Raw genomic sequence first — 226,180 nt, forward strand, 5'->3', positions numbered from 1 at the left:
CACCGCCTGAGCAGCGCGGCCGGGAAGTCCCGCTCGCCGTTGCTGGTCAGGACGATGAAGGGGAAGGCCCGGCAGCGCACGCGCCCGTCCCGGACGGTCACCTTCGTCCCGTCGTCGGTGAGGACGCGCACCTCCGGTTCGGAGTCCGCCACCCGTTCCAGCTCGGGCAGGGTGAACTCCCCTTCCTCCAGTACGTTCAGGAGGTCGTTGGGCAGGTCTATGTCGCTCTTGTCGAGTTCGTCGATGAGCAGCACCCGGGGGCGCGTGGTGGGCAGCAGCGCCGTCCCCAGCGGTCCGAGCCGGATGTACTTGCCGATCCCGGGCGCCCCGTCGGGGGCCGTCCCGCCACTGGCGGCGATCTGTACGTCCTGGAGGCGGGCGATGGCGTCGTAGCGGTAGAGGCCCTCCTGGAGCACGGTGCGCGACACGACGGGCCAGCGCAGGACGCGGCCGAGCTTCAGTTCGTGGGCGACGGCGTGCGCGAGGGTGGACTTGCCGGTCCCCGGATAGCCGGTCACCAGCAGGGGCCGCCGCAGGTACAGGGCGGCGTTGACGGCCTCCAGCTCCTCGGGCTCGGGGCGGTGCGACTCGGCGGCCTGCCGGTGCGCGCCGAGGCGGCGGGCCACGTTCCCGTCGGCGGGGCCCGCGGCCCCCGGGCCGTCCTCGACGGGGCCGCCGTCGAAGTCCCGCCAGGGCGGCGGGTCCGGCAGGGCGTCGATGCCGTCGTGGGGCTCCCCGACGCCCCGGTAGATGAGCCACTCCTCGGTCATGTGCGCGCCCCTCCCGTCGATCCGGCGGTGTTCGGCCGCCGGCCCCTCACAGGTCCCCCTGTAGCGGTTCGTCCTCCGGGAGCGGGCGCTGCGGGTCCTGCCACAGCAGCGCCGCCCCCACCGCCCAGTAGGCGTCCGGGTCGGACCCGTACGCCCGTCCCCGCAGCGCCTGGAGCCGGGCCGGCAGGGCCGCTCCGCCCCCGGCGTCGACCAGTTCCTCGCGCAGGCCGCGGTGGAAGGGCTCGCAGGACACCCGGGGATCGGCCGGGGGCCGCCGACAGGCCACCACCCCGTACCCGGCGTCCCGCGCCTCGTGCAGCACCCCGCGCGTCGGGTCCTCTCCCGCGGCCCGGCACAGCACCGGCACCGTCTGGTCCACCAGGCCGGCCAGCCATCCGGGTGCCGGGCGCCACTTGCGCCCGCGCGAGCAGTCGGCCCGCGGGCCCAGCAGCGGTCCTGTCTGCACCCGGGCCCACCGCTCGGCGGCCCGCGCGGGCGGGTCACCGCCCGGGTACCGCAGTACGACCGGCCGCTGTACACCGACGGGGACCCCGCCCGACACCGTCCACTCGTCCACCGGCAGCCCGAACAGTTCCTCCGCCACCACGACCTCCAGCAGGGCGACCGCCTCGTGGGTGTCGCACCGCCGGAACCCCTCGGCGAGCGGTGCCCGCACCGCCTCGGGCAGGGCCGCCAGCGTGACCCGGTTGCCGGAGGCCACGGGGGTGGCGTCCCCGGGACGGGCCGGGCCGGCCAGGACGGAGACCCGCCAGTCGTAGACGTCCTCCCAGACGTGGGCCCACGTCTCCAGCAGGACCGACGGCCCGGGGGGCGCCCCCGCGGCCGGCCGGAAGGGGCCGTGCGCCAGGCGCCCGGCGACGGCGCGCCGACGCCGTTCGCGCTCCGCGAGGCCGCGCTCGTAGCGCTCGCCCAGTTCGCGCCGCAGGGGCCGCCACAGCCGCGCCGCGGTCGCCCGCACCCAGTCCCAGAGTTCCTCGTCCGCGCCGGGCGACGGCGGCTCGCGGTGGTCGGCGACGCTGACGTCGGTGGCGTAGCGGAGCATCGCGGCGGCCTCGCCTCCCGCGCCCGGCGGGTCGTGCAGCAGGCCCAGCCCGTCGCGCCAGGTCAGCGGGGCCGGTAAGCCGGTGTCGGGTTCCTCGCCGCGGGCCGCCTCTACGAGGGCCCGGACCGCCTCGGAGGAGCCGGGCGGCGGCAGTTCGGCGAGCAGCCCGCACAGGGTGGTGCGTTCCCCGGGGGTGAGGCGGGTGAGGCGGCTCAGCCGGGTGGGGCGTTCCGGTCCGCCGGGCGCGTCGTCGTCCTCGGAGGGCAGCTCGTCGTGCACGTCCGTCCAGGTGCGGCGACTGTCGAGATCGCTGACGTGCTGGTCGTAGTGGTACAGGTCGTGGCCCTGCATCACCCGCCGGTAGAGGCCGACCTGCCCGGTCGTGCCCGTCGGCAGGGTCCGCAACTGCGCCACCGTCACCGCGATCCCCCCGCCGCCCGTCTGCCGGCGGGCCTTGACGATCCCGATGACCTCGCCGCGCGCCAGGTCCACCAGGGGGCCGCCCGACATGCCGGGTTCGATGTCGTCGTCGTCACCGAGGCGGATCGCGGCGCCGTTCGCGGCGGTTCCGCGCAGCCGGGTGGTGCGGCCGGTGATCTCCCGGACCCCGAGGTCCTCGGTGGCGCCGAAGTAGGCGGCCTCTTCGAGGCGGGGCCTGGCCCGGTCGGTCAGCCAGACGCAGGCGTGCGAGATGGGCGCGAGCACCCGTACCAGCGCGAGGTCGGGCAGGTCCCACAAGGCCCGCGGGGCGGGCCGGCGCTCCTCCAGCCGCTCGGGCAGTACGCACTCCACGCGCCCCGCCACCGTCCCGGTACCCGCCGCTTCCCGGGGGCCGCCGGCGACGGAGAAGGTGATGCCGACCTCCCGGCCCACCAGACGCACCGCAGCACCCCCTTCGCCGACCACGTGCGCGCACGTGAGGACCCAGCCGGGGGCGATGAAGAAGCCGCTCCCCCAGGTCGGGCCGGTCCCAGGGGTTCCATACCCGTCCACGGGCGCGTGGACGCGCACGGTTGCCGCCTTGACGAGGGGTTCCAGAAGCTCGAAGGCGCGCGCGGAGCCGCCCGTGCGCCCGTCCGGCATCCCCTGTCCCCCTCAGGTCGAGACGATCCAGGCTAGCGCCGGGGGCGGGGAGGACGGGAGGTGTCTGTGATACGCGGATTATCCTGGCGGGAAACACCCCCATCACGTCACCACGTCACACGGAGCCGGACTTGTACTTCACCGATCGCGGCATCGAGGAGCTGGAGAAGCGGCGCGGCGAGGAGGAGGTCACCTTCGAGTGGCTCGCCGAGCAGCTGCGCACCTTCGTCGACCTGAACCCGGACTTCGAGGTCCCGGTGGAACGCCTGGCGACCTGGCTGGCCCGCCTCGACGACGCCGAGGACGACGAGTAGGCACCGGTGGGCAGGCGGTACCACCCGTGCGCGCCGGCGCGCTCATGACGAAGGGGCCCGACCGTCACCGGTCGGGCCCCTTCGTCATCGGGCTTCCTTCAGCGGGCCGGGGCCCGGATCAGGCGGCCTTGGTCTCCCAGAAGATGCGGTCGATCTCGGCGATGAGTTCGAGGGCCTTCTGGCCGGTCGCCGGGTCGTTCGACGCCTTGGCGGCCGAGAGGGCCTTGAGGGTGTCGTTCACCAGGGTGTGCAGCTGCGGGTACTTCTCGAAGTGCGGCGGCTTGAAGTAGTCGCTCCACAGCACCGAGACGTGGTGCTTGGCCAGCTCGGCGCGCTGCTCCTTGATGGTGATGGCGCGCGCGCGGAAGTCGGCGTCGTCGTTGGCCTGGTACTTCTCCTGAACGGCCTTGACGGACTCGGCCTCGATGCGGGCCTGGGCAGGGTCGTACACGCCGCACGGCAGGTCACAGTGGGCGGAGACCTTCGCCTTGGGGGCGAAGAGGCGGGAAAGCATGGAGTTTGTCCTCCTCGTGATCGTCTTCTCAAGGGCGAGATTACTCGCTTGGAAAGCGGAATTCGCGGGCGCCCCCGTGGGCTTCGGACAAAAGTCCAGCGTCGCGCCGAGCGCGGTGAGCGAACGTACGGGGACGTGCGGCAGCATGCGGGAGGGACGAGGAGGTCGTACATGGTGGAGAAGAAGCGCCCGGACGCGCGGTTCGGGCTCGCCGAGGTGTCGGGACCCTCGATGGTCCCGACCCTGCTGCACGGGGACCGGTTGCTGGTCCGCTACGGGGCGGTCGTGCGCCCGGGGGCCGTGGTGGTGCTGCGCCATCCCTTCCAGCAGGACCTGCTGGTGGTGAAGCGGGCGGTGGAGCGGCGGCCGGGCGGCTGGTGGGTGCTCGGCGACAACCCGTACAACGCGACCGGTGACAGCACCGACTACGGGACGGTGCCCGAGGAGCTGGTGCTGGCGACGGCCGTGCTGCGGCTGCGACCGCTCCCGGGCGGTCGGCGTTCGCTGAGGGCGTGGCTGTCCTGGGGGGCTTCGGCGCTGCGGCCGCTGCGGGCCGACTGCTCGGCCTCCAGCCGCTTGCGGGCCCGGTAGGCGGCCACGTTCGCCCGGGTGGCGCAACGGTCGGAGCAGTAGCGCCGGGACCGGTTGGTGGAGGTGTCGAGGTAGGCGTTGCGGCAGGGCGGTGCCTGGCACAGGCCGAGGCGGTCGGGGCCGTGCTCGGTGAGGTGGAAGGCCAGCCCGAAGGAGGCGAGGGCGGCGTACCCGGCGGAGGCGTTCGAGGGGTGGTCGGCCAGGTGGATGTGCCAGTGGGGGCGGCCGTCCTCGCCGATCGAGTCGTGGCCGGTCACCTGGGGGCTGACCGGGAACTCCATGAGCAGGGAGTTCAGCAGGTCGACGGCGAGCACGTGGTCGCCGCCGTCGGCGGCCTCGAAGACGGCGCGCAGCCGGCCGCGGACGTTGCGGAAGCGCGTGACGTCGGCGTCGGTCACGCGGCGGGCGGCCTGCACCCCGGGGCCGAAGAGCGCGCGCACGGCGTCCACGGAGGTGAGGGAATCCTTGTTGCGGGCCGGCTCCTCGGTGTTGACCAGGCGCACGGCGTAGTCCGAGTAATGGGCCAGTTCCACTTGTAGTCCTTATGGCTGCGGAGGAAGTTCCCTGTAACAACTGAGACAGCTACAAGGGTATTACCGTATTGCGGCATGACGGCCGCGCCGGCTCGCGAGCGCGGCCAGGGGCACCGGCCGGCTCGGTCCCACGTGCGGTACCGGAAGTATTACGGACCGCGTCCGCCGGTGGTTCCCGAGCTGCCGCAAGGCAACGCGAAAGGGGCGGTACGGGTTTCCGTACCGCCCCTCTCGCCTGCCGAAGGCACCCACCGCGGCCGTGGCCGGCCGCGGTCGGCTACAGCACCTTGGACAGGAAGGCCTTCGTCCGGTCGTGCTGCGGGTTGCCCAGGACCTCGCGCGGATGGCCGGATTCGACCACCACACCGCCGTCCATGAAGACGAGGTTGTCGCCGACCTCGCGGGCGAAGCCCATCTCGTGGGTCACCACGATCATGGTCATGCCCGATTCGGCCAGGTCCCGCATGACGTCCAGGACGTCGCCGACGAGCTCCGGGTCGAGCGCCGAGGTGGGCTCGTCGAAGAGCATCAGCTTGGGCTCCATGGCCAACGCACGGGCGATCGCCACCCGCTGCTGCTGGCCGCCGGAGAGCTGCGAGGGGTAGTTCCCGCCCTTGTCGCCGAGGCCGACGCGGTCGAGCAGCTTGACGGCGCGCTCGCGCGCCACCGCCTTGCTCTCGCCCTTGACCTGGACGGGGGCCTCCATGACGTTCTCGATGGCCGTCATGTGCGGGAACAGGTTGAAGCGCTGGAAGACCATGCCGATCTCGCGGCGCTGCGCCGCGACCTCGCTGTCCTTGAGCTCGTAGAGCTTGTCGCCCTTCTGGCGGTAGCCCACCAGCTGCCCGTCCACCGACAGCCGCCCGGAGTTGATGCGCTCCAGGTGGTTGATGCAGCGCAGGAAGGTCGACTTGCCGGAGCCGGACGGGCCGACCAGACAGAAGACCTCGCGCGGGGCGACTTCGAGGTCGATGCCCCGGAGGATGTGGGCGGCGCCGTACGACTTGTGGACGCCTTCTGCCTTGACCATCGGCTGGGCGGTCATCGCGCGACCTCCGTACGGCGGAACATGTTGAGGTTGGCACGCAGGCGCTGGAACGGCGTCGGCGGCAGGCTCCGCGTGGAACCTCGGGCGAAGCGGCGCTCCAGGTAGTACTGGCCGACGCTGAACACGCTGGTCAGGGCCAGATACCAGATGGATGCCACGAACAGCATCTCCATGATGGCACCGGCCGTGTTCCCGATGTTCGACGAGGCCCGCAGGAGTTCCGTGTACTGCACGGCCGAAACCAGTGAGGAGGTTTTCAGCATGTTGATGAACTCGTTGCCGGTCGGCGGGATGATCACCCGCATCGCCTGCGGCAGCACGATCCGGCGCATGGTCTTCGTCTGGGGCATGCCGAGCGCGTGCGCGGCCTCGGTCTGGCCCTCGTCGACGGACTGGATGCCGGCCCGGACGATCTCCGCCATGTAGGCGCCCTCGTTCAGGCCCAGGCCCAGCAGGGCGACCATGAACGGGGTCATGACGGCGACGGTGTAGTTCTTGTAGATCGGTCCGAGGTTGATGTACTCGAAGATCAGCGACAGGTTGAACCACACCAGCAGCTGGACGTACACCGGGGTGCCGCGGAAGAACCAGATGTAGAGCCAGGAGACGGCGCTGGTCACCGGGTTGTTGGACAGGCGCATCACCGCGAAGACGATGCCGAGCACGAGGCCCAGCGCCATGGCCGCGACGCTGATGAGCACCGTGTTCCACAGGCCGCTCAGGACGGCCGGGTCGAAGAGCTTGTTGCCGACCGTCGCCCAGATGACGTTGCCCTGGGAGAAGGCGTAGACGAGCCAGGCCAGGAGCGCGACGACGATGACGCCGCTGATCCAGCGGCCGTAGTGCCGTACGGGAATTGCCTTGATCGCCTCGTACGGGGTTCCCGAGGCGCCGGGTCCGGCCGGCGGGGTTGCGGCCGGACCCTTGTCGATCTTGTCAGTCACAATGACTGCCCTTCAGTGGAGCGTGGAGCGCGGGACTTACTGACCGGCGTTGACCGTCGCGGACTTGACTGCACTGTCCTGCACGTTCCACTTCTCCAGCGCCTTGCCGTAGGAGCCGTCCTTGATGGCGGCGTCCAGAGCCTGCTTGAGGGCGTCGCGCAGCTGCGTGTTGTCCTTGCTGACGCCGATGCCGAAGAGGCCGACGCCGGTCTGCTGGCCGGCGATCTCGAAGTCGTTGCCGCCGCCGGAGGTCTTCACGGTGTACGCGGCGACCGGGTAGTCGTTCAGGTCGGCGACGGCGCCGCCGGCCTTGACGCGGGTCTGCGCCTCGGCGTCGGTGTCGAAGGCCTGGATGGTGAGCTTGTTGTCACCGCACTTGTCGGCCTGCTTCTTGAACTCGTCCTCGTAGGTGGTGCCGCGCTGGACGGCGACGGTCTTGCCGCACAGGTCGTCCAGGGTCTTGATGCCCTCGGGGTTGCCCTTCTTGACCAGGAGCGAGAGACCGGAGGAGAAGTAGTCGACGAAGTCGATGCCCTTTCCGATCTTCTGGCCCTTGTCGTCCAGGCCCTCCTGGCGCTGCTTGTTGTCCGTGATGGAGGACATGATCGCGTCTTCGCGGCCGGTGTAGATCGAGGTGATCAGACCGTCGAAGGTGCCCGCGGTGAACTGGACCTTCACACCGAGCTGCTTGCCGAGCGCGTCCGCGATGTCGGGGTCCACACCGACGATCTTGCCGTTCTCGACGAATTCCATCGGGGCGTACGCGGAGTCGGTGCCGACCTTGATGACACCGGCGTCCTGGATCTTCTTCGGCAGGGCCGAGAAGAGCGGGGCGCTGCTGGACTTGGTGCCGGTCGAGGCGCTGTCGCCCGAGCCGCCCTTGGTCTGGTCGCCACAGCCGGTGAGGACCAGGGCGCCGGCGACCGCGATCGCGCCGACCGCGGCGATCCGGGACCGTGCGGCGGTCGTACGACGGGTGGTGCTTGCGGTCATGAGCTGGTTCCTCCGGCAGTGGGGAAAAAAGCATCCGAGAACGGTCGGGCACGCACCATCGAGTGCAGCGACCTTGTGTGATTACGGCATCTTGCCATTCGGACCGCGACATTCAGGGTGGCCGTCAGGTCAAAATCGGATAACGGGCGACCTCGGGTTCCCAACAGGACTGCGGCGAGCGGGCTGCGTGGCCGCACTATGCACTGCCACCAGGGCTTTTGACCGCAGTTTTTACTGCCGGTCTCGTCTATCGGACACCAACGTCCGGACTTTCCTCCGAAACCGGGGCAGAAGGCCTGCGAACGTGAGGCAATCGACTCGTCCGAGGGGCCGTTTTTCAGGTAGAACAGATCCTTACACCCCTCATCCGGGGCTCAGGGCGCGCGTGCGGCGCGCCCGCGCGTACGAACCTCCCCTTCGCGGAGGCGGGCCGAACCCGTCGACGCGGAGACGGACGCGGTGCCCGCCCACCCCTTAACCAGGAGTGGTCACCCTCAACGATTAAAGACTTAAGGGGTCAAACAAGTGGCAGCGGAGATCGTCAATCCTCGCAGCGACAGCGTGACGGACAACAACCCCGACGCGGTGTTCGCACTGCACCGGGGCGGCAAGATGGCCGTGCAGGCCACCGTGCCGGTCCGCGACAAGGACGACCTGTCCCTCGCGTACACGCCCGGCGTGGCGAAGGTCTGCAGCGCCATCGCGGAGAATCCGGAACTCGTCAACGAGTACACGTGGAAGTCCAACGTGGTCGCCGTCGTCACCGACGGCACGGCCGTGCTCGGCCTCGGGGACATCGGTCCCGAGGCCTCCCTCCCGGTGATGGAGGGCAAGGCCATCCTGTTCAAGCAGTTCGGTGGAGTGGACGCGGTCCCGATCGCGCTCGCCACCAAAGACACGGACGAGATCATCGAGACGGTCATCCGCCTCGCGCCGTCCTTCGGCGGGGTGAACCTGGAGGACATCTCCGCCCCCCGTTGCTTCGAGATCGAACGCCGGCTCCAGGAAGCCCTGGACATCCCGATCTTCCACGACGACCAGCACGGCACGGCCATCGTGACGCTGGCCGCCCTGCGCAACGCGGCGAAGCTGACCGGCCGCACCCTCGGCGACCTGCGCGCCGTGATCTCGGGCGCCGGCGCGGCGGGCATCGCCATCGCCAAGATCCTGGTGGACGCGGGCATCGGTGACGTGTGCGTCACCGACCGCAAGGGCGTCGTCTCGGCGGACCGCTCGGACCTGACGGACGTCAAGGCCGAGATCGCGGGCCTGACGAACAAGACCGGTCAGTCCGGCCCGCTGGAAGCGGCCCTCGTCGGTGCGGACGTCTTCATCGGCGTCTCCGGCGGCACGGTCCCCGAGGAGGCGGTGGCGACCATGGCGAAGGACTGCTTCGTGTTCGCCATGGCCAACCCGAACCCGGAGGTCCACCCCGACGTCGCGCACAAGTACGCGGCGGTCGTGGCCACCGGCCGGTCGGACTTCCCGAACCAGATCAACAACGTGCTGGCCTTCCCGGGCATCTTCGCGGGCGCCCTCAAGGTCCGCGCGACCCGGATCACCGAAGGCATGAAGATCGCCGCCGCCGACGCCATCGCGGGCGTCGTGGGTGACGAGCTCGCCGCCGACTACGTGATCCCGTCGCCGTTCGACGAGCGCGTCGCCGAGGCCGTCGCGGCCGCGGTCGCCGCCGCCGCGAAGGCGGACGGCGTGGCCCGCCTGGCCTGATCGCCGTTTCGCACGTGTGACGTACGGGCAAGGGCCCGGCCTGATGATCCATCCGGCCGGGCCCTTCCCGTTTCCCCCTGTTTCCGGTTGTTCCCTGCTCCCCCATGACGGACACCGGGCCGCGGACGCACCCTCCTGGCCCCCGAACCGGGAGGGGTCGCCGCGCCTGTCGTGGGCACGGACGCGCGGGAAAGCGACGCACCGACCACACGAAGAGAACCGCGGCGCCAATGACAGGCTCATGGCGAGCGCGCCGCATGGCCAGAATGTTACCCCGATCGCGGGCTCTCCTGACATTCCGGTTCGCCGCTCGGAAACATCAAACCGGCTGGTAAGAGTGGCAGTTGAGGAGCGGGGCATTTCTTCCGAACGGACGCGCCGCGCCGCCCGTTCCAGACGCGGAAAGACCCCTGTCCGGTTCCCACCCCTCTCGCGTCGGCCGGCGTAGGACTGCGACGAAGGCCTCACCCCCGGCGCACCGACAGGGGTGGCCCCTCGCGCTACCGGGCGGTAGCGTCGCGGCATGTTCGCTGCCTATGCCGCCCGAATCGACCGCGACCAGCCGCTGAACGGCCTTGAACTGGGCGAGCGCCCGGCTCCCGGGGCCCGCCCCGGCTGGGTGACCGTCAACGTCAAGGCCGCCTCCCTCAACCACCACGACCTGTGGTCGCTGCGCGGGGTGGGCCTCGGCGAGGACAAACTCCCGATGATCCTCGGCTGTGACGCCGCCGGGACCGACCAGGACGGCAACGAGGTCGTCCTGCACTCCGTGATCGGCCAGAGCGGCCACGGAGTCGGCCCGGACGAGCCCCGGTCGATCCTGACCGAGCGCTACCAGGGAACCTTCGCGGAGCAGGTGACCGTCCCCGCCTGGAACGTGCTGCGCAAGCCCGCCGAGCTGTCCTTCGAGGAAGCCGCCTGTCTGCCGACGGCCTGGCTGACGGCCTACCGGATGCTGTTCACCAACGCCGGGGTGCGGCCGGGCGACTCCGTCCTCGTGCAGGGCGCGGGCGGCGGCGTCGCCACCGCCGCGATCGTCCTGGGCAAGGCGGCCGGCCTGCGGGTCTTCGCGACGAGCCGCGACGAGGCGAAGCGCAAGCGCGCGGTGGAGCTGGGCGCGGTGGAGGCGTACGAGCCGGGCGCGCGGCTGCCTCAGCGCGTGGACGCCGTCATCGAGACGGTGGGCGCGGCAACCTGGTCGCATTCGGTGAAGTCCCTGCGCCCGGGCGGCACGCTGGTCATCTCCGGCGCGACGAGCGGCGACAGGCCCGCGCACGCGGAGCTGACGCGGATCTTCTTCCTGGAGCTGAAGGTCGTCGGCTCCACGATGGGCTCGAAGGACGAGCTGGAGGACCTCCTGGCGTTCTGCGCGGCCACCGGCGTCCGTCCCGTCATCGACGAGGTCCTCCCCCTGGACCGCGCCCGCGAGGGCTTCGAAAAGCTCGCCTCGGGCGACCTCTTCGGCAAAATCGTCCTCACGCTCTGACCTCCCGCCCGGGCCCCGCCCGCCGGCGTTTGAGGCGCGGGGTCCGGGGCGGAGCCCCAACCCAGCCCCAGCGGCACTACCCAGCCTCGCCGGCGTTTGAGGCACGGGGCCTGGGGCGGAGCCCCGGGGAGCCCCGAGCGCAGCGAGGGGGCCGCCCCCGGCCCAGTCGCGCCGTGGGCCGGCCCTACGCCTGGTCCGGGCGGAGCGCCGCCGTCACCCGGCCCGCCGCCGCGCCCAGATGGGCCCGGGCCTCGGCCAGTTGCGCCGGGGACACCCCGTGGTCACGGGCCGCGTCCCGGATGTCGTCGCGGAAGCGGTCAAGCAGCCGGTCCAGGTCCCGGACGGGGTCGGCCGTCGGGGCCAGGTCCTCGGCCCAGTCGGCCCCCGCCCCGGCGGTCGGCGCACCCGCGTGCGTACCCGTACCGGCACCCGCTCCCGCACCCGCCCCGTGGCCACCCGAGCCACCCAGCCACGCCCCGGCCAGGCTACCGAGCACCCCGCCGGACTTGGCGAACTGCTCCTGCAACTGGCCGGCGATGCGCTGGACCTCCTCGCGCGCCCGCTCCTGGGCCTCCTTGGCCTGGCGGCGCGCCTGCTGCGCCTCCTCGCGCGCCCGGCGGCTCTCGTCCTTCGCTCGCCGCGCCTGCTCCTTCCACTCCGCCTTCGCCTTGCGGAGTTCCTCCTTGGCCGCCTTCCACCCCTCGTCCTCGACCTGGGTGGCCGTCGCCGAGGCGGCCGCCGCCCGCATCTCGCGCCGCAGGTCCCCCGCGGCGCCCCGGACGTCGTCGCGGATCTCGGCGGCCAGTTCGGAGACCGAGTCGCGGATCTCCAGTTCCAGGTCGGCGAGTTCACCGCCCCGGTCGGCGAGTTCGGCGCGTCCCGCCTCGGTGATGGAGTACACCTTGCGCCCGCCCTCGGTGGCGTGCGTGACGAGACCCTCCGCCTCCAGTTTGGCCAGGCGCGGGTACACCGTGCCCGCGGAGGGTGCGTACAGCCCCTGGAAGCGCTCCTCCAGCAGCCGGATCACCTCGTACCCGTGGCGCGGGGCCTCGTCCAGCAGCTTGAGCAGGTAGAGGCGCAGACGCCCGTGGGCGAAGACGGGCGGCATGTCAGAGCACCTTCTTGTCGAGCGCGAGCGGGGTGGCGGCCTCGGGGCTGTCGGCCGCCGGGCGGCGCAGCAGGGCGATGGCGCCGGAGACGGTGGTGGCGCGCAGCGTCCCGGTGCCGGCGCCGAGCGTGCCGGTGATCCGCTTGGCGGCCCACTGCCCCGTGACCCGCAGGTCCTCGAAGGCGTTGGAGACGCCGCCGGTGGCGGTGTTGGCCTCCACGCGGGCGTCGGCGGGGTGCGGGAGGCGGATCGCCACCTGTCCGGAGACGGAGTTCAGGGAGATGTCGACGGGGCGCGCGTCGGCCGGGTCGAGTACGAGGTCGATGAGCATGTCACCGCTGACCGAGTCGGCCCGTACGCTGCCGCCGGCCCCGTCGACGACGGTCAGGCCACCGGAGACGGAGTGGAAGGCGAACTCGCCGGTCACGGACTGCGCCTCGACGCTGCCGGACACGGTGTTGGCCTTCACCTTGCCGGAGAGCCCCACCAGGGTCGTGTCGCCGCTGACGCCGTTGACGTCGGTGGCACCGCTGATGCCGGAGACGAAGGTGGTCGCGCTGACGGTGGCCAGTTGGACGACGGTGGCGGCGGGGACGGTGAGGGTGACGGTGGCGCTGCGCTCCCAGGCCTTGCGCCCGTCGGCGGAACTGCCGGACCAGGCCTTCCACGGCTTGCCCTCGAACCACTTCTTGAAGCCCTGGGAACCGTTCCAGGGGAGGTCCTCGTAGGAGAGGGTGAGCGTTCCGCCCTCCTGTACGACGTGCAGGGGAGGCCCGCTGACCTCGGCCACTTCGAGCCGGGCGGGGCCCTCGTCGGCGGCGGCGACCACGTTCACGGTGCCGCCGACGACGCGGACGCGGAGTTCCCTCACCGGCTGCTCGTAGGTGAGCTTCTGCGGTTCGGCGACGGACCACGTCATCTGCTCTGCCATGGTTCTGATCCTCCTCGTGGGCGCACGGACGGGCTCGACGCTCGCAACATATCGCGTCTCCTTCAGAACACGATATATCGCGGGTCGGCGAAGTCAAGCGGCCGCCACGCGGCGGCGGTGGGACGCGCGGGCGGGCAGCACGAGGACCGGACGCGGTCCGGCGAGGTGGGCGGAGGGGAGAAGAAGGTGACGGAAAGGGTGGGGCGGGCGAGTCGACGCGAAGGGGCCGGGCGCGGGCTACGCGGCCAGCAGCGGGCTTCCGTGGTGGTGGAGCCACGCCCGGTAGGGCGGGGTGCGCAGGGCGGCCTCGCGATAGGCGGCGCGGAGGTCCTCGTACACCTCGTCGTGCACGCCCGGCCGGCTCGCCAGCAGCAGCCGTACGGCGAGGGGGTCTCCCGACAGCGGCCGGATCGCCATGTCGTCGCGGGGGACGGAGGTCGGCTGGCAGGGGGCGACCGCCTCGCCGGAGACGATCAGCGACGCCGCGGTGTGGTAGTCGGCGTGCAGCACCGGCGGGTCCACGCCGGCGCCCGCGAAGACCCGCCGCAAGCCGTCCCACTCGCCGTCCACCGACGGGTCGACCGTCCAGCGGTCCGCGGCGAGTTCCCGTAACTCCACCACCGGCCTGCGCGCGGCGGGATGGTCCCGGGACATGGACACGAACTGCGGCTCGCGCTCCATCAGGACGCGCACTTCCAGGCCCGGCGGCACCCGCAGCGGACACCCTTCGACCTCGTGCACGAACGCCACGTCCAGCCGGCCCGCCTCCACCATCCGCAGCAGGGCGTTGGCCGACACGTCGACCACCAGCGAGGTTTCCGTCTCGGGCGCACGCCGGTGCAATCTGCGCAACCAGCCTGGCAGGGCCCTGCTGGCCGTCGAGCCGATCCGCAGGCGCGGCCCGCGGGCCACCGCGCGGGCGTCGGCGACCAAGGCGGCCATCTCGGCCAGCAGGGGACGGGCCCGGCCCAGTACGGTGCGGCCGAACGGCGTGGGCCGGCAGCCGGTCCGCTCGCGGAGGAACAGCTCGCCCTCCAAGGCCCGTTCGATCCGGCGGAGCTGCGTGGTGAGGGAGGGCTGGCTCACGCCGAGCTGCCGCGCGGCCTTGTGCAGGCTGCCGGCGTCGGCGATGGCGCACAGTGCGCGCAGGTGCCTCACCTCAAGCTCCATGACCAGAGAGTAAGACGGCCCCTGGCAGCCGCACCAGCCACAGGTATCCCCCCGAATCCCGCCAATTTCGCGGAAGTTGGCCTGCCGAAAACCCACCGATAGCCCGGTGTTATCGGTGGCTGACATCATCCGCCCGGCACCCGCGCTCCCTCAGACTCCGGTTCGAACCACCCACCCCCCACCGGATGAGTAGGAGCTCCCCCACATGCGCCACTCCCGTACGGCCGTTCCGGCCGCCACCATCGGTCTCGTACTGGCAGCCGCCCTGGTCGGCCTCGCCCCCACCGCCGGCGCCGCCCCGGCCCCGTCCGGCAACCCCACGACCTACGCCGCCTACGAGCGCTCGCAGGAGAACCAGGCCGCCAACCGGGCCTTCTTCGACGCCGTCCAGCGCTCGGTCGCGGAGCAGCGCGCCGCGAGCCCGGGCCTCAAGTCCGTAACCGTCACCTACAACACCCGCAACGCGCCCAGCTTCCGTACCGTGATAGCCCGTTCCACGCAGATCTGGAACGGCTCGGTGTCCAACGTCAAACTCCAGGAGGTGTCCTCGGGCGGGAACTTCTCGTACTACGAGGGCAACGACTCGCGGGGTTCGTACGCGAGCACGGACGGCCACGGCCGCGGCTACATCTTCCTCGACTACGCGCAGAACCAGCAGTACGACTCGACCCGGGTGACCGCGCACGAGACGGGCCACGTGCTGGGCCTCCCGGACCACTACTCGGGCCCGTGCAGCGAGCTGATGTCGGGCGGCGGTCCGGGCACCTCCTGCACGAACCCGTACCCGAACAGCACCGAGCGCTCCCGGGTGAACCAGCTGTGGGCGAACGGCCTGGTCGCCTCCGGCCTGGGCACCAAGAGCTGACCCGGAACCCACCCACCGAGCCCGTTCGGGCCGTGGGTTCGGACCGGGGCTGACCCCCCGGTCCGAACCTACGGCGTGTACCGGGGGCAGTCGGGGGCGCGGCACGGCCCCGGACCCCACTGCGGTACGAAGATCCCGAGGGACTTGCGCCGCCCGACGATCACCCGCTCGACGGGTCGCCCGCAGGTCGGGCACGACTCCTGCTCGTGTCCGACCGGCGGAGCGTCCGCCGCCCCCGTGCCCTGTCGCTCGTCACCGGCCATACCTCCACGGTAGGCCGGTTCGGCGCGTCCGGCGGGGCGGGAGCGTCACGGCTGCGGCTTGCGCCACATCGGCCACATCAGCGGCCCGTCCGGCAGCCGCACCGCCGTGCCCGTGAACTGCCACCCGAGCCGCTCGTACAGCGCCTTGCTGCGCTCGCTGCTCGCCTCCAGGTACGCTGGTACGCCCTCGCGGTCGCACCGCTCCAGCACCGGCCGCATCAGCTCCGTGCCCAGCCCCTCGCCCTGCCGCCCCGGCGCCACCGCGATCATCAGCAGGTACTCGTGCTCCTCGGCGGTGGGGTGCGCTTCGCCCGTCAACCGGCCGACCAACTCGCAGCGCTCGTTGTCCGGGTCGGCCACCTCGCGCATCCTCGCCGGGACGTCGTCCTCGGCGGCCTCCCCCTCGTGCTCCCCGGCCGGGATCCGCAACCACAGCGCCGCCGCCGAGCCGTCGGCCGCGTAGTCGATCCGCCCCTGGGCCAGCGCCACGTCGACGAACACGCCGAGGAACTTCCCGTGGACCGCCGCCCGGTGCTCCGGGTCGGGGAAGACCCAGCTGCTCACCGGGTCGTCGCGGAACGCCTCGTCCAGCAGCCGGGCCACCGCGTCCCGGTCCGACTGATCCGCCTTACGTATCTCCAACACCACGGAACCCATCCCTCACTCACGTCGCAACAACCGTGAGTGATCCTAGAGTTGGGGCCCGTACACGGACAGGCCTGTTCCGGCACCGTGCGGTGCCGGAACAGGCCTGTCCCCCGCGGTCCTACGCGGTCACCTGGTGCGGCGCGTGACGAACTCCGCCAGCGCCAGCAGGCCGCCCGCCGCCCCCAGGTCCGGTACGGCCCGCGACAACTGTTGCACCGCCCGGCCCATCCGGTCCGCCGCGTGGGCCTGCGCCCAGTCGCGGCCCCCGGCCCGGTCCACCGCGTCGGCCGCCCTGCGTACGTCGTCCCCGGTCATGGGCCCGGCGTACAGCTCGGCGAGCTCCGCCCCGGCCGCGGTGCCCGAGGTGAGGGCGGCGACGACCGGGAGGGACTTCTTGCGGGCGATCAGGTCGGCCCCGGCGGGCTTTCCTGTGTGCCCGGGGTCCCCCCAGATGCCGATCAGGTCGTCGATCAGCTGGAAGGCCAGTCCCGCCTCCCGACCGAAGGCGTCCATCGCGTCGGCCCGGTCCGGCCCGGCCCCCGCGTACAGGGCGCCCAGCGCACAGGCGCAGCCCAACAGGGCCCCGGTCTTGGCGGTGGCCATCCTCAGGCACTCGTCGACGGAGACGTCCGGTCGCTGTTCGAAGGCGCAGTCCGCCTGCTGCCCGGCGCAGAGCTCGATGACGCAGGTCGCGAGCCGGGCGGCGGCCGCCGCCGAGGCCGGGTGCGGGTCCTCCGCGAGTTGCCTCAGCGCGAGCGCCATCATGGCGTCACCCGTGATGATCGCGTCCGGTATGCCGAAGACGGTCCAGGCCGTGGCGCGGCCGCGCCGCCTGACGTCCTTGTCGATGACGTCGTCGTGCAGGAGCGTGAAGTTGTGCGCCAGTTCCACGGCGACCGCCGCGCGTACGGCGTGCTCCTGCTCACCGCCGTCCGGTCCGCCCAGGGCCCGCGTCGCCGCGAGGACCAGGGCCGGGCGGATCGCCTTGCCCGCGCCGGCCGTGGCCGGGGTGCCGTCCGCGTTCTCCCAACCGAAGTGGTACATCGCCACGCGCCGCATGTAGCCGGGCAGGCCCTCGACCGCCCGGCGCAGGCTCGGATGGACCGCCTCTCTCGTGCGTTCCAGCAGTGCGGCCGCTTCTTGGCCCTCGCCCGTGGTGACCGCGTCGGTCGTCGCCATCGTGTGCCCCGTCGTGCCCCGAGCCGGCCGGCTCAGCGCCAGCGGCCGATCTCGACGTTCTCCAGGATGCCGAGTGCGTCCGGCACCAGGACCGCGGCGGAGAAGTAGGCCGTCACGAGGTAGGAGATGATCGCCTGCTCGCTGATGCCCATGAAGCGCACCGACATGCTGGGCTCGATCTCGTCCGGGATGCCGGGCTGGTGGAGGCCGATCACGCCGGACTCGTCCTCGCCGGTGCGCATGCACAGGATCGAGGTCGTCCGGGCGTCGCTGATCGGGATCTTGTTGCAGGGGAAGATCGGCACGCCCCGCCACGAGGGCACGCGGTTGCCGCCGACGTCGATGGACTCGGGGTAGAGGCCGCGCTTGTTGCACTCGCGCCCGAAGGCCGCGATGGCCTTGGGGTGGGCGAGGAAGAACTTCGAGCCGCGCCGCATGCTGAGCAGCTGGTCCATGTCGTCCGGGCTGGGCGCGCCGTCGTGCGGCTGGATGCGCTGGTCGTAGTCGGCGTTGTGGAGCAGTCCGAAGCCCGGGTTGTTGACCATCTCGTGCTCTTGGCGCTCGCGCAGCGCCTCGACCGTGAGCCGCAACTGCTGCTCGGTCTGGTTCATCGGGTGGTTGTACAGGTCGGCGACGCGCGTGTGCACCCGGAGAACCGTTTGTGCGATGGAGAGTTCGTATTCGCGCGGGCGCGCCTCGTAGTCCACGAAGGTGCCGGGCAGCACGGCTTCGCCCCGGTGGCCGGCCGAGAGCTCGATCTCGGCTTCGCCGTGCTTGTTGGTGCGCTGGGGCGGCAGCGCGCGTTGCCGGTCCACGTGCGCGCGCAGGGAGTCGACCCGGTCCGCGAGGAGCTGGAAGTCCTGGCGGGAGAGGACGAGGGCGGTTCCGGAGGTGACCGCTCGGGCGGTGTACTCCCAGATCGACTCCTCGTCGACGAGGGCGTCCTCGCCGAAGAAGGCGCCGTCCGCGACGGTGCGCAGCACCGCGTCCTCGCCGTAGGGGCCGGGGCCGACCTGCTCGATGCGACCGTGGGCGAGGAGGAACACCTCCTCGGAGGCGCTGCCGAAGGAGGTCAGCTCCTGGCCGGGCTCGAAGTCGATCTGCCGGCACCGGGCGGCGAGTTCGGTGAGGACGTCGATGTCCTCGTAGTCGCGCAGCAGCGGGAGTTCACCGAGCTCCGCCGGGATCACCTGCACCTGGGTCCCGGTCTTGATGAATTCCACGATGCCGTTGCCGACGGAGTAGCTCAGTCGCCGGTTGACCCGGTACGTGCCGCCCTGCACCGACACCCACGGAAGCATCTTCAGCAGCCACCGCGAGGTGATCTCCTGCATCTGCGGCGCGGACTTGGTCGTGGTTGCCAAGTTCCGCGCGGCCGAAGTGCCAAGACTCCGTTGGGGGGTCTGGGCCTGTGCTTCGGACTCGGAACCTGCCTGGACCGACATGTGTTTCCCTTTCGATCACTCCATGGATCTGCGGCTCCAGCTTTCAGTACGGAACGTAATGGGACCATTACACAAAAGGGTGGGACTACTCCATACGCGACGTGGGCACCCTCATGGGCCGCCCATGGAGGACGACGGGGATCGGTCCGGTTGGCCGGTTCCGCTCGCTCGCCGTACGAACGCACTAGCCCGGACGGGGCGCCTCCACTACACCGGTACGTGACGAGACGGCCACGCGAGGTGACCGTCCCGTATGGCAAAGGAGGCGGCCATGTCCGCACCCATGTCCGCGGACCGATTCATCGAAGCGCTGCGGGACGAAGGCCTGACCGTCGTGGAGGTCGGCGCCTGGCGCACCCACAACCGCAACCACAAGGGGCCCTGGGGCCCGGTGCACGGCGTGATGATCCACCACACCGTCACGCACGGCACCGCCTACACCGTCTCGCTCTGCCGCGACGGCGACGAGGAGCTTCCCGGCCCCCTGTGCCACGGCGTGATCACCAAGGACGGCCGTGTCCACCTGGTCGGCTACGGCCGCGCCAACCACGCGGGCGCGGGCGACTCCGACGTCCTGGCGGCGGTGATCGCGGAGAAGCGGCTCCCGCCCGACAACGAGGCCGACACCGACGGCAACCGCTACTTCTACGGCTTCGAGTGCGAGAACCTCGGCAGCGGCGACGACCCGTGGCCGCAGGTGCAGTTGGACGCGATGGCCAAGGCGGCGGCCGCGGTGTGCCGGGTCCACGGCTGGTGCGAGCGCTCGGTGATCGGCCACCTCGAATGGCAGCCCGGCAAGATCGACCCGAAGGGATTCACGATGGACTGGTTCCGCGCCCGCGTGGCCGACCGCCTGAAATAGCCGCCCGGGCGTCGGCGACGGCCGCCCGGACATCCGCCTCCACCTCCGCCTGACGTGACAATGGACGGGTGAACCGCACCGCGCGCCTTGACGTCCTCCTGGAGCCGCGACCGCCGTCCCCCCTGCGGGAGGTCCGCGACGACGGGTTCGAGCGGCACGGGGTGCGGTTGCTGCTCAAGCGGGACGACCTCGTGCACCCGGAGCTGCCCGGGAACAAATGGCGCAAGCTCGCGCCGAATCTGCGGGCCGCCGTGCGGGGCGGGTATCCCGGGCTGGTGACCTTCGGTGGGGCCTACTCCAACCACCTGCGGGCCACCGCGGCGGCCGGGCGGTTGCTCGGGATGGCGACCGTCGGGGTGGTGCGCGGGGACGAGCTGGCCGGGCGGCCGCTGAACGCGTCACTGGCCCGCTGCGCCGCCGACGGGATGCGGCTGAGCTTCGCCTCGCGCTCGGACTACCGGCGCAAGACCGAGCCCGAGGTGCTGGCCGGGCTCCTCGCCGCGGCCGGGGCCGACGACGCGTACGTGATCCCGGAGGGCGGCAGCAACGCCCTCGCCCTGTCCGGCTGCGCGGACCTGGGCCGCGAGCTGCGCGGCCGGGCCGATGTCGTCGCCGTCGCCTGCGGGACCGGCGGGACCCTGGCCGGCCTGGCGGCGGGGCTCGGGGCCGGCCGGCGGGCCGTGGGCGTCCCGGTGCTGGCGGGCGGCTTTCTGGAGGCGCAGATACGTTCCCTCCAGCGGGAGGCCTTCGGCGGCCCGGCAGGCGACTGGACGCTGGCCGAGGGCTTCCACCACGGCGGCTACGCCCGCGTCCCCGCCGAGCTAGAGGCCTTCGCCGCCGGATTCGAGGCGCGCCACGGCGTCCCGGTCGAGCGGGTCTACGTCGCGAAGCTGCTGTGGGCCCTGACGGAGCTGACGGCGGCGGGCGCCTTCCCCCGCGGCACCACCCTCGCCGCGGTCGTCACCGGCGCTCCCGACCCGTCCGGCCCGGCTCAGGCCGACTCCTCCCGGTAGGCCGCGGCCTCTTCCAGGTCCAGCCGGCGCAGCAGCACCCGCAGCATCTCGTCGTCGATCCGCCGGCGGTCGCGCAGCGTCACGAACACCTCCCGCTCGGCTTCGATCATTTCCCCCGCCAGCCGCCGGTAGATGTCGTCCGCCGACTCCCCGGTCACGGGGTTGGTCTCGCCGAGCCGTTCCCACACCGCGTTGCGCCGCCGCTCCAGTACCGTCCGCAGCCGGTCGGCCAGCGGCGGCGGCAGGGCGTTGCGCGGCTCCGCCAGCAGTTCGTCCAGCCTGTCCTCCGCCGCGCGCGAGGCCTCGCTCTGCGCCTGGGCCTCCGCCAGCGTCTCCGCCTGGAGGTCGCGCGGCGGCAACCGCAGCAGCCGGATCAGCGGCGGCAGGGTCAGCCCCTGCACCACCAGCGTCGCGATGACCGTGGTGAAGGTCAGGAACAGGATCAGGTTCCGGTGCGGCACGCTTATCGGCACGGAGAAGGCGATGGCCAGCGAGACCACCCCACGCATGCCGGCCCATCCCACTATGACCGGCGCCTTCCAGTTCACCTCGGGTTCCCGCCGGCGGATGCGCTCGGACAGCAGCCGCGGCACGAAGGTCGCCGGGAACACCCACACGAAGCGCGCCACCACCACGGCCAGGAACACCGCCAGCGCGTACCAGGCCGCGCGCGGCCCCTCGTACTCCGCGAGCCCCTTGAGCACCACCGGCAGCTGGAGGCCGATCAGCGCGAAGACCACCGACTCCAGCACGAAGGAGATCACCTTCCACACCGCGGCCTCCTGGAGCCGGGTCGCGAAGTCGACCTGCCAATTGCGGTGCCCCAGGTACAGCGCGACCACCACCACCGCCAGCACGCCCGAGGCGTGGACCCGCTCGGCCGCCGCGTACGCCACGAACGGGATGAGCAGCGACAGGGTGTTCTGCAGCAGCGGCTCCCGCAGCCGCTTGCGCAGCAGGTGGATCGGCACCATCAGCACCAGCCCGACCCCGACGCCGCCCACCGACGCGAGCAGGAACTCCGCGATTCCGCCGGCCCAGCCCGCGCCGACGCCGACGACGGCGGCCAGCGCCACCTTGTAGGCGGTGATCGCGGTGGCGTCGTTGACCAGGGACTCACCCTGCAAGATGGTCGTGATCCGGTTCGGCAGTCCCAGCTTCCGGGCGATCGCCGTCGCCGCCACCGCGTCCGGCGGTGCGACCACGGCGCCCAGCACCAGCGCGACCGGCGGTGTCAGGCCGGGCACCAGCAGGTAGGCCGCGTACCCCACGGCGAGCGTCGCGAAGATCACGTACCCCACGGACAGCAGCGCGATCGGCCGTACGTTGGCCCGCAGGTCCAGGTACGAGCTCTCCATGGAAGCCGTGTACAGCAGCGGCGGCAGCAGCAGGGGCAGCACGATGTGCGGGTCGAGGGCGTACGACGGCACGCCCGGGACGTACGAGGCGATCAGGCCGGCGGCAACGAGCAGCAGCGGCGCCGGCACCGGTGTGCGGCGGGCCACCCCGGCGACGACCGCGCTGCCCGCCACCAGGGCCACCAGCTGCAATACCTCCATCGAAGATCGATCCTCCTCAATATCAACCGTCCCGTGCGCCCGCACGTCAGTACGCTGGCCATCATGAGCGAGTGCACCCACGTTGCCGAACTGCCGCGCCCCGAGCCGATCCCGCTTGCCCTGACCTGCCCGGAATGTCTGGCGATCGGCAGCCATCCCGTGCAACTCCGGATGTGCCTGGGGTGCGGACACGTGGCGTGCTGCGATTCCTCCCCCTACCGGCACGCCACCGCGCACCACCACGAGACGGGCCATCCGGTGATGCGCAGCTTCGAACCGGGCGAGACGTGGCGGTGGTGTTTTGTCGACGGTTCGATCGTCTGAGGCGGGGTAGGTCAACCCTCCGCCGGTTCCCCCGAATTGGACCCGCAGACCCCTAGCCACTGTGCGTACCGATGGGCTTACCATCGGTCACCGACCGCAGGAGCGGCGGGCGACCCGGGCGCCCACGGCGGGCGCCACGAGGGGTGCCGCGACACGATCGCCCGGATCGCGGTAGCGTCACCGGCGAACAGAGCTCGTACCACCTTGGAGGTGAGGGTGTCCCAGATCGCAGGCGAGCCCGCGACCCAGGACTTCGTAGAAGTCCGGCTGCCGGCTGCGGGTGCCTACCTGTCGGTGCTGCGGACGGCGACAGCCGGTCTCGCGGCACGGTTGGACTTCACCCTCGACGAGATCGAGGACCTCCGCATCGCGGTGGACGAGGCGTGCGCGATCCTGCTCCAGCAGGCCGTGCCCGGCTCCGTCCTCAGCTGCGTGTTCCGGCTGATCGACGATTCGCTGGAGGTCACCGTCTCCGCACCGACCACGGACGGCCGCGCGCCCGAGCGCGACACGTTCGCATGGACGGTCCTGTCGGCGCTGGCCGGCAAGGTCGAGGCGACGGTCGAGGAGAACCGCACCGTGTGCATCAGCCTGTACAAACAACGCGGCGCGGGGCCAGGCCCGGCGTGAGCGGCGGGGAGATCCCGGTGCGGGGCGGGGATCGGCCCCGGGTACGGCATGAGGTCGACGGCGGCATCCCGGAGCAGCAGCACGCCCGGCCGCACCCGGCTGACGCGGAAGCGGAAGACGGCTTTTTGGACTCGGCGGAGCGACGGGCGGGCCCTATGAGCGAGAACCAGCACGACGAACCACAACTCTCACAGCCACCCGCGGCCGTGGCCCAGGCGGCTCCGGCGGTGCCGGACCCGCGCGACCGCAGTGGCGCGCGGGCGCTGTTCTTCGAGCTGCGGGAGCTGCCCGACGGTTCACCGGAGCGGGCGGAGCTGCGCAATCGCCTGGTCCGGATGCACCTGCCGCTGGTCGAGCACCTGGCCCGGCGGTTCCGCAACCGTGGCGAGCCGCTCGACGACCTGACGCAGGTGGCGACGATCGGCCTGATCAAGTCGGTGGACCGGTTCGACCCGGACCGGGGGGTCGAGTTCTCCACGTACGCCACGCCCACGGTCGTCGGCGAGATCAAGCGGCACTTCCGCGACAAGGGCTGGGCGGTACGGGTTCCCCGGCGCCTCCAAGAGCTGCGGCTCTCGCTGACCACGGCCACCGCGGAACTCTCCCAGCAACACGGCCGCTCGCCCACGGTCCACGAGCTGGCGGAGCGCCTCGGGATCTCCGAGGAGGAGGTGTTGGAGGGGCTGGAATCGGCCAATGCCTACAGCACGCTCTCCCTGGACGTCCCGGACACGGACGACGAGTCGCCGGCGGTCGCGGACACGCTGGGCTCGGAGGACGAGGCGCTGGAGGGGGTCGAGTACCGCGAGTCCCTCAAGCCGCTGCTGGAAGGGCTGCCGCCGCGAGAGAAGCGGATTCTTCTGCTCCGGTTCTTCGGCAACATGACCCAGTCGCAGATCGCGCAGGAGGTCGGCATCTCCCAGATGCACGTCTCCCGCCTACTGGCCCGCACCCTGGCACAGCTGCGCGAGAAGCTCCTCGTGGAGGAGTGACGACGGGGGCGTGACGGTCACCCGGCCGCGGGCGGCCGAAGTCGCCTAGGCCGCGGGCCCGATGCCGAGGGCCTCGGTCGCCGTCGGGTTCACCACCAGGGCCACGACCGCCAGCGCGGAGGCCGCCAAGGCCACCGCGGCGGCGGTCAGCGCACCGCCGGCGGTCCACAGCGTCCACGCCACGGGCAGCGCCGTCAGCTGGGTGATCAGCGCCGGGCCCCGGCTCCACCGGCGGCCCAGGCGCAGCCCGCGCGCCGCGATCAGCGGGAGCGCGGCGATGGCGAGCAGGGTCAGGCCCCCGGTCTCGGCCTGCCGCGCGGAGTCGACGTGTCCGGCGATCCCGTCGAACAGCAGGTAGCCGCCGAGGCCGGCCAGGGCCAGGCCCTGGAGTGCGCACAGCACGGCGGCGGCGGTCAGCCGGCCGGGCAGCGCGGCGGGCGCACCGCCGGGGGCCGCGGCGTCGGTGGGGGCATTCGGGGTCGGCTTCTCACTCACTCCAGCAGGGTAGCCGCGCCCCGCCCGCGCCGGAGCGGACGGTGGCGGGGGCGGGCAGTACGGGGCGCCTCCGAGCGGGTGGGTAGGCTGGCGCTCATGCGTGCACTTCTCGTGGCCAACCCAGCAGCGACGACCACCAGTGCACGTACGCGTGACGTCCTGACGCACGCGCTGGCCAGCGAGATGAAGCTGGAGGCGGTCACCACCGAGTACCGGGGGCACGCTCGCGACCTGGGACGCAGGGCCGCGCGGGAGGGCTTGGACCTCGTGGTGGCCCTGGGCGGCGACGGCACGGTCAACGAGGTGGTCAACGGCCTGCTGCACGACGGCCCCGATCCGGACCGGCTGCCGAGGCTGGCGGTGGTCCCCGGCGGGTCGACGAACGTGTTCGCCCGCGCGCTCGGACTGCCCAATGACGCCGTCGAGGCGACCGGCGCCCTGCTCGACGCACTGCGGGAGCGGCGCGAGCGCACGGTGGGCCTGGGCCTGGCGGCCGGCGCCCCCGGCACCGTGGACGAGTCGGTTCCGGCGCGCTGGTTCACCTTCTGCGCCGGCTTCGGTTTCGACGCGGGGGTGGTGGGCCGGGTCGAGCAGCAGCGCGAGCGCGGCAAGCGTTCGACGCACGCCCTCTATGTGCGACAGCTGGTGCGCCAATTCCTCGACGAACCCAATCGGCGGCACGGAACCGTCACGCTGGAGCGGCCCGGCGCGGAGCCCGTGACGGACCTCGTCCTCTCGATAGTCTGCAACACCTCGCCCTGGACGTATCTGGGCAATCGCCCGCTCTACGCGTCCCCGGACGCGTCGTTCGATACCGCACTTGACGTATTGGCCCTGGACCGTTTGTCAACTCCGGCGGTCGCGAGATACGCGACGCAGCTCCTGACCTCGACTCCTGAGCGCGGTCCGCAGGGCAAGCACGCGGTGAGTCTGCACGATCTGACCGACTTCACCTTGCATTCGAAGGTTCCACTCCCCTTCCAGATGGACGGCGATCACCTGGGACTGCGGACCAGCGTTCAGTTCACAGGCGTTCGCCGGGCACTGCGTGTGATTGTGTGAGTAGAAGAGGCCAAAGTCCTTTCACTCGAACGTTTACACGCCGGTACACCCCCAGGAACTAGGGCTGTGACCTAGTCGACACCGACGAATCCAAAAAAACTTTCCGGAAGGGGTTGTATCCCCGTCCGAGGTTTGCGAATCTCTACATGGCGATCGGGACAGCCCGCACTACCCGGCACCCACACAGACCGCCAGAACCCCACACGAATCTTCGGACCCCCCAGTCGTCTTCTGAGGGCCAACCCTTTCCCTCACGGGGGGATTCGTGAAAGCGTTCACATTCACAAGCCACATGTTCGCAATACAAGGAGATGGAGCAGCCATGGACTGGCGTCACAACGCCGTTTGCCGCGAGGAAGACCCGGAGCTCTTCTTCCCCATCGGCAACACCGGTCCTGCGCTGCTGCAGATCGAGGAAGCCAAGGCCGTCTGCCGCCGCTGCCCCGTGATGGAGCAGTGCCTGCAGTGGGCGCTCGAGTCCGGTCAGGACTCCGGCGTCTGGGGCGGCCTCAGCGAGGACGAGCGCCGCGCCATGAAGCGCCGCGCCGCTCGCAACCGGGCGCGCAACGCCAGCGCCTGACATTGACTTTCGAGCCTCGAGCCGCAGCGCGTAGAACCTGAGAAGCGCTCAGCAACGTGCTCTTGAGCCCCGGACCGGAACATCGGTCCGGGGCTCAGTGCTGTGCGGAGCCCCGGGACCCGATGGCCGGCAACCCCAGCAGCCGGTCACACAGCGTGACGCACCGGTCGCCGCGCCGCGTCACCGTCCGTCGCCCTACTTCTGCGGGCTGGCCGGGACGTCGAGGACGACCCGGGTGCCGTGCGGCTCGACCCGGACCATGTCGAACGTCCCGCCGAGCTCTCCCTCGACCAGGGTGCGGACGATCTGGAGCCCGAGGTTGCCGGCCCGCTGCGGGTCGAAGCCCTCGGGCAGGCCGCATCCGTCGTCCAGCACCTTGATCAACAGCCGAGCGTCGGCGCGGCCCGTGCCCGAGCGGGTGGCGGACACCTCCACGGTTCCGCCCTCCCCTTGGGTGAAGGCGTGTTCCAGGGCGTTCTGGAGGATCTCGGTCAGCACCATCGAGAGCGGGGTGGCGACTTCCGCGTCCAGGATTCCGAACCGGCCGGTACGCCGGCAGGCGACCTTGCCGGGCGAGATCTCGGCGACCATCGCGATGACGCGGTCGGCGATCTCGTCGAACTCCACGCGCTCGTCGAGGTTCTGAGAGAGCGTCTCGTGCACGATCGCGATCGAACCGACGCGCCGCACCGCCTCGTTCAGCGCCTCGCGCCCCTGCGGGGAATCCATCCGTCGGGCCTGGAGGCGCAGGAGGGCGGCCACCGTCTGGAGGTTGTTCTTCACCCGGTGGTGGATCTCCCGGATGGTCGCGTCCTTGGTGATCAGTTCACGTTCGCGACGGCGCAGCTCGGTGACGTCGCGGCACAGCACCAGCGAACCGATGCGGGGGCCCTTGGGCTTGAGCGGGATGGCACGCAGCTGGATGACCCCGCCGTTGCCCTCGATCTCCGTCTCGCGCGGGGCCCAGCCGCTGGCCAGCTTCACCAGCGCCTCGTCCACCGGGCCGCGCGAGGGGGCCAGTTCGGCGGTGGTGGTGCCCAGGTGCTGGCCGACCAGGTCGGAGGCGAGCCCGAGGCGGTGGTAGGCGGAGAGCGCGTTCGGGGACGCGTACGTCACCACGCCCTCGGCGTCGAGCCGGATCAGTCCGTCCCCTGCGCGCGGAGAGGCGTCCATGTCGACCTGCTGGCCGGGGAACGGGAAGGAGCCCGCCGCGATCATCTGGGCCAGGTCGGAGGCGGACTGGAGGTAGGTGAGCTCCAACCGGCTCGGTGTACGCACGGTGAGCAGGTTGGTGTTGCGCGCGATCACTCCGAGTACCCGACCCTCGCGCCGGACGGGGATGGACTCGACGCGGACGGGGACCTCCTCGCGCCACTCGGGGTCGCCCTCGCGGACGATCCGGCCCTCGTCGAGGGCCGCGTCCAGGAGCGGGCGGCGGCCCCGGGGGACCAGATGGCCGACCATGTCGTCCTGGTACGAGGTCGGTCCGGTGTTCGGGCGCATCTGCGCGACCGACACGTACCGGGTGCCGTCGAGGGTGGGAACCCAGAGCACGAGGTCCGCGAAGGACAGGTCGGAGAGCAGCTGCCACTCCGAGACCAGCAGGTGCAGCCACTCCAGGTCGGTTTCACTGAGAGCGGTGTGCTGGCGTACGAGGTCGTTCATGGAGGGCACGGCCCGAGCGTACCCCGGGTACGGCCATGACTTTCCCCACGGCGAATACCCAGGAGTATCCAGGAGGGCCTCCCGCCGCGTAGGGTTGGAGGAAGTGACGGGAATGCGACCCCTGTCCTTGGATGGACAGGACAGATTGGTCTAGTCCACAATGGTTTAAGCTTCCGCCCTCCCCGCACAGGAGGACGGATCGAGGAAGCCGCGCGCTCTGCCCTGACCGCGTAGGCGCCTCCCACCGGCCGCCGGGAACCGCACACCCGCCGGCCGTAAGTACTCCGGGCTACGGTGCCGGACGGGTTGAGGGTCCCGTCCTGCACCGTGGCCCAGAGGAAAGACCGGCCCCGCGAACGGCCGTGGCGCGCAGGAAGCAAGAACTCCCCACGGTCCCCTACCGCGGCCAGGCCCGCATCGCCGTCCGCGCGACCGCTTCCAGCTCTTCGCGGCCGGCCCCGTCGCGCGCCTGCTGGGACATTCCCTGGAGCACCGCCCCGACGTAGCGGGCGAGCGCCCGCGCGTCCGTGTCGACGGGCAGCGCGCCGGCGGCGACGTCCGCCGCGATCCGGCTCTCGAAGGTCGCCAGGTTGGCGTTGCGCCGTTCCCGGAGGGCCTCGGCCACCTCGTCCGAGGTGGTGTTGATCGCCGCGCTGATGACCATGCAGCCCTTGGGGTGGGCCGGATCGGTGTAGACGTCGGCGGCCTCGCGCAGGACGCGCCGTACGGCCGCGGCGGCGGTTGGCTCCTCGGCGAGGGCGACGGCCGCGAAGCCGCCGTACCGGCCGCCGTACACCGTCACGGCCTCGTCGAAGAGCGTGCGCTTGTCACCGAAGGCCGCGTAGAGGCTGGGGGCGCCGATGCCCAGCTCGCGGGTGAGGTCGGCGATGGAGGTCGCCTCGTAACCGCGCTCCCAGAAGACGCGCAGGGCCGCGTCGAGGGCGGCGTCGCGGTCGAAGGAACGGGGCCTGCCGCGCTGTCCGGTCACCATGCGGCACATTCTATAGCGGCCATTAAGGAATCTGCTATGTTGCCTTCTGTAGCGACCACTAGAGATTTCGAAGGGGGGCGCGTCATGGGCGTGCTCAAGGGGAAGACGGCTCTGGTCACGGGCGGCAGCCGGGGCATCGGCCGGGCCGTGTCCCGGCGCTTGGCGCGGGACGGGGCGCTGGTCGCCGTGCACTACGGCCACGACGCGGCGGCCGCGCGCGAGACGGTCGCCTCGATCGAGGCGGAGGGCGGCCGGGCCTTCGCGATCGGGGCGGAACTGGGGGTCCCGGGCGACGCGCGGGCGCTGTGGGCCGCGTACGACTCCCACCCCGCGGCGGAGGAGGGGCTGGACATCCTGGTCAACAACGCCGGGGCGGCGGCCTTCGCGGGGATCGAGGACACGGACGAGGAGACCTATGACCGCGCGCACGCGCTCAACGCGAAGGCACCGTTCTTCGTGATCAAACACGGGCTGCCGCGCCTGCGGGACGGCGGCCGGATCGTCAACGTGACGGGCACCCCGGACCTCGCGCTGCCGGCGATCCTGGCGACGATCACGGCCAAGGGGGCGGTGAACGCGCTGACCGTGTCGCTGGCCGCCGCGCTCGCGCCGCGCGGCATCACCGTCAACTCGGTGGGCCCGGGCGTCATCGAAACCGAGCTCAACGCGGGCTGGCTGGCCGACCCGGCGGCCCGGGCGCACGTATCGGCCCGCTCGGTCTTCGGTCGGACCGGGACGGCGGAGGAGGTCGCGGACATCGTCGCCTTCCTGGCCTCGCCGGACTCCCGCTGGATGACGGGCAAGCACCTGGACGCGACGGGCGGCCTCCAGCTCGCGCTGCTGTAGGCGGCGGGGACGCGGGGCCGTCGAGACTCCGCCGAGAGGCCGCCGAGAGGCCGCCGGACGGGGATCGGAACACCATGGAAGTGGGGCGGAAGGCCCGCCACGAGCGGGTCGATTCTGCTAGATTGGTCTATACCACACCACCTCTCCAGATCGGCAGGCCCCGCGTGGAAGTTGTCATCGTCCCGAACGCCAAGGCAGGCGGCGAGCTCATCGCGGAGGCCATGGCCGCCTTGGTACGCCGCAAGCCCGACGCCCTGCTCGGGGTGGCGACCGGCTCCACCCCGCTGCCCGTCTACGAGGCCCTCGCCGCCAAGGTCAAGGCCGGCGAGGCCGACGTCTCGAAGGCCCGCGTCTGCCAGCTCGACGAGTACGTGGGCCTGCCCGCCGGGCACCCGGAGTCCTACCGCGCCGTCGTCCTGCGCGAGGTAGTCGAACCCCTCGGGCTGTCCGAGGCGTCCTTCATGGGTCCCGACGGCTCCGCCGAGGACATCGTGGCCGCCTGCGACGCGTACGACCGCGCCCTCGCCGAGGCCGGCGGCGTCGACCTCCAGCTGCTGGGCATCGGTACGGACGGGCACATCGGCTTCAACGAGCCCTGCTCCTCGCTCGCCTCCCGTACCCGGATCAAGACGCTGACCCACCAAACCCGCGTCGACAACGCCCGCTTCTTCGACGAGGACATAGACCAGGTCCCGCACCACGTCGTCACCCAGGGCATCGGCACCATCCTCGACGCCCGCCACCTGGTGCTGCTCGCCACCGGCGAAGGCAAGGCGGAGGCCGTCGCGCAGACCGTCGAGGGCCCCCTGTCCGCCCTCGTCCCCGCCTCCGCGCTCCAGCTGCACCGCCACGCGACGGTGGTCGTGGACGAGGCCGCCGCCTCGAAGCTGAAGCTGGCCGACTACTTCCGCCAAACCTACGCCGACAAGCCCGCCTGGCAGAGCCTGTAACAGCGCGGGGCGCCGGCGGAGGCCGCCACGGCGCAGCGCACCGAGGCCGGGCCCCGGTTCAGGGGCCCGGCCTCGCTGCTGTGAGCATTCGCGCTACGCGCTCGCGATGACCTCCGCGGCGGCCCTCCCGCACACCCGCGAGGCGCCGTGGGTGGCGATGTGCAGCGCGCCGCGCGGCTCGGCCCGGGGCAGGCCCATCTCGACCACCACGGTGTCCGGCCGGGCCGCCACGAGGGCGTCCAGGACCTCGGTCATCCAGGGGTGCCGGTGCGCGTCCCGGACCACCGCGACGACCGTTCGCTCCCCCGCGGCGGCCAGGACCTCCCCCACGCCGACCCCCTCGTGGTAAACCCCCGCCGCGGTGCCGGGAAGCAGCGCCGCGAGTTCGGCGGCCACGCCCCACGGGGTCTCGTCGCCCACGGCGATGTTCGGCAGTGGGGCGAGCGTGGCCACGTACGGGGTGCCCACGGGGCTCACCCGGCCGGTCAGGAGCAGGGCCCGGCGGGCCGCCGTCAGGCCGATGCCGGGCGCGCCCCCCTCCGGCGCGCCCGGCATCGCGGCGGCCCGCCGCACTCGGGTCCATTCGGCCAGGTCGCGGACCCTGGCGGCGGCGTCGGCGAGCCGCTCCTCGGGCAGCGCGCCCTCCCGTACGGCGGCGACCAGCGCGTCGCGCAGCCGCAGGACGGTGGCCTCGTCGGCGAGTCCGCCGCCCACGCAGATCGCGTCGGCGCCGGCGGCGAGGGCGAGGACGGAACCGCGCTCTATGCCGTACGTCCCGGCGATGGCGTTCATCTCCATGCCGTCGGTGACGATGAGGCCCTCGTAGCCGAGTTCCTTGCGCAGCAGGTCGGTCAGGACGCGCGGGCTGAGGGTGGCCGGGCGGGTGGGGTCGAGGGCGGGGACCAGGATGTGCGCGCTCATGACGGCCTTGGTGCCGGCTTCCGCGGCTGCCTTGAACGGCACGAGTTCACGTGCCGTCAGGGTGTCCGGATCGGCGTCGATGCGCGGCAGCGCGAGGTGCGAGTCGACGTTGGTGTCGCCGTGCCCGGGGAAGTGCTTCGTGCAGGCCGCGACCCCGGCGGCCTGGAGGCCCTCGACGTAGGCGGCGGTGTGCCGGGCGGCGAGATGGGTGTCGGCGCCGAAGGACCGTACGCCGATGACCGGGTTGTCGGGGTTGGAGTTGACGTCGGCGGAGGGCGCCCAGTTCAGGTTGACCCCGCAGGCGGCGAGGCGGCGCCCCAGCTCGCGGGCGACGTCCCGGGTCAGACCGGTGTCGTCGACGGCGCCCAGGGCCAGATTGCCCGGGAAGGAGGAGCCGTCACGGACCTCCAGGCGGGTGACGTCGCCGCCCTCCTCGTCGATGGCGACCAGGACGTCGTCGCGCTCGGCGCGCAGTTGCGCGGTGAGGCGCCCGAGCTGCTCGGGGGCGACGATGTTGCGCCCGAAGAGGCCGACGGCGTGCAGGCCCTCACCGAGCCGGCGCAGCAGCCAGGCGGGGGCGGTGGTGCCCTCGAAGCCGGGCTGGAGCACCGCCAGGGCGTCGCGGGTGAGCGTGTCCGTCTGGTGCGCGAGGACAGTCATGGGCCGTTATCCCTTCACGGCGCCGGCCGTGAGGCCCGCGGCCATCTTGCGCTGGACGATGAGGAAGAGGATCACGATGGGGAGCGCCATCATGGTGGAGCCGGCCATCATCGGGGCGAACTCGGTGCCGTTCTTGGTGGTGAAGTTGCCGAGCCAGACGGTTGCCGTCTGGTTCTGCTGGCTCATCAGCATCAGGGCGTAGAGGTACTCGTTCCACGCCTGGATGAACCCGTAGACGGACGTGGCGACCATGCCCGGCGCGAGCAGGGGGAAGACGACGCGCAGGAAGGCGCCGGTGGGCGTGCAGCCGTCGACCATGGCCGCTTCTTCGAGCTCCTTGGGGATGTTGACGATGAATCCGCGCAACGTCCAGACGGTGAAGGGCAGGATGAAGGTCAGGTAGGTGATGATCAGGCCGCTGAGCTTGTCGTACTGGCCGAGGTCGTTGAGGAGCAGGAAGACCGGGATGATCATCGCGACGAGCGGGATCATCTGGACGGCCAGGATGCCGACGATCACGACCTTGCGGCCGCGGAAGGCGAACCGGGAGATGGCGAGGGCGGCCAGCATGCCGACGGCGATGCCGATCACGACCACGGTGAACGAGACGATCATGCTGCGCCCGACCGGTCCCCAGAAGTCGGAGATCTCCAGCGCGCGCCGGAAGTTGTCCAGCGTGAAGGTGGTCGGGAAGAAGTGCGGGTGCGGGTCGATCGCGTCCTTGGCCGGCTTGAGGGCCGTGTTCAGCATCCAGTAGACCGGGAACCCGGCGGTGACGAAGACCAGCAGGCCGAGGAGGTTCCAGCCGAGCCTGGGCTTCTTGCGCTGCTTGAGGCGGGGGGCGCCGGCGGTCACGGGGGGCGTGGTGGTCGCGGGGGGCGTGGTGGTCGAGGTCACTCCACCTCTCCGATCTTGAGCATCTGGCGCATGTATACGGCGACCACCGCGAGCAGGAGCAGGACGGTCACGAGGGCGATCGCGGAGCCGCCCGAGTAGTCGTTGACCACGAAGGCCTGCTTGTACGAGTAGGTGGTCAGCAGTTGGAACTCGGCCTCGGGGTTGCCGTTACGCATCACGAAGACCTGTGGGAAGACGCCCATGTCCCAGATGACCGACAGGGTCGTCAGCATGACGAGGATCGGCTTGAGGATGGGGAGGGTGACGTGGCGGAACACGCCCCAGGCGCCCGCGCCGTCGAGGCGCGCCGCCTCTTCCAGTTCCTTGGGCACCTGCGTCAGGCCCGCGCCGATGGTGATGACGACGAAGGGCACCGCGCCCCAGACCACGAGCAGCATGATCACCGCGAGGCCCTGGGGGCCGGTGGCGAACCAGTTGTGGCCGATCATGTCGACGCCGGGGAGCCGGCTCATCAGGTAGTTGAGGACGCCGTAGTCGGCGTCGAAGATCCACTTGAAGATGGCGGTGGCGACGATGACGGGCATGCCCCAACTCGCGACCAGCGCGATGTTGACGAGTGCCTTGACCCAGCCGGAGACCTTCTGGAGGAGCAGGGCGACGAGCATGCCGATGACCATGGTCAGGATGACCGCGCCGGCCGCGAAGGCGATGGTGCGCAGCACGACGGACCAGAACACGCCGTCGCCGAGCACCTTCGAGAAGTTGTCGAAGCCGACGAACTCCGCGTCCTTGAAGCCCCAGAGCTCGGACTTGCCGAAGCTCTGGAAGGAGAGGGACACCAGTCTGAACAGCGGGTAGCCCATGACGAGGACGATGATCAGCAGGCACGGGGCCAGCAGCAGCCAGGGGGTCGCGCCGGGGCCCTTGCGGTCCCGGCGCCGCGGTGCGGAGGTCTTGCCTGTCCCGGGTCCGGTGGAAGTCTGGCGCCGTGCCGGCGGCAGATCGGCGGTGGTTGTCTGTGCGGCACTCATCGCGTGCTCCTCGGGGGTCCCTCTCTTGACGGGCGGCGGGGCCCCGCCGATCCGGCGGGGCCCCTCACTTCAGGTCACTTGGTGTTGATGACCTTGTCGATCTCGGCGTCGGCGGCCTTGGCCGCGTCCTCGACCGACTTCTTGCCGGTGCCGATGTCCTGGAGCATGGTCTGGAGGACCTTGCCCTTCTCGACCTGGCCCCAGCCGGGGGCGGTCGGGACGAACCAGGAGGACTCAGCCGCGGTCGCCGGGACCTCGGTCTTGGGGTCGGTCTTGAGCGGGCCGAGGTCCGTCTTGTTGTTGGGGAGGTTGCCCTTGGCGATCAGGCCCTTCTGGCCCTGGGAGCCGGTGAAGGCGTTGATCCACTCGGAGGCGATGTCCTTGGCCTTGGACTTCGACGGGACCGCGAGGTCCGAACCGCCGAGGAAGACCGGGAGGGCCTTCCCGTTCGGGCCGGGCATCACGAAGTTCTCGAGCTTGTCCTTGAGGCCGCCCACCTTGTCGCTCTTAGGGTCGGCCGCGGTGGACCCTTCCCACGCGGAGGCGAAGATGGCGGCGGAGTTGCCCTGGCCGAAGACGACCGGGCGGTCGGCCTCGTCCTTGGTCTTGTCCGCGTGCATGTACTTGTCGAGGAGCTCCTTGTACTGCTTGAGCCCCTTGATCGCCTCGGGGGAGGACAGGGAGCCCTTCCACGAGCCGCCGTCCTTCTTGGCGATGGCCCCGCCGTTGTCGTAGACGAAGGACATCGCGCCGTACCAGTCCGGCGAGGGCTGGTAGAGGGCGCTGAACTTGTCGCCCTTCGCCGCCTGGATCTTGTCCAGGGCGGAGGTCAACTCGGCCCAGCTCTTGGGGGCGGCGGTGACGCCGACCTCGGCGGCCAGGTCCTTGCGCCAAGTGCCGACGCGGCCACCGGCGTAGTAGGGGACGCCGTAGGTCTTGCCGTCGTAGGTGACGGACTGCTTCAGGGCGTCCAGCCAGGCGGCGGAGTTGTCGAACTTCGAGGGGTCGATCTCGGAGAAGGCCCCGGTCGACATGTAGCCGATCATCTCGGAGTTGCCCATCTCGACCACGTCGGGGGCCTTGTCCGTGGCGAGGACGGCGTCGAGCTTGGCGTTCTTGTCGGGCCAGCCGTAGTACTCGTGCTTGACGGTGAGACCGGGGTGCTTGGCGACTATCGCGTCGTCGGCCGCCTTGACCAGCTCCGGCCAGTTGTTCTGGGCGTCGACCGTCAGCCAGACGGTCAGCTCCTTGGCGCCTGACGCCTTGTCGGCCGTGTCCCCGCCCTTGCTGTCCGAGCCACCGCAGGCCGCCAGGCCGATCACCATGCCCGCGACTCCAACCGCCGCGATGAGCTTGCGCTTCACGCCACCCTCCTCAGGGATGCCTTCATGCACGTCCCTTGCCCGCCGCGGTGACATACGCGAAGTACTGAGCGTGGGGCCGGGATCCGATCCATATTGGTGTAGACCAGTAACCGGAGCTTGGCCTAGACCTTTAGGGGTGTCAAGGGTCTAATGAGCGGGTGATCGGTCCGTTATCGGACCGACACCTGGGGGAGGGGAGGGGCCTGTCCTCCCACCCGTGTCACGATGTGACCGCACATATCGGAGGAGCCGGTGACGGCAGCGAAACTGGAGTCGGGAAGGCGGGCGGCGATGGCCACCGAAGGGGCGACCACGGAGCCGGAAGGCGGGGCGGCCACTCGCACGGCCCGGGTTCCCAAGTACTACCGACTCAAGCGGCACTTGCTCGACATGACCGAGACCATGCCCCCCGGCACACCCGTGCCGCCGGAGCGCACGCTCGCGGCCGAATTCGACACCTCGCGGACCACCGTCCGCCAGGCCCTGCAAGAACTCGTGGTCGAGGGCAGGCTCGAACGCATCCAGGGCAAGGGCACCTTCGTCGCCAAGCCCAAGGTCTCCCAGCCGCTCCAACTCTCCTCCTACACGGAGGACATGCGCGCCCAGGGCCTGGAACCGACCTCCCAGCTCCTCGACATCGGCTACGTGACGGCCGACGACACCCTCGCCGGGCTCCTCAAGATCTCCACCGGCGGGCGGGTCCTGCGCATCGAACGGCTGCGCCTGGCCAGCGGCGAGCCGATGGCCATCGAGACCACCCACCTCTCGGCCAAGCGCTTCCCCGCGCTGCGCCGTTCGCTCGCCAAGTACACCTCCCTCTACACCGCCCTCGCCGAGGTGTACGACGTGCGCCTGGCCGAGGCCGAGGAGACGATCGAGACCTCGCTCGCCACCCCGCGCGAGGCCGGACTGCTCGGCACCGATGTCGGCCTGCCGATGCTGATGCTCTCCCGGCATTCGCTGGACGCCGACGGCGAACCGGTCGAATGGGTACGTTCGGTGTATCGCGGCGACCGTTACAAGTTCGTTGCCCGGCTTCGGCGACCCGCTCTCTGATACCTCATTGACTCTTGATCCGCCCACGGTGGACGCTCGTACCGCTATACGGACGGGGGCTTTCGTCCACCGGTCGGGCCCCCGTAGATTCCCTGCGCTCAGCAGTGATCAACGAGGGGACGAGGATCATGCCGGAACCGGAAGCAACAGGCACGACACGGGACACGGCGGGAGCCTCGTCAGGGGGGCTCTCGCCGAAGTCGATCGCCGTGTGGGTGCTCGTGGCCCTCGTCGGGGCCATCGGCTGGGGCGTGCTGGCCCTCTCGCGCGGTGAGGAGATCTCGGCCGCGTGGCTGCTCGCCGCCGCGCTCGGCTCGTACGCCATCGGCTACCGCTTCTACGCGCGCTTCATCGCGGACCGCGTCCTGGGCGTGGACAAGACCCGGGCCACCCCCGCCGAACGCCTGGACAACGGCGTCGACTTCCACCCCACCGACCGCCGGGTGCTCTTCGGCCACCACTTCGCCGCCGTCGCCGGCGCGGGCCCGCTGGTCGGTCCGGTGCTCGCCTCGCAGATGGGCTACCTGCCGGGAACCATCTGGATCGTCGCGGGCGTCATCTTCGCGGGCGCCGTCCAGGACATGGTGACGCTGTTCTTCTCCACCCGCCGCAACGGCCGTTCGCTCGGCCAGATGGCGCGTGACGAGATCGGCCCGATCGGCGGGGCCGCCGCGCTGGTCGCCGTGTTCGTCATCATGATCATCCTGCTGGCCGTGCTGGCCCTGGTCATCGTCAACGCGCTGGCCGACTCCCCCTGGGGCGTCTTCTCCATCGGCATGACCATCCCGATCGCCCTGTTCATGGGCTTCTACCTGCGCGTCCTGCGACCGGGACGGATCACCGAGGTCTCCCTGATCGGTGTCGCCCTGCTGCTGCTCGCCATCGTCGCGGGCGGCTGGGTCGCCGACTCCTCGTTCGCCGACGTCTTCACCCTCGACAAGCAGACGCTGGTCATCTGGATGGTCGCCTACGGCTTCGTGGCCTCCGTCCTGCCCGTGTGGATGTTGCTCGCCCCGCGCGACTACCTCTCCACCTTCATGAAGGTCGGCACCATCGCGCTGCTGGCGGTCGGCGTGGTCATCGCGATGCCCATGCTGAAGATGCCCTCCGTCACCGACTTCGCCTCGCGCGGGGACGGACCGGTCTTCGCCGGCTCGATGTTCCCGTTCGTCTTCATCACCATCGCGTGCGGCGCGCTGTCCGGCTTCCACGCGCTGGTCTCCTCGGGCACCACCCCGAAGATGATCCAGAAGGAGACCCAGGTCCGGGTCATCGGCTACGGCGCGATGCTCACCGAGTCCTTCGTCGCCGTCATGGCCGTGATCGCGGCCTGCATCATCGAACCGGGCCTGTTCTTCGCCGTGAACTCCCCCGCCGGGGTCATCGGCACCACCGTCGAGACCGCGTCCCAGGCCGTGACGCACTTCGGGTTCGCCATCTCCCCCGAGGCACTGGCCCGGGCCGCGAAGGACGTCGAGGAAACCACCCTGCTGTCCCGCACCGGCGGCGCCCCGACCTTCGCACTCGGAATGTCGGAGATCTTCTCCTCCGTCATCGGCGGGGCCGGGATGAAGGCCTTCTGGTACCACTTCGCCATCATGTTCGAGGCCCTTTTCATCCTGACCACCGTCGACGCGGGCACCCGCGTCGGCCGCTTCATGCTCCAGGACACCCTCGGAAACGTGCACAAGTCCTTCAAGGACGTCAGCTGGAAGCCGGGCGTCTGGATCGCGAGCGCCGTCGTCGTCGGCGGTTGGGGCTACTTCCTGTGGGTGGGCGTCGAGGACCCGCTGGGCGGCATCAACCAGCTGTTCCCGCTGTTCGGCATCGCGAACCAGCTGCTCGCGGCGGTCGCCCTGGCGGTATGCACCACGCTGCTGGTCAAGTCCGGCCGACTCAAGTGGGCCTGGGTGACCGGCGTCCCGCTGGCGTGGGACGTGGCGGTGACCCTCACCGCCAGTTACCAGAAGGTCTTCTCGGACAACCCGAAGATCGGCTTCTTCGCCCAGCGCGACCTGTACCAGGACGGCATCGACGCCGGAAAGGTCATCAAGCCGGCCAAGGACCTCGCCCAGATGCACACCGTGGTCACCAACGCCACGGTGGACGGCGTGCTGTCGGTGCTGTTCGCCCTGCTGATCGTCATCGTGCTGGTGGACGCCGCCCGCGTCTGCGTCAAGGCGGTCCGCGCGCCGCAGGGCGTCACCCTCACCGAAGTCCCCTGGACCGAGTCGAGGATCGTCGCCCCGGCGGGTCTGATCGCCACGCCCGAGGAGCGGGCGGAGCTGGCCGCGGCCGGCCTCGACTCGGGCGGCGGCAAGGCCAAGGAGCCGGTGGCGTGAGCGGCGTCCGGGAAGTGCTGGCCAAAGCCAGGTACTACGTACGGGAGTTCACCGGTGAGGCCGCCTACGACCGCTACGTGGCCCACGCCCGCTCCCACGACCCGGACACCGAGGTCCTCACCCGACGCGCCTTCGAGCGCGCCCGCACGGACTCCCGCGAGGCGGATCCGCGCGAGGGCTTCCGCTGCTGCTGAACCGGCCACGGGCCGCCGCGTATCCCCCCGGGAAACGCGGCGGCCCTTTCCGTGCCCGAGGGGCACACTCGATGCCATGGACATCACGATCAGACGGGCGCTGCCGGCGGAGTACGAGACGCTCGGGGACATCACCGCCCGCGCCTACCTGGAGGACGGGCTGCTCACGTACGGCGAGGACGACCCGTACCTCGCCAGGCTCCGGGACGTGCCCGGGCGCGCCGCGGCCGCCGAGGTGCTCGTCGCCGTGCTGGGCGACGGGCGCGTGGTGGGCGGTGTGACCTTCGCCGCGCCGGGCAGCCTCCTGTGCGACATCGCCCGCGCGGACGAGGCCGAGTTCCGGATGCTGGCGGTCGCCCGCGAGGGCCGCGGCCGGGGCGCAGGCGAGGCGTTGGTGCGGGCCTGCGTCGACCGCTCACGGGCCGTCGAGGGCGTACGGCGGCTGGTCCTGTCGACCACGCCGGACATGCTCGGCGCCCACCGGATCTATGAGCGCCTGGGCTTCGTCCGGTCGCCGGAACGGGACTGGGCACCCGTCCCCGACCTCACTTTGCTCACGTACGGTCTCGCGCTGTAGTCGGCGCGCGACACAACATCTAGGGGGTCCCCCAGGAGGGTGCCCCCACATGTATGCTCGTGCTCGCTGTCGCCGCAGGGGAATCCGGTGCGAATCCGGAACTGTCCCGCAACGGTATGAACTGCGCCCATTGGTGCACGAGCAAGTCCGAGGACCTGCCGACAGCGCGCCCGGCTCGACCGAACCGGGTACAGCCACGTCCGGGCCTCGCGGTTGGGCCGGTGGACGCCGCGCGGCGCAAGCGTGCCCAGAGTTGGGGACGCGCCCGCGCGCGCCCGCTCGCGCCCCGCACCGACGGTATCCCGGAGCCGAGTGAGGGAGAGCTCCCCCGTGACCATCGCGCCCGCCGCACCGCGCGCCGAGTCCGACCCGTCCGACAGTGCGACCAACGGCGGGGGCCATGGGGCCGCGCTGCTGCGTACCCTCACCGAGCTGACGGCCGACCTCCCCGACACCGACCCCGGCCGGGTCGCCGCCGCCGCCCTGCGCGGCCGCAGCGCCGCCGCGGACAAGGCCGAACTGCGCTCGCTGGCCACCGAGGCCGCGGCCGGGCTGATCTCCGAGGACCCCGCCTACTCCCGGCTGGCCGCCCGCCTGTTGACGCTGGCCGTGCGCGACGAGGCCGCGGGCCAGGGCGCGACCTCCTTCGCCGCGTCCGTCGCGGTGGGCCACCGCGAGGGCCTGATCGCCGACCGCACGGCCGACTTCGTGGCTGCCCACGCGAACCGGCTCGACGCGCTGGTCGAGCACGCCCTCGCCGAGGGCGCCGACGACCGCTTCGGCTTCTTCGGCCTGCGCACCCTGCACAGCCGCTACCTGCTGCGCCACCCCATCACCCGTCAGGTGATCGAGACGCCGCAGTACTTCATGCTTCGCGTGGCCTGCGGTCTCGCCGCCGACGACAGCGTGCCGGCCGTCGAGGAAGTGGCCTCGCTGTACCGGCTGATGAGCCGCCTGGACTACCTGCCGTCCTCCCCCACCCTGTTCAACTCGGGCACCCGCCACCCGCAGATGTCCTCCTGCTACCTGCTGGACTCCCCGCTGGACGAGCTCGACTCGATCTACGACCGCTACCACCAGGTCGCGCGCCTGTCCAAGCACGCCGGCGGCATCGGCCTGTCGTACTCCCGCATCCGCGCCCGCGGTTCGCTGATCCGGGGCACCAACGGCCACTCCAACGGCATCGTCCCGTTCCTCAAGACCCTCGACGCGTCCGTCGCCGCCGTCAACCAGGGCGGTCGCCGCAAGGGTGCCGCAGCCGTCTACCTGGAGACCTGGCACGCGGACATCGAGGAGTTCCTGGAGCTGCGCGACAACACCGGTGAGGACCAGCGCCGTACGCACAACCTGAACCTGGCCCACTGGGTTCCGGACGAGTTCATGCGCCGGGTGAACGCCGACGCCCACTGGTCGCTCTTCTCCCCCGCCGACGTCCCCGAGCTGGTCGACCTCTGGGGCGACGAGTTCGACGCCGCCTACCGCCGGGCCGAGGCGGCCGGCCTGGCCCGCAAGACCATGCCCGCCCGCGACCTCTACGGCCGGATGATGCGCACCCTCGCGCAGACCGGCCAGGGCTGGATGACCTTCAAGGACGCCTCCAACCGGACGGCGAACCAGACCGCCGAACCCGGCACGGTCGTCCACTCCTCGAACCTCTGCACCGAGATCATCGAGGTCACCAATGACGGCGAGACCGCGGTCTGCAACCTGGGCTCGGTCAACCTGGGCGCATTCGTCCTCCCCGAGACCGGTGACATCGACTGGGAGCGGCTGGACGCGACCGTCCGCACCGCCGTCACCTTCCTCGACCGCGTCGTGGACATCAACTTCTACCCGACCGAGCAGGCCGGCCGCTCCAACGCCCGCTGGCGCCCGGTGGGCTTGGGCGCGATGGGCCTTCAGGACGTCTTCTTCCAGCTGAAGCTGCCCTTCGACTCCCCCGAGGCGAAGGCCCTGTCCACGAAGCTCTCCGAGCGGATCATGCTGGCCGCGTACGAGGCCTCCTGCGACCTGGCCGAGCGCAGCGGCCCGCTCCCCGCCTGGGAGCAGACCCGGACCGCCCGCGGCGTCCTGCACCCGGACCACTACGACGTCGAACTGAACTGGCCCGAGCGCTGGGACGCGCTGCGCGCCCGCGTCGCCGAGACCGGCATGCGCAACTCACTGCTGCTCGCCATCGCCCCGACGGCGACGATCGCCTCGATCGCGGGCGTGTACGAGTGCATCGAGCCGCAGGTCTCGAACCTCTTCAAGCGCGAGACGCTGAGCGGTGAGTTCCTCCAGGTCAACGCGTACCTGGTGGACGAGCTGAAGAAGCTCGGCGTGTGGGACACGCAGACCCGCGAGGCGCTGCGCGAGGCCAGCGGCTCCGTGCAGGGCTTCGGCTGGATCCCGGCCGAGGTCCGCGAGTTGTACCGCACGGCGTGGGAGATCCCGCAGCGCGGCCTGATCGACATGGCGGCGGCCCGTACGCCGTTCCTGGACCAGTCGCAGTCGTTGAACCTGTTCCTGGAGACGCCGACCATCGGGAAGCTGTCCTCGATGTACGCGTACGCCTGGAAGCAGGGCCTCAAGACCACGTACTACCTGCGCTCCCGCCCGGCGACGAAGATCGCCCGCGCGGCGCAGGCGGCTGCCGCCCCCGCCGCCACGCTTCCGCAGGCCGTCGACGCCGACGCGCTGGCCTGCTCCCTTGAGAACCCCGAGTCCTGCGAGGCCTGCCAGTAATGAGCTCCACCGACACCGACGTTGCGACGAGCAAGAACCTGCTCGACCCGGGCTTCGAGCTGACGCTGCGCCCGATGCGCTACCCGGACTTCTACGAGCGCTACCGCGACGCGATCAAGAACACCTGGACGGTCGAGGAGGTCGACCTCCACTCGGACGTCGCCGACCTCGCGAAGCTGACGCCGGGCGAGCAGCACATGATCGGCCGGCTGGTCGCGTTCTTCGCGACGGGCGACTCGATCGTCTCCAACAACCTCGTGCTGACCCTGTACAAGCACATCAACTCCCCGGAGGCGCGCCTGTACCTGTCGCGCCAGCTGTTCGAGGAGGCCGTGCACGTCCAGTTCTACCTGACGCTGCTCGACACCTACCTGCCCGATCCGGACGACCGTGCGGCGGCCTTCGACGCGGTCGAGGAGATCCCGTCGATCCGCGAGAAGGCGCAGTTCTGCTTCAAGTGGATGGATTCGGTCGAGAAGATCGACCGGCTGGAGACCCAGGCCGACCGCCGCCGCTTCCTGCTGAACCTGATCTGCTTCGCCGCCTGCATCGAGGGCCTGTTCTTCTACGGCGCGTTCGCGTACGTCTACTGGTTCCGCTCGCGGGGCCTGCTGCACGGTCTGGCGACGGGCACCAACTGGGTGTTCCGCGACGAGACCATGCACATGAACTTCGCCTTCGAAGTCGTGGACACGGTCCGCAAGGAGGAGCCGGAGCTCTTCGACGACGCGCTCCGGCAGCAGGTCACCGACATGCTCAAGGAGGCCGTGGAGGCGGAGCTGCAGTTCGGCCGGGACCTGTGCGGCGACGGCCTGCCGGGCATGAACACCGAGTCGATGCGCGAGTACCTGGAGTGCGTCGCGGACCAGCGTCTGGTCCGCCTCGGCTTCCCTCCGCTGTACGGTTCGCAGAACCCGTTCTCGTTCATGGAGCTCCAGGGCGTGCAGGAGCTGACGAACTTCTTCGAGCGCCGCCCGTCCGCCTACCAGGTCGCCGTCGAGGGCACGGTCGACCTCGACGAGGACTTCTGAGTCCCCTGCTCCAACGGCTTGATAGCGTCCCCGCCCATGGGGAGAACGACGACTCGGGTGACCGGGCTCCGGGGCGGGGGCGCTTCGTCGTGTCCGGGCTCCACGGCATGACCGCCTCCGGGTGGGCCGGGCGGGCCCGGCTGCGGCCCGGGGGCCTGTTGTACGGGGGCGCCGTCGGGTCGGCGACCGCGCACGCGCACCACTCCGTGCAGGTCATCGCCGCTCTGGGCGGCGACGGGCTGCTGATGGCCGGGCCGGACGGGGAGCCCTTCCGGTGCCGGGCGTACGTGGTTCCGGCCGGGGTACGTCATTGCGTGCTGGGCGGCACCGCGCGCGGGGTGGTGCTGCACTACGACCCGCTCTCCTCCGCCGGCCGCGGGCTCGCGGCCCTGGCGCGGGACGTGGGAGACCTCGTACCGGCCGCCGCGGACCTGCCCGCCGATCCCTTCGAGGCGGCGTGCGCGCTGGACTCGCTGCTCCCCGGCGGCCCGGCGGCGGAGGCCGCCGCGCATCCGGGGCTGGCGCGGGTGCTGGCGTGGCTGCCCGGGCGGGACGGCGTACGGCTGTCCCAGGCGGCCGAGGTGGCCTGCCTGTCGCAGAGCCGCCTCGCCCACCTGTTCCGGGCGGAGCTGGGGCTGCCGTTCCGCCCGTACGTCCTGTGGCTGCGACTGATGCGGGCCGCCGAACTCGCCTCCCGGGGGCAGACCCTGACGGACGCGGCGCACGGCGCGGGCTTCGCCGACGGGGCTCACCTCAGCCGTGTGTGGCGGCGGATGTTCGGGATCCCGCCGTCGGACTTCACCCGCACCATCCAGTGGATGTAGCAGGTTCGTTCAAGCGCCGACGGGCCCTGTGGCCGCACCGTTGACGCATGACGAACTTGCTGAGGACCTGCATCACCGCGTGTACGCCGAAGGCCATGCCGGCCGCCGTGCGCACGGCCTTCGAGGCGGAGCTGCGCCGCGCCCGCGACGCCGCCCCCGACACCGGCACCATGTGGGACGCCCTGGAGCGGGCGCACATCATCTCCCAGGCCTGGGCCTGGCCCCACACCCGTGCCCACTGGCACATGTTCCGGCTCGCGGTGCGCTGCCGGGACCGGGCGGAGACGGTGGGGCAGGTGGTGCGGATCCTGGTGGCGGGAGCGGGGTCGGTGACCGGGCGCGTGCCCCACGGCAACACGGGGCGTACGGCGGCGGGGCTGCTCACGCCGATGCCCCTCCCGGAGGATCTGCGGGTGCTGCTGGGCCGCTCCCGGGAGCGGCCCGAGGCCGCTCAGTCGTTGGGGACGGTCTCGTAGCGCGGGGTGCCCTCTTCCATCTGGCGGAGGGCGTCCTTGCGGTCCCGCTTCGAGAGCCGGTCGATGTACAGGTACCCGTACAGGTGGTCCGTCTCGTGCTGGAGGCAGCGGGCGAAGTAGCCGGTGCCCCGCACCTTGATCGGGTTGCCCCGGGCGTCCTGGCCCGTGACCTCGGCGTAGTCCGGGCGGGCCAGCGCGGCGTACGCGGTCGGCACCGACAGGCAGCCCTCGTTGGAGTCGTCCAGCACGCGCGCCTCGGCCGGCAGCTCCACCAGCTTCGGGTTGACGACGACACCGGTGTGGCGCCGGCCCTCGTCGTCCGGGCAGTCGTAGACGAAGACCTTGGCGTCCACGCCGATCTGGTTCGCGGCCAAGCCGACGCCCTCGGCGGTCTTCTGGCTGGCGAACATGTCGTCGATCAGCTGCGCCAGCTCGTCGCCGAACTCCGTGACGTCCTTGCACTCCCGGTGCAGGACCGGGTTGCCGACCACCGTGATCGGGCGGGAGGTGCCGCGCTCACGGTGGGCGAGCTCGCGTGCCTCACAGTCCTCGGTGTCCACGACGTAGCCTTCGTCGTCGACCGGGACAACCTGGTTCTCCTGCTGGGCCATGTCCGCCGTACGCCTTCCGTAAGTCTGCGAGTCACCGATGTGACCGGTACAGCCTACGGCCCCGTCTCAGCAGACTTCTTCGAGATCGCGCCACTCACGGCTGTCCGGGCTGTCCGCGACCCACCCGTCCAGGAGTCCGCGCACCAGACCGGCCGGCGCCGCGATGCCGCATTCCCGCTCGGGCACCCACAGGGAACCCGAGCCGGCCGTGCGGTGACCGAGCGGGCCGGGGTGGCCGGGCTCGCTGTGGTCGTGCGGGTCCAGGTGCTCGCCGTCGCCCTCGTCGCTCGGCATCGCGCTCTCCGAGCAGGTCCGGCACAGCAGGCGCACCGACGACGACCAGTCCTCGGCGGCGAAGCCCGCGTCCGAGGCCAGTCGCTCCAGGGCGTCGCGGTCGTCCTCGGTGGCCGCTTCCAGCAGGACCACCCAGGTCGGCACGGGCGAGGGCGCCCACAGCTCGATCTCGTCGAAGACCGGGTACGAGGGTCCGGCCGCGGTGATCCGCTCGCCGTGCGGGACTCCGTCGTGCAGGACGACCTCGCCCCAGCGCCGCCCCGAGGACGGCAGCGGGATCGAGAGGACCTCCATCCGGGCCGGATCGAGCCTGCGGCCCCACACGACCTCGGCCTCGCCCTCGGGCGAGAGGCGCACGGCGGCGCTGCCCAGCTCCATGCCGACGGGCTCGGCCGCCGCCGCGGTCCCGTGCGGGTCACCGGGGACCTTGAGCCCGTAGGCCTGCCAGGCCCGGCGGGCCAGTGGCCAATCCTGGAGCGCGGTCGCGGCGATCCCCACGTTCCACCAGTCCGGGGCGCCGGTCTCGCGGTCCAGCAGGGCCACGGCGCGCAGGCCGGCGGCCCGCGCCTGCTCCCAGTCGTGGCGGAACTTGTGCAGCAGGGCCAGGTTGAACCAGGACTCGGACAGCCAGGGTTCCAGGTCCGCCGCTCTGGTCAGGAGCGCGCCCGCGTCCTCGTACCGCCCGTCGCCGATCAGCGTGAACGCGCGGTCGGTGGCCTGCCGCCACGAGGCGGAGGGCCGATGCCGTACCTTCCCGAAGATCCTCACGTTTCCCGCCTGCCTGGGGGCACCGCCCAGCGGTAGCTGGGGGACTACGGTGCAGCCTCGCGGACACCCACACGGACACTCTTACTCGCATCCAACCATGCCCACTCGGACGGCCGCTCATTACCCATGGGTTACCCAGGTGGGAGCGGGCCGACTCCGGTCGGCCCGTCCCCGGCCAGAACCCTCGCCAGGCACTCCACGACCTCCGGCTGGAAGTCGCGCCCGGTCCCCAGCCGCAGCCGTTCCAGGGCGGCCAGTGAGCCGCCCGGGTGACCTTCCCCGCCGCACAGGTCGTCGTACGCGTTCACGGCGCGCACGATCCGCGCGGCGACGGGCTGCTCCCGGTAGGGGTCCGCCTGCCGCTCCACCACGACCGCGACTTCCGGGGGCACCCCGGTCTGCCGGGCCACCTCCCCGCCGAGCACGGCGATCCGGCGGGCCTCGGCGGCGGGCAGCCGGGCCGTCGCCCCGGCCGGGACGGGGTCGACGAGCGAGAGCTGACCGATGTCGTGCATCAGCGCGGCGTACTCCAGCACCGTGAGCTCGCGTTCCGAGAGCCCCAGCTCCCGTCCGACGGCGCAGCTCAGGACGGCCACCCGACGGGAGTGTCCCGGTCGGGTGCAGCCGGCGATCTCGGTGGCCCGGGCGAGGGAGGTGATGGTCTGGCGGTAGGTGGTGCGGACGGCGGTGATCCGGTGGAAGGACATCTGCGTCAGCAACAGCGGCACGCTGAACACGGGCAGCGCCCACAGCCCGGCGACTGCCGTCCCCAGCGCCATCACCAGGCCGGTCGCGCTGATCGCCGACCCGATCCCGGCCGGCGCGCGCAGCTCGTCGCGGAGCAGGGAGCAGTAGGGCCGGCCGGTGCGGGAGCCCGCCAGCGCGGCGGCGAGCACGGCGTCGCACAGGGCGGTGAGACCGAGCAGCAGCACCAGGAACAGCACGAGGTACGGGCCCTGTCCCACCCGTCCCTCCAGCCGGCCGGAGTTGTACAGCGGCTGGAAGCAGACGGCGGCGAAGGCGACGGTCAGCACCCGCCGGGCCACGTGGTCGAACGCGGGCCCGTGGCCCCGGGCGATGTGCGGGACGATCCCGACGAGGGCCGCCGCGACGACGACCGCCACGACCTGGAGCACCCCGTGGTGGGTGGGCTGCCCGGCGGCCCGGCCGAGGAGCGCGTAGGCGAGGGCGCCGGCGGAGCCCAGTGGCGCGGGCCTGCGGTCCTCGGCCGGGACGGGGGCGGCGGCGCGGTGGTCGCTGCGGGCCAGCTCGCCGACGCCGATGAGGATGCCGAAGGCGAGGGCGGTGCCGCCCTCCACCACGCCGTTCCACAGGGTGTGGCCGAGCGCCGCGAGGGTGAGCAGCGCGGCTGCCGCCCGTACGGCGCGGGCGGCGCCGGCCCTCACGCCCCGCCTCCGGTGCCCGGGCCGGGCGGGGCGGGGGAGGTCGCCGAGGTGGGGGACGAGGTGGGGGCGCCGCCGCGCGGGACCACCACCCGAACGTCGTCGTCCGAGGTCACCACCGGGTGCCAGCCGTGCCGCCCGATGGCGTCGACCAGGGCCCGCACCATGGCCGGGTCGAACTGCGCCCCCGCGCAGCGTTCCAGCTCGGCCAGGGCGACGGGGACCGGCCGGGCCCGGCTGTAGGAGCGGGTCGAGGTCATCGCGTCGAAGGAGTCGGCCACCGCCACGACCCGCGCCAGCACCGGGATCTGCTCCCCGGCCAGCCCGTACGGGTACCCGGTGCCGTCGACCCGCTCGTGGTGGTGCAGGATCGCGGACCGGGCCTCGCCGAGGAAGCCGATGCCGCGCACCATCTCGTGCCCGTACTCGGGATGCAGTTCGATGACCCGCCGCTCCTCGGGGGTCAGCGGCCCGTCCTTGCGCAGCAGCCGGGTGGGAACGCCGAGCTTGCCCACGTCGTGCAGGATTCCGGCGATCCGGACGACCTCCATGCGGTCGTCGGCCATGCCCAGCTCGCGGGCGATCATCGCCGAGGCCTGCCCGACGCGTTCGCTGTGCCCGCGCGTGTAGCGGTCCTTGAGGTCGACGGCCTGCACCAGCGCCCGGATCGTGGCCTGGTGCGCGGCGCGCTCGCGCGTGTACTGGGCGAAGACCCAGCAGGAGATGTACATGGGCAGCAGGACCAGCAGCGCGGCCGGCACCCCGAAGGAGCTGCGCCACATCACGGCCATCATCAGCCCGGCCAGGCCGTGCAGGCAGTACGGGGCGAGGCCGGCGGTCCCCCCGGACGAGGTGGCCGGCAGTCCGCGCCGGGCGGTGATCGCGGGGCGGCGTTCGGCGGCGGCCAGGACGGCGCCGTCGAGGGCGGTGAGCACCAGGCAGAAGACGACGGCGGCGGCTCCGGCGGGCACCACGGCGTACGGGAAGTCCGCCACCCGGGCTTCGGTGGCGCCGGGCCCGGCGCCACCGAGCGTGGCCGGCCCGCCCAGCAGGCCGTAGGCCTGCCCGGCCGCCCAGGCGGCGGTCGCCTGCTGGGCCGCGTGCCAGGTGCGGCGCACCCACACGGGCCGCTGCACCACGGGGGCGGCGAACGCGGCGGGCGCCGCCACGAGCGCCGCGGCCGCGGGCGTCAGGAGGTACACGGCGGCCAGCACCACGGGGAAGAAGGCACCCATGCCCTCGGGCATCCGGCTCCCGAACGACCGGTGGCTCCTGAGGAGTTCGCACCCGAGGCACAGGACGCAGAGCAGGGCCGCGGCCGGCCACGGCGTACCGGAATCCGTGAGGGCCGGGGCGACGCACCCGCAGGCGGCGAGCACGGCGCAGAGGATCAAGGCGCGCGCTCCCGACGGAAGTACCCGCATCGCACCCTCCTCCCCGCACCGGGCCGGGTCGGTACCGAATCCGACCGGTACCGGAAGGGGAGAATAGGTGGGGCCCGCGGCGCGGCGGGCCGCATTCGCGCATCGGGGCATACGGACGCCCCCGGATTAGCACCTTCGAGTGAACGAAGGGGGTTCTCCGGGGGCGGTCGTCTCAGACGCGGCCGGGGCGACTCAGCCGGGGGTGGGGCCCGCGGTGACGTCGTGGTCGGGAACGGCCTGTCCCGAACGGATCAGTTCGATCCGCCCCATGACCTTCGAGCGCAGGTCGCTCGGCACGTCGTCCGACCCGCAGCAGCGCTTGACCAGCTTCTTCACGGCCTGCTCCAGGCCGTACTTCTCAAGACAGGGGTTGCACTCGCCGAAGTGGGTCTCGAACTTCGTGCAGTCGCTGTCGGGCATCTCGTGGTCAAGGAACTCGTACAGGTGGTCCAGGACCTCGGCGCACTCCGTCTCGTGCGGCTCTCCGCAGCTCATGAGCCCGAGCCTTTCAGGTCGTTCGACTCTCCCGCTCCGGCGGGGACCAGCCCGCGCTCGCGGGCGTAGTCCTCCAGCATTCCGCGGAGTTGACGGCGGCCACGGTGCAGTCGGGACATGACCGTACCGATGGGTGTACCCATGATGTCCGCGATCTCCTTGTACGCAAAGCCCTCTACGTCGGCAAGATAGACCGCGATGCGGAACTCCTCCGGAATGGCCTGGAGCGCCTCCTTCACGTCCGAATCGGGCAGGTGGTCGAGCGCCTGCGATTCGGCGGACCGCAGCCCGGTGGACATGTGCGACTCGGCGCGCGCCAACTGCCAGTCCTCGATCTCCTCCGCCGCGCTGCGCTGGGGCTCGCGCTGCTTCTTGCGGTAGGAGTTGATGAAGGTGTTGGTCAGGATGCGGTACAGCCACGCCTTGAGGTTGGTGCCCTCGCGGAACTGGTGGAAGGACGCGTACGCCTTCGCGTACGTCTCCTGGACCAGGTCCTCGGCGTCGGCCGGGTTGCGCGTCATGCGCAGCGCGGCGGAGTACATCTGGTCGAGGTAGCCGAGGGCGTCCCGCTCGAAGCGCGCGTTGCGCTCCGGGGTCGTCTCCTCCGCGTGGCCTTCGTCGGTCCCGGCGACAGGACCCACCTCCTCCGACAGCGTGGCGGCTCCGAAAGCGGATCCGCTCGAATCGGAGAATAGTCGACCTTCCCGGGCCTGCGCCGCCCGAAGCGTCCCGCGCTTGGGTGCGGGCAGCACCGTCCAGTCCAGGTCAGCGGCCTGCCGACGGTTCTGGCTGATGACCTGGGTCATGCGCTCCCTCTCCTCCGACGAACGTTCCCGTGCGTACCGACACCCGGTTAACGACGGGCCCGGGCGCCGCATTCCCGGGCGTGACAAGGGTTCACCCGCCCGGCGGGCCGCTCCCTGCGGCCGGTTCCCGAGGAGTGATCCGGATCACCCGGGAATCCGTCAGATCGGTCTCAGAGCGGGAGCCGGTCGAGCCACTCGGCCACAGCCTCCGTGATCGCGGCGAGGGTCTCGGCCTGGGTCGTGTCCGCCCGTTTCGGCACCGCGAAGCCGTGGTCGCCGTGCGGAACGGCCACGAGCTCGTACGGGGTGCGCGGGCCGGGCGGTGCGCCGGCGGCGGGAGGGAGGCCGGGGCCGGGGCCGGGGGGCGGGAATTCCTCCGGGTGTCCGAAGGGGTCGCGGCCGCCTTGGACCACCAGGGTGGGCCGCCCGGCGCCCAGCAGTTCCTCGGCCCGGGACTTCTCGGGCCGGCCCGGCGGGTGCAGCGGGAACGCCAGGGCCAGCACCCCCGCCGCGCCCAGCCCTGCGGCGGTCCGGCACGCCACCCGGGCCCCGGCGCTGCGGCCGCCGGCGACGACGGGCGGGCCCGCCGCGCTCAGGGTGGGCCACAGGGCGCGCCAACCCTCGTCCAGCACCTTGGGCGCGGCAGCGACCTTCTTCCCGGCGACCCGCCAGGGCTGTTCGACCAACGCGACGGTGATCCCGCGGCCGGGCAGGGCGGCGGCCAGTGCCTGGAGGTCGCGGGCCTCGATCCCGCCACCCGCTCCGTGGCCGACGGCGAGTACGAGCCGGGCCGCGCCGGCGGGGTGCCAGGTGATGCGGGCCTCGCCCGCCGGCGTGTCGACGCTTTCGGTGTGCGTGGTCATGGGCCGATCATGCCGCGCGGCAGGGGGCTCAGAAGAGCGTGGCCTCTTCCGGCGCGGCGAGCTCGTTCAGCAGTTCCGGCCCGTTGTTGCGCACGTTGCTCACGGCGGTGGAGACCGGGTAGGCCCGCATCAGGGCGCCGGGCGGCGGCGCCAACAGTGCCTGGAGCTCGTCCACGTCGGTGCGGGCGGGGTCGAGCCAGGGGTCCCACTTGTCGGGGGTCAGCATCAGCGGCATCCGGGGGTGGATGTCGGCCAGCGAGCGGGGGCCTTCCTCGGGCGCCACGGCCAGCGGTCCGCTCTCGGCCTCGGTGGTGATCACCGAGCAGGTCGCCCACCAGGCGTTCGGGTGCTCGTCGGGCAGGGTCCGGTCGCGCCAGAACTCGTATATGCCCGCCATGGCGAAGGCGGTTCCATCGGCGGGGAGCACGAAGTACGGCTGCTTGCGCGCCCGCTTCTTCTTCCCCTCGACCTCGAGCTGCCGCTCGTCGTGGGCGGTGACCCACTCGAAGTAGCCGTCGGCGGGGACGATGCAGCGGCGCTGCGCGAAAGGTCGGCGGAAGGACGGCTTCTCGGCGATCGTCTCGGCCCTGGCGTTGATCATCCGGGCGGCGCCCTCGGGGCCGTTCGCCCAGGAGGGGACGAGCCCCCACCTCAGCACGCGCAGCTGTCGAACCGGACGGCGGCTCGGCGCGTCCTTCACAGGACGGTCGAGGACGACGTGGACCTCCTTCGTCGGCGCCACGTTGAAATCGGGGGCCAGGGACTCCTCGGGCTCCCACCGCTCGACGCCGAAGATCCGCGCCAGTTCCTCGGGCGCCCGGCTCGCTGCATACCTTCCGCACATGGCTGACACACTGCCATGGCCCTCTCCCCCTACCGCAAGGAGTCCGCCACTCCATGGACAGCACGATGACGGCCGGTCTGTGGGACCGGCTGAGCGGCATACAGGCCGAGCCCACCTGGTGGCTGGTGGCCGCGGCGGGGCTCGCCGCGCTGGCGGCCGTGGCGCCCCGGCCGGTGTGGCGACTGTCCCGGAACGCGATCACCATCGCGCACGAGGGCGGCCACGGGCTGCTGGCGCTGCTGACCGGGCGCCGGCTCGACGGCATCCGGCTGCACTCCGACACCAGCGGCGTCACCGTCAGCCGCGGCAAGCCCAGTGGGCTCGGGATGGTGCTGACCGCCGCCGCCGGGTACACGGCGCCCTCGCTGCTCGGGCTCGGCGGGGCCGCCCTGCTCTCGGCGCACCGGATCACGCTGCTGCTGTGGGCGGCGACCGCCCTGCTGATCGCGATGCTGGTGATGATCCGCAACGCGTACGGGCTGCTCACGGTGGTGCTGACCGGCGGGGTCTTCGTGCTGGTGTCCTGGCTGACCCCGGCCGAGGTGCAGGCGGTGTTCGCGTACGCGGTGGTGTGGTTCCTGCTGTTGGGCGGGGTCCGGCCGGTGTTCGAGCTCCAGGTCAAGCGCCGCCACGGCGGGGCCCCCGACTCCGACGCCGACCAACTGGGGCGGCTCACCCACGTCCACCCGGTGGTCTGGCTGCTGTTCTTCCACGCCGTCGCGCTGTGCGCGCTCATCGGCGGGGCGCGCTGGCTTCTCGGCCTCTGAGACGCCCCCGGTGAAGTGCCCGGGGTGGGCCCCGAACGGGCCCCGGCCACGCTCTGGGCCTGGGCGAAGCCACTAAAGTGGAGGCCATGACCGAGACCCCCGCGCCCCACGCCCTCTGGCCCGCCCCGCTCGCGGACGGCGCCGTCCACGCCACCGTCACCGTGCCGGGCTCCAAGTCGGTCACCAACCGGGCCCTCGTGCTGGCCGCGCTGGCGTCCGAGCCGGGCTGGGTGCGCCGTCCGCTGCGTTCGCGCGACTCCCAGCTGATGTCGGACGCCCTGCGCGCGATGGGCGTCGGCATCGAGGAGACCGTGTCCTCCAGCTCCGCCGGCGGGGGCGCGGGCGGGGAGGCCTGGCGGGTCATCCCGGCGGCCCTGCACGGCCCGGCCACCGTCGACGTCGGCAACGCGGGCACGGTCATGCGCTTCCTGCCGCCCGTCGCCACCCTCGCCTCGGGCGACATCCGCTTCGATGGCGACCCGCGCTCCTACGAGCGCCCGCTGGGCGAGGTCATCAACGCCCTGCGCGTCCTCGGTGCCCGGATCGACGACGACGGACGGGGCGCGCTGCCCCTGACCGTGCAGGGCGGCGGAGCGCTGGAGGGCGGGACCGTCGAGATCGACGCCTCGAACTCCTCGCAGTTCGTCTCGGCGCTGCTGCTCTCCGCGCCGCGCTTCAACCAGGGCGTGGAGGTCCGCCACGTCGGTGACACCCTGCCCTCCATGCCGCACATCCGGATGACGGTGGAGATGCTGCGCGCGGCGGGCGCCCAGGTCGACACCCCCGAGGCGGGCGGCGAGAAGAACGTGTGGCGGGTCACCCCGGGCGCCCTGCTGGGCCGTGACCTGGTCGTCGAGCCGGACCTCTCCAACGCCCAGCCCTTCATGGCGGCGGCCCTGATCACCGGTGGCACGGTGACCGTCCCCGACTGGCCGCGCCGCACCACGCAGCCCGGCGACGCGTTGCGCCGGATCTTCACCGAGATGGGCGGCTCCTGCGAGCTGACCGACGCGGGCCTGGTCTTCACCGGCAGCGGCAAGATCCACGGCATCGACGTGGACCTGGGCGAGGTCGGTGAGCTGACGCCGGGCATCGCGGCGGTCGCGGCGCTGGCGGACTCCGAGTCCGTGCTGCGGGGCGTACGCCACCTGCGGCTGCACGAGACGGACCGACTGGCGGCGCTCACGGCGGAGATCAACGGCCTCGGCGGCGATGTCACCGAGACCGAGGACGGGCTGCGCATCCGCCCGCGCCCGCTGCACGGCGGTGTGTTCCACACCTACGACGACCACCGGATGGCGACCGCCGGCGCGGTGATCGGCCTGGCGGTGGACGGCGTACTGATCGAGAACGTGGCGACGACCGCGAAGACCCTGCCGGACTTCCCGGCGATGTGGGCCGACATGCTCGGCCAAGCGCCTCGGGGCGCGGGAGCGTAGGGCCCGTCATGCGCAGGTACGGCAAGAACACCGACGAAGACGACATCCGCTCGCGCCCCAACCCCAAGGGCAACCGGCCGCGTACGAACATCCGCCCCAAGCACGAGGACGCGGCCGAGGGCTTCGTCCTGACCGTCGACCGGGGCCGGCTCACCTGCCTGGTCGGGGACCGCGCGGTGCACGCGATGAAGGCCCGTGAACTGGGCCGCAAGGCGGCGGTGGTCGGCGACCGGGTCTGGATCGTCGGTGACCTGTCCGGGAAGAAGGACACCCTCGCCCGGATCGTGCGGATCGAGGAACGCAAGTCCGTCCTGCGGCGCACCGCGGACGACGACGACCCGTACGAGCGGGTGGTCGTCGCCAACGCCGACCAGCTGGCCATCGTGACGGCGCTGGCCGACCCGGAGCCGCGGCCGCGCATGATCGACCGCTGTCTGGTGGCCGCGTACGACGCCGGCCTGGAGCCGCTGCTGGTGCTCACCAAGTCGGACCTGACCTCCGCGGACAAGATCCTGGAGATCTACTCGACGCTCGGGGTGAACTACGTCGTCACCAACCGCGAGGAGCTGGCGACCGGTGACGCCGCCGACCGGGTGCGCGAGCGACTGAACGGCCGGATCACCGCCTTCGTCGGCCACTCCGGGGTCGGCAAGACCACCCTGGTCAACTCACTGGTCGCCGAGGGCCGCCGGCGGGCGACCGGGCACGTCAACGCGGTCACCGGCCGGGGCCGGCACACCACCACCTCCGCCCTCGCGCTGCCGCTGCCCGGCGGTGACGGGTGGGTCATCGACACCCCCGGCGTGCGCTCCTTCGGCCTGCACCACGTCGACCCGTCCCGGGTGATCCTGGCCTTCCCCGAACTGGTGGGGGGTACGGAGGAATGCCCTCGCGCGTGCAGCCACGACGAACCCGACTGCGCGCTCGACCGGTGGGTGGAGGAGGGTCACGCGGACCCGGCGCGGCTGTACTCGCTGCGGCGACTGCTGGAGACGCGGGAGCGCCGCGAGGGCGACTGACGGGAGCGGGCGGCCCGCGGTCCCGGCGGGACGCTCGTGTTTGCCGAAGATCGCGTCGGGATAAATGCATAATCGCACCAGGTGACGCGACGTCACGTGACGCGGGACGCGGGGAGGCACATGCCATGGCGTGGCTGCTGGTCGTGGTCGCCGGGATCCTGGAGACCGGTTTCGCGGTGTGCCTCAAGCTCTCGCACGGGTTCACCCGGATGTGGCCCACGATCGCCTTCGCGTCGTTCGCGCTCGGCAGTTTCGGCCTGCTGACCCTTTCGCTCAAGAAGCTCGACGTGGGCCCGGCGTACGCCGTGTGGACCGGGATCGGGGCGGCCGGCACGGCGATCTACGGCATGGTCTTCCTCGGTGACCTCGTCTCCACCCTGAAACTCGTCTCGATCTCGCTGGTCATCCTCGGCGTCATCGGACTCCAGCTGTCCGGTTCGGCGCACTGACCAGCCCGAGCAGCCCGGCCGCCGCCGGCTCCTCCCCCGGCGCGCCCGGGGCTATCACGTAGGACAGCGCGAGCCGCACGACCAGCTCGCACCGGTGCGCCGGCTCCGCCGGGAGCGCGGCGGACGCCCGGTCGCGAACGGCGCGCACCAAATCCCCGGGCTCGAGCGCCGGGACGCCGGGCCGGGCCCCCCGCCCGGGCGGGACGGGCAGGTTCCCGGTCCACGCCCCCGTCAGCAGGGCCCGTACGAGGGGGCGCGCGCGGGCCGCCCGTACGGTCCACTCGGCCACTCCCGCCAGCCGCTCGGCGGTCGCCGCGGGCGCCTCCAGAGCGCGCTCCACACCCGCGAGGTACCAGTCGGCCTCCCGCCGGACCAGGGCGCGCCCGAGGCCCGCCTTCCCGCCGAACTCGTTGTACAGGGTCTGCCGGGACACCCCGGCGGCCGCCGCCACCTCGACCATCCGCACGGCGGGCCAGGCGCGCGCCGCCAGCGCCGCTCCCGCCGCTTCCAGCAAGGACTCCCGCGCCGCCGCCATCGTCGCCTCCCCCGCTCCCCTCCCCCGCCCGCCTTCCCGCCAGAGTTGACGGGGCGCCAGGTCCTGTCAAGGGCGCCCGTCGGCCGTACCGTGGACGGCGTTCGCCGGTCGGCCGCCGTCTCGATACTGTTCGGGCATGCCCGAGTATGACGATGACCTCCGCCTCGCCCTCGAACTCGCCGACGCCGCGGACGCGGCCACCACCCAGCGCTTCCGCGCCCTCGACCTCCAGGTGGAGACGAAGCCGGACATGACCCCGGTGAGCGAGGCCGACAAGGCCGCCGAGGAGATCATCCGGGCCGGAATCCTGGCCGCGCGGCCCGATGACGCCATCCTGGGCGAGGAGTACGGGCTCAAGGGCGACGGCCCGCGCCGCTGGGTCGTCGATCCGATCGACGGCACGAAGAACTACGTCCGGGGCGTCCCCGTGTGGGCGACGCTGATCTCGCTGATGACCGAAGGCGCGGACGGGGTGTTCCGCCCGGTGGTCGGGGTCGTCTCCGCGCCGGCGCTGGGCCGCCGCTGGTGGGCCGCGAAGGGCAGCGGCGCCTGGGCGGGCGGCGCGCTCGGCGAGACCACGGCGATCGGCGTCTCGAAGGTGGCGACGCTGGGTGACGCGTCCTTCGCCTACTCCTCGCTCTCGGGCTGGGAGGAGCAGGGCCGACTGCCCGGCTTCCTGGACCTGACCCGCGCCTGCTGGCGCACCCGGGCCTACGGCGACTTCTGGCCCTACATGATGGTCGCGGAGGGCTCGTTGGACGTGTGCGCCGAGCCGGAGCTGAACCTGTGGGACATGGCCGCCATCGCGGTCGTCGTCGAGGAGGCGGGCGGCCGCTTCACCGGCCTGGACGGCGTCGACGGGGTGCACGGCGGCAACGCGGCCGCCTCGAACGGCCTGCTGCACGAGGAGATGCTGGCGCGCCTGCGCCCGCGCCCCTGAGGCGCCCTGACGCGCCGTCGGTGCGCTCGGCCGGGCGGGTGTTGCCGACCGCGTCCTCTTGATGACCCTGCGTACGCGTGGGAGTCTGGGACTCCCCCGCTTGTGCGCTTGTGAAGCCCTTCTCTTGAGGCGGCTCCGTCACCCGGCGCACCCACCCATGCGGGGACTCACCCAGGAGGTGGCTCTCTTCATGCTCGTCCGCGACGCCATGAGCACCGTGATCCTCACCCTCGGACCCGCACACACCCTCCGACAGGCGGCCTGCCTGATGTCCGGCCGGCGCGTCGGCGCGGCCGTCGTCCTCGATCCCGACCACAGCGGTGTCGGCATTCTGACCGAGCGCGACATCCTCAACTCCCTCGGCGCGGGCCACGACCCGGACCGGGAGTCGGTGGGCGCGCACACCACCAACAACGTCGTCTTCTGCACCCCCGAAGCGACGGTCCAGGAGGCCGCCGAGGCCATGGCGCACGGCGGTTTCCGCCATCTGATCGTGCTGGAGGACGGCGGCCCGGTGGGCATCGTCTCGGTGCGTGACGTCATCCGCTGCTGGGTGCCGGCGCGGCGCAGCGCCGTCCCCGCGTAGCGCCGTATCCCGGTAGCCGCGTACCGGCGCGTCGTAGCGCGCGCGTCCCTACGCACGCCGACGGGCCGGCACTCCGAGGAGTGCCGGCCCGTCGTGTCGCCACGGCAAGCGATCCGTCTCAGCCGCGGAGGGCCTGGACCGCGGCGTCCAGCCGCTTGCCGAAGTCACCGTCCGCCTGGCGGAAGTTGTTGATCGCGCGGTCGACGATGTCGTCACGGGAAACCTTGGCGATGAAGCCTGCGAGGTTCTCGATCAGACGGCCCCGCTCGTCCTCCGACATCAGGCGGTAGAGGTTGCCCGCCTGGACGAAGTCGTTGTCCTCGCGGTGCACCGGCGTGGCGTGGTTGCCGGTGCCACCCGTCAGCTGGACGGGCTGCCACAGCGGACGGTCCGTCTGGAACGGGCCGCCGAAGCTGTTCGGCTCGTAGTTCTTGGCACCCTTGTGGCGGCCGTCGTAGAGGGCGCCGTCACGGGAGTGGGTGCGCGCCTCGGTGGCGTGCGGACGGTTCACCGGCAGGTGGTCGGCGTTGATGCCGACGCGGTAGCGGTGGGCGTCGCCGTACGCGAAGAGGCGACCCTGGAGCATCTTGTCCGGGGACGGCCCGATGCCGGGGACGAAGTGGGCCGGGCTGAAGATGCTCTGCTCGACTTCGGCGAAGATGTTCTCCGGGTTGCGGTTGAGCTCCAGCTTGCCGATCTCGATCGGCGGGTAGTCCGCGTGCGGCCACACCTTGGTGAGGTCGAACGGGTTGAAGCGGTACTCGGCCGCCTCGGCCGCGGGCATGATCTGGACCTGCACGGTCCAGCTCGGGAAGTCGCCGCGCTCGATCGACTCGCGCAGGTCGCGCTGGTGCGAGTCGGGGTCCTCACCGGCGAGCCGGTTGGCCTCCGCCTGGGTGAGGTTCTTGATCCCCTGGTCGGTCTTGAAGTGGTACTTGACCCAGAAGACCTCGCCGGCCTCGTTGTTCCACTGGAAGGTGTGCGAGCCGAAGCCGTCCATGTGGCGGTAGGAGGCCGGGATGCCCCGGTCGCCGAAGAGCCAGGTCACCTGGTGGGTGGACTCGGGGCTCAGGCCCCAGAAGTCCCACACGTTGTCGGCTTCCTGCGAGCCGGTGTACGGGTCGCGCTTCTGCGTGTGGATGAAGTCCGGGAACTTGATCGCGTCACGGATGAAGAAGACCGGGGTGTTGTTGCCGACGAGGTCGTAGTTGCCCTCTTCGGTGTAGAACTTCAGCGCCCAGCCGCGCGGGTCACGACGGGCGTCGGCGCCGCCGAGGCTGTCGGCGACGGTGGAGAAGCGCAGGAACGTCTCGGTCTGCTTGCCGACCTCGGACAGGAACTTCGCGCGGGTCCACTGCGAGACGTCCCGCGTGAGCGTGAAGGTGCCGTACGCACCGGCGCCGCGGGCGTGCACGATGCGCTCCGGGATTCGCTCGCGGTTGAAGTGCGCGAGCTTCTCCAGAAGGAGCTGGTCCTGGACGAGCACGGGCCCACCGACGCCGGCGGTCTCACTGTTCTGGTTGTCGGCGACCGGTGCTCCGGCCTCCGTGGTGAGCGGTCCCTGCGTCACGTGCGCCTCCTGCGTCATCCTGCGTGTCCTGCCCTCGGCTTCTGCCAGAGCCGATCCTATAATAGACATTGTCTAAGTCAAGCAGTCATCTAAGTCCGAACCGGTTCGGGAGTTACACCGAATCCCCGCACTGTTACGCTGGGGAGTATGAGTGACCTGCTGGAACGACTTCGCGGACGCGGATGGCGCATGACCGCACAGCGGCGCGTCGTGGCCGAGGTGCTCGACGGTGACCACGTTCACCTGACGGCCGACGAGGTGCACGCACGCGCGGTGACCAAGCTGCCGGAGATCTCCCGGGCGACGGTGTACAACACCCTGGGCGAGCTGGTCAGCCTCGGCGAGGTGCTGGAAGTGTCCACGGACCGCCGCGCCAAGCGGTACGACCCCAACGCCCACCGTGCGCACCAGCATCTGGTGTGCGCCCAGTGCGGCGCGATCCGCGACGTCCACCCGGCGGGCGACCCCCTGGCCGACCTGCCGGACGCCGAACGCTTCGGCTTCGTGGTCTCGACGGTCGAGGTGACCTACCGCGGGGTGTGCCCGAACTGCGCGGGCGCCTAGACCCGGACCCGGACGCGGCGGGCCCCGGAGCTTTCACCGGCTCCGGGGCCCGCTTCTTTTCGCGCCGTTCTCAGGGGCAAACGCCGAAGGCCCGGATCTCCAGGAGATCCGGGCCTTCGGGCTTGAGTAGCGGGGACAGGATTTGAACCTGCGACCTCTGGGTTATGAGCCCAGCGAGCTACCGAGCTGCTCCACCCCGCGTCGGTAAACCTGACTGTACGCGAAGCCGTCCGGCAGATGCAAATCACTTAACGTTCGGCGCTCCCGACCGATCCAGCCTCGCCGCCGGCCCAATCAGTCCCCGCCGGCGTTTGAGGCGCGGGTCAGGGCAAACCAGCCCCGCCGGCGTTTCAGGCGCGAGGTCCGGGGCGGAGCCCCGGAAAGCCGGCGCAGCCGGGGCCGCTCCGCGCGACGGCGCCGCACCCGATCCGCACGCCCCGGGACGGCCCCCGGCACCCCGGTAACCCCGGCAACCCCGGCCAGGGCTACGCCGACAGCTCCTCCGCCAACGCGTCCCGCAGCCGCGCCGCCCGCTCCGACACCTCCGCCGGCCCCAGTTCCATGGCCCGCACGCACCACTTCTGCCCCTCGTTCAGGTCCCCCTGCCGCGCCGCCAGCAGCCCCAGCCGCAGCGCCGCCCGGCCGTGCCCGGCCACCGCCGCCCGCGTCCACCACAGCGCCGCCTCCGGTTCGTTCCCTTCCCGGGCCAGCAGCAGCCCCAGGTTGAACGCCCCGTTCCGCGAGCCCGCCTCCGCCGCCTCCCGGTACCAGCGCGCGGCCGCCGCGAGGTCACCCCGCGCCGCCGCCAGCATCCCGACGCGGACCTGGGCCCGCCGGTGGCCCAGCTCGGCGGCCCGCTCGTACCACTCCTCGCTCTCGGTGCGCTCGACCCCGCCGACCGGCTCGCCCAGCGCCACCGGCTCCGGCGGCGGGGCCAGCGACTCCAACAGCGCGGCCAGCCTGAACGCCGCCTCCGCGCTGCCGCCGCCCGCCGCGCAGCGCAGGTGCCGCTCCGCCGCCCGCTCCTCGCCGTCGCGTACCAGGGCGATGCCGACCTGGAGCGCCGCGTCGGTGTGCCCGGCCGAAGCGGCCCGCTCGTACCACTTCAGCGCCGTCCGGTCCTCGTCCCGGCTGGCGAACAGGATGCCGAGGTTGAAGGCGGCGTCCACGCTGCCCGCCTCGGCCGCCTTCGAGAACCACGGCTCGGCGCCCTCCGCGTCCCCGCCCTGGAGCAGCAGGATCGCCAGGGCGTTGGCCGCCTCGCGGTGACCCGCGTAGGCCGCCCGGCGGTACCACTGCTCGGCCTGCGCCGTTCGCTCCTGCGCGGCGCACAGCAGAGCCAGGTTGTACGCCCCGTTGTGGTCGCCCGCGTCCGTGGCGACCCGGTACCACTTCTCGGCCGTCTGGGGCTCGCCGCGGGCCGCGTGCAGCGCGCCCAGGGCGTTGGCCGCGTTGCCGTCACCGTCCTCGGCGGCCCGGCGCCACCAGGCGGCCGCGCTCTCCTCGTCCCCGGCGTCGCGCAGCAGGAAGCCGAGGGCGCACGCGGCCCGCGCCTCCCCCTGCTTCGCCGAGGTCAGGTACCAGCGCCCCGCCTCCTTCAGTTCCCCCCGCGCCTCCAGCATCGCGCCCAGGTGCAGCGCGGCCCGGCGGTGTCCGCGCGCGGCGGCCTGCCGGTACCACTGCTCCGCCTCGACGGGGTCGCCCTTCCTCAGGTGGCGGGCCAGCCGGTACGCGGCTTCGCGGTGCCCCTGCTCCGCCGCGGCGCGGAACCACCGCTCGACGCCCTTGTCCCCGCGGTGTTCCAGCAGGTCGGCCAGCCCGTAGGCGCCGAGGGCGTGGCCGGATTCCGCCGCCTGGCGCATCCAGTACTCGGCCGCCGGCTCGTCGCCCCGCTCGCGGTAGTGCCGACCCAGGGCGTGCGCCGCCGGCGCGGAACCCGCGACGGCGGCGACCCGCCACCAGCCGGCGGCGTCGTCGGGGTAGCCGCGCTGGTGCAGCAGCACCCCGAGGTTGTTGGCGGCGGCGCGGTCCCCCTCGGCGGTGGCGCCCCGCAGGTACGGTTCGGCCCCGGCCAGGTCGCCCCGGCGCAGCAGCAACGCCCCGAGCACGCTCATGGCGCCCGGGTCCCCCTTGTCGGCGGCCACGCGGTGCCGGGCCTCCAGCTCCGCGTCACTGGCCACGTCGGTTTCGACGAACGCTTCGTCCGCGAAATCCGCATCGGTCAATGCGGTCTGCGCGTTAACGGTCTGAGCCCCCTTCTCGGCTTCCCTGCCCGACTCGACCTCCGACCTCACAAACCGCCCTGTCTCCAGCAGAGTTGACCTGTCCCCCATAAATCCCATCGTCGCATCACCTGCTACCCGCGTACACCTGGTATGTCGCAGCCAGTGAGGTCACTACAGCGTTTTGTCGACATGCCCACAGAGAGACAAGTCAAACACGCTCCCACCCCAACTCACCCGCCCCAGTGACCTCGTGACCGCCGTGTTCCCCCGGACGGTCAACCCCGGACATGACGAAGGCCCGGATCCCATGGATCCGGGCCTTCGTTTTCAGTAGCGGGGACAGGATTTGAACCTGCGACCTCTGGGTTATGAGCCCAGCGAGCTACCGAGCTGCTCCACCCCGCGTCGGTGAAACCACAGTATCACGACGCGGGACCGGGCCATTACCCAGTGATCATCAGCCGGCCGGCTTCGGTGTCGTCAGCTTCGCCTCGGCGTCGACCGCCCGCTGGAGCGCCGCCTTGATGTCGTCCTGCGCCTTGCCGTAGGCCGCCCAGTCTCCCGACTGCCGTGCCTTCTCCGCCGCCTCGACGGCCTTCTGCGCATCGGACAGGGCCGCCTTGACCGTCGGGTCCTGCGTGCCGGGTGTGGTGGTGCCCTCGCCCGGCGGAGTGGTCGGGGTGGTCGGCGTCGTCGGGGCGGTGGGCGCCTCCGCTCCGAACACCACGTTCAGCGCCTTCTCCAGCGTGTCCTCGAAGGCCGTCTGGCCGCCGTAGGTCACCAACACCTTGCGCAGCGTCGGGTACTTGAGCCCGCCACCCTTCACGTACACCGGCTCGACGTTCAGCACGCCGTCGTCGAGCGGCACCGTCAGCAGGTTTCCGTACTCCACCTGGGAATCGCCCCGGCTCAGGATGTTGATCTCCTGGGCGATCTCCGGCTTGGAGTTGAATTTGCTCTGGACCTGCTTGGGGCCGTCGACCGGGGTGCTGGTCGGCAGTTTCAGGATGCGGATCTTGCCGTAGTCCGGGGTGCCCGGGTCGGCGTTGACCGCCATGAAGGCACTGAGGTTGTCCCGGCCGTTCGGGGTGAAGGTCGTCGTCAGCGAGAAGGCCTGCTCCTTTTGACCGGGCATCTTCATCGACAGGTAGTACGGCGGCACCGCGCTGCCCGTCTTGGTGGTCGGGTCGTCCGGGACGGCCCAGACCTCCGAGCCGCTGAGGAACGTCTGGGCGTCGGTGACGTGGTAGCGGGTCAGCAATTCGCGCTGCACCTTGTAGAGGTCCTGCGGGTAGCGCATGTGGTCGACGAGCGCCTTGGGGATCTCGCTCTTCGCCTTGACGGTGCCGGGGAACGCCTTCATCCAGGTCTTGAGGACCGGGTCCTGGGTGTCCCACTGGTACAGCTTGATCGTTCCGTCGTAGGCGTCAACGGTGGCCTTGACCGAGTTCCGGATGTAGTTGACCCGGTTCTCCTGGGCCACGACCGCGCGCTGGCTGTTGGTGAGCGAGTCGGCCGTGGAGTCGCCGAGCGTGGTGCGCGAGGCGTACGGGTAGCCGTTCGTCGTCGTGTAGGCGTCCACGATCCACTGGATGCGGCCGTCGACCACGGCCGGGTAGGCCGCGCCGTCGATGGTCAGCCACGGGGCGACGGCCTCGACGCGCTCCTTGGGCGTGCGGTTGTACAGGATGCGCGAGCCGTCGCCGATGGCGCCGGAGTACAGGATCTGCGGCTCGCTGAACGCGAGGGCGTAGGCGGCGCGGTTGATCGGGTTGTCGAGGCTGACACCGCTCTTGCCGGTGTAGCTCGTCTCCTTCTCGCCCTTGTCGTCGGAGTAGTCGAGTTCCTTCTGGGGGCCGCCGACGATCGAGTACTGCTTGGTCTGCTCGCCGTAGTAGACCTGCTGCTTGAAGGCGTTCCCGGTGCCGAACTCGCCCTTTGAGGGGAGGTCGGACTGGATGAAGACCGGGTCGCCGTTCTTCGTGACCTCGGTGCCCTTGGCGGCGACCACGCCATAGCCGTGCGTGTAACGGAAGTGGTCGTTGATCCAGTTGTTCTTGGGGATGCCCGCGAGGTTCAGCTCGCGCAGGCCGATGACGGTGTCCTGGCCCTTGTACCGGTCGACGGCGAGCGTCGCCGGGAAGCCGTAGTAGCCCTTGACCTGCTGGAGCTGCTGGAAGGCCGGCGAGACGATGTTCGGGTCCAGCAGGCGGATGCTCGCCGTGGTGTCCGCGTTGGCCCGGAGCTTGGCCTGATCCGTGTTGGAGCCGGTGCCCGGGTAGTCCTTCACCTCGGCGTTGGCGATGCCGTACGCGTTCCGCGTCGCGTCGATGTTCTTCTCGACGTACGGGGACTCCTTGGCCTGCTCGTTCGGCTGGACCTGGAACTTCTGCACGATCGCCGGGTACAGCCCGCCGATGAGGATCGCCGAGAGGACCATCAGGCCGAAGCCGATGACCGGCAGCTGCCAGGTCCGGCGCCACAGCGTGGCGAAGAACAGCAGCGCGCAGATCGCGGCGATGGCGACGAGGATCGTCTTCGCCGGAAGGTAGGCGTTGGCGTCGACGTACCGCAGGCCGGTCCAGTTGTCGGCGGCTTTGAAGTCACTGGACTTCACGGCGAGGCCGTACCGGTCGAGCCAGTACGCGATCGCCTTGAACGTCACGAACAGGCCGAGCAGCACCGACAGGTGCCCGGTGGCGGCGGCGGTGGCCCGGGCGCCGGGGCTGGTCACGCGCAGCCCGCCGTACAGGTAGTGCACGACGACGGCGGCGATCACCGACAGCACGACCGCCGCGAAGCCGAAGCCGAGCAGGAAGCGGTACCAGGGCAGATCGAAGGTGTAGAAGGACACGTCCAGACCGAACTGCGGGTCCTTCTTCCCGAAGGGCACCCCGTTCACGTACATCAGCCAGGTCTTCCACTGGCCGGCGGCCGAGGCCCCCGCGATCAGGCCGACGATCCCGGCGATGGCCAGGAGCAGCCACTTCTTGTACGGCGCGACGCTCATCCGGTAGCGGTCGAGGCTCTGCTGTTCCACCGACATCGCGCTGAGCGGGGGCCGCAGTCGGTGTGCCAGCCAGATGTTGAACCCGACGGCCCCCGCCATCAGCAGGCCGAAGACCGCGAAGAGGCCGATCTTGGTCCACAGGGTGGTGGTGAACACACTGGAGAAAGCGACGGAGCGGAACCAGAGCCAGTCCGTCCAGAAGCCCGCGAACATGATGAACGCCATGGCCAGCACGGCCAGAACGCCCAGAGTCGTCAGAAGAGTGCGGGCGCGCCGGGAGGGGCGGCCGACTCTCATCCGTGGCCCTGAGGGGCCTGCGCCGCGGTCCGGCATCTGGAAAGCCAAGGTGCGCACCTCTGAATGTCGCTGGAGCTGATCGTCAACGGGGCCCCCGATCGTAGGGCCCACTCATGCAACTTACTGAGGCTTTGGTCAGTTCCCGCTATCCGGTGGAAAGGAGGCAGGATGTTGTCCATGTCCAACCTTTCGCCTTCCGGCACGCCCATGGCGGCCAGTCCGCTGACCCGCGCCTGCCTCGAGATCGACGAGTACGCGGCCGGCCTCGGCTGGGACCAGCCGGCCCGCCTCTTCGCCCTCGTCGACACCGCCCGCCTGCGCCGGCAGGAGCCCCGGCTGGCCGGCCAGCTCGGTGTCGACCAGGACGACACCGGCAAGTCCTCCCTCACCCCGATCGAACAGGACGAGGTGCCGGCCAACACCGCGCTCGACAAGTTCCTGGGCACCATCGCGTGGCCCGACGCGGTCGTGGGCTGCGCGCTGACCGTGGAGCGGCTGATGCTGCCGCCGTCCGCGGAGGCGTCCGTACCAGAGGGGCTGAACGACAAGCAGTTGGCGAAGTGGGTCGCCTCGCACCCGGAGCGGCAGGAGGTCCGCCTCACGGTGGCCGTGCTGCGCGACGGATCGCGCGAATCCGCGGTCCGGCTGCGGGAGAAGGACTCGTCGAGCGAGGTCCTCACCGGCGGCGGGCTGGTGCCCGGGCTCGCGGAGGCGCTGGCGGCGACCTTCGCGTAGCCCTGGGCGGGGGGCGCGCCGGACGGTCAGGACGTGGTGCAGCTCGGGAGTCCGGCGGTGTCCCCCTTGCCGATCTTCTCCAGGGCCCGCTCGGCGTCGCCGATGGTGGAGACCTTGACCAGCGTCAGGCCGTCGGGGACGTGCGCGGCGGCGGAGGCGCAGTTCTCGGCGGGCGTGAGGAAGTACCGGGCGCCCGCGTTGCGGGCGCCGATGGTCTTCAGCTGGATGCCGCCGATCGGGCCGACCTTGCCCGCGTCGTCGATGGTGCCGGTGCCCGCGATGAACTTCCCGCCGGTCAGGTCCTGCGGGGTGAGCTTGTCGACGATACCGAGCGCGAACATCAGGCCGGCGCTCGGGCCGCCGACGTCGGCGAGCTTGATGTCGATGGGGAACGGGAAGGTGTGGTCGACCCCGGCCCGGATGCCGACGATGGCGTGACCGTCGTCCTGCGCCTTCCCGGACACGATCGTCACCTTGGTCGTGGTGCTCGGCTCGCGGCCCGTCTTCTCGGCCTCGGCCGCCTCGGCGGCGGGCACGATGAGGAACTCGACGGGCTCTCCGGCCTTGTGCTTGGTGACGAGCTTGGCCACGTCGCCCGGTTCGGCCACCGGAGCACCGTCCACGGACTTGATCACGTCGCCGGCGTGCAGTTTGCCCTCGGAGGGGCTGCCCTTGACGACGGTGGCGACGATGACGCGGACGGGAACCTCGATGCCCAGTTGCTTGAGGGCCGCCACCTTGGCGCTCTCCTGCGACTGGCTGAACTCCTCGGCGTTCTCCTGCGTGGATTCCTTGTCCGTCTTGCCGCCCGGATAGAGGTTCTCGTGCGGCACCACGATGTTGTCCCCGGCCAGCCAGCCGTACACCGCTTCCAGCAGGTTCATGTCGTAGTCCGCCCCGGTGACGCGGACCGTCGTCATGTTGAGGTGCCCGGTCGTGGGGTACGTCTTGTGCCCGGAGATGTTCAGGACGGGCTCGCCGCGCGATTCACCGAGCGTGTTCACGGTGGGGCCGGGGCTCATCTCGGAGTACGGGACCTTGAGGAAAACCCCCGCGCAGAGCAGTGCGAACAGCATGAGGGTGGAAGCGAGCATCGTCGCAGTGCGGCGTGGCATGGATCGACAGTACGGGACGGCTCTCACGGGCGGCCGATGGGGCCGGGCCGTACGGGGTTCGTCCGCGGAACTCTCAGACGATTCTCAGGCCGCGTGGTGCTCGGGCCGCGTGCTGCGTCGGCGGCCGGTTCTCGGGCGGCGGCCGGGTTTCTCGGGCGGACCTCACGGGACGCGTCAGACGGCGTCGGAACCGGAGTGCGCCTTTTCCTTCGTTTTGACCCAAGCAGGCTCGGCCTGGTCCATGGCCTCGCGGAAGCGTGCGTAGCCGGTGAGCTCGGATATGTCACCGGACGTGCGGTCGCGCGCCGCCCAGCTGCCCCATATCGCCGCTCCTATGGCGGCGAACAGCGGAATCAGCAACCACGCCAGTGACGCCATGGACGTGCCTCCCTGCCCCGAAAGTACGTGTCGTCGGTGGCTTCAACGCTCGTGCCCGGAAAGGGGTTACGCAAATCGAGGGCGTGTTGCGCGGCCGAACGGGTGTGAGGTTACCCCCTTACGGGGGCCGTACCCGGGCCGGGGGTTCAGCAGGCGCCGACCCACTCCTCCGTGCCGTCGGAGAACGTCTGGTGCTTCCAGATCGGGACCTCGTGCTTGAGGTCGTCGATCAGCATCCGGCAGGCCTCGAAGGCCTCGCCGCGGTGCGGGCAGGAGACGGCCACGACCACCGCGAGGTCGCCCACCGCCAGGTCGCCGACGCGGTGCACGGCGGCGAGGGCACGGACCGGGAACTTCGCCACGACGCGCTCCGCGATCCGTCGCATCTCGGCCTCTGCCGTGGGATGGCAGGAGTACCCGAGGGAGTCGACGTCGGCCCCGCTGTCGTGGTTGCGCACCGTGCCGACGAAGAGCGTCGTACCGCCCGTCGCGTCGTCGCCGACCGCCTGGAAGACCTCGTCGATCGAGAGCGGGGTCTCGCGGATTTCGAGCAGCCGGATCGCGTCCTGGGCGGCCTGCTCGCCGGGGTGGTCGAAGTGCGGATCCATGTTCCCATCGTGCCCTAAGGGCGGCCCCGGCGAAATAGCCGAATCGCCCGGCCCCGCACGGCCGCCTTGGGAGCCTCCTACAGGAAACCGCCGGTGGCGGCCGCACCGGGCCGGCCGGAGCCGCGACGCGGCCCGGCCCCCTCAGATCCCGCGGCGCTTGCGGGCCCGGCGCACCGCGGCGGCGGCGCCCAACAGGGCGACCGTCGCGCCCGCCGCACCGGCGGCCGTGGCGGCGTCCTTGCGGCCCAGGCGTCGGCCGGCGACCGTGTGGCGGCCCGCGACCTCCTGGAGCAGCTCGGCGAGCACCTCCTCGTTGGTCCAGCGCGGTCGCCAGCCCGCGGCGTGCAGCGCGCTCACGCTGACGACCCACGGATGCATCGTGTACGCGAGGTCGCCCGCCGGGGACGGCGTCAGGCCGATCCGGTGCAGTCGGGCCGCGGCGCCAAGTGCGACGGCGGAGGGCAGCTCCATGCGGCGGATGCCGCTCAGCTCCTCGACCTCCTCCTGCTCCAGCCAACCCTCGCAGCCCACCGCCAGCTCCCCGTCGACCTTCTCCAGGGCGGCGTACTCCAGGGCGCTGACCAGGTCCTCGACGTGGCAGAACTGCCAGGTGGGCCGGGACCCGGCGACCACCAGGAGCCGGGGCGACTCGAAGTAACGGGTCAGGGCGGTGTCGGTTCCGCCGACCAGCACGGCCGGGCGGACCACGGTGACGTTGAGCCCGGGGTGCGCGCGGGGGGCGCGGCGGCCGAGGCGTTCGATCTCCAGCAGGTCGCCGACGCCGGTGGCCTCGGCGGTGGCCCGCAGCTCGGAGTCCTCCGCCAGCGGGATGTCGTTGTCGGGCAGCGCGCCGTAGACCATCGCGGAGGTGCAGAGCACGACGCGGTGCACCCCGGCCGCCGCGGCGGCGGTCAGCACGGTCTGGGTTCCGCGCACGTTGTACGCGGTGCGGGCCGCCGGGTCCGTTTCCAGGTCCAGGTCCAGCGCGAGGTGGACGACCACGTCGGCGCCCCGCAGCTTCTCGGCGATCGCGGGGTCCCGTACGTCCAGGACGTGCCAGGTGGCGGAAGCGCAGTCGCCGCGCCGCTCGTCGATGGCCACGACCTGCTTGACCTCGTCGGACGCGGCGAGGCGGCTCACCAGCGCCGCCCCCACTCCCGACGCGGCGCCGGTCACCGCGATCACGGGACCGCGGACCGCCGGGTTTCGCGGCGGGCGAACGGCACTTTCAGCAGGCTCCACGTCGTCTTCGGCGGGCGCCGCGGGGTCGGGCTCGTGCGAGCTGTCTTTGTCCAAAGCGTACGGATCTCGGGAACTCACCGGGCGTCTCCAGCGGTTGTCTTCAGTGGGGACGCGCCGTGACGCGCACCCACCAGGTGACGTCCATCCTGCCGCAGCCCAGGACCCGACGGAGCACCGAGCCCGGAAGCGGGCCGGGTGTCTACGCTGGGTGGTGTTGTCGGACCATCGCCCGTCGGCTCCCGCCGGCGGCCCTACGAGCCGAGGAAACCCGTGAGCGACACCCCATTCGGATTCGGCCTTCCGCCGGAGGAGCCGGAGAACGGCGACGAGGGCAAGAAGAAGGGCAACGAGGGCGGTCGAGGCGGCCCGAATCCGTTCGGGTTCGGCACGGGCCTGCCGGGCGGCGCCGGGACGCCCGGCGCCGGCGCGGACAACCCGTTCGCCGCGATGTTCGGCGCCATGAACCCGAACGACCTGGGTGCGGCCTTCCAGCAGCTCGGCCAGATGCTGAGTTACGAGGGCGGTCCCGTGAACTGGGACATGGCCAAGGACATCGCCCGCCAGACCGTCGCCCAGGGCACGGCGGACGGTGTGAAGGACGCCAGCGTCGGCATCGCCGAGAAGTCGGCGGTCGAGGAGGCCCTGCGCCTCGCCGACCACTGGCTGGACGGGGTCACCTCGCTGCCCTCGGGCGCCCCGACCGCCGTGGCGTGGAGCCGGGCGGAGTGGGTCGAGGCCACCCTGCCCGTGTGGAAGGAGCTCGTCGACCCGGTCGCCGAGCGTGTCGGCGTCGCCATGGGCAGCGTGCTGCCCGAGGAGATGCAGGCGATGGCGGGGCCGCTGCTCGGCATGATGCGCTCCATGGGCGGGGCCATGTTCGGCCAGCAGATCGGCCAGGCCGTGGGCGTGCTCGCGGGTGAGGTCGTCGGCTCGACCGACATCGGACTGCCGCTGGGTCCGGCCGGCAAGGCCGCTCTCCTCCCGCTGAACATCCAGGGCTTCGGCAAGGACCTGGGCGTCCCGTCCGACGAGGTGCGGCTGTACCTGGCGCTGCGCGAGGCGGCGCACGCCCGTCTCTTCGCGCACGTGCCGTGGCTGCGCTCGCACCTGTTCGGCGCGGTCGAGGGCTACGCGCGCGGCATCAAGGTCGACACCTCGAAGCTGGAGGACGTGGTCGGTCAGATCGACCCGTCCAACCCGGAGCAGCTACAGGAAGCCCTCCAGGGCGGCATGTTCCAGCCTCAGGACACCCCCGAGCAGAAGGCCGCGCTGGCCCGTCTGGAGACCGCGCTCGCGCTGGTCGAGGGTTGGGTCGACGCGGTGGTGCACGAGGCCGCCAAGCCCCGCCTGACCTCGGCGGACGCGATGCGCGAGACGATGCGCCGGCGCCGCGCCTCGGGCGGTCCGGCGGAGCAGACCTTCGCGACGCTGATCGGGCTGGAGCTGCGCCCGCGTCGGCTGCGCGACGCTTCGCGGCTGTGGGCCTCGCTCACCGACGCCCGGGGGATGGACGGCCGCGACGGGCTCTGGGAGCACCCCGACATGCTGCCGACCGCCTCCGACCTGGACGACCCCGACGGGTTCGTGCACCGGGAGCAGCTGGACTTCTCCGAGATCGACAAGATGCTCGGCGAGGCCGCCGAGAAGCGCGAGCAGGGCGGCCGACCCGACCAGGGCGCCCAGCGAGACCAGGGCGAAGCCGACGGCGAGGGCGAAGAGAAGAAGTGAGCCTGTACGACGACGCGGTCCTCGTCCTCAAGGGGTACGAAGGCCAGCCCGAGCTGCGCGAGCTGTATCTGGAGCACCTCGCCGCCCACCCGGACGGGGTCTACAAGCCCTGCCGGGCCGGTCACATCACCGGCAGCGCGCTGGTGGTCGACCCGGCGCGGGGGCGGGTGCTGCTGACCCTGCACAAGAAGCTCGGCATGTGGCTCCAGATGGGCGGCCACTGCGAGCCCGGCGACGCGACCCTCGCGGAGGCGGCGCTGCGCGAGGCCCGCGAGGAGTCGGGCATCCCGACGGGGCTGACCCTGCTGCCGGGTGGCCCCGTACGACTGGACCGGCACCCGATCCCGGCGCCGTGCAACTGGCACCTGGACGTGCAGTACGCGGCGCTCGCCCCGGCCGACGCGGTGGCGGAGATCAGCGAGGAGTCGCTGGACCTGCGCTGGTTCCCGTACGACGAGGTGGCGGCGGTGGCCGACGCGTCGGTGGTGCGGCTGGTGGAGGCCACCCGGGCGCGCCTGTGAGCGCGTGACGCGTACGGGTCGGGGCGGGTCCCGCGGGACCCGCCCCGACCCGTACGTGGGTGGTCAGTTCCAGGCGTTGTTCTGGTTCTGGGCGTGGGCGCCGTGCTGGCCCATGCCGTACTGCGCCGCCAGGCCCTGCCCGAGCTGGGCGTTCTGCGGCGGCAGCAGCTCGCTGGGCTGCACCAGGGCGAAGCCGGTGCCGAGGAAGCTGAGCTCCCAGCCCTCACCGGTGTTGCCGCGCCGCCGCCACACGCCGGTGGAGTGCGTCTGGGCCTGCATCTGCACGCGCAGCGAGGTGGACCAGGCGACGATGGCGTCCGCGTCGGCGTTGACGTACTTGTCCGGTGTGACCTGCATCATCAGTGGCTGTCCCGAGGTCATCAGGGCGACCTTGCCGCGGCCGGTGATGTTGAGCTGGTACTTGCCCGAGCCGGAGATCCCGTACTGGCTGTCCACCGCGACGGCCTCGGAGTGCAGGGTGGAGTCCAGGGCCAGCACGTAGCCGCTGTCGACGGTGAGCCCGTCCTGGTCCACGTCCACGACGTGGACGTACTGCGCGAGGTTCGCCAGGTAGACCGTGCCCTGCCCGGAGCAGCGCATGAGGTCCAGGCCCTCGCCGGTGCGGGCGCGGGCGGTGCGCTGGGTAGTGCTCTGGTACTCGCCGTCGAAGTCGATGATCCCCTGGTAGGCGACCATCGCGCCCTTGCGGGCGAGCACGTCGTCGGAGCCGCTCAGGGAGACCCGCAGCAACTGCGGGTTCTGGACGGTGTACCGGTCCTGGGACTGCTGTTCGGCGTGGCCGAAAAGTGAGCTTTGCATGATGTGTGTCCGCTCCCCCTCAGCCCCGGGTCCGGAGCCGGTCGGTGCTGTCCTCGCTGGGCTGTACGACGACGATGCCCTGCCCGGAGAAGGCCATCTGGTAGGCCTCCCCGCTGCCCCGGCCGATCATCGACGAGGCCTTGAAACTGCGCTTGCCCTTGACCTTGAGGTTGGGGGACCAGGCGACCAGCGCGTCCGGGTCGACGTACGTCTCGTCCTCGCCGCGGCCGCAGTCGACCACGATCGGCGTGCCCCGGGAGGTGATGGCCACCCAGCCGGTGCCGGAGATCTGTACGTTGAACAGGCCCTGGCCCGCGAACTTGGCCATGCCCTTGACCCGCTCGACGCCCCACTGGAGCTGGGCGTCGAAGGCCAGCAGGTTGGTTCCGTTGACGGAGAGGGCGTCGTTGGCGAGGTTGATGACGACGACGTCCGCGCCGTAGTCGGCGAGGTAGAGCAGGCCGTCACCGGTGCACTTCATCAGCGGGGCGCCCTCGCCGGTGAGCCACTGCGAGGCCATCTGGCGCACGGCCGGCGGGTTGGGCTCGTACTGCACGAAGCCCTCGTAGGCGACCATCGAGCCGGTGCGGGCGAAGAGGTCGTGGCCGCTCTGCATGGCGACCTTGAGCATGGCCGGGCCGTGGTTCTCCATGCGGGCCGTGACGGGGGTCGGGGTGTAGCCCGCGAGCTGCTGGTTCATTGCGTTCATGGCATTCATGTGGGGCTCCCTCAGACCTCGTACGGCTGGACGACGATGAAGTTCCCGGGGGCGCCGCGGAACTGGAGGTTCACGGTCTCCCCGCTGTGGCCCGGGTAGGCGTTGCGGCGCAACCGGACCTGGCTGGAAATGATCACCTGGGAGGCGGCGGACCAGGCGACGATGGCGTTGCTGTCCGCGAAGGTGGTCGGGGTGACGGGCAGGACGACGGGGGTTCCGTGCGTCTTGACGATCACGGTGCCGGAGCCTTGGAAGAGCATGGTGAACAGGGCGCCGCCCGGGATGCCGTGGCCCTCGATCCGGCGGACATCGTGCTGGAGGGACTCGTCGAAGGCGAGGACGCTCTCGGCGGAGACGCAGATGCCGTCGCCCTGGAGCTCGATCGCGTGCAGGTGGGCGCCGTTCTCGGCGAGGAAGACCTGGCCGCGGCCGGTGCAGCGCATGAGCTGCATCTCCTGGCCGGTGGCGTTGCCGACGATACGGCCGGCGAAGCCGGCGCCCTTGTAGCTGAAGTCGACCTTGCCCTGGTAGAGGACCATGCTGCCCTGGCGGGCGAGGACGGGCCGGCCGTCGCCCATGGCGAGGTCGACCCGCATCAGTTGGTGGTTCTGCGGGGTCCAGCGGGCGCCGGTGGGGGCTTCCTTGTACCGGCTGAGGGCGGCGGTGAGACCCGGGGCGCCCGCGCCGGCGGCGGCCGGCTGGGCGTGGCCGGGCTGCTGACCGTAGGGCGACTGCTGGGGGTGGCCGGGCTGCTGACCGTACGGGGCCGGTTGGCCGTAGGGCGCCGGGTGGCCGTGCGGGGCGGGGACCGGGCCGGGCGGGGGAACCTGACCGCCGTACGAGGGCTGCTGGTTCGGGACTTGGCCGTACGAGGGCGGCCCGGGCGGCTGGGGCGCGTGCGGCGGCTGCCCGTAGGGGGCCGTCGGGGGCGCGGGCACCAGGGGGCCGACCATCGTGGGGGCCGAGTGCACCGGCTGGTGCGGGGCCGGGGCGGGCGGCGGGACGGGGGACCCGAAGGCGGGGTGCGGGGCGGGGGGCGCCGGCGGGGCCTGGGGGGCGGGCGTGGCCTGGGCGGGCGTGCCGAACGCGGGCGCCGGGGCCGGGGCCTGTGGGGGCGGGGCGAAACCGGGCGCGGCGATCGGGGCCTGGTGCTGCGGCTTCGCCTGCGGCTCGGGTTCCTCCTCGGCGACCTCGCCGCCGAAGTTCTCCAGCAGGGCGGCGAGGCCGCCGTCGAAGCCCTGGCCGACGGCGGCGAAGCGCCACACGTCCTTGAGGTAGAAGTCCCCGATCATCAGCGCGCGCTCGGTGCTGAACTCCGCTCCGGTGAACGAGTACCGGACCACTTCCTCGCCGCCCGCCACGACCCGGATGTAGCCGGGGCCGATCTGCGACATCTGTCCGGCGCCGTCGATGGAGGCGGCGAAGGAGAGTTTGTGGATGTGCGCGGGCACGCGGTCCAGGGTCACCCGGAAGGACTCGGTGTCGCCGGCCTGGGCTCCGAGCTGCTGAATGGACTCCTCGGGCGACTTCGGCTGGTTGTAGAAGACGAAGTAGCGGTCGTCCGAGAGCTGCTCGTTGGCGTCGAGGCCGAAGCAGCTGATGTCGATGGAGAGCCCGGCACCGGCGATCCGGACGCCCACGTACAGATCGGTGCCTGCCGTCAGATCACTGATCTTGGCCTTGTGGCCGCGTTGGAATTCCCTGGCCATGCGTACGACCGTCCCCCATCCCGACTGTGAATGCGCGCACCCGACTCCGAATGCGTGCCGCTCAGGCTAACGGCTGTGGCGGACATTCGGCCAAGTCGGTACCGAGCCGGTACACATGCCCCGCGGCCCGGTCATTCCTGGCGGGCGACGGGCACGGCGGAGGCGGCGGGGGCGGGGGCCGTCAGGTCGGAGGGCGCGCCTGGGGCGGCTGCCGCGCCGGGGAGGTCGGAGGGTGCGCCGGGGGCGGGGAGGCGTTCGGCCGCGACGACCCCCTCCAGATATCCGCGGGCGCGTTCGGTCTTCGGGTACGCCTCCAGCAACCGCCAAAAACGCGGCCCGTGTCCGGGGACCAGGAGGTGCGCCAACTCGTGCAGGAGGACGTAGTCGACGACGTACTCGGGCATGCCCTGGAGGCGGTGCGAAAGCCGGATGCTGCCCTCGGCCGGGGTGCAGGAGCCCCAGCGGGTGTTCTGGTTGGTGACCCAGCGCACCGATCGGGGGCGGGCACGGGAGCCGAAGTACTGCTCGGACAAACGCTCGGCGCGTTCGGTGAGTTCCGCGTCCCCGAGGGTGCGCTTGCTCTCTTGGGCGGCGAGTTTGTCGAGCATCACGCCCACCCAGCGCTCTTCCTCCGCCTCGGACATCCGGGCGGGGATGAGGACGACCGTCCGCTCCCCTTCGCGGTAGGCGGATACGGTCCTGCGGCGGCGCGCGCTCCGGCGTACTTCGACGGCGCGCTGCGAGGGGTCGGCGGACACGCCTCGACGGTACCCGGTCGTCGGCGCGGGCGCCCCGCCCGTCCGGGGTTCGAACATGATCGATTCACCGGAGATCCGAAACACCCCTTTTCTCCATCTCATATGCCTAATACCCCTTGCCTGTGGACAAATTCTCACGGGCATTTCGTGGGGCGGGCAATGTGGCTCCAGGCGCGAAGGAATCGCGGAAGAAGAAGAGGAAAGTACCGGACGGGAAGCGGGGGACTGTCATGTATCCGAGGGTGAAGCCGGCGCTGGCGCGGGCCTGGCGGGATCTGCACACGGTGCAGTGCGGGGTGACTCCCGCCCATGCGTTGGCGCTGGGTCCGGTGGACACGGCGACCGCGTCCCTGATCGACCGGATCGACGGGACGCGGGGCATGGAGTCGCTGCGCGAGGAGGCCGGGAGGATCGGCCTGCCCAGGGGGCAGGCGGACGAACTGGTCCGGCGGCTGGCGGGGGCGGGGCTGCTCGATGACGCCACCGCGGGAGGACCCCGGGCGCAGGCGGTGCGCAAGCGGCCGGAGACCCTGGAGCGGCTGGGGCCGGATCTGGCGTCGCTCTCCTTGGTCCACCCCGAGCCCGGCGGCGAGTTGCGGGCGGTCGCGGCCCGTCGGGCGATACGGGTGCAGGTGCGCGGCAGCGGCCGGGTGGGCGGGGTCCTCGCCGCCGTCCTGGCGGGGGCCGGGGTGGGCCGGGTCGAGGTGCTCGACGGGGGCCGGGTGCAGCCGGGTGATGTGGCGCCGGGCGGGCTGGGTCCGGGCAGCGTGGGGCGGCTGCGGGCCGAAGCCGCGGCGGCGGTGGTCCGGGAGGCGGCCCCGGGACGTGCCCCGCGCGCCGGGGAGTACGGCGGGCCCGCGCCGGGGCTGGCCCTGGTGGTGGTCGCGCCCCGGGACGGGCTCCAGGCGTGGGCGCCCGATCCCGACGCCGCCGCCGAGTGGGTGGCGGCCGGTATCCCGCACCTGTACGCGGGGGTGCTGGAGGGTACGGGGATGGTCGGGCCGCTGGTGCTGCCCGGGATCGCCGCCTGCGCGGGGTGCATGGAGCGGGAGCGGATCGAACGGGATGCCGCCTGGCCCCGGATGCTGGTCCAGTGGCGGTCGACGCACCGCCGCAGAGCCGTCGCCGCCTGCGATCTGGGCCTGGCCTCGGCGGTGGCCGGTCTCGCCGCCGCGCACGCCCTGTCGTTCCTCGACGGCCGACTGCCGGCGTCGACGGCCGCCCGCTGGGAGGCCGCCCTGCCCGGCTTGCACTGGGAGCGTTCCGAGGTCCGCCCCCATCCTGACTGCCCGTGCGGGGCCGCCGCGGTGGGGCGCGGCGGCGGAGGAGGCGGTCCAGCGGTACTGGAGGGACGGGAGGCAGGATCGGCCTGACTCTCGCGCCTGGGGCCATGACAGGATGCGTTGGACCGAAGGCCAGAGGGGACACCCCCCGAACCGCCGCTGGCGGCGCAGCTGTCTGGGAACTGGAGGGGCGCATGTCTGATCTTCCCCGGAAGGCGGTCACCCGCACCGTCAAGCTGGCCGCGCTGCCACTGGGCATGGCCGGCCGGGCCACATGGGGTCTGGGCAAGCTGATCGGCGGCAAGTCCGCGGAGATCGTCGCCCGCGAGCTCCAACAGCGCACCGCCGAGCAGTTGTTCCGTACGCTCGGGGAGCTGAAGGGCGGCGCCATGAAGTTCGGGCAGGCGCTGTCGGTCTTCGAATCGGCTCTGCCCGAGGAGGTCGCGGGGCCCTATCGGGCGGCGTTGACCAAGCTTCAGGAGGCGGCCCCGCCGCTGCCCTCGTCGACGGTGCACCAGGTGCTGGCCGAGCGGCTGGGCGAGAACTGGCGCGACATGTTCGAGGAGTTCGAGGACAAGCCGGCCGCGGCGGCTTCGATCGGGCAGGTGCACCGTGCGGTCTGGCACGACGGCCGGCAGGTGGCGGTCAAGGTGCAGTACCCGGGGGCCGGGGAGGCGCTGCTCTCCGACCTCAGGCAGCTCGGCCGGTTCGCCGGGCTGCTGGGGCCCCTGATCCCGGGCATGGACATCAAGCCGCTGATCACCGAGTTGCGTGACCGCGTGGAGGAGGAGCTGGACTACGAGTTGGAGGCCGAGGCGCAGCGGACGCACGCCGACGCGTTCGAAGGCGACGAGGACGTGGTGGTGCCGGCCGTCGTGCACCAGGGCGAACAGGTCCTGGTGAGCGAGTGGATGGAAGGGACCCCGTTGTCGGAGGTGATAGCCGACGGCACCCAGGAGGAGCGCGACCGCGCCGGACAGTTGCTGGCCCGGTTCCTCTTCTCCGGGCCCGCGCGCACCGGCCTCCTGCACGCGGACCCGCACCCCGGGAACTTCCGGCTGATCCGGGCCGCCGACGGCACCGCCAAATTGGGGGTGTTGGACTTCGGCACGGTCGACCGGCTGCCGGGCGGCTGGCCCGAGCCCATCGGCCGATCGCTGCGGATGACACTGGACGGCGACGCCGAGGGTGTGTACGGCCACCTGTGCGCGGAGGGCTTCGTGAAGAAGTCGATCGAGCTCGACCCGGACGCGGTGCTGGACTACCTCAAGCCGATCATCGAGCCGGCCGAGGCGGATGAGTTCACCTTCACCCGCCCTTGGCTCCGGGGCCAGGCGGCCCGGATCGCCGACCCGCGCTCTCCCGCCCACCAGTTGGGACGGCAGATCAACCTGCCCCCCTCGTACCTGCTGATCCACCGGGTGACGCTGAGCACCATCGGCGTCCTGTGCCAGCTGGGTGCGACGGTGCGCCTGCGCGAGGAACTGGAGTCCTGGCTCCCCGGGTTCCTCCCCGAGGGCTAGGGCGTGTTTCGAAAGTAGCGCCGGGCGCCCGAAGGGCGTGGCCCGCGGCTCCCCCCAGCTACCGCTGGGAGGTACCCCCAGGTGCCGTGCATCGCAAGGCGGAGGATCGCCCGCCTACTGGGCGTAAGCGGGCGTTCCGACAACGCGGCGAGGCGCGGTGCCGGGCGTCGCGGGCCTGGGGGCACCTCCCAGCGGTAGCTGGGGGAGGGACTTTCGAAACACGCCCCAGACCGCTCCCGGGCGGCGCCGGGCGGCGGCGTCACCACCAGGAGGAGTCGAGGCGGCCCTCGATCGCCCTGAGGTTGGCGCGCGCGCAGGCGACGCAGAAGTACTGACGTGTCCCGTTCTCCACCGAGCAGGTCCAGGTGGGCGGGGCGCCGTCGGGGGCCTGGGTGCCGCAGCGCGCGCAGGTGGTCGCGGGACGGGGTCGGGCCTTGGGACCCGGCGGGGTGGGGCGGGGAGTCGGCTGGTCCACCTGCCGACGATATCCCCGTGCGGCGCGCGGTGCGCGTCCGCAACGCCCCGGGGGACCGGTCCGTGTGGACCGGCCCCCCGGGGACGGGTGTTCGGCGGTCAGTGCATGACGGCCATGGCCAGCGCGCGCCGGGCGCGCATCGAGACGCGCTCGGCTCGACGCTGCATGCGCCGTGCGGAGACCAGGCGCAGGGCGTGACGCTCGGCGTCGGCCTCACGCATGCGGTCGTCCATATGGGCACGAGCCATGGCTTCTGGGATGAGTTGCATTTCGCGGGTCCTGTTCTGACGCGAGGTGATCGCGCCTGCGGTGATGAAGTCTGCGGTGGCGGAGCCGTGCGGCTGCTCGCTAGTGGTGCCGGCAAAGGGGGACATGGGGGCCTGCTTCAGGGGGTCGTGCGTCAAGGGGCGGTCGATGGTTCCGATGGCGGTCATGCCGCGACAACCGGGTTCTTGCGCGGACGGCCACGTGGCCGCTTGCGTGCGACGACCACGCCCTGGACGAAGAGCTCGCCGCCCCACACGCCCCAGGGCTCGCGGCGCTCCTTCGCACCGGCGAGGCAGGCCTCGACCAGCGGGCAGGTGCCGCAGAGGGACTTGGCGTACTCGACGTCGGCCGGGGACTCGGCGAAGAAGACCTCGGGGTCGAAGGTGCGACACGGGACGGGGACGCCGAGGTTCTCGATGGCGTCGTCGAGCGCGGTCAGCGCGGTGAGGGGAGTCAAGGTGGAGTCCTCCGGGACTGCGGGCGGGGAGATCGTTTGGGTCTGCGGTACGGACGGGGCGTGCGCTTCGAGTTGCACGGTGTTTTCTTCCTCGTCTTTGTTGACTAGTCGTTCCGGCCGGGTTCGGCCGGGGTCGGCTGGTACCTGTTCTTGCCAGTCCCGAGGCCCCTTCGCGCTGTAGCCCCCGTTCGGGGACAAACAGAAGGGCCGCGGATCCCGGGTGGGGTTCCGCGGCCCTGAAGGCGCCGGCCTGATCTTGGGATCAGACTGGATCACTCCAGGGTTCGAGCCCACGGAAGGCCCACATCAGGTGGTGCTGCTGCTTCGTCTGCTTCGTCTGGAATCCGGCACCGGCCGCGGCGGCGGAGGCATAGGCGCCATGCGCCTGGGCTTCTGCTGCCAGTACTGCCACCGGTGCCTTGGTCGGTCGCTCATTCCGGACACTGGCGAGCAGCGCGCAGGGCGCGGCCGTCAGGGCAGGGCTGTCCGCGGAAATCCGGGACACACCGGTACCCAGGACCGGGAGGAGCGAGGAGGAGCCGAGCGTGCAGGAGGCGGCGACCGAGCGATCGGTCATTTTGGTGAAGGTCATGAAGCTGGTCACTGGTCTCGCCTCCTCTCGGCGTCTCGGGGACCGGGCCCGGGGGCCCGTCCCATGCGTTTTCGGAAAAGTACAGCCAAGTACAACACGGATCAGGGGCTTCGGAGAAGCCACCGTTTCCGTTGCTAAGAACCTATGGGGATCGGCTGGGCATGTGCAAACTATTTTTCCGACGAGTTTCTACGCGTCGTCAGAATCCGCCTCCTCGGGCTCCTGGCCTGCGCAGATGGCCAGGACGTCGGCTCCGTACCGCTCGAGCTTGCGGCCGCCGACTCCGGAGATCATCGAGAGCTCGCCCTCCTCCGCCGGTCCGGCCTCCGCGATCGCCATCAACGTCTTGTCGGTGAAGACGCAGTAGGCCGGCAGGCCCTGCTCCTTCGCCTGGGCCGCGCGCCACTCCCGCAGCCGCTCGTAGAGGCCCTCGTCCATGTCGGACGGACACTCCTCGCAGCGCATCAGTTTGAGCTCGCCGGCCTCGGTGAGGGTCTTGCCGCAGACCCGGCACAGCACCGGGCCGCGGCGTCCGCGCTTGCGGGCCCCCCGCTCGCCCGCGGCGCCCGTCTTGGCGCCGGGGGCCACCGAGCCGGGTCGCAGGCCGTTCAGGAACCGGCTGGGGCGTCGGGAGGCCCGACCGCCGGGGGCGCGGGACAGGGCCCAGGAGAGCGTCAGGTGCAACCGCGCCCGGGTGACGCCGACGTAGAGCAGTCGGCGTTCCTCCTCGACCTGATCGTCGGTCTTGGCGTAGGTGATCGGCATCATGCCGTCGGTGAGGCCCACGAGGAACACCGCGTCCCACTCCAGGCCCTTGGCGGCGTGCAGCGAGGCGAGGGTGACGCCCTGCACGGTCGGCGCGTGCTGGGCGGCCTTGCGTTCGTCCAGCTCGACGGTGAGGTCGGCCAGGGTGGCGCCGGGGCGGCCGCGGGCGAAGTCCTCGGCGAGGCGGACCAGGGCGGCCACCGATTCCCACTGGTCGCGGACCGCGCCGGAGCCCGCGGGCGGCTCGCTGGTCCAGCCGGTGGAGCTGAGCACGGCGCGGACCTGGGAACCCAGCTCCACCACGTCTTCGAGCAGCGGGTCGTTGCCGCCGGAGCGGGCTGCTCCGCGCAGGGCGAGCATCGCCTTCTGCACCTCGTTCCGCTCGAAGAACCGCTCGGCGCCGCGCAGCTGGTAGGGGACCCCGGCGTCGGCGAGGGCCTGCTCGTAGACCTCGGACTGGGCGTTGATGCGGTAGAGGACGGCGATCTCGCCCGCGGGCACCCCGGCGGCGATCAGGTCGCGGATCTTGGCCGCGACGCCCTCGGCCTCGGCGGGCTCGTCGGGGTACTCGGCGTAGACCGGGTCGGGGCCGGGTTCGCGCTGCGAGACCAGTTCCAGCCGGTGCTCGGCGGCCCGCCCCTTGGCTTGGGCGAGCAGACCGTTGGCGAGGTGGACGACCTGGGGGGTGGAGCGGTAGTCGCGGATCAGCTTGACCAGGGTGGCCTGCGGGTACTTGGTGCGGAAGTTCAGCAGGTGGTCGGGGGTGGCGCCGGTGAAGGAGTAGATCGTCTGGCTGGCGTCACCGACGACGCAGAGGTTGTCGCGCTCGCCGAGCCACAGGTCCAGCAGACGCTGCTGGAGCGGGCTGACGTCCTGGTACTCGTCCACCACGAAGTGCTGGTACTGGGCGCGGATCTGCTCGGCGATGTCGTGGCGGTCTTGGAGGATGCCGACGGTGAGGAGCAGCACGTCCTCGAAGTCGATCATGTTCCGGTCGCGCTTGAGTTGCTCGTACGTCCCGTAGATCTGGGCGATCTCCGCCATGTCCCTCGGCGCCTCGCGGCCCGCCTTGAGGGCCGCGGCCGGGTAGTCGGCGGGCACGGTCTGGGTGACCTTGGCCCACTCGATCTCACCGGTGACGTCGCGCAGCTCGTTGCGGTCGAGGCGGATGCGGCAGCGCGATCCGGCCTCGGCCACGAACTGGATCTTGCGTTCCAGCAGTCGGGGCACCTCTCCGCCGATCGCGCGGGGCCAGAAGTACTGGAGCTGGCGCAGCGCGGCGGCGTGGAAGGTCCGGGCCTGGACCCCGCCCGCGCCCAGGCTGCGCAGCCGGCCGCGCATCTCACCGGCGGCGCGGTTGGTGAAGGTGACGGCCAGCACGCTGGCGGGCATGAGGCTGCCGGAGGCGACGCCGTAGGCGATGCGGTGGGTGATGGCTCTGGTCTTGCCCGTCCCGGCCCCGGCGAGCACGCACACCGGCCCGCGCAGGGTCGTCGCGACCTCGCGCTGCTCCGGGTCGAGGCCCTGGAGCACCGCGTCGGCCGAGTCGGCGCCGGACGGGAAGGATGAGGAGTGCGTTGCTGCTGTCACCCCGCCATGCTGCCAGGTCCGGTGTGCCTGGCGGGAACGTTGTCCACAGGCCGCCGGTATCCGTCGTACTTATGCGCGGTGAGCGCGGGGAGGGCCCCCGGTCCCGTTCCCGGCCCCGTTCCGTTCCCGTTCCCGGCCGGGAATGGGGAGGCCGTGGCGTACGTTCGAGTACTCGGACCACCGAGCCTCACGAAGGAGAGCGCAGCATGCAGGACACGGGTTCCGTCACGATGTACAGCACGACCTGGTGCGGCTACTGCCGCCGGCTGAAGACCCAGCTGGACCGGGAAGGCATCGCGTACGAGGAGATCAACATCGAGCTCGACCCGGCGTCCGCGGCGTTCGTGGAGCAGGCGAACGGCGGCAACCAGACCGTTCCGACGGTGCTCGTGAAGTCCCCCGCGGGCAACGAGTCCGTCATGACGAACCCGAGCCTGGCCCAGGTCAAGCAGGCCCTCGCCGTCTGACCGCGCTCCCCGCGTACACAGCAGGAGGCCCCCGCCGCGGCGGGGGCCTCCTGCTGTGACGAACGTTACGGCCGGGCCGCGGGCCTCGGCAGCGGCTTCCCGTACCAGAGCTCGACCAGCCGGGCCGCGATGGAGATCCCCGCCGGCGGGAGCACCTCGCCCGACTCGATCGCCTCGCGCAGGTCCTCCCTGGAGAACCAGCGGGCCTCCTGGATCTCCTCGCCGTCCACGGTGATCTCCGAGCTGACGGCCCGCGCCGTGAAGCCGAGCATCAGGCTGTACGGGAACGGCCACGGCTGGCTGGCGACGTAGTCGACCGCGCCGACCTTGACGCCCGCCTCCTCCCACACCTCGCGGATCACCGACTGCTCGATGGACTCGCCCGGCTCCACGAAGCCGGCCAGCGTCGAGAAGCGGCCCTCGGGCCAGTGCACCTGGCGGCCCAGCAGCGCCCGGTCGTGCTCGTCGGTGACGAGCATGATCACGGCCGGGTCGGTGCGCGGGTAGTGCTCGGCGCCGCAGCCCGGGCAGCGCCGGATGTGCCCGGCGGCCGCCACGACCGTGCGCTCGCCGCAGCGGGAGCAGAAACGGTGCATCCGCTGCCAGTTCTCCAGCGCCACCGCGTGCACCATCAAGGCGGCGTCCCGCGGTGACAGCAGCAGGCCCGCCTCCCGCAGCCCCGCGGCGCGCGCCGACTGGTCCATGCGACCCGGCAGGGAGTCCTTCTGAAGCGCGAAGTACCGTACGCCGTCCTCGTCCGTGCCCAGGAAGTAGCGGTGCGTCTGGGTGACCGGGGCCTCGAAGGCGGGGGTCATCACGATGGCCGTGCCGCCGTCGGGGGTGTCGTCGATCAGCACCTGGCCGCCGGAGACGACGAAGACGCGGGTCGTCGGGTGGCTCCAGGCGGCGGCGAGCCAGGCCTCGTCGAGGCGGTGGTGCGCGGCGCGGTCGATGCCGCTGGGCGCGGCGAGCGAGAGCGGGCGCTCGGTACGGGTACTCACAGGTACTTCCAACTCCCCCGGTGGTGGACAGGCGGGCTAGGCGGGCGGCGTGCGTGGGCTCTGGGCTCTCGTGCGGGTGTGCGGCTCCCGTCCTCAGGCGCCGGGCGTCCAGTGGGCGGCGAGGTCCCCCCACAGGTAGGCGGCCGTCTCGACGCCCTTGAGGAGCAGGTCCAGCTCGACCTTCTCGTTGGGCGCGTGCCAGCCGTCGGACGGGACGGAGATGCCGAGGAAGAGGACCGGGGCGTCGAGGACGTCCCGCAGGTCGGCGGCGGGGCCGGAGCCGCCCTCGCGCGTGAACCGGATCGGCTGCCCGAAGGCTCGGCCCATGGCCCGCACGACGGACCGCAGGGCCGGGTGGTCCAGCGGGGTCAGGCACGGCCGGGTCGGGGCGCCGAAGACGATGGAGTGCCGGATGCCGTCGGGGACGCGCGCGGCGACCCAGTCCCGTACGGCGGCCTCGATCTCGTACGGGTCCTGTCCGGACACGAGGCGGAACGACAGCTTCACGTGGGCGGAGGCGGGCACGATGGTCTTGCCGCCGGGACCCTGGTAGCCGCCGCCGATGCCGTTGACTTCGGCGGTCGGGCGGGCCCAGACGCGCTCCAGCGTCGAGTACCCCTTCTCGCCGGCGGTCGCGTGCGACTTGGCCGTACGGAGCCACTCGGCCTCGTCAAAGGGCAGCTCGGCGATCAGCCGGCGTTCGGCGTCGTCGAGCTCGCCGACGCCGTCGTAGAAGCCGGGGACCGTGACCCGGCCGTCCGCGTCGTGCAGCGCCGCGACGAGGCGGGCGGCGACGGTCGCCGGATTGGGCACGGCCCCGCCGAAGGCGCCGGAGTGGATGTCCTGGTCCGGCCCGTGGAAGTCGATCTCGCAGTCGGCGACGCCGCGCATGCCGGTGCAGACGGTGGGGGTGGTCTCGGACCACATGCCGGTGTCGGAGACGACCACGACATCGGCGGCGAGGCGGTCGGCCTCGCGCTCGACGAGGGCGCGGAAGTTCGGCGAGCCGGACTCCTCCTCGCCCTCGATGAGGAGCTTGAGGTGTACGGCGGGGGCGTCGGCGCCGGTGGCGGCGAGGTGCGCGCGCACGCCGAGGGTGTGGAAGAACACCTGGCCCTTGTCGTCGGCCGCGCCGCGCGCGTACATCCGGCCGTCCGCGATGACCGGCTCGAACGGGTCGGTGTGCCAGCCGTCCTCGCGGGCGGCGGGCTGCACGTCGTGGTGTCCGTAGACGAGGACGGTGGGGGCGGCCGGATCGGCGCTCGGCCACTCGGCGAAGACGGCGGGGGCACCGGGCGTTTCGAGGACCTCGGCGACCGGGAAGCCGGTCTCCTTGAGCTTGGCGGCGAGCCAGTCGGCGCTGCGCCGTACATCGACCGCGTGCTCGGGCTGGGCCGAGACGGACGGGATGCGCAGCCACTCGGCGAGGTCGTCGAGGAAGACGGCGCGGTGGGTGTCGATGTACGTGCGGACGACGTTGTCCGCCTGGGTGTCGCTCATGCCTACGAGACTAACCGTCCGCCTGAGGAGCACTGTCCGTGCCCGTTTTGCCTTGGAGGATCCGCTCAAGCCGAGCCCGGTCGGGCAGGTCGCGAGGGCGGATCACGCGCCCGCTGCGGACGTGGAGGAACGCGGCGGAGACCCGGTCGAGGGGGGTCTCGGTGGCCTCGGCCCAGGCCAGGCGGTAGACGGCGAGCTGGAGGGGGTCGGCCTCGGTCGTACGGCCGGTCTTCCAGTCGACGATCTCGTACGAACCGTCGGGGTTCTTGTAGACGGCGTCGATCCGGCCGCGGACGACGCGACCGGCGAGGGCGAGCTGGACCGGGGCCTCCATCCGGTGAGGAGTGCGGTCGGCGTACTCGCTGCGCTCGAAGGCGGCCTTGAGGGAGGCGAGGTCGGCCTCGTCGGCGATGTCCTGGTCGGAGGCGGCGCCGGGGAGTTCGGTGGCGGGGTCGAGGACGTCGAGGAGGGGGAGCGGGAGCTCGTCGAAGCGGGACTCGACCCATGCGTGGAAGCGGGTGCCCTGGCGGGCGGCGGGCTGGGGCGGTTTGGGCATGGGGCGGGCGAGCTCGCGGGCGAAGCCCTGCTCGTCGGCGGCGAGGCGCAGGAGCTGGCCGGCGGAGAGGGAGGCGGGCAGCTCGACGTCGCGGACCGCCGTACGGGTACGGCGGAGCTCGCCTTCGAGGGCGTCGAGGTCCCGGTCCCAGGAGGCGACGGCCCGAGCCTCTTCGGCACTCAGCTCGGCCGACCCGCGGCCCGCGTCCCACGCCCGACCGCCGGGCCCGGATGCCGCCGGCACCCACGTGTCCTCCTCCGGCCACAGCTGGTCACCCGGCACGGCGGCACGCGCCTGCTGCCCGGGCACCCGGGCGGCGGGGCCGTCGGCGGGCATACCGGAGCCGGAGCCCGGAGGCCGGGCCGACCATCCGGCCGCGTCGGCCTCCGGCCACAGGTCCTCGTCCGGGACGGCGGCGTGCGCCTGCTGCCCGAGGGCCCGGGCGGGCACAGCGGAGTCGGAGCGCGCGGCGTCGGCGGACACGGGGGGGTACGCCTCCGGCCCGGGCCCGTCAGCGGGCACGGCCGAGCGGGAGGGCGGGGCGTCACCGGCATGCGGAGGCCACGCCAACCCAGCGTGCGCGTCGGCCTCCGGCCACAAGTCGCCGTCCGACACGGCCGAACCGGAGCCCGGAGGCCGAGCCGACCATCCGGCCGCGTCGGCCTCCGGCCACAGGTCCTCCTCCGGCACGGTGGCGTGCGCCTGCGGACCGGCCGCGCCGGCCGGCAGGGCGGAGCGGGGCTGCGGCCCGGGAGCGTCGGCGGACGCGGTGAAGTGGGCCTCCGGCCCCGCACCGTCTGACACGGCCGAACCGGAGCCCGGAGGCCGGGCCGACCATCCGGCCGCGTCGGCCTCCGGCCACAGGTCCTCGTCCGGGACGGCGGAGCGAGGGGGTGGGACCGTGGGGTCGGGCCAGGAGGGGTCGTCGTAGGACGGCTCCTCGCAGTGCGGGGGCCAGAGGTAGGCCGCCGAGAGGTGGGACTCCACCAGCGCCGCCGCGCGGCGGCGCCGCGCCAGCGAGGCCGGGTCCAGCGGCAGCGGCCAGGCGTGGTCCGCGGTCGCGGCCTCGGCCAGGACCGGGTTCTCGTCCTCCGGCTCGGGCTCGGGCGCCCACGCCTCGATCTCCCCGTGTCCCGCCTCGCAGTGCGCGTACAGCGCCTCCAGGAACGCGGACGGCCCCCGCGGCTTCTTCTGCGTCGGCCCCCACCAGTGGCCCGAGGCCAGCAGGAGCGAGCGCGGTCGGGTGAACGTCACGTACCCCAGGCGGAGTTCCTCCACCGCCTTGTGTTCTTTCAGCCCCGCCTTGAAGGACTTGAGGCCCGCCGAGGTCCAGGCGGGGTCGCCGGGCAGCGTCGACGCGTCGCCGCGCAGGGCGTACGGCAGGACCTTCGCGTACGACGTCCAGGCCTCCGGCGGCTTCTCCTTCGGGAAGGCTCCCGCGCAGAGGCCGGGTACGACCACCACGTCCCACTCCAGCCCCTTGGACTTGTGGGCCGTCAGCACCTTGACCGTGTTCTCCCCGCCCGGCAGGGCGTGGTCCAGGCCCTTCTCGTACTGCGCCGCCGTCCGCAGGAAGGCGAGGAACGCGAGCAGCGAGGCCTCCCCGTCGAGCGAGGCGAATCCCGCCGCGACGTCCAGGAAGCCGGACAGCGTCTCGCGGCGCCGGGCGGCCAGGGCGTGCGGGGAGGCCGACAGTTCCACGTCCAGCCCGGTCGCCGCGAGCACCCGGTGCAGTACGTCCATCAGCGGATCGGCGAGCGAACGCCGCAGGTCACGCAGCTCCTGCGCGAGGTGCGCGAAGCGGACCCGGGCTTCCGCCGAGAAGGGCAGGTCCTCCCCGGCGACGGCCCCGGCGGAGTCGAGGAAGGTCTCCAGCGCGTCGGCCAGCGAGATGACCTCCACCGGGTCGACGCCCTCGACGGCCGCCGCGAGCCGCGCGTCCGGGTCGGCGTCGGCCCCGCCCGACGGCCGGCCGTTCACGAGCTGCCGCGCCCGCCGCCCCAGCAGTGCCAGGTCACGCGCGCCGATCCGCCAGCGGGGGCCGGTCAGCAGCCGCACCAGTGAGGCGTTGGCGCCCGGGTCCTGGAGCACCTCGCACACCGCGACCAGGTCCGCGACCTCGGGCAGGTGCAGGAGGCCGGAGAGCCCGACCACTTCGACGGGCACCTCGCGGGCCACCAGCACCGCCTGGATGCGCGCGAAGTCCCCGGCGGAGCGGCACAGCACCGCGATCTCCCCCGGCGCCGTCCCCGTACGGACCAGGTGCGCGACGGAGTCGCCGAGCCACTCCAGCTCCTCGGCGTGCGTGGGCAGCAGGGCGCAGCGGACCGAGCCGGACCGCTCCTCCCCCGGCGCGGGCCGCAGCGCCTCGACGCCCTCGTGCATGGCGCGCAGGGGCGCGGCGAGGCCGTTGGCCAGGTCCAACAGCCGGCCGCCGCTGCGCCGGTTCTCGCTGAGCGACTGACGGGCGGCGGGGCTGCCGTCGGCGTTCGGGAAGTGCTCGGGGAAGTCGTCTAGGTTGGCGACGGAGGCACCGCGCCAGCCGTAGATCGCCTGGCAGGGGTCGCCGACGGCGGTCACGGCGTGGCCCGTGCCGGCACCGAACAGGCCGGAGAGCAGCAGCCGCTGCGCGACGGAGGTGTCCTGGTACTCGTCGAGCAGGACGACCCGGAATTCCTCGCGCAGCAGCGCCCCGACCTCGGGCCGGGTGGTGGCGAGCCGCGCGGAGAGGGCTATCTGGTCGCTGAAGTCGAGCAGGTCGCGGGAGCGTTTGGCGTCGCGGTAGCGCTCGGTGAGCTCCAGCAGTTCGAGCCGGCCGCGTACCGCCTCGGGGATCTTGCGCAGGTCGTCGTTGGTGAGCTTGGTGCCGGCGAGTTCGTCCAGGAGCCCGGTGTCGTACGTCCGCAGTTCCTGCGGGGCGACCAGGTGCTCGGACAGTTCGGCGTCGAGCGCGAGCAGGTCGCTGACCAGGTCGGGGAGGGACTTCGTCAGCGAGGGGTACGGGCCGGGGGCCTCGCGCAGCACGCGGGCGGCGAGCTGGAAGCGGGTGGCGTCCGCGAGCAGTCGGGTGCTGGGTTCCAGCCCGATGCGCAGGCCGTGGTCCTTGAGGAGCTGCCCGGCGAAGGCGTGATAGGTGGAGATGCGGGGCTCTCCGGCGGCCGCGCCCGGCTCCCTCCCGGCCGAGGAAGGGTCCGGGAAGGCATCGGGGAAAGGGTCCGGGTCGCTGATGCCGGCGCGGGCGAGGGCCTTGCGGACGCGCTCGGCGAGTTCGCCGGCGGCCTTGTTGGTGAAGGTCAGGCCGAGGACCTGTTCGGGCGCGACCGCGCCCGTGCCGACCAGCCAGACCACGCGCGCGGCCATGACGGTGGTCTTGCCGGAGCCCGCTCCCGCGACGATGACCTGGGGGGCGGCCGGTGCGGTCGCACAGGCCAGCTGTTCCGGCGTGAAGGGGATCCCGAGGAGCTCCTTGAGCTGCTCGGGATCGGTGAGGGCCGGGGGGCCGGCCGGACGCGCGGACACCCGAAAAGGCTAGCCGCCCGCACTGACACTCCCCGCCGGCGTCCCGGGCGCCGTCCCGCCGACGCCCCCGCCCGCAGCGCGTGCAGCGCCCGCCCGGAGAGCGGTCACTCCACGGTGTGGCGGCCCTCCGGGCGGGCGCTGCACGCGCTGCGGAAGGAACAGTGGTCGCAGTGCTGTCCGGTGTTGGGGGTGAAGCGCTCGTCCAGGACCCGACCGGCGGCGGTGGCGAGCAGGTCGGCGGCCCAGTCTCCGTCCAGGGGCTGCTGCGCCTGGACCTTCGGCACCTCGTCGCCGCCGTCGCGCTTGGCGGCGCCTTGACGGAGCTGTACGAGTTCGGCGCCGCCGGGTTCGGGGCGGCGGCCGTCGAAGACCTCGTCGACGGCTCCTTCGCGGACCGCGAGCTGGTACACCGCGAGCTGGGGGTGGCGTGCGACCTCGTCCTTGGTGGGCACGGCCTTGCCGGTCTTGAAGTCGACGACGTACGCACGCCCCTGGGGGTCCGATTCGACCCGGTCCATGGAACCCCGGACGCGAACGGCGAAGTCGCCCGCTTCGAGCGTGACGTCGAATTCGTGCTCCGTGGCCACCGCCGCCCTGCCCCCCCGGTCGGTGGCGTGCCAGCGCAGGAAGCGTTCGAGGGCGGCGCGGGCGTTGTCCTTCTCCTGGCGGGACTTCCACGGGGCGTCGAAGGCGAGGGCGTCCCAGACGGAGTCGAGGCGTTCCATCAGGACGGCGAGGTCGGCGGGGGTCCGGCCGGAGGCGACTTCGTCGGCCAGGACGTGGACGACGTTGCCGAAGCCCTGGGCGGCGGTGGAGGGGGCGTCCGCCTTGACCTCGCGGCCGAGGAACCACTGGAGGGAGCAGGTGTTGGCGAGCTGGTCCAGGGCGCTGCCGGAGAGGGCGACGGGGCGGTCGCGGTCGCGCAGCGGGACGGTACTGCGGGTGGGTTCGTACAGCCCCCACCAGCGCTGCGGGTGCGCGGCGGGGACCAGGGGCCGGTCCTCGTCGTCGGTGAGCGCGGCGAGGCGGGCCAGCCGGCGGGCGGCGGCGTCGCGCATCGCCTCGGAGGCCTCGGGGTCGACGGTGGTGGCACGGAGTTCGGCGACGAGCGCCGGGACGGAGAGGGGGCGGCGGGGGCGGCCGGCGACGTCCTTGACCGGTACGCCGAGTTCGCTGAGGAAGCGGGAGGGCTGGTCGCCGTCCTCGGCGGGGGCCTTGACGGCGGTGACGACGAGGCGGTGGCGGGCGCGGGTGGCGGCGACGTAGAAGAGGCGGCGCTCCTCGGCGAGGAGGGCGCCGGGGGTGAGCGGGTCGGCGAGACCGTCACGGCCGATGCGGTCGGCCTCCAGGAGGGAGCCGCGGCGGCGGAGGTCGGGCCAGAGCCCTTCCTGGACGCCGGCGACGACGACGAGGCCCCATTCGAGCCCCTTGGAACGGTGGGCGGTCATCAGCCGGACGGCGTCGGAGCGGTGGGCCTTGCGGGTGAGGGTGTCGGCGGCGATGTCCTCGGCTTCGAGCTGTTCGAGGAAGTTGAGGGCGCCGCGGCCGCCGGTACGTTCCTCGGCGCGGGCGGCGGTGTCGAAGAGGGCGCAGACGGCGTCGAGGTCGCGGTCCGCGTTGCGGCCGGCGGGGCCGCCGCGGCGGGCGCCCCGCTCCAGGCGCTGGGGCCAGGGGGTGCCGTCCCACAGGAGCCAGAGGGCCTCTTCCGCCGTGCCGCCGCCTTCGAGGAGCTCGCGGGCCTTGCGCAGGAGCAGGCCGAGGCGTTGGGCGCCGCGGGCGTAGGCGGGGTCGTGGGCGACGAGCCGCTCGGGCTCGGCGAGGGCGCGGGCGAGCAGCACGTCGGAGGGAGCGGGCACGGTGACCCCGGCGGCCCGCTCCTCTTCCCGCAACGCCCGCCCCAGCCGACGCAGATCGGCGGCGTCCATGCCTCCGAGCGGCGACCCGAGCAACGCGACGGCCGCCTCGACCCCCACCCAGCCGACGTCGTCCAAGGCCTCCGCATCCGGCTGCCCGCCCGGCCCGCCGGAACCGGCCTGCCCGGCGGCAGCGACCACCGCCGCGTCGGCCGACGCGGCGGCCGCGGCGGGTCCGACGGCATCGGCCGCGGCGGGTCCGACGGCGTCGGCCGACAGTGTGGCCCCGTCGGCCGCGCCGTCGCCGCCGGCACCGGAGGCCTGCGCGGCGCCCCCGTCCGGCCGATCACCCGGCCCGCCGGAACCGGCCGCAGCCGCCGACCCCACGGAGCCGGCGCCGTCTCCGGAACCGGCCGGGGCGGCCTCCTCGGCGGAGCCGGGAGCCGGGGCCGGCCCGCCCGGGTCGGCGGAGCTCTCCGGAGCGGCGGGGTGAAGCGGCGCATCGCTGGGACCGGAACCGCCCGGGCCGGCCACAGGGCCGGGCCCGACCGACCCGTCCGCGTCTGCCGTGGCGTCGACACCCGCCACCGGCCGGCCCTCACCGGCCGAACCCGCCGGGGCCGCTGCGTCGGCGCCGTAACCGGCCTCCTCGGCGGCACCGGCCGCACCGGTCGGGCAGGGGGTTGCGGCAGCGGAAGTGGTGGCTTCGATCGAGGCCGCCGAAGTCGCGGTGGCGCCTCGGGGGGAGTCGCCCGGCCCCTCCGCCCCGGGGAACCCGGTGCCGAAACCGACCTGCCCAGCCGCACCGGCCGGGCCGGAGGCCTCGGCAGCGGAGGCCGGGGGCTCGGTCGTGGCTGCCGGGGCCGCTGCGTCGGCGCCGGCCGGATCGGAGACCCACGGCCCGTCCGCCCCGGCGGCGAAGGCCGCGGCGGGGAGCCCGGGGAGGTCCGAGCCGGCGGTGGCGGTCGCGGCGGCGGCCGTGGCGGCCAGGCGGAGGGCCGTCAGGAGGGGGGCCACGGCCGGTTCGTGGCGGAGGGGGATGTCCGTGCCGTCCGTCTCCGCCGGGACCCCGGCGGAGATCAGCGCGCGCCGCGTCGCGGGGAGCGTGCGGCCGCCGGCGCGGACCAGGACGGCCATGTCCCGCCACGGCACGCCGTCCTCCAGGTGCGCCCGCCGCAGGATGTCGGCGATGTTGTCGAGTTCCGCGCCGGCCGTCGGGTACGTGTACACCTCCACGCGCCCGCCCTCCCGCACGGGACGCAGTGCCCGGTGTGCCCGTACCGCCGCCGCGGGCAGCCTCGGCACCGGCATGCGGGACGTGAGCAGCCGGGTCGCGGCCAGCAGGACCGCCCCGGAGCGGCGACCCACCGTCAGGGCCCGTACCTCCGCCCCGGGGAAGGAACTCTCGAAGTCGAGGATGTTGTTGATGTCGGCGCCCCGGAACGCGTAGATCGACTGGTCCGGGTCGCCGAAGGCCACCAGCGTCCCGCCCGGCCCGTTCAGCGCGCGCAGCAGCCGCAGCTGCGAGGCGTCGGTGTCCTGGTACTCGTCCACGTAGATCACGTCGTACGCGGACGCGAGGGACGGCGTGCGTTCCGCGAGGAGCACCGCACGGTGCAGCAGCTCCGCGTAGTCCAGCGTGCCCTGCATGTCCAGGACGTCCAGGTACTCGGAGAGGAAGGCGGCGGCCGCCTGCCAGTCCGGTCGGCCGATCCGCCGGGCGAAGTCCGACAGGGCCTCGGGGCCGAGCCCCAACTCGCGCGCGCGGGCCAGCACCGCGCGGACCTCGTCGGCGAACCCCCGGGTGGTCAGCGCGGCCCGCAGGTCGTCCGGCCAGCGGATGGAGCGGATACGGCGCTGCCCCTCCAACAGGGTGCGGACCATCACGTCCTGCTCCGGGCCCGACAGCAGCCGCAGCGGGTCGGCGAAGAGGTCGGTGTCCTGGTGGGCGCGGACCAGGCCGTAGCAGAACGAGTGGAAGGTGGTGGCCTGCGGGGCGCGGGCGCCGCCCAGCCGCAGGGCCGCCCGGTCGCGCAGTTCGACGGCCGCCTTGCGGCTGAAGGTCAGGATCAGGACGCGGGCCGGGTCGGTGCCCGCCTCGACCCGGGCGGCGGCCGACTCGATCAGCGTGGTGGTCTTGCCGGTGCCCGGCCCGGCCAGCACCAACAGAGGTCCGCCGGTGTGCTCAACCACCGCGCGTTGCGCTGCGTCCAGGACAGGGGGAGCCACCCGTTCCGGCCCGGTGCGCACCAGGCGGTACGCGTCGGAGGTGCGCGTACGCCGCTCTGAGCGGTCGGAGGGGGAGGTGATCACGTGAGGTGCCGGTCCTGGTGGGTCTGCGGGTGGTACGGGTACGTCGGGCGCGCACGGCGGTGCGTCACGGGCGTCGGTCGGCTCGACCCCGGGCGGGACGGCCGAAGGGGCAACGCTACGCCACCCGCACCGGCCGCCGCAGTCGTCCGGGACGCCCCGGGTCGGTTCGGTCGTCACCCCGCGGGCCCCTCGCCCCGTCGCCCGTACGAACCTTCGGTCTCCCGCCCGGGCCACGAATGGCCGAAGCTGTCAGGTGTGAGCCTCGTCGCCTCCGTCACGTCCTTCCCGGCCGTCCCAGCGTGCCCGCCGCATCGCCAGCCGCGACTCGCCGCCGGTGGTCTCGCGCAGCGGCGTGCCCTCGGCGCGGTAGTGCGACAGGGCCCGGTGTTCGCTGCCCGGCAGGGGCCGGCCGTCGGCGCGCACCACGCGCCACCAGGGCACGGCGCCGCCGTACAGGGCCATGACGCGCCCGACTTGGCGTGGTCCGCCCTCGCCGAGCCACTCGGCGACGTCGCCGTACGTCATCACCCGGCCGGGCGGAATACGCTCGGTCACCTCCAGCACCCGTTCCGCGTACTCGGGCAGTTCTGCGCTCATCCGGACCATGGTGCCGCACGTGACCGACAGGCTCGTGGAGGGTTTGCTTCCGCACCGGCGCGCACCCTGCTGCCCCGCACGCACGCCGGTCCGTGCCACCATCTTCCGGGCGGTGACTGGTGATACGTGATCAAGAAGAGACGGAAGTGACGGCGAAGGAGCAGGGTGTGAGCCCTCCGGACGGCGCGACGTCGAACGACGGCGCACGCCCAGACACGCCCCGCGACGACCGCCGGGGCCCGGGCCCCGAGGACGGCCCGGAGCACGGCGCGCACCTCGGACCGGAGCACGGCGCGCACCTCGGCGCGCAACCCGGCCCGGACGCCGGCGCGCAACCCGGACCCAACGCCGGCCACCGAGACGACCGCGGCGGCGGTCACGACGATCGCGGCGCCGACGACGGCCTCGACAGCCCCGAGCGCCCGCACGGCCACACCCCGACCGACGCCGACCGCGTCGAGGTCGACGAGCCGCTCCTCGCCGCCCGCGTCCACCGGCCCTCCGACCTCGTCCGGCTCCTCGTCGGCGTCCTCGGCATCGCGGTCGTCCTCGGCATCTCAGCCTTCGCCCACGGCACCACCGCCGGTCTCGAACAGGACATCTCCAACGGCACCGGTCAGGCGCCCGACGTGCTGATCAAGGTCGCCGGGCTGGTGGCGAGCATCGCCGTACTGCTCGTCCCCGTCGCCTTCGCCATCGAACGGCTGATCAAGCGCGACGGCCTGCGCATCGCCGACGGCGTGCTCGCCGCGGTCCTCGCGCACGGTGTCACCCTCGCCACCGACCTGTGGGTCTCCCAGGCCGCCCCCGCGACGATCCAGGACGCCCTCACCCGCGCCACCGGCGCCGGCGGCGCCCTCACCGACCCGGTGCACGGCTACCTCGCGCCCGTCATCGCCTACATGACGGCGGTCGGGATGACCCGCCGTCCCCGCTGGCGGGTCGCGTTGTGGGTGGTCCTGCTGCTCGACGCCTTCGCGATGCTGGTCAGCGGCTACACCACACCCTTCTCGATCATCCTGACCGTACTGATCGGCTGGAGCGTGGCGTACGGGACGCTGTACGCCGTCGGCTCCCCGAACGTGCGCCCCACCGGGCAGCACCTGCTCGCCGGCCTCCGCCGGGTCGGCTTCCAGCCGGTCAGCGCGATGCGCGCGGAGGCGCCGGACAGCGCCGAGGCCTCCGAGATCAGCGACCGCGGCCGCCGGTACCACGTGACGCTGGAGGACGGGCCTCCGCTCGACGTCACCGTCGTCGACCGGGAGCAGCAGGCGCAGGGCTTCTTCTACCGGGTCTGGCGCCGGGTGACCCTGCGCGGCATCACCACCCGGCGCAGCCTGCAGTCGCTGCGCCAGGCGCTGGAGCAGGAGGCCCTCCTCGCGTACGCCGCCATCGCGGCCGGGGCCAACGCGCCGAAGCTGATCGCCACCTCCGAGCTCGGGCCGGACGCCGTGATGCTCGTCTACGAGCACCTCGGCGGCCGGACGCTGGACTCTCTCCCGGACGAGGAGATCACCGACGAGTTGACCCGCAACGCGTGGGTGCAGGTACGGGCGCTACAGTCGCGGCGGATCGCCCACCGGCGGCTCACCGGGGACGCGCTCGTGGTGGATCGTTCCGGCAATGTCATACTCACCGACCTGCGGGGCGGCGAGATCGCGGCCGGCGACCTGGTCTTGCGGATGGACATCGCGCAGTTGCTGACCACCCTCGGCCTGCGGGTCGGCGCGGAGCGGTCGGTGGCGTCGGCGGTGTCGGTGCTCGGCCCGGACGCGGTCGCGGACTGTCTGCCGTTGCTCCAGCCGATCGCGTTGAGCCGCTCCACCCGGGCGACTCTGCGCAAGCTGGCGCGCGAGCGGGCCGACCGGGAACGGGAGGCGGTACTGGAGTCCTCGCGGGCCGCGAAGGCCGCGCGCGAGGCGGACGCCGCGTCGAGCCCCGCCGCCGACCGGAAGGCGGAGAAGCGGGCGTTGGACGACGCGCTCGACGAGGCCCGCGAGGAGGACCTGCTGAGCCAGATCCGCCGGCAGGTGCTGCTGATCCGCCCGCAGGCGCCGGTGGAGCCGGCGCGGCTGGAGCGCATCCGGCCGCGCACGCTCGTCTCGTTCATCGCGGGGGCGTTCGGGGCGTACTTCCTGCTCACGCAGCTGGCCCACGTGGACTTCGCGACCATCGTCGCGCAGGCCCAGTGGGGCTGGGTCGGGGCCGCGCTCGCCTTCTCGGTGCTGAGCTACTTCGCGGCGGCGATGAGCCTGCTGGGGTTCGTGCCGGAGCGCGTGTCGTTCCTGCGGACGGTGGTGGCGCAGGTGGCCGGGTCGTTCGTGAAGCTCGTGGCCCCGGCGGCGGTCGGCGGTGTCGCGCTGAACACCCGCTTCCTCCAGCGGGCCGGGGTCCGGCCGGGGCTGGCGGTGGCGAGCGTCGGCGCCTCGCAGTTGTTCGGGCTGGCCAGCCACGTCCTGCTGCTGCTGTCCTTCGGCTACCTGACCGGGACGGAGAAGACCCCAGAGATGACCCCGTCCCGGACGGTCATCGCGGGTCTCCTGACGGTGGCGGTGCTGGTGCTGGTGGTGACGGCGGTCCCGTTCCTGCGGAAATTCATCGTGACCCGGGTGCGGGCGCTGTTCGCCGGGGTCGTGCCGCGCATGCTGGACGTGCTCCAGCGGCCGCAGAAGCTGATGACGGGCATCGGCGGGATGCTGCTTCTCACGGCCTGCTTCGTGATGTGCCTGGACGCGTCGATCCGCGCGTTCGGTGGCGGGCAGGCCATCAGCTACGCGAGCATCGCGGTGGTCTTCCTGGCGGGCAACGCGCTGGGTTCGGCGGCGCCGACGCCCGGCGGCATCGGCGCCGTGGAGACGACGCTGACGCTGGGCCTGATCGCGGCGGGGCTGGAAAAGGAGGTCGCGATCTCGGCGGTGCTGCTGTTCCGCCTGATGACGTTCTGGCTGCCGGTCCTGCCGGGCTGGCTGTCGTTCAACTTCCTGACCCGCAAGGGAGCCATCTAGGGCGGTCCGCCCGCCGGCCCCCCGTCCCCGCACCGCCGCGCGACGGCGGGCCGCCCGGCTCCTCGGGCACCTGGCCACCGGGCCGATACGCGGCTCGCAAAGGGCGGCGCGTCGAGCACGGCGGCGGCCGGTGGGCCACGACACCTGCCGGCACGTGCCCCGGCGGCTACCCGCCCCTGGCTCCCCACCCGGACCGGCAGCACGGGTGGGGCCGAAAGTCGCGGGGCTGGACCCCGGCACGGGCACCCGACCCTGGCCGGCTCGCCGGCAACGCCCACCCTCACCGGCCCCCGGCCGGCAGCTCCGCCCGCCGGGAGCGGAGGCCGAGCGCGGATTCCCCCGTGGGGGGCCGACCACCGCCCCACCCGGGGCTCCACCCGCCGGGACGGATTGCGCGGGGCGGGCCAGACATCGCCACGCCGCAGCCCCGGCCAGGTCAACCGATCGGGCGCATCGTGAGCGAAGCCACCCATCGGCACCGGGCCCAGCCGGACGGCCCACGGCCCGGACCCGGCCCGACCCGGCACGCGGTCGGGCGGGAGCCCTGCCGCCGGACGGAGCGCAGGGACAGGCCCGCGCCGCAACCGGCCCCTGGCGGGTCAGCCGGGTGGGGGCGCGGTGAGCACCCCCGTCGACGCTCCGGCGGGGTTCGGGCCGATCAGTTCGCGGGGCGGTGTGCCGAGAGGAGTTCCGCCACGCGGGCGAGGGCCGGGGAGAGCTTGCCCGGGAGGGTGAGGACGTGGGACGGGGCGCCCGGCGCGGGCGCGGCGGGTGGGGAGTCGAGGAAGTCCGGCTCCGGGAAGTCCGCCGCGCGTTCCGCCGCCTCCAGGGCCAGCAGGTGGACGGAGAAGTCGTGGGCCAGCGCGACGACCCGGGGGTCGTCCGGCGGGAAACGCGGGTCGGACAGCACCTCGATCTCCAACTCCAGCCGCCGCTGCTCCGCCCGCAGCCGGGGGTGCAGGGTGAACGTCCGCTGTCCGACCTCGGGCGTCGCCAGGCCCGCCGCGCGGGCCACTCCGGCGTCCGACCGCCGCAGGTCACCCCCGCACGCCCGCAGCCGCCGTACGGCCGACAGCAACTCCCCGGCGCGCTCCCGTCGCCGCTCCAGCGACACCTCCAGCTCCGCCAAGGGATCGTCCGGCCCGGCGCCGCCCTCCTCGGCCGCCCGTGGCCAGGCCTCGGGCAGCCCCAGTTCGATCACCGCCCGCACCCACAGGACGCGGACGACGTCCTCGTACCCGTACCGCCGCCGCTCCCCCGGACCCCGCTCGGGCTCCGGGAGCAGCCCGGTTCGGTGGAAGTGCCGGATGGCGTTCGGCGTCGTACCGGTCAGGGCGGCGGCTTCGCCGATCCCGACCCATTGGGCTTGGTCCATGGCTCCAGGTGACCACGTACGGCCGCGGCCCGCACACCCCCGAACGGCGCATCGCCCGCGCGCAGCGGCCCGCCCGCCCACAGGATGGGTGCATGCCGAGAAACGCACTGCGGGTCACCGCCGCCGCGGCCGCCGCCGCCGCGCTGTTCACCGCCGGCGCCTGTTCGTCCGGCGACGGCGGGGAGAAGGACAAGAAGACCGCGGGCGGCAACCCGCCCAAGGCCCTGAAGTGGGAGGCGTGCGAGGCGCCCACCAACGCGGAGGGCGGCGGACAGGCGCCCGGCAAGGACTGGCAGTGCGCCACCCTCGACGTGCCCCTCGACTACGCGAAGCCCGAAGGAGAAACGATTCCGCTGGCCCTGATCCGCGCCAAGGCGCGCGACAAGGACAAGCGCATCGGCTCCCTCCTCTTCAACTTCGGCGGCCCCGGCGGTTCCGGCATCACCACCCTCCCGGGTGCCGCCAAGGAGTACGAGGCCCTGCGCTCCCGCTACGACCTGGTCAGCTTCGACCCGCGCGGCGTCGGCCGCAGCGCGCCCGTGCGTTGCGAGGACGACAAGCAACTGGACGCCTACTACGCCTCGGACTCCACGCCCGCGACCCCGCAGCAGGAGAAGACGTTCGTCGACAACATCAAGCGGTACCAGCAGGCCTGCACGCGCAACTCCGGCAAGGTGCTCCCCCACGTCGGCACCGAGAACGCCGCCCGCGACATGGACCGCATCCGTCAGGCGCTCGGCGACGAGAAGCTGAACTACTTCGGCATCTCCTACGGGACCGAGCTCGGCGGGGTCTACGCGCACCTCTTCCCGAAGAACGTCGGCCGGGCCGTCTTCGACGCCGTCGTGGACCCGACCCAGACCTCGGAGCAGGGGTCCCTAGGCCAGGCCAAGGGGTTCCAGCTCGCGCTCGGCAACTTCGCCCAGGACTGCGTGAACCGCGGCGACGCGTGCCGCCTCCAGGGCAGCACCGCCCAGGAGGTCGAGGCGAACGTCACCCGGCTCCAGAAGAAGCTGGCGGTCAAACCGATCCCCGGTCTCCCCGGCCGGCAGCTCACCGATTCCGCCGCCACCAACGGCATCGCCCAGGCTCTCTACTCGAAGGAGCTGTGGCCCCTGCTGGAACAGGGCCTGGACGAGGCCGAGGGCGGGCAGGGACAGCTGCTGATGGCGCTGTCGGACGCCCTCAACGGCCGTGACCAACAGGGTCACTACAGCAACATCGGGGCAGCGAACACGGCGATCAACTGCGCCGACTCCAAGGACCGTTTCACCCTGGAGCAGACCAAGTCCAAGTTGCCGGAGTTCCGTTCGGCATCGCCCGTGTTCGGCGACTTCCTCGGTTGGGCGTTGATGAGCTGCACCGACTGGCCGGTCCCGGGCGCCTGGGACACCCCGGACGTCTCCGCCCGCGGGTCCGCCCCGATCCTGGTGATCGGCAACACCGGCGACCCGGCGACCCCGTACGAGGGCGCCCGCAGGATGGTGGAGCGGCTCGGCCCCGGCGTCGGCGTGGAGCTGACGTACAAGGGCCAGGGGCACGGCGCGTACAACAGCGGGGACGCCTGCGTGCAGCAGGTGACGAACGCCTACTTGCTGGACGGGAAGGTGCCGGCCGCGGGCAAGGTCTGCACCCCGAGCCAGAACCCGTCCGCCCAGCCGTCGTCGCCGCCCGAGCGGCCGGACGACGCCTGAGCCGCAGGCCCGTGCCCGGGCGCCGCGCCGACACCACGCCGGAGGAATGCCGCGCCCGGCCCGCACACGCGCCGAGGGGCCGCACCGCGCAGAGCGGTGCGGCCCCTCGGACGCGAGGATCAGTCGGCCGATCGGCGGGCGATCAGTAGACCGGCTTCTCGGGCTCGATCTGGTGGACCCAGCCGATGACCCCGCCGCCGACGTGTACCGCGTCGGAGAAGCCCGCGGACTTCAGGACGGCGAGCACTTCCGCACTGCGGACACCCGTCTTGCAGTGCAAGACGATCCGCTTGTCCTGCGGGAGGTCCTGGAGGGCGGTGCCCATCAGGAACTCGCCCTTGGGGATCAGCTTCGCGCCGGGGATCGAGACGATCTCGTACTCGTTCTTCTCCCGGACGTCGATGATCTCGATCGGCTCGTCGCCGTCGATCCACTCCTTGAGCTGCTTGGGAGTGATCGTCGAACCGGCCGCCGCCTCCTGGGCCTCCTCCGACACGACACCGCAGAAGGCCTCGTAGTCGATGAGCTCGGTGACGGTCGCGTTCGGGCCGCAGACGGCGCAGTCGGGGTCCTTGCGCACCTTGACCTGGCGGTACTGCATCTCCAGCGCGTCGTAGATCATCAGACGGCCGACCAGCGGCTCGCCGACGCCCGTGAGGACCTTGATGGCCTCGGTGACCTGGATGGAGCCGATGGACGCGCAGAGCACGCCCAGTACGCCGCCCTCGGCGCAGCTCGGGACCATGCCCGGCGGCGGGGGCTCCGGGTAGAGGCAGCGGTAGCAGGGGCCGTGCTCGGACCAGAACACCGAGGCCTGGCCGTCGAAGCGGTAGATGGAGCCCCACACGTACGGCTTGTTCAGCAGCACGCAGGCGTCGTTGACGAGGTAGCGCGTGGCGAAGTTGTCCGTGCCGTCGACGATGAGGTCGTACTGGCTGAAGATCTCCATCACGTTCTCGGCTTCGAGCCGCTCTTCGTGAAGGACCACGTTCACGTACGGGTTGATGCCCAGCACGCTGTCACGGGCCGACTCGGCCTTCGACCGGCCGATGTCCGCCTGGCTGTGGATGATCTGACGCTGGAGGTTCGACTCGTCGACCTCGTCGAACTCGACGATGCCCAGCGTGCCGACGCCGGCCGCGGCCAGGTACATGAGGGCGGGCGAACCGAGGCCGCCCGCGCCCACGGCCAGCACCTTGGCGTTCTTGAGGCGCTTTTGGCCGTCCATCCCGACATCCGGGATGATCAGGTGGCGGGAGTACCGACGGACCTCGTCAACGGTGAGCTCAGCAGCTGGCTCTACCAGGGGTGGCAGCGACACGGGGACTCCGTAGATGGGTATGTCTGAACGGTTGTTCTCTCCGTAACACTGCCACGCCCTTCTTCATTCCGAGACACCTGTTCCGATACGCGAGACGATTTCGTCCCAGTACCCGGGCATCGAGGCCCAGGGATCACGGTCGGCGGACCCGCGCCGGTCGGTGAACCAGATCGTCCCTGCGCCCTGCCAGCGGGCGATCCTCAGCGCCTCCTCCAGGTGGGTGCGCGGCACGCCGTGCACCAGGTGGCAGAAGAGCTCCGGCGGGTACTCGGCCGTCCACTCCGCCACCAGGGACCAGCGGTAGGCGGCCCAGGACCCGGAGAAGGTGACCAGCTGGTCGGCGGTCTCCACGTACCCCTCGTAGGGGTGGGTGCCGTGGTCCAGCACGATGCGCAGGCCGTCGCCGAGCCCGCGCAGGGTGTCCACGACGCGGCGCACCGCCGCCAGGTCCGCCCGGTCCGCCGGGGTGTCGGCCAGGTAGAAGCCGCCGACCCCGTACCAGTCCCGGAAGCGGTGGGCGTCGGAGACCAGCTCCCCGAACGACCGCGACCCGTTCCGCATGGCGAGACGACCGAGGAGGCGGCGGCCCGTGCCGCCGTCGCCGCCGCCCGCGTCGCGCAGCCGTGCGGCTGCCTCCGCGCAGTGCGGGTCGGGCCGTCCGCCCGGGCCGTCCGTGACGTTGAGCACGGCCCAGTGCAGCGGCGTCCCCGGCCGGGTCAGCTCGGCCCACTCCACCGGAGCGAGCAGTGGGTGCGCGTAGCCGGGGGTGCCCAGACCCAGCCGGCCCGCGCCGGTCGCGGCGGCCGGGGGCGTCGGCGTCGTCAAATGCGACACGCCGCCTCCATCCAGATGTCGGCCAGGGACTCCTCCAGGTTGATCCGGGGCCGCCAGCCGAGCCGGTCGCGGGCGGTGCGCACGTCGGCCTGCTGCCAGACGCCACAGCCGTCGGGGTACGGGGGCTGCGGGGCGGCGGCCAGTTGCTCGGCCGTGGCCTCGGAGCGCGGGGCGCCGATGCCGGGCAGGCCCTGCGGCCGTCCCGGATGCCCGTGGGCGAGCGGGTGCTGTCCGCCGCCGTGCGGTACGTCCAGTTCGTGCAGCGAGCCGCCGTATCCCGCGACCCGGGCCAGTACGGCCGCCGCGTCGCGCAGCCGGACCGCGCGGCCGGTGCCGATGTTGACGACGCCCTGGGCGGCGGACAGCGAGGCCGCGTGCACGGCCCGGGCCACGTCGCGCACGTCCACGAAGTCGCGCTGGACCCCGAGGCCGCTGAGCTTGAGTTCGCCGTCGCCGGACTGCATGGCCCGCCGCATGGCCTCGGCGAGCCGGCCGAGGGGCGAGCCGGCGGGAGTGCCGGGGCCGACGGGCGAGAAGATCCGCAGCACGACCGCGTCCAGCCCGGAGCCGAGCACCAGCTCGGTCGCGGCGAGCTTGCTGACGCCGTACGGTCCGCCCGGTCTCGGGACGGCGTCCTCGGCCGTGGAGGAACCGGGCTGGCTGGGCCCGTACTCGGCCGCACAGCCCAGCTGGACGAGCCGGGCGCCGCAGCCGCTGCGGCGCAGGGACTCGCAGATGGTGGCGACGGCGACGGTGTTGTGCCGGGTCAGTTCCCGGGCGCCGCCGCGGGTGGCGCCCGCGCAGTTGATGACGACACCCGGGTGGACGGCGTCGAGGAACCGGGTGAGGGCCCCGGGGCTGCCGGTCGCGAGGTCGAAGCGGACGTCGGCGTCGTCGCCCCGGCCGAGCGCGGTGAGCTGCACGGCGGGGTCGGCGAGCAACCGGTCGGCGACGTAGCGGCCGAGGTATCCGTTGGCTCCGATCAGCAGCACCCTCATCGCGCGGCCCCTTGGTTGGTTGGCTGGCCGGTCATCCTGTTTCTCCTTGGGTCTCGGGTGGGTTGGTAGGGGTACGGCGCTCCGGCGACGGTTTCCGAAGGCTCAGGGACGCGCGTGTGCCGAGGCACGGGACAGCGCGACGACGGCGTGTACGAGGAGTCCCGCGGCGGCGGCGAGCGGAGCCGACGGAACCGGTACGAGGGCCACGGCCAGCGCGGCCGAGGCGGGCACCCGGTGTGCGCCGTGGGCGAGCACCAGCCGGGTCAGGAAGAGCAGCGCGGCGAGCGCCGCGGCGGGCCCGAGCGGTGCTCCGGCGAGCGCGGCGGCCCCGGCGGCGACCGCGGTGAAGGCGGCGACGGTGACGACCAGCAGCGGTCGGACGCCGGCGGCGAAGTCATCCAGGGCCCGGCTCCCCGCGAGTCCGCGCCGGGCGCGGGCGGCGAAGGCGGTGGCGGCCAGGTGTGCGGGGGCCACGGACAGGGCGAGCGCGACACCGAGGGCGGGGCCGTCGCGGTGGACGGCCCAGCCGACGGCGGCCGCCGCGAGCAGGTGTGACAGTCCGGGGAACCGCCCCCCGGCGGTCCGCCCGGGCCACACCAGCGCGGCGACGGTGACGGCCACCGCGATGGCGCCGGCCCAGGGCACCCGGGCGGCGGACGCCCCGAGTGCGACGGCCCCGGGCAGCAGGGCGTAGCCGAGGCCGCGCAGGGCGGCGGGGCCGGTGACGGCGGCGGCCGGGGCGGCGACGGCCCGGGTGTCCCCGCGGGGGGTGCGGGCGTACAGCTCCTCCGCGAGGGAGAAGACGTCCCGGTGGCGGAAGCGCGTGGCGGTGCGGTCGGTGATGCCGTGCGCCTCGAGCCCGGCGGCGATCTCCAGCGGGTCCACGGCGCGCTCGCACAGCTCGCGGTGGCGGTGCAGCAAGGCCTTGACGGGGTCCCCGGCGGCCCGCCGGCGCGGGGCGGCGGTGGGATCGGGGCGCAGTCCGGTGTCTTCGAGGGTCATGCCGCCGCCTCCGTGGCCGCCGCCGAGGCCGCCGGTACGGAGCCGGCCGCCGCGGAGGCCGCCGGTACGGCGCCCGCCAGGACGGCGGTCTCCGGTGACACGGCAGCCGATGGCGGCGCGGGCTCCCCCGGGGTGGCTTCGGGCGCCGGGGCCGAGGTCGGCGCAATCGAGTTCGCCGCAACCGAGGCCGGCGCGGCTTCGGGCGCGGCCCAGGTCGGCGTGGTCCAGTGCCCCGGTACCCGCGCCTCCGGCGGTTGGGCGAACGGGACGCCCGCCTCGGGCCGGGCCGGACCTCGGGCCAGCAGGAGCAGGTAGATGTCGCGGAAGGCCGCCACGTTCTGCTCGACGGTGAACAGTTCGAGGGCCCGCGCCCGCGCGGCGGCACCGAGCCGCCGCGCCCGTTCGGGATCGCGGAGCAGGGACAGACAGGCGTCGGCCAGGGCCTTGGGGTTGCGCGGCGGTACGACCAGCCCGGTCCCGCCGATGACCTCGCACACCGCGCCGACATCGGTGGAGACGGTGGCCCGGCCGCAGAACATCGCTTCGGCGAGAGTGAGGGGGAACCCCTCGATCACCGAGGACAGCAGCACCACCCGACCCGCCGCGTACGCGTCGGCCGGTGAGGGCGCCTCCGGCCCGCCGATCGTCTCGAAGGTCACGGGGTTCTCCCCCACCGTGATCGCGTCGGCGGCCTCGTCGGGGAACAGTTGCGCGGCGAGGGAACGGCAGTCGGCGAGGTAGTCGGGCGCGGCGGCGGTCGCGAAGATCCGCAGCCGTGTCAGCGGCGCGGCCCTGCGCACTTCGGCGAAGGCGTGCAGCAGGGCGATGAGGTCTTTGGCCGGCTCTATCCGCCCGACCCACACCAGTGTGTCCGGGTCGCCGCAGTCGGCGTCCTCCCCGGCGGTGGCGAATCGGTCCGCCTCCATCCCCGGGTAGACCGTGCGCACCCGTTCCCGCGCGGCCCCGCACCGCTCCTGCCAACGGCGGGCGTGGGCGTTGCCGGGGGTCAACAGGTCGGCCCGGGCGTAGATCTCGGCGGCCAGACGGATGTGGAAGGCCGCCAGCAGGGCGCGTACGGCGGGCCGCTCGTCCGGGGAGTGCTCCAGGTAGTGGGCCCTCAGCCGCACCCCGTACTCGGTGACCAGCAACGGGACCCCGAAGAAGCGTTTGGCCAGCAGCCCGGGGATCGCCGCGGTCCCGCCGGCGGCGGCGTGACAGACGTCGGTCGCGCCGAGGTCCCCGTACCAGTCGAGCGACAACGGCCGAAGGGCGCGCTCCAGTTCGTCCACGAACTCGAGGATGTCCGCTACCCGGGCGGCCTGTAAGCCGCGCCCGGCGCCCGGCGCACGACAGCCGGCCTCCACCGCCCGGACGGCGGTCTCCGAGCGCAGGGCCGAGCACAAGCCACCCTGCTCGCGGGCGAGTTCCGCGAGTCCGTACAGTCCGGCGGCGAAGGGTTCGGCCTCCCCGGCGCAGACGCCGCGGACCAACTCCCCGAAATGCTCGGCGAACCTGCGGCGCTCACGCCGGGAGTGGCTCCGCCCGTCGTCGACGGGGGCCCACAGCGAGGCGGTCCGCACCCGGGTGACGTTGCCGGGCAGCGGCACGCTGCCGCGCTCTTCCTGTTCGGCGCTACGGCTCAGCGCGTAGAGCTCGAACGAGTGCTGCGGCAGCCCGCGCACGAGCCGGTCGCACCACAGTCCGGCCTCTCCTGTCGCATACGGATAACCACCTTCCGTGAGCAGTCCGATCCGCACGAGTGGCACCCCCGATCTCCCGTTTACAGGCGGTCTCCGTCGGTCCGTCGACCCGCCGCGGGAGAACTCAAGCCGATATGCCGAAGGCGCGACGGACGGTTGTCCATCGCGCCACCGGAAGGGGTGAAGAGTCGTAACTTTCCCGTACGGGTCGCGTTCGAGCGCGCTACGCGACGGGCGGCCCCGGCGGGAGCGGTCAATTGCCTGGGTAGACCCACGGGTTGGGCTTGCAGGGGATGTTGTCGATGTCGAGGGACTTCGTCTGCTGCTGCATGATCGGGGCGAGCGCGCCCGGCGTCCGGCAGTTGACGTGCCCGTGTCCGAGCCGGTGTCCGACCTCGTGGTTGATGAGCATCTGGCGGTAGGCGAACATCTGGTCCGCGCCGTACGTCGGGGAACCCTGGGCCCAGCGGAAGGCGTTGATCATCACGCGTTCGGTGGCCGCCGAGTCGCAGGAGACGTTGTCGACGGTGGTGTCCAGGCCGGACTTGGCGCACCAGGCGCCGGTGGTCCCGGGGCTCGCGAGGGTGATCACGAAGTCGGCCTCGCCGCCCGGGACCCGCTCGAAGGTCATCTCGCCGCCGTGCGCCCAGCTCCGCGGGTCGTTGAGGGTGCGGTGCACGGCCTCCGCGAACAACTGCCCGTCCATGCCCAGGCCCTGTTCCACGTCGACCCGGTAGCGCAGCAGCTTCCCCTTGCCCGGCGCCTTGGCGACGCCGGGGACGGTGTCGAAGAGGCCGGGGCCGGTGAGCTTCGCGTCGATCGGAAGCTGCTGGGCCATCTCCTGCTCGTACGTCGGCTCCGCCCGGGCCGCCTCGGGCGTCGCGCGACCCTCGGAGCGGGAGGCCGGCGACTGCCCGTTGCCGGGCCGGTCCTTCGCGCTGTCCGCGGCGGCCCGGGTGGGGGTGGCGTCGCTGTCGTTCTGACCGATCACCTGTCCGGCCACGACGACGGCGAGCACCGTGGTCACGGCCGCGGCGGCCATGCCGGCGTAGGTACGGATCTTCGTGCCGCGCCCGGACCCGGTCCCCGCCTCGGCCTCCCCCTCGGTCTCCGCCTCCGACTCGACCTCCGGGTCGGGGGCAGGGGCAGGGGCAGCCGAGTCGGTCCCGGACGCCGGTTGGGACCGGGGCGCGGACCGCGGCCCGGGATCGGGCTCGGACGTGCCGAGCGGACCACGCGGTCCCGGGAACCGGCGGTGCGTGCCGGTGCCGGGTTCTGCGGTCGGCTCGGCGGTCGATCCCGGGAAGCCGAGCACGGGGATGCCGAACGCCGGGGTGTCGCAGTCCCGCGCGGGAGGCGGCGGCGTCGTCACCCGGGTGCGCGGCACCCCGCGCCAGTCCCCGTACACGGTGTCGCCGGCGGTCCGCGGTCCGGCGCCCCAGGCGCCACCGGGTTCCCGCTGCTGCGGATGCCCGGCCGGCCGCTCCTCGGGGTACGGGTGGGAAGCGGAACCGAAGGCGTCGAAGGGCGCGCCGTGCGCCGGAACCCGGGCGGACTCACGACGCCGCTCGTCCGGCGCGGACTCCGCCGGCGGCGCGGGCCTGGCGGGGGCGGAGTCCTTGCGACTATGTCGTCCCACTCGTCTCAGCCTCTGCCGTCTTCGGTGTCCGCCGTCTGTCCGGTCTGTTCGGTCTGCCGGGGGCGCTCCGCCCGCTCGCGGTCGCCACCGGAAGCAGTGTGGCGCGAGCTTTCGGTGTCCCGCAGCAGTTCCCGGAAGGCGGTGGCCACCACCTCCGGGTACTCCATCATCGCCACGTGCCCCGCCTCGGGCAGACTCAGCAGCCGCGAACCCCGGAAGGCCTCGGCGGCCCTGCGGGCCTTCCGGTACGACACCAGCTGGTCCCGGCCGCCGTAGATCAGCAGGGTCGGCGCGAGGACGCGCTGCGCCTGTCGCCACAGTCCGTGCTGGCCACCGAGGGTGTAGGCGTCGACGATCCCGCGCGAGGAGCGGGTCATCGCGTCCCAGAAGTACGGCAGCGCCATCCGGCGCTCCATCTCCTCGACGGCCTCCTCGAAGCCTTCGACAGTCACCCGTGAGGGGTCTCCGTAACAGAGGTCCGTCACCCCCCTGGTGCGCTGTTCGGCGGTCATGCCCCGGGTGAGGCGCCCGAACAGGGCGGCGACACCGGGCAGTGCCAGCAGGGCGGTGGGCACCGCCGACCGCTGCACGCGAAGCTCCGGCAGCGCGGGCGAGACCAGCGTCAGGGTCCGTACGAGGTCGGGGCGGACGGCCGCGACCCGGGTGGAGACGGCGCCGCCCAGCGAGTTCCCGAACAGGTGCACCGGCCCGCGGCCGGCGGCGTCGAGGTACCGGATCACCACGCGGGCCAGGCCGGTGACGGAGTAGTCCCGGTCGGCGGGCGGCGGCGACCAGCCGAATCCGGGCAGGTCGACGGCTTCGCAGTCCACGTCGGCGGCCAACTGCTCCATGAGCGCGGACCAGTTCTGCGAGGACCCGCCGAGCCCGTGGACGAACAGCGCCGGCTGCAGTCCGTCCCGTACCGATGGCCGAAAACGTACGTTCAACTCCAGGCCGGACAGCGGGGCCGTGCGCAGCCGCTCGCCTTCGGCCACCCGGGCTCCCCCCACTTGGGAGGTCAGCTCGGCGGCGGCCTTTACACCCGGCAGCTCCGTCGAAGACATGGGCCCAATGTTACGAGACGATCACACCCGACCCCTTGTGTCGGCGGTCACAGGACCACCTGGCGGCGTAACCCCGATCCTCCTAGGCTCATAGGGAGACGACGAAGGCGAGGGGAGCGGTTATGACGGTCGATCCTGCCGAACCGGACACTTTCCAGGAGGAGCTCCGGGAGTTTCCGGACCCGGAGACACCCGAGGCTGACGCCGCGGAGCAGCACACCGATGTCCAGCCGCACGACGACGACCGGCCCACCGGCGTCGATCGGGGCGAGGCGACCGACGGAGACGCCTTCGAGCAGGCACGGGTGGTCCCGCTGGACGAGGACGACTACCGCTGACCAGCGTCTCCGGACGGTCGACAGCGGTCCGTAGAGCGAGAAAAGTCGGCTTGAACCCACCAGATTCGGTTACCGAAAAGTACGATGGCGGCCCGGCGCAGAGCGCAGTGTGTTCTTAGAGAAAGTGGGAGGCGGCGTGACAGCCATCGAGCAGACGGACGCAGCGCGTCCCCGGGGCACGCGACTGCCGCGCCGAGCCCGACGCAACCAGCTCTTGGGGGCGGCGCAGGAGGTCTTCGTCGCGCAGGGGTACCACGCGGCGGCGATGGACGACATCGCCGAGCGCGCGGGGGTCAGCAAGCCGGTGCTCTACCAGCACTTCCCCGGCAAGCTCGACCTCTACCTCGCGCTGCTGGACCAGCACTGCGAGGCGCTGCTCGTGGCCGTGCGCACCGCTCTGGAGTCGACGACCGACAACAAGCTGCGCGTCGAGGCGACCATGGACGCCTATTTCGCCTACGTCGAGGACGAGGGCGGCGCGTTCCGGCTGGTCTTCGAGTCGGACCTGACGAACGAGCCGGCCGTGCGCGAGCGCGTGGACCGCGTCTCGCTCCAATGCGCGGAGGCGATCTCGGACGTCATCGCGGAGGACACCGGCCTGTCGAAGGACGAGTCGATGCTGCTGGCGGTGGGTCTGGGCGGCGTGTCCCAGGTGGTGGCCCGGTACTGGCTGTCGAGCGAGAGCCCGGTCGCCCGGGACACCGCGGTGGGTCTGCTGACCTCGCTCGCCTGGCGCGGCATCGCCGGTTTCCCGCTGCACGGCACCGAGGTCTGAGGCCGGACGGCCCCGCCGCGCGAGGGGTCGCTGTTCGCTGCGAGCGTGTCCGCCACGAGCCGATCACGTCCCCTCTCCGGGCTAATGTGGACCGGGTACGGCGCGGCTGATCGCGCGAACCGGATCGTCGGAGGGACAAAGCCGTGGAGGTCAAGATCGGCGTGCAGCACGCACCCCGGGAGATCGTGCTGGAGAGCGACCTGAGCGCCGAGGAGCTGGAGCGCATCGTCACGCAGGCGCTGTCCGGCTCGGTGCCGCTGCTGAGCCTGACCGACGCCAAGGGCCGCAAGGTCCTGGTGCCGTCCGACCGCCTGTCGTACGTCGACCTGGGCGAGCCGAGCGGGCGCAAGGTGGGCTTCGGCGCGCTCTGAGGCGCGGACCGGGGCGCGACGAGTCCCGACACAGCGAGAGAAACGGTCCGGCGGTTGTTCCGCCGGGCCGTTTCCCTTTGTTCCGCTTCGGGTAGGACCGCACTGCTGCACCCCGAAAACGCCCGCTGACGTATCGGAAGGGACCTCATGCTGCTGATGGAAGCGCTTGGCTCCGGTCTGCTGGGGCTCGCCCTCGCCGGGGCGGCCGTGCGCGCGCTCGGGGACCGGCTGCCATCTTCCAGAATGGTGCTGGTCAGCGGGGTGGCGGGCGCGCTGTTCGGGGCGTACCTCACGCACATGTCCCTGGGTCCGGGCCACAACAGCCTGGCGGCGACGCTGCTGGGTTCCGTGATGGTGTCCGCGGTGGTGCTGTCACTGCTGCTGCGGCCCTCCGGCCACAACGGGCCGCCAGGCACGCGGCCTCCGTTTTCGCTCCCGACGCGAGGCTGACCCGAAGCGAGGCCGACCTGAGGTGGGCCTGACCTGAGGCGAGGCCGGCCCGACGCGGAGCCGGCCCGACCGGACGCAAGCCGGTGGACGGACGCATGCCGGCCCCGGGCGGCGATACCGCTCCGGGGCCGGTGTGTCCGCGTTGGGTCGAGCCTCAGGCTGCGAGGCCGAGGGCCGCCATCCGCTTGGTGTGCGCCTTGGTGATCCGGGTGAACATCTCGCCGACCGCCGCGAGGTCGAAGCCGGCCGCCATGCCGTCGACCCCACCGACCAGCATGGTCGACAGCGCGTCGCGCTCCGCGACGACGCGCTGGGCCTGCGAGAGGGCCTCGCCCATCAGCCGGCGGGCCCACAGCGCGAGCCGGCCGCCGAGGCGCGGGTCCGCCTCGATCGCCGCGCGCACCTTCTCGACGGCGAAACCGCCGTGGCCGGTGTCGTCGAGGACGCCGACGACCAGGGCGCGGGTGTCGGTGTCCAGGTGGGTGGCGACCTCGCGGTAGAAGTCGCTCGCGATGGAGTCGCCGACGTAGGCCTTGACCAGGCCTTCCAGCCAGTCCGAGGGGGCGGTCTGACGGTGGAAGTCGTCGACGCCCTTGGCGAAGGGCTCCATCGCTGCGGTGGGCTCGGCGTCGATCGCCGACAGCCGGTCGCGGAGTCGCTCGAAGTGGTGGAACTCGGCGGAGGCCATCTTCGCGAGTTCGGCCTTGTCGGAAAGCGTGGGCGCGAGCTTCGCGTCCTCGGCCAGGCGCTCGAACGCCGCGAGTTCTCCGTACGCGAGCGCGCCGAGCAGGTCCACGACGGCTGCCCGGTACTGCGGTGAGGCCGAGGCGGTCACCCAGTCCTGGGCGGCGATCCCGGCCGCCTCCCGGGAGGTGCCGTCGTCGGCGGGCGATGCGTTTTCTACGGTCGACATGCTCCGCACAATAGCCCGCCGAAACCTGCCGCGAACCACCTGCTCAGTCCACCCAAACGCGACTACCAGGTGAATTCACCCGACACGGCTGCGCGATTCCGGGGTACAGTGGTAATGCGCCTGCCGGAAACTCGGCGGGCCATCCGAATGAGGATGCCCGGTCGGTGGCCCGATCGGCTCCACCCGACCGCCCTCTGTCTGGTGCGTACGTCCATGCGTACCGCCTGCACGAGGGGCCCCCTCAGCGGCAGAAGCGCTTGAGCGAAGGCTAGTGGTCCCGCGCAGCTTTGTACGGCCCGCCCGAAACCTGGGCGGCCGAGTACTGCAAGCCCGGCACGGTACGACCCCCCTCGCCGCCTCGCGCCGCGTCTCACAGAAGAGGCAGCACCCTGACTACGTTCCGTGACCTCGGCATCTATCCCGAGACCGCCGAAGCCCTTGAAGCCGTCGGCATCGTGTCCCCCTTCCCCATCCAGGAGATGACCCTCCCCGTAGCCCTCTCCGGCTCGGACGTCATCGGCCAGGCCAAGACCGGAACCGGCAAGACGCTCGGTTTCGGCCTTCCGCTGCTGGAGCGGGTCGTCGTCCCCGCCGACGTCGAGGCGGGTCGGGCCCGACCCGACCAGCTGACCGAGGCTCCGCAGGCCCTCGTGGTCGTCCCCACCCGCGAGTTGTGTACGCAGGTCACCAACGACCTGCTGACCGCGGGCAAGGTCCGCAACGTCCGCGTCCTGGCCATATACGGCGGCCGCGCGTACGAGCCGCAGGTCGAGGCCCTCAAGAAGGGCGTCGACATCATCGTCGGCACCCCGGGCCGCCTCCTGGACCTGGCCGGTCAGCGCAAGCTGGACCTGTCCCACGTCAAGGCGCTAGTCCTGGACGAGGCCGACGAGATGCTCGACCTGGGCTTCCTGCCGGACGTCGAGAAGATCATCAACTACCTGCCGCCGAAGCGCCAGACCATGCTGTTCTCGGCGACCATGCCGGGCGCGGTCATCGGCCTGGCCCGCCGGTACATGTCGCAGCCGACGCACATCCGCGCCACCTCCCCCGAGGGCGAGGGCGTGACCGTCGCCAACATCAAGCAGCACGTCTTCCGTGCGCACAACATGGACAAGCCGGAGCTCGTCTCCCGCATCCTGCAAGCCGACGGCCGTGGTCTGGCCATGATCTTCTGCCGTACGAAGCGCACGGCGGCCGACATCGCCGAGCAGCTGGAGAAGCGCGGCTTCGCCTCGGGCGCCGTCCACGGCGACCTGGGCCAGGGCGCGCGCGAGCAGGCGCTGCGCGCGTTCCGCAACGGCAAGGTCGACGTGCTGGTGTGCACCGACGTCGCCGCGCGCGGCATCGACGTCGAGGGTGTGACCCACGTCATCAACTACCAGGCGCCGGAAGACGAGAAGACCTTCCTGCACCGCGTGGGCCGTACCGGTCGCGCGGGCAACAAGGGCATCGCCGTCACCCTGGTCGACTGGGACGACATCCCGCGCTGGCAGCTCATCAACAAGGCGCTGGAGCTGGACTTCCACGACCCGGTCGAGACGTACTCCACCTCGCCGCACCTGTACGAGGAGCTGAACATCCCGGCCGGGACCAAGGGCATCCTGCCGCGTGCCGAGCGCACGCGTGAGGGCCTGAAGGCCGAGCAGCTGGAGGACCTGGGCGAGACCGGCGGCCGTGGTGGCCGTGGCGGTCGCGGCCCGGTCGCCGCGGCGCCGGTCGAGGAGCGTCCGGCCCGTACCCGGACCCCGCGTCAGCGTCGCCGTACGCGTAGTGGCAGCGAGGTCGGCGCCGAGATGGTGGACGCCGCGGTGACTCCCGTCGCCGAGGTCCCCGCCGCCGCGGCCCCGGTCACCGCGCCCCCGGCCGTCGAGGACCCGGTCACCGCGGCCCCGGTCGCCGATGAACCGCGCAAGCCGCGTCGGCGCCGGACCCGTGCGGCCGCGCCGTCGGCGACCGCCGCCGCCGTGGCCCCGGCCGCCGAGGCCCAGGCCGCAGCGCCGGAGCCGGACTTCCAGATGGCCCCGGCCGTGGAGCCCGTCCGGGCGCCGCGCCGCCCGGTCCGTCGGGTACCGGCGCCGTCCGCCGCGGAGCCGGACTTCCAGATGGCCCCGCCGGTGGAGCCGGCCCCGGCCCGCCGCACCCGTACCCGTAAGGCCGCCGCGCCGGTGGCCGAGGCCGTAGCCGAAGCCGCCGTGGTACCCGCCCCGGCCGCGGTGGCGGAGGAGGCTCCGGCCAAGCCGAAGCGCACCCGCACCCGCAAGGTCGCGGAGGCCGCCCCCGTGGCGACCGAGCCCGTGGCGACCGAGGCCGCTCCGATGGCCGAGGAGGCCCCGGTGAAGCCGAAGCGCACGCGGACCCGCAAGGTCGCGGAGGCCGCTCCGCCGTCGGCCGAGGTCGCGCCCGTCTCCGAGGAGACCGCCAAGCCGAAGCGCACCCGTACCCGCAAGGCCGCCGCCGACGTGGAGGCGCCCGCAGCCGCCGCGGAGGAGGCTCCGGCCAAGCCGAAGCGCACGCGGGCCCGCAAGGCCGTGGCGCAGACGCCGGAGGCGTAACCCGCCCGGGCGCAAGCGCTCCGACGGCCCCGTTCCCCTCTTCGGAGGGGGCCGGGGCCGTTCGCGTACCGGAGACCGCGCCGCGGGCTACGGGCCGGTAACCTCGGGCCCATGAGCAAGCCGCCCCGCCTGACCCTGCCGTCCGTCGCCCGCGCCCACCGCCTCGGGACCGCGCGCGGGGAGTTCGCCGTACACGAGGCGGGCGAGCCGCTGCGCGGCACGGCCCTGCTGGTGCCGGGCTTCACCGGCAGCAAAGAGGACTTCGTCGGCCTGCTGGAGCCGCTGGCCGCCGCCGGCTACCGAGTGGTCGCGGTCGACCTGCGCGGTCAATACGAGAGCCCGGGCCCGCGGGACGAGTCCGCCTACACCTGTGAGGAGCTGGCCCGGGACCTGCTCGCCCAGGCGGAAGCTCTGAACAGCGGGCCGGTCCACCTCGTCGGCCACTCCCTGGGCGGCCTGATCTCCCGCGCGGCCGTGCTGCGCGACGCCGCGCCCTTCGCCTCCCTCACCTTGATGAGCAGCGGTCCCGCCGCGATCGCCGAGGACCAGCAGGCCCGTACGAAGCTGCTGATCGCGGCGCTGGAGGCGCTCCGGGACGACATGCCGGCGGTATGGGCCGCGGTGCGCGCCCAGGACCCGCCGGACGCCGTGCCCGACTCCCCGGAGTTGGCGGCCTTCCTGCGCGAGCGGTGGCTGTCCACGGTGCCGGAGCAGTTGATCGGCACGGGGCGGGTGCTGATCTCGGAGCCGGACCGGGTGGCGGCGCTGGCGGAGGTACCGCTGCGCAAACTGGTTCTGTCGGGGGTGGTCGACTACGCCTGGCCGGTCCCGTTGATGGACGAGATGGCACGGCGGTTGAGCGCGGCGCGAGTCGTCGTCGAAGGCGCCGAACACTCCCCGAACGCGGAGAACCCGCAGGTCACAGCGGATGCGCTGGCTGCCTTCTGGGGCGCGGACGCCGGCCAGGGCCCCTCGGTTCGTTAGCGAGGGAAAAAATTTCCTTAGCGTAGGGAATGTTTGCGGCTTACACTTCGTTATGCCAGTGCAAGTGAAACACTGACGAAGGGAGAAGCCGTGCGCTTCGAGATTCTGCGCCTGGACGATGTCAACGGGAGCGCCGTGGACAGCACCGTCGTGGACGCGGCCTCCGTCAACCGGATCGTGCAGCACGCCGCCTCAGTCGGTCAGCGCATTCTGATCCGACCGGCCGAGACCGCGTCCAACTGACCCGCTTCCCGCGGTAGACGACGAGACGAACGACGAAGAACGACGACGAACGAGACGCGCAATGCCCCGCACCGGACCGGTGCGGGGCATTCGCATGTGCGGGGTCGGTCGCCCGGACCTCAGGCGCGCACGACCTGGAGCACGCCGTTGATGATCTGCTGGACGGCGATCGCGGAGAGCATCATGCCGGCGAGGCGCGTCACCAGGACGACGCCGCCGTCCTTGATCACCCTGATGATCACCAGGGAGTAGCGCATCGTGATCCACAGCACGACGTGCATGGCGATGATCGCGGACCAGACGGAGAGCTGGCCGCCGAAACCGTCGGCCTTCTGCACGGCCAGGATGACGGACACGATCGCACCCGGACCCGCCAGCAGCGGCATGCCGAGCGGCACGAGGGCGACGTTCACGTCCTTGGTCTGCTTGGGCTCGTCCGTCTTGCCGGTGAGCAGGTCCAACGCGATCAGCAGGAGCAGCAGCCCGCCGGCGATCATCAGCGCCGGGACGGACACGTGCAGGTAGTCGAGGATCTGCTGACCGCAGACGCCGAAGACGGCGATGACACCGAAGGCCACGCAGACGGCCTGCCAGGCCATCCGGCGCTGCACCTTGGTGGCGCGGCCGGACGTCAGGGCCAGGAAGATCGGCGTGATTCCCGGGGGGTCCATAATCACGAAAAGCGTGAGAAAAAGGGATCCGAAGACGGCGAAATCAAACACAGTGATGCCTTGCAGGAGAGAGGGGTGCAGCAAAAAAGGGGTGGGGCGGTGGAGGGCTCAGCCCTCGTGGCGGCTTCCACCGGCGCCGGGGACGGGGAAGGCCCCGGTGGCGCGGCGCGTGATCTCGCCGTAGATCTCGGGGTCGGTCGTGTACTCCCCGAGCCGGCAGGTCTTGCGACTGCCGTGATAGTCGCTGGACCCGGTCGTGAGCAGGCCGAGTTCGTCCGCCAGGCCCCGCAGTCGGGCGCGCGTCGCCGTGTCGTGGTCCATGTGGTCGACCTCTATGCCGTCCAGTCCGGCTGCCGCCAGTTCGACCAGGGCGCCCTCGGGCACGCACCGGCCGCGCTTGACGGCGGCGGGGTGGGCGAGGACGGTGACCCCGCCGGCCGCCTTCACCAGACGGATCGCGTCGAAGGGGTCGAGCTCGTGCTTCTCGGCGTAGGCGCGGCCCCCGTCGGCGAGCCAGTCGGGCGTGAACGCGTCGGAGACGGTGGGCACGACGCCGAGCTCGACGAGGGCGGCGGCGATGTGCGGCCGCCCCACGGAGCCCGCACCGGCGATCCGGGCGACCTGCTCCCAGGTGATGTCCACGCCGAGCGTCCGCAGTTTGTCGATCATGGCCTGGGCGCGGGGGGTGCGGTCGTCGCGGACCAGCTCCCGCTCGGCGTGCAGCTCGGGCTCTCTCGGGTCGAAGAGGTAGGCGAGCATGTGCACCCCGATCCCGTCGAGCCGGCAGCTCAGCTCCGCGCCGGTCACCAGGGTGAGCCCGGGCGGCAGGGCCGCGACGGCCTCGGCGTACCCGCCGACGGTGTCGTGGTCGGTCAGCGCGACGACGTCCAGCCCGGCGGCGGCGGCGTTGCGGACCAGCTCGGCGGGGGTGTCGGTGCCGTCGGAAGCGGTGGAGTGGGCGTGCAGGTCGATGCGCACAGCCATGCTCCAAGCTTCGGGACGGGGACACTCAAGGGTACCCCTGCCCTGGCCGGGCCTTGACGGGCCCGAACCCAGCGCGGGACGGGTGCCCGGCTGCCCGGGGCTGCGGCCGTCAGGCTTCCGGGGAGCCGCGGGTGGGCCGCTGCGCGGGGCGGTTCCCCTACCCGCCCTTCCCCCGTTCCCCGGGGCTCCGCCCCGGACCCCGTGAGCCGTGCCGGCGGCGCGTCGAGAAAGGCGACCCCGAACCAGGGGGCCCCGGACGGCGCGCGTCAGCGGGAAGGACCGACCCCCGGCCGGGGACCGACGGACGGAGTCCGGCGCGGCGGCGCGAAGCCGGGGAGGCCCGCCGGGGCCGAGCCGTGCGAGCGGCGCGTCAGAAGGAGAGGATGCGCGGGCTCAGTGCGCCGCAGGGGACCAGTTCGACCTCGGCGCCCGCCTCGCGCAGGTCGGTCAGGACGAGCTCGTCGTACATGAGCAGTCCCGTCTGCTCGGGCCAGACCACCGCCCACAGCCACAGTCCGCGCGCCTCGCCCGCGAAGACGGCCCGGTCGTCCGGGGCTCCCTTGACGTGCCACAGCGGGGTGGGTCGGCCCGCCGCGACGACCTTGGCGTGCGGCGGCGCCGATACGTCCATGAACGGGCCCGGGTCGGGCGCGTCGATCCCCGCGTACCGCGCGCCGAGGCCGACACCGAGTTCCTCCGCCACGAGGACCAGCTCCCCCATGCCGCCCAGCGGCCCGGGACCCGAGCAGGCGACGGCGGTGGCGCGCCCCCCGCTGCGGTCGTCCCCGGCGGCGGCGACCCCGGTGAACAGCCACCCCACCGGTAGCGGCCAGGGCATCCACACCGGTACCTGCGCCCGGTGCACTATGACGCCCAGGCCTTCGACGCTGGGCGGGATCACAGGCTGTAGGGGATGGACGGCGCCGTGCACCGCGCACTGCCAGGAGTCGGCGAAAAGACCGGGCGCTCGCACCCGGCCACCGCACTTCGGGCAACTCGGTTCGCCCCTCATAAGAAGCACGCTCCTCCCCGCCCGGCGCGCCGTCAAGGCACGCTCACCCGTCCGGATGCCATCCGTACCCCGGGCGACGGGAGCTCAGTCCGGTCCATCGAACCGGCCCGTCCGTCCGGCCCGTCCGTCCGGCCCGTCGATCCGACCCGACGGTGCGGTCCGTCAGTCCAGCGCCACGGCCGTACGCAGAGGGTCCCGCAGATCCGTGCCGCGCGCGAGCCAGCGCTCTTGGAGGGCGGCCGCTCCGTGCACCCGCTTCCAGGCGGCCTCGTTCGCCGTCATCGGAAGCAGCGGGAGGAACCGCACCGGCTCCAGCGGCTCGTCCAGTTCGAGGTCCTCCACCAGCCCGCCCGGCTCGGCGACCAGCACGGAGCTGAACGGCGCGCCCTCCCACAGCGGTTCGCCCACGTCCAGCGAGGCCCCGGGGGCCACGACCAGCCCCTCGACCATCGGCGACGCGGCCAGCACGGCGAGCGGGCGGAGCACCTTGTCGGTGGGCGCGAGCCCCGCCCGTACGGTCAGCACCAGCTCGGCGCGCGGCCCGCGCAGCGGGTCGGCGACCACGGCGGTCGGGTCGGTCATCGGGTGCGCGGACATGCCGAGGGTCGCGTACCGCACGAGGTCGCCCTCGGCGAAACGGAGTACCTCGATGCGGTCGGTGCCGAGGAAGGTGACGGCGGCGCGGGCGTCGGGTTCACCGAACGCGGTGCGCAGCCGGGCCTCCACAAGGGCGAGAATTTCTGCCATGGAGCGAGCATAGAACTCGTATCCGGCGGGTAAAGGCGCGGTCCTGACCATGCGTCGGCTGATAGTGTTGACAGCTGGTCGGGGCCGCACGCAGACGCGTTGTTCCAAGGGTCCGGGCGACAGGACGTCCCCCACGGGGGACCGGCCGGAGGAGGTGGGGCTGCAATGGATCGAAGTCGATCGTGCAGTACCAATCGCTCTTCCACTTCTATGCCGGGCGTTTCGCGCCCCCTGTGACCTTCCCCCCCAAGTGGCCTTCGGGTCGCCGGAAGGTCGGTAGAAGAGCGACGGCAGAACGTTGTCCTCTCCGTCCTGTTTCCCTCCGTCCGCCCGGGGCCGATCGCCCGTGCGCGTCCCGGAGGGCCTCCCACCCGTACGGCCCGCAGCCGTGCGCGCGAAGGAGCCTGCCATGTCGATGCTGCCCTACCTCCGTGCCGCCGTCCGTCCGGCCCTGCGCCGGTCCACTCCCGCGCAGCCCGGCTACGACACCACCCGCGACCCGTCCGCCGTCAGCGCGGTCGTCGACTGCGCCGTCTACCGTGACGGCCGGCGCGACCAGCGGGCCGGGACGGGGTGCCTGACGCCCCGTGAGGCGATGCGCCGGGTCCGCGAGGACGGCGGTTTCGCCTGGATCGGTCTGCACGAGCCGACCGAGGACGAGTTCGCCGGGATCGCCGCCACGTTCGGGCTGCACCCGCTCGCCGTGGAGGACGCGGTGCACGCGCACCAGCGGCCCAAGCTGGAGCGCTACGACGACACCCTGTTCACCGTCTTCAAGACGATCCACTACGTCGAGCACACCGAACTCACCTCCACCAGCGAGGTCGTGGAGACGGGCGAGGTCATGTGCTTCACCGGCCCCGACTTCGTCATCACCGTCCGGCACGGCGGCCAGGGCTCCCTCAAGGGCCTGCGCCACCGCCTCCAGGACGACCCCGAACTGTTGGCGCGGGGGCCTTCGGCGGTACTGCACTCGCTCGCGGACCACGTCGTCGACGGCTACATCGCGGTCGCGGCGGCCGTACAGGACGACATCGACGAGGTGGAGAGCGCGGTTTTCGCCGCGCCCGCCAAGGGTGGCGGCCGGGGCGGCGACGCGGGCCGCATCTACCAGCTCAAGCGCGAGGTGCTGGAGTTCAAGCGGGCCGTGGCCCCGCTGCTGCGGCCGATGGAACTGCTCAGCGAGCGCCCCATGCGGCTGGTGGACCCCGACATCCAGAAGTACTTCCGCGACGTGGCCGACCACCTGGCGCGGGTGCACGAGCAGGTCGTCGGCTTCGACGAGCTGCTGAACTCGATCCTCCAGGCCAGCCTGGCCCAGGCGTCGGTCGCGCAGAACGAGGACATGCGCAAGATCACCTCTTGGGCGGCGATCATCGCGGTGCCGACGATGATCTGCGGCGTGTACGGGATGAACTTCGAGCACATGCCGGAACTGCACTGGCGCTACGGCTACCCGTTGGTGATGGCCACCATCGCCGGGGCCTGCCTCACCATCCACCGGGCCCTGCGCCGCAACGGCTGGCTGTAGCCGGCCCCCGGGGCCTGGCTACCCTGTGCGCATGACTCTCAGCGCACTCGACCTGGCCCTCGTCGAGGAGGCCACCAAGAAGTCCGGCCTCATCTGGGTCCGTGGCGGCGGTGCCGACCGGGCCCTGTGGCACGCCTGGGTGGACGGCGCCGCGCACGTGGTGGGCGACGGGCCCGGCGAGCAGCCGTTCCCGGGGCTCGTGGACGGCGCGGCCGCCGAGGTGACCGTGCGCAGCAAGGACAAGGGCGGCCGGCTGGTCGCCTGGACGGCCACCGTCCGGGAGCTCGCGCCGCGCGGCGGGGAGTGGGAGGCCGCGGTCGCGGAGCTCAAGGGCAAGCGGCTGAACGCGCCGGACGCCGAGCGGATGACGGAGCGGTGGGCGCGCGAGTGCCGGCTGCTGCGGCTGGAGCCGGCGGCGGTACGGGACTCCCTGCCCGGCGGCTCGCTGGCCGCGACCCCGCTGCCGAGCCCGGCGATCACGCGCCGGGAGATCCCGGCCGGGCTGCCGAAGCTGCTGCTCAAGCGGAAGAAGGCGGCCCGCTAGGTTGCGTCGTGGACCGCCGGGCGGAGGCTGCCGGGCGGCGGGCGGCCGGTCCGGCCGCGCCGGGGTCAGCCGCCCGTGAGATCGGAGCCCTGGCCGGAGCTCTTGCTCGGGCCGGGGCCGGCGCCGCTCGTGTCCTTGGTGGTGGGCAACTGGGCACCGTAATCCACCGTCTGGTCCTCCGCGGGCGCGTTCAGCGAGAAGTTCTGGCCCCAGTCGCCCAGTTCCACCCGCCCGGCGCCGCCCGCGCGTTCCATGAGGAGCGGGTACGGGGTCCCCTCCAGGGACACGGAGAGCCGCCCGCCCTTGCCGCCGCCCGCGAGGACCGGCACGACGCGCCCGTGCCCCACCTTGCCGTAGGCGGCCTTGGTGAGCTTGCCGTCGAGGCCGAGGAGCCCGTCGAGCAACACGTGCATGTCGGTGAAGCCGCGGAACTGCTTGTAGGTGGGGTCGCTCTGGGGCACCTTCACGAACTTGTCGCCGAGCTTCCCCGCCGAGTCGGACTTCCCCCAGAAGGCGGCGTTCGCCTTCAGGTACAGCTGCTCCCCGATGCGCAGCACCTGGAAGGTGTCCTGCTGGGACTTGACCTCGCCGGAACCGCCGTCGCCCTTCAGGCGCATGTCGAGGGTGAAGGTTTTGCCGCCGGTGACCACCGAACCGGACAGGTGCACCGAGGAGGCCGCGCCGGCCGCCGCCTTGGCCTTCGCCTCGATCTGGTCCGCGGGCAGCTTGCCGACGCCGTTGGTTCCCTTGTCGGGGTCCTCGCCGCCGCCGCAGCCCGTGACGGTGACGGTGAGGCCCGCGCACAGCGCGCCGATGAAGGCGGCCCGGCGCAGGCGCGCGGCGGGGAAGTAGGCGGTCACGTGCGGTGCCTCCCGGTCGGTCGTCTGGGGCAGCAGGCAGCGTACCCGCCCGTTCCGCGCGGCCCGCGCCCGGTGTGGAAGCCGCCCGTCCGGCCCCGTACGGACGCCGTCCGACGGCCCCACCAGGACGCCCTCCCGGGCCACGGGCTAGCCTGAGGCTCGGCAGGATTGTTGATCGACGGTCGGTTCACGTTCTAGGAGGCGCTCGGATGGTTGCTGGCGCCCCGCGGATCTTCGTCTCACATCTGTCGGGTGTGCCCGTCTTCGACCCCAACGGCGACCAGGTGGGCCGGGTGCGCGACCTCGTCGCCATGCTGCGCGTCGGCGGCCGGCCGCCGCGGCTGCTGGGCCTGGTGGTCGAGGTGGTCAGCCGGCGGCGGATCTTCCTGCCCATGACCCGGGTGACGGGTGTGGAGTCCGGGCAGGTCATCACCACCGGAGTCGTCAACATGCGGCGCTTCGAGCAGCGCCCCACCGAGCGGCTGATCCTCGGTGAGCTGCTGGACCGCCGCGTGAAGCTGGTGTCGACCGGCGAGGAGGTCACCGTCTTGGACGTGGCCATCCAACAGCTGCCGGCCCGCCGGGACTGGGAGATCGACCGCATCTTCGTCCGCAAGGGCAAGGGCGGCGCACTGCGCCGGCGGGGCGAGACCCTGACCGTGGAGTGGTCGGCGGTGACCGGGTTCTCGCTGGAGGAAGAGGGCCAGGGCGCCGAGAACCTGGTGGCCACCTTCGAGCAGATGCGCCCGGCGGACGTGGCGAACGTACTGCACCACCTGACGCCGAAGCGGCGCGCCGAGGTGGCCAGCGCCCTCGACGACGACCGGCTCGCCGACGTCATGGAGGAACTGCCCGAGGACGAGCAGGTGGAGATCCTCGGCAAGCTCAAGGAGGAGCGGGCGGCCGACGTCCTGGAGGCGATGGACCCGGACGACGCGGCCGATCTGCTGTCCGAGCTGCCGGAGGACGACAAGGAGCGGCTGCTGACGCTCATGAAGCCGGACGACGCGGCGGACGTGCGGCGTCTGCTGTCGTACGAGGAGCGCACGGCGGGCGGCCTGATGACCACCGAGCCGATCGTGCTGCGCCCGGACGCGACGGTCGCGGACGCGCTGGCCCGGGTCCGCCAGTCGGACCTGTCCCCGGCGCTCGCGGCGCAGGTGTACGTGTGCCGGCCGCCGGACGAGACGCCGACGGGCAAGTACCTGGGGACGGTGCACTTCCAGCGGCTGCTGCGCGATCCGCCGTTCACGCTGGTCAGCTCGATCGTGGACACGGACCTGCCGCCCTTGCGGCCGGACGCCTCGCTGCCCGTGGTGACGAGCTACCTGGCCGCGTACAACATGGTCGCGGTACCCGTCGTCGACGAGAGCGGCTCGCTGCTGGGCGCGGTGACCGTGGACGACGTGCTCGACCACCTGCTGCCGGACGACTGGCGGGAGACGGACTTCCATTCCGAGGAGGCCGTGCGTGGCCACTGAGCGGGGGCGCGGGCGCGCGGAGCGCGGCGACGGGCCGCGCGGCGAGGCGGCGCGCGAACGGCGCCGGGAGCGGCGCGAGCAGGCGCGGGACAGCCTCTCGGAGCGTCTGGAGGCGGCGGAGCGGCTGCGGCACGAGCGGACGGAACGTTCCGTCGAGCGGGCGAAGGCGGGCGTGCCCTCCGGGGCGAGCGCCCTGACGCGTTCGCGCGTCCGGCTGGACCAACCGCGCCCGGCGCGGCGGCGGCTGCTGCCCGAGTACGACCCGGAGGCGTTCGGGCGGCTCTCGGAGCGGGTCGCACGGTTCCTGGGCACGGGCCGGTTCATCGTCTGGATGACGATCGTCATCGTCGTCTGGGTGCTGTGGAACGTCTTCGCGCCGCCGCACCTGCGCTGGGACGAGTATCCGTTCATCTTCCTGACGCTGGTGCTCTCCCTCCAGGCGTCCTACGCGGCCCCGCTGATCCTGCTGGCGCAGAACCGGCAGGACGACCGGGACCGGGTCAACCTGGAGCAGGACCGCAAGCAGAACGAGCGCTCCATCGCCGACACGGAGTACCTGACCCGGGAGATCGCCTCGCTGCGGATGGGCCTGGGCGAGGTCGCGACGCGCGACTGGATCCGCTCGGAGTTCCAGGACCTCATCAAGGAGATGGACGAGCGGCGGCTGCTCGCGCCCGAACGTGACGAAGACGACCGCTGACGGGCTTACCGGCGGCGTGCTACCGAGCCGTACCATCGGGACATGGCTACCGACACAAGCTCCGCCGCCGTGCCCGGGCAGGACGCGATCCTGGACGCGCTGGCGACGGTGAACGACCCCGAGATCCACAAGCCGATCACCGACCTCGGCATGGTCAAATCGGTGGAGATCGGCGACGGCGGCGCGGTCGCGGTCACGGTCTACCTGACGGTGTCGGGCTGCCCCATGCGCGAGACCATCACCAAGAACGTCACCGAGGCCGTGGAGCGCGTCGAGGGCGTCACCTCCGTCTCCGTGACCCTCGACGTGATGAGCGACGAGCAGCGCAAGGACCTGGCGGCGACCCTGCGCGGCGGCACCGCCGAGCGCGAGGTGCCCTTCGCCAAGCCGGGTTCGCTGACCCGCGTGTACGCGGTCGCGTCCGGCAAGGGCGGCGTGGGCAAGTCCTCGGTCACGGTCAACCTGGCGGCGGCGATGGCGGCCGACGGCCTCAAGGTCGGTGTCGTGGACGCGGACATCTACGGCCACAGCGTGCCGCGCATGCTGGGCGTGGACGGCCGCCCCACCCAGGTCGAGAACATGATCATGCCGCCGTCGGCGCACGGCGTGAAGGTCATCTCCATCGGCATGTTCACGCCGGGCAACGCGCCGGTCGTCTGGCGCGGTCCGATGCTGCACCGGGCGCTCCAGCAGTTCCTCGCGGACGTCTTCTGGGGCGACCTGGACGTGCTGCTGCTCGACCTGCCGCCGGGCACCGGTGACATCGCGATCTCCGTGGCGCAGCTCGTGCCGAACGCCGAGATCCTGGTCGTGACCACCCCGCAGCAGGCCGCGGCCGAGGTCGCCGAGCGGGCGGGCTCGATCGCCGTCCAGACCCACCAGAAGATCGTCGGTGTCGTCGAGAACATGTCGGGCCTGCCCTGCCCGCACTGCGACGAGATGGTCGACGTGTTCGGCTCGGGCGGCGGCCAGAAGGTGGCCGACGGGCTGACCAAGACGGTAGGCGCGACCGTGCCGGTGCTGGGCAGCATCCCGATCGACGTACGGCTGCGGGAGGGCGGCGACGAGGGCAAGCCCGTCGTGCTGTCCGACCCGGACTCACCGGCGGGCGCGGCGCTGCGTTCGATCGCCGGGAAGCTGGGCGGTCGCGCCCGCGGCCTGTCGGGCATGTCGCTTGGCATCACGCCGCGCAACAAGTTCTGAGCGTTCCGGGCGCGAGGGTGTGACGAGGGCACCGCGGGGTTCCGCGGTGCCCTTCCCTGTTTCCAGGGTGTCTGTTTTCAGGGTGCCTTCGCCGCCGGCGTCGCGGCGGATTCCCGCCTGGTCGTCGGGGTCGTAGCCGTAGCCGTAGCCGTCGTGGCCGTCGGCGTTTCGGTCGTTACGCGTACGTGCCTAGGTCGGGGATGGCCGCGAAGCCGATGCCGTACGCGCTCATCCCGCGCCCGTACGCACCGAGGTGCACGCCCGCCCGGGTGGAGCCGGCGAGCACCCAACCGAATTCCGACTCGCGGTAGTGGAAGGTCGTCGGCTCCCCGTCGACCGGCAGCGACAGCGTCGACCAGTCGGCGCCTTCGAGGTCGTCGGCGAGTTCCCAGGCCGCCTCGGTCTGCTGGTCGAGCCAGTCGTTGCGCAGGGAGTGGTCCATCTGGCCGGGCCAGCTGTAGGCGAGCAGGCCCGAGCCGGCCAGCCAGGCGGCGGAGGCGACCGAGGTGGCTTCCAGGACACCGGTGCCGTCGCCGCTGCGGCGTACGGGGTTGCTGGCGACGGTGATCACCACCGCGAAGCGCTCCTTCTCGCCGGTGGCGATCTCACCGCGGGCGGAGGGCTCGTCGCCGTGGCCGGTAGAACCGTGCTCCACGGCGCCGTCGGCGGCGGCGCCCACCTGCATGAGCCAGCGGGGGCCGGTGAAGGCCCCGTCCAGCCCGTACCAGGGGAAGTCCGCCCGCAGGTAGCCGTCGAGCGCCCGGCGGGCCGTCGGCGTGGGCGAGGCGCTCTCCTGGGCTTCCGGCGGTGCGGGGGGCCGCTCGGGCTCCGGGGTCGGCTGTGGTGCGGTGGCGGGGGCCTCGGCGGTGGCTTCCGCGGGCTGTGCCCCTACCCGGCTGCTGGTCGTCTCCATCTGGGCGCCTCTCGTTCCGTGGGGTCCGGAACGGCCCTCCCCTCGCTGCGCGGGGGGTTCCCATCCTCGGGTGCCCTGCGTCCGGACAGATGGAGAGGATAGCCATCCGGCCCCCGATCGCCGGGCAGGCAGTCGCCTAGGTGGCGTCGGCGTCGAACGGCGTGCGCTGTTCGGGGGCGGGGGCGGCGGGCTTCTTCACGAGATCCGGACCGGCGGCGACGGCGGGCGTGGCGGCGGCGCCCGCGGCGACCGGCCCGGGCTGCGTGTCCCTGCTGTTGACGGCGTCGGTGACCTCGTTCAGCTCCTTGCGGAGGTCGAAGCTGCTGCGGATCTCCTTGAGGTCCTCGTTCTCCGCCAGGTGCTTGCGGATGAAGGTCTTGGGATTGAGGTCCTCGAACTCGAAGTCCTTGAACTCCGGACCCAGTTCCGAGCGGATGTCCTGCTTGGCGCTGTCCGAGAACGACCGGATCTTGCGGATGACCCCGCTGACGTCCTGGATCATCTTCGGCAGTTTCTCCGGGCCGAAGATGAGGATGGCGAGCACCACGATCGTGACCAGTTCGAGTGCGCCTATGTCGTTGAACACCTTGCCGCTCCTCGGCTCTCTCCACGTCCGGCCTGCACAACGGTACCCGGCCCCGCGTCCGTGCCCCTACGCCAGGAGGCACCGATCCCGCTTTCGGCCCCGCGCATGCTCCCCGGACATCTCAACGGGCCTCTCACCGGAGCCCCGGAGGCCCCGGACGCCCCCGGCGGTCATGATCCGCCGGCGGAGCCGAGGACCAGGTTCAAAGTGCGCTCCTTGCCCTCGCGCAGCACCGTGAGGGTCAGCGCGTCGCCGGGACGGTGGGCCCGGATCTTGATGATCAGCTCGTCCCCGCCGTGGACGCGCTGCCCGTCCACCTTGGTGATCACGTCGCCCGCCTTGATCCCGGCCCGGGCGCCCGGCCCGTCCGCGACGACCGACGGCTTGCCGTCCTCGCCCTTGGCGCCGACCCGCGCTCCGTCGCCCGTGTACTGCATGTCGAGCGTGACGCCGATGACGGGGTGCGTGGCGTGGCCGGTGCGGATCAGTTCTTCGGCGACCCGCTTGCCCTGGTTGACCGGGATGGCGAAGCCGAGGCCGATGCTGCCGCTCTGGCGGGCGCCATCGCCTTGGTCCTGGGCCTTGTCAGCGCCCCGGATCGCGCTGTTGATGCCGATCACATGGGCCTGGGAGTCCAGGAGCGGGCCGCCGGAGTTGCCGGGGTTGATGGGGGCGTCGGTCTGGAGGGCGTCGACGTAGCTGATGTCGCTGCCGTCCCCCTTGTCGCCGCCCGCGGTGATGGGGCGGCCGGTGGCGCTGATGATGCCGGCGGTGACGGTGTTGGAGAGGTCGAACGGCGCGCCGATGGCCACCACCGGGTCGCCGACCCGGACGTTCTCGGAGTTCCCGAGGGCCAGCGGGCGCAGCCCCCGTACTCCGCTGACCTTGACGACGGCCAGGTCGTAGCCGCCGTCGCGGCCCACCACCTCGGCGGTGACGCTCTCACCCGTGCTGAAGGTGACGGTTATGTCCTTGGCGTCGGCGACCACGTGGTTGTTGGTGAGGATGTGCCCGTCGGCGTCGAGGACGAAGCCGGTACCGGTACTGCCGCCGCTGTCGCTGCTGACGTGCAGGGTGACGACGCCGGGCAGGGCGGTGGCGGCGATCCCGGCCACGCTCCCGGGAGCGCGGTCCTTGTGGTCGACGGCGGCCTGCGGCAGTTCGAGGCGGGTGCTGCTGCGGCGCTCGCTGAGGACGCCCACGTATCCGCCGATGGCCCCGGCGAGCAGGGCGATGACGACCCCGGCGGCCACGAGCTGCCCCAACCGCGGCCCCCGGCGCGGCGCCCCGCCCGAGTCGACGACCTGCAACGGGGCGGCGGCCCAAGGGTCGTAACGGGGCGCGGCCGGCGGTACGGGGGCCGGCTCCGGCTCGGGCGCTCGCGGCCCCGGTAGGTCCACCGGGCCCTCGGGACGGCTCCACCAGCGGGGCGCCGGTGCCGGTTCGGTGTGCTGGTCGTCGGACATGGGCGCTCCCCCGCGGCTGGCGGACTTCCACAGCTGTCGCACCGCCGGGCGGCGCCTACGGCGCCGATTCAATCAGGTCCGCGCGCGTGTCGTCTCCCACGGGCGCCCGCGCACGAGGCGCGGGCGGACCGGGCACGGCCGGACGGGGCCCGGCCGGACGGGGTCAGCGCGCCAGGGACACGGCAGGGCGGGCCGAGACCGGCGCGGACGGGGCCAGCACCCCCCGGGGCGGCGCGAGGGTGGGCAGCACACCGGGGCTCGGAAGCCGGTCGCGGACCACCGCGTCGGTCAGGGGTACGTACGGCCCCGGCCGCGCCGCCGGCGCATCGCCCCGCGAGGCCCCCGGCTCGACGGAGTCCAACGGCAGGGCGCCGCCCAGGGCGAGCGCGGCGGCCGAGACCGCCCCGGCCGCGACGAACGCGAACCGGCGTCTGGGGCGGCCCGGCTCGTGGGCCCGGCCGACCTCATGGATACGGAGCGCTTCGCGCGGCGCGGCCGGAGCCACGTAGCCGAAGGTCGCCGTCGGGCCTCCGCCTCCCGGCGACCCGGGGGGAGGGTTCCCCGGATCACCACCCGGCAGGCCTTGCAGGCGGGCGAGCAGCCCGGCGGACAGGGGCGGCGGCGCGCTCTCCACGAACATGGTCTTGAGCCGGCGCTGGGCGTCGGCTTCGGCCTTGCACTTGGGGCAGGTCGCCAGGTGCGCGAGCACCCGCTCGCGGGCGTCGTGGCTCAGCTCCCCGTCGACGAGGGCGGCGAGCCGGTCGCCCAAGTGCTGTTCGGCGGGGGACGGTCGGGTTCCGCTCACTCGGCTCCGCCCTCTCCCCCGGCACCGGGAGCGCCCACCGCCGCCCCGGCCAGCGCGCGCTGCTCCGCGCGGGCCTCGGGCGACCGGTGCTTGAGCGCCCTGCGCAGGTGCGAGCGGCCCCGATGGATGCGGCTGCGCACGGTGCCGAGCTTCACGCCGAGCGTGGCGGCGATCTCCTCGTACGACAGACCCTCGATGTCACACAGCACGACGGCCGCGCGGAACTCGGGCGCGAGGGTGTCCAACGCCTGCTGCACGTCCGCGTCGAAGTGGGTGTCGTGGAGCACCTGCTGCGGGGACGGCTCACGGCTGGGCAGCCGCTCGGCGGCGTCGTCGCCGAGCGCGTCGAACCGAATGCGCTGCTTGCGGCGGACCATGTCCAGGAAGAGGTTGGTGGTGATGCGGTGCAGCCAGCCCTCGAACGTACCGGGCGTGTAGGTCGACAGCGAGCGGAAGACGCGGACGAAGACTTCCTGGGTGAGGTCCTCGGCGTCGTGCTGATTGCCCGTCAGTCGGTAGGCGAGGCGATAGACCCGCGCACTGTGCGTGCTGACGATCTCCTCCCAGGAGGGAGGCGTCCACGCCTGCGATCCCGCGTCGGCGGCAAAGGTCGCGGTGGTTGCGGTGTCGACGGAGTGGAAGCGGTCAGCAGTCTCGGTCACGGATTTCGGCTCACCTGCCGACCAGAAGAGGCGTCGGAAAACGCCCCTACGATCCGTAGGCGCAGCCGCACCTCCCCTATCGGCTCTGGTGGTGTCCAGTGGAGCCCCTACCATAGCCACCCCTCCCGTCAGCTCCGGATAAGTATTTTTGCAGTAACTTTGCAAGAGTCTTATGGGTCCTCGGGCACCCGGACTGCCGATCTGCCCTCTGCCGTCCCCTCTATCCCGCATCCGTACCGCGTCTGCTTCTTTCAACGCCCGGTCCCATCTGCGGGTTCCCGACGTCAACGGATACAGTCACCGTTGCGCCAACTATGGGGACAGGAGAGGGTCATTAGCGGCAACCGGCAGACGAGCTGGGCGTTCGCCGACGCGTTTGTCGCCGAGGACGACGCTCTGCGATGGGCCCGCGACCGGTCCAGGGAAGCGGGGCTGCGCTCCGTCTCCCCGGGCACGGGGGCCGCGCTGCGCCTGCTGGCCGCGACCGCCGACGCCAAGGCGGTGGCGGAGATCGGCACCGGGACCGGTGTCTCCGGCATCCACCTCCTGTACGGAATGCGCCCGGACGGGGTGCTGACCACCGTCGACCCGGAGCCCGACCGGCAGGCCTTCGCCCGCCAGGCCTTCCGCGCCGCCGGCTTCGCCGGCAACCGCGCCCGGTTCATCCCCGGGCGCGCCCTCGACGTATTGCCCCGGCTCGCCGACGGCGGCTACGACCTCGTCTTCTGCGACGGCGACCCCACCGAGTCCCTCGACTACCTCGCGGAATCGTTGCGGCTGCTGCGTCCGGGCGGTCTGGTGTGCTTCGAAGGGGTCTTCTCGGACGGCCGTACGGTCGACTCCGCCGCCCAGCCGGTGGAGGTGCTCCGGGTCCGCGAACTGCTGCGGAGCGTGCGCGAGAGTCCGGCCCTGGAGGCCGCGCTGCTCCCGGTGGGTGACGGCCTGCTGTGCGCCGTCCGCCGCTGACGCGCGGCCCCGCCGCGGCCCGACCGGCGACTACGACACCGCCCCGGCCGCGCGAGGCGGCCGGGGCGGTGCGGAGTTTCGTAGGCGAAGTGCCTGTCAGCGTCCTCGGGGGATCAGCCGACGACCTTCTTCAGGGCGTCACCCAGGGCGTCCGCCTCGTCCGGCGTCAGCTCGACGACAAGTCGACCGCCGCCCTCGAGCGGTACGCGCATGACGATGCCTCGCCCCTCCTTGGTGACCTCGAGCGGGCCGTCGCCCGTCCGCGGCTTCATGGCCGCCATGCTCGTTCCCCTTCCTGAAACCAGCTCATCGTCGCCGACGGCCCCATTCAGGCGCCTAGTACCCGGCATCGAACACATTGCTTCCCAGCCATTATCCCGCATGTCAGGACCCGATGACCAACATCGGCGGGGAACGCTTGTGCAACGCGCTTGACCAAAACCACTCATTTCGGGGATCGGCCTGCGATACTTCGCCGCTGCGCCCGGCGGCCGGGCTCTTCTTTCTTTGACGCACATCACATGCCCGGCCCGCGCCCGGTCCGCCATGCTGGCCCTTGCACCCGCCGGTACCGGCCGGTAGCCAAGCCCGCGACGAAGGGGGACCCCCGACATGGCCGACAGCGTGCTCTACGAAGTCACCGACGGACTCGCCACCATCACGATCAACCGGCCCGACGCGATGAACGCCATGAACACGGAGGCCAAGGTCGCCCTGCGCGACGCCGTCCAGGCCGCCGGCGGCGACCCGGAGGTACGCGCGGTCCTGCTCACCGCGGCCGGTATCCGGGCCTTCTGCGTGGGCCAGGACCTCAAGGAGCACATCGGGAACCTCGCGGCCGACCGCGAGAGCGGCTCGTCGCTGACGATGAGCACGGTCGCGGACCACTACAACCCGATCGTGCGGGCGCTGACGGAGATGCCGAAGCCGGTCGTCGCGGGCGTGAACGGGGTCGCGGCAGGGGCCGGCTTCGGCTTCGCCCTCGCGGCGGACTTCCGGGTCGTCGCCGACACGGCCTCCTTCAACACCTCGTTCGCCGGGGTGGCGCTGACCGCCGACTCGGGCGTCTCCTGGACCCTCCCCCGGCTGATCGGCGCCTCGCGCGCCTGCGACCTCCTGCTGTTCCCGCGCTCGGTCACGGCGCGGGAGGCGTACGAACTCGGCATCGCGAACCGCGTCGTCCCGGCGGACGAGCTGGCCGCGGAGGCGGCGTCGGTGGCCCGGACCCTCGCCTCGGGACCGACCGTCGCCTACGCGGCCCTCAAGGAGTCCCTCGCGTACGGGGCGTCCCACTCGCTGTCGGAGGCCCTTGACCACGAGGACGTCCTCCAGACCCGCGCGGGCGCCTCCGCGGACCACGGCATCGCGGTCGAGGCGTTCCTGGCGAAGCAGCCCCCGAAGTACCTGGGCCGCTAGGCCCAGTCGTCTCGCCCGGTCGGCCGGGGCTCGCGGCGGGCGGCCGGGCCGGGCGCTTCCGGGCGGGTCCGGGCGGTCGGCCGGGGCTCGCGGCGGGCGGCCGGCGGGTTCCGGCGGTGGTCAGTCCCGGTGCCGGAAGCCGCAGGCCGCGAGGTGGTCGTCGACCAGGCCGCAGGCCTGCATCAGGGCGTAGGCCGTCGTCGGCCCGACGAAGCGGATGCCGGCCTTCTTGAGCGCCTTGGCGAGCGCCGTGGACTGCGTCGTCACCGCCGGGACGTCGGCGAGGGTCTGCGGGGCCCTGCCCGGCTCGGGGGCGTGCGACCAGATCAGCGCCTCCAGTTCGCCCGGCTCCCACCGCGCGAGGACCTTCGCGTTCGCCAGCGTCGCCTCGATCTTCATCCGGTTGCGGATGATCCCCGAGTCCAGCATCAGCCGCTCCGCGTCGCTCTCGTCGAACCGCGCGACCGCCTCGATCGCGAAGTCCGCGAACGCCTTCCGGAAACCCTCGCGCCGCCGCAGGATCGTGATCCAGGACAGCCCCGACTGGAACGCCTCCAGGCACAACCGCTCGTACAGCGCGTCGTCCCCGTGGACCGGACGGCCCCACTCCGTGTCGTGGTAGGCGATGTACTCCGGCGCCGAAAGCGCCCAGGGGCAGCGCAGGATCCCGTCCGGCCCGGCCACCGCCGGGGCGCCGCTCACCGGTCCTCTTTCGTGAGGTCGACGCGGGCGTGTGCGGAGACGGCGGCCGTCAGTTCCGCGATGCGCGCGTCCCGCTCGGCCAGCTCGGCCGCCAGCCGGTCCAGTACGTCGTCCACCTCGGCCATCCGGTAGCCGCGCGGTGCGACCGGCAGCCGCAGCGCGTCGATGTCCGCCCGTACCAACGGCCGGGTCTCGGGCAGCGAGTCGGCCACCCGGTCCGGCTCCGCCTCGGGCAGCACGGCCTCCGTACCTCCGCCGACCACCGCGAGGGTGACCGCGGCCACGACCACGACCAGCGCGATCAGCAAGAACCAGAACACGATCAACTCCCCTGAGAGACTCCGGCCACCAGGTTAAGGTCGCAGGCGAGGCGCGAGGGCCGCCGAAGGAGGAAAGAGCAGGATGCTGCGACTGGGCAGGCGCGAGTTCGACACCCACGAGCCGGTGATCATGGCCATCGTGAACCGGACCCCTGACTCCTTCTACGACCAGGGCGCGACGTTCCACGACGAGCCCGCGCTGGACCGGGTCCAGCAGGCGGTGGCCGAGGGCGCCGCGATCATCGACATCGGCGGGGTCAAGGCGGGTCCCGGCGAACACGTCGACGCCGCCGAGGAGGCCCGCCGTACGGTCGGCTTCGTGGCCGAGGTCCGGCGCCGCCACCCGGACGTGGTGATCAGCGTGGACACCTGGCGGCACGAGGTCGGCGAAGCGGTGTGCGAGGCCGGCGCGGACGTCCTCAACGACGCGTGGGGCGGGGTCGACCCCAAATTGGCGGAGGTCGCGGCCCGGTACGGCGTCGGGCTGGTCTGCACCCACGCGGGCGGGGTCGAGCCGCGTACCCGACCGCACCGCACCGCGTACGACGACGTCATGGCGGACGTCCTGCGGGTCACGGTGGGCTTGGCCGAGCGGGCCGCCGCGCTAGGGGTGCGCCGCGACGCCATCATGATCGACCCGGGCCACGACTTCGGGAAGAACACCCGCCACTCCCTGGAGGCCACCCGGCGGCTCGGCGAGATGACCGAGACGGGCTGGCCGGTGCTGGTCTCGCTGTCCAACAAGGACTTCGTCGGCGAGACGCTCGACAAGCCGGTGAAGGAACGTCTGCTCGGCACCCTCGCCACCACGGCCGTCTCGGCCTGGCTCGGCGCGCGGGTCTACCGCGTGCACGAGGTCGCCGAGACCCGACAGGTGCTCGACATGGTGGCGTCCATCCAGGGCCACCGGCCCCCGGCGGTCGCCCGCCGGGGACTCGCCTGACCCGCCGGGTCCCGGCCGGAGGCCGGCAGCCGGCGCAGCCGCCCGACGCCGGGGAGGCGCCCCGGCGTCGAACCGCGCGAGAGGGGCGGCGGTAAATCAGTCGCCGGCCTCCCGGGCGGCCTCCTCGGTGGCGGCGCGGGCGACTCGTTCGTTCGTGCCCTCGCCGACCTCCTTGCTGACCAGCGTCACGGCCTCCTCCACGTCGTCAGTCACGTGGAAGAGGCACAGGTCGTACTCGGAGGCCTTGCCCTGCGCGACGACGGTGTTCCTGAGCCAGTCGATCAGGCCGCCCCAGTACTCCGTGCCGAAGAGCACGATCGGGAAGCGGGTGATCTTCCGGGTCTGGACCAGGGTCAGGGCCTCGAACATCTCGTCCAGCGTGCCGAGCCCGCCGGGCAGCACCACGAACCCCTGGCTGTACTTCACGAACATCGTCTTGCGGACGAAGAAGTACCGGAAGTTCAGCCCGAGGTCGACGTGCTGGTTCAGCCCCTGCTCGAAGGGGAGCTCGATGCCCAGCCCGACCGAGATCCCGTTGGCTTCCCGGGCGCCCTTGTTGGCGGCTTCCATCGCCCCCGGGCCGCCGCCCGTGATGACGGCGAAACCGGCGTCGACGAGCGCGTGTCCGATCCGTACGCCCGCCTCGTACTCCGGCGAGCCTTCCGGGGTACGGGCCGACCCGAACACGCTGATCGCCGGGGGAAGCTCGGCCAGCGTGCCGAATCCCTCGATGAACTCCGACTGGATGCGCAGGACCCGCCAGGGATCGGTGTGCACCCACTCGGAGGGCCCGGCGGAGTCCAGCAGCCGCTGGTCCGTCGTACTGCCCGCCTGCACCTGGCTCCGCCTGCGCAGTACCGGTCCGAGCTGCTGCTCCTCGGGCCGACGAGCGAAACCCTCGGAATTGCGGTGGTTGCCCATGATGTGCTCCCTCCTGCTGATCGTTCGATCAGGTTAGGCGCACGAAGGTGACGAGGAGCGGAATTCAGGAGGTCAGCCAGGCGCGGAGTCGCTCCTCGCAGTGCAGGATCGCCTTCGTCTCGACCCGCTCGTCGACCTTGTGCGCCAGCAGCGCGTCGCCCGGGCCGTAGTTGACCGCCGGGATTCCCAACGCGCTGAAGCGGGCCACGTCGGTCCAGCCGAACTTGGGCATGGCGCGCCCGCCGACCGCCTCCATGAAGGCCGCGGCGGCCGGGTGGGACAGGCCGGGCAGGGCCCCGCCGGAGAAGTCGTCGACGATGAACTCGGCGATGTCGCAGCCCTCGAAGACCTCCTTCACGTGCGCCAGCGCCTCTTCCTTGCTCCGGTCCGGGGCATAGCGGAAGTTGACCGTCACCGTGCAGGAGTCGGGGATGACGTTGTTGGCGACGCCGCCCTCGATGCGGACCGCGCTCAGGCCCTCGTGGTACTCCAGGCCGTCGATGACCGGCTTGCGGGCCTCGTACGCCGCCAGCCTCGCGAGGATCGGGGCGGCGCCGTGGATGGCGTTGGAGCCCATCCAACTGCGCGCGGAGTGGGCGCGCTCGCCGGCCGTGCGGAGCAGTACGCGCAGGGTGCCCTGGCAGCCGCCCTCCACCTCGGCGTTCGACGGCTCCAGCAGGACCGCGAAGTCGCCCTCCAACCAGTCGGGATGGGCCTCGGCGACCTTGCCCAGGCCGTTGAGGTCGGCGGCGACCTCCTCCTGGTCGTAGAAGACGAAGGTGAGGTCCCGGTTGGGCTCGGGCACGGTCGCGGCGATCCGCAGTTGCACGGCGACGCCGGACTTCATGTCCGTGGTGCCGCAGCCCCACAGGACGTCGTTCTCGTCCAGGCGGGAGGGCACGTTGTCGGCGATCGGGACCGTGTCGAGGTGGCCGGCGAGCACGACGCGCTCGGCGCGGCCGAGGTCGGTGCGGGCGACGACGTTGTTCCCGAAGCGGTCGACCGTCAGGTGCGGCAGGCCGCGCAGCGCGTGTTCCACGAGGTCGGCGAGGACCTTCTCGTCGCCGCTCACGGAAGGGATGTCGACGAGCCGGGCAGTCAGCTCGGCAGCGTCCAGGGTGAGGTCCAGCTCGGATTGGGACATGGACCGACCCTAACGCCCGGGCCCTGACGGGGGCCCGCCGGTCCGGCCGGTGGACGCGTCCGGCGAGCCGGTCACGCAGCTCAAGTACGGTGGGCCGCGTGTCCCCCACCGATCACTCCAGCCCGCGCCGTCGCCGACCGCTGCTCAAGATCGCCGGTCTGCTCGTTCTGCTCGCGCTCGGCGCTTACCTCGTCGTCCAGTACCAGTCCAACGGCGGGGGCGGCGCCCCGCACTGCACGGCCGAGGCGCCCGGGGGCCACAGCGGTGGTGCGGGCGAGCCGTACGAGATGTCGCCGGAGCAGGCCGGGAACGCGGCGACGATAGCGGCCGTCGGCGTCGCCAAGGGTGTCCCGGACCGGGCGCTCACCATCGCGTTGGCCACCGCCATGCAGGAGTCGGGGTTGCGCAACCTCGACCACGGCGACCGGGACTCGCTCGGGCTGTTCCAGCAGCGCCCCTCGCAGGGGTGGGGAACGCCGCAGGAGATCCGCGACCCGGTGTACGCGGCGGGCATCTTCTACGACCGGCTGCTGGACGTCCGGGGCTGGGAGCGGCTGCCGCTGACCGACGCCGCGCAGGAGGTGCAGCTCAGCGGCTTCCCGCAGGCGTACGCGAAGCACGAGTCGAACGCGACCGTACTGACGGCGGCCTTCGCGGGCGGCGGCTCCGTGACGTGCGGCGGGCCGGCGCCCACCGAGCCCGGCCGGCCGGAGCAAGTACGGGCGGAACTGGTGCGGATCTTCGGCAAGCAGGTGCGGGTGGACAACCCGGCCGCCCCCGCCCCCGCGAAGGCCGGCGCCGGCGCCCCGGAGGCGGAGGTCACCGTCGGGCAGCCGCAGGGCCCGGCCGACTCGGCGTTCCGGCGCGCGCGGGTGGTGGCCTACTGGGCGGTGGCGCACTCCCACGACCTGGGCATCGCCCGGGTCTCGTACGCCTCCCGGGGCTGGACGGCGGGCGAGGCGGGCGGCGCGTGGCAAAGCGAGCGCGCAGCGTCCGGGCGGTCCGGTGCGCCGCGGGACACCACCGCGCAGGCGGACGAGGTACGGATCTTCGTGCACCGCTGATCCCGGCCGTGAACCGCCCCCCGGCCCGGGTATCGCTCGGGCGTGCGGGACGTCCCCCGCCCGGGGGTGACCGGCCCGGCGGCGCCGGGGGCGCGTAAGGGGCGGAAGGCCTGGTGGGCGCGGGTCCGGTGCGGTTGTCGCGGAAGCCGATTAAACGATGCGTTACCGATCCTTTACCGATCGGGTCCGCAACTTACCCCGCCCCGGGAGGGGTTGTACCGGCGTACTCAGCCGCTACCGCTTAGGAGCATCATGTCCCTCCCCCTGACCCGTCGGATCGCCCGTGCCGCGCTGCTCCTCGCAGCCGGGGCAGCTCCCGTGGTCGGTGCGGCCGGCGCGGCCAGCGCCGCGGGCCTGGAGTCCGTGCCGCAGCTGGGCGCGCTCACGTCCCCGGACGCCGGCGTCGCCGCCGTCGGCGACACCGCCGCCACCGCCACGGACACCGCGGCGAAGGCCGCCCCCGCTCAGCTGACCGAGGCGGCCGGCCCGCTGCTGGCCGGCCTGCCGACCTCGGGGCTGCCCACGTCCGAGCTGCCCACCTCCGGTCTGCCCACGTCCGAGCTGCCGACCTCGGGGCTGCCGACCTCGGGGCTGCCGACCTCGGGGCTGCCGCTGAACGCCGGACCGCTGGGCGGTCTCGGCCACTGACCCGCCGCCGCGGGAACACCGAGGGGCCGGGAGTTCGACTCCCGGCCCCTCGGGCTGTTCCGGACCGGATGGGCCGCGCGGACCCGCCGACCTGCCCGTCCGCAGACCTTCCCGTCTGCCGACCTGCTCTGCCTGCCCTGCGCTACGCGCCGAGCCGCTTGACCGCGGCCTCGACCCGCTCGTCGGTGGCGGTGAAGGCGACGCGGACGAAGTTCGCGCCCGCCTCGCCGTAGAAGTCACCCGGCGCGACCAGGATGCCCAGCTCCGCGAGGTGGGCCACCGTCTGCCAACAGGGCTCGTCGCGGGTGGCCCACAGGTACAGGCTGGCCTCGCTGTGCTCGATGCGGAAGCCGTGCGCCTCCAGCGCCCCGCGCAGCGCCTCGCGGCGGGCGGCGTAGCGCTCGCGCTGCTCCTCCACGTGCGCGTCGTCGCCCAGGGCCGCGACCACGGCGGCCTGCACCGGCGCCGGGGTCATCATGCCGCCGTGCTTGCGGATCTCCAGCAGCTCGCCGAGCACGTCCGCGTCACCGGCGATGAACGCCGCCCGGTAGCCCGCCAGGTTGGACCGCTTGGACAGCGAGTGGACCGCGACGAGGCCCTCGTAGGAACCGCCGCAGACCTCGTCGTGCAGGACGGAGACGGGCTCCGCCTCCCAGCCCAGCTCCAGGTAGCACTCGTCGCTGAACACGAGGACGCCGTGCTCCCGCGCCCAGGCCACGATCCGGATCAGCTCCTCCTTGGGGAGGACCCGGCCGGTGGGGTTGGAGGGGGAGTTGAGCCACAGCAGCTTCAGGCCCGTCGGGTCGAGCTCGGTCGGGTCGTCGTAGACCACCGGCTCGGCCCCGCACAGCCGGGCGCCGACCTCGTAGGTGGGGTAGGCCAGCCGCGGGTAGGCGACCTTGTCGCCGGCGCCCAGCCCCAACTGGGTCGGCAGCCAGGCCACCAGCTCCTTGGAGCCGACCACCGGCAGGACGTTGCGGTGCCCGACGGCGCTCGCGCCGAGGCGTCCGCGCAGCCAGCCCGTGATCGCGTCGCGCAGCGCGACCGTCCCCCACACCGTCGGATAGCCCGGGGAGTCGGCGGCGGCGACGAGGGCGCCGCGGATCAGCTGCGGCACCGGGTCGACGGGCGTACCGACCGACAGGTCGACGATGCCGTCGGCGTGGGCGGCCGCCGTCGCCTTGTACGGCTCCAGCTTGTCCCAGGGAAAGGCGGGAAGACGTGTGGATACTGCGGCCACGGTGCTCTCTGCTCTCTGCTCGCTCACTGGTCCTGCTCGCTACCGGTCCTGCTCACTGCGGGTCCTGCCCGGTGGCGCTCCCGCCGGCCGGCGGGGCAGCCGCGGACGGTGCCTGGGAAACGGCTCGGTCCCGCGCGGCACGGGGGCCGGACGGGACCGAGGGGCGGTTCTGGCGGTACGACCGTCGTCAGTGACTCGGGTTGATGTCCGCCGGAAGCGCCGCGATGAAGGGGTGGTCCCGCTCGATCAGGCCGAGCTTGGAGGCGCCACCGGGCGAACCGAGCTCGTCGAAGAACTCCACATTCGCCTTGTAGTAGTCCTTCCACTCCTCCGGGGTGTCGTCCTCGTAGAAGATGGCCTCGACCGGGCAGACCGGCTCACACGCACCACAGTCGACGCACTCGTCCGGGTGGATGTACAAGGACCGCTGGCCCTCGTAGATGCAGTCGACGGGGCACTCTTCGATGCATGCCTTGTCCTTGACGTCGACACAAGGCTCCGCGATGACGTAGGTCACGCTCTCGTTCCTCCTCGGTAGGGCTGTCCATATCGCGCGGGAGCGCGGCGTCGTCGATGCCCACGCCTAGTATCTCCGTTCCCGGGCACGATCCGAACAGGAGGGGCGGACAGAGCTGTGGAAATCACTGCCGGTGGACTGCTGGAGATCCGTATTACCCCCACTGACGTGGGTAAACGGGTTTCTGTGCGACGGGTGGAGGCGGACCTGAGCGGGCGCCCCTCGTTCACGGACACGGTCGGGGTTCTCACATCCTGGACCGAGGGTGTGCTCACGATCACACGCAAGGACGGGCTTTCCGTCCACATCGCGGAATCGACGCTGGTAGCAGGCAAGATCGTCCCTCCGGCGCCGGCCCGACGCAAGGGGCCTAAAGCGTCTTTCGAGGAGCTGGCCCGGGTCACGGCACGGGCCTGGCAGCCGCTGGAGAGCGAGCCGCTGGGCGAGTGGACCTTGCGGGCGGCCGGGGGATTCACCCGGCGGGCCAACTCCGTACTGCCCCTGGGCGACCCGGGGACATCCCTGGACGAAGCACTCGCGCGAGTGACCTCCTGGTACACCGAACGTCGCCTTCCGGCGTACATACAGACGGCGACCGGCGCGCTCGGCACCCAGGAGCGGCTGTGCGCGGAGCTGGAGCGGCGGGGCTGGGCGAACGAAGTCTCGGCGGAGGTCCGTATCGCCGCGCTGGCCCCGATCGGGGACGTGGAGGCCGCCGCGGCGGCGCGGGTCCGGCTGACCCGGGCGCCCGACGAGGAGTGGCTCGGGCGGTACGGGCGGGTCAAGGAACCCGAGGTGGCCCGGCGGGTACTGGTCGCGGGTCCATCGGTGTGGTTCGCGACGCTGCCCGGACAGGCGATCGGACGGATGGTGGTGGACGGCCGGTGGGCCGGGTTCGCGGCGGTCGAGGTCGATCCCGGTCAGCGGCGCCGGGGCCACGCGACGGCGGTGATGGCGGCCCTGGCACGGCGGGCGCTGGAGGAGGGCGCCTCGGCGGCGTGGCTCCAGGTGGAGACGGACAACCCCGGCGCGCGCGCCCTGTACGACGGCATGGGCTTCGCGACGCACCACGCCTACCACCACTTCCGGGCGGGGGTATGAGCCCCGAGGGGCGCTCCCGGTTCGCGGCCGAGGCCCGCTCGCAGCGGCCGGACCTCGCGCTGCTGTGCCTGCTGCTGGCGGCGGAGGCCGATCCGAAGCTGGACGAGAGGGTCATGGACTGGGCGCAGATCGAGCTGGACCGGCTGGCGGGGATGTTGCCGTACGGGCTGCGCGGCGGGGCGGCGTGGGCCTCGGCGGTGACGGAGCTGCTGGGCGGGCGGCTCGGTTTCCACGGGACTCCGGCGGACTACGACCGGCTGTCGTCCTCGTTGCTGCACGAGGTGTTGCGGCGCCGGCGGGGCCTGCCGATCCTGCTTTCCGTCGTCTGGCTGGAGGTGGCCCGGCGCGCGGGTGCGCCGGTGTACGGGCTGGGACTCCCGGGGCACTTCGTGGTGGGCTTCGGGGACCCGGAGGAGGGTGTCGTGGTGGACCCCTTCGCGGGGGGCGCCTCGCTCGGCACGGGTACGGCGGAGCAGGCGACCGGGCCGCGTACGCCTGCCCGCACGCTGGACATCGTGCTGCGCATCCTCAACAACATCCGGGCGTGGGCCGCCACCCGGCCGGAACAGTCGGGGGTCGCGCTGTGGGCGCTGGACCTGTCGCTGCTGCTGCCCTCGCACCCGGCGTCGCTGCGGTACGAGCGGGCGCGGGTGCTGGTGGAGCGGGGGCAGTTCGTGACGGGCGCGGCGGAGCTGGAGGCGTACGCGGAGGTGGTCGACGCGGTGGACACGGCGGCGGCGGCCCGTGTCCGCGCGGAGGCCCTTTCGGCTCGCGCCCTGCTGAACTGACCCCCCGGCCGCCGTTCACGTGTGGGCCGGGGCCGGGGTCGGGGCCGGGTCGGGCTGAGCCGGGCGTCGGGCCGGGCCGGGGCCGGGGGAAGAAGGATTCGTCCGCCCCGCCGCCGCGCAAACGCCCCCGGCTGCGCCGGGCCCCGAGGGGCTCCGCCCCACACCCGCGCCTCAAACGCCGGCGAGGCTGGAGTTGCCCCGCACCACCCACCCCCGCGAGGCTGGGGTCGGCCCGCATCTCCCACCCCCCGCGAGGCTGGAGTCGGCCCGCACCGCCCACCCCCCGCGAGGCTGGAGTCGGCCCGCACCGCCCACCCCCCGCGAGGCTGGAGTCGGCCCGCACCGCCCACCCCCGCGAGGCTGGGGTTGGCCCGCGCCGCCGACTCCGCCAGGCTGGGAGCGGGAGCCTAGAGCCAGCCCTTTTCGCGGGCCACGCGGATGGCTTCGGCGCGGTTGCGGGCGGCCAGTTTTTGGATGGCCGTCGAGAGGTAGTTGCGGACCGTGCCCTGGGACAGGTGCAGTCGCGTGGCGAGTTCGGCGTTGGTCGCGCCGAACTCCGCCGCGCGCAGCACCTCGCGTTCCCGGTCGGTCAGCGGGTTCGCCCCCTCGGCCAGGGCGGCCGCCGCCAGCGTCGGGTCGATGACGCGCTCCCCCGTGAGGACCTTGCGCACCGCTTCCGCCAATTGCGCGGCCGGGGCGTCCTTCACGAGGAACGCCGACGCCCCCGCCTCCATCGCCCCGCGGAGGTAGCCGGGGCGGCCGAAGGTGGTCAGGATGACGATCCGCAGGTCCGGCAGGGCGTCCCGCAGGGCCGCGGCCGCCTCGATGCCCGTCATGCCGGGCATCTCGATGTCGAGCAGCGCCACGTTCACATCGTGGGCGCGGGCCGCCGTCAGGACCTCGTCCCCGCGCGCGACTTGGGCCAGCACCTCGATGTCCGGCTCCAAACCGAGCAGCGCGGCCAGGGCTTCCCGGACCATGGACTGGTCCTCGGCGAGGAGGATCCGGATGGGCCGTGGCGTCATGAGGTCGATCCTAGGGGGACGCGGGCCAGCAACCGGAAGCCGGTCCTGCCCACCGGGCCCGCCTCCAGGCTTCCGCCCACCGCCGCAAGACGCTCCGTCAGGCCGGTGAGGCCGTTGCCGTGGACCGCGGCGCCCCCCGCGCCGTCGTCGAAGACAACCAGTTCGACGACATGGCCGGCCAGGGTCTGACGGGAACCCAGGGTGATCGTGCAGCGTTTGGCGCCACTGTGCCGCACCGCGTTCGTCACGGCCTCGCGCAGCGACCAGGCCAGCGCCGACTCGATGTCCTGCGGGAGGTCTTCCGGGACCTCCGCGGGAAGGTCCGCCAGCACGCCCGCCGCCGTCAGGGCCGTGCGCGCGCCGGCGAGCTCGCCCGGCAGGGTCGGCCGCCGGTAGCCGCTGACCGCTTCCCGTACGTCGACCAGCGCCTGCCGGCTGACCTGCTCGATGTCCGCCACCTGCTGGGCGGCGAGTTCCGGTCGGTCCGGCAGCATCCGGCCCGCCAGCTCGCTCTTGAGCGTGATCAGGGACAGCGAGTGCCCGAGCAGGTCGTGCAGGTCCCGGGCCATCCGCAGTCGTTCCTCGTTGGCCGCGAGCTGCGCCACCGTCGCCCGGGCCTCGCGCAGTTCCACGGTGGTCCGGATCATCGCGCGGATGCCGACCATCGCGAAGCCGCCCATCACGGCCGGGATCAACAGGCCCGCCAGGTACGCGTCTCCGCCCGGCACCGCCATGGCCGTCACCGTCAGCAGCGCGGTCGCGCCCGGCACCGTCCAACGGGAGATCTCCCCCGGCAGCGAGGCTCCGGAGGAGATGGAGACGTAGACGAAGAGGACCAGCCATTCGCGGCCCAGGCTCAGGGAGAGGACGGTGGCCTGGGCTGAGAGCGCCGCGGCCGAGATCAGCAGCCAGCGCACCTCGCTGTCCCGGGCGGTGCGGAACACCAGGACCAGGTACCAGGCGACGAAGGCCACGAGGCCCAGGCCGCCGAGCACGCGGGCCTGCGTACTGTGTCCGCCGCCGACCAGGTCCGTCACGGGGGCGCTGAGGTAGAACAGCCACAGGCTGATCCACATCGACTTAACGATCTTGTGGCGTCGGGTCTCGGGCCGCATGCCCACCCTCGGGCCGCCGGGTACACCCGTCAGGCTGTCGTTCCCTGTCCTGGTCGCGGTGGTCACTTGCGTCGTCACGCCTTCAGAGAGTCCTTGCGGTACAGCCAGGCGGCGGCACCGGTGAACAGTACGAAGTAGACCGCGAGGATCGCCACGTCCTTCATGTGGGGCGCGCCACCCAGTTCTATCGCCTGGCCGAGACCCGCGTAGGCGTGGGTCGGCAGCCACTCGCAGATGTTCCGCAGCCACTGCGGGAAGTTCGCGGTGGGCATCCACAGACCGCCGAGGATGGAGAGGCCGAAGTAGAACAGCATGGTGATGGGGCGGACGGTGTCCCCGGTGGCCAGGTAGCCGAGGGCGACGCCGAGGGCGGCGAAGACGAGGCTGCCGGCCCAGATGGAGCCCGTCAGGGCGAACCACTGCCAGGCGTCGAACCGTACGCCCTTGGCGACGGCGGCCACCGCGAAGACGACGAGGATCGCGGGCAGGGACAGCACACCGGCGCTGGCGGTCTTGGCGAGGACGTAGCCGCGGCCCGGCAGGGCGGTCAGGCGCAGCTGGCGCACCCAGCCCGCTTCCCGCTCCTTGGCTATCCGCTCGCTGTTGCCCATGAGGACCGCGGTCAGGGCGCCGAAGGAGGCCATGGCGACCATGTAGAAGGCGGGCATGGTCAGTTCCGTGCCCATGACCTTGGTCGTGCCGTTCAGGGTTCCGCCGAGCATCAGGAAGAGCGCGGCCGGATAGAGGACGGTGAAGAACAGGTACTTCTTGTTGCGCAGGGCGCGGCTGATTTCGAGCTTGACGAGGTTGAGCGTTCCGGCGGTCATGATGCGTTGGCCTCCTCGGCCTCGGTGAGGGCGATGAAAGCCTGCTCCAGGCCAAGCCCGGCGACTTCCAGGTTTCGGGGGTAGAGCCCCAGGGCGTAGACGGCGTGCACGGTCGCGTCGGCGTCCCGCGACTGGAGCTTCACGGTGTCCCCGTGCCGCTCGTAGGCGGTGAGGTGCGGGAGGGCGCGCAACGCCTGCTCGTCGACCTGGTCGTCGGTGAGGTCGAAGGCGATCCGGCGGGCGCCGGCCTTCGCCTTGATCTCGGCAGCGGTGCCGTCGGCGAGGAGCCGGCCCTTGCTCAGGACCAGGACACGGTCGGCTATCGCGTCCGCTTCCTCCAGGTAGTGCGTGGCGAAGAGGACGGTCCGGCCGCGGGCGGCCTGCTCCCGCATCGTGGCCCAGAAGGCCTGGCGGGAGGTGACATCCATACCGGTGGTCGGTTCGTCCAGCACGATCAGCTCGTTGTCCCCGGCGGTGGCGAGCGCGAAGCGGACGCGCTGCTCCTGACCCCCGGAGAGCTTGTTGACCAGCCGGCCGGCGATGTCGGAGATCCCGGCGCGGCTGAGCACCTCTTCCACCGGGTACGGGCGGGGGTGAAGCGCGCAGGTGAGGGCGACTATCTCGCGCACTGTCACCTCCTCCATCAGTCCCCCGGTCTGGAGCATGGCCCCGACCCGGCCGGCGGCTATGGCCTCGCGCGGCGTGGTGCCGAAGAGTCGGACGGACCCGGAGTCGGCGGGGCGCAGTCCGAGCAGGAGGTCGAGGGTGGAGGACTTGCCTGCGCCGTTGGGTCCGAGGAGCGCGACGGTCTCACCCGGGTGGAGGTCGAGGGAGAGACCGTCGACCGCACGGACGGCGCCGTAGCTCTTGGTCACGTTCTGGAAGCTCACCACGGAGCCGGTGGTGGCTCCGGAGCCCGTGGCGGCGGCTGTTTGCGTCGCGGTCGTCGTCTTCATGGCTCAAGATTCGCCCGCCGCCGGGGGTCCGCGTCAGTGTCTCGCGTCGTGACTGCCGCATGACAGTTGTCATCCGGTGGACGTGACACCGCGTCGGGGCAACGCCGAAGCCCCCGCCGGTCCTCTCGCGGGAGAGGGCCGACAGGGGCCTGAACAACGGTTTCCTACGGCCGGTCGATCAGCCGACGTTGGTGTCGATGACCGCGGTCCGCTCGGCGGCCGTCTTGCCGCGCAGGGCCTTGCCGAGGGCCCCCGCGACGTCCTGCGGCGTGACGGCGGTCTTGGCGCCGGTGCCCCGGGTGACCAGGACGCCGTCGAAGGTGTCGCTGTAGGCGGCCTTCAAGGCCTCCAGGTCGTACTTCTCGACGAGGTGGCCGTTGACGGGCTGCATGCTGAGGATCTTGGGCAGCGTCTTGGCGCCGAACGCGATGGACTTGTTGCCCGCCTTGACGGTGGCGATGCCGGACATCGCGGGCTCCGCGAACTCCTTCATCGCACGGTTGAGTTCGGCCTCGTTGACGACCGGTTCCCGGTTGGCGGTGGGCAGTTCGACGGGGGTGGGCTTCCCGGTGGCGACCGCGTTCCGGAAGGCCTTGATCACGGGGTCGATCGAGCCGTCCACGTCCAGGCTGGTGCCGGCCTTTCCGGGAACGGCGACGGCCTTGCCCGTGTCGAACTTGATCGTGCCCTCGGTCGCCGTACCGGCGCTGCCCGCCATCTCCTGGAGCGCGACCCGCAACTTCTCCTCGTCGACGGGCATCACCGCTTCGGCGGCGCGCTCTCGGCCGAGGAGGGAGCCGATGACGCTTACGGGGTTGTAGTCACTGCCCGCGGCGTTGCGGACGGTGCTCTGGCTGTCGAGGGTCAACCCGGCCTTGTCGGGCTTCAGCTCGACCTGCTTGCCGCCGACGGTGAACCGGAGCGGGGCGGCGGCGCGGGTGCCGAAGATGTCCTGGAGCTTGGTGACGGCCTCGTCGCGGCTCCCGCTGATGTCCAGGCCCATGACGGTGGTGCCCTTGGGGACGTCGGAGTGGTTAAGGAGCAGTCCGGCGCCGTACGCCACGCCGAGCAGGGCGATGAGGCCACCGCCGAGGATGACGAGCTTCGAGCGCTTCTTGGCCGGGGCCTTGGGGGCCGGCCGGGTCTGTTTCGGCGGCTGCGGGGCCGCCGTCGGCACGACCGGCCCGGGCAGCGGGCCACCGGCGGACGGCCCACCGGGCAACGGGCCGGGCCCGCCGGGGAACTGCCCGCCGGGCAACGGACCGGGACCACCGGGGAACGGGTCACCGGGCAGCGGACCGGGACCGCCGGGTCGTTGGCCACCGGGCCGCGGGCCACCGGGCAACGGACCCGGGCCACCGACCGGCGGAGCCTCCGGCCCCGGCCAGCGCGGCGCGTCGTCGGCGCGTACGGGGGCGGTGCCCAGCGCGGGGCCACCGGTGGGCCCGCTCGGCGGGGCCGGCGGCCCGGCGGGGTCGGTGTACGCGGGGAACGCCTCCGTGGAGGGGCCGTTGCCGTACTCGGGACCGTCGAACTCCGGGTAGCCCCCGGACGGTCCGGCGCCGGCGCCCCCCTGCGCGGGCGGGCCGGCCGGGACTCCCCGGTCGGCGCCGTAACGGGCCGCGGGAGCCTGCGGCCCGGGCGAGCCGGCGGTACGGGGTCCCGCGGGCGCGCCGGGACCCGACGGCGCGGGCCCGGCGGGCCCCCGCGACGCGTCGGGGCCCACCGGCCCGGCGCCCGGCGCCGAGCCGTAGCTCGCGCCCCCCGGCTTGGGGCCGGGCTCGGTCCGCACACCCGCCGGTGGGGTCGGGGAGGCCTTGCGCGGCGCGAACCAGTTGCCGGCCGCCTCGTCCGAGCCGCCCTGGGACTGGCCGCGGCCCGCCTGGGAGGCGGCGGGGTTCCGCGTGGGCAACGGTGCGGGCGGCGCCTGTCGGGCACCCCCGGCCCGCGGTCCGGCGGACGGCGCGGACACCGGCGCGGGGCCCTGTCCGGCCGCCTGCTCGGGTGCGCCGGGCCCCGACTCGGCGGACTCCTCGGCGTCCTTCACCGGCTTGCGCACGACGACGGGCGGGATCGGCCGTGAACCGGGGATGTTGATCCGGATCCGGGTCGTCAGGGTGGTCTCGGTCTTCGGCCCGTCGGAGTCGGGCGTGGACGGCTTCGAAGTCACAGGGTTCTCCTCCGTGGCGGTCGCCGCGCCAGGTCCGGGTGGCACAGTCGTGGACGGATGCCGGCCGGTTCCATACGGCGGCGTGCCCGAGGGGTAGGCGGCTCCACCGTGCCCTTGGGGCCCGGGGGACGAACTGTCAGTTTCACGACTCAAGGCAGGTTCTCCCGGTTGGCTCCGCCGCCCGTCAACCTTGCGCGGGCAGCTCGGCGGCCCGTCCACCATACTGGCCGCCGTGCGCGCGCAACTGTCCGTCGGGAATCAGGGATTCCTCTTTGCTTCCCGCAGACCACCCTCGCACGGACCGTCAAACCCCCTCAACACGTCCCCGATCGGAGTGGGGCCGAGTTCGACAGCAGATCAGGGCCGGGGCCGCACGGCCGAATCCCGCCGGTCCGGCGCCCCCTTCATCGTGGCGCAGATCACAGCGATGACGACCCCGCCCAAAAGGTAGACGTACGGGCCGATTCCGGACGAACCGAGCAGGAAGTCCCCTTCGGGGCGCGGCAAGCTGAGCATCACGTACGCCAGGAACCAGCCGGCCGCCCCGGCGCCCACCCCGATGCCTCCCCCGGTCACGAGCCGGCCGGCGAGGAAGACCCCGACGAGGGCGAGCAGCGCCAGCAGCAGTCCGCCCGGGAACCAGAGGTCGACCACGAGCCAACCCGCCGCGCCCGTCACCGCCCCGGCGACGAGCAGCCCCAGGAGGGCGGCGATCCGCGCGGGGTTCAGGGTCCCGGTCATGCCGACACCCCCGCGAACAGGTCGCGCTCCCGCTCGCCCGCCGGGGCGCCCGGCTCCCCGGCGACCAGTTCGTAGTACTCGCGGGCGAAGAGCGGCTGGGCCAAGTCGTTCGACAGGGCGAAGAAGGGGCCGTCCACGGCGACCTGCGTGGCGTGCGCCCGCATCGCGGCGGCCTTGGCCCGCGCGAAGGCGTCCCGGCCGTCCTCGTCACCGATCTCGGCGGTGATCCGCTCGTCCGGTACGACGCCCGGCACGTCCCGCTCGCTCGCGACGCCCGGGAACGGCACCGCGGTACCCGCCGCACGCAGCCGCGCGAAGCCCTCCTCGACCACCGATCGCGGCACCCGGTTCCAGTAGACCTTGCCGATTTCGTGCGGTTCGCCCAGGTCGCGGCGGTACGAGGGCTCCGCCGCGAGCTCGACGGCCCGGGTGGCGACCCGGTGCGCCTGGATGTGGTCGGGGTGGCCGTATCCGCCGTCGGGGTCGTAGGTGACCAGCACCTGCGGCCGCAGCTCCCGGATGACCTCCACGAGGTGTGCGGCGGCCTCGTCGACATCGGCGGCCCAGAAGGCGCCGGGCCGGTGGTTCTGCTCCGCGCCCATCATCCCGGAGTCCCGGAAGCGACCGGGGCCGCCGAGGAAGCGGTGGTCGGTGACGCCCAGTTCCTTCATGGCGTCGGCGAGCTCGCCGACGCGGTACGGGCCGAGCGTGTCGTCCCGGTCGGGTGCCAGGTGGGCGAGGGCGGGCGGGATGACCTCGCCCTCCTCGCCGAGCGTGCAGGTCACCAACGCGACGTGGGCGCCCTCGGCCGCGTACTTGGCCATGGTGACGCCATTGTTGATCGACTCGTCGTCCGGGTGCGCGTGCACGAGGAGCAGACGACGGGCGGGAAGACCGTTCATGGGGTCAGCCTACGAGCTGGGCCCCGGGGAGCGTCGTCACAGGGGCGTCGACCGCCCGGGGTCGGTGCCGGAGCCGCGACCCTCACCGCGGCCCCGACCCCGACCCCGACCGCGCGCTCTACAGCTTGAGGCCACTGATCATGCTCGCCACGTTCGACGTCAGTTGGCTGAGGGTGGGCGCGATGGTCGAACTCGCCAGGTAGAAGCCGAGGAGTACACAGACGAAGGCGTGTCCCGCCTTCAGCCCCGACTTCCGCACCAGCAGGAAGACGACGATCGCCAGCAGCACCACGGCCGAGATCGAGAGTGCCACGGCGTTTCACCTCCACGTCGAGCGGACATCGGTACGCGTACTCGTGCTCGGCGAAGTCATACCCACCGTGCGCTACGGATCATAACTATCCGTACCAGCGCATCGATCGAATTCCGGCAGCACGAGGGGCGCACGCCGCGCACGTGGAGGGGCACGGAAAGGCCGGCCGGGCAGGACGTACGCCCACCCGACCGGCCGTCGGCACCCGCACGGCCGCACACGGAGCAGACTGCCCGGCCGATATCTCGGGGCAGATACGGTCAAGTTGCCGCGACGTAAACGGAGTTGCGAGGACCGGAGATGTATTCGGACGTACGTGCCGGGGTGGCCGGAAATCACCCATCGCCCGGAGGCCGCTCCTCCTTCGTCAGCCCCTTCGGCGGTACGGCCGGCGGCGGACTCGGCGGCGGGGCCGTGACCGGCACCACCTGCTTCTCGGCCGCGAAATGACAGGCCGACGGATGCGCCCTCGGCCCGGACGGGAACCACTGCGGTACGGCGAGCGGCGGCACCTCCACCGCGCACCGCTCCTGCGCCTTCCAGCAGCGGGTGCGGAAGCGGCAGCCGGACGGCGGGTTGGCCGGGGACGGGACGTCACCGGTGAGGATGATCCGCTCCCGCAGTGCCCGGGCGCGCGGGTCGGGCACGGGCACGGCCGAAAGCAACGCCTGGGTGTAGGGGTGGGTGGGGTGCTCGTAGATCTCGGTGTCGGTGCCGATCTCGACGATGCGGCCCAGGTACATCACGCCGACCCGGTCCGAGATGTGCCGCACGATCGACAGGTCGTGCGCGATGAACACGTAGGACAGGCTGAACTCGTCCTGGAGGCGCGCCAGCAGGTTGATCACCTGTGCCTGCACCGAGACGTCCAGCGCGGAGACCGGCTCGTCCGCGACGATGACCTCCGGCCTCAGGGCCAGGCCGCGGGCGATGCCGATGCGCTGGCGCTGGCCGCCGGAGAACTGGTGCGGGTAGCGGTTGATGTACTCCGGGTTCAGACCCACGACGTCAAGGAGTTCCCGGACCTTGCGCCGCCGGTCGCCCTTCGGCGCCACCTCGGGGTGGATCTCGAACGGCTCCCCGATGATGTCGCCGACCGTCATGCGCGGGTTCAGCGAGGTGTACGGGTCCTGGAACACCATCTGGATGTTGCGGCGGACCGCTTTGAGGGCGCGGGCCGAGAGCCGGGTGATGTCCTCGCCCTTGTACGAGATCGTCCCGGCGGTCGGGCGTTCCAGGTTGACCAGCATCTTGGCGACGGTCGACTTGCCGCAGCCCGACTCCCCGACGATGCCGAGGGTCTCGCCGGCCCCGAGGTCGAAGGAGACGCCGTCCACCGCCCTGACCGCGCCGATCTGCCGCTTGAACAGGATGCCCTGGGTCAGCGGGTAGTGCTTGACCAGCTCCTTCACCTCCAGGATCGGCTCAGGCATGCAGGCATTCCTTCCAGAAGTGGCAGGCGGTGGTGCGCGGCACGGGCGACTCGGTCACCTCGTACAGCGGGGGCACGTCGGTGCGGCAGACGGGCTGCGCCATCGGGCAGCGCGGGTTGAACGCGCAGCCGGGCGGGATGCGCAGCAGGTTGGGCGGCAACCCCTTGATCGCGTACAGCTCCTGGCCCTTCTGGTCCAGGCGCGGGATGGAGTCCAACAGGCCCCGCGTGTACGGGTGGGCGGGTGCGGCGTAGATCTCGTGCACGGGGGCCGCCTCGACGATGCGGCCCGCGTACATCACGGCGATCTTGTCCGCCACGTCGGCGACGACGCCGAGGTCGTGGGTGATCAGGATCAGACCCATGTTGTACTCGCGCTGGAGGTCCGCCAGCAGGTCCATGACCTGGGCCTGGACCGTCACGTCCAGGGCGGTGGTGGGCTCGTCCGCGATGATCAGGTCCGGCTCCAGCGCCAGCGCCATGGCGATCATGATGCGCTGGCGCATGCCGCCCGAGAACTGGTGCGGGTAGTCCCCCACCCGCTGTTTGGCCGCAGGGATCTTCACCCGGTCCATCAGCTCGACCGCCTTGGCCCTGGCCGCCTTGCGGGAGAGGCCGCGGTGGACCTCGTACATCTCGCCGAGCTGGGCGCCGACGCTCAGTACGGGGTTCAGGGAGGAGAGGGCGTCCTGGAAGATCATGGCCATGTCGGCCCCGCGGATCTTGCGTCGCTCCTCCTCCCGCATCTTCAGCAGGTCCTGGCCCTTGAACAGGATCTGGCCGCCCGCGATCCGGCCCGGCGGGACGTCGAGGATTCCCATCACGGCCTGCGCCGTCACCGATTTGCCGGAGCCGGACTCGCCGAGCACGGCCAGGGTCTCGCCCGCGTCCACGGAGTAGTCGACGCCGTTGACCGCCTTGGCCACCCCGTCGCGGGTCGTGAACTCCACGTGCAGGTCGCGCACTTCGAGCAGCATGGGCACGGGCTCCTCAGCGCAGCTTGGGATCGAGGGCGTCGCGCACCGCGTCGCCGAGCATGATGAAGGCCAGGACGGTCACGCTGAGCGCTCCTGCCGGGTACAGCAGCATGTGCGGGGCGTTGCGGATCTGCGAGGCGGCGTTGGAGATGTCGATGCCCCAGGAGACGGTCGGCGGGCGCAGGCCCACCCCGAGGAACGACAGGGTGGCCTCCAGGGCGATGTAGGTGCCCAGGGCGATGGTGGCGACGACGATGACGGGGGCCACGGCGTTGGGCGCGACGTGTCGCAGCAGCATCCGCGTGTTGCCGGCGCCGAGGGCCCGGGCCGCCTGGACGTAGTCGTTCTGCTTGGCGGTGATCACCGATCCGCGGGCGATGCGGGCGATCTGGGGCCAGCCGAGCAGCACGATGAATCCGACGACCGGCCACACCGTGGTGCTGGTGACGACGGACAGGAAGACCAGTCCGCCGAGGACGACCGGGATGCCGAAGAAGATGTCGGCGGTCCGGGAGAGCGTCGCGTCGCCCCAGCCGCCGAAGAACCCGGCCAGCCCGCCGAGCGCCGAGCCGAGCAGGGCGGCGCCGACGGTGGCGCAGACGCCGACGGTGATGGAGGCGCGGGCCCCGTAGACGGTGCGCGTGTACACGTCGCAGCCCTGGGTGTCGTAGCCGAAGGGGTGTCCCGGGGAGGAACCCTGCTGTGACTTGGACAGGTCGCAGTGGAGCGGGTCGCCGCTCGCGATGAGCTGCGGCCAGATGGCGATGAGGACGAGGAACAGGATGAGCAGCGAGGAGACGATGAAGACGGGGTTGCGGCGCAGCTGGTGCCAGGCGTCGGACCACAGGGAGCGGGCCCTTTCCGCCGGGCCCGTGGGCCCGTCGCCCGGCGCCCGTCCTGCGGAGGCTGACGCCCCTTGCTCCAGGCTCTCGGCCTCGTCCAGCGCGAGATCCATGGGGCCGCCCTGGCCGGTGGGTGCGATGATCTCCCCCTCTCCTGGCTGTAGCGGGTCGTAGGCGGGCTCGTCGCGCTCAGGCATAACGGATCCTCGGGTCCAGGACCGCGTAGAGCAGGTCGACGAGCAGGTTGGCCATCAGGAAGACGATGACGAGGATCGTCACGAAGCCGACCACCGTCGGGGAGTTGTTGCGCAGGATGCCCTGGTAGAGCTGGTAGCCGACCCCGTGGATGTTGAAGATCCGCTCCGTGACGATGGCGCCGCCCATCAGGGCGCCGATGTCCGTGCCGATGAAGGTGACGACGGGGATCAGCGAGTTGCGCAAGAGGTGCCGGGTGATGACGCGCCGGCGCGGGAGGCCCTTGGCGGTCGCGGTGCGGACGTAGTCGGCCTTGACGTTCTCGGCGATGGAGGTGCGCGAGAGGCGGGTGACGTAGGCGAGGGAGACGAGCGCGAGGACGACGCCGGGCAGGATCAGCTCGCTGAAGGGGGCGTCCGGGGAGACGGTGGGTCGGACCCAGCCCCATTGGACGCCGAAGAGGTACTGGAGGAGGTAGCCCGTCACGAAGGTGGGCACGGAGATCACGACCAGCGTGAGCACCAGCAGGCTCGTATCGACCGCCTTGCCCCGGCGCAGCCCGCTGACCACGCCCAGCGTGATCCCGACGACGATCTCGATGACGATGGCGACGATGGTCAGGCGCAGGGTGACGGGGAAGGCCGTGGCCATCAGCTCGGTGACGCTCTGGCCGTTGAAGGCGGTGCCGAAGTTGCCCTGGAAGATCTGCCCCATGTAGTGGAGGTATTGCCTCCACAGGGGTTGGTCGAGGTAGAGGTCCTTGCGGATGCGCGCGGCGGTGGCCGGGTCGGGCGCCTTGTCGCCGAAGAGGGCGGCGACGGGGTCGCCGAGCGCGTACACCATGAAGAAGATCAGGAACGTGCTGCCGATGAACACCGGGATCATCTGGAGCAGCCGCCGGATCACATAACGTCCCATGGACTGCTCCAGGATCGATCCGAAGGCGGGTCAGCTGACCTTGATCTCGTTGTAGACCGGGACGCTGAACTGGTTGAGCGTGACGTCGGAGATCCGCTCCGAGTGCCCGGCGCTGCCGTTCTGGTACCAGAGCGGGATGGACGGCATCTGCTCGGCGAGGATCTTCTCCGCGTCCTGGAACTTCCCGATCGCGGTGGCGGCGTCGCTCTGTTGGTTGGCCTCGTCGACGAGCTTGTCGAAGTCCGGGTTGCTGAACTTGCCGTAGTTCGAGGAGGCGCCGGTGTAGTAGAGCGGCTGGAGGAAGTTCTGGATCAGCGGGTAGTCGGCCTGCCAGCCGGAGCGGAAGGGGCCGGTCAGCTTGTAGGCGCTCTGCTGGTTGCGGAAGTCGGCGAAGGTGCCGACCGGGTTGACGGTGCAGACCGGTCCTTCGCCGAGGGCGTTGTTGACGCTGTTGCAGACGGCGTCCATCCACTCGCGGTGCGAGCCGGTGTCGACGTTGGAGGTCAACGTGAATTTGCCGCCGGGAATCCCGCCGGCGTCCTGGACGAGCTTCTTGGCGGCGGCCGGGTCGTAGGTGCACAGCTCCCCGCAGATGTCCTTGAAGCCGCCCTTGGCGCCGAGGGCCGGGGAGGTCCAGTCCTTGGCCGGGGTGCGGGTCTCGCGGAAGATCTGCTTGGTGATCTCGTCGCGGTTGATCGCGCGGGAGATGCCCTGACGGACCTTCTCCATCCCGGCCTTGCCCCAGTTCGCGTCGTACAGGGGGAAGGTGAGGGTCTGGATGATGAGGGCCGGCTGGTTGATGTAGCGGTCGCCGAGGTCGTTCTTGACGTTCTTGAGCTGCTGCGCGGGCACGTCATCGACGAGGTCGAGGTTGCCGGAGATCAGGTCCGTGTAGGCGGTGTTGTTGTCGGTGTAGACCTTGAGGTCCACGCCGCCGTTCTGGGCCTTGTCCGTACCCGGGTAGCCGTCCCATTTGCGCAGCTTCATGCCGGTGCCCTTGGTGTACGAGTCCACCGTGTACGGGCCGTTGCCGACGGGCTTGTTGAGCCAGCCCGCGTGGTCGGTGAAGAAGGCCTTGGGCAGCGGGGAGAAGGCCTGGTAGCCGAGGGTCTGGGGCCAGGTGGAGAACTTCGCCTTCAAGGCGACGGTGAAGGTCTTCGCGTCCTTGACGACCAGCCCCGACATCGTCTTCGCCTTCGGTTCGCCCGAGGCCGGGTGCAGGTCGGCGTATCCGATGATGTCGGCGAAGAAGGGCGCGTTGTTCTGCTTGTGGCTCACGTCCGCCGCGTAGTTCCACGCGTCCACGAAGGACTGGGCGGTGACGGGCTCGCCGTTGCTGAACTTCCAGCCGTCCTTCAGGGTGATCGTGAAGTGCTGACTGTCCGTCGTGTCGATCTTCTCCGCCAGCATGTTGACGGCCTCGCCCGTCTTCGGGTCGTACCGTTTCAGGCCCCGGAAGAGCATGTCGAGCACCTTGCCGCCCTGCACCTCGTTGGTGTTGGCCGGCTCCAGCGGGTTCTGTGGGTCACCCCAGGAGGAACTGACGATGCCCGCGTCCCCGCCGCCCCCGCCGCTGTCGCTTCCGCCGCCGCAAGCCGTCGCCGCGAGGACGACGACCGCCGCACATGCGGCCCACTTGGCGTGGGTGGCTCCGCGCATGGAGTGCCTCCTAGGTCCCAAAAGTCACGTAGGCCCCAATCTCACCCCGGTCGGAGCCTTCCGCACTCATGGTTGGACCGATTGCACCCGGGCGATACGCGCGCGTCACCCCTGTGGGTGCAAACGGAGCTCCCAGGTGTCCAGGGCGTAGTGCAGCCTCATTCCGTGCGCCTGGTAGAGCGCCAACGCGCCGGTCTCATTGGCGGTGTCGACGCCGAGTCCCACGGTGGCCCGGCCGAGCCCGGCGTAGACGGCGAAGCCGTGGCGCAGCAGGAAGCCGCCGATGCCCCGCCCGCGCACGTCCTCGCGTACGCCGATGTGGCTGATCCAGCCCATGTCGGTGCGGTCGTCGCGGGTGAGGAGTACGGCTACGTCGCCCAGCGCGGGCAGGGTCGCGATCCAGGCCAGGTCCCAGTCGAGGTCCCGGGCGTCGAGGTGGTCCAACCAGGGTTCGTACGCGCGCTCCACGTGCCCGAAGTGCGCGGCGAAGGTCTCCTCCACCAGGGCGTGCGCCCGCCGCCGGTCGGCCGCGTCCGCGCCGCAGTGGCGCAGGGTGAGCCCGGCCGGGGGCCGCGGGGCCGGGTCGACGTGGCCGGCTCCCGCACCGGGGCGCAGCGGGCGGGTCATGACCTGGTGGTGACGCACGGTCCGGTAGCCGCGCCGGGCGAGGACCCCGGGGTGGAGGGTGGGCCGCGCGTTGAGCTGGAGCCGCAGGACGGCGTCCCGGTCGGGGCCCGCCATCCGGCGGGCCCGGATCTCCGTCAGCTCCAGCAGCCGCAGGGCCGCCGTGGTGTGGCCGGGCAGGACGTAGTGGTCGCAGTCGACCGTGCCCGGCCCGGAGTCGGCCCAGGCCAGCGCGTAAGCGACGAGCCGGCCGCCCAGGAAGGCGAGCCAGGAGTCGGTGGCGAGGTTCGTCCCGGGGTGGTGGAGGTCGGCCTCGACACGGCCGAGGTCCGTCTCCGGTCTGCCGATCTCGATCACGTCGACGGCGTTGAGCAGCGCGCAGATGTCGGCGGCGTCCCCCGGCCCGGCGGGGCGGACGGTCAGCGTGTCGGTCATCCGGACACTCTCGGCGGCGGCCGGACCCGGCCGCAACCGCCTTGCCGGCGCCGGGCGAGGAGGAAGGCGGGCGCGGGGAGCCGGGCGCGGGGAGCCGGGCGCGGGGAGCCGGGCGCGGGGAGCCGGGCGCGGGCGCGGGCGCCCGGCGCGGAGGGGGCGTACACGCACGGCGCGCCCGGCGCCGGAGGAATCCGGTGCCGGGCGCGCCGTGTAGAACGTACGCCTCGCGGGATCAGACGGCCAAGACGGCCTTCTCCTCCGCGAAGTGACAGGCCGACTCGTGGGCGGCCGGGGTGTTCACGGTCTTGAAGCGCTCCGGGATCGCCAGCAGCGGCTCCTCGATGGCGCACTTGTCCTCGGCCTTCCAGCAGCGGGTGCGGAAGCGGCAGCCCGACGGCGGGTTGGCCGGGGACGGGACGTCACCGGTGAGGATGATCCGCTCGCGACCCTCGCGGGCCTCCGGGTCGGGGACCGGGACGGCCGACAGCAGCGCCTGCGTGTACGGGTGCGTCGGGTGGTCGTAGATCTGGGTGTCGGTGCCGATCTCGGCCATCTTGCCCAGGTACATGACGCCGACGCGGTCCGAGATGTGCCGGACGATCGACAGGTCGTGCGCGATGAAGATGTAGGAGAGGTTGAACTCGTCCTGCAGCTTCTCCATCAGGTTGATGACCTGCGCCTGTACCGACACGTCGAGCGCGGAGACCGGCTCGTCACAGATGATGATCTCCGGGTTGAGCGCGAGGCCGCGGGCGATGCCGATGCGCTGGCGCTGGCCGCCGGAGAACTGGTGCGGGTACCGGTTGATGTACTCCGGGTTCAGACCCACGACGTCCAGGAGCTCTTGGACCTTGCGCCGCCGGTCGCCCTTCGGCGCCACCTCGGGGTGGATCTCGAACGGCTCCCCGATGATGTCGCCGACCGTCATGCGCGGGTTCAGCGAGGTGTACGGGTCCTGGAACACCATCTGGATGTTGCGGCGGACGGCCTTGAGGGCCTTGCCCGACAGCTTGGTGATGTCCGTGCCCTTGTAGAAGACCTCGCCGGACGTCGCCGTCTCCAGCAGCATCAGCAGCTTGGCGACGGTCGACTTGCCGCAGCCCGACTCGCCGACGATGCCGAGGGTCTCGCCCTGGTGCAGGTCGAAGGAGACCCCGTCGACCGCGCGGACGGCGCCGATCTGCTTCTTGAACAGGATGCCCTGGGTCAGCGGGAAGTGCTTGACCAGGTTGCGCACCTGCAGGATCGGCTCGCCCCGGTCGACGGGCGCCTCGATGGCGGCCAGGGCCGCCGTCTCGCTCGCCGCGTCGACGACCTCGACCTCGCTGATGCCGGGGGTCGCGTCCACGGCGTCATCCTTCTTGTCCAACTCAGCCATGGAGCTGCTCCTCCCGGAAGTGGCAGGCGCTTCCGCGACCGACCAGTTCGGTGCCGTCCCTCTCGGTCACCGGCAGCAGGGCCGGGACCTCGGTGCGGCAGATGTCCTGCGCCTTCGGGCAGCGCGGGTTGAAGGCGCAGCCGGAGGGGGTCTTCAGCAGGTTGGGGGGCAGACCCTTGATCGCGTAGAGCTCCTGGCCCTTCTGGTCCAGGCGCGGGATCGAGTCCAGCAGGCCCCGGGTGTACGGGTGCGCGGGGCGCTTGTACAGCTCGTGGATCGGAGCCTGCTCGACGATGCGGCCCGCGTACATCACGGCGATCTTGTCCGCCACGTCGGCGACGACGCCGAGGTCGTGGGTGATCAGGATCAGACCCATGTTGTACTCGCGCTGGAGGTCCGCCAGCAGGTCCATGACCTGGGCCTGGACCGTCACGTCGAGCGCCGTGGTGGGCTCGTCCGCGATGATCAGGTCCGGCTCCAGCGCCAGCGCCATGGCGATCATGATGCGCTGGCGCATGCCGCCCGAGAACTGGTGCGGGTAGTCGTTGACGCGGCTGCGGGCAGCCGGGATCTTCACCCGTTCCATCAGCTCGATGGACTTGGCCTTGGCGTCCTTCTTCGACATGCCCTGGTGGACGCGGAACATCTCGCCCAGCTGGTTGCCGACGGAGAAGACCGGGTTCAGCGCCGACAGCGCGTCCTGGAAGATCATCGCCATCTTCGGACCGCGCAGCTTGCGCCGCTCGCTCTCCGGAAGCTGGAGGATGTCCTGCCCGTGGAAGAGGATCTCTCCCTTGGAGACCCGCCCGGGGGGCGAGTCCAGGATGCCCATGATCGCCTGGGCGGTCACGGACTTGCCGGAGCCGGACTCGCCGAGCACGGCCAGCGTCTCGCCTGAGGACACGCTGTAGTTGACGCCGTTGACGGCCTTGACGATGCCTTCGCGGGTCTTGAACTCGACGTGCAGGTCGCGCACTTCGAGTACGGGCCCCTCGGCGCCCTCGCCCCTCTGTCGGGGCACTTCTGCGGTGATGCCTGAAGTAGTCATGTGATGGCCGCCCTTCTAGCGCAGCTTCGGGTCAAGGGCGTCGCGCAGCCCGTCACCGACGAAAACGAAGCCGAGGACCGTCAGCACGATCGCGATGCTGGGGTACGTCCAGAGGTAGTCCTTGACGCCCATGAAGTCCTTGGCGGCGGCGAGCATGTTGCCCCACTCCGGGACCTCCGGGCTCACGCCGACGCCCAGGAAGGACAGCGAGGCCTCGGCCACGATGGCACCGCCGACGTTGAACGCGGCGTAGGCCATCACGGCGGCGATGGAGTTGGGAAGGATGTGACGCGTGATGATCCGGCTGGTGTTGGCGCCCAGGGCACGCGCCGCCAGCACGTAGTCGGCCTCGCGGACCGACAGGATCGAGCTGCGGAGCAGTCGGGAGACCGTCGGCCAGGAGAACACGGCCAGCGAGATGATCACCGGGGTCACGCCTCGGCCCATCACGATGATGATCACGATGGCGCCGATGAGCAGCGGGAAGGCGAAGAAGACGTCGGCGATGCGCATCAGCACCGAGTCGGTGCCGCGGCCGAAGTAACCGGCCAGGGCGCCGACGACGATGCCGATGACACAGGCCAGGAAGATCGACGCGAGACCGACGACGACGGCGATGCGGCTGCCGTAGAGGATGCGCGAGAGCTGGTCGCGGCCGAGCGCGTCCGTTCCGAGCAGGTGCGCTCCGCCCGGGCTCGCGAGCGTGTTGTTCAGGTCTTGGGCGTACGGGTCGTGCGGGGACAGCAGGGGCGCGAATATCGCGACCACGAACAGCAGGGTGACCAGCACGAGGCCGACGACCGCGAGCTTGTTGGCCAGGAAGCGGTGGCGGATCTCGCCCCACTGCGTGACGCGGGCGATCGCCGGCTCGGCGGGGGCTGCCGGCGCCGTTTGAGCGGGCCCCGCCCCAGCTGTGCTCTTGGTGAGCTCGGACATGGGTGTGACTCCTAGAACAGGCTGCCTGGAATCAGGCGAGACGGATGCGCGGGTCGAGGACCGCGTACAAGAGGTCGACGATCAGGTTGAGCAGAACGAACACGGCGACGCCGAAGCTCACCACGCCGATGATGATCGGGTTGTTCTGCTGCTGGACCGCTTGCACGAGCGCGAGTCCGATGCCGTCCCAGTTGAAGATCGCCTCGGTGATGAGCGCACCGCCGAGCAGCGTTCCGAACGAGATGCCCAGGTACGTGACGACCGGGATGATCGAGTTGCGCATCACATGCTTGAAGAGCACCGTCCGCCGGGGCAGACCCTTGGCGATGGCCGTCTTGACGTAGTCGGCGCGCAGCACTTCCAGCATGGTGCCGCGCATGAGGCGGGCGACCAGCGCCGCGTCGAGGATCGCCAGGGTGAAGGCGGGCAGGATCAGGGAGTTGGCGGTTCCGTCGGAGATGAGGGGGAACCACGGCAGCTCGATGACGAACGCCTTCTGCAGGACCATGCCGATGACGAAGGACGGGAAACCGACCGCCATCGTCGTGAGCAGCGTGATCAGCACGTCCCAGAACGAGTATCTGAACAGCGCCGCGACCAGGCCCGCCAGGAGGCCGATCACGATGTCGATGACGATGGCGGTGATGGCCAGCTCGGCGGTGTTGACGAGCTTGGGCTGCAGGATCTCCGTCACCGGTCGGCGCTGGGTGAAGTCCTCGCCGAGGTCTCCCTGGGCCAGGTTCTTCACGAAGTTCCCGTACTGGACGGGGAGCGGATCGTTGAGTCCGTAACGCTCCCTGAGCTGTTCGACGACAGCCGGGTCGCGGGCCTTGTCACCGCCGAGCGAACCCACCGGGTCGCCAGGGAGGATGAACAGACAGCAGAAGAGCACGACCGTCGCACCGAAGAGGACGACCACCATCTGCCCGAGCCGGCGGATCACATATCTGCCCACGATGCCTCCTTCACATACTGAGCGTGGGAATGGGCGGCATCATCCGATCGGGAGAGGGGCCGCCGCCGGGCGCCGGTAGAGGGGTGCGCCCGTGACTGAACGAAGGCCGTGGAGAGAGAGGAAGTAGCTCCGTCCCCACGGCCTTCGCTTACCTGCTTGTGTGTGGAGGGGCCGCTACTTGAGCGAGATCTCCGCGAGGGTCGGGTCCTCGTAGAAGTCCATCTTGATGTCCTTGAACTTCTTGCTGTTGACCAGGCGGTACTGGGTGCGCTGCCACAGCGGGATGACGCCCTGGTCGGTGTCGACGGCCAGCTTCTCGGCCTGCTTGTACAGGGCGGCGCGCTGGGCGTCGTCCTTCGTGGCCTTGGCCGTGACGAGCAGCTTGTCGAACTCCGGGTTGGAGTAACGGCCGCGGTTGTCGCCCTGCGCCTTGCCGGTCGCCGGGTCCTCGCCGATGCCGGTGGTGCTCAGCAGCGGGGTCATGAAGTTGTCCGCGGTCGGGTAGTCGGCGGTCCACGCCTGACGCCACAGACCGGAGGTGGCCTTGTCCTGCTGGGTGGCCAGCGCCTCCTTGAACGGCTTGCCGTCCAGCTTGACGTCGAGACCGAGGACGTCCTTCAGCTGCTGCGCGACGGCCTGGACCCACTCTTCGTGGCCAGCGCCGGTGTTGTAGCCGAAGTTGACGACGGTGCCCGGCTTGAGGCCGCCCTTCTCGGCGTACTCCTTGGCCTTGGCGACGTCCTGCTTGACGCAGCTGGTGCAGACACCGGCCTGGTAGACGTCGGCGAACGACGGCGGGAGGAACGCGGTGGCCGGCTTCTGCAGACCCTGGAAGACACCCTTGGCGATGGCCTCGCGGTCGATCGCGTAGGAGATCGCCTTGCGCGCGTCCGGATTGTTGAACGGCGCGTTCTGGTTGAAGATGTTCAGGTAGTTGATGCCGGAGAAGTCACCGGAGATCCACTCGCCCTGGGGGTCGTACTTGGCCTTGGCCGAGGTCAGCTGCGGCGTGGGCATACGGGCGTAGTCGAACTGGCCCGACTGGAAGCCCTGGTACTCCAGCGTGGAACCGTTGGCCGGGTTCAGGATCTTCGCCTCGACCTTGTCGAGGTGCGCCTTCTCCAGGCCGTAGTCGTCGTTGCGGACGAGCGTGATCGACGTGTTGTGCTGCCACGGACCCGTCATCTTGAACGCGCCGTTGCCGATGGGCTGGTCGTTGAACGCCTTGTTGTCACCGGCGCCCGCGACCTTCGGGACGGGGCTGAAGACGGAGTGCGCGGTCTTCTTGACGAACTCGAAGTCCGGGATGGACAGCTCCACCTTGAGGGTGGTGGCGTCCACGGCCGTCAGACCGGCGAACTTGTCGCTCTTGCCGGAGTGGAGGTCCTCGTATCCGGCGATGTCGGCCATGTGGTACGAGACGTCGGAGGCGGACGCCTTGGCGGTGACACGGGTCCAGCCGCGGACGAAGGCCTCGGCGTCGACCGGCTCACCGTTGGTGAACTTGGTGCCGGCCTTGATCTTGAACGTCCAGGTCTTGCCGTCGTCGCTCGGCGTGCCGGACTCGGCCAGCTTCGGGATCAGCTTGCCGTCGTTGGACGTGTCGTACAGACCGGTGAACAGCGCGCGGGCGATGACGATGCCCTCGGACTCCTGCGCGTTCACGGGGTCGATGGCGGTCGGCTCGGTGATGCCGAAGCGGAACGTACCGCCCGACGCACCGGCCTTGCTGTCTCCGTCGCCACCGCCACACGCCGTGGCAGACATTGCCACGATGACGGCACCCACGACCCACTTGGCGCTCGTTGCTCCGCGCATGGGTAATTGCCTCCTCAGGAGTCACTGTCGATAGTGAAGGGCCGTCCCCCGCTGACACCCCTGACAGCGAAATCCGGTCCCGTCGTGTGCTCGTGAGTCGACGCTCCCCACAGCGTGTGACCCATTGACCCGAGCTCAATGGAGCCATCCTCGGGGACTCCCAGACCGTAAACCACACTTACGGGGTCTCGTTTTCACAACATCACCGCATTGCGAAAACCCGAAATCCGGACAAACGGATAGGAGACAGACACGTGCGAAACGGACGGTTAGCTCACCTTCCGGAGTGTCACGGTCGGTATGCGGACACCAGAGGGCATAAATCCGCTTGACAAAAGCGAACGGCCCCTGCCCTCACGGACATCGTGAGGGCAGGGGCCGTTCGAACAGACCGCTTTCAGCCGCCGCCGGAGCGGGGCTCAGGCAATGCGCCCGTTACTTACCGGACTTGGCGCGCGACGCGGAACGCGAGCGCTCCTTCTGGTCCAGGACGACCTTACGGATGCGGACGGCCTCCGGGGTCACCTCGACGCATTCGTCGTCGCGGCAGAACTCCAGGGACTGCTCCAGGGAGAGCCTGCGGGGCGGCACCACGTTCTCGGTGTTGTCCGCCGAAGCCGCACGCATGTTGGTGAGCTTCTTCTCCTTGGTGATGTTCACGTCCATGTCGTCGGAGCGCGAGTTCTCACCGACGATCATGCCCTCGTACACCTCGGTGCCGGGCTCGGTGAACAGCACACCGCGCTCCTGGAGGTTGATCATCGCGAAGGGGGTGACCGAGCCGGCGCGGTCGGCGACCAGCGAACCGTTGTTACGGGTCACCAGCGGGCCGAACCACGGCTCGTGGCCCTCGTGGATCGAGTGGGCGATACCGGTACCGCGGGTGTTCGTCAGGAACTCCGTGCGGAAGCCGATGAGACCGCGGGACGGGACGACGAACTCCATGCGGACCCAGCCGGAACCGTGGTTCGACATGTTGTCCATGCGGCCCTTGCGGACGCCCATGAGCTGCGTGACGGCGCCCATGTGCTCCTCGGGCACGTCGATCGTCATGCGCTCGACCGGCTCGTGCACCTTGCCGTCGACGACCTGCGTGACGACCTGCGGCTTGCCGATGGTCAGCTCGAAGCCCTCGCGGCGCATCTGCTCGACCAGGATGGCGAGCGCGAGCTCACCACGGCCCTGGACCTCCCAGGCGTCCGGGCGCTCGGTGTCGAGCACGCGGAGCGAGACGTTACCGATGAGCTCGCGGTCCAGGCGGTCCTTGACCTGGCGGGCGGTGACCTTGCGGTCCTTGACCGCGGACTTGGCGTCCGCGCCCTTGCCCGTGCCGCCGCGGCCGACCAGCGGCGAGGTGTTGGTGCCGATGGTCATGGAGATCGCCGGCTCGTCCACCGAGATCAGCGGCAGCGCGATCGGGTTCTCCGGGTCGGCCAGGGTCTCGCCGATCATGATCTCGGGGAAACCGGCCACCGCGCAGATGTCGCCCGGGCCCGCCACCTCGGCCGGCTTGCGGGTGAGCGCCTCGGTCATCATCAGCTCGGTGATGCGGACGTTCGAGATCGTGCCGTCACGCTTGATCCACGCGACGGTCTGACCCTTGCGGAGCTCACCCTGCTCGACGCGGACCAGGGCGATACGGCCGAGGAAGTTGTCGGCGTCCAGGTTGGTGACGTGGGCCTGGAGGGGGGCCTCCTCGTCGTACACCGGGGCCGGGACGTGCTCCAGGATGGTGGAGAAGAAGGGCTCCAGGCTGTCGCTGTCCGCGGGGACGGTGCCGTCCTCCGGCTTGGTCAGCGAGGCGATGCCGTCACGGCCGCAGGCGTAGACGATCGGGAACTCGATCTGCTCCTCGGTCGCGTCCAGGTCCAGGAAGAGGTCGTACGTCTCGTTGACGACGTCGTCGATCCGGGAGTCCGGGCGGTCCGTCTTGTTGATGCAGAGGATGACCGGCATCTTCGCCTGGAGCGCCTTGCGGAGCACGAAGCGGGTCTGGGGCAGCGGGCCCTCGGAGGCGTCCACCAGGAGGACGACCGCGTCCACCATCGACAGACCGCGCTCGACCTCGCCACCGAAGTCGGCGTGGCCGGGGGTGTCGATGATGTTGATCGTGATGGGCGCCCCGCCGTCCTTGGGGTGGTACTTCACCGCCGTGTTCTTGGCGAGGATCGTGATGCCCTTCTCACGCTCCAGGTCGTTCGAGTCCATCATGCGGTCGTCGAGGTGCTGGTGGGCGGCGAAGGCACCGGCCTGCTTGAGCATGGCATCGACGATGGTCGTCTTGCCATGGTCGACGTGGGCGACGATGGCGACGTTACGGATGTCGTGGCGCGTGGGCACTTCGGCGCTTCTCCCGGGATCGTGGATGGCGGCGCGTACGGTCCGGCACGCGAGCCTTGAGCCGGGCGGAAACCTGCCACGGCCTTACCCCATCGTACGTCGAATGGCGGGAACCGCATGCCGTGGGGGCTGTCAAGAGGCCGGACGACTGAGCGGGGCCGGGTGTGGAGTGGGGTGCCGCGGCCGTGGCAGTCGCCCGCATTCACCTGGGATCAACGCGGGTCAACGGGTATTCACGACCTTGCCCGCCGGGTCTTCGGCGGGCAAGGCAATTGAGTCACATCTGAGCTTGCGACCCGTGGGTCAACCCGCCCGATACCTCTATGTCACCACTTCTTCCCCGTCTCCCCTTCTCCTCCCGTTCCCTACTTCTTGCCGTTCTTCTCCGGGGCCGCGCCCGGCTTCTTCCAGCCGATGTCCTGGAAGCGGGGGGTGCCGAGGCCGAAGGCGCCGGCGTTGACCAGGTTCGGCTTGACCGCCACCAACTCGGGGCGCTGGTACAGCGGGATCGACCCGGCGGCGGCCCAGATCCGGGCGTCCGCCTTGCGGATCAGCTCGCGCGACTGCTCCTCGTCGAGCTCACCGAGCGCCTGGTCGAAGAGCTGGTCGATGTGGTCGGTGCCCACCCGGGTGTAGTTCTGCTCCACGAGCAGCGATCCGTCGGCGGCCGGCGCCGGCTTGGCGAAGATGGGGCGGGCGTCGGTGGCGGGGTAAGCGGTCGCGGGCCAGGAGTAGAGGGCCAGGTCGTACTGGCCCGAGGCGATGTGGTCCTTGAAGAAGCTCTCGTCGGCGACCTTGGTGAGTTCGGTCTGGATGCCGACCTTCTGGAGCATCTGCGAGATCCGCTCGCCGACCGTCCGCAGCGCCTCCGAGCCGGGGCCCGCCGGAAGCACGAACCGCAGGGTCAGCGGCTTGCCGTCCTTGGCGAGCGGGGCACCTGCCCGGTTCTGCTTGGCCGGGGCCGCGGGAGCCGGGCTGGCCTTGGCGGGGGGCTGGGCCGGGTCCTTGGCGTCGGCCGGGTCCTTGGCGTCCGCGCCCTCCTCGCCGTCCCGGGCCGCCGCGCGCTTGGCGTCGTCGATGACCTTCGCCGCCTGGGCCAGCAGCGCCCGCTCCTGCTGGGCCGCGAGCGGGGCCGGGGCCAGCACCGGCGAGGGCCGGTCCGCGCCGGCGCCCGGTGCGAAGCGGTCCGCGTCGACGATCTCCCCGTCCGGGGCGTACAGCCCTTCGGGCAGGCTCGCCTCGGCGGGCAGCATGCCCGCGCCCCGCAGGCCGCCGTGGGCGCGGTGGTCGCCCGGCCTACCGGCCCGGACGCCGCGGTCGACGCCCGCCGGCTTGTCGTCGCCGCCCCGGTCGTCCTGGCCGACGATGTAGAGGCCGTCGTTGCCGGTGCCCGGGCCCGAGGGGGTCTTGCCGTCGTCCTTGGCGGCCCCGTCCTCGCCCTCCGGGCCCGCCTTCGCGCCCGAGGGCTCCTTGATCTTGCCGCCCCGGTGCCAGCCGGCGTCGGCGAGCAGCGCCTGGGCCGCCTGGGTGTCCTGGCCGCCGAGGGCGTCGCTGTTGTCGGCGTACGCGCGCTGCCCGGCCAGTGCCAGGTGGCTGCCGACCGGCTTCGCGGGCAGGCCGAGCGGCTTCAGTACGGTCTCGGCGAGGGCTTTGCGGTCGATGGCCCGGGCCACCGCGCGCCGGACCCGCTCGTCGGAGAGGGGCCCGGAGGCCCCGTTCATGGCCAGTTGCGTGTAGGCGGGCTCCAGGGACTTGCGGACCGTGAAGCCGCGCAGGGCCGCCTGCTCGTCGGCGTACTTCTTGGCCGCGTCGGCGTTCCTGGCCCGGGTTTCCTGCTCCTCCCGGGCCTTGTTCTCGTCGGCGCCGTACGCCAGCGCCCAGGACAAGGTGGCCTCCGCGGCCGTCATCGAGGCGCCGGGGCCGTGCGCGCCGCTCCCGTGGGACGCCTCCTGCCGGGCGAGGGCGATCCGGTCGGCGCCCGCGCGGTCGACCTCGGCCATGTCGAGCCGGCCCGCGGCGAGGGCGGCCGGGCGCTCGGAGCGGGGTACGGCGGTCAACACGAGGCTGTCCAGCTTGGCGGGTCTTCCCCACCAGCGGGCGTTGCGGGTCAGCGCCGCCGTGCCGGTCTTCTTGTCGATGGTGCCGAGGTTGAAGGGTCCGGCGGTGACCTTGAGGGCGCCGCGCGCGCCCTCGTTGAAGGACTCGGGGGTACCGGTTACCTGCTTGGGGTAGAGCGGGCTGAACAGCGAGCGCCAGTCCGTGTACGGCTTGGCGAAGGTGACCTTCACCTCCAGGTCGCTCTTGCCGCGTTCGATCTTCTCGATCCGGTCGTAGCCCGCGTTGCGCGCGGTCCAGTAGGCCGAGTCCTTGCCGTTCAGTGCCCGCCACTGGGCGACGAAGTCGGCGGCGCCGATCTCCCGGCCGTCGCTCCACACGGCCTGCTGGTTCAGCTTGTACAGGACGACCTGCTTGGGCTCCCGCTCGACGATCTCCGCCTTCTCCAGGTAGTCGGGATCGGCCACCGGCCGTCCCTTGTCGTCGAGCGTGAACAACTGCGGCAGCACCGCCCCGGCGATCCGGGCGGTGGTGCCGTCGGCGTCGGCCTGGAAGGTGTTCAGGGTGTCCGGCAGGGTGTCCACGCCCCAGCGCAGCACGCCGCCGTCGGCGACCCGGTCGCGGGCCGTCGCGGCGATGTCCTGGCCGGCGGCGACCGGACCGCCCTCGTCTTCACCCGCGCCGCAGCCCGCGAGCAGCGGCAGTGCGAGGACTCCCGAGGTCAGGAGCGCCAAGGACCTGCGCCTTCTCTGGGTCATGGGTGGTACCTCCGGGGCGGGGCGTGGGGTGAGCGTGAGCGTGAAGCTTGATCAATTCGGCCGTATATGGAGCTGATCACACTGCGTGCGAAACCCACTGAAATCCACGGCCCGCCGGGTGCCCCGGAGGGGGCCCGCGCCACGCCGCGAAGCCCACCCGTGCGGACCAATCCCTTTGCGCGCGGGGGCTCCCGGGAGCGTCGGCGGGCGCGGCGTTCCCCCGTTCGAGGGATGCGAACGGGGGCGGGGAGGGGCGCACACATCGAGCCTGCGCGCCCGCAATCGCTGCACGTCCCTTCACAACGGGGGAGGCGAGGGGCGACACTCGCAGGCGCCCAGGAGCATTGCCACCGCACGCGCGGAAGTGAGGGCACCTCATGTCCCTGCAAGACGATTTGACCGCCGTACGTAGGAACCTGAACGAGCTGGTCCGCTCCGTCGAGCGGCTGGAGCGGGACGTCGCCCGCCAGGCCCCGACCACCTCCGGGCCGGCCGGCCGGGAGGACATGGTCACCGTCCCGGACACGCCGTACGACAGCACGCTGTGGACGGACTCCGACGACGAAGGCCTCGGAGCCCGCGACCGCCGGGCCCCCTGACCCGGCGCGCGCCCCCGCACACCCACACCCATCCGACCCGACCGCCGCACTTCGCGGCCGGGTCCCCTGGGCCACCCCTTCACCACTCCACCCGGAGTCCCCCTTGGCCACAGGCACGGACCTGCCCCCATCCCACCGGCCCCCCGGGGCCGGCGGCGTCCACGAACCCTCCCGGGCCGCCATCGCGGCCCGCCACCTGCGGACCGACCGGTGGTGGCTCTCGCCCGCCGGCACCGCGGCCGGACTGCTCGCCTTCATCGCGTACTCGACCTGGCGGGCCTTCGCGAACGCCGACTACTACGCGGCCCCCTACGTCTCGCCGTTCTACTCGCCCTGTCTGGCGGAGAACTGCCGGACCATGCGCGGCGGCCCCAACCTGGACCTGTTCGGCAGCTGGTGGGGCCTGTCCCCCGCCCTGCTGATCCTGATCTTCCCCCTCGGCTTCCGGCTGACCTGCTACTACTACCGGAAGGCCTACTACCGGGGCTTCTGGGCCTCGCCGCCCGCCTGCGCCGTCGCCGAGCCGCACGCCGCGTACACGGGTGAGACCCGTTTCCCGCTGATCCTGCAGAACCTGCACCGGTACTTCTTCTACGCGGCGCTCCCGGTCGCGGGCATCCTCACCTACGACACCGTGCTGACCTTCCGCAACGACCGCTACGAGTGGGGCCACATGGGCCTCGGCACGCTGCTGTTCGTCGTCAACATCGTGCTGATCTGGGCCTACACGCTCTCCTGCCACTCCTGCCGGCACATCATCGGCGGCCGGCTCAAGCACTTCTCCAAGCACCCCGTCCGCTACCGCCTCTGGGGCTGGGTGAGCCGGCTCAACGCCCGCCACATGCAGCTGGCCTGGGCCTCGCTGATCAGCGTCGCCCTGTGCGATCTGTACGTCTACCTGGTCGCCGGCGGCGCCTTCACCGACCCGAGGATCTTCTGACATGGCTCAAGTCGACCGACAGCAGTGGGACGTCGTCGTGGTCGGCGCGGGCGGCGCCGGACTGCGGGCCGCGATCGAGGCCCGGGAGCGCGGCGCCCGTACGGCCGTGATCTGCAAGTCCCTCTTCGGCAAGGCCCACACCGTGATGGCGGAGGGCGGGATCGCCGCCTCCATGGGCAACGTCAACGAGGGCGACAACTGGCAGGTGCACTTCCGCGACACCATGCGCGGGGGCAAGTTCCTCAACCAGTGGCGCATGGCGGAGCTGCACGCGAAGGAGGCGCCCGACCGGGTCTGGGAGTTGGAGACCTGGGGCGCGCTCTTCGACCGGACACCGGACGGGAAGATCTCGCAGCGCAACTTCGGCGGCCACGAGTACCCGCGCCTCGCCCACGTCGGGGACCGGACCGGCCTGGAGCTGATCCGCACCCTGCAACAGAAGATCGTGGCGCTCCAACAGGAGGACTTCAAGGAGTGCGGGGACCACGAGGCCCGGCTCAAGGTCTTCCAGGAGTGCACGGTCACCAGGGTTTTGCGGGACCGCGGTCCGAACGAGGGGGAAAGGGTCTCGGGGGCCTTCTGCTACGAGCGCGAGACGGGCCGGTTCTTCGTTCTGGAGGCCCCGGCGGTCGTGCTGGCCACGGGCGGGATCGGCAAGTCCTTCAAGACGACCTCCAACTCCTGGGAGTACACCGGTGACGGCCACGCGCTGGCCCTGCTCGCCGGGGCCCCGCTGCTGAACATGGAGTTCGTGCAGTTCCACCCCACCGGCATGGTCTGGCCGCCCTCGGTGAAGGGCATCCTCGTCACCGAGTCGGTGCGCGGCGACGGCGGGGTGCTGCGCAACAGCGAGGGCAAGCGGTTCATGTTCGACTACGTCCCGGACGTGTTCAAGGAGAAGTACGCGCAGTCCGAGGAGGAGGGCGACCGCTGGTACGAGGACCCCGACCACAACCGGCGTCCACCGGAGCTGCTGCCGCGCGACGAGGTGGCGCGGGCCATCAACTCCGAGGTCAAGGCCGGGCGCGGGTCACCGCACGGCGGGGTGTTCCTGGACGTGTCCACGCGGATGCCCGCCGAGACGATCAAGCGGCGGCTGCCCTCGATGTACCACCAGTTCAAGGAGCTGGCGGACGTGGACATCACCGCCGAGGCGATGGAGGTCGGTCCGACCTGCCACTACGTGATGGGCGGGATCGCGGTCGATTCGGACACCGCCGCCACCCTCGGGGTACCGGGCCTGTTCGCCGCGGGCGAGGTCGCGGGCGGGATGCACGGCTCGAACCGGCTCGGCGGTAACTCCCTCTCCGACCTGCTGGTGTTCGGCCGACGGGCCGGGCTGCACGCGGCGCTGTACGCGGCGGGTTCGGCCGCGCCCCCGGCCGTGTCCCAGGCGGAGGTCGACTCGGCGGCGGCCGAGGCGCTGGCCCCCTTCCATGCCGACGAGGGCGCGGAGAACCCGTACACGCTCCACCAGGAGCTCCAGACGACGATGAACGATTTGGTCGGCATCATCCGTCGCGAGGGCGAGATGACGGAGGCGCTGGAGCGGCTCGGCGGGCTGCGGGCGCGGGCCGCGCGGGCCGGGGTGGAGGGCCACCGCCAGTTCAATCCGGGCTGGCACCTGGCGCTGGACCTGCGGAACATGCTGCTGGTCAGCGAGTGCGTGGCGCGCGCCGCGCTGGAGCGCACGGAGAGCCGGGGCGGCCACACCCGCGAGGACTGCCCGTCGATGGAGCGGGAGTGGCGGCCGGTGAACCTGCTGTGCCGGCTCGTGGAACCGGGGCCCGGGGACGGCCCCGGCGCGGACCGCATCCGCCTGGAGCGGACCCGTACCGAACCCGTCCGCCCCGATCTGCTCGCCCTCTTCGAGAAGGACGAGCTGGCCAAGTACCTCGCCGAAGAGGAGCTCTACGAGTGACTACCTACGACGCCCGCTTCCGGATCTGGCGGGGCGACGCGGAGGGCGGGGAACTGCGGGACTTCACCGTCGAGGTGAACGACGGCGAGGTGGTGCTGGACATCGTCCACCGCCTCCAGGCCACGCAGGCCTCGGACCTCGCCGTGCGCTGGAACTGCAAGGCGGGCAAGTGCGGTTCGTGCAGCGCGGAGGTCAACGGCCGGCCGCGGCTGATGTGCATGACCCGCATGTCCACCTTCTCCCGTCAGGAGACGATCACCGTGACCCCGCTGCGGGCCTTCCCGGTGATCCGCGACCTGGTGACGGACGTGTCCTTCAACTACGCGAAGGCGCGGGAGGTACCCGCCTTCGTGCCCCCGCCCGGGGTCGCCGCGGGCGACTACCGGATGCGGCAGGTGGACGTGGAACGCTCGCAGGAGTTCCGCAAGTGCATCGAGTGCTTCCTGTGCCAGGACACCTGCCACGTGGTGCGTGACCACGAGGAGAACAAGAGCGCCTTCGCCGGTCCCCGGTTCCTGATGCGGGTGGCGGAGTTGGACATGCATCCGCTGGACGCGGCCGCCGAGGAGGGCCTGGACCGCAAGCGCACGGCCCAGGAGGAACACGGGCTCGGCTACTGCAACATCACCAAGTGCTGTACGGAGGTCTGCCCTGAGGGCATCAAGATCACCGACAACGCGCTGATCCCGTTGAAGGAGCGCGCGGTGGACCGCAAGTACGACCCGCTGGTGTGGCTGGGCAGCAAGATCCGCAGGCGGTCGGAGGTCTAGGCCCCCGCGCGACGCCGTGCCCCCGGGGAAGCGTCATCGACGCGGAACCGGGGGCTCGTGCGGAGCGAGGGGGACCCCGCCGCGCGCTCAGCCGTACATGCCGAGCAGTTGCTCCGCCGACAGTTCCGTCACCGGTTCGGCGGCGGCGCCCGGGAGCGGGAGTTCGAACCACACGGTCTTGCCCCGGTGGGTCCGCCGCGTGCCCCACCCGGCGGACAGCAGTCCGACGAGCTGGAGTCCGCGACCGCCCTCATCGGTGTCGCGCGCCCGGCGCCGCCTGGGCTGGGCGAGGTTCGCGTCCCACACCTCGCACACCAGGGTGCGGTCCAGCAGCAGTCGGAGTCGGATCTCCCCCTCGCCGTACCGCAGGGCGTTGGTCACCAGCTCGCTCACCAGCAGCTCGGTGGTGTCCAACAGCCCCTCCAGGCCCCACGCCGGCAGCTTCGCCCGCGCCAGCTCCCGCGCGCGCCCCACCGACCGGGCCTCGCGCGGCAACTGCCAGTCCCCGACCGCGTCCACCGGAAGCCCCTGCACCCGTGCCATCAACAGGGCGATGTCGTCCTCGCCGTGCCGGGTCTCCAGGGTGTTCAGCACGTGGTCGCAGACCTCCTCCAGCGGCCGCGCCGGGTCGGCCAGCGCCTCGCGCAGACCGCTCAGGCCCTCCTCCAGCGGATGGTCGCGCGATTCGACGAGCCCGTCGGTGTACAGGGCGAGCAGCGCCCCCTCGGGGAGGTCGACCTCCACCTCCTCGAACGGCTCGCCGCCCACGCCCAGCGGCATCCCGGGCGGCACCTCCAGCAGCAGCCCGGGGCGCGGCGGGGCGCCCTCCTCCGCGGGCTCGACCAGAACGGGCGGCATGTGGCCGGCGTTGGCGATGGTGCAGCGCCGGGTCACCGGGTCGTAGACGGCGTAGACGCAGGTCGCGAGGTAGACCTCCGAGCGGTCGGCGTCGCGCGAGTGCAGCGCCGCCCGCGAGGCCTGCTGTGCGCCTCCCGGAGCGCCGAGGCCGCGCGCGACCTCGTCCAGCGCGGAGAGCACCTCGGCGGGTTCGAGGTCCAGCAGCGCCAGGGTCCTCACCGCCGTCCGCAGTTCGCCCATCGCCACGGCCGCGCGCAGCCCGCGACCCATCACGTCCCCGACGACCAGCGCCGTGCGGTGCCCGGGCAGTTCGATGACGTCGAACCAGTCGCCGCCGACCTCGGTCGCCGCGTTCCCGGGCAGGTAGCGACAGGCGATGTCCAGGCCCGCCGCCTCGGGGTCCCCGGGCGGCAGCAGGCTCCGCTGGAGGATCAGGGCCCGCTCGTGTTCGCGCCGGTAGAGGCGGGCGTTGTCGATGCAGACGGCGGCCCGTGCGGCCAGTTCCACCGCGACCGCCCGATCGCGTTCCCCGAAGGGTTCACTGCCCTTCGTACGGGAGAACTGCGCGAGTCCGACCACCGTGTCGTGGGCGACCATCGGCACGACCAGCGTCGACTGCACGAGCTCGTCGGAGCCGCCGCCCTCGACGAGGCCGGGCCGGGCGGTCCGCAGGGCCAGCGCGCCCGGCGACCCGGCCGGGTAGCGGTGGCTCTCGCCCACGGAGACCGGCGCCCCCGGCCCCGACAGCGGGGCGTCGGACACGGCGGAGGCGAAGGCGACCCGCCGCAGCGGCGCGGACGGCCCGCGCCCCGAGCCCTGCCCGGGCACGGACGGCAGCCCCCGGCGGCGGCCCTGTGGTCGGGCGGGCCGGTCGTCGTCGCCGAGCAGCAGCCCCTGGTAGAGGTCGACGGCGGCCAGGTCGCAGAAGCCGGGGACGGTGACGTCGAGGAGTTCCCGGGCGGTGGTCTCCAGGTCGAGGGAGTTGCCGATCCGGTGTCCGGCCTCGTTGAGGAGGGCGAGGTTGCGCCTCACCCCGGCGGCTTCGCGGGCCGCGAGGTGGCGGCGGGTGACGTCGATGCCGATCCCCGCGATGCCGATGGGGCTCCCGGTGCCGTCGTGCACCCGGTAGAGGTTGATCGACCAGTGGCGGTCCTCCCGGCTGCGCGGGGTGGCGCCGGTGATCCTCAGGTCGTTGACGGACTCGCCGGTCTCCAGTACCCGTCGCAGGGCCTCGGCCATCCGGTCCGCCTCGTGCGGCGGCAGGTAGTCGTGGACCGTGCGGCCTTGGTGCTCCTCGGCAGCGCCCCCGAAGACGGTCGCGAAACGGCGGTTGGCGCGCTGCACCGTGAAGTCCGTGCCGAACAGCAGGAAGCCGAAGGGAGATTGACCGAATATGGCCTGCGAGGCAGCGAGGTCGGATTCGATCCGGCGCAGCGCGCGTACGTCGACGACGACGCAGAGGGCGGCCCGCCGTCCCCTCTCCGTTCGGGTGGGCATCACGTAGATCTCCGCCACCCCGTGCGCACCGTTCCCGTCGGGGATGCGGAAGGGGATGAGGCCGGTCCACTCCTCCCCGTCGAGGATCTCGGCGACCTTTCGGTGACCGCCGGCGCGCAGCTCCGGCGGCATGAAGGCGTCGACCGGGTCGCGTCCCACCGCCCGGGAGGCGGTCAGGCCGAAGAGCTCCTCGGCACGCAGGCTCCACTGGTCGATGAGACCGTCCGGCCCGATCGAGAAGGAGGCGACCTTTATGTGGTCATATATCGAGCCAGGCAGGCTGCTGTGCCACAGGGAGTCGTGCCACGCCTCCCCGCTCACGCGGGCCTGATGTGCCTGTGCAGGTATCTCGCTCACGCGACCGTCCCCTCCAGCTCACCGCAACCGGACCGGCCATGACCGAAGTATTCAGCACCACGGCCCGGGACGGCACGGCGTTCACGATCACAAAAAGGTCCCGTTGTTTTGAGCCATTCTGGATGGTGGTCGGCCATCCTTCTCCTTGTTACTCACCAGGAAGTGCCAACTCGAACCACACAGTCTTGCCCGACTTCTCGTGCCGGGTCCCCCAGCGCCGCGCCGAGGCGGCCACGAGGTGCAGGCCCCGACCGCCCTCGTCGTCCGCGTCCGCGACCCGCTCGCGGGGCGGATCCGGAAGCGGATCGGAGACTTCCACGAGAAGCGCCGGCCCCGAGGCGGTGTCGCCGACGGCGGGGTCGCGCCGCTCCAGACGGACCCCGATGGGGCCGGAGGCGTAGCGCAGGGAGTTGGTCACCAGCTCGCTGACCAGCAGGACGGTCACATCGCCCACGGATTCCAGTCCCCAGGCGTGGAGTTTTCCGCGCACGGCGTGGCGAGCGGTGCGGACGGCACCGGGCTCGGCCGGGAAGACCCACTCGGCGCACTCACCGTCTGTGTCGATCACGCCGATCACTTCCCGGGCCACGGCGGCCCCAGTCGGGTTCAGCAGGGACGTTCCGGAGACAAGATGGGGATTAATAGCGACATACCCGATATCCGAGGCCTCGTACCACCCCTTCCCCCACCCACCGGCGCACTGTGGCGCAGACGGGCTACTGCGCGAGCCGTAATGCGCCCCCGGCCTGCGGGCTCGCTCCGGTGTCGGCTCACGGGCGGCCCGAGGGGCGCGGCCGCGAGGGCCGCGACGCTCACCCCCGGCGGGACAGGCGGCGGCCGGCTTCGGCTACCGCCGGGCGGTCCTGGTCGAGCCAGTCCACCGAGTCCAACTCGTCGGGGCCGAGCCAACGAAGCTCGTCGTGGTCCTCCAGCGGCGCCGGGACCCCGGACACCAACCGGGCCGTCCACACGTGCAGGACCAGACCGGCCCTGAGCGGCCACTCGCCCGGGATCCGCTCCAGCGCCTCGGTCTCCACGCCGAGTTCCTCGCGCAGTTCGCGCACCAGCGCCTCGGGGACGGTCTCGCCCGGTTCGGCCTTGCCGCCCGGGAGTTCCCACCGGCCGGCCAACTCGGGCGGCGCGCTGCGCCGGGCGGCCAGCAGGCGCCCGTCATGACAAAGGGCTCCGCCCACGACCACGCGTACAGTCATGGGCGGAGCCTATGTCAGCGCGCCGACAGCCCCGGCGCCCGGTTCGTCGCTCGGAACGCCGCTCAGTTCGTGGTCGCGGTCTGGGAGCCCTGACCGACCCGCTCGACCCAGTAGAGCTGCTCGTGTGCTCGGTCGTCGAGGCTGTCGACGACCTTCTGGGCCTCGGCCCGGGTGGCGTACCGGCCCACCCGGTAGCGGTTGCCGTTGTCGTCCTGACGTATGACCAGCCATGAGAGCAGGGCACCGCTGTCGTTCATCGCGTTTCACCCTCCGCCGATGTGCCTGCCCGGGAAACCGCATTGCGCATATGCCGGAGCTTACGCCCGACCTTTACTGAGCGGATACGGTTTTTCACGAAGAGGTACCTGGCAGGCGTACGCATCCGGCCACGCGTACGAACGCACCGCGCGTACACCGGCGCACATCCAGTACCGCGCGGTCACACGGCGCACGACCCGGCGGGATCACACGCCGGGGGTCACCGCACCGGCAAGTGGTACGCCAGTCGGTAGCGGTCCGCCGGCACGACCACATCGGCGGTCTCGACGGCCAGTCCGGAGGCGTAGTAGGTACGACCCACCACCAGGACCACGTGCCCCGGGACGCCGCCCAGCAGCGCGATCTCCTCCGCGAGCCCCGGCCGCGCGCCGACCTCCTCCACGACGTTGTCCACCACGATGTCGATCGCGGCCATCCGTTCCACCACGCCGGAGCCGCCCAGCGGGCCCTCCTCGGGCAGCATCACCGGGGTCCGACCGGTCACGGCCAGCGGCTCCCAGGACGTCGAGAGCATCATGGCCTCTCCCGCGTCGCGGAAGACGTACCGCGTCCGCATGACCCTGTCCCCCGGCGCGACGCCCAGCCGCTTGGCGATCTCCGGTGTCGCGTCGGCCTGTTCGCTGTTGGACTCCCAGGTGCCGCGCGCCCCCGCGTCCGCCTGTTCCTGGCGGAACGGCGTGGACGGGCCGCCCGTCCGGTAGCCGGAGCGGGCCACCCGCCGGGGCACGGGTTGTTCGCGCACGTACGTACCGGAGCCGGAGCGGCCCTCCACGAGGCCCTCCGCCATGAGGACCTTGCGCGCCTCCAGCGCCACGGTGTCGGACACCCCGTACTCCTCGCGGATACGGGCCTGCGAGGGGAGCCGGGCGTGCGGGGGCAGGGACCCATCGACGATCTTCTGTCGCAGATCCCCGGCGACGCGCAGATAGGCCGGCTGCTCACCGAAAGTCACTGGCCACTCCCATCAGGTTGACAGACAGCTACACCCTGGCAACCCATGGTTGTGCGCCGCAAGCAGAGGCCAGAGTTTCACCCGATGTGATGAAGCCAGGTCACTCAAACCCGTTACCGCGCGTTACCGACAGCTCCGCCGCGCCCCGTCTCCTCGCACCCCGCCTTCACACCCGCTCGGACGACGGACCCTTCCCGGGACCGCCGCCCGCATCCCCTGGGGCCGGCCGCAGCCAGTCGGGAACGTCCGTCGACAGCCCGTACGCCCCGCGCAGCGCCTTTTGCGTAGCGACCGAGACCGCCCGCAGCGCCCGGTCCCGCGCCTGCTCGAACTGGTCCGCCGTCGACGCCTGGCCCGCCCGCCGCCATTCCTCGCGCGCCGCCTCCACCTCCTTGAGCCGCGCCGCCGCCGGAGCGGCCGTCTGCGGGGACGCCGTGGAGGCGGCCTCCAGCATCCGCGCCTCGGCGCCGAGCGCCACCTCGACCTCCCGCGCCCACGTCCGGTGCTGCGCGAGCGCGCCGTCGATGTCCGCCTCGGGCTCCCGCCCCACCGCCTGGTCGACCCCGTTCATCGCCCGCAGGAACGTCACCTGGTCAGCCCTCAGGTTCCCCTCGTCGTTGCGCAGGGTGCCCCGTTGTCCCTCGGTGGGGGTGCCTATGACGCACACCAGCCGCCGGTCCCCGACGTGCCACGCTTCCACCGACGGCGCGAAGTAGTACATCTCCGCGTAGTCGGGAAGCGCCCAGCTGTCCATGGCGAACTCGTCCTGCCACTTCCAGCACGTGTCCGTAGCCTCCCTCTTGATGCGCTCCGCTCCCGGGAACACGCCGTCGTCCATGATCTCCACGTGCGTCACCTCCGCGTGGTGCGCGTCCGCGCACTTCGTCGCGTAGACGGGAGCGCGCTCGGCCAGGAGGTCACCGCCGGGGACGTTGAAGCAGTCACCGGACTGCAGTTGGTCCAGGTCGGTCAGCCGGCCCTCGACGTGCCGGCCGGCGGGCGCGGAGCCGAGGCGCTGGAGGAAGGGATCCGCGTACCGGCCCGTGGCGTAGACCAGGGCCGCGCTCATCGCCAGGGACACCACCAGGCCCACCACGGCCAACGCCCTGCCCCGGTCGCCCCTGCGCGAGATCTGCACCAGCGCGACGACGGCGAAGACCACGCCGAGGGGCGGCAGGCACAGCAGACCGACCGGCAGCGAGGCGGCGGCGAAGCCGTTGAGGGCGGGCGGCAGCGGGGTCACGGGCGAGCCCCACACGGACGGCACGGACGGCGGTGGAGGCCAGGAGTGGCCCGGGCCGGCGGGAGGCGGTGGAGGCCAGGAGTGGCCCGGGCCGGCGGGGGGAGGCGGTGGGGGCGAAGTGGTCACGAGGCGGAGGTGCTCCATCACAAGGGCGCGCGGGGCGCTGGGGCGCGGGGCGCGGACGATTGCGCGCATAGTACGAGGCGGGGGCCGCCGGTCCGCCGGTCGCCCCCGCCCCCACCGCCCGCCCTCACCGCCCGGCGGCGAGGCGGGTGACGCGGTGGTCGCGCGAGGCCGTTCGGCCGCCGGATGTGACCGCGATGTACCGCCGCTTCCCCGAGGTTGACCCTGCGGCGGCATCCCACTGGAGTCGGACGCACGCGTAACATCCCCGCCGTACGACCCTCATGGACGAGCGAAGGCGACCCTCATGACGTACGCACTCCCCGGTTACGTCTGCGCCCGTGACGGCACGCGGGCGGACGTGGTGACCGCGCGGTGGTGCTGCCCGACGTGCGGCGGCCCCTGGGACCTCGACTTCACGCCGGACCCGTCCGCGCCTCTGGAACCGGCGGCCGGCCCCTGGTCGTTGTGGCGGTACGCGCCCGTGCTGCCGATGCCCGGGGAGATCCCGGTCTCGCTCGGCGAGGGCCACACCCCTCTGGTGCCGCTGACGGAGCGGATCGACGCCAAACTCGACTTCCTGATGCCGACGTTGTCCTTCAAGGACCGGGGCGCGGTCATGCTGGCGGAGCTGGCCCGGCGGCTGGGCCCGGAGCGGGTCGTCGCGGACAGCAGCGGCAACGCGGGGACGGCTTTCGCGGCGTACTGCGCGCGGGCGGGGTTGGACTGCGAGGTCTTCGTGCCGGAGGGCACCTCGGAGAAGAAGACCGAGAGGACGCGCGCGCACGGGGCGGCGGTCCGGGTGGTCCCGGGCGGCCGCGAGGCGGCGGCGGAGGCGGCGCGGGCAGCCGCCGACGCGCCGGGCGTCTTCTACGCCAGCCATGTCTTCAACCCGTACTTCCTGCACGGCACGAAGACGTACGTGTACGAGATCTGGGAGCGCCTCGGCGGACGGCTGCCCGAGGCGCTGGTGGTCCCGGTGGGCAACGGCACGCTGCTGCTGGGCGCGGCCCTGGCGGTGGAGGAACTGTCCCGGCGCGGTGTACGACCCCCCGCGCTGATCGGGGTGCAGGCGCGGGCGGTGGCCCCGCTGGCGGAGGCGTTCGCGGCCGGCGCGGACGACGCGGAGCCGGTGGCGCAGCGCCCGACCCTGGCGGAGGGCATCGCGATCCCGGCCCCGCCCCGGGCCCGGCAGATCCTGGCGGCGGTCCGCAAGTCGGGCGGCGCCATCGTGACGGTGCCCGACGACCGCCTCCGCGCGGCCCGGGCGGACCTGGCCCGACGCGGCCTGTCGGTCGAACCGACGGCCGCCGCCTGCTGGGCGGCGGTTTCCCCCGACTCCCCCGACTCCCCCTTGGGGAGCCGGACGGCGGTCATCCCGCTCTGCGGCGCCGCGCCGTCCGGCCCGTCCACCCCCTGACGCCGGTCCCGGGGCGACGCGGCCCCTCCGACGTCCGGGGCCAGGACCCCGGGCGGGGCTCCCGAAGCCCGGTCGCGACCCGGGCGGCGCGGGGCGCGGCACCCACCCCCGCCCCCGTCCGAAAACGGCCGGCCCCCGCCCCCACCCTCTGGTGGACTGACCGCATGACAGCCACCAACGCCACCACCACCACCACCACCACCGCCGACCGCGCCCGCGCCTTCACCGCGCTCCACACCCCGGCCTCCCCACTCGCCCTCGCCAACGCCTGGGACGTCGCCGGCGCCCGCGTCGTCGAGGCCGCCGGCGCCGCGGCCGTCGCCACCACCAGCGCCGGTGTCGCCTGGTCGCTCGGCTCGCCCGACGGCGACTCCCTCGCCCGCGAGCGCGCGCTCGACCTCATCGCCCGCGTGGCCGCCGCCGTCTCGGTGCCCGTCACCGCCGACATCGAGGGTGGCTTCGCCGCCGACCCCGCCGGCGTCGCCGAGACCGTCACCGGTGTCCTTACCACCGGCGCGGTCGGCATCAACATCGAGGACGGCAACCGCGCCCCCGCCGACCACGCCGACCGCATCGCCGCCGCCCGCGCCGCCGCCGAGGCCGCCGGGGTACCCCTCTACATCAACGCCCGTGTGGACACGTACCTCTTCGGGCTCGGCGACCCGAACACCCGCCTCGACGCCACCCTCGCCCGCGCCGCCGCCTACCTGCGGGCCGGGGCCTCCGGCATCTTCGTCCCCGGAGTCACCGACCCCGCCACAGTCGCGGAACTCGCCAAGGGCATCGACGCCCCGCTCAACGTCCTCGTCGGCCCGGGCGCCCCGACCGTCGCGGAGTTCGGCGCCCTCGGCGCGTCCCGCGTCAGCCTCGGGTCGGCGGTCGCCGAGGCCGCGTACGCCGTCGTGCGCCGCGCCACCGAGGAGCTGCTCACCACCGGCACGTACGGCGCCCTCCGCGACGGCCTCCCGTACGGGGAGCTGAACAGCCTGCTCAAGGGTTGATCCCGCGAGGGCCGACCCCCGGGGCGGCTCGGCTGCGGCCGCTCCGGGCGGGCCCGCGCGCACGCCCACGGCCGGGGCTCCGTGCACGCCTGCGGCCAGGCTTCCCCTCGGGTCGATCCGGGCGTCCCTGCCCGTAGGCTCCCGAGGTGCGCACATCCAAGATCTCCGGCTCCGTCTGGGTGGCCCTCACCCTCGTGTACGTCCTGTGGGGCTCCACCTACCTCGGCATCCGCATCGTCGTGCGGACGATGCCGCCGTTCCTCTCCGCCGGGGCCCGGTTCATCACGGCCGGGCTCCTGCTTGCCGGGATCGTCGCCTGGCGCTTCGGGCCGTCCGCGCTCCGCGTCACCCGTGCCCAACTCGGCTCGGCGGTACTGGTGGGCCTCCTGCTGATCCTCGGCGGCAACGGCCTGGTGGTGCTCGGCGAGACCTCCGTCCCCTCCGGCCTCGCCGCCCTGCTGATCGCCGCCGTACCGATGTGGCTCGTGGTGCTGCGGGCGGCCACCGGCGACCGGCCGCCGCCGCGCACCGTCGCCGGGGTGCTCGTGGGCCTGATCGGTCTGGCGGTGCTGACCAGCCCCGGCATCGGGGGCGAGGTGCGCCTGTCGGGGGTGCTGCTGGTGCTGGCCGCCTCGGTGCTGTGGGCGCTCGGCTCGTTCTCCTCCTCGAAGCTGCCACTGCCCGCCAACCCGTTCGCGGGCAGCGCGTACCAGATGCTCGCGGGCGGGATCGGCGGCATCCTCACCGGCCTGGCCCGGGGCGAGCAGCACGGCATGCGCCCCTCGGAGTTCTCCACCGCCTCCTGGCTGGCGCTCGGCTACCTCGTGCTCTTCGGTTCGCTCGTCGCCTTCACCTCGTACGTGTGGCTGCTGCGCTCGGCGCCGCTGTCGCTGGTGTCCACCTACGCCTACGTCAACCCGGTCGTCGCCGTCGCGCTGGGTTCGCTGATCCTGGACGAGCCGCTGACCTGGCCGATCGTGGCCGGTGGCGCGATCGTCGTGGCGGGGGTGGGGCTGATCGTGAGCACCGAACGCGGCTGAGTTCCCGGATCAGCCGCGCGCGGCCCGTTCGTAGAGGGCCTTCGCCCGTTCGTCGTACAGCGCGGCGGTGGAGTCCACGTCCGTGTCGCCGCCGCTGAGTACCCCGATGAGCCGGCCCGGCCGGCCCGGGCCGCCCCGGTCGGCGATCCACGGGCTCCCGCTGGTGCCCGTCCAAAAGCCCGAACAGCTGATGTACAGCATGGCGGGGTCGTCCTCGTCGTGCCGTGTCTGCGTCGTGCAGGACACCGGCTTGTTCTGCGGGTTGCGGTCCGATTCCGGGTAGCCGACGACAGTGACCTCCCGCTCGTACCCGGAGGTCCAGTCGGGCTTCGGCGCCTCGTCGCGGCCGACGCGGTCCTGGAGGCTGCGGCCCTCCTCGTCGGGCTCGACGGTGAGGAAGGCGAAGTCGGCGGTCTCGTCGCCCCATTTCGTCCAGCGGTCGTCCACATGCACGGACCGGACCTTCCACAGCCCGAAGGGCCGGGTGCCCGAGCCCGCGCCCGAGAAGCCGGGGGCGAAGGCGAGCCGGCCGGGGGCGGGGCCGTCGTGCGGGGGCTCGCCCGGTTGCCCGTCCTCGCCCGCGGGGGCCACGCAGTGCGCGGCGGTGGCGACCACGTTGCCCTTGGGGCTGTCGACGACGCTGGCCGTGCACCAGTGCTCGCCGCCCGCCATCAGGACTCCGACGGTGGGGAACGGGTGCACCGTCCGGTCGGACGTCCCCTCGACGAACGCGACGCCGAAGACCGCCGCGATCCCGGCGGCGGCCAGCGCGGCGATGACGGCGCGTCCCCTCACCACCGGGCTCACGGCACGTCGGGGTCGGGGGTCGGCGCGCGCATCACCTTGCTGATCCACTCCAAGGAACCCTCCCTCATGCCCCGCACGTACGACTTGCCATTGTGCTCGCCATCCTGGATCACCTGGAGCCGGGTGTGCACGGGACCCTTCCCGTACTCCCTCATGAATTTCTCGGCCAGGTCGCGGCCGCTCTCCTTGGTGCCGATCTGGAAGTTGACGTAGACGTCCGGGCCCCCCGCCTTGATCAGTTCAGCGGCGAGCTTCTCGGGGTTGTTCTCGTCCATGGCCTGCCGGTTCCCCTTCCACAGCGGGGAGTCGGGGACGATGTCCACGCCGCTCGCGATGACGGCCTTGAAGCGGTCGGGGTACTTCAGGACGTGCTTGAAGGCCCCGAAGCCGCCGGAGGAGGAGCCCATGAAGGCCCACCCGTCGCGGGAGGTGAAGGTACGGAAATTGGCCTTGGCGAAGTCGGGGACGTCATCGGCCATCCAGGTGCCCATCTTGGGCTGGCCGGGGATGTCCGAGCCGTCGAAGTGGTGCTTGGTGTCGGCGTTGATCACCGGCATGACCAGGATGAACGGCAGGCTGGTGCCGGCCTTGGCCCCGTCGGCCACGGCCTTCTGGAGCCCGAGGCCGGGGCCGGTCCCCCAGTAGTTGGTGGGGTAGCCGCGGCCGCCCGGCAGCGAGATCAGCACCGGGAAGGCGCTCTTGGCGTACCTCGGCTCGTCGTACTCCTTCGGGACCCACACCCATACGTCGCCGGTGAAGCCGGACTTCGGCCCCCTCAGGGTGGTCTTGGCGATCTGGGTGCCGTCGGGCAGCCGGGCGGCGCGCACGAACGCGGCCCTCGGGCCGGTGGGCATGCGGACCCCCTGGGGCATGTCCACGGCGGCCGCGGCGGTCTCCTGGGTCTTGCCGAAGGCGACCGGTTCGCCCACGCCCGCGAAGAAGCCGGTCTCGTACGCCGCCACACCGCCGCCGGCGACGAGGGCGAGGGCGAGGCCGCCGCCGAGGAGGAGCAGACGCCGCCGGCGGCCGGGGGCTTTGGTCGTCGGCCCGCCCGCCCGGTCCGCCGTGTCCACCCCGTCCGCGCCGTCCGCCCCGTCCGCGCCGTCCGCGCCGTCCGCGCCGTTCGCTCCGTCCGCGCCGGCGCTCGTGGCCGTCGTGCCGGTCATCGTGCCGGTCGTGCCCGTCGTCGGACCGGTCGTCGGACCGCCGTCGCCTTGCTGGTCTTGCTGCACGGATTGTTCCCGTTCCCTCTCCGGCGCTCTTCGTGAGCACGGGTCGGACCGATTGGTCCCCCTTACACCCCTGACAGAGGTGTGAACGACGCTAGGGGTTGCCTGGGACGGGTGCGACGTGGCGGGAGCCACGCGGGGGACGGACTCCCCCGGCGGGCCGACGGCCCCGCCGGGGGAACGGGGTACGGGCTCAGGGCCGGCCCGGGGAGCGGCGCGGACGACGTTCGCGCAGGCCGCGGCCGGTGTGGCCGGCTTCCGGGGCGTTCGTCAGCCGGTTGCCGGCCGCGGGCCCTTCATCACCTTGCTGATCCACTCCAGCGAGCTTTCCTTCATCCCCCGGACGTAATGCCAGCCGTTGTGTTCGCCGTTCTGGATGTCGTGGATGGTCGTCTTGACCGGGCCCTTGCCGTAGTCGCGCTGGAACGCGAGCATCCGGTCCTTGCCGGTCTCCTTGGTACCGACCTGGAAGTTGATGTAGACGTCCGGGCCGTTGCCGTCGATCAGCTTCCGGGCGAGCTTCTCCGGGTTGTTCTCGTCCATCTCGCTCTGGTGGCCCTTCCAGAGCGGCGAGTCGGGAACGATCTCCCCGCCACTGGCGATCACCGCCTTGAACCGGTCCGGGTGCTGGAGGACCTGCTTCATGCCGACGAAGCCACCCGAGGAGGAGCCCATGAAAGCCCAGCCGTCGCGGGACTTGTACGTGCGGAAGTTGGCGCGGGTGAAGTCCGGGACGTCCTCCGCGAGCCAGGTGCCCATCTTGGGGCGGCCGGGGATGTCGGAGCCGTCGTAGTAGTACTTGTTGTCCGGGTTGAGCACCGGCATGATCAGGATGAACGGCAGGCTGGTACCGGCCTCGACGCCCTCCTCGACGGCCTTCTGGAGGCCGAGGCTGCGGTCGGACCAGTAGTTGGCCGGGAAGCCGTTGCCGCCGGGCAGCGAGATCAGGACCGGGAAGGCGCTCTTGGCGTACTTCGGGTCGCTGTACTCCTTGGGCGTCCAGACCCAGACGTCTCCCTCGAAGCCGGACTTGGCGCCCGCGAGCCGCGTCCTGGCGATGACCGTGCCGTCGTCCAGCTTGGCGGTCTGTGTGAAGTCGGACCGCGGGCCGGTCTCCATCAGTACGTCCGGGTCACCGCTCGGCGCGGGCGCGACCGTGGGGGCCGGGGACCGCGCGGCCTTGTCGTCACCGTGCGCGGCGGCCGAGGGCGTCTTGCCGGAGGTGACGGCCCGGCCGTCGCCTGAGAACCACTCGTACTTCCAGGCGGCGAAGCCGCCGCCCCCGACGAGCAGCGCGATCGCGAGGCCGGCGCTGATCCATATCGCGCGTCGGGGGCGGCGGCTTCGCCGCCTGGAGGCGGGGCCGGCGGTCGTGTCGTGGGGCCGCGGGCTCTGCGGGGACTGGGGCACGGACTTCGCTCCGAACGCTGAACCGGGTGGGGCATCTACGGGTGCTGATGTACGAATCCTGCCGGGAGTTCCGGGACGGGACAAAAATCTCGTCGGCGCCCGCGGAACGGGAGATCCGGCGCGTCTCATCTCAGGTCGTCGAGCACCCGCGCGCACCGCCCCAGCAGCTCGATGAGCTGCTCCCGCTCCTCGGCGCCGAACTCGGCCGCCAGCTGTCGCTCCACGCGCACCGCCGCCGTGTCCGCCAGCTCCATCACCGCCTGTCCGTGCTCCGTGAGTCGGGTCTCCAGCACGTTGCGGTGCCATTCGTGCGGAGTCCGCTCGATGAGCCCGCGCTCTTGGAGGTTCTTCAGCACGGTGTTCATGGTCGGCGGGGTCACCCCGCACAGGCGGGAGAGCGCCGCGGCGGAGATGCCCGGCTTCTCGGAGAGCCAGAGCAGGGCGGCGTACTGCGGAACCGTTACGGCGGCCGGTTTGAGGGCCGTGTTCTTCGCCGCGAGCAGCGCCTGCTCGGCGCGCTTGATGTGCGAGCCGATGCGCTCCTCGGCGGGCAGGGAAGTCATTCGGGCATCCTACGGCCCTTGCAGGCATTAGAGCTCTAACGTACATTCGAGCCCACCCAATACAAAGATCACACAGAACGGGACGCCCTCACATGCGCCTCTCCTCGAAGGCCCTGCCCCTGGCCGCCGCCCTGGCCACCGTCCTGACGTCGGCCGCCACGCCGGCCCTGGCCGCCGCACCCGCGGCGTCCGCCCCGCGGGTCTCCACCGCCTTCACCCTGCCCGGCCAGAAGGTCTATCCGGAGGGCATCGCCGAGGACGCCCGTACCGGCACGGTCTACGTCGGCTCGTACGCCGACGGCTCCGTCTACCGCGCCCGCCCCGGCCAAGGCGCGGCCGAGGTCTTCCTCCCGGCCGGGACCGACGGCCGCCACACCGCGAACGGCCTGTCCGTCGACGCCCACGGCAGGCTGTGGGTCACCGACTCCACCAAGGGCGTCGCGGTGTACGACACCCGCAGCGGCGCCCGCCTCGCCCACTTCGACACCCCGGGCGACGCCCCGTCCTTCGTCAACGACCTGGCACTCACCCCGGACGGCACCGCCTACCTCACCGACAGCCTCCGCGCGGTGGTCTACCGCGTCACCCCGGCGCGGCTGGCCGCCGGCTCCGGCCCCCTGGAGCCGGCCTACGACCTGAGCGGCCGGGTCGCCCCGGCCCCGACGGGCGGCGTCACGCTGAACGGCATCGTCGCCGACCCGGCCGGCCGCTTCCTGCTGACCGTCGACATGACGGCCGGCGACCTCCACCGGATCGACCTGCGCACGGGCGCCCTCTCCCGCGTCACCCTCCACGGCGGGGACCTCAAGCACGGCGACGGCCTCCAGCTCTCCCCCGGCGGCGTCCTGCGCGTGGCCCACAACACCACCGACACGCTGACCCGCTGGCAGCTCACCCCCGACGGCACGCACGCCCGTCTGACCCGCACCCTCACGGACCCGGACCTCCAGATCCCCACGACCCTGACCCACACCCCCGGCCGCACCCTGGTGGTCCGCTCCCAGTTCGACAAGGGCGGCCCCATGACCCCCTCCACCGGCACCCCGACCACCTTCACGGTCGCCTCGGTCCGCGGCCTCTGACCCGAAACCACGGAAAAAGGGCCGACCCCCACGGGGGTCGGCCCCTGCCGATACCTCGGTCCACGACCACCTCACCTCCGCCCGTACCGCGGGCGGCGCGGGTGGGGCTGGCCGGCGGGGTGTCAGGCGGTGGCCACGCGCAGGACCACCGACAGCGAGCTGACGACCAACAGGCCGAGGATCACCCGGCGGAAACGCTCGGCGTTCAGGCGGCTGAAGGCCTTCTCGCCGACGAAGATCCCGATGAGCAGCGCGGGTATCCCGACCAGGAGCATCCGTCCGACGGTCGCGGTGAGCTGGCCGCTGATCCCGAAGCCGACCAGCGCGGCCAGGCTGGTGCCGGAGAACACGACGCCCAGCGTGGCGCGCTGGACCCTGGGCTCCAGCTTCATGCTCTGGAACGCGGCGACCATGGGCGGCCCGTCGATGCCCGTGGCGGCGAACGAGGCCCCGGAGAACATCCCCACGGCCATCACCGCGCCCAGGCCACCGCCCAGTGTGATCTTCCGCCACACGATGAGCGTCCCGAGCAGGACCACCGCGGCGATGACGAACAACAGCACCTGTGAGGAGAGGGTGGCCAACAGCCACACCCCGATCGGCACCCCGGCCAGCCCCGACAGCAAGGTGGCCGTCATCAGCCGGCGGTCCACGTGGCGCCAGTCACGGACGGCGATCCACAGGCTGAGCGGGGCGGCCATGATGCCGGCCACGACCACCGCGCTCGCCGGGTCGATGAGCAGCGCCAGGGGTGGGACGGCCACCAGGGAGAAGCCGAATCCCGCCGTGGTGCGTACGACGGAGGCGACGGCCAGCACCAGGAAGGCGCCGAGGAGGATCATCATGGGGAACGGGTCTCCAGGTTGTACGGCGTGGTTCAGACGACGTGGTTCAGACGACGTGGTTGGTGAGTTCGCCGATCCCCTCGACGGAGATCGTGACCCGATCGCCGCGCCGCAGCGGGCCGACACCCGCGGGGGTACCGGTGAGTATCACGTCACCAGGGTGCAGTGTCATGGCCGAACTGATGTGACTGATCAGGCGGTCGACGGTGTGCACCATGTGGGAGCTGTTGCCGTCCTGTCGGGTTTCACCGTTCACGGTGGCCCGTACCCCGACCGCGCCGGCGTCGAGTTCGGTCTCCACCCAGGGGCCGATCGGGCAGAAGGTGTCCGAGCCCTTGGCGCGCCACCACTGTCGGTCCGGTCCCTGGAGGTCGCGGGCGGTGACGTCGTTGGCGCAGGTGTAGCCGAGGACGTACGCCGGCACCTGCTCCGGTGTCAGGTCGCGGCAGGTCCGACCGATCACGGCGGCGAGCTCGGCCTCGTGGTGGAGCTCGTCCGTGTAGGACGGTTTGACGATGGCCTCGCCCGGGCCGATGACCGCGCTGCCCGGCATGAGGAACACGAGCGGCTCCTCGGGCACCTCGTTGCCGAGTTCCGCGGCGTGCTCGGCGTAGTTCCGGCCGATCGCCAGGACCTTCCCGGGGGTGACCGGGGCGAGCAGCCGCACCTCCCGCAGGGGGAAGCGGGGGGCGTCCGAGGGTACGTCCAGGGGGCCGAAGGGGCCGCCGATGAGGGGGACCACCTCGTCGTCGGCCAGGATGCCGTGGCGGATCGTGCCCGCCTTCTCGAACCTCACGATGCGCATGTGCCGCTTCCGTTCTCGTTCTCGTACGCGTTCTCGGCGGGGGTGGTGGGTCCCGGCAGGGCGCGCAGCAGCAGTTCCGCCAAGTGCTGGGGACGGTGGGAGCCCTCCTGGGAGATCTGCGTCCGGCAGGAGAAGCCGTCGGCCACGACGGCGGTGTCCGGCCCGGCGGCCCGCAGTTTCGGGTAGAGCTCCCGTTCGGCCGCGCCCTGGGAGACGTCCCAGTGGCCCGGTTCGTAGCCGAAGTTGCCCGCCATGCCGCAGCAGCCGGCGGAGACCACGTCCGTGGTGACGCCGAGCCGGCGCAGCACCTCGGCCTCGGGGCCGTGACCGTGGCCGGCCTCCTGGTGGCAGTGCGGCTGCAAGACGGCGTCCTGGTCGAGCCTTCCGAACGGCCAGGGGCCCCGGTGGTCGGCGACCACTTCGGCGAGCGTGCGCACCTGCCGGGACAACCGGCGTACGACGGGCGAGTCGGGCAGCTGTTCCGCCGCCTCCTCGCGCAGGGTCTGGGTGCAGGAGGGCTCCAGGCCGACGATGACGCGGCCGGCTTCCAAGTGCCCCCGCAGGGCGCCCACCGAACGGCCCAGCACCGCCCGAGCCGTCCCCAGTTGGCCGGTCGAGTGCCAGGTCAGGCCGCAGCAGACCGGTCCGTCGGGCAGGACCACCTCGTATCCGAGCGCTTCCAGGACGCGGGTGGCGGCCTGGGCACCGCGGGGGTCCAGCAGGTTGCTGAAGGTGTCCGGCCACAGGACGACGGTGCCGGCGGAGCCCGCCGGGACGCGCGCCCCGCCACCGGTTGCCGCGCCCGCGGGGACCGGCTTGCGGTAGCGGAACCACTGCCGGAACGTCTGGGCGGGCAGTTCCACCAGCGGCCTGCGCGTCTCCAGCCCGGCCAGGGAACTCAGTCGGGCGGCGAGCGGCGCGCGGCGGGTCAGCCGGTTGAGCGTGAGGGGGGCCACCGACGCCAGCCGGGCCAGCGCCGGCAGCCATCCCAGGGTGTAGTGGGCCCGAGGTCTCAGCCGTCCCTCGTAGTGCCGGTGCAGGAACTCCGACTTGTACGCGGCCATGTCGACGTTGACCGAGCAGTCGCTCTTGCACGCCTTGCAGGAGAAGCACAGGTCGAGTGCGTCCCGGACCTCCGTGGAACGGTAGCCGTCGGTGATCGTCTCGCCGCGCAGCATCTCGCTCAGCACCCGGGCGCGGCCCCGGGTGGAGTGCACCTCGTCGCGGGTGACCTGGTACGAGGGACACATGTGTCCGGTGTCGTTGCGGCAGGTGCCGACGCCCGTGCAGCGATGCACGGCGTTGGTGAGCGAGCCCTGGTCGTCGCCGAAGCGCTGGATCGTCGGCAACTGCTTGCGGTCCCGGCCCGGGCCCGGGCGGACCTGCTCGTCGAAGGGGACCGGGTCCACGATGATGCCGGGGTTGAGCATGTTGCCCGGGTCCCAGATGTCCTTGAACGCGGCGAACGCGCCGATCAGTTCGGGCGAGTAGGTACGGGCCAGGAGCTCGGAGCGGGCGCGGCCGTCACCGTGCTCGCCGGAGGCGCAGCCGCCGTGCTCGACCACGAGGTCGCCGGCGGCCGTGATGAACTCCCGGTAGCCGGCGATGCCCTGGTCGGTGCCCAGTTCCCAGTCCACGCGGACGTGTAGGCAGCCCTCGCCGAAGTGGCCCGTGATGGTTCCGGTCCGCCGGTGTTCGGCCATGAGGGCGTGCAGGTCCCGCAGGTAGCCCGACAGGCGCTCCGGCGGGACGGCGGAGTCCTCCCAGCCGGGCCACGCCTGCCGTCCGTCGGCCATCCGGGTGGCGATGCCGGCGCCGTTGCGACGGATCGACCAGATCGCCGCCGTCTGCTCGGCGTCGGCGGTGATGAAGCTGGTGGCGTCGGTCTCCCGGGCCAGGCGCTCGGCGTTGGCGACCGCGTCGGCCTCGTCGACGCCCTCGATCTCGCAGTACAGCCAGGCCTCGCCGCGCGGCAGCAGATCGATGCCCGGGGCGCGACCGCCCCGCGAGCGCAGCGCCTCGACCAGCGGGGCGTCCAGACCCTCCACGGTCAGCGCGCCGGCCTTCGCCAGCGAGGGCGCGCAGTCGGCGGCGGCGTAGACGTCGGGGAGACCGAGTACGAGGAGCACCCTGGCGGCGGGGATGGGGGTGAGCTTGATCCTGGCACCGAGCAGGACGCCACAGGTGCCCTCGGTACCCACCAGTGAGCGGGCGACGTGGAAGCCCTTCTCGGGCAGCAGGGCGTCCAGTCCGTACCCCGACACCTGGCGGCCGAACCGGCCGAGTTCGGTGCGCAGCGGCGCGAGGTGCCCGTCCCTCAGCCGCCTCAGCCGTCGGTCGATGTCCGCGTCACCGCTGGAGCCCCGGTCGGCGCGGATCCGGCGACCGTCGGCGAGCAGCAGGTCCACTTGCTCGGTGATGTCGGCGGTCGTGCCCCAGGCCACCGAGTGGGCGCCGCAGGCGTGGTTGCCGATCATCCCGCCGATGGTGCAGCGGGAGTACGTCGAGGGGTCGGGTCCGACGGTGAGGCCGTGCGCGGCGGCCCGGTCCCGCAGGGTGCCGAGGACGACACCGGGCTGGACGGCGGCGGTGCCGGCCTCGGGGTCGAGGTCTTCGATGCGGTTCATGTACCGGGAGAAGTCGAGGATCAGCCCGGTACCGATGGAGTTGCCGGCGATGGAGGTGCCGCCGCCCCGGCAGGTGACGGGGACGCCGTGCTCGATGGCGGTGCCCACGGCGATGGCCGCCTCTTGCGCGTCCCGCGGCTCGAACACCGCGGTCGGCATGACGCGGTAGATCGAGGCGTCGGACGTGTAGGCGGTTCGGGTCCGCACGTCCGTGCGGGCGGCGGGCAGTCGTGCCTGCAGGTGCCTGGTGAAGTCGTCGTTCATGGCGTCTTTCCCGGGTGGGCGGGTGGGGCGGCGGCGGTCGGGGGCGGTCGGGTCAGCCGCGCGCGCCACCAGGGGCGAGCGGGAAGTAGTCGATCAGCAGCATGTCGCGCACGCCCTGCCGGACTCCGGCCGCCGGCTCGATGGCGGAGACGCCGTGGAAGACGCGGCGGTCGTCGATCAAGATCGACTCGAACGGCCGGAGCAGGGTGGTGCTGTAGATCGGGCGGTGGTCACGGTCGTACAGCTGCGACTCGCCTCCCTGGACGTCGGTCCGGCGCATCAGGACCTGCGCCACGTAGTGGTGTCCGTCCTCGTGGACGCCCTCGGGGGCCGGGAGGCCCTTCGCGTCGCGGGTCGCGGTGATGCGGATCTGGTGGACGCCGACACCGGTGCCGGCCGGGTCGAAGTCCCCGGGCACCCGCTCGGCGAAGAACCGGATGAGAGTGTGGAGCACCCCTTCGGCGGCCACCTCGTCGGCCAGCGGCGGGAAGTGCCGGTCGACGCCGCCGTGGAGGGCATTCACCTCGGCGCTCTGGTGGAAGGCCCGCGGGGCTTCCCGTACGAGGTCCCCGCCCAGATCCCCGCCGGAGAAGCGGAAGGATCCGTGACGACGGCGACGGTAGTCCGCGCCGTCCTTCATGTACGCATCGACCGGCAGATCCTCCCAGGATTCGAGGAACAGCTTGACCTGGCCCTCCGAGTGGGATTCCAGCGCTCGCTTCAGTTCCCCTTCCGAGAAGTACCGGTACGGAGCGCTCACATTACCGGCCGTGCCCTGTGACCGTATTGCCTCGGTCGTCACTACACACTCCATTCATGGATTGTTCACGACGTTGCCTCAGCGAATGAGGCATCACCGATCCTGGCCTGAAGGAGTTCCCCGGACAAGGCCGGAACCGCTGCGGGAACCTGCACCGCAGGAACACGCGAGGGAACTGGAGTCGTGGCGACCGGATCGCCGCCGCACCTCTGCCGAACAGTGCTGTTCCGAATATTCCCCGAGCGTGCGGCGGGCGCGAAAAGGGGCCGAAAACGGTTGGTTCAATGGCGAGAACGCATCAGACAACTCGACTGCGGGCCGGGGTGCGTTTCCTGCCAAGACGCTCTCGGAGAGCGGGTCGCAGGACGTGACCAAAGTCTCCAACTGCGAAGATGCTGGTAGAGGCGTCGTCAACTAGCCTGGCCCGAAGTACGGGTTGCAAGCATGGGGAATGCAGCGTGACGCCTGACTTTGGTACACGTATCGAATCTCTACAATCGCAAGACATCCAGCTCTACCGGGAGTTACTCGCTCAGGATTCGACACCGGTCCTGCCGAAGCAGCCGGCCTCGACCACCGGCGAGCAGGGGGACGAGGCCTGGGAGGGTTCGCTGGGACGATTGCTGTCATCCGGCCTCGCGGTACCGGACGAGCAGAGCGAAACAGGCTTCACTCCTGTGAATCCCGAAACGGTCGGCAGCTATGTGGTGGCGGAGATTCTCGAAAGCTCCGCGCGCTCTGCGATCAACCTGCTGCGAGTGCAGGAGGAATTGGGTCAGGTCGTCGCCGAGTACCGGAACAATCACGTTCGCGACGCCTACGGATATGTGACCCACACCGGCTTCCCGAACATCAACGCCGCCATCCGCCTGGCGGCCCGCGAATGCCGTGGCGAAGTGCTGACCTCACAGCCCGGCGGCGCCAGGTCCGCGGCCGTCCTGCGGGAGTCGCTGTCGCCCACGCTGGAGATGCTGGATCGCGGGGTGACGATGAAGACGATCTATCAGCACAGCGCGCGGTCCAGCTCGGCGACCCGCGACTTCGTCCGCGCGATCCGGGAGCGCGGCGCCCAGGTGGCGACGCTGGACGAGAGCTTCGACCGCCTGATCATCTTCGACCGGACAGTGGCGTTCATCCCTGCCGACGACGACCGCCGGGCGGCGGCGGAGATCCGCGCTCCGGCCGTGATCGCGTTCCTCGTCGCGCTCTTCGAACGCTCGTGGGTCAGGGCGGTCGCCTTCACTCCGTCCGGCGGCGGCTGGGCCACCACCCGCATCACCGACGACCTGGAGCTGGCGATCATGCGGCACATCGTCGCCGGCGACACGGACTCGGTGACGGCCGGGCAGCTCGGCATCAGTGTGCGGCGGTGCCAGGAGTACGTCGCGAAGTTGTCCTCACGACTCGGCAGCCGCAGTCGGGCCCAGTTGGGCTACCTCATCGCCAAGTCGGGTCTGCTCGACAACGTTTCCGAGGAGGTGGCTCCGGGCGCCTGCCTCTGATCAGACGGCCCCCGGGCGTCGCGCGCCTCAGGCGCCCGGGAGCGGCGCGGGGGCGGGCTTGCCGGAGTCCCACCCGATGTCGCCGGCCACGCCTGCCACCGCCGCCACCGACCCGTCGAGGGGAGCCGCCGCCCGGGCCGACATGACGGGCAGGACTATCAGGGCGGCGGCGGAGACGAGGAGGGCGGTGGCGAAGCGGTGCATGGTTTCTCTCTCATGGGGTGTCAGGTCGTACGGACTGCTGCGCCGAGGAGGCAGCGCCCATTTATGTTCAGGCCACACCTACCCCCTGATCAAGATCCTCAGGGGGTGGTAAACCCGCACTGCACAAACCCGCACCCCGCGCGCCCTACCCGCCGGACTGTCAGGGGCGACTGCTTCCATGTCGCGATGAGCGCCATCTGCACGCGCTGACCGAGAGGTGGGCCCTTCTGACCTGTCGGTTCGCCCGGCGTGCGACGTGGTGGCAGTTCCACCGCCCACACAGTGCAGCGGGAGACGTTGCAGCGGAATACGTGACACGGTGCCCCCACCTGCGGAAACGTGGTCCTGAGAGGCTCAGGTCAGCACGGAATCAGCACGGGAGAACAATCTCGCCCCGCCCTTCCGGGGGGCCGACCTCCAGGATCGACGCCATCCCGCCGGTCACAGCGCACTCGTACAGCGTGATCCGATCGTCCAGGGCGAGGTGGCTCCACCTCACCGGGTTCAACGGAACGAGGCGCACCGGAGCCCGCCCGCCGGGCGGTCGAGCGCCACTTCCCAGTCGTCATGCGCGAAGTAGTCCCAGACGTCGGACACGGCGATGTCGTGGTCCGTGGCGACATCCTCGGGCGCCAGCAAAGAGGCGGCTTCGAATATCCCGACGACGTCCATGCGCCGATTACGGATCAGCGGCACAACCGCCCCTCGTGACGCCCACGATCGCTAGGGTTGTCCCATGACCGCACTGCCCGACTGGATGCGCCCGCCGCGCGCGGAAGGCTGGTTCGCGGAGGACCTTGACCGCCTCCCCGAGGCACCCCGCCACACCGAGCTGATCGACGGAGCCCTCGTCTTCATGATGTCGCCCCAGCGGTCCTGGCATGGCCGCCTCGTCACCGCTCTGACCACCGCTCTCATGGCACAGGCGCCGGCCGGCTTCGAGGTCGAGCGGGAGATGACGATCCGCCTCGATGCCCGCAACCGCCCCGAGCCGGATCTCTTGCTGACCAACCTGCCCTATGACCCCGACCGCACCTGGTACGCCCCGGAGCACGTGAAGCTCGTCGTGGAGGCGGTCTCACCCGAGTCCGCACATCGCGATCGCACGGTGAAACTCCGCAAGTACGCGGAGGTCGGCATCCCGCACTACTGGTGCATCGAGGACGAGGACGGCGCACCGGTCGTCCACGTCTACGAGCTCGACGAACCCACCGGCGCATACGCGCCCGCCGGGATCTTCCGGGGCACGCTCCAGCGCCCGGTGCCCTTCGAGATCAGCCTGGACCTCGACAAGCTCACGCCGCCCCGAAGTAGCTGAAAAGTCAGCACCAAGTCAGCACGGGAATGCAGAAGGGGGCGGACTCGCCAGAGTCCGACCCCTTCTGACCTGCGCGTTTGACGAAACTATCTAATGTAGTAGCGAGATGACTACACGTTGAAGCGGAACGTTCAGCGCAGAGCTGTGACCTGCGGAAATACGGTTCTGGAAGTGGTCATCCAGCACCCATCCAGCACGGTGCAGGCTTATCCCGCACATCCAGCACGCGCGACCGCGGCCAGAGGGATACCGTCGCACGCTACGGCGAGGCGTTGTGTACACATGGAACACTCTGTACGCTTGAGCACATGACGCAGCCAATGCCCATAGAGTCCATCCGTGACGTACGCGCACACCTGGCCGAGGTCGTGGAGCGCGCCGATCGAGACGACCTACCCACAGTGATCACGCGCCGGGGCAAGGAAGTAGCCGCCGTCGTCTCCATCGAGGTACTGCGCAAGTACCAGGAGTGGGAAGAGCGCGAGATCAACCGGATCATCGACGAGCGCATGGCCAACCCGGCACCCGGCATCCCGATCGAGGACATCATGAGGGAGACGCTGGCGCGCGGTGAGTGAGTACCGAACCGTCTTCCGTCCCGAGGCGCAGGCCGAGCTTCGCAAGATCCCCCGCGACATGGCGCTGCGCATCCTGGCCAAGCTGACCGAGTTGGAGACCGACCCTCTCGGCTTCAACACCACGGCACTCGTCTCGCAGCCAGAACGCCGTCGCCTGCGCGTCGGCGACTACCGCGTCGTGTACACGATCGACAACGGAGAATTGGTGGTCTGGGTCGTTCACGTCGGACATCGTTCCACCGTTTACGACACCTGACCTGCGCCGGGAACACGCGCGGTCAGTCAGAGCCGCTGAAGGTGGTGGCACCACCGTCCGGACGGCCGCGCCGGATGTCAGTGGCGGCTGCTTCCATGGCGCTATGAGCACTGCGCACGAGACCGCCGCCCTCCTTCCCGACCCCGCCCAACTCCGTGCACATCTGAGCGCCCTGGCCGTCCTGGACACGGCGATCGGCGACGATCCGCGGTTCTGTCAGTACACCTTCGATTGCGCCTGGGGCCCCGGCGTGGAGGCGGCCCTTATGGAGAACGGCTCGGGGGACGACTTCTCCGTCCTGTTCACCCCGGCCGGCGTGCTCATACGCGGCTTCGACCACGAGTGTGAGATGAGTCCGTACGGGACGGACGACGAGCAGGTCTGGCCCGGCGTCATCGACGACGTGCCCGCCGTGCTCCGCCCGTTCCTGGACGAGCCCGCCTTCCGCGACGAGGGCATCGACGCCCCACGGGTCACCACCTGCCTGTGGCAGGAGACCGGCGACACCGCCTGGCGCACCGGCTCGGCCACCGCCTTCCCGGATGGCAGCGAGGACCCGGACGGCTCCGGTTTCCTCTTCCACCTCCTGACGGACCGCTCCCCCGAGGCCGCCCAGGCCCACTTCGAGGACTACTACGAGCGCCCCGCCCCCCTCGACGCCATCCGCCACGTCCTCACCGGACGCCCGCTCACCCCTGCGGTCGCCAGGGCCCTCAACCCGGCCGTCCTCTCGGACGGCGCACTACTCCAAAGGATCGCCGCGCACCCCGAGGTCGCCTCCTACCTTTCCTGTGACGGCGAGTTCGACCTTGCCCGCACCGACCCGATCGAATCGATCGCCCTGCCCAACGGGCTCCCGGTGGAGCCCGTCGCCGGCTGCAACGCGGGCGGCACCCACTACCTCTGCGGCCCGGCCGTCCCCGACGGCCCCCGCCCCGTGCTCTACACCGACTCCGAGGGCCGGGCCTCCCTCATCGCCGAGTCTCTCGCCGACGCCCTGACCCTCTCCATCGCCCTACCGTCCTGGCACGACGCCCTGGCCGGCTTCCGACCCCCGGCACTCAACTCCGACTATCTCGACGACCACCCGGACCACCCCGCCGTCCGCGACCGCCTCCTTGCCGCGCTTCGGCTTCCCCCGGCCACCGACCGGGAAGTCCTGGATCGCCTGCTCACCACCGCCGCCCGCACCGTCCCCGACGGATTTCTCCCTCACGTTCCCGATGAGGAGGAGTCCGCCTTCGAGCCGATGCTCGAACCGTCTGCCGGGTAGGGCCGGACCCGACCAACACTGACGCTGCGTCAAAATATCCAGCACTTATCCAGCAAGGTAATGACGAAGGGGTCGGGCTCTATTGAGTCCGACCCCTTCTGATCTGCACGTTTGACTTAACTCCTAACGTGCAGTAAGCGAACGACTACACGTTGAAGCGGAACTCCACCACGTCGCCGTCCTGCATGACGTAGTCCTTGCCCTCCATGCGGGCCTTGCCCTTCGCGCGGGCCTCCGCGACCGAGCCGCACTCGACCAGGTCGGCGAAGGAGATGACCTCCGCCTTGATGAAGCCGCGCTGGAAGTCGGTGTGGATGACGCCGGCCGCCTCCGGGGCGGTGGCGCCCTTCTTGATCGTCCAGGCGCGGGTTTCCTTGGGGCCGGCCGTCAGGTAGGTCTGGAGGCCCAGAGTGGCGAAGCCGACGCGGCCCAGGGTGGCCATGCCCGGCTCCTCCTGACCGACCGACTGGAGGAGTTCGAGGGCCTCGTCGTCGTCGAGCTCGATGAGCTCCTGCTCCAGCTTGGCGTTCAGGAAGATCGCCTCGGCGGGGGCGACCAGGGCGCGCTGCTCGTCCTTGAAGCCCTCGTCCGTCAGCTCGTCCTCGTCGACGTTGAAGACGTACAGGAACGGCTTCGTGGTCAGCAGGTGCAGCTCGTGGAGGAGGTCGCCCTTCTCCGTGCCCTTGGTGATGCCCTTCGAGAAGAGCGTGTCGCCGGCTTCGAGGATCTTCTGGGCCTCGGTGACGGCGCCCAGGACGGCGACCTTCTCCTTCTGGAGGCGGGACTCCTTCGTCAGGCGCGGCACCGCCTTCTCGATCGACTGGAGGTCGGCGAGGATCAGCTCGGTGTTGATCGTCTCGATGTCGTCCTTGGGCGAGACCTTGCCGTCGACGTGGACGACGTTCTCGTCCTTGAAGGCGCGGATGACCTGGCAGATCGCGTCGGACTCGCGGATGTTCGCGAGGAACTTGTTGCCGAGGCCCTCACCCTCCGACGCGCCGCGCACGATGCCCGCGATGTCGACGAAGTCGACCGTCGCCGGGAGGACCTTCTGCGAGCCGAAGATGCCCGCGAGGACGGCCAGACGCCGGTCCGGGACACCGACGACGCCGACATTCGGCTCGATGGTGGCGAACGGGTAGTTGGCCGCCAGCACGTCGTTCTTGGTCAGGGCGTTGAAAAGGGTCGACTTGCCGACATTCGGCAGGCCGACGATTCCGATCGTGAGCGACACGTTGGCGACTTCCCGTAGCTGGAGGGGGCGGCGGCCCGGGGATGGGCCGACTGTCAGTTTACTTTCCGCTGAGTGCCGCTCGATGTACGCGTGTCCGGGCCGCCCGACAGGGCCCCTCCCGCCTAGTTTGGTGCGGAGCCGTACAGGGGGAGCCATACAGGGTGGAGCACCGGGTGGAGGAATACAGCAGCGTGGAGCGATACGGGACTAAGCGCCCCGTACGTCGGCCCCCGACGGTCCCGGCGGCCCGAACGCCGCGGCCGGCGCGGTCGGCGTCCGTCCGGCGACTGCCCAGGCCCCGGCTGACCGGGCTCGGCGGAGGGCTGTTCGCGTGCGCCGCGATGGTGCTGGTCGCCGGGGTGGACTGGCTGCTGTTCGGCTCCTCGCTGTTCGCGTACGGGCTGCTCTTCCTGCCCGTCGCCGCCGCCACCGCCCTCTGGGTCCGCCCGGCGGACCTGATCACCGCACCGGTGTCCGTGCCGATCGCGTTCGCGGTCGGGGTCTGGCCCGTCTCGGGGGGCTCCGGCGGCTTCGGCGGCGAGCTGATGGGGATCGTGTCGGCCCTGTCCCTGCACGCCGGCTGGCTGTACGCGGGCACCGTGATCGCCGCGTTGATCGCGCTGGTGCGCAAGGCCGTGTTGATCGGGAAGCGGCGGCTGCCCAGGCGCATGGCCTAGCTGGCCCTGTCGTCGAAGCCTCCTTGGCCCGGGGCGTCCGCAAGGCGCCCCGGGGCCCCCGCTACGCCGTCTTCGCCGGTCGGGCCGCCATCGCCGCGCCGACGATGCCCGCGTTGTTCTGGAGCTGCGCCGGCACGATCTCGGCCCGGATGCCCTCGATCAGCGGGAGGAACTTCTCGGGCTTGCGGCTGACGCCACCGCCGATGATGAAGAGCTGGGGGGAGAACAGCATCTCCACGTGCGACAGGTACTTCTGCACGCGCCGCGCCCAGCGCTCCCACGTCATGTCCGCGTCCTCCTTGGCCTTCACCGAGGCCCGCTTCTCCGCGTCGTGGCCGTGTAGCTCCAGGTGCCCGAGCTCGGTGTTGGCCACCAACCGGCCGTCGGTGAACAGGGCGCTGCCGATGCCCGTGCCCAGCGTCAACAGGATGACCGTGCCGGTGCGGCCGCGCCCGGCCCCGTACGTCATCTCCGCGACCCCGGCCGCGTCCGCGTCGTTCAGGACGGTGACCGGGCGCCCGCCCAGCCGGCTCGTGAGCAGCGACTGCGTGTCCATGCCCACCCAGGCGGGGTCCATGTTGGCCGCGGTGCGGGTGACGCCGTCCGTGACGACGCCGGGGAAGGTGACGCCGACGGGGCCGTCCCAGTCGAAGTGGCGGACCACCTCGACGACGACGTCGGCCACCCCCTCGGGGGTGGCCGGATGCGGGGTCACCAGTTTCAGGCGTTCGTGCGTCGGCTCGCCGCGGTCCAGGTCTACGGGAGCGCCCTTGATGCCGGTTCCGCCGATGTCCACACCGAAGATCTCCATGGGACCACCGTAGAGAACGGTGCGGCCCGTGGCCTACTCGTCGGCGGTGTCCGTGTTCCCGGCGGCCCCGCCCCGCCCGGCGATCAGCTCGGCGGCCTCGGCGCGCAGGTCGCGGCGCAACTCCTTCGGCAGCGAGAAGACGATCGACTCCTCGGCCGTCTTGACGATCTCCACATCCCCGTAGCCGCGCCGCGCCAGCCACTCCAGCACCTCTTCGACCAGCACCTCCGGCACCGAGGCGCCCGAGGTCAGGCCGACCGTGGTGACCCCGTCCAGCCAGGTTTCGTCGATCTCGCTCGCGAAGTCCACGAGGTGGGCCGCGCCCGCGCCCGCGTCCAGGGCGACCTCGACCAGGCGGATGGAGTTCGAGGAGTTCTTCGAGCCGACGACGATGACCAGGTCGGAGTCCGCGCCCATCTGCTTGACGGCGGCCTGCCGGTTGGAGGTGGCGTAGCAGATGTCGTCGCTCGGCGGCGAGACCAGCAGCGGGAACTTGGTCTTGAGCGCGTCGACGGTCTCCATCGTCTCGTCCACGGAGAGCGTGGTCTGCGACAGCCAGACGACCTTCGACTCGTCGCGGACGGTCACCTTCTCCACGTCGTGCGGGCCGTCCACGATGGTGATGTGGTCGGGGGCCTCGCCGGAGGTGCCGATGACCTCCTCGTGGCCCTCGTGGCCGATGAGGAGGATGTCGAAGTCCTCGTTCGCGTAGCGGATGGCTTCCTTGTGCACCTTCGTGACCAGCGGGCAGGTCGCGTCGATCGTCGCCAGCTTGCCGCGCGCCGCCTCCTCGTGGACCACGGGGGCCACGCCGTGCGCGGAGAACATGACGATGGAGCCCTCGGGGACCTCCTCCGTCCGCTCGACGAAGATCGCGCCCTTCTTCTCCAGCGTCTGCACCACGTACTTGTTGTGCACGATCTCGTGGCGTACGTAGACCGGCGCGCCGTACTGCTCAAGGGCTTTCTCGACGGCGATCACGGCTCGGTCGACACCCGCGCAGTAGCCGCGCGGGGCGGCGAGCAGGACGCGGCGGGAAGCGGGAGCGGGGGCGGGAGCAGTCATGGTCTCCATCGTACGGGGGTCTCCGGCAGGCCGGTGGTCGCCCGTTCGACACAGACTGGGTCGCACGTACGTACCGGCTATCCCCCCGGAGGAACGATGGCGTCCGCGACGGACACCCCCACGGCGCCCACCACGCTGCGGCGCACGCTCGGCTTCCGGGACCTGGTCGTCTACGGGTTGCTCTTCATCGCCCCCATGGCCCCGGTCGGGGTCTTCGGCACGCTCGACGCCAAGTCGCACGGCGCGGTCGCCCTGGTCTACCTCACCGCGACCGTGGCGATGGCCTTCACCGCCTCCTCCTACGCCCAGATGGTGCGGGTGGCACCGCGTGCCGGGTCGGTGTTCACCTACGCCCGCCAAGGCCTGGGTGAGGGGCCGGGGCTGATCGCGGGGTGGATGGCGATGCTCGACTACCTGCTGATCCCGGCGGTCGCCTACCTCTTCTCCGGCATCGCGATGAACGCCCTGGTCCCCGAGGTCTCCCGCTGGGTGTGGACGGCGCTGGCGGTGGTGGTCACGACCCTGCTGAACCTGTGGGGCGTACGGCTGGCCGCTCGCGTGGGCTTCGCCGTGCTCGCCATGGAGATCCTGGTGCTGCTGGTGTTCGTGGTGACGGCGGTGACCGTGCTGGTCCAGGGCGGTGCGCGGCGCGGCTGGCTGTCCCCGCTGACCGGGGACGGCTCGCTGGGCTTCTCGGCGGCCGCCGTGCTGGGCGCGGTGTCGGTCGCGGTCCTGTCGTACCTGGGCTTCGACGCCATCGCGTCCTTCGCGGAGGAGGTGACCGGGGGTTCCGAGCGGGTGGCGCGGGCGGTGTTGTTCTGCCTGGCGCTGGCCGGGGTGCTGTTCGTCGCGCAGAGCTACCTGGCCGCGCTGCTGATGCCGGTGTCCTCGGCGGAGCTGACGGCCGACCCGGCGATCCAGGGGCCTGCCTTCTACACGGCGGTGGAGTCGGCGGCCGGGGCCTGGCTGCACGACCTGGTCGCGGCGAGCAAGGCGATCGGGGCGGCCTTCGCGGCGTTGGCCGGGCAGGCCGCGGCCGGGCGGCTGGTGTTCGCGATGGCCCGGGAGCGGCGGCTGCCGCGGGTCCTGGCGGGGACCTCGGGCGGCACGCCCCGACCCGCCCTGTTGGTGGCGGCGACGCTGACGCTGGTCGCGGCGGTGTGGGCGGCCCGGCGGGACGACGGCCTGGACCACCTGGTGTCGGTGGTGGACGTCGGGGCGCTGGTGGCGTTCACCCTGCTGCACGCCTCGGTGGTGGGGTGGTTCGTCGTACGGCGCGGGGCGGGGGCCCCGAACTGGTGGCTGCACCTGGTGGTTCCCGTACTGGGGGCGGCGGTGACGGTCGCGGTGATCGTCGAGGCGGCCTGGACGGCGCAGGTCGTGGGGGCGGTGTGGCTGGTGGTGGGGCTGGGGGTGTTGGTGGCGCAGCGGGGCCGACGCGAGCCGGATCGGGAGGCCGGGCCCCGCACCGGTGTCGGTCCGGGCGGCTAGCCTGCCTGCATGGGTCTGAATACATCGGCCGAGGCGCCGCTGCCGGTCGGTCAGGTGTCCCGGCTCATCGGGGGCTGGATCGACAAGCTCGGGCAGGTGTGGGTGGAGGGGCAGATCACCCAGTTGTCCCGGCGGCCGGGGGCGGGGGTGGTCTTCCTGACGCTGCGCGACCCGTCGCACGACATCTCGCTCAGCGTCACCTGCTTCCGCCAGGTCTACGACGATGTCGCGGACGCGGTGTCGGAGGGCGCGCGCGTCGTGGTCCGGGCCAAGCCGGAGTGGTACGCCCCGCGCGGGCAGCTGTCGCTGCGGGCCACGGAGATACGGCCCGTCGGCATCGGCGAGCTCTTGGCGCGCCTGGAGAGGCTCAAGCGCTCGCTCGCCTCCGAGGGCCTGTTCGCCCTGGACCGCAAGCAGCCGCTGCCCTTCCTGCCGCAGCTGATCGGGCTGGTGGTGGGGCGCGCGTCGGCGGCCGAGCGGGACGTGCTGGAGAACGCCCGCCGCCGGTGGCCGGCGGTCCGCTTCGAGGTGCGCAACGTCGCCGTGCAGGGGGTGAACGCGGTGCCGCAGGTGATCCGGGCCGTGCGGGAGCTCGACGCGCTGGACGAGGTCGACGTGATCATCGTGGCGCGCGGCGGCGGCAGCGTCGAGGACCTGCTGCCCTTCTCGGACGAGGAGGTCGTACGGGCGGTCGCGGCGGCCCGTACCCCCGTCGTGTCCGCGATCGGGCACGAGCCGGACTCCCCGTTGCTCGACCTGGTCGCGGACCTGCGGGCGTCCACGCCCACGGACGCGGCGAAGAAGGTGGTCCCAGACGTCGGCGAGGAGCTGGAGCGGGTACGCCAGCTCCAGGCCCGGGGGCTGCGCGCGGTGCGCGGGCTGCTCGACCGGGAGGAGCGCGGGCTGGCCCACGCCCTCGGGCGGCCGGTGTTCGTCCACCCGCGGCGGATGGTGGAGACCCGCGAGGCGGAGGTGGACGCCCTGCTGGCGCGCAGCCGGCGGACGCTCGGTCACCTGCTGGACCGGGCTGACTCGGAGTTGACGCACACCCGGGCGCGGGTTCTGGCGTTGTCCCCGGCGGCCACCATGGAGCGCGGGTACGCGGTGCTCCAGCGGGCCGACGGCCACGTGGTGCGCTCGCCGGCCGAGGTCGGCGCGGGGGACGTGCTGCGCGCGAGGGTGGCGGCCGGGGAGTTCGCGGTGCGCGTGGACGGAACCGGGCGGCCCCCGGAGAGGGGCGGGCCTGAGGAGGTGCACGGGCTCGAGGAGACGGGCGGGCCCGAGGAGACCCGGCGGGCCGAGGAGGGGGCAGGACCGGCCGGAGACACCAGGGGGGCCGACCAGGCAGGGCAGGAGGCGGCCCGCGCCGCCGACTGACGGCGCGTCGGGTCGCAGCACGATTCGTTCGACCGCGGATCCACCGCGAATCGAGTGCAGGGGAGTGAAATGGGAATGACCGAGGCCGATACGGCGCTGGGGTACGAACAGGCTCGGGACGAGCTCATCGAGGTCGTCCGCAGGCTGGAGGCGGGCGGGACCTCGCTGGAGGACTCCCTCGCGCTCTGGGAGCGCGGCGAGGAGCTGGCGAAGGTCTGCCGGCACTGGCTGGAGGGCGCTCGGGCGCGGCTCGACTCGGCGTTGGCCGAGCGGGACGGCGGCGACGGGGGCGGCGGCTCCGGCGACCGGGGGGAATGACCCCCGGCGGCGGGTGCGGGCGACCCGGACCGGAGCCCGATGGGCGTGATCAGCGTCACACGGAACAGAATTTAGTTGAAAATTCATCTATTTCTGCCGTAGAGTCTTGGCCGTAGCGCTCCACACCCGTCTTCACACCCCGTATAGAAGAAGGCTTTCCGATGTCTCTCGTTCTCGACGCCGCCGCTCAGGACCTGCTGTTCCGCGAGGCCCGTACCGCCAACACCTTCTCCGACGAGCCTGTGACCGACGAGCAGGTACAGGCGATCTACGAGCTGGTGAAGTTCGGTCCCACCGCCTTCAACCAGACGCCGCTGCGCATCACCCTCGTCCGCTCCCCCGAGGCCCGCGAGCGCCTCGTGAAGCACATGGCCGAGGGCAACCAGGCCAAGACCGCCGCCGCCCCGCTGGTCGCGATCCTCTCCGCGGACAACGAGTTCCACGAGGAGCTGCCGCAGCTGTTGCCGCACTTCCCGCAGGCCAAGGACGCCTTCTTCTCCGAGCGCCCGGTCCGCGAGCAGGCCGCCCTGCTGAACGCCGCGCTGCAGGCCGCGTACTTCATCATCGGCGTCCGCGCCGCCGGTCTGGCCGCCGGCCCGATGACCGGCCTGGACTTCGCCGGTGTCCAGAAGGAGTTCCTGGACGCCGACCACACCCCGCTGATGGTCGTCAACATCGGCAAGCCGGGCGAGGACGCCTGGTTCCCGCGCTCCCCGCGCCTGTCGTTCGACCAGGTCATCACGACCGTCTGAGTCGGCGCCCGAGCGTCCGGGCCGGCGTCCGCGCCGGCGCCCGGGTGCGGCTCCGCGGCAACGCCGGAGGCCGCCCTCCCCGATCCCGGGGAGGGCGGCCTCTTCGCATGTCCGGGACAGGGGCCCCGTCCTCGGTGGGGCGCTACCGGCCCTGCTTGAACTCCAGCGCCGCCGCCATCGCGCTCAACTGCTCGAGGGGGGCCGTACCCGTCACCACCGTGACGTGGCCCTCTTCCCGGCGCACCAGCGCGTCGTACTTGTCGCCGTCCCAGCGCTCCCACTCCCGGTCGCCGATCCGCTGCGACCGACCGGTGGGCTTGGCCTGCTGCGTCACCCTGTCGATGTTCTTGGCGGAGGCGTCACTGGACTGCTCCACCGCCACGTACTGCTTGTCCGGGTCGATGAAGCCCAGGTGCCACGCGTCGGCGTTCTTGCGCTCGTACGACACGGAGGTCGCCCGCCACTCGGCCGGCAGGCCCACTGGCGCGGCGACCGGGTACGGCGCCGCGCGCCGGGCCGTCGCCGTCTCCACCCGGTAGTCGACCACGTGCGTCGGGTCGGCGTTCTCGTCATGCGGGACGAACATGTAGATGCCCGCCACGACGACGCCGATCACCGCCAGCGACCGGACCATGTCCCAGACCGTCTGCTTGCCCTTCATACCTGCCACGGCTCCATAGTCCCGTACGCGCGGGAGCGATCACCGACGGGGTAGGGCGCGGCGAGCCGATGAAGCCGACGGCCGGGGCGCAAGATGTCCGCTCAGGCCAACACCCTGACCGATATTCCGCTCATAAGTGACCCGCTCTGCTCAATATGTCGACGTACCGATAGAGTTCCAGCACCCTCACATCCCGGCCGTCGTCGTACAGAAAGGTGCGCTCCGATGACCGAGCACAACCTGCCGCCCCAGCTCGAAGTCTCGCCCGACGCCCCCGACCGCAACCTCGCCCTGGAACTCGTCCGCGTCACCGAAGCCGCCGCCCTGGCCGCCGGCCGCTGGGTGGGCCGCGGTGACAAGCTCGGCGCGGACGGCGCGGCGGTCAACGCCATGCGCACCCTGATCTCCACCGTCTCGATGAACGGCGTCGTCGTCATCGGCGAGGGCGAGAAGGACGAAGCGCCCATGCTCTTCAACGGCGAGCGGGTCGGCGACGGCACCGGCGCCGAGGTCGACATCGCCGTGGACCCGATCGACGGCACCACCCTGAACGCCAAGGGCATGCCCAACGCCATCGCCGTCCTGGCGGCCGCCGACCGCGGCACCATGTTCGACCCGTCCGCGGTCTTCTACATGGACAAGCTGGTCACCGGCCCCGAGGCCGCCGACTTCGTCGACATCAACGCCCCCGTCTCGGTCAACATCCGCCGGGTCGCCAAGGCGAAGAACATCGCCGTCGAGGACGTCACCGTGGTCATCCTGGACCGCCCGCGCCACGAGGGCATCGTCAAGGAGATCCGCGAGACCGGCGCCCGCATCAAGTTCATCTCGGACGGTGACGTCGCGGGCTCGGTCATGGCGGTGCGCGAGGGCACCGGCGTGGACCTGCTCCTCGGCATCGGCGGCACGCCCGAAGGCATCATCTCCGCCTGCGCCATCAAGTGCCTGGGCGGAACCATCCAGGGCAAGCTGTGGCCGAAGGACGACGCCGAGCGCCAGAAGGCGATCGACGCCGGCCACGACCTCGACCGCGTCCTTCACACCAACGACCTGGTGTCGGGCGAGAACGTCTTCTTCGTCGCCACCGGCATCACGGACGGCGAGCTGCTGCGCGGCGTCCACTACCGCTCCGAGACCGCGACCACGTCCTCGCTGGTCATGCGCTCGAAGTCGGGCACGATCCGACAGATCGACTCCACCCACCGCCTGTCCAAGCTGCGCGCCTACAGCGCGATCGACTTCGACCGCGCACGGTAGGAGCCGGCCGGGCGGCAACGCGAGAGGGGTGGTCCTCCCGGTGGAGGACCACCCCTCTCGCGTGCTGTCCGCTCACGTTCCTTCGTACGGAGGGGCCCCACCGCCTCGGGGGGCCCGGCTCACCCCGCGGCCGCGACCGGTCCCGCCCCGCTGCCCTGACGCAGCTCCGCGGACCGGCGACGCCGCCGGGCCAGTACGACGCGTCGCTCGGCGGCGGTCAGTCCGCCCCACACCCCGTAGGGCTCGGGCTGGAGCAGCGCGTGCTCCCGGCAGGCGACCATCACGGGGCACCGCGCGCAGACCCGCTTGGCGGCCTCCTCGCGGGCGAGCCGCGCCGCGGTGGGCTCCTTGGAGGGGGCGAAGAACAGCCCCGCCTCGTCCCTGCGGCACACCGCCTCCGCATGCCATGGGCCGTCCTCTTCCCTCGCCGGCACCCGCGGCTTCGGCACGGCGGCCGGACGCGCCTGAAGAGTCTTGACGGCGGCTACCTGCAGGGACTGATGCGGCGGATGCGGCACGGTCTACTCCTGACGACGTATACGCGAGCGAGAGACGATGCGTCTGTCCTTACCCGCTGTGCGTGCCCCTAAGCACCGCGTGCCGCGCGTCGGCCGCTCCGGCGAACTTCGACCGAAACGCGTCCCTCCGCTCCCACCCGTGTCGCGGCCGGAGCGCCGTTCAGCCGCCCAGCCGGTCGTGCCGCCGACCCGCGAGGTCGGTCACCCGGGCGCCGCGCTTGGGCCGGCCTTCGACGTTGCCCAGCAGCGCGAAACCGCGCACGATCACCACCGGTGCCTGCGGGTCGGCCTGCGCGACGCCCTCGTCGGCCACTTCGAAGTTGCCGAGCACCCCGCCGCCGTAGCCGCGGAGCGTCACGTTCTCCGGGACGACGATCTCGACGTTGCCGAGGACGCAGTTCACGTTGATCTCCGTGACCCGCTGTTCGAACACGGCCTGGGTGAGGTCCAGGGAGACGTCCCCGAGGACGGAGACGACGCGGGTGACCGCACCCGGGCGCCAACGGCCCTTGCGCGAGGCGGAGCTGCAGACGGCCAGGACCGTCTCGGCCTCGCCGCCCACCGACCCGGCGACCGGCGGGACGGGCGGCGGCGCGCCGGCCTCGGCGGTCCAGGCGGCGGCATGGGCCGCGGGGAGGTCGCGTACGAGCACGCCCAGCTCCCCGACCGTCTTCACCGCGTAGAGGGTGTCCAGGCGCTCGGAGTGCTCCTCGGCCGTGAGCCGGCCTTCGGCCAAGGCGTCGGCGAGGAGCCGCGCGATCCGGTCCCGGTCGGCGTCTGAGGCGCGCAGCTCGGCGACCGGAGGGACGGCGGGTGCGGCGGGGGCGGCGGGGTGCTTTTCCAGGTCCACACCGCCAGCATAGCCAAACACGATAGATCGCGATACTCCTTGGAGGTGGGCCCCGGCGCGGCCCCGGTTCCGGGCAGTGAGCCTTACCTCACAGACACAGCCGTCCGGCGAGGTCCTACGCTTGAGGACTGCGCTGCCAATTGGTCGTCAGCGCTGTCTGCCGAGTGAGGAATGGCCACGATGCCGGAGTTCGCGTACACCGACCTGCTGCCCCTGGGCGAGGACACCACCCCCTACCGGCTGGTGACCTCCGAAGGCGTCTCCACCTTCGAGGCCGACGGCCGTACGTTCCTCAAGGTCGAGCCCGAGGCGCTGCGCAAGCTCGCCGAGGAGGCCATCCACGACATCCAGCACTTCCTGCGCCCCGCCCACCTCGCGCAGCTGCGCCGGATCATCGACGACCCCGAGGCCTCCTCGAACGACAAGTTCGTCGCCCTCGACCTGCTGAAGAACGCGAACATCGCGGCCGCCGGCGTGCTCCCCATGTGCCAGGACACGGGCACCGCGATCGTGATGGGCAAGCGCGGCCAGAACGTGCTGACGGAGGGCGCCGACGAGGCCGCCCTCTCGCGCGGCATCTTCGACGCGTACACGCGGCTGAACCTGCGCTACTCGCAGATGGCCCCGCTCACCATGTGGGAGGAGAAGAACACCGGCTCGAACCTGCCCGCGCAGATCGAGCTGTACGCCACCGACGGCGGCGCGTACAAGTTCCTCTTCATGGCCAAGGGCGGCGGCAGCGCCAACAAGTCCTTCCTGTACCAGGAGACCAAGGCGGTCCTCAACGAGGGCTCCATGATGAAGTTCCTGGAAGAGAAGATCCGCTCGCTCGGCACGGCGGCCTGCCCGCCCTACCACCTGGCGATCGTGGTCGGCGGCACCTCGGCGGAGCACGCGCTCAAGACCGCCAAGTACGCCTCCGCGCACTACCTGGACGAACTGCCGACCGAGGGCTCCGCGCTGGGCCACGGCTTCCGTGACCTCGACCTCGAGCAGCAGGTCTTCGAGCTGACGCAGAAGATCGGCATCGGCGCGCAGTTCGGCGGCAAGTACTTCTGCCACGACGTGCGCGTGGTCCGCCTGCCGCGCCACGGCGCGTCGCTGCCGGTGGCCATCGCCGTCTCCTGCTCGGCCGACCGCCAGGCCACTGCGAAGATCACCGCCGAGGGCGTCTTCCTGGAGCAGCTGGAGCGCGACCCGGCCCGCTTCCTGCCGGAGACCACGGACGAGCACCTGTCGGAGTCCTCGGACGTCGTCTCCATCGACCTGAACCAGCCGATGGAGACGATCCTCGCGACACTGACCGAGCACCCGGTCAAGACCCGGCTGTCGCTGACCGGCCCGCTGGTCGTGGCGCGCGACATCGCGCACGCCAAGATCAAGGAACGCCTGGACGCGGGCGAGGACATGCCCCAGTACCTCAAGGACCACCCGGTCTACTACGCCGGCCCCGCCAAGACCCCCCAGGGCTACGCCTCCGGCTCCTTCGGCCCCACCACGGCCGGACGCATGGACTCCTACGTCGAGCAGTTCCAGGCGGCGGGCGGCTCGAAGGTCATGTTGGCCAAGGGCAACCGCTCGCAGCAGGTGACCGATGCCTGCGGTACGCACGGCGGCTTCTACCTCGGCTCGATCGGCGGCCCGGCGGCCCGCCTGGCGCAGGACTGCATCAAGAAGGTCGAGGTCCTGGAGTACGAGGAGCTCGGCATGGAGGCGGTCTGGAAGATCGAGGTCGAGGACTTCCCCGCCTTCATCGTCGTCGACGACAAGGGCAACGACTTCTTCCAGAACCCCGCCCCGGAACCCACCTTCACCCACATCCCGGTCCGCGGCCCGGGCCTCGGCCTCGGCTGATTCCGGCAGCCCCACCTGTCGAGAGCCCCCGGCGGGTGCCGGGGGCTCTCGGGCTTGGTCAGCGGTCAGCGGGTCAGCGACGGGGCCTCACACCATCCGCTCCTCGGCGTCGTCCCGTCGGGTTCGGGGGCGCTACCGAACCAGGGCGTGCGCCAGTACCGCGGCTGCTGCGGCGCCGATGCCGTGGCGCAGCGTGGCCTCCGCCGAGGGAGCGAAGTCCGCCGCGTGGTTGGCCGGCAAGGACTGCATCTTCGCCTGCGGTGAATCGCCGGGGGCGGCGCGCCAGTCGGCGGCGCTCACACAGCCGAGGAACCAGTACGCGGTCGGGACGGCCGGGGAGGAGCCCCGCGCGAGGAACGGGAAGTCCTCCCCGGCCAGTACAGGAGGTGTGGCGAGGACCCGCCGCGGACCGAACAGTGCCGTGTGGGCGGCGTGCACCTTCGCGGCCGCGGCCGGGTCGTCGATGTTCACGGGCGCCTTGGGGCCGACCGTGATGTCCGGTTCCCGGGGACAGCCCGCTGCCGCGCATTCGGCCCGTACGATCCGCTCGACCGCCGCGACCGTCCGTTCGAGTTGGTCGTCGGAGTAGCAGCGGATGCTGATGCCCAGTTCGGCGCGGTCGGGGATGACGTTCGGCACGGTCCCGGCGCGCAGGGTGCCCACGGTGACGACGAGGGGTTCGAACGGGTTGTTCTCCCGGGAGACCACCGCTTGGAGCCGCTGCACGGTAGCAGCGGCGGTCAGCACCGGATCGATGCTCAGGTGCGGGGCGGCTCCATGGCCGCCGCGGCCGTGGATGACCACCTCCACCACGGTGGTCGCCGCCGTCAGCGCTCCGGGTCCGTGCGCGACGACTCCGCACGGCAGGGGTGCGACGTGCTGCGCCAAGATCACGTCCGGGACCCCGAAGCGCTCGAACAGCCCGTCCTCGATCATGGCCCGGGCGCCGGTCAGGGTCTCTTCGGCGGGCTGCCCGATGACCATGAGGGTCCCGGACCATGCGTCGCGCGCACCGGCCAGCAGGGATGCGGCGCCGGCCGCGCACGCGACGTGGGCGTCGTGGCCGCAGGCGTGCGCGACCGGTACGGACCGTCCTTCGTCCGTCGTCGCGATCCGGGTGCTGCGCGCAGTACGTCGTCGAGATTTGCCACTGCCGACCGGATCGCTTCCCGGAGCGGCACCGTGGTGGCGCTGTCCATGTGTTCCCCCGTCCCGGCCGTCACAGCCAGCCGGCTTCTCTGGCCGCCCGGTGGGCGGCGACCCGATTGTCGACGTCGAGTTTGGTCATGATCGAGGACATGTAGTTCCGCACGGTGCCTTCGGCCAGGTGCAAGCGTCCCGCGATCTCGCTGAACCTCAACCCCTCACCGGAGAGCGCGAGCACCTCCCGCTCACGGGCGCTGAGCGGGCTGCCGCCGAGGGCCAGCGCATCGGTGGCGATCTCGGGGTCGATGAACCTGCCGCCGGCGTGGACCTGGCGCACGACGTCGGCCAGTTTCGCGGCCGGGGTGTCCTTGGTGATGAAGCCGCGCACCCCCAGGCGCATGCTGCGTTGCAGATACCCGGGGCGCCCGTGGCTGGTGAGGATGACGACGGCGCAGTCCGGGGCTGCCGCCTGGATGGCCTCGGCCGCCTCCAGGCCGTTCATCACCTGCATGTCCAGGTCGAGCACGACCACGTCGGCGGCGTTTTCGCGGACTGCGGCCACGGCTTGGGAGCCGTCGGCCGCGACCGCCACCACGTTCAAGTCGTCGGGCGCGGACAGGATGATGGACAGCGAGTCGCGGATCAGCTGCTCGTTGTCCGCCACGACGATGCGGATCGTCACGTTCGGGTCACCTCGGTTCCGGCATCGGGTCGACAGCTCGCCTCCAGTGGGGCGTGCGCGCGCAGCGTGAACGTGCCGTGGTGGACTCCGGCGGTCAGGTCGCCGCCCATGACGGCGAGGCGTTCGCGCAGACCGCGCAGGCCGTTGCCGCCCGGGTGACCGCCGGCGACGGGGTTGTCGTTTGAGATCTCGATCATGAGTCGTCCGTCGCTCACCCTCAACGTGATCCGGCACTCGGTGGCCTTGCTGTGCCGCAGGATGTTCGTGACGCCTTCGCGGACTATCCAGCCCGTGACGTCCTGCACGTGCTGCGGGAGGTCCGCAGGTACCTCGTCCGTGTGGCAGCCGATGCCCGCCGAGGAGAGGACGGAGCGCACGCCGTCGAGTTCCGCCGCGATGGACTGCCGGCGGTATCCGCGGACCAGGGTCCGCAGATCGGAAGCCGATTCGCGTGAGATGCCGAGGGCGTCGCGGATCTCCCCCGCCGCCTTGTCCGGGTCTTTCCCGATGAGCAGGAGGGCCACCTCCATCTTCATGCCGATCACGGACAGACCGTGGCCCAGCACGTCGTGCAGGTCGCGTGAGAAGCGCAGTCGCTCCTCCAGGACCGCCAGCCGGGCGAGTTCGGCCCGGTTTTCGTGTATCTCCCGGGCGAAGGGCGGCAGTACGCCCAGGGTGCCCAGGACCACGACGGTTACGGCGCTCTTGACGAGCATGTCCACCAGTACGTCGGCGGGTACGGCGAGCAGCAGCCCGGCCAGCGCGGTGCCGGCGAGGATCAGCGGCACCACCCAGCCCCATCGCCGGGGGGTGAGGCTGACGACGGCCGCGCCGGCGGCCAGGCAGGGCAAGGCTCCCCACGCGGGTCCGAGCGACAGCAGCATGGCGAAGGAGACGGTCGTGCAGACGGCGAGGTCCGGCTGGTGCCGGTTGCGCCCCCTGCCGCGGGCGACGGCGTCCCACACCGTACGCGCGTAGCCGAACCCGAAGGCCGAGCAACCCAGGACGGCGGCGACGACCTGGCCGGGCGGCGGTCGGTGGCTCTGGTGGGCTTGAGGTAGCCCTCCAGTACGTCGAGGGTGGTCGTCTTCCCGGCGCCGTTGGTTCCGAGCAGGGCGACGACCTCGCCGGGGAACACCTGGAACGAGATGCCGTCGACGGCGGTCGTCCCGTCGTAGTCCAGCCGCAGGTCACTGACCTCGATGATGGGGTGTTCGTTCATGGGACGACCTGAGGAGTCACGGTGTGCGACCTGCCAGGGCGGAGCCGCACGGGTTGTGGATGGGGTTTGCGTGGACCCGGACATGACCTTTGTCATAGGGCCGGAGTCGCAGCGGCATGCCGCTCCCGCAGGCTCTCCAGCCACAGCAGCCGCGCGATCTGCATCTCCTCGCCGGGCACGACGCCCAGGTAGGAGAACGCCGCGGGCGCGCCGGAGGCGTCGGACCTGGAGGGTGTGCGTGGCGGGATCGTGGGCCAGGGTGAAGCCCCATCGTGGGCGCCGCCCGCGGCCTCGGCCAGTTCCAGGCCCCACCCGGCGCGCGGAAGTCCATGCAGGGTCGGCCGCTGGAACTCGATCCAGTCGGCGTGCGCGGAGGTCTGGTACACCCGGCAGCCGGGTGGAGATCGCTCACCCACCGCGTCAGTGCCTCCTCGATGCGGAGCACGGGGAGCCGGCCATCCGCGGCGCTGCTGCCCTACGACGGCGAGAGGGGGCCGCTGCGCTGCGCCCCAGGGGCACGCACCGGCCCGGGGGCCTGCGTCGGGGGCCGTCACCGGCCGCCCGTCATCCGTTGTTCGGCCATCCACGCAGCATGCGGTAACCGGCCGTCCCCCGTCGTCCCGATAACGTCTGCACCATGACTGAGCTGCCTCCCCCCGCCCGCGACGTGAGGGTCATCGCCCACCGCGGGGCGTCGTACGCGCACCCCGAGCACACGTTGGCCGCGTACCGGCAGGCCATCGAGGACGGGGCCGACGCATTGGAGTGCGACGTGCGGCTCAGTGCCGACGGGCGGCTGGTGTGCGTGCACGACCGGCGGGTGGAGCGGACCTCGGACGGGCGCGGGGTGGTCTCCGCCTTGACCTACGAGGAACTGGCCGCGCTCGACTTCGGCCGGTGGAAGGGCGAGGAGCACCGCGGGGCCCGGGTACTGCTCTTCGAGGACCTGCTCAAGGAGACGCTGGCCGCCGGCCGGCCCGTCGGGCTGGCCGTGGAGACCAAGCACCCCACCCGCGCGGGCGGCCGGCTGGAGGCCGAGCTGGTACGGGTGCTCAAGGAGCACGGACTCGCCGGCGGGGCCGACGGCCTCGTCGAGGTGATGAGCTTTTCGCGGAGCGCCCTGACCCGGTTGCACCGGCTCGCGCCCGGCCTGCCCGCCGTCTACCTGATCGAGCGCCGGCTGCGCCCGGTGCGCCCGCCGTTCGCGGGGCACGCCGGTCCCGGCATCGACCTCGTGCGCGAGGACCCGGGTCTGGTGGGCCGGCTGAAGGCCAGGGGGCTCGGGGTGCGGGTGTGGACGGTGGACGAGCCCGAGGACGTGGAGCTGTGCCTGCGCCTGGGCGTGGACACGCTGATCACCAACCGGCCCCGCGAGGTACGGGAACTCGTGGAGCGGCTGGAGCGGCCGGAGCGGCGTCAAGGGCGGTGAGGACACCCGGCCGGGGACCGGCCGGGTGTGGGGGTGTACGGAGGCGGTCAGACGAAGCGCTGGTTGGGCGAGCCGTCGCAGGTCTGGAGGCGCAGCGGTTCGTGCGGGGCGGCGACGGTCAGGCACATGCCGGAGGCGGCCGCGGGGCGCAGGGTGGCGCCGTCGCGGACGAACTGCTGGTTGGCGCCGCCGTGGCAGTTGTAGATGATCAGGGCGGTGCCGTTGCCGTAGGTGGCTCCCGGGGCGTCCAGGCAGCGGTCCTGGGTCAGTTCGGTGTGCAGGGCCTTGCGGGTGGCGTCGTACCACCAGCCCTGGTTGCGTCCGCCGTGGCAGTCCCAGGCCACCACCTTGGTGTCGTCGGCGCTGGAGCCGCCGAAGGTGTCGAGGCAGTTGCCGGTCGCCTCGTTCTTCAGGGGCCGGTAGAGGGTGTCCCAGGCGCCGGCGGTCAGGACGGGGGTGCCGGTGCTCGCCGGGTCGGCGCAGGAGGCCTCGCGCAGGCCGGAGTCGTAGAGCTGGGTCAGGCAGGAGGCGAAGGCGCCGTGGCCCCGGTAGTTGGGGTGGAAGGACTGTCGGGCGGTGTTCTCGTCCCACGGGAAGTGGTCCCCGAGGTCGAGGTAGAGGCCGCGGGCCCAGGCGTCCTCCATGCACACCTCGTGGCCGTGGAAGAGCCGCGAGTTGTCCAGGTAGGTGGCGCCGGAGGCGAGGGCCGCCTCGCGCATGCCCTTCTCGAAAGTGGGCACCGCGTAGTTGCGGCCCCACGCGGCGTCGGAGTCGTAGCCGGCGCAGCCTCCGGGGAGCTTGCCGTGGAAGTTGGGGTTGTCGTTGAAGTCGGGGCCGATGGGGCTCGGGTAGCCCATCACGACCAGTTTGTAGTCGGAGTCGGCGTAGCCGGCGTCGCGCATGACGGTCTTGAGGTCCGCGACGGTCGCCTCCACCTTGGGCTTGAGGCCGTCCACGCGGGCCTGCCAGCCGGGGCCGTACTTGGGTTCGCAGGTGCCCTGGCTGAGGACCCAGCGGGTGACGCAGTCCGTCATGACGGGGCCGAACTGGAGGTCGTCGTTGGCTCCGGCGACCAGCAGGACCATCTTGATCCGGGTGTTGCGGGCCTTGATGGCCAGGTTGTCGCTCTGCACCAGCTCGTCGGGGTACTGCTTGCTGCCGCCGATGCGGATGTTGCCGGTGTACCCGCCGGAGCAGGCCACGTTGAAGGTGAGGTCGGCCGGGATTCCGGTGCGGTGGATCGCCGAGTCGGGCGAGCGGTGGCACTGGTTGGCGGACGTGTTGGTGGCGGGGTCGTAGTTGCCGACGCCCTCCCCCGAGATCTCGCTGTCACCGAGCGAGATCAAGCCGGTCTTGCGGTCGGCGAGCGGGCGCACGGCCGGGTCCCCGTAGATCTTGGTTGCCTCCGCCGCCCGGATGGCTTCGAGTTCGGGCGACAGGGGGGTGACCGTCGGTCCGGCGACGGGTGCCGCCTGGGCCATGGGGGTGATGGCGGTGACGCCCCCGAGGGCCGCCGCGATCGCCGCGACGGCCGCGAAGGTAGATCTGAGCCTGGGTTTCGTACGCGCACGTGCCATGAACGCCTCCCCGGTATCGGTGTTACCCCCGGTATTTACTGGCCGGTAGGGGAGTTGGGAACACTTCGAACAAGACAATTGCTCAACTTTTTGAGGAGGCCATCGACATGACAGACGACCGGCAGGCCACGAACGGACCCGAAGAGTTCCGCGTCGAGCACGACTCCATGGGCGAGGTACGGGTCCCCGCGCACGCCAAGTGGCGCGCCCAGACCCAGCGCGCCGTGGAGAACTTCCCCGTCTCCGGCCATCGGTTGGAGCGGGCCCACATCGCCGCCCTGGGACGGGTGAAGGCCGCGGCCGCGGTGGTCAACGCCCGGCTCGGCGTGTTGGACGCGGACGTCGCCGAGGCGATCCGCTCCGCCGCCGAGGAGGTGGCCGACGGCCGCTGGGACGAGCACTTCCCCGTGGATGTGTTCCAGACCGGGTCCGGGACCTCGTCCAACATGAACACCAACGAGGTGATCGCCACGCTGGCGAGCGAGCGGCTCGGCCGCCCGGTGCACCCCAACGACCACGTCAACGCCTCGCAGAGCTCCAACGACGTCTTCCCCTCCTCCGTGCACATCGCGGCGACCGCCGCCGTCACCGGTGAGCTGATCCCGGCGCTGGAACACCTCGCCGCCGCGCTGGAGCACAAGTCCGCCGAATTCGCGAAGGTGGTCAAGGCCGGGCGCACGCACCTCATGGACGCCACCCCGGTCACCCTCGGCCAGGAGTTCGGCGGGTACGCGGCCCAGGTGCGCTACGGCGTCGAGCGGTTGCGCGCGGCCCTGCCCCGGCTCGCCGAACTGCCCCTGGGCGGCACGGCCGTGGGCACCGGGATCAACACCCCGCCCGGGTTCGCCGCCGCCGTGATCGCGGAGGTGGCCGGCGCGACCGGGCTGCCGCTGACCGAGGCGCGGGACCACTTCGAGGCCCAGGGCGCCCGGGACGCGCTGGTGGAGACCTCGGGGATGCTCCGTACGATCGCCGTCTCGCTGACCAAGGTCTGCAACGACCTGCGCTGGATGGCCTCGGGTCCGCGCACCGGATTGGCCGAAATCAATCTCCCGGATCTCCAACCGGGGTCCTCGATCATGCCCGGGAAGGTCAATCCGGTCATCCCGGAGGCCGTCCTGATGGTGGCCGCGCAGGTGACGGGCAACGACACGGCCGTCGCCGTGGCGGGCGCGTCCGGCAACTTCGAGCTCAACGTGATGATCCCGTTGATGGCCCGGAACCTGCTCGAATCGATCCGGCTGCTGGGCAACGCGAGCCGGTTGCTGGCCGACCGGACGGTGGACGGGATCACCGCCAACTCCGAGCGGGCCAGGGAGTACGCGGAGTCCTCGCCGTCCGTCGTGACCCCGCTGAACCGCTACATCGGCTACGAGGAGGCCGCCAAGGTGGCCAAGCGGGCCCTCGCGGAACGCAAGACGATCAGGGAAGTGGTGCTCGAATCAGGCTACGTCGACCAGGGCGCGCTCACCCTCGCGCAGTTGGACGAGGCGCTGGACGTGCTCGGCATGACCCGGCCCTGAAAGCGCCGGGGACGGGGTCCGGTTTCGGTCGTTTCCCGTCCCCGGCCAGGTCCGTGACCTGCACCGCGGCACAAGGAGGGGCCTCCGCCCTAAGATCTGCGCATGACAGGTACCGGAGGCCGCGGGGACGGCGTCGCACACGACGTGGCGCTCGGCGCCGCGGACGGGGAGCCGCTCACGCGTTGGGCGCCCGGGGAGCGGATCCTCTGGCGCTACCGCGACTGCGCACCGGACCGCGGCGGCCCGGTCCACATCTGCCGACCGGTGACGGTGGTGTGCGACACCGAGGAGCTCCTCGCGGTGTGGATGGCGCCCGGCACCGAGTGCGTCAAGCCGGTGCTCGCCGACGGCACCCCGGTGCACGCCGAACCCCTCGCCACCCGCTACACCGCGCCGCGGACCACCGTACGCTCGCGCTGGTTCGGGACGGGCGTGCTGAAGCTGGCCCGGCCCGGGGAGCCGTGGTCGGTGTGGCTGTTCTGGGAGCGGGGCTGGCGGTTCAAGAACTGGTACGTGAACCTGGAGGAGCCCCGGACCCGGTGGTCCGGCGGCGTGGACTCCGTGGACCACTTCCTCGACATCGCCGTCCACCCCGACCGCAGTTGGGTCTGGCTCGACGAGGACGAGTTCGCCCAGGCGCGCCGGGTCGGGTTGGTGGACCCCCCGCTGGCACGCCGGGTGCGGGAGGCGGGCCGCGCGGCCGTGGAGTCGGTCCAGGAGTGGGGTCCGCCGTTCCGCGACGGCTGGGAGAACTGGCGCCCCGATCCAGGATGGCCGATTCCGGTTCTGCCCGAGGACTGGGACCGCACCCCTGCGCATATGACCTCATGAGACCCTTGATGCGCCCCCGGGGTGCGACCGTAGGATCGTCCCCCGCCGGGCCGGCCATCCTTAATCGACGTGCCGCACAGGGGACTTGGGTGCAGACCGACGCGAGGTGAGGTAACGAGCGGGACGCGGAACCGCGGGGCGGTGGTGCCCCTGCCGCTGAGCGGGTATACCGCGACTGAACCGAGTTGAGTGCAGCGCACATCGAGCGCAAACGGACGGAAATCCACGCGTGACGGAGTACCCCACCTCCCAGGAGGGCCCGCAGCCCGTCGCCTCCCGCGGAGGTACGGATGACGCCGGCCACGGCAAGGCCCCGATCGTGGCCGCCGAGGCCGTGCGCACGCATGCGCAGAACGCGGCAGGTGATCCGGACGGCGCCCGCGCGCCCGGCCGGTCCGCCGAACTGCCCCGGCCCCGCGGCGGGGCCGGCCGGCCGGCCGCCGACGTGGCGGCCGCCGCCTCCGCCGTGAGCGCCGCGGGCGGCGCGGCCGACCGCGGCTCCGGCGGCGGTGTACCGGGCGGCGGCGTTCCGGGCGGCCCGATCGCGGGCGGCCCGGTGGTGGCGGACGGCGTACCGGGCGGCGGGACGGCGGACGTCACCACCGCGCGCCGCGAGGGCGACCGACTGCGCTTCGTCGGCGCGGCCACCCGCCGGATCGCGCGCGGCATCGACCTCGACGAGATCGTGCTCGGCCTGTGCCGGGCGACCGTGCCGACCTTCTCCGACGCCATCCTCGTCTACCTGCGCGATCCGCTGCCGGTCGGCGACGAACGCCCCGTCGGCCCGGTCGTTTTAAGGCTCCGTCGCACCGACCGGCTCCGGCCCCTCGACGATCTGACGAGCGGCGAGTTCGCCGGGTCGGCCGGATCCGGCGGCGAACTCGATTTCAGCCGGCTTCCGCTGGTCGGTCCCCAGGGTGACCTGCCCGCCGCCGAGCTGTGCGAGATCCGGCCGGGCGGCCCGCTCGCCGAGGTGCTGCGCGGCGTCCGCCCGGTGTTCGGGTCCTCCGTCGCGGCGAAGGACGCCCTGTCGGAGCTGTTGGGCGGCGACCATCCCGTACCGCGCGGGCAGCGGGCCATCCTCGCGCCGCTGCGCGGCCGGCGCCGGGTGATCGGCTCGGCGGTGTTCCTGCGGACCCCCGAGCGGCCCGCCTTCGAGACCAACGACCTGCTGGTCGCGGCCCAGTTGGCCACGCACACCGCGCTCGGCATCGACAAGGCGGTGCTGTACGGCCGCGAGGCGTACATCGCCGACGAACTCCAGCGCACCATGCTGCCCGACAGCCTCCCACAGCCCACCGGGGTGCGCCTCGCCTCCCGCTACCTGCCGGCCGCCGAGACGGCCCGGGTCGGGGGCGACTGGTACGACGCCATACCGCTGCCCGGCAGCCGCGTCGCGCTGGTCGTCGGTGACGTCATGGGCCATTCCATGACGTCCGCCGCGATCATGGGACAGCTCCGCACCACCGCGCAGACGCTCGCGCAGCTGGACCTGCCCCCCGCGGAGGTCCTGCACCACCTGGACGAGCAGGCCCAGCGCCTGGGCTCCGACCGGATGGCCACCTGCCTCTACGCGGTCTACGATCCCGTCTCGCACCGGATCACCATCGCCAACGCCGGCCACCCCCCGCCGGTGCTCCTGCACCTGGGCGGGCGCGCCGAGGTGCTGCGCGTGCCGCCGGGCGCCCCCATCGGCGTCGGCGGCGTGGACTTCGAGGCGGTGGAGCTGGACGCCCCGGCGGGCGCCACCCTGCTGTTGTACACCGACGGGCTGGTGGAGTCCCGGCTGCGCGACGTCTGGACCGGCATCGAGCAGTTGCGGGAGCGGCTGGCCACCACCGCGCAGTTGACGGGCGTCGACCACCCGCCGCCGTTGGAGGCGCTGTGCGACGACGTGCTGGACATGCTCGGTCCCGGAGACCGGGACGACGACATCGCGTTGCTCGCGGCCCGCTTCGACGGGATCGCCCCCAGTGACGTGGCGTACTGGTTCCTGGACCCGGAGGAGACCGCTCCCGGGCGGGCCCGCCGGTTCGCCCGTCGGGCGCTGGCCCGTTGGGGTCTGGAGGAGCTCCAGGACTCGTTGGAGCTGCTGGTCAGCGAGGTGGTGACGAACGCCGTACGGTACGCCGAGCGGCCGGTGACCCTGCGGCTGCTGCGGACGGACGTGCTGCGCTGCGAGGTCGGCGACGACTCCCCGCAGTTGCCCCGCCAGCGCCGGGCGAGGGAGACCGACGAGGGCGGCCGCGGTCTGTTCCTCGTCAACCGGATGGCCCGCCGGTGGGGTGCCACCCGGCTGAGCAGCGGCAAGGTCGTCTGGTTCGAGCTCACGCTGCCGCGCGGTGGCGACGCGGGCTGAGCCGCCTCGGCCACGACGCGGCCCCGCCGACACGGAACCGCCGTCACGACACCGCCTTCACGACACCGCCGATACGACACCGCCCCGCGACGATCACGTCGCGGGGCGGTTTTCCGTTCTCCGGCCCATCAGGGCTGTCGCTGCTGCTCCTGCGGCGGCGGCGGGAAGAGGAACGACTTCGTCGGATCCGGGGTCTTCGTCGGGTCCTTCGTCGGCTTCGTCGGGTCGGTCGTCTTCGTCGGGTCCTTGGTGTGGCCGGTCGGGTCGCCGGTCTTCGTGGGGCTCGTGGTGGTCGTCGGCGACTTGGTGTTCTCCGTGGCCGAGGCGGTCGGGCTCGCGTCCTTGGTGGGCGCGGCGCTGCGGGTGGGCGCCTGGACGGGGCCCATGTCCGCGTCGGACAGGTCGAACTCGCCCGTGTTCACACCGCCGAGGACGGCCAGGGTGTATTCCTGCCAGATCTGGGCCGGGAAGCTGGAGCCACCCGCGCGACCCTTGCCGGCCGTACCGGTCAGCGTGACCTGGCCGTGGGTGTTGGGGTCCTCGCCGAACATCGCGACGACGGTGACGAGCTCCGGGGTGTAGCCCGTGAACCAGGCCGCAACGTTCGACTCGGTGGTGCCGGTCTTACCGGCGGCCTGGTAGGCGTCGCTCTTCACGGCGCTGCCGGAACCGTTGGCGACCACGCCGGTGAGCACCTTGGTGACGGTGTCGGCGGTCTTGCGGCTGAGGACCTGGCTGCCGATGGCGCTGCCGGGGTTGTACTCGGCATCCTTGTGCTCGGCCTTCTTCACGATGGTCGGGGTGACCTTCTTGCCGTGGTTGTCGAAGGTGGCGTAGACGCCGGCCATCTCCACCGTGTTGGCGCTCATGGTGCCGAGCGACATGGCCGGCTTGTCGTCGGGCCAGCCGTCACGGTTGTGCATGCCGAGGGCGAGGGCCTGCTTCTTCACGCTGGCCGGCTTGGCGTCCACGATCATCTGGGCGTAGACGGAGTTCACGGAGGAGTTGGTGGCCTCCTGGACCGTGAGCATCGGGTCGCCGTAGTTGGCGTCGTCCTGGTTCTGCGGGGCGAAGGGGACCGAGCTGCCGACGACGGGGCGCTTGCTGGTGCCGTCGTAGAGGGTGTTCGGGGTGATCTTGCGGCCGTCCTGGGTGGTCGCGCCGGTCTCCAGGGCGGTGGCCAGTACGACCGGCTTGAAGGTCGAGCCGGGCTGGAAGTCGGTGCGCAGTGCGTTGCTGTTGTACTTCTCGCTCAGGCCCGTGCCGCCGTACATCGCCACGATCGCGCCGGTCTTCGGGTCCACCGAGGTGGCGCCGGCCTGCACGCTCTGGTCCTGCGGCCGTTCCTGGACGTTCTTGCGTTCGAGCTTGGACTCCAGCTTGTCCTGGACCGCCTTCTCCATGGCGGCCTGCTTCTTCTTGTCGATGTTGAGCGTGAAGGTCCAGCCGCCGGCCGCGATCTGGTCGTCCTTGATCCCGTGCGCGTTCAGCTCGGCGTTGGCGGCCTGGATCAGGTAGCCCTTCTGCCCGTCCATGCCCGGTGCGGGCTTGGGCTTGATGGGCTCCTGGAACTGGATCGTCTTGCGCTTGGCGGGGTCCAGCTTGCCCATTTCGACCATGTTGTCGAGGACGGCGTTGAAGCGGACCATGGCCAGGTGCTTGCCGTTCGGGCCGGCGGTCGCCCAGTCGTACTGGCTCGGGGCCTGGATGACCGCGGCGAGGTAGGCGCCCTGCGCGAGGGTGAGCTTGTCCGCGTCGACGCCGTAGAAGGCCTGGGCGGCGGCCTGGATGCCGTAGGCGTTGCGGCCGTAGAAGTTGGTGTTGAGGTAGCCGGCGAGGATCTCGGGCTTCGACATCCGCTGGTCGACCTTGATGGCGATCACCAGCTCACGGAGCTTGCGGGTCGCCGACTGGTCCTGGGTCAGGTAGTAGTTCTTGACGTACTGCTGGGTGATCGTCGAACCGCCGGCGGTGCCCTTCCCGCGCAGGGTGTTGAACAGGCCGCGGGCCACGCCCATGACGTCGACGCCGCTGTCCTTGTAGAAGGACTTGTTCTCGATGGCGATGAAGGCGGTCTGTACGTCCTCGGGGATCTTGTCGATCCCCACGATCTCGCGGTTCGTCTTGCCCGTGCGAGCCATGATCGAGCCGTCGGCGTACTCGTAGGTGTTGCTCTGGAGCACCGCGTCGGTACGCGGGTCCGGCGGGTCCACCATGAAGTAGGCGGCGACCGCTCCGAGTATCAGGAGCAGGATCATCCCGAAGAACGCGCCGAGGATCTTCTTCCAGGTGAAGAAACGGCGCATGCCGGTGCGTTTGCCGGCCGCCTTGCCCGCGCGCCCGTCCGGGCTCCCGCTCGGCGCTTTCCGCGCACCGCGTTGCTGCTGCGCCCGTCGCGCTTCTGCTCGGCCCATCGCTCCCGCTCCGCTCGATTACCCCCCCGACGTCAGCTCAGAAAACTAACACCGCAGGCTGTGACAAAGGTTGACTAATCCTGATCAAATAAGGTCATTTCGGACGTGAGAATCAGCACCCACACCACTGGAACCGACGCACATGAGGCCCGAAGGGTTGCGGTGGGCGTAAAAAGTGCTATCACTTTGCTAGGACTTCCGGTCGATCACGGCCGGGCATCAGCGACAAACGGGGGCAGACCATGACCACTGCATCGGCGATGGATTCCGGCGCGACCGACGTATCGCCCGGCGTATCCCCCAGCCACATAAGGGAGTTCGCCGCGCACAGCATCGGCGGCGGCCCGGCGCTGCTGCTCGGCCTCGCGGGCCTCGCGGCCGGTACCGGCCTGATCGTCGTCGGCTCGATGACGGGGGTCGACTCCCTCAAGGTGGCGTTGGTCGTCGCCGGCGTCCTGCTGGACCTCGCGGCCGTCTTCGCGATGAGCGGGCTCAACACGATCGCCCCCGGGCAGGCGCGGGTCGTCCAGCTCTTCGGCCGCTACCGGGGGACGGTCCGGACGGAGGGCCTGCGCTGGGTCAACCCGCTGACCTCCCGCGAGAGGGTCTCCACCCGCGTCCGCAACCACGAGACGAACGTCCTCAAGGTCAACGACGCCTACGGCAACCCGATCGAGCTGGCGGCGGTCGTGGTGTGGCGGGTGGAGGACACGGCCCGCGCGGTGTTCGAGGTCGAGGACTTCACCGAGTTCGTGGAGACGCAGACCGAGACGGCCGTCCGGCACATCGCCATCGAGTACCCGTACGACGCCCACGAAGAGGGCGGCCTGTCGCTGCGCGGCAACGCGGAGGAGATCACCCGGAAGCTGGCTGCGGAGCTCTCCACCCGCGTCGAGGCGGCGGGCGTCCACATCATCGAGTCCCGCTTCACGCATCTCGCGTACGCTCCTGAGATCGCCTCCGCGATGCTCCAGCGCCAGCAGGCGGGCGCGGTCGTGGCGGCCCGCAAGCAGATCGTCGAGGGCGCGGTGGGCATGGTGGAGCTGGCCCTGACCCGCCTGGCGGAGGAGGAGATCGTGGACCTGGACCCCGAGCGCAAGGCCTCCATGGTCTCGAACCTGATGGTGGTCCTGTGCGGTGACCGCGCGGCCCAGCCCGTCCTCAACACCGGCACCCTCTACCAGTGAGTTCCGCCGGCGACGCGCCCCGCTCCGGCCCGACCGGGGGGCCGGAGCGGGGCGCGCGTGCGGGGCGCCAGGCGCGCAAGCAGGTGCTGCTGCGGCTGGACCCGCAGGTCTACGAAGCGCTGGCGCGCTGGGCGGGCGACGAGCTGCGCAGCGCGAACGCCCAGATCGAGTTCCTGCTGCGGCGTGCCCTGTCCGAGTCCGGCCGCCTTCCGGGCGACGTCGCCCCGATCCCACCGCGCGGCCGCCCGCCGAAGCCGTCGGACTAGGGCGCGGTCGGGAGAGCGCCGGGGGCTCGGCGCCGGGGTCTCAGTCCGTCGGCCACACCGGGAGCGGGCGTACGGCTTCGCGCAGGGAGGCGGCGATGGCCGCGAACTCCTCCTGTCGGGCCGTCCCGGTCCGCATGGCCAGTGCGATGCGGCGCGAGGGGGCCGGTTCCGCGAAGTACCCGGTGGCCAGGTACTCGTTGCGCGCGGTCTCCAGCCGCAGGGCCGTACGCGGCAACAGCGTGACCCCGAGCCCCCCGGCGACCAGTTGCACGAGCGTGGAGAGCCCGGCGGCGGCGGTGGTGGTGACGTCCGCCCCGGCCGAGCGGCCCGCCTCCCGGCAGATGTCGAGCGCCTGGTCCCGCAGGCAGTGGCCTTCGTCGAGCAACAGGAGCTGCAGTTCACGCAGTTCCTCGCGCGGAATGTCCTTGCGGCCCGCCAGGGGGTGCCCCCGGGGCGCCAGCAGGACGAAGTCCTCGTCGAAGAGCGGGAGTTCGGTGACGCCGGGGACCGCCAGCGGTACCGCGAGGAGCAGCAGGTCGAGCCGTCCGGCGGCCAGTCCCTCCAGCAACGAGGTGGTCTGCTCCTCGTGCACCTGGAGGTCCATCCGGGGGTAGCGGCGGTGGAAC

Annotated in this window: 207 protein-coding genes, 2 tRNA genes, 4 pseudogenes and 1 riboswitch (2 of these 214 running past the window's edge); of the genes and pseudogenes, 82 read left to right on the top strand and 131 right to left on the bottom strand. The window is 71.9% G+C overall.

The annotated features are described in order from the left end of the window. Together ACV7NM_RS11235 and ACV7NM_RS11240 are read right to left on the bottom strand one after the other, a co-directional pair. Positions 1-770: the 5' portion of an AAA family ATPase gene (locus tag ACV7NM_RS11235; protein WP_463410168.1), read on the bottom strand. 244 nt of this gene lie to the left of the window's left edge; only the first 770 of its 1,014 coding nucleotides appear in the window; the start codon lies at positions 768-770; the stop codon falls past the left edge of the window. Positions 771-816: 46 nt separating this feature from the next. Further along, positions 817-2,916: a VMAP-C domain-containing protein gene (locus ACV7NM_RS11240; RefSeq protein WP_463410169.1), complete on the bottom strand. Its 2,100-nt coding sequence runs from the start codon at positions 2,914-2,916 to the stop codon at positions 817-819. A gap of 131 nt (positions 2,917-3,047) precedes the next feature. On the opposite strand from ACV7NM_RS11240, the gene ACV7NM_RS11245 reads away from it, so the two are divergent. Beyond that, positions 3,048-3,230: a DUF6104 family protein gene (locus ACV7NM_RS11245; protein ID WP_136215066.1), complete on the top strand. Its 183-nt coding sequence runs from the start codon at positions 3,048-3,050 to the stop codon at positions 3,228-3,230. Positions 3,231-3,348: 118 nt separating this feature from the next. Here ACV7NM_RS11245 and sodN read toward each other — a convergent pair whose 3' ends face one another. Beyond that, on the bottom strand, positions 3,349-3,744 hold the full coding sequence (sodN, locus tag ACV7NM_RS11250; protein WP_136215065.1) for a superoxide dismutase, Ni: 396 nt from the start codon (positions 3,742-3,744) through the stop codon (positions 3,349-3,351). Positions 3,745-3,975: 231 nt separating this feature from the next. Between sodN and ACV7NM_RS11255 the strand changes: the two are divergent. Next, positions 3,976-4,149 (top strand): annotated as a pseudogene (locus ACV7NM_RS11255) (S24/S26 family peptidase); the annotation flags it as partial. Between the two features lie 20 nt (positions 4,150-4,169). Here ACV7NM_RS11255 and ACV7NM_RS11260 read toward each other — a convergent pair. The 4 genes from ACV7NM_RS11260 to ACV7NM_RS11275 form a co-directional block, all read right to left on the bottom strand. After that, positions 4,170-4,868 carry a CGNR zinc finger domain-containing protein gene (locus ACV7NM_RS11260; RefSeq protein WP_463410170.1) on the bottom strand — a complete coding sequence of 233 codons (699 nt, stop codon included), beginning with the start codon at positions 4,866-4,868 and terminating at the stop codon, positions 4,170-4,172. Between the two features lie 277 nt (positions 4,869-5,145). Beyond that, positions 5,146-5,913, bottom strand: a complete 768-nt coding sequence (locus ACV7NM_RS11265; RefSeq protein ID WP_136215062.1) for an amino acid ABC transporter ATP-binding protein — start codon at positions 5,911-5,913, stop codon at positions 5,146-5,148. Next, a complete protein-coding gene (locus ACV7NM_RS11270; protein WP_463410171.1) occupies positions 5,910-6,860 on the bottom strand; it encodes an amino acid ABC transporter permease in 951 nt (316 codons plus the stop codon). The genes ACV7NM_RS11265 and ACV7NM_RS11270 overlap by 4 nt, the downstream gene beginning before the upstream one ends. 36 nt (positions 6,861-6,896) lie before the next feature. After that, positions 6,897-7,853 carry an ABC transporter substrate-binding protein gene (locus ACV7NM_RS11275; RefSeq protein WP_463410172.1) on the bottom strand — a complete coding sequence of 319 codons (957 nt, stop codon included), beginning with the start codon at positions 7,851-7,853 and terminating at the stop codon, positions 6,897-6,899. Between the two features lie 525 nt (positions 7,854-8,378). Between ACV7NM_RS11275 and ACV7NM_RS11280 the strand changes: the two genes are divergently transcribed. Both ACV7NM_RS11280 and ACV7NM_RS11285 read left to right on the top strand, forming a co-directional pair. Next, the gene (locus tag ACV7NM_RS11280; protein ID WP_136215058.1) at positions 8,379-9,581 is read left to right on the top strand and encodes an NAD(P)-dependent malic enzyme; all 1,203 of its coding nucleotides are present in this window, start codon (positions 8,379-8,381) and stop codon (positions 9,579-9,581) included. Positions 9,582-10,104: 523 nt separating this feature from the next. Then, positions 10,105-11,067 carry a zinc-binding dehydrogenase gene (locus ACV7NM_RS11285; protein ID WP_463410173.1) on the top strand — a complete coding sequence of 321 codons (963 nt, stop codon included), beginning with the start codon at positions 10,105-10,107 and terminating at the stop codon, positions 11,065-11,067. A gap of 184 nt (positions 11,068-11,251) precedes the next feature. Here the strand turns inward: ACV7NM_RS11285 and ACV7NM_RS11290 are convergent, their stop codons facing one another. The 3 genes from ACV7NM_RS11290 to ACV7NM_RS11300 all read right to left on the bottom strand — a co-directional run bounded on the left by ACV7NM_RS11290 (position 11,252) and on the right by ACV7NM_RS11300 (position 14,276). Continuing rightward, positions 11,252-12,175 (bottom strand): PadR family transcriptional regulator, encoded by a 924-nt coding sequence (locus ACV7NM_RS11290; protein ID WP_463410174.1) that lies wholly within the window; start codon positions 12,173-12,175, stop codon positions 11,252-11,254. Between the two features lies 1 nt (position 12,176). After that, positions 12,177-13,106 (bottom strand): DUF4097 family beta strand repeat-containing protein, encoded by a 930-nt coding sequence (locus ACV7NM_RS11295; protein ID WP_463410175.1) that lies wholly within the window; start codon positions 13,104-13,106, stop codon positions 12,177-12,179. Positions 13,107-13,343: 237 nt separating this feature from the next. After that, the gene (locus ACV7NM_RS11300) at positions 13,344-14,276 is read right to left on the bottom strand and encodes a LysR family transcriptional regulator (RefSeq protein ID WP_463410176.1); all 933 of its coding nucleotides are present in this window, start codon (positions 14,274-14,276) and stop codon (positions 13,344-13,346) included. 205 nt (positions 14,277-14,481) lie between these two features. On the opposite strand from ACV7NM_RS11300, the gene snpA reads away from it, so the two are divergent. Continuing rightward, positions 14,482-15,141 carry a snapalysin gene (snpA, locus tag ACV7NM_RS11305; RefSeq protein WP_463410177.1) on the top strand — a complete coding sequence of 220 codons (660 nt, stop codon included), beginning with the start codon at positions 14,482-14,484 and terminating at the stop codon, positions 15,139-15,141. 68 nt (positions 15,142-15,209) lie between these two features. Here the strand turns inward: snpA and ACV7NM_RS11310 are convergent, their stop codons facing one another. From ACV7NM_RS11310 to ACV7NM_RS11325, 4 genes are all read right to left on the bottom strand, one after another. Further along, entirely contained in the window at positions 15,210-15,404 is a 195-nt protein-coding gene (locus ACV7NM_RS11310) for a hypothetical protein (RefSeq protein WP_463410178.1), read from the bottom strand. A gap of 45 nt (positions 15,405-15,449) precedes the next feature. After that, the gene (locus ACV7NM_RS11315; RefSeq protein WP_463410179.1) at positions 15,450-16,052 is read right to left on the bottom strand and encodes a GNAT family N-acetyltransferase; all 603 of its coding nucleotides are present in this window, start codon (positions 16,050-16,052) and stop codon (positions 15,450-15,452) included. Between the two features lie 126 nt (positions 16,053-16,178). Beyond that, positions 16,179-17,231, bottom strand: a complete 1,053-nt coding sequence (locus ACV7NM_RS11320; RefSeq protein WP_463410180.1) for a family 2 encapsulin nanocompartment cargo protein polyprenyl transferase — start codon at positions 17,229-17,231, stop codon at positions 16,179-16,181. A 32-nt stretch (positions 17,232-17,263) separates the two neighbouring features. Next, positions 17,264-18,676 (bottom strand): family 2B encapsulin nanocompartment shell protein, encoded by a 1,413-nt coding sequence (locus ACV7NM_RS11325; RefSeq protein ID WP_463410181.1) that lies wholly within the window; start codon positions 18,674-18,676, stop codon positions 17,264-17,266. Between the two features lie 271 nt (positions 18,677-18,947). On the opposite strand from ACV7NM_RS11325, the gene ACV7NM_RS11330 reads away from it, so the two are divergent. Continuing rightward, a complete protein-coding gene (locus ACV7NM_RS11330) occupies positions 18,948-19,538 on the top strand; it encodes an N-acetylmuramoyl-L-alanine amidase (protein WP_463410182.1) in 591 nt (196 codons plus the stop codon). Between the two features lie 68 nt (positions 19,539-19,606). Then, complete coding sequence (locus ACV7NM_RS11335) at positions 19,607-20,551, top strand: 1-aminocyclopropane-1-carboxylate deaminase/D-cysteine desulfhydrase (protein WP_463410183.1); 945 nt, start codon at positions 19,607-19,609, stop codon at positions 20,549-20,551. Here the strand turns inward: ACV7NM_RS11335 and ACV7NM_RS11340 are convergent. Then, positions 20,530-22,110 (bottom strand): Na+/H+ antiporter, encoded by a 1,581-nt coding sequence (locus tag ACV7NM_RS11340; RefSeq protein ID WP_463410184.1) that lies wholly within the window; start codon positions 22,108-22,110, stop codon positions 20,530-20,532. The genes ACV7NM_RS11335 and ACV7NM_RS11340 overlap by 22 nt on opposite strands. Before the next feature lie 63 nt (positions 22,111-22,173). Here ACV7NM_RS11340 and ACV7NM_RS11345 point away from each other — a divergent pair, with 63 nt between their 5' ends. The 3 genes from ACV7NM_RS11345 (at position 22,174) to ACV7NM_RS11355 (ending at position 24,056) form a co-directional block, all read left to right on the top strand. After that, positions 22,174-22,434, top strand: a complete 261-nt coding sequence (locus ACV7NM_RS11345; RefSeq protein ID WP_463410185.1) for a UBP-type zinc finger domain-containing protein — start codon at positions 22,174-22,176, stop codon at positions 22,432-22,434. Positions 22,435-22,650: 216 nt separating this feature from the next. Next, positions 22,651-23,064: an ATP-binding protein gene (locus ACV7NM_RS11350; RefSeq protein ID WP_329198175.1), complete on the top strand. Its 414-nt coding sequence runs from the start codon at positions 22,651-22,653 to the stop codon at positions 23,062-23,064. Further along, a complete protein-coding gene (locus tag ACV7NM_RS11355; RefSeq protein WP_463410186.1) occupies positions 23,061-24,056 on the top strand; it encodes an RNA polymerase sigma factor SigF in 996 nt (331 codons plus the stop codon). The genes ACV7NM_RS11350 and ACV7NM_RS11355 overlap by 4 nt, the downstream gene beginning before the upstream one ends. A gap of 45 nt (positions 24,057-24,101) precedes the next feature. On the opposite strand, the gene ACV7NM_RS11360 is transcribed toward ACV7NM_RS11355, so the two are convergent. Continuing rightward, on the bottom strand, positions 24,102-24,551 hold the full coding sequence (locus tag ACV7NM_RS11360; protein WP_463410187.1) for a hypothetical protein: 450 nt from the start codon (positions 24,549-24,551) through the stop codon (positions 24,102-24,104). Between the two features lie 96 nt (positions 24,552-24,647). Here ACV7NM_RS11360 and ACV7NM_RS11365 point away from each other — a divergent pair, with 96 nt between their 5' ends. Together ACV7NM_RS11365 and ACV7NM_RS11370 are read left to right on the top strand one after the other, a co-directional pair. Beyond that, positions 24,648-25,613, top strand: a complete 966-nt coding sequence (locus ACV7NM_RS11365) for a diacylglycerol/lipid kinase family protein (RefSeq protein WP_463410188.1) — start codon at positions 24,648-24,650, stop codon at positions 25,611-25,613. 322 nt (positions 25,614-25,935) lie between these two features. Further along, positions 25,936-26,193 carry a WhiB family transcriptional regulator gene (locus tag ACV7NM_RS11370; RefSeq protein WP_003953983.1) on the top strand — a complete coding sequence of 86 codons (258 nt, stop codon included), beginning with the start codon at positions 25,936-25,938 and terminating at the stop codon, positions 26,191-26,193. Positions 26,194-26,388: 195 nt separating this feature from the next. Here ACV7NM_RS11370 and ACV7NM_RS11375 read toward each other — a convergent pair whose 3' ends face one another. Continuing rightward, a complete protein-coding gene (locus tag ACV7NM_RS11375; protein WP_463413898.1) occupies positions 26,389-27,858 on the bottom strand; it encodes a sensor histidine kinase in 1,470 nt (489 codons plus the stop codon). Positions 27,859-28,255: 397 nt separating this feature from the next. After that, complete coding sequence (locus ACV7NM_RS11380; RefSeq protein ID WP_463410189.1) at positions 28,256-28,849, bottom strand: TetR/AcrR family transcriptional regulator; 594 nt, start codon at positions 28,847-28,849, stop codon at positions 28,256-28,258. Positions 28,850-28,933: 84 nt separating this feature from the next. On the opposite strand from ACV7NM_RS11380, the gene ACV7NM_RS11385 reads away from it, so the two are divergent. Together ACV7NM_RS11385 and nagB are read left to right on the top strand one after the other, a co-directional pair. Further along, a complete protein-coding gene (locus ACV7NM_RS11385; RefSeq protein ID WP_463410190.1) occupies positions 28,934-29,695 on the top strand; it encodes an SDR family oxidoreductase in 762 nt (253 codons plus the stop codon). A gap of 164 nt (positions 29,696-29,859) precedes the next feature. Further along, complete coding sequence (gene nagB / locus ACV7NM_RS11390) at positions 29,860-30,645, top strand: glucosamine-6-phosphate deaminase (RefSeq protein ID WP_463410191.1); 786 nt, start codon at positions 29,860-29,862, stop codon at positions 30,643-30,645. Positions 30,646-30,738: 93 nt separating this feature from the next. On the opposite strand, the gene ACV7NM_RS11395 is transcribed toward nagB, so the two are convergent. The 4 genes from ACV7NM_RS11395 to ACV7NM_RS11410 all read right to left on the bottom strand — a co-directional run bounded on the left by ACV7NM_RS11395 (position 30,739) and on the right by ACV7NM_RS11410 (position 35,479). Further along, positions 30,739-32,226, bottom strand: coding sequence for a glycoside hydrolase family 3 protein (locus ACV7NM_RS11395; RefSeq protein ID WP_463410192.1), 1,488 nt, complete (start codon positions 32,224-32,226; stop codon positions 30,739-30,741). A gap of 6 nt (positions 32,227-32,232) precedes the next feature. Then, entirely contained in the window at positions 32,233-33,081 is an 849-nt protein-coding gene (locus ACV7NM_RS11400; protein ID WP_463413899.1) for a carbohydrate ABC transporter permease, read from the bottom strand. Positions 33,082-33,119: 38 nt separating this feature from the next. Beyond that, complete coding sequence (locus ACV7NM_RS11405) at positions 33,120-34,115, bottom strand: carbohydrate ABC transporter permease (protein WP_463410193.1); 996 nt, start codon at positions 34,113-34,115, stop codon at positions 33,120-33,122. A gap of 74 nt (positions 34,116-34,189) precedes the next feature. After that, positions 34,190-35,479: an extracellular solute-binding protein gene (locus ACV7NM_RS11410; protein ID WP_463410194.1), complete on the bottom strand. Its 1,290-nt coding sequence runs from the start codon at positions 35,477-35,479 to the stop codon at positions 34,190-34,192. Between the two features lie 291 nt (positions 35,480-35,770). On the opposite strand from ACV7NM_RS11410, the gene ACV7NM_RS11415 reads away from it, so the two are divergent. From ACV7NM_RS11415 to ACV7NM_RS11450, 8 genes are all read left to right on the top strand, one after another. After that, entirely contained in the window at positions 35,771-36,535 is a 765-nt protein-coding gene (locus tag ACV7NM_RS11415) for a GntR family transcriptional regulator (protein WP_463413900.1), read from the top strand. A 128-nt stretch (positions 36,536-36,663) separates the two neighbouring features. Then, on the top strand, positions 36,664-38,877 hold the full coding sequence (locus ACV7NM_RS11420; RefSeq protein WP_463410195.1) for a carbon starvation CstA family protein: 2,214 nt from the start codon (positions 36,664-36,666) through the stop codon (positions 38,875-38,877). Next, a complete protein-coding gene (locus tag ACV7NM_RS11425; protein ID WP_463410196.1) occupies positions 38,874-39,071 on the top strand; it encodes a CstA-like transporter-associated (seleno)protein in 198 nt (65 codons plus the stop codon). The genes ACV7NM_RS11420 and ACV7NM_RS11425 overlap by 4 nt, the downstream gene beginning before the upstream one ends. A 76-nt stretch (positions 39,072-39,147) precedes the next feature. Then, positions 39,148-39,648, top strand: coding sequence for a GNAT family N-acetyltransferase (locus tag ACV7NM_RS11430; protein ID WP_463410197.1), 501 nt, complete (start codon positions 39,148-39,150; stop codon positions 39,646-39,648). Positions 39,649-39,701: 53 nt separating this feature from the next. Next, a riboswitch (cobalamin riboswitch) is annotated at positions 39,702-39,825 on the top strand. Between the two features lie 153 nt (positions 39,826-39,978). Continuing rightward, positions 39,979-42,375, top strand: a complete 2,397-nt coding sequence (locus ACV7NM_RS11435) for a ribonucleoside-diphosphate reductase subunit alpha (protein WP_463410198.1) — start codon at positions 39,979-39,981, stop codon at positions 42,373-42,375. Beyond that, positions 42,375-43,406: a ribonucleotide-diphosphate reductase subunit beta gene (locus ACV7NM_RS11440; protein ID WP_463410199.1), complete on the top strand. Its 1,032-nt coding sequence runs from the start codon at positions 42,375-42,377 to the stop codon at positions 43,404-43,406. The genes ACV7NM_RS11435 and ACV7NM_RS11440 overlap by 1 nt, the downstream gene beginning before the upstream one ends. Positions 43,407-43,513: 107 nt before the next feature. Beyond that, positions 43,514-44,230 (top strand): helix-turn-helix domain-containing protein, encoded by a 717-nt coding sequence (locus tag ACV7NM_RS11445; RefSeq protein ID WP_463410200.1) that lies wholly within the window; start codon positions 43,514-43,516, stop codon positions 44,228-44,230. Positions 44,231-44,277: 47 nt separating this feature from the next. After that, positions 44,278-44,706, top strand: a complete 429-nt coding sequence (locus tag ACV7NM_RS11450) for a DUF3703 domain-containing protein (protein WP_463410201.1) — start codon at positions 44,278-44,280, stop codon at positions 44,704-44,706. On the opposite strand, the gene def is transcribed toward ACV7NM_RS11450, so the two are convergent. The 8 genes from def to ACV7NM_RS11490 form a co-directional block, all read right to left on the bottom strand. After that, on the bottom strand, positions 44,682-45,317 hold the full coding sequence (gene def / locus ACV7NM_RS11455; protein WP_463410202.1) for a peptide deformylase: 636 nt from the start codon (positions 45,315-45,317) through the stop codon (positions 44,682-44,684). The two genes, ACV7NM_RS11450 and def, sit on opposite strands and share 25 nt — an antisense overlap. A 66-nt stretch (positions 45,318-45,383) precedes the next feature. Then, positions 45,384-46,379: a tetratricopeptide repeat protein gene (locus ACV7NM_RS11460; RefSeq protein ID WP_136213978.1), complete on the bottom strand. Its 996-nt coding sequence runs from the start codon at positions 46,377-46,379 to the stop codon at positions 45,384-45,386. Between the two features lie 131 nt (positions 46,380-46,510). Continuing rightward, positions 46,511-47,785, bottom strand: coding sequence for an HD-GYP domain-containing protein (locus ACV7NM_RS11465; protein ID WP_463410203.1), 1,275 nt, complete (start codon positions 47,783-47,785; stop codon positions 46,511-46,513). Next, a complete protein-coding gene (locus ACV7NM_RS11470; RefSeq protein WP_463410204.1) occupies positions 47,782-49,206 on the bottom strand; it encodes an HD-GYP domain-containing protein in 1,425 nt (474 codons plus the stop codon). Before ACV7NM_RS11470 ends, ACV7NM_RS11465 begins: the two co-directional genes overlap by 4 nt. A 192-nt stretch (positions 49,207-49,398) precedes the next feature. Next, a complete protein-coding gene (gene rsrA / locus ACV7NM_RS11475; protein ID WP_463410205.1) occupies positions 49,399-49,701 on the bottom strand; it encodes a mycothiol system anti-sigma-R factor in 303 nt (100 codons plus the stop codon). Then, entirely contained in the window at positions 49,698-50,342 is a 645-nt protein-coding gene (locus ACV7NM_RS11480) for a sigma-70 family RNA polymerase sigma factor (protein ID WP_008741505.1), read from the bottom strand. Before ACV7NM_RS11480 ends, rsrA begins: the two co-directional genes overlap by 4 nt. Before the next feature lie 335 nt (positions 50,343-50,677). Further along, positions 50,678-51,370, bottom strand: coding sequence for an alpha/beta hydrolase family protein (locus ACV7NM_RS11485; RefSeq protein ID WP_463410206.1), 693 nt, complete (start codon positions 51,368-51,370; stop codon positions 50,678-50,680). Positions 51,371-51,398: 28 nt separating this feature from the next. Beyond that, positions 51,399-52,214: an SOS response-associated peptidase gene (locus tag ACV7NM_RS11490; protein ID WP_463410207.1), complete on the bottom strand. Its 816-nt coding sequence runs from the start codon at positions 52,212-52,214 to the stop codon at positions 51,399-51,401. A gap of 53 nt (positions 52,215-52,267) precedes the next feature. On the opposite strand from ACV7NM_RS11490, the gene ACV7NM_RS11495 reads away from it, so the two are divergent. The 4 genes from ACV7NM_RS11495 (at position 52,268) to ACV7NM_RS11510 (ending at position 55,888) form a co-directional block, all read left to right on the top strand. Next, positions 52,268-52,981 (top strand): M50 family metallopeptidase, encoded by a 714-nt coding sequence (locus ACV7NM_RS11495; RefSeq protein ID WP_463410208.1) that lies wholly within the window; start codon positions 52,268-52,270, stop codon positions 52,979-52,981. Between the two features lie 86 nt (positions 52,982-53,067). Beyond that, positions 53,068-54,420 carry a 3-phosphoshikimate 1-carboxyvinyltransferase gene (gene aroA, locus ACV7NM_RS11500; protein WP_463410209.1) on the top strand — a complete coding sequence of 451 codons (1,353 nt, stop codon included), beginning with the start codon at positions 53,068-53,070 and terminating at the stop codon, positions 54,418-54,420. Positions 54,421-54,428: 8 nt separating this feature from the next. After that, entirely contained in the window at positions 54,429-55,439 is a 1,011-nt protein-coding gene (rsgA, locus tag ACV7NM_RS11505) for a ribosome small subunit-dependent GTPase A (protein WP_463410210.1), read from the top strand. A 125-nt stretch (positions 55,440-55,564) separates the two neighbouring features. Next, positions 55,565-55,888, top strand: coding sequence for a DMT family transporter (locus tag ACV7NM_RS11510; RefSeq protein ID WP_463410211.1), 324 nt, complete (start codon positions 55,565-55,567; stop codon positions 55,886-55,888). On the opposite strand, the gene ACV7NM_RS11515 is transcribed toward ACV7NM_RS11510, so the two are convergent. Next, positions 55,854-56,423 (bottom strand): TetR/AcrR family transcriptional regulator, encoded by a 570-nt coding sequence (locus tag ACV7NM_RS11515; protein WP_463410212.1) that lies wholly within the window; start codon positions 56,421-56,423, stop codon positions 55,854-55,856. The genes ACV7NM_RS11510 and ACV7NM_RS11515 overlap by 35 nt on opposite strands. A gap of 136 nt (positions 56,424-56,559) precedes the next feature. Here ACV7NM_RS11515 and hisN point away from each other — a divergent pair, with 136 nt between their 5' ends. Together hisN and ACV7NM_RS11525 are read left to right on the top strand one after the other, a co-directional pair. Next, on the top strand, positions 56,560-57,363 hold the full coding sequence (hisN, locus tag ACV7NM_RS11520; RefSeq protein WP_463410213.1) for a histidinol-phosphatase: 804 nt from the start codon (positions 56,560-56,562) through the stop codon (positions 57,361-57,363). A 190-nt stretch (positions 57,364-57,553) separates the two neighbouring features. Next, positions 57,554-57,949 (top strand): CBS domain-containing protein, encoded by a 396-nt coding sequence (locus ACV7NM_RS11525; RefSeq protein ID WP_401528949.1) that lies wholly within the window; start codon positions 57,554-57,556, stop codon positions 57,947-57,949. A gap of 118 nt (positions 57,950-58,067) precedes the next feature. Here the strand turns inward: ACV7NM_RS11525 and ACV7NM_RS11530 are convergent, their stop codons facing one another. Further along, entirely contained in the window at positions 58,068-59,537 is a 1,470-nt protein-coding gene (locus tag ACV7NM_RS11530) for a catalase (protein WP_463410214.1), read from the bottom strand. A gap of 129 nt (positions 59,538-59,666) precedes the next feature. Here ACV7NM_RS11530 and ACV7NM_RS11535 point away from each other — a divergent pair, with 129 nt between their 5' ends. Next, positions 59,667-60,083 (top strand): Fur family transcriptional regulator, encoded by a 417-nt coding sequence (locus tag ACV7NM_RS11535; RefSeq protein WP_463410215.1) that lies wholly within the window; start codon positions 59,667-59,669, stop codon positions 60,081-60,083. A gap of 127 nt (positions 60,084-60,210) precedes the next feature. Here ACV7NM_RS11535 and ACV7NM_RS11540 read toward each other — a convergent pair. The 4 genes from ACV7NM_RS11540 to ACV7NM_RS11555 all read right to left on the bottom strand — a co-directional run bounded on the left by ACV7NM_RS11540 (position 60,211) and on the right by ACV7NM_RS11555 (position 65,651). Beyond that, positions 60,211-60,284: transfer RNA gene (locus tag ACV7NM_RS11540), tRNA-Met, on the bottom strand. Positions 60,285-60,568: 284 nt separating this feature from the next. Continuing rightward, positions 60,569-62,416, bottom strand: a complete 1,848-nt coding sequence (locus ACV7NM_RS11545; RefSeq protein ID WP_463410216.1) for a tetratricopeptide repeat protein — start codon at positions 62,414-62,416, stop codon at positions 60,569-60,571. Between the two features lie 223 nt (positions 62,417-62,639). Next, positions 62,640-62,713, bottom strand: a tRNA-Met gene (locus tag ACV7NM_RS11550). A gap of 52 nt (positions 62,714-62,765) precedes the next feature. Beyond that, positions 62,766-65,651 carry a UPF0182 family membrane protein gene (locus ACV7NM_RS11555; protein WP_463413902.1) on the bottom strand — a complete coding sequence of 962 codons (2,886 nt, stop codon included), beginning with the start codon at positions 65,649-65,651 and terminating at the stop codon, positions 62,766-62,768. A 132-nt stretch (positions 65,652-65,783) separates the two neighbouring features. Here ACV7NM_RS11555 and ACV7NM_RS11560 point away from each other — a divergent pair, with 132 nt between their 5' ends. Further along, a complete protein-coding gene (locus ACV7NM_RS11560; protein ID WP_463410217.1) occupies positions 65,784-66,350 on the top strand; it encodes a PPA1309 family protein in 567 nt (188 codons plus the stop codon). Between the two features lie 26 nt (positions 66,351-66,376). Here the strand turns inward: ACV7NM_RS11560 and ACV7NM_RS11565 are convergent, their stop codons facing one another. The 4 genes from ACV7NM_RS11565 to ACV7NM_RS11580 all read right to left on the bottom strand — a co-directional run bounded on the left by ACV7NM_RS11565 (position 66,377) and on the right by ACV7NM_RS11580 (position 69,693). Next, the gene (locus ACV7NM_RS11565; RefSeq protein WP_463410218.1) at positions 66,377-67,465 is read right to left on the bottom strand and encodes a YlbL family protein; all 1,089 of its coding nucleotides are present in this window, start codon (positions 67,463-67,465) and stop codon (positions 66,377-66,379) included. Between the two features lie 174 nt (positions 67,466-67,639). After that, on the bottom strand, positions 67,640-67,843 hold the full coding sequence (locus tag ACV7NM_RS11570) for a hypothetical protein (RefSeq protein ID WP_463410219.1): 204 nt from the start codon (positions 67,841-67,843) through the stop codon (positions 67,640-67,642). A 146-nt stretch (positions 67,844-67,989) separates the two neighbouring features. Then, a complete protein-coding gene (locus ACV7NM_RS11575; RefSeq protein ID WP_463410220.1) occupies positions 67,990-68,451 on the bottom strand; it encodes a molybdenum cofactor biosynthesis protein MoaE in 462 nt (153 codons plus the stop codon). Between the two features lie 141 nt (positions 68,452-68,592). After that, a complete protein-coding gene (locus ACV7NM_RS11580) occupies positions 68,593-69,693 on the bottom strand; it encodes an SDR family oxidoreductase (protein WP_463413903.1) in 1,101 nt (366 codons plus the stop codon). Between the two features lie 270 nt (positions 69,694-69,963). On the opposite strand from ACV7NM_RS11580, the gene ACV7NM_RS11585 reads away from it, so the two are divergent. Further along, on the top strand, positions 69,964-71,421 hold the full coding sequence (locus ACV7NM_RS11585; RefSeq protein ID WP_463410221.1) for a zinc-dependent metalloprotease: 1,458 nt from the start codon (positions 69,964-69,966) through the stop codon (positions 71,419-71,421). Further along, complete coding sequence (locus ACV7NM_RS11590; RefSeq protein WP_463410222.1) at positions 71,418-71,942, top strand: NUDIX hydrolase; 525 nt, start codon at positions 71,418-71,420, stop codon at positions 71,940-71,942. Before ACV7NM_RS11585 ends, ACV7NM_RS11590 begins: the two co-directional genes overlap by 4 nt. A 63-nt stretch (positions 71,943-72,005) precedes the next feature. Here ACV7NM_RS11590 and ACV7NM_RS11595 read toward each other — a convergent pair whose 3' ends face one another. The 4 genes from ACV7NM_RS11595 to ACV7NM_RS11610 form a co-directional block, all read right to left on the bottom strand. Continuing rightward, positions 72,006-72,761: an AIM24 family protein gene (locus ACV7NM_RS11595; protein ID WP_463410223.1), complete on the bottom strand. Its 756-nt coding sequence runs from the start codon at positions 72,759-72,761 to the stop codon at positions 72,006-72,008. A 19-nt stretch (positions 72,762-72,780) separates the two neighbouring features. Then, entirely contained in the window at positions 72,781-73,461 is a 681-nt protein-coding gene (locus ACV7NM_RS11600) for an AIM24 family protein (protein WP_463413904.1), read from the bottom strand. 29 nt (positions 73,462-73,490) lie between these two features. Then, positions 73,491-75,188 (bottom strand): TerD family protein, encoded by a 1,698-nt coding sequence (locus ACV7NM_RS11605; protein WP_463410224.1) that lies wholly within the window; start codon positions 75,186-75,188, stop codon positions 73,491-73,493. Positions 75,189-75,319: 131 nt separating this feature from the next. Next, the gene (locus ACV7NM_RS11610) at positions 75,320-76,003 is read right to left on the bottom strand and encodes a M48 metallopeptidase family protein (protein ID WP_463410225.1); all 684 of its coding nucleotides are present in this window, start codon (positions 76,001-76,003) and stop codon (positions 75,320-75,322) included. A 173-nt stretch (positions 76,004-76,176) separates the two neighbouring features. Between ACV7NM_RS11610 and ACV7NM_RS11615 the strand changes: the two genes are divergently transcribed. Continuing rightward, positions 76,177-77,319, top strand: a complete 1,143-nt coding sequence (locus ACV7NM_RS11615) for a ThiF family adenylyltransferase (protein ID WP_463410226.1) — start codon at positions 76,177-76,179, stop codon at positions 77,317-77,319. Positions 77,320-77,423: 104 nt separating this feature from the next. Then, positions 77,424-78,752 carry an ABC1 kinase family protein gene (locus ACV7NM_RS11620; protein ID WP_463410227.1) on the top strand — a complete coding sequence of 443 codons (1,329 nt, stop codon included), beginning with the start codon at positions 77,424-77,426 and terminating at the stop codon, positions 78,750-78,752. A gap of 259 nt (positions 78,753-79,011) precedes the next feature. Here ACV7NM_RS11620 and ACV7NM_RS11625 read toward each other — a convergent pair whose 3' ends face one another. The 5 genes from ACV7NM_RS11625 to ACV7NM_RS11645 form a co-directional block, all read right to left on the bottom strand. Beyond that, entirely contained in the window at positions 79,012-79,227 is a 216-nt protein-coding gene (locus tag ACV7NM_RS11625) for a hypothetical protein (RefSeq protein WP_136213951.1), read from the bottom strand. 98 nt (positions 79,228-79,325) lie between these two features. Beyond that, positions 79,326-79,661 (bottom strand): hypothetical protein, encoded by a 336-nt coding sequence (locus ACV7NM_RS11630; protein WP_463410228.1) that lies wholly within the window; start codon positions 79,659-79,661, stop codon positions 79,326-79,328. After that, the gene (locus tag ACV7NM_RS11635) at positions 79,658-80,029 is read right to left on the bottom strand and encodes a WhiB family transcriptional regulator (protein ID WP_053676354.1); all 372 of its coding nucleotides are present in this window, start codon (positions 80,027-80,029) and stop codon (positions 79,658-79,660) included. Before ACV7NM_RS11635 ends, ACV7NM_RS11630 begins: the two co-directional genes overlap by 4 nt. Positions 80,030-80,213: 184 nt before the next feature. Beyond that, entirely contained in the window at positions 80,214-80,555 is a 342-nt protein-coding gene (locus tag ACV7NM_RS11640; RefSeq protein WP_463410229.1) for a hypothetical protein, read from the bottom strand. A 177-nt stretch (positions 80,556-80,732) separates the two neighbouring features. Then, positions 80,733-82,898 (bottom strand): ATP-dependent DNA helicase UvrD2, encoded by a 2,166-nt coding sequence (locus tag ACV7NM_RS11645; RefSeq protein WP_463410230.1) that lies wholly within the window; start codon positions 82,896-82,898, stop codon positions 80,733-80,735. Between the two features lie 206 nt (positions 82,899-83,104). Between ACV7NM_RS11645 and ACV7NM_RS11650 the strand changes: the two genes are divergently transcribed. After that, on the top strand, positions 83,105-83,365 hold the full coding sequence (locus tag ACV7NM_RS11650; RefSeq protein WP_136213948.1) for a mycoredoxin: 261 nt from the start codon (positions 83,105-83,107) through the stop codon (positions 83,363-83,365). A 65-nt stretch (positions 83,366-83,430) separates the two neighbouring features. Here the strand turns inward: ACV7NM_RS11650 and nudC are convergent, their stop codons facing one another. The 5 genes from nudC to ACV7NM_RS11675 all read right to left on the bottom strand — a co-directional run bounded on the left by nudC (position 83,431) and on the right by ACV7NM_RS11675 (position 94,704). After that, entirely contained in the window at positions 83,431-84,378 is a 948-nt protein-coding gene (gene nudC / locus ACV7NM_RS11655; protein ID WP_463410231.1) for an NAD(+) diphosphatase, read from the bottom strand. 81 nt (positions 84,379-84,459) lie between these two features. Then, complete coding sequence (locus tag ACV7NM_RS11660) at positions 84,460-85,866, bottom strand: dipeptidase (protein ID WP_463410232.1); 1,407 nt, start codon at positions 85,864-85,866, stop codon at positions 84,460-84,462. A gap of 10 nt (positions 85,867-85,876) precedes the next feature. Continuing rightward, positions 85,877-89,941 carry an ATP-dependent DNA helicase gene (locus ACV7NM_RS11665; protein WP_463410233.1) on the bottom strand — a complete coding sequence of 1,355 codons (4,065 nt, stop codon included), beginning with the start codon at positions 89,939-89,941 and terminating at the stop codon, positions 85,877-85,879. A gap of 104 nt (positions 89,942-90,045) precedes the next feature. Beyond that, the gene (locus tag ACV7NM_RS11670; RefSeq protein WP_463413906.1) at positions 90,046-94,104 is read right to left on the bottom strand and encodes a UvrD-helicase domain-containing protein; all 4,059 of its coding nucleotides are present in this window, start codon (positions 94,102-94,104) and stop codon (positions 90,046-90,048) included. 252 nt (positions 94,105-94,356) lie between these two features. Next, a complete protein-coding gene (locus ACV7NM_RS11675) occupies positions 94,357-94,704 on the bottom strand; it encodes an MGMT family protein (RefSeq protein WP_463410234.1) in 348 nt (115 codons plus the stop codon). A 119-nt stretch (positions 94,705-94,823) separates the two neighbouring features. Between ACV7NM_RS11675 and ACV7NM_RS11680 the strand changes: the two genes are divergently transcribed. Then, positions 94,824-97,709, top strand: a complete 2,886-nt coding sequence (locus ACV7NM_RS11680; protein WP_463410235.1) for a lysylphosphatidylglycerol synthase transmembrane domain-containing protein — start codon at positions 94,824-94,826, stop codon at positions 97,707-97,709. Positions 97,710-98,367: 658 nt separating this feature from the next. Here the strand turns inward: ACV7NM_RS11680 and ACV7NM_RS11685 are convergent. Further along, positions 98,368-99,084, bottom strand: coding sequence for a helix-turn-helix domain-containing protein (locus ACV7NM_RS11685; RefSeq protein WP_463410236.1), 717 nt, complete (start codon positions 99,082-99,084; stop codon positions 98,368-98,370). Positions 99,085-99,176: 92 nt separating this feature from the next. Between ACV7NM_RS11685 and ACV7NM_RS11690 the strand changes: the two genes are divergently transcribed. Continuing rightward, positions 99,177-100,778 (top strand): alpha/beta hydrolase, encoded by a 1,602-nt coding sequence (locus tag ACV7NM_RS11690; RefSeq protein ID WP_463410237.1) that lies wholly within the window; start codon positions 99,177-99,179, stop codon positions 100,776-100,778. 142 nt (positions 100,779-100,920) lie between these two features. On the opposite strand, the gene moeZ is transcribed toward ACV7NM_RS11690, so the two are convergent. The 7 genes from moeZ to ACV7NM_RS11725 form a co-directional block, all read right to left on the bottom strand. Further along, positions 100,921-102,099: an adenylyltransferase/sulfurtransferase MoeZ gene (moeZ, locus tag ACV7NM_RS11695; RefSeq protein WP_463410238.1), complete on the bottom strand. Its 1,179-nt coding sequence runs from the start codon at positions 102,097-102,099 to the stop codon at positions 100,921-100,923. A 63-nt stretch (positions 102,100-102,162) separates the two neighbouring features. Next, positions 102,163-102,933 (bottom strand): spherulation-specific family 4 protein, encoded by a 771-nt coding sequence (locus tag ACV7NM_RS11700; RefSeq protein ID WP_463410239.1) that lies wholly within the window; start codon positions 102,931-102,933, stop codon positions 102,163-102,165. Beyond that, entirely contained in the window at positions 102,921-103,931 is a 1,011-nt protein-coding gene (locus ACV7NM_RS11705) for an NAD-dependent epimerase/dehydratase (RefSeq protein WP_463410240.1), read from the bottom strand. Before ACV7NM_RS11705 ends, ACV7NM_RS11700 begins: the two co-directional genes overlap by 13 nt. A 102-nt stretch (positions 103,932-104,033) precedes the next feature. Continuing rightward, positions 104,034-104,933 carry a hypothetical protein gene (locus tag ACV7NM_RS11710; RefSeq protein WP_463410241.1) on the bottom strand — a complete coding sequence of 300 codons (900 nt, stop codon included), beginning with the start codon at positions 104,931-104,933 and terminating at the stop codon, positions 104,034-104,036. Beyond that, positions 104,930-106,690, bottom strand: coding sequence for a DUF3492 domain-containing protein (locus ACV7NM_RS11715; RefSeq protein WP_463410242.1), 1,761 nt, complete (start codon positions 106,688-106,690; stop codon positions 104,930-104,932). Before ACV7NM_RS11715 ends, ACV7NM_RS11710 begins: the two co-directional genes overlap by 4 nt. 196 nt (positions 106,691-106,886) lie before the next feature. Then, entirely contained in the window at positions 106,887-108,272 is a 1,386-nt protein-coding gene (locus ACV7NM_RS11720) for a DUF3152 domain-containing protein (protein ID WP_463410243.1), read from the bottom strand. 5 nt (positions 108,273-108,277) lie between these two features. Next, positions 108,278-109,336: an alpha/beta fold hydrolase gene (locus ACV7NM_RS11725; RefSeq protein ID WP_463410244.1), complete on the bottom strand. Its 1,059-nt coding sequence runs from the start codon at positions 109,334-109,336 to the stop codon at positions 108,278-108,280. 122 nt (positions 109,337-109,458) lie between these two features. Between ACV7NM_RS11725 and ACV7NM_RS11730 the strand changes: the two genes are divergently transcribed. The 4 genes from ACV7NM_RS11730 (at position 109,459) to ACV7NM_RS11745 (ending at position 111,270) form a co-directional block, all read left to right on the top strand. Next, positions 109,459-109,674 (top strand): hypothetical protein, encoded by a 216-nt coding sequence (locus tag ACV7NM_RS11730; protein ID WP_463410245.1) that lies wholly within the window; start codon positions 109,459-109,461, stop codon positions 109,672-109,674. Positions 109,675-109,810: 136 nt separating this feature from the next. Continuing rightward, the gene (locus ACV7NM_RS11735) at positions 109,811-110,449 is read left to right on the top strand and encodes a TetR family transcriptional regulator (RefSeq protein WP_463410246.1); all 639 of its coding nucleotides are present in this window, start codon (positions 109,811-109,813) and stop codon (positions 110,447-110,449) included. A gap of 143 nt (positions 110,450-110,592) precedes the next feature. Further along, positions 110,593-110,820, top strand: coding sequence for a DUF3107 domain-containing protein (locus ACV7NM_RS11740; protein WP_463410247.1), 228 nt, complete (start codon positions 110,593-110,595; stop codon positions 110,818-110,820). Positions 110,821-110,967: 147 nt separating this feature from the next. Beyond that, positions 110,968-111,270, top strand: coding sequence for a hypothetical protein (locus tag ACV7NM_RS11745; RefSeq protein ID WP_463410248.1), 303 nt, complete (start codon positions 110,968-110,970; stop codon positions 111,268-111,270). A gap of 154 nt (positions 111,271-111,424) precedes the next feature. Here ACV7NM_RS11745 and ACV7NM_RS11750 read toward each other — a convergent pair whose 3' ends face one another. Further along, on the bottom strand, positions 111,425-112,183 hold the full coding sequence (locus ACV7NM_RS11750) for a ferritin-like fold-containing protein (protein WP_463410249.1): 759 nt from the start codon (positions 112,181-112,183) through the stop codon (positions 111,425-111,427). A gap of 455 nt (positions 112,184-112,638) precedes the next feature. Here ACV7NM_RS11750 and ACV7NM_RS11755 point away from each other — a divergent pair, with 455 nt between their 5' ends. The 3 genes from ACV7NM_RS11755 to ACV7NM_RS11765 all read left to right on the top strand — a co-directional run bounded on the left by ACV7NM_RS11755 (position 112,639) and on the right by ACV7NM_RS11765 (position 115,965). Further along, on the top strand, positions 112,639-114,738 hold the full coding sequence (locus tag ACV7NM_RS11755) for a DEAD/DEAH box helicase (protein ID WP_463410250.1): 2,100 nt from the start codon (positions 112,639-112,641) through the stop codon (positions 114,736-114,738). A 111-nt stretch (positions 114,739-114,849) separates the two neighbouring features. After that, a complete protein-coding gene (locus tag ACV7NM_RS11760; protein WP_463410251.1) occupies positions 114,850-115,722 on the top strand; it encodes an alpha/beta fold hydrolase in 873 nt (290 codons plus the stop codon). A gap of 90 nt (positions 115,723-115,812) precedes the next feature. Then, positions 115,813-115,965: a hypothetical protein gene (locus tag ACV7NM_RS11765; protein WP_168714059.1), complete on the top strand. Its 153-nt coding sequence runs from the start codon at positions 115,813-115,815 to the stop codon at positions 115,963-115,965. Positions 115,966-116,084: 119 nt separating this feature from the next. On the opposite strand, the gene ACV7NM_RS11770 is transcribed toward ACV7NM_RS11765, so the two are convergent. The 4 genes from ACV7NM_RS11770 to ACV7NM_RS11785 form a co-directional block, all read right to left on the bottom strand. Beyond that, positions 116,085-116,687, bottom strand: a complete 603-nt coding sequence (locus tag ACV7NM_RS11770) for a MarC family protein (RefSeq protein WP_136213929.1) — start codon at positions 116,685-116,687, stop codon at positions 116,085-116,087. 57 nt (positions 116,688-116,744) lie between these two features. Continuing rightward, entirely contained in the window at positions 116,745-117,614 is an 870-nt protein-coding gene (locus ACV7NM_RS11775) for a PHP domain-containing protein (RefSeq protein ID WP_463413907.1), read from the bottom strand. Positions 117,615-117,990: 376 nt separating this feature from the next. Then, on the bottom strand, positions 117,991-118,632 hold the full coding sequence (locus tag ACV7NM_RS11780) for a DUF6758 family protein (protein WP_463410252.1): 642 nt from the start codon (positions 118,630-118,632) through the stop codon (positions 117,991-117,993). Between the two features lie 162 nt (positions 118,633-118,794). Next, positions 118,795-119,379, bottom strand: coding sequence for a suppressor of fused domain protein (locus ACV7NM_RS11785; RefSeq protein WP_463410253.1), 585 nt, complete (start codon positions 119,377-119,379; stop codon positions 118,795-118,797). A 409-nt stretch (positions 119,380-119,788) separates the two neighbouring features. Between ACV7NM_RS11785 and ACV7NM_RS11790 the strand changes: the two genes are divergently transcribed. Beyond that, positions 119,789-120,910 carry a magnesium and cobalt transport protein CorA gene (locus tag ACV7NM_RS11790; RefSeq protein ID WP_463410254.1) on the top strand — a complete coding sequence of 374 codons (1,122 nt, stop codon included), beginning with the start codon at positions 119,789-119,791 and terminating at the stop codon, positions 120,908-120,910. A 31-nt stretch (positions 120,911-120,941) separates the two neighbouring features. Further along, on the top strand, positions 120,942-121,454 hold the full coding sequence (locus tag ACV7NM_RS11795; protein ID WP_463410255.1) for a hypothetical protein: 513 nt from the start codon (positions 120,942-120,944) through the stop codon (positions 121,452-121,454). Between the two features lie 65 nt (positions 121,455-121,519). Here the strand turns inward: ACV7NM_RS11795 and ACV7NM_RS11800 are convergent, their stop codons facing one another. Beyond that, positions 121,520-122,314, bottom strand: coding sequence for a hypothetical protein (locus tag ACV7NM_RS11800; RefSeq protein WP_463410256.1), 795 nt, complete (start codon positions 122,312-122,314; stop codon positions 121,520-121,522). Positions 122,315-122,523: 209 nt separating this feature from the next. On the opposite strand from ACV7NM_RS11800, the gene ACV7NM_RS11805 reads away from it, so the two are divergent. The 3 genes from ACV7NM_RS11805 (at position 122,524) to ACV7NM_RS11815 (ending at position 125,698) form a co-directional block, all read left to right on the top strand. Next, complete coding sequence (locus ACV7NM_RS11805; RefSeq protein WP_401530063.1) at positions 122,524-123,795, top strand: magnesium transporter MgtE N-terminal domain-containing protein; 1,272 nt, start codon at positions 122,524-122,526, stop codon at positions 123,793-123,795. A 124-nt stretch (positions 123,796-123,919) separates the two neighbouring features. Continuing rightward, a complete protein-coding gene (locus tag ACV7NM_RS11810; protein WP_463413908.1) occupies positions 123,920-124,495 on the top strand; it encodes a DUF1003 domain-containing protein in 576 nt (191 codons plus the stop codon). Positions 124,496-124,582: 87 nt separating this feature from the next. After that, positions 124,583-125,698: an Mrp/NBP35 family ATP-binding protein gene (locus ACV7NM_RS11815; RefSeq protein ID WP_463413909.1), complete on the top strand. Its 1,116-nt coding sequence runs from the start codon at positions 124,583-124,585 to the stop codon at positions 125,696-125,698. Between the two features lie 175 nt (positions 125,699-125,873). Here ACV7NM_RS11815 and ACV7NM_RS11820 read toward each other — a convergent pair whose 3' ends face one another. From ACV7NM_RS11820 to sigE, 5 genes and pseudogenes are all read right to left on the bottom strand, one after another. Beyond that, on the bottom strand, positions 125,874-126,611 hold the full coding sequence (locus ACV7NM_RS11820; protein WP_463410257.1) for a hypothetical protein: 738 nt from the start codon (positions 126,609-126,611) through the stop codon (positions 125,874-125,876). A gap of 136 nt (positions 126,612-126,747) precedes the next feature. Further along, positions 126,748-127,197: a sec-independent translocase gene (locus ACV7NM_RS11825; RefSeq protein WP_463410258.1), complete on the bottom strand. Its 450-nt coding sequence runs from the start codon at positions 127,195-127,197 to the stop codon at positions 126,748-126,750. A gap of 170 nt (positions 127,198-127,367) precedes the next feature. After that, positions 127,368-128,663: a S1C family serine protease gene (locus ACV7NM_RS11830; protein WP_463410259.1), complete on the bottom strand. Its 1,296-nt coding sequence runs from the start codon at positions 128,661-128,663 to the stop codon at positions 127,368-127,370. Between the two features lie 328 nt (positions 128,664-128,991). After that, positions 128,992-129,468 (bottom strand): annotated as a pseudogene (locus ACV7NM_RS11835) (anti-sigma factor family protein); the annotation flags it as partial. Continuing rightward, positions 129,465-130,244, bottom strand: coding sequence for an RNA polymerase sigma factor SigE (gene sigE / locus ACV7NM_RS11840; RefSeq protein ID WP_463410260.1), 780 nt, complete (start codon positions 130,242-130,244; stop codon positions 129,465-129,467). The pseudogene ACV7NM_RS11835 and the gene sigE, both read right to left, overlap by 4 nt. 189 nt (positions 130,245-130,433) lie before the next feature. Between sigE and ACV7NM_RS11845 the strand changes: the two genes are divergently transcribed. Then, positions 130,434-131,096, top strand: coding sequence for an O-methyltransferase (locus ACV7NM_RS11845; protein WP_329198019.1), 663 nt, complete (start codon positions 130,434-130,436; stop codon positions 131,094-131,096). A 113-nt stretch (positions 131,097-131,209) separates the two neighbouring features. Here ACV7NM_RS11845 and ACV7NM_RS11850 read toward each other — a convergent pair whose 3' ends face one another. Continuing rightward, complete coding sequence (locus ACV7NM_RS11850) at positions 131,210-131,377, bottom strand: DUF3117 domain-containing protein (protein ID WP_003966491.1); 168 nt, start codon at positions 131,375-131,377, stop codon at positions 131,210-131,212. A 331-nt stretch (positions 131,378-131,708) separates the two neighbouring features. Between ACV7NM_RS11850 and chcB the strand changes: the two genes are divergently transcribed. After that, complete coding sequence (chcB, locus tag ACV7NM_RS11855) at positions 131,709-132,512, top strand: 2-cyclohexenylcarbonyl CoA isomerase (protein WP_463410261.1); 804 nt, start codon at positions 131,709-131,711, stop codon at positions 132,510-132,512. 120 nt (positions 132,513-132,632) lie between these two features. On the opposite strand, the gene ACV7NM_RS11860 is transcribed toward chcB, so the two are convergent. Together ACV7NM_RS11860 and ACV7NM_RS11865 are read right to left on the bottom strand one after the other, a co-directional pair. After that, positions 132,633-133,214 (bottom strand): DNA-3-methyladenine glycosylase I, encoded by a 582-nt coding sequence (locus tag ACV7NM_RS11860; protein WP_463410262.1) that lies wholly within the window; start codon positions 133,212-133,214, stop codon positions 132,633-132,635. Between the two features lie 41 nt (positions 133,215-133,255). Further along, a pseudogene (locus ACV7NM_RS11865) lies at positions 133,256-133,540 on the bottom strand (DivIVA domain-containing protein); the annotation flags it as partial. A gap of 76 nt (positions 133,541-133,616) precedes the next feature. Between ACV7NM_RS11865 and folP the strand changes: the two are divergent. Next, positions 133,617-134,477 carry a dihydropteroate synthase gene (gene folP / locus ACV7NM_RS11870; protein ID WP_463410263.1) on the top strand — a complete coding sequence of 287 codons (861 nt, stop codon included), beginning with the start codon at positions 133,617-133,619 and terminating at the stop codon, positions 134,475-134,477. Positions 134,478-134,573: 96 nt separating this feature from the next. Here the strand turns inward: folP and ACV7NM_RS11875 are convergent, their stop codons facing one another. Further along, entirely contained in the window at positions 134,574-135,398 is an 825-nt protein-coding gene (locus ACV7NM_RS11875; protein ID WP_463410264.1) for an LOG family protein, read from the bottom strand. Between the two features lie 64 nt (positions 135,399-135,462). Further along, the gene (gene dapE, locus ACV7NM_RS11880; RefSeq protein ID WP_463410265.1) at positions 135,463-136,542 is read right to left on the bottom strand and encodes a succinyl-diaminopimelate desuccinylase; all 1,080 of its coding nucleotides are present in this window, start codon (positions 136,540-136,542) and stop codon (positions 135,463-135,465) included. Between the two features lie 98 nt (positions 136,543-136,640). Between dapE and ACV7NM_RS11885 the strand changes: the two genes are divergently transcribed. Both ACV7NM_RS11885 and ACV7NM_RS11890 read left to right on the top strand, forming a co-directional pair. Further along, positions 136,641-137,606, top strand: a complete 966-nt coding sequence (locus tag ACV7NM_RS11885) for a hypothetical protein (RefSeq protein WP_463410266.1) — start codon at positions 136,641-136,643, stop codon at positions 137,604-137,606. Between the two features lie 252 nt (positions 137,607-137,858). Then, positions 137,859-138,254: an ATP-binding protein gene (locus ACV7NM_RS11890; RefSeq protein ID WP_463410267.1), complete on the top strand. Its 396-nt coding sequence runs from the start codon at positions 137,859-137,861 to the stop codon at positions 138,252-138,254. A 142-nt stretch (positions 138,255-138,396) separates the two neighbouring features. On the opposite strand, the gene dapC is transcribed toward ACV7NM_RS11890, so the two are convergent. Then, entirely contained in the window at positions 138,397-139,494 is a 1,098-nt protein-coding gene (gene dapC, locus ACV7NM_RS11895) for a succinyldiaminopimelate transaminase (RefSeq protein WP_463410268.1), read from the bottom strand. Positions 139,495-139,681: 187 nt separating this feature from the next. Beyond that, positions 139,682-140,011: a ferredoxin gene (gene fdxA / locus ACV7NM_RS11900; protein WP_030868357.1), complete on the bottom strand. Its 330-nt coding sequence runs from the start codon at positions 140,009-140,011 to the stop codon at positions 139,682-139,684. Positions 140,012-140,128: 117 nt separating this feature from the next. Between fdxA and ACV7NM_RS11905 the strand changes: the two genes are divergently transcribed. Both ACV7NM_RS11905 and ACV7NM_RS11910 read left to right on the top strand, forming a co-directional pair. Further along, a complete protein-coding gene (locus tag ACV7NM_RS11905; protein WP_463410269.1) occupies positions 140,129-141,112 on the top strand; it encodes a GNAT family N-acetyltransferase in 984 nt (327 codons plus the stop codon). Then, entirely contained in the window at positions 141,109-141,900 is a 792-nt protein-coding gene (locus ACV7NM_RS11910) for a transglutaminase-like domain-containing protein (protein WP_463410270.1), read from the top strand. Before ACV7NM_RS11905 ends, ACV7NM_RS11910 begins: the two co-directional genes overlap by 4 nt. A 407-nt stretch (positions 141,901-142,307) precedes the next feature. Here the strand turns inward: ACV7NM_RS11910 and ACV7NM_RS11915 are convergent, their stop codons facing one another. The 21 genes from ACV7NM_RS11915 to ACV7NM_RS12015 all read right to left on the bottom strand — a co-directional run bounded on the left by ACV7NM_RS11915 (position 142,308) and on the right by ACV7NM_RS12015 (position 168,319). Next, positions 142,308-142,925 carry a response regulator gene (locus ACV7NM_RS11915; RefSeq protein WP_463410271.1) on the bottom strand — a complete coding sequence of 206 codons (618 nt, stop codon included), beginning with the start codon at positions 142,923-142,925 and terminating at the stop codon, positions 142,308-142,310. Further along, positions 142,922-144,040, bottom strand: a complete 1,119-nt coding sequence (locus ACV7NM_RS11920; RefSeq protein WP_463413910.1) for a sensor histidine kinase — start codon at positions 144,038-144,040, stop codon at positions 142,922-142,924. Before ACV7NM_RS11920 ends, ACV7NM_RS11915 begins: the two co-directional genes overlap by 4 nt. Before the next feature lie 74 nt (positions 144,041-144,114). After that, on the bottom strand, positions 144,115-144,867 hold the full coding sequence (locus ACV7NM_RS11925) for an ABC transporter permease (RefSeq protein ID WP_463410272.1): 753 nt from the start codon (positions 144,865-144,867) through the stop codon (positions 144,115-144,117). Beyond that, positions 144,864-145,823, bottom strand: a complete 960-nt coding sequence (locus tag ACV7NM_RS11930; RefSeq protein ID WP_463410273.1) for an ABC transporter ATP-binding protein — start codon at positions 145,821-145,823, stop codon at positions 144,864-144,866. The genes ACV7NM_RS11925 and ACV7NM_RS11930 overlap by 4 nt, the downstream gene beginning before the upstream one ends. A gap of 178 nt (positions 145,824-146,001) precedes the next feature. Further along, positions 146,002-148,146, bottom strand: a complete 2,145-nt coding sequence (locus ACV7NM_RS11935) for a peptidoglycan binding domain-containing protein (RefSeq protein ID WP_463410274.1) — start codon at positions 148,144-148,146, stop codon at positions 146,002-146,004. 204 nt (positions 148,147-148,350) lie between these two features. Continuing rightward, positions 148,351-148,734, bottom strand: a complete 384-nt coding sequence (locus ACV7NM_RS11940; protein WP_463410275.1) for a DUF6113 family protein — start codon at positions 148,732-148,734, stop codon at positions 148,351-148,353. Next, positions 148,731-149,636: an N-acetyl-1-D-myo-inositol-2-amino-2-deoxy-alpha-D-glucopyranoside deacetylase gene (mshB, locus tag ACV7NM_RS11945; protein ID WP_463410276.1), complete on the bottom strand. Its 906-nt coding sequence runs from the start codon at positions 149,634-149,636 to the stop codon at positions 148,731-148,733. Before mshB ends, ACV7NM_RS11940 begins: the two co-directional genes overlap by 4 nt. 118 nt (positions 149,637-149,754) lie before the next feature. Next, complete coding sequence (locus tag ACV7NM_RS11950) at positions 149,755-149,949, bottom strand: hypothetical protein (protein WP_136213899.1); 195 nt, start codon at positions 149,947-149,949, stop codon at positions 149,755-149,757. 335 nt (positions 149,950-150,284) lie between these two features. Further along, the gene (locus ACV7NM_RS11955; RefSeq protein WP_463410277.1) at positions 150,285-151,382 is read right to left on the bottom strand and encodes an ABC transporter ATP-binding protein; all 1,098 of its coding nucleotides are present in this window, start codon (positions 151,380-151,382) and stop codon (positions 150,285-150,287) included. Next, the gene (locus ACV7NM_RS11960) at positions 151,375-152,358 is read right to left on the bottom strand and encodes an ABC transporter ATP-binding protein (RefSeq protein WP_463410278.1); all 984 of its coding nucleotides are present in this window, start codon (positions 152,356-152,358) and stop codon (positions 151,375-151,377) included. The genes ACV7NM_RS11955 and ACV7NM_RS11960 overlap by 8 nt, the downstream gene beginning before the upstream one ends. A gap of 13 nt (positions 152,359-152,371) precedes the next feature. Then, a complete protein-coding gene (locus ACV7NM_RS11965) occupies positions 152,372-153,397 on the bottom strand; it encodes an ABC transporter permease (protein WP_463410279.1) in 1,026 nt (341 codons plus the stop codon). Next, positions 153,390-154,313, bottom strand: coding sequence for an ABC transporter permease (locus tag ACV7NM_RS11970; RefSeq protein WP_463410280.1), 924 nt, complete (start codon positions 154,311-154,313; stop codon positions 153,390-153,392). Before ACV7NM_RS11970 ends, ACV7NM_RS11965 begins: the two co-directional genes overlap by 8 nt. A gap of 30 nt (positions 154,314-154,343) precedes the next feature. After that, complete coding sequence (locus ACV7NM_RS11975; protein ID WP_463410281.1) at positions 154,344-155,972, bottom strand: peptide ABC transporter substrate-binding protein; 1,629 nt, start codon at positions 155,970-155,972, stop codon at positions 154,344-154,346. A gap of 105 nt (positions 155,973-156,077) precedes the next feature. Then, a complete protein-coding gene (locus ACV7NM_RS11980) occupies positions 156,078-157,031 on the bottom strand; it encodes a GNAT family N-acetyltransferase (protein ID WP_463410282.1) in 954 nt (317 codons plus the stop codon). 232 nt (positions 157,032-157,263) lie between these two features. Further along, the gene (locus ACV7NM_RS11985) at positions 157,264-158,409 is read right to left on the bottom strand and encodes an ABC transporter ATP-binding protein (RefSeq protein WP_463410283.1); all 1,146 of its coding nucleotides are present in this window, start codon (positions 158,407-158,409) and stop codon (positions 157,264-157,266) included. Beyond that, entirely contained in the window at positions 158,402-159,457 is a 1,056-nt protein-coding gene (locus tag ACV7NM_RS11990; RefSeq protein WP_136213891.1) for an ABC transporter ATP-binding protein, read from the bottom strand. Before ACV7NM_RS11990 ends, ACV7NM_RS11985 begins: the two co-directional genes overlap by 8 nt. Before the next feature lie 15 nt (positions 159,458-159,472). Beyond that, positions 159,473-160,393, bottom strand: a complete 921-nt coding sequence (locus tag ACV7NM_RS11995; protein ID WP_136213890.1) for an ABC transporter permease — start codon at positions 160,391-160,393, stop codon at positions 159,473-159,475. A 31-nt stretch (positions 160,394-160,424) separates the two neighbouring features. After that, positions 160,425-161,348 carry an ABC transporter permease gene (locus tag ACV7NM_RS12000; protein ID WP_240801679.1) on the bottom strand — a complete coding sequence of 308 codons (924 nt, stop codon included), beginning with the start codon at positions 161,346-161,348 and terminating at the stop codon, positions 160,425-160,427. Between the two features lie 174 nt (positions 161,349-161,522). Then, a complete protein-coding gene (locus tag ACV7NM_RS12005; protein ID WP_463410284.1) occupies positions 161,523-163,166 on the bottom strand; it encodes a peptide ABC transporter substrate-binding protein in 1,644 nt (547 codons plus the stop codon). Between the two features lie 435 nt (positions 163,167-163,601). Then, on the bottom strand, positions 163,602-165,506 hold the full coding sequence (gene typA, locus ACV7NM_RS12010) for a translational GTPase TypA (protein ID WP_463410285.1): 1,905 nt from the start codon (positions 165,504-165,506) through the stop codon (positions 163,602-163,604). Positions 165,507-165,871: 365 nt separating this feature from the next. After that, positions 165,872-168,319, bottom strand: coding sequence for an ABC transporter family substrate-binding protein (locus ACV7NM_RS12015; protein ID WP_463410286.1), 2,448 nt, complete (start codon positions 168,317-168,319; stop codon positions 165,872-165,874). A gap of 377 nt (positions 168,320-168,696) precedes the next feature. Here ACV7NM_RS12015 and ACV7NM_RS12020 point away from each other — a divergent pair, with 377 nt between their 5' ends. The 4 genes from ACV7NM_RS12020 (at position 168,697) to ACV7NM_RS12035 (ending at position 172,549) form a co-directional block, all read left to right on the top strand. Next, positions 168,697-168,918: a hypothetical protein gene (locus ACV7NM_RS12020; RefSeq protein WP_463410287.1), complete on the top strand. Its 222-nt coding sequence runs from the start codon at positions 168,697-168,699 to the stop codon at positions 168,916-168,918. A gap of 103 nt (positions 168,919-169,021) precedes the next feature. Continuing rightward, on the top strand, positions 169,022-169,858 hold the full coding sequence (locus ACV7NM_RS12025; RefSeq protein ID WP_463410288.1) for a hypothetical protein: 837 nt from the start codon (positions 169,022-169,024) through the stop codon (positions 169,856-169,858). 1 nt (position 169,859) lies between these two features. Beyond that, complete coding sequence (locus ACV7NM_RS12030; RefSeq protein ID WP_463410289.1) at positions 169,860-171,779, top strand: fumarate reductase/succinate dehydrogenase flavoprotein subunit; 1,920 nt, start codon at positions 169,860-169,862, stop codon at positions 171,777-171,779. Next, entirely contained in the window at positions 171,776-172,549 is a 774-nt protein-coding gene (locus ACV7NM_RS12035) for a succinate dehydrogenase/fumarate reductase iron-sulfur subunit (RefSeq protein WP_463410290.1), read from the top strand. Before ACV7NM_RS12030 ends, ACV7NM_RS12035 begins: the two co-directional genes overlap by 4 nt. Before the next feature lie 87 nt (positions 172,550-172,636). Here ACV7NM_RS12035 and ACV7NM_RS12040 read toward each other — a convergent pair whose 3' ends face one another. The 6 genes from ACV7NM_RS12040 to ACV7NM_RS12065 all read right to left on the bottom strand — a co-directional run bounded on the left by ACV7NM_RS12040 (position 172,637) and on the right by ACV7NM_RS12065 (position 178,946). Further along, positions 172,637-175,252, bottom strand: coding sequence for a SpoIIE family protein phosphatase (locus ACV7NM_RS12040; RefSeq protein WP_463413911.1), 2,616 nt, complete (start codon positions 175,250-175,252; stop codon positions 172,637-172,639). Between the two features lie 157 nt (positions 175,253-175,409). Then, on the bottom strand, positions 175,410-175,838 hold the full coding sequence (locus tag ACV7NM_RS12045) for an ATP-binding protein (RefSeq protein WP_463413912.1): 429 nt from the start codon (positions 175,836-175,838) through the stop codon (positions 175,410-175,412). A gap of 235 nt (positions 175,839-176,073) precedes the next feature. Continuing rightward, positions 176,074-176,472: a (deoxy)nucleoside triphosphate pyrophosphohydrolase gene (locus ACV7NM_RS12050; protein ID WP_463410291.1), complete on the bottom strand. Its 399-nt coding sequence runs from the start codon at positions 176,470-176,472 to the stop codon at positions 176,074-176,076. A gap of 62 nt (positions 176,473-176,534) precedes the next feature. Further along, complete coding sequence (locus ACV7NM_RS12055; protein ID WP_463410292.1) at positions 176,535-176,729, bottom strand: SPOR domain-containing protein; 195 nt, start codon at positions 176,727-176,729, stop codon at positions 176,535-176,537. Between the two features lie 221 nt (positions 176,730-176,950). After that, entirely contained in the window at positions 176,951-177,703 is a 753-nt protein-coding gene (locus tag ACV7NM_RS12060; protein WP_463410293.1) for a GntR family transcriptional regulator, read from the bottom strand. A 166-nt stretch (positions 177,704-177,869) separates the two neighbouring features. Further along, on the bottom strand, positions 177,870-178,946 hold the full coding sequence (locus ACV7NM_RS12065; protein ID WP_463410294.1) for a DUF4190 domain-containing protein: 1,077 nt from the start codon (positions 178,944-178,946) through the stop codon (positions 177,870-177,872). 430 nt (positions 178,947-179,376) lie between these two features. Here ACV7NM_RS12065 and ACV7NM_RS12070 point away from each other — a divergent pair, with 430 nt between their 5' ends. The 3 genes from ACV7NM_RS12070 to ACV7NM_RS12080 all read left to right on the top strand — a co-directional run bounded on the left by ACV7NM_RS12070 (position 179,377) and on the right by ACV7NM_RS12080 (position 182,530). Beyond that, positions 179,377-180,489 carry a pyridoxal-phosphate dependent enzyme gene (locus ACV7NM_RS12070; RefSeq protein ID WP_463410295.1) on the top strand — a complete coding sequence of 371 codons (1,113 nt, stop codon included), beginning with the start codon at positions 179,377-179,379 and terminating at the stop codon, positions 180,487-180,489. A 164-nt stretch (positions 180,490-180,653) separates the two neighbouring features. Further along, complete coding sequence (locus ACV7NM_RS12075) at positions 180,654-181,490, top strand: isocitrate lyase/PEP mutase family protein (protein WP_463410296.1); 837 nt, start codon at positions 180,654-180,656, stop codon at positions 181,488-181,490. Between the two features lie 146 nt (positions 181,491-181,636). After that, positions 181,637-182,530: an EamA family transporter gene (locus ACV7NM_RS12080; RefSeq protein WP_463410297.1), complete on the top strand. Its 894-nt coding sequence runs from the start codon at positions 181,637-181,639 to the stop codon at positions 182,528-182,530. 9 nt (positions 182,531-182,539) lie between these two features. Here ACV7NM_RS12080 and ACV7NM_RS12085 read toward each other — a convergent pair whose 3' ends face one another. From ACV7NM_RS12085 to ACV7NM_RS12100, 4 genes are all read right to left on the bottom strand, one after another. Beyond that, positions 182,540-183,328 (bottom strand): trypsin-like serine peptidase, encoded by a 789-nt coding sequence (locus tag ACV7NM_RS12085; RefSeq protein WP_463410298.1) that lies wholly within the window; start codon positions 183,326-183,328, stop codon positions 182,540-182,542. 5 nt (positions 183,329-183,333) lie between these two features. Continuing rightward, positions 183,334-184,569 carry an alpha/beta hydrolase gene (locus ACV7NM_RS12090; protein WP_463410299.1) on the bottom strand — a complete coding sequence of 412 codons (1,236 nt, stop codon included), beginning with the start codon at positions 184,567-184,569 and terminating at the stop codon, positions 183,334-183,336. A 267-nt stretch (positions 184,570-184,836) separates the two neighbouring features. Beyond that, positions 184,837-185,976 (bottom strand): alpha/beta hydrolase, encoded by a 1,140-nt coding sequence (locus ACV7NM_RS12095; protein ID WP_463410300.1) that lies wholly within the window; start codon positions 185,974-185,976, stop codon positions 184,837-184,839. Positions 185,977-186,101: 125 nt separating this feature from the next. Continuing rightward, positions 186,102-186,539: a MarR family winged helix-turn-helix transcriptional regulator gene (locus tag ACV7NM_RS12100; RefSeq protein WP_463410301.1), complete on the bottom strand. Its 438-nt coding sequence runs from the start codon at positions 186,537-186,539 to the stop codon at positions 186,102-186,104. A 92-nt stretch (positions 186,540-186,631) separates the two neighbouring features. Here ACV7NM_RS12100 and ACV7NM_RS12105 point away from each other — a divergent pair, with 92 nt between their 5' ends. Beyond that, on the top strand, positions 186,632-187,621 hold the full coding sequence (locus ACV7NM_RS12105) for an SMP-30/gluconolactonase/LRE family protein (RefSeq protein ID WP_463410302.1): 990 nt from the start codon (positions 186,632-186,634) through the stop codon (positions 187,619-187,621). Between the two features lie 122 nt (positions 187,622-187,743). On the opposite strand, the gene ACV7NM_RS12110 is transcribed toward ACV7NM_RS12105, so the two are convergent. Genes ACV7NM_RS12110 through ACV7NM_RS12125 form a run of 4 tightly spaced genes read right to left on the bottom strand, consistent with a single transcriptional unit; the run spans position 187,744 to position 192,922 of the window. Next, on the bottom strand, positions 187,744-188,466 hold the full coding sequence (locus ACV7NM_RS12110; protein ID WP_463410303.1) for a sulfite exporter TauE/SafE family protein: 723 nt from the start codon (positions 188,464-188,466) through the stop codon (positions 187,744-187,746). Between the two features lie 46 nt (positions 188,467-188,512). After that, positions 188,513-189,271 carry a fumarylacetoacetate hydrolase family protein gene (locus ACV7NM_RS12115; protein WP_463410304.1) on the bottom strand — a complete coding sequence of 253 codons (759 nt, stop codon included), beginning with the start codon at positions 189,269-189,271 and terminating at the stop codon, positions 188,513-188,515. Beyond that, on the bottom strand, positions 189,259-192,162 hold the full coding sequence (locus tag ACV7NM_RS12120; protein WP_463410305.1) for an FAD-binding and (Fe-S)-binding domain-containing protein: 2,904 nt from the start codon (positions 192,160-192,162) through the stop codon (positions 189,259-189,261). The genes ACV7NM_RS12115 and ACV7NM_RS12120 overlap by 13 nt, the downstream gene beginning before the upstream one ends. 52 nt (positions 192,163-192,214) lie before the next feature. After that, the gene (locus tag ACV7NM_RS12125; protein ID WP_463410306.1) at positions 192,215-192,922 is read right to left on the bottom strand and encodes a 2OG-Fe dioxygenase family protein; all 708 of its coding nucleotides are present in this window, start codon (positions 192,920-192,922) and stop codon (positions 192,215-192,217) included. A gap of 458 nt (positions 192,923-193,380) precedes the next feature. Here ACV7NM_RS12125 and ACV7NM_RS12130 point away from each other — a divergent pair, with 458 nt between their 5' ends. Continuing rightward, positions 193,381-194,424, top strand: coding sequence for a hypothetical protein (locus tag ACV7NM_RS12130; protein ID WP_463410307.1), 1,044 nt, complete (start codon positions 193,381-193,383; stop codon positions 194,422-194,424). 27 nt (positions 194,425-194,451) lie between these two features. Here the strand turns inward: ACV7NM_RS12130 and ACV7NM_RS12135 are convergent, their stop codons facing one another. Beyond that, positions 194,452-194,628 (bottom strand): hypothetical protein, encoded by a 177-nt coding sequence (locus tag ACV7NM_RS12135; RefSeq protein ID WP_463410308.1) that lies wholly within the window; start codon positions 194,626-194,628, stop codon positions 194,452-194,454. A 504-nt stretch (positions 194,629-195,132) separates the two neighbouring features. After that, a complete protein-coding gene (locus ACV7NM_RS12140; RefSeq protein WP_463410309.1) occupies positions 195,133-195,324 on the bottom strand; it encodes a hypothetical protein in 192 nt (63 codons plus the stop codon). 40 nt (positions 195,325-195,364) lie between these two features. Here ACV7NM_RS12140 and ACV7NM_RS12145 point away from each other — a divergent pair, with 40 nt between their 5' ends. From ACV7NM_RS12145 to ACV7NM_RS12160, 4 genes are all read left to right on the top strand, one after another. Next, positions 195,365-195,946 carry a Uma2 family endonuclease gene (locus ACV7NM_RS12145; protein ID WP_463410310.1) on the top strand — a complete coding sequence of 194 codons (582 nt, stop codon included), beginning with the start codon at positions 195,365-195,367 and terminating at the stop codon, positions 195,944-195,946. A 308-nt stretch (positions 195,947-196,254) separates the two neighbouring features. Continuing rightward, positions 196,255-196,524, top strand: a complete 270-nt coding sequence (locus ACV7NM_RS12150; protein WP_048475082.1) for a type II toxin-antitoxin system Phd/YefM family antitoxin — start codon at positions 196,255-196,257, stop codon at positions 196,522-196,524. Further along, positions 196,517-196,780 (top strand): type II toxin-antitoxin system RelE family toxin, encoded by a 264-nt coding sequence (locus ACV7NM_RS12155; protein ID WP_226076233.1) that lies wholly within the window; start codon positions 196,517-196,519, stop codon positions 196,778-196,780. The genes ACV7NM_RS12150 and ACV7NM_RS12155 overlap by 8 nt, the downstream gene beginning before the upstream one ends. Before the next feature lie 103 nt (positions 196,781-196,883). After that, complete coding sequence (locus ACV7NM_RS12160) at positions 196,884-198,053, top strand: hypothetical protein (protein WP_463410311.1); 1,170 nt, start codon at positions 196,884-196,886, stop codon at positions 198,051-198,053. A 145-nt stretch (positions 198,054-198,198) separates the two neighbouring features. Here the strand turns inward: ACV7NM_RS12160 and ychF are convergent, their stop codons facing one another. Beyond that, positions 198,199-199,287, bottom strand: coding sequence for a redox-regulated ATPase YchF (ychF, locus tag ACV7NM_RS12165; protein WP_463410312.1), 1,089 nt, complete (start codon positions 199,285-199,287; stop codon positions 198,199-198,201). Between the two features lie 173 nt (positions 199,288-199,460). Here ychF and ACV7NM_RS12170 point away from each other — a divergent pair, with 173 nt between their 5' ends. Beyond that, positions 199,461-199,964, top strand: coding sequence for a DUF6542 domain-containing protein (locus tag ACV7NM_RS12170; RefSeq protein ID WP_463410313.1), 504 nt, complete (start codon positions 199,461-199,463; stop codon positions 199,962-199,964). A 61-nt stretch (positions 199,965-200,025) separates the two neighbouring features. On the opposite strand, the gene ppgK is transcribed toward ACV7NM_RS12170, so the two are convergent. Further along, a complete protein-coding gene (gene ppgK / locus ACV7NM_RS12175) occupies positions 200,026-200,775 on the bottom strand; it encodes a polyphosphate--glucose phosphotransferase (RefSeq protein WP_463410314.1) in 750 nt (249 codons plus the stop codon). Between the two features lie 33 nt (positions 200,776-200,808). Continuing rightward, the gene (locus ACV7NM_RS12180; RefSeq protein WP_463410315.1) at positions 200,809-201,849 is read right to left on the bottom strand and encodes a 4-hydroxy-3-methylbut-2-enyl diphosphate reductase; all 1,041 of its coding nucleotides are present in this window, start codon (positions 201,847-201,849) and stop codon (positions 200,809-200,811) included. An 87-nt stretch (positions 201,850-201,936) separates the two neighbouring features. On the opposite strand from ACV7NM_RS12180, the gene ACV7NM_RS12185 reads away from it, so the two are divergent. The 4 genes from ACV7NM_RS12185 (at position 201,937) to ACV7NM_RS12200 (ending at position 205,778) form a co-directional block, all read left to right on the top strand. Next, the gene (locus ACV7NM_RS12185) at positions 201,937-203,331 is read left to right on the top strand and encodes an APC family permease (RefSeq protein WP_463410316.1); all 1,395 of its coding nucleotides are present in this window, start codon (positions 201,937-201,939) and stop codon (positions 203,329-203,331) included. A gap of 9 nt (positions 203,332-203,340) precedes the next feature. Continuing rightward, complete coding sequence (gene xseA, locus ACV7NM_RS12190) at positions 203,341-204,708, top strand: exodeoxyribonuclease VII large subunit (protein WP_463410317.1); 1,368 nt, start codon at positions 203,341-203,343, stop codon at positions 204,706-204,708. Between the two features lie 75 nt (positions 204,709-204,783). Then, positions 204,784-205,026: an exodeoxyribonuclease VII small subunit gene (locus tag ACV7NM_RS12195; RefSeq protein ID WP_463410318.1), complete on the top strand. Its 243-nt coding sequence runs from the start codon at positions 204,784-204,786 to the stop codon at positions 205,024-205,026. Positions 205,027-205,187: 161 nt separating this feature from the next. Further along, positions 205,188-205,778: a malonic semialdehyde reductase gene (locus tag ACV7NM_RS12200; protein ID WP_463410319.1), complete on the top strand. Its 591-nt coding sequence runs from the start codon at positions 205,188-205,190 to the stop codon at positions 205,776-205,778. Between the two features lie 142 nt (positions 205,779-205,920). Here ACV7NM_RS12200 and ACV7NM_RS12205 read toward each other — a convergent pair whose 3' ends face one another. Next, entirely contained in the window at positions 205,921-206,439 is a 519-nt protein-coding gene (locus ACV7NM_RS12205) for a DUF4245 domain-containing protein (RefSeq protein ID WP_463413913.1), read from the bottom strand. A gap of 225 nt (positions 206,440-206,664) precedes the next feature. Between ACV7NM_RS12205 and glpX the strand changes: the two genes are divergently transcribed. Then, the gene (glpX, locus tag ACV7NM_RS12210) at positions 206,665-207,696 is read left to right on the top strand and encodes a class II fructose-bisphosphatase (RefSeq protein WP_463410320.1); all 1,032 of its coding nucleotides are present in this window, start codon (positions 206,665-206,667) and stop codon (positions 207,694-207,696) included. Positions 207,697-207,815: 119 nt separating this feature from the next. Here the strand turns inward: glpX and ACV7NM_RS12215 are convergent, their stop codons facing one another. Continuing rightward, positions 207,816-208,214, bottom strand: a complete 399-nt coding sequence (locus ACV7NM_RS12215) for a WhiB family transcriptional regulator (protein ID WP_463410321.1) — start codon at positions 208,212-208,214, stop codon at positions 207,816-207,818. Positions 208,215-208,374: 160 nt separating this feature from the next. After that, complete coding sequence (locus ACV7NM_RS12220) at positions 208,375-209,064, bottom strand: DUF1707 SHOCT-like domain-containing protein (protein ID WP_463410322.1); 690 nt, start codon at positions 209,062-209,064, stop codon at positions 208,375-208,377. Positions 209,065-209,244: 180 nt separating this feature from the next. Between ACV7NM_RS12220 and ACV7NM_RS12225 the strand changes: the two genes are divergently transcribed. Further along, a complete protein-coding gene (locus ACV7NM_RS12225; protein ID WP_463410323.1) occupies positions 209,245-210,918 on the top strand; it encodes a fumarate hydratase in 1,674 nt (557 codons plus the stop codon). A 132-nt stretch (positions 210,919-211,050) separates the two neighbouring features. Here the strand turns inward: ACV7NM_RS12225 and ACV7NM_RS12230 are convergent, their stop codons facing one another. The 5 genes and pseudogenes from ACV7NM_RS12230 to ACV7NM_RS12250 all read right to left on the bottom strand — a co-directional run bounded on the left by ACV7NM_RS12230 (position 211,051) and on the right by ACV7NM_RS12250 (position 214,384). Next, positions 211,051-212,184, bottom strand: coding sequence for an amidohydrolase (locus ACV7NM_RS12230; RefSeq protein ID WP_463413914.1), 1,134 nt, complete (start codon positions 212,182-212,184; stop codon positions 211,051-211,053). Continuing rightward, positions 212,138-212,746: a response regulator transcription factor gene (locus ACV7NM_RS12235; RefSeq protein WP_463410324.1), complete on the bottom strand. Its 609-nt coding sequence runs from the start codon at positions 212,744-212,746 to the stop codon at positions 212,138-212,140. Before ACV7NM_RS12235 ends, ACV7NM_RS12230 begins: the two co-directional genes overlap by 47 nt. Beyond that, positions 212,743-213,711 (bottom strand): sensor histidine kinase, encoded by a 969-nt coding sequence (locus tag ACV7NM_RS12240; RefSeq protein ID WP_463410325.1) that lies wholly within the window; start codon positions 213,709-213,711, stop codon positions 212,743-212,745. Before ACV7NM_RS12240 ends, ACV7NM_RS12235 begins: the two co-directional genes overlap by 4 nt. Positions 213,712-213,800: 89 nt before the next feature. Further along, positions 213,801-214,064 (bottom strand): annotated as a pseudogene (locus ACV7NM_RS12245) (ATP-binding cassette domain-containing protein); the annotation flags it as partial. Beyond that, positions 214,061-214,384 (bottom strand): hypothetical protein, encoded by a 324-nt coding sequence (locus ACV7NM_RS12250; RefSeq protein ID WP_463410326.1) that lies wholly within the window; start codon positions 214,382-214,384, stop codon positions 214,061-214,063. The gene ACV7NM_RS12250 and the pseudogene ACV7NM_RS12245, both read right to left, overlap by 4 nt. A 221-nt stretch (positions 214,385-214,605) precedes the next feature. On the opposite strand from ACV7NM_RS12250, the gene ACV7NM_RS12255 reads away from it, so the two are divergent. After that, positions 214,606-215,397, top strand: coding sequence for a glycerophosphodiester phosphodiesterase (locus tag ACV7NM_RS12255; RefSeq protein WP_463410327.1), 792 nt, complete (start codon positions 214,606-214,608; stop codon positions 215,395-215,397). Between the two features lie 47 nt (positions 215,398-215,444). Here the strand turns inward: ACV7NM_RS12255 and ACV7NM_RS12260 are convergent, their stop codons facing one another. Next, positions 215,445-216,974: a ricin-type beta-trefoil lectin domain protein gene (locus tag ACV7NM_RS12260; protein WP_463410328.1), complete on the bottom strand. Its 1,530-nt coding sequence runs from the start codon at positions 216,972-216,974 to the stop codon at positions 215,445-215,447. Between the two features lie 107 nt (positions 216,975-217,081). Between ACV7NM_RS12260 and ACV7NM_RS12265 the strand changes: the two genes are divergently transcribed. The 3 genes from ACV7NM_RS12265 to ACV7NM_RS12275 all read left to right on the top strand — a co-directional run bounded on the left by ACV7NM_RS12265 (position 217,082) and on the right by ACV7NM_RS12275 (position 221,687). Further along, on the top strand, positions 217,082-218,497 hold the full coding sequence (locus tag ACV7NM_RS12265; RefSeq protein ID WP_463410329.1) for a class II fumarate hydratase: 1,416 nt from the start codon (positions 217,082-217,084) through the stop codon (positions 218,495-218,497). Positions 218,498-218,599: 102 nt separating this feature from the next. Continuing rightward, positions 218,600-219,328, top strand: coding sequence for a cytidylyl-2-hydroxypropylphosphonate hydrolase (fomD, locus tag ACV7NM_RS12270; protein WP_463410330.1), 729 nt, complete (start codon positions 218,600-218,602; stop codon positions 219,326-219,328). Between the two features lie 229 nt (positions 219,329-219,557). Further along, on the top strand, positions 219,558-221,687 hold the full coding sequence (locus ACV7NM_RS12275; RefSeq protein WP_463410331.1) for a SpoIIE family protein phosphatase: 2,130 nt from the start codon (positions 219,558-219,560) through the stop codon (positions 221,685-221,687). A gap of 128 nt (positions 221,688-221,815) precedes the next feature. Here ACV7NM_RS12275 and ACV7NM_RS12280 read toward each other — a convergent pair whose 3' ends face one another. Next, positions 221,816-224,101, bottom strand: coding sequence for a transglycosylase domain-containing protein (locus ACV7NM_RS12280; RefSeq protein WP_463410332.1), 2,286 nt, complete (start codon positions 224,099-224,101; stop codon positions 221,816-221,818). A gap of 260 nt (positions 224,102-224,361) precedes the next feature. On the opposite strand from ACV7NM_RS12280, the gene ACV7NM_RS12285 reads away from it, so the two are divergent. Both ACV7NM_RS12285 and ACV7NM_RS12290 read left to right on the top strand, forming a co-directional pair. Further along, positions 224,362-225,288, top strand: coding sequence for an SPFH domain-containing protein (locus tag ACV7NM_RS12285; RefSeq protein ID WP_463413915.1), 927 nt, complete (start codon positions 224,362-224,364; stop codon positions 225,286-225,288). Beyond that, entirely contained in the window at positions 225,285-225,554 is a 270-nt protein-coding gene (locus ACV7NM_RS12290; protein ID WP_463410333.1) for a type II toxin-antitoxin system antitoxin, read from the top strand. The genes ACV7NM_RS12285 and ACV7NM_RS12290 overlap by 4 nt, the downstream gene beginning before the upstream one ends. A gap of 40 nt (positions 225,555-225,594) precedes the next feature. On the opposite strand, the gene ACV7NM_RS12295 is transcribed toward ACV7NM_RS12290, so the two are convergent. Beyond that, a protein-coding gene (locus ACV7NM_RS12295; protein ID WP_463410334.1) for a LysR substrate-binding domain-containing protein crosses the window boundary here: on the bottom strand, positions 225,595-226,180 show its 3' portion. Its footprint extends 386 nt past the window's final position; 586 of the gene's 972 nt are visible here — the last part of the coding sequence; the start codon falls outside the window, past its right edge; its stop codon occupies positions 225,595-225,597.

The sequence above is a fragment of the Streptomyces sp. Tek67B01 genome (assembly GCF_055231995.1).

Coding starts and splice junctions, on each gene's coding strand:
- ACV7NM_RS11725 (WP_463410244.1), bottom strand. CDS start 109,336: ATGTCTTCGACGGAGCTGCCGGGTGTAAAGGCCGCCGCCGAGCTGACC.
- ACV7NM_RS11610 (WP_463410225.1), bottom strand. CDS start 76,003: ATGTTCGAACCCCGGACGGGCGGGGCGCCCGCGCCGACGACCGGGTAC.
- ACV7NM_RS11705 (WP_463410240.1), bottom strand. CDS start 103,931: ATGAGGGTGCTGCTGATCGGAGCCAACGGATACCTCGGCCGCTACGTC.
- ACV7NM_RS11420 (WP_463410195.1), top strand. CDS start 36,664: ATGCCGGAACCGGAAGCAACAGGCACGACACGGGACACGGCGGGAGCC.
- ACV7NM_RS12115 (WP_463410304.1), bottom strand. CDS start 189,271: ATGCGCATCGTGAGGTTCGAGAAGGCGGGCACGATCCGCCACGGCATC.
- folP (WP_463410263.1), top strand. CDS start 133,617: ATGCTGCGACTGGGCAGGCGCGAGTTCGACACCCACGAGCCGGTGATC.
- ACV7NM_RS11405 (WP_463410193.1), bottom strand. CDS start 34,115: ATGAGTGCCGCACAGACAACCACCGCCGATCTGCCGCCGGCACGGCGC.
- ACV7NM_RS11375 (WP_463413898.1), bottom strand. CDS start 27,858: ATGAACGACCTCGTACGCCAGCACACCGCTCTCAGTGAAACCGACCTG.
- ACV7NM_RS11915 (WP_463410271.1), bottom strand. CDS start 142,925: ATGACGCCACGGCCCATCCGGATCCTCCTCGCCGAGGACCAGTCCATG.
- ACV7NM_RS11685 (WP_463410236.1), bottom strand. CDS start 99,084: ATGGACCAAGCCCAATGGGTCGGGATCGGCGAAGCCGCCGCCCTGACC.
- ACV7NM_RS11415 (WP_463413900.1), top strand. CDS start 35,771: ATGGCCACCGAAGGGGCGACCACGGAGCCGGAAGGCGGGGCGGCCACT.
- ACV7NM_RS11495 (WP_463410208.1), top strand. CDS start 52,268: ATGGACAGCACGATGACGGCCGGTCTGTGGGACCGGCTGAGCGGCATA.
- ACV7NM_RS11955 (WP_463410277.1), bottom strand. CDS start 151,382: ATGCCTGAGCCGATCCTGGAGGTGAAGGAGCTGGTCAAGCACTACCCG.
- ACV7NM_RS12100 (WP_463410301.1), bottom strand. CDS start 186,539: ATGACTTCCCTGCCCGCCGAGGAGCGCATCGGCTCGCACATCAAGCGC.
- ACV7NM_RS11750 (WP_463410249.1), bottom strand. CDS start 112,183: ATGTCGACCGTAGAAAACGCATCGCCCGCCGACGACGGCACCTCCCGG.
- rsrA (WP_463410205.1), bottom strand. CDS start 49,701: ATGAGCTGCGGAGAGCCGCACGAGACGGAGTGCGCCGAGGTCCTGGAC.
- ACV7NM_RS12255 (WP_463410327.1), top strand. CDS start 214,606: ATGACTGAGCTGCCTCCCCCCGCCCGCGACGTGAGGGTCATCGCCCAC.
- ACV7NM_RS12285 (WP_463413915.1), top strand. CDS start 224,362: ATGGATTCCGGCGCGACCGACGTATCGCCCGGCGTATCCCCCAGCCAC.
- ACV7NM_RS11575 (WP_463410220.1), bottom strand. CDS start 68,451: ATGGATCCGCACTTCGACCACCCCGGCGAGCAGGCCGCCCAGGACGCG.
- ACV7NM_RS11630 (WP_463410228.1), bottom strand. CDS start 79,661: ATGACCGCCATCGGAACCATCGACCGCCCCTTGACGCACGACCCCCTG.
- ACV7NM_RS11275 (WP_463410172.1), bottom strand. CDS start 7,853: ATGACCGCAAGCACCACCCGTCGTACGACCGCCGCACGGTCCCGGATC.
- ACV7NM_RS12185 (WP_463410316.1), top strand. CDS start 201,937: ATGGCGTCCGCGACGGACACCCCCACGGCGCCCACCACGCTGCGGCGC.
- ACV7NM_RS12200 (WP_463410319.1), top strand. CDS start 205,188: ATGTCTCTCGTTCTCGACGCCGCCGCTCAGGACCTGCTGTTCCGCGAG.
- ACV7NM_RS11310 (WP_463410178.1), bottom strand. CDS start 15,404: ATGGCCGGTGACGAGCGACAGGGCACGGGGGCGGCGGACGCTCCGCCG.
- glpX (WP_463410320.1), top strand. CDS start 206,665: ATGACCGAGCACAACCTGCCGCCCCAGCTCGAAGTCTCGCCCGACGCC.
- ACV7NM_RS11920 (WP_463413910.1), bottom strand. CDS start 144,040: ATGCGGCCCGAGACCCGACGCCACAAGATCGTTAAGTCGATGTGGATC.
- ACV7NM_RS11980 (WP_463410282.1), bottom strand. CDS start 157,031: ATGACCGACACGCTGACCGTCCGCCCCGCCGGGCCGGGGGACGCCGCC.
- xseA (WP_463410317.1), top strand. CDS start 203,341: ATGGGTCTGAATACATCGGCCGAGGCGCCGCTGCCGGTCGGTCAGGTG.
- snpA (WP_463410177.1), top strand. CDS start 14,482: ATGCGCCACTCCCGTACGGCCGTTCCGGCCGCCACCATCGGTCTCGTA.
- ACV7NM_RS11330 (WP_463410182.1), top strand. CDS start 18,948: ATGTCCGCACCCATGTCCGCGGACCGATTCATCGAAGCGCTGCGGGAC.
- ACV7NM_RS11365 (WP_463410188.1), top strand. CDS start 24,648: ATGCGTGCACTTCTCGTGGCCAACCCAGCAGCGACGACCACCAGTGCA.
- ACV7NM_RS11345 (WP_463410185.1), top strand. CDS start 22,174: ATGAGCGAGTGCACCCACGTTGCCGAACTGCCGCGCCCCGAGCCGATC.
- ACV7NM_RS12020 (WP_463410287.1), top strand. CDS start 168,697: ATGTCCCTGCAAGACGATTTGACCGCCGTACGTAGGAACCTGAACGAG.
- ACV7NM_RS11615 (WP_463410226.1), top strand. CDS start 76,177: ATGTATCCGAGGGTGAAGCCGGCGCTGGCGCGGGCCTGGCGGGATCTG.
- ACV7NM_RS11555 (WP_463413902.1), bottom strand. CDS start 65,651: ATGCCGGACCGCGGCGCAGGCCCCTCAGGGCCACGGATGAGAGTCGGC.
- ACV7NM_RS11395 (WP_463410192.1), bottom strand. CDS start 32,226: ATGACTGTCCTCGCGCACCAGACGGACACGCTCACCCGCGACGCCCTG.
- ACV7NM_RS11985 (WP_463410283.1), bottom strand. CDS start 158,409: ATGGCTGAGTTGGACAAGAAGGATGACGCCGTGGACGCGACCCCCGGC.
- ACV7NM_RS11990 (WP_136213891.1), bottom strand. CDS start 159,457: ATGACTACTTCAGGCATCACCGCAGAAGTGCCCCGACAGAGGGGCGAG.
- ppgK (WP_463410314.1), bottom strand. CDS start 200,775: ATGGAGATCTTCGGTGTGGACATCGGCGGAACCGGCATCAAGGGCGCT.
- ACV7NM_RS11490 (WP_463410207.1), bottom strand. CDS start 52,214: ATGTGCGGAAGGTATGCAGCGAGCCGGGCGCCCGAGGAACTGGCGCGG.
- ACV7NM_RS11535 (WP_463410215.1), top strand. CDS start 59,667: ATGAGTGACCTGCTGGAACGACTTCGCGGACGCGGATGGCGCATGACC.
- ACV7NM_RS11430 (WP_463410197.1), top strand. CDS start 39,148: ATGGACATCACGATCAGACGGGCGCTGCCGGCGGAGTACGAGACGCTC.
- ACV7NM_RS11595 (WP_463410223.1), bottom strand. CDS start 72,761: ATGCAAAGCTCACTTTTCGGCCACGCCGAACAGCAGTCCCAGGACCGG.
- ACV7NM_RS12030 (WP_463410289.1), top strand. CDS start 169,860: ATGGCTCAAGTCGACCGACAGCAGTGGGACGTCGTCGTGGTCGGCGCG.
- ACV7NM_RS11560 (WP_463410217.1), top strand. CDS start 65,784: ATGTTGTCCATGTCCAACCTTTCGCCTTCCGGCACGCCCATGGCGGCC.
- ACV7NM_RS11675 (WP_463410234.1), bottom strand. CDS start 94,704: ATGAGCGCAGAACTGCCCGAGTACGCGGAACGGGTGCTGGAGGTGACC.
- ACV7NM_RS11620 (WP_463410227.1), top strand. CDS start 77,424: ATGTCTGATCTTCCCCGGAAGGCGGTCACCCGCACCGTCAAGCTGGCC.
- ACV7NM_RS11805 (WP_401530063.1), top strand. CDS start 122,524: ATGGTTGCTGGCGCCCCGCGGATCTTCGTCTCACATCTGTCGGGTGTG.
- ACV7NM_RS11380 (WP_463410189.1), bottom strand. CDS start 28,849: ATGGTGACCGGACAGCGCGGCAGGCCCCGTTCCTTCGACCGCGACGCC.
- dapE (WP_463410265.1), bottom strand. CDS start 136,542: ATGTCCCAATCCGAGCTGGACCTCACCCTGGACGCTGCCGAGCTGACT.
- def (WP_463410202.1), bottom strand. CDS start 45,317: ATGGCCCAGCAGGAGAACCAGGTTGTCCCGGTCGACGACGAAGGCTAC.
- ACV7NM_RS11525 (WP_401528949.1), top strand. CDS start 57,554: ATGCTCGTCCGCGACGCCATGAGCACCGTGATCCTCACCCTCGGACCC.
- sodN (WP_136215065.1), bottom strand. CDS start 3,744: ATGCTTTCCCGCCTCTTCGCCCCCAAGGCGAAGGTCTCCGCCCACTGT.
- ACV7NM_RS11790 (WP_463410254.1), top strand. CDS start 119,789: ATGTCGATGCTGCCCTACCTCCGTGCCGCCGTCCGTCCGGCCCTGCGC.
- ACV7NM_RS11530 (WP_463410214.1), bottom strand. CDS start 59,537: ATGACGCAGGAGGCGCACGTGACGCAGGGACCGCTCACCACGGAGGCC.
- ACV7NM_RS11290 (WP_463410174.1), bottom strand. CDS start 12,175: ATGCCGCCCGTCTTCGCCCACGGGCGTCTGCGCCTCTACCTGCTCAAG.
- ACV7NM_RS12070 (WP_463410295.1), top strand. CDS start 179,377: ATGACGTACGCACTCCCCGGTTACGTCTGCGCCCGTGACGGCACGCGG.
- aroA (WP_463410209.1), top strand. CDS start 53,068: ATGACCGAGACCCCCGCGCCCCACGCCCTCTGGCCCGCCCCGCTCGCG.
- chcB (WP_463410261.1), top strand. CDS start 131,709: ATGGCCGACAGCGTGCTCTACGAAGTCACCGACGGACTCGCCACCATC.
- ACV7NM_RS12145 (WP_463410310.1), top strand. CDS start 195,365: ATGACCGCACTGCCCGACTGGATGCGCCCGCCGCGCGCGGAAGGCTGG.
- ACV7NM_RS12110 (WP_463410303.1), bottom strand. CDS start 188,466: ATGATGATCCTCCTCGGCGCCTTCCTGGTGCTGGCCGTCGCCTCCGTC.
- ACV7NM_RS11385 (WP_463410190.1), top strand. CDS start 28,934: ATGGGCGTGCTCAAGGGGAAGACGGCTCTGGTCACGGGCGGCAGCCGG.
- ACV7NM_RS12005 (WP_463410284.1), bottom strand. CDS start 163,166: ATGCGCGGAGCAACGAGCGCCAAGTGGGTCGTGGGTGCCGTCATCGTG.
- ACV7NM_RS12280 (WP_463410332.1), bottom strand. CDS start 224,101: ATGGGCCGAGCAGAAGCGCGACGGGCGCAGCAGCAACGCGGTGCGCGG.
- ACV7NM_RS12260 (WP_463410328.1), bottom strand. CDS start 216,974: ATGGCACGTGCGCGTACGAAACCCAGGCTCAGATCTACCTTCGCGGCC.
- ACV7NM_RS12105 (WP_463410302.1), top strand. CDS start 186,632: ATGCGCCTCTCCTCGAAGGCCCTGCCCCTGGCCGCCGCCCTGGCCACC.
- ACV7NM_RS11470 (WP_463410204.1), bottom strand. CDS start 49,206: ATGCGGGTACTTCCGTCGGGAGCGCGCGCCTTGATCCTCTGCGCCGTG.
- ACV7NM_RS11240 (WP_463410169.1), bottom strand. CDS start 2,916: ATGCCGGACGGGCGCACGGGCGGCTCCGCGCGCGCCTTCGAGCTTCTG.
- ACV7NM_RS11745 (WP_463410248.1), top strand. CDS start 110,968: ATGCTGCTGATGGAAGCGCTTGGCTCCGGTCTGCTGGGGCTCGCCCTC.
- ACV7NM_RS11545 (WP_463410216.1), bottom strand. CDS start 62,416: ATGGGGGACAGGTCAACTCTGCTGGAGACAGGGCGGTTTGTGAGGTCG.
- ACV7NM_RS11910 (WP_463410270.1), top strand. CDS start 141,109: ATGAGCCCCGAGGGGCGCTCCCGGTTCGCGGCCGAGGCCCGCTCGCAG.
- ACV7NM_RS12050 (WP_463410291.1), bottom strand. CDS start 176,472: ATGACTGTACGCGTGGTCGTGGGCGGAGCCCTTTGTCATGACGGGCGC.
- ACV7NM_RS11925 (WP_463410272.1), bottom strand. CDS start 144,867: ATGACCGCCGGAACGCTCAACCTCGTCAAGCTCGAAATCAGCCGCGCC.
- ACV7NM_RS11730 (WP_463410245.1), top strand. CDS start 109,459: ATGACGGTCGATCCTGCCGAACCGGACACTTTCCAGGAGGAGCTCCGG.
- ACV7NM_RS11485 (WP_463410206.1), bottom strand. CDS start 51,370: ATGACCACGCACACCGAAAGCGTCGACACGCCGGCGGGCGAGGCCCGC.
- ACV7NM_RS11780 (WP_463410252.1), bottom strand. CDS start 118,632: ATGAGGGGCGAACCGAGTTGCCCGAAGTGCGGTGGCCGGGTGCGAGCG.
- ACV7NM_RS11445 (WP_463410200.1), top strand. CDS start 43,514: ATGACCGCCTCCGGGTGGGCCGGGCGGGCCCGGCTGCGGCCCGGGGGC.
- rsgA (WP_463410210.1), top strand. CDS start 54,429: ATGCGCAGGTACGGCAAGAACACCGACGAAGACGACATCCGCTCGCGC.
- ACV7NM_RS11600 (WP_463413904.1), bottom strand. CDS start 73,461: ATGAACCAGCAGCTCGCGGGCTACACCCCGACCCCCGTCACGGCCCGC.
- ACV7NM_RS11940 (WP_463410275.1), bottom strand. CDS start 148,734: ATGACCGGGACCCTGAACCCCGCGCGGATCGCCGCCCTCCTGGGGCTG.
- ACV7NM_RS12120 (WP_463410305.1), bottom strand. CDS start 192,162: ATGAACGACGACTTCACCAGGCACCTGCAGGCACGACTGCCCGCCGCC.
- ACV7NM_RS11890 (WP_463410267.1), top strand. CDS start 137,859: ATGTCCCTCCCCCTGACCCGTCGGATCGCCCGTGCCGCGCTGCTCCTC.
- ACV7NM_RS11795 (WP_463410255.1), top strand. CDS start 120,942: ATGACTCTCAGCGCACTCGACCTGGCCCTCGTCGAGGAGGCCACCAAG.
- ACV7NM_RS11650 (WP_136213948.1), top strand. CDS start 83,105: ATGCAGGACACGGGTTCCGTCACGATGTACAGCACGACCTGGTGCGGC.
- ACV7NM_RS11295 (WP_463410175.1), bottom strand. CDS start 13,106: ATGGCAGAGCAGATGACGTGGTCCGTCGCCGAACCGCAGAAGCTCACC.
- ACV7NM_RS11510 (WP_463410211.1), top strand. CDS start 55,565: ATGGCGTGGCTGCTGGTCGTGGTCGCCGGGATCCTGGAGACCGGTTTC.
- ACV7NM_RS12265 (WP_463410329.1), top strand. CDS start 217,082: ATGACAGACGACCGGCAGGCCACGAACGGACCCGAAGAGTTCCGCGTC.
- ACV7NM_RS11785 (WP_463410253.1), bottom strand. CDS start 119,379: ATGGCAGAAATTCTCGCCCTTGTGGAGGCCCGGCTGCGCACCGCGTTC.
- ACV7NM_RS11605 (WP_463410224.1), bottom strand. CDS start 75,188: ATGGCCAGGGAATTCCAACGCGGCCACAAGGCCAAGATCAGTGATCTG.
- ACV7NM_RS11850 (WP_003966491.1), bottom strand. CDS start 131,377: ATGGCGGCCATGAAGCCGCGGACGGGCGACGGCCCGCTCGAGGTCACC.
- ACV7NM_RS12160 (WP_463410311.1), top strand. CDS start 196,884: ATGAGCACTGCGCACGAGACCGCCGCCCTCCTTCCCGACCCCGCCCAA.
- ACV7NM_RS11970 (WP_463410280.1), bottom strand. CDS start 154,313: ATGGGACGTTATGTGATCCGGCGGCTGCTCCAGATGATCCCGGTGTTC.
- ACV7NM_RS11930 (WP_463410273.1), bottom strand. CDS start 145,823: ATGAAGACGACGACCGCGACGCAAACAGCCGCCGCCACGGGCTCCGGA.
- ACV7NM_RS11975 (WP_463410281.1), bottom strand. CDS start 155,972: ATGCGCGGAGCCACCCACGCCAAGTGGGCCGCATGTGCGGCGGTCGTC.
- ACV7NM_RS11340 (WP_463410184.1), bottom strand. CDS start 22,110: ATGGAGGTATTGCAGCTGGTGGCCCTGGTGGCGGGCAGCGCGGTCGTC.
- sigE (WP_463410260.1), bottom strand. CDS start 130,244: ATGGTAGGGGCTCCACTGGACACCACCAGAGCCGATAGGGGAGGTGCG.
- ACV7NM_RS11760 (WP_463410251.1), top strand. CDS start 114,850: ATGAGCAAGCCGCCCCGCCTGACCCTGCCGTCCGTCGCCCGCGCCCAC.
- ACV7NM_RS11875 (WP_463410264.1), bottom strand. CDS start 135,398: ATGGGCAACCACCGCAATTCCGAGGGTTTCGCTCGTCGGCCCGAGGAG.
- ACV7NM_RS11690 (WP_463410237.1), top strand. CDS start 99,177: ATGCCGAGAAACGCACTGCGGGTCACCGCCGCCGCGGCCGCCGCCGCC.
- ACV7NM_RS11515 (WP_463410212.1), bottom strand. CDS start 56,423: ATGGCGGCGGCGCGGGAGTCCTTGCTGGAAGCGGCGGGAGCGGCGCTG.
- ACV7NM_RS11265 (WP_136215062.1), bottom strand. CDS start 5,913: ATGACCGCCCAGCCGATGGTCAAGGCAGAAGGCGTCCACAAGTCGTAC.
- fomD (WP_463410330.1), top strand. CDS start 218,600: ATGACAGGTACCGGAGGCCGCGGGGACGGCGTCGCACACGACGTGGCG.
- ACV7NM_RS11450 (WP_463410201.1), top strand. CDS start 44,278: ATGACGAACTTGCTGAGGACCTGCATCACCGCGTGTACGCCGAAGGCC.
- ACV7NM_RS12225 (WP_463410323.1), top strand. CDS start 209,245: ATGCCGGAGTTCGCGTACACCGACCTGCTGCCCCTGGGCGAGGACACC.
- ACV7NM_RS11300 (WP_463410176.1), bottom strand. CDS start 14,276: ATGGAGCTTGAGGTGAGGCACCTGCGCGCACTGTGCGCCATCGCCGAC.
- mshB (WP_463410276.1), bottom strand. CDS start 149,636: ATGAACGGTCTTCCCGCCCGTCGTCTGCTCCTCGTGCACGCGCACCCG.
- ACV7NM_RS12195 (WP_463410318.1), top strand. CDS start 204,784: ATGACCGAGGCCGATACGGCGCTGGGGTACGAACAGGCTCGGGACGAG.
- ACV7NM_RS12015 (WP_463410286.1), bottom strand. CDS start 168,319: ATGACCCAGAGAAGGCGCAGGTCCTTGGCGCTCCTGACCTCGGGAGTC.
- ACV7NM_RS11820 (WP_463410257.1), bottom strand. CDS start 126,611: ATGGAGACGACCAGCAGCCGGGTAGGGGCACAGCCCGCGGAAGCCACC.
- ACV7NM_RS11570 (WP_463410219.1), bottom strand. CDS start 67,843: ATGGCGTCACTGGCGTGGTTGCTGATTCCGCTGTTCGCCGCCATAGGA.
- ACV7NM_RS11965 (WP_463410279.1), bottom strand. CDS start 153,397: ATGCCTGAGCGCGACGAGCCCGCCTACGACCCGCTACAGCCAGGAGAG.
- hisN (WP_463410213.1), top strand. CDS start 56,560: ATGCCCGAGTATGACGATGACCTCCGCCTCGCCCTCGAACTCGCCGAC.
- ACV7NM_RS12150 (WP_048475082.1), top strand. CDS start 196,255: ATGACGCAGCCAATGCCCATAGAGTCCATCCGTGACGTACGCGCACAC.
- ACV7NM_RS12055 (WP_463410292.1), bottom strand. CDS start 176,729: ATGAACGACAGCGGTGCCCTGCTCTCATGGCTGGTCATACGTCAGGAC.
- ACV7NM_RS11325 (WP_463410181.1), bottom strand. CDS start 18,676: ATGTCGGTCCAGGCAGGTTCCGAGTCCGAAGCACAGGCCCAGACCCCC.
- ACV7NM_RS11565 (WP_463410218.1), bottom strand. CDS start 67,465: ATGCCACGCCGCACTGCGACGATGCTCGCTTCCACCCTCATGCTGTTC.
- ACV7NM_RS11830 (WP_463410259.1), bottom strand. CDS start 128,663: ATGTCCGACGACCAGCACACCGAACCGGCACCGGCGCCCCGCTGGTGG.
- ACV7NM_RS12205 (WP_463413913.1), bottom strand. CDS start 206,439: ATGAAGGGCAAGCAGACGGTCTGGGACATGGTCCGGTCGCTGGCGGTG.
- ACV7NM_RS11370 (WP_003953983.1), top strand. CDS start 25,936: ATGGACTGGCGTCACAACGCCGTTTGCCGCGAGGAAGACCCGGAGCTC.
- ACV7NM_RS12075 (WP_463410296.1), top strand. CDS start 180,654: ATGACAGCCACCAACGCCACCACCACCACCACCACCACCGCCGACCGC.
- ACV7NM_RS11320 (WP_463410180.1), bottom strand. CDS start 17,231: ATGGCGACGACCGACGCGGTCACCACGGGCGAGGGCCAAGAAGCGGCC.
- ACV7NM_RS11960 (WP_463410278.1), bottom strand. CDS start 152,358: ATGCTGCTCGAAGTGCGCGACCTGCACGTGGAGTTCACGACCCGCGAC.
- ACV7NM_RS11660 (WP_463410232.1), bottom strand. CDS start 85,866: ATGAGCGACACCCAGGCGGACAACGTCGTCCGCACGTACATCGACACC.
- ACV7NM_RS12180 (WP_463410315.1), bottom strand. CDS start 201,849: ATGGAGACCATGACTGCTCCCGCCCCCGCTCCCGCTTCCCGCCGCGTC.
- ACV7NM_RS11285 (WP_463410173.1), top strand. CDS start 10,105: ATGTTCGCTGCCTATGCCGCCCGAATCGACCGCGACCAGCCGCTGAAC.
- ACV7NM_RS12135 (WP_463410308.1), bottom strand. CDS start 194,628: ATGCACCGCTTCGCCACCGCCCTCCTCGTCTCCGCCGCCGCCCTGATA.
- ACV7NM_RS11710 (WP_463410241.1), bottom strand. CDS start 104,933: ATGACCCTCGAAGACACCGGACTGCGCCCCGATCCCACCGCCGCCCCG.
- ACV7NM_RS11995 (WP_136213890.1), bottom strand. CDS start 160,393: ATGTCCGAGCTCACCAAGAGCACAGCTGGGGCGGGGCCCGCTCAAACG.
- ACV7NM_RS11440 (WP_463410199.1), top strand. CDS start 42,375: ATGAGCTCCACCGACACCGACGTTGCGACGAGCAAGAACCTGCTCGAC.